At 73.6% G+C, this 226,337-nt stretch carries 212 protein-coding genes, 1 pseudogene and 1 riboswitch (2 of these 214 running past the window's edge); of the genes and pseudogenes, 68 read left to right on the plus strand and 145 right to left on the minus strand.

Annotated features, from left to right (window positions below; genetic code table 11):
• Positions 1–312 carry the beginning of an RNA-guided endonuclease InsQ/TnpB family protein gene (locus tag HD595_RS01535; protein WP_253765151.1) on the minus strand. Its footprint begins 909 nt before the window's first position, so 312 of the gene's 1,221 nt are visible here — the first part of the coding sequence; it begins with the start codon at positions 310–312; the stop codon falls past the left edge of the window.
• Between the two features lie 201 nt (positions 313–513).
• On the opposite strand from HD595_RS01535, the gene HD595_RS01540 reads away from it, so the two are divergent.
• Positions 514–999, plus strand: a complete 486-nt coding sequence (locus HD595_RS01540) for an inorganic diphosphatase (protein ID WP_253765152.1) — start codon at positions 514–516, stop codon at positions 997–999.
• An 18-nt stretch (positions 1,000–1,017) separates the two neighbouring features.
• Here the strand turns inward: HD595_RS01540 and HD595_RS01545 are convergent, their stop codons facing one another.
• Positions 1,018–1,806 carry an SDR family NAD(P)-dependent oxidoreductase gene (locus HD595_RS01545; RefSeq protein WP_253765154.1) on the minus strand — a complete coding sequence of 263 codons (789 nt, stop codon included), beginning with the start codon at positions 1,804–1,806 and terminating at the stop codon, positions 1,018–1,020.
• Between the two features lie 92 nt (positions 1,807–1,898).
• Here HD595_RS01545 and HD595_RS01550 point away from each other — a divergent pair, with 92 nt between their 5' ends.
• Together HD595_RS01550 and HD595_RS01555 are read left to right on the plus strand one after the other, a co-directional pair.
• Positions 1,899–2,516 carry a TetR/AcrR family transcriptional regulator gene (locus HD595_RS01550; protein ID WP_253765155.1) on the plus strand — a complete coding sequence of 206 codons (618 nt, stop codon included), beginning with the start codon at positions 1,899–1,901 and terminating at the stop codon, positions 2,514–2,516.
• A 144-nt stretch (positions 2,517–2,660) separates the two neighbouring features.
• Complete coding sequence (locus HD595_RS01555; RefSeq protein WP_253765156.1) at positions 2,661–3,635, plus strand: NAD(P)-dependent alcohol dehydrogenase; 975 nt, start codon at positions 2,661–2,663, stop codon at positions 3,633–3,635.
• Between the two features lie 137 nt (positions 3,636–3,772).
• Here HD595_RS01555 and HD595_RS01560 read toward each other — a convergent pair whose 3' ends face one another.
• Positions 3,773–4,720 (minus strand): LysR family transcriptional regulator, encoded by a 948-nt coding sequence (locus tag HD595_RS01560; protein ID WP_253765157.1) that lies wholly within the window; start codon positions 4,718–4,720, stop codon positions 3,773–3,775.
• Positions 4,721–4,840: 120 nt separating this feature from the next.
• On the opposite strand from HD595_RS01560, the gene HD595_RS01565 reads away from it, so the two are divergent.
• The 4 genes from HD595_RS01565 (at position 4,841) to HD595_RS01580 (ending at position 7,937) form a co-directional block, all read left to right on the plus strand.
• Positions 4,841–5,530: an MBL fold metallo-hydrolase gene (locus HD595_RS01565; protein ID WP_253765158.1), complete on the plus strand. Its 690-nt coding sequence runs from the start codon at positions 4,841–4,843 to the stop codon at positions 5,528–5,530.
• A gap of 184 nt (positions 5,531–5,714) precedes the next feature.
• A complete protein-coding gene (locus HD595_RS01570) occupies positions 5,715–6,710 on the plus strand; it encodes a CoA transferase (protein WP_253765160.1) in 996 nt (331 codons plus the stop codon).
• Entirely contained in the window at positions 6,710–7,021 is a 312-nt protein-coding gene (locus tag HD595_RS01575; protein ID WP_253765162.1) for a hypothetical protein, read from the plus strand. Before HD595_RS01570 ends, HD595_RS01575 begins: the two co-directional genes overlap by 1 nt.
• Positions 7,022–7,064: 43 nt before the next feature.
• On the plus strand, positions 7,065–7,937 hold the full coding sequence (locus HD595_RS01580; protein WP_253765163.1) for an HTD2 family dehydratase: 873 nt from the start codon (positions 7,065–7,067) through the stop codon (positions 7,935–7,937).
• A 58-nt stretch (positions 7,938–7,995) separates the two neighbouring features.
• On the opposite strand, the gene HD595_RS01585 is transcribed toward HD595_RS01580, so the two are convergent.
• A complete protein-coding gene (locus HD595_RS01585) occupies positions 7,996–8,754 on the minus strand; it encodes an SDR family NAD(P)-dependent oxidoreductase (protein ID WP_253765165.1) in 759 nt (252 codons plus the stop codon).
• A 61-nt stretch (positions 8,755–8,815) separates the two neighbouring features.
• Here HD595_RS01585 and HD595_RS01590 point away from each other — a divergent pair, with 61 nt between their 5' ends.
• Together HD595_RS01590 and HD595_RS01595 are read left to right on the plus strand one after the other, a co-directional pair.
• A complete protein-coding gene (locus HD595_RS01590; protein WP_253765166.1) occupies positions 8,816–9,277 on the plus strand; it encodes a MarR family winged helix-turn-helix transcriptional regulator in 462 nt (153 codons plus the stop codon).
• A 99-nt stretch (positions 9,278–9,376) separates the two neighbouring features.
• Positions 9,377–10,342, plus strand: coding sequence for a hypothetical protein (locus tag HD595_RS01595; protein WP_253765168.1), 966 nt, complete (start codon positions 9,377–9,379; stop codon positions 10,340–10,342).
• A gap of 6 nt (positions 10,343–10,348) precedes the next feature.
• Here the strand turns inward: HD595_RS01595 and HD595_RS01600 are convergent, their stop codons facing one another.
• From HD595_RS01600 to thrC, 3 genes are all read right to left on the minus strand, one after another.
• Positions 10,349–11,575: an MFS transporter gene (locus tag HD595_RS01600; protein WP_253765169.1), complete on the minus strand. Its 1,227-nt coding sequence runs from the start codon at positions 11,573–11,575 to the stop codon at positions 10,349–10,351.
• A gap of 121 nt (positions 11,576–11,696) precedes the next feature.
• Complete coding sequence (locus HD595_RS01605; RefSeq protein WP_253765170.1) at positions 11,697–13,220, minus strand: helicase HerA-like domain-containing protein; 1,524 nt, start codon at positions 13,218–13,220, stop codon at positions 11,697–11,699.
• Between the two features lie 236 nt (positions 13,221–13,456).
• Positions 13,457–14,521, minus strand: a complete 1,065-nt coding sequence (gene thrC / locus HD595_RS01610; protein WP_253765171.1) for a threonine synthase — start codon at positions 14,519–14,521, stop codon at positions 13,457–13,459.
• A gap of 65 nt (positions 14,522–14,586) precedes the next feature.
• Here thrC and HD595_RS01615 point away from each other — a divergent pair, with 65 nt between their 5' ends.
• The gene (locus HD595_RS01615) at positions 14,587–15,471 is read left to right on the plus strand and encodes a MurR/RpiR family transcriptional regulator (RefSeq protein WP_253765172.1); all 885 of its coding nucleotides are present in this window, start codon (positions 14,587–14,589) and stop codon (positions 15,469–15,471) included.
• A gap of 236 nt (positions 15,472–15,707) precedes the next feature.
• On the opposite strand, the gene HD595_RS01620 is transcribed toward HD595_RS01615, so the two are convergent.
• The 17 genes from HD595_RS01620 to HD595_RS01700 all read right to left on the minus strand — a co-directional run bounded on the left by HD595_RS01620 (position 15,708) and on the right by HD595_RS01700 (position 32,499).
• Positions 15,708–16,667 carry an IS481 family transposase gene (locus HD595_RS01620; RefSeq protein ID WP_253765173.1) on the minus strand — a complete coding sequence of 320 codons (960 nt, stop codon included), beginning with the start codon at positions 16,665–16,667 and terminating at the stop codon, positions 15,708–15,710.
• 302 nt (positions 16,668–16,969) lie between these two features.
• On the minus strand, positions 16,970–17,566 hold the full coding sequence (locus HD595_RS01625) for a hypothetical protein (protein WP_253765174.1): 597 nt from the start codon (positions 17,564–17,566) through the stop codon (positions 16,970–16,972).
• A 49-nt stretch (positions 17,567–17,615) separates the two neighbouring features.
• Positions 17,616–18,431 (minus strand): hypothetical protein, encoded by an 816-nt coding sequence (locus HD595_RS01630; RefSeq protein ID WP_253765176.1) that lies wholly within the window; start codon positions 18,429–18,431, stop codon positions 17,616–17,618.
• On the minus strand, positions 18,428–19,132 hold the full coding sequence (locus HD595_RS01635; RefSeq protein WP_253765177.1) for a VIT1/CCC1 transporter family protein: 705 nt from the start codon (positions 19,130–19,132) through the stop codon (positions 18,428–18,430). The genes HD595_RS01630 and HD595_RS01635 overlap by 4 nt, the downstream gene beginning before the upstream one ends.
• Entirely contained in the window at positions 19,129–20,250 is a 1,122-nt protein-coding gene (lgt, locus tag HD595_RS01640; protein WP_253765180.1) for a prolipoprotein diacylglyceryl transferase, read from the minus strand. Before lgt ends, HD595_RS01635 begins: the two co-directional genes overlap by 4 nt.
• Before the next feature lie 25 nt (positions 20,251–20,275).
• Positions 20,276–21,013, minus strand: a complete 738-nt coding sequence (locus HD595_RS01645; RefSeq protein ID WP_253765181.1) for a DsbA family protein — start codon at positions 21,011–21,013, stop codon at positions 20,276–20,278.
• 14 nt (positions 21,014–21,027) lie between these two features.
• Positions 21,028–21,621 carry a MauE/DoxX family redox-associated membrane protein gene (locus HD595_RS01650; protein ID WP_253765184.1) on the minus strand — a complete coding sequence of 198 codons (594 nt, stop codon included), beginning with the start codon at positions 21,619–21,621 and terminating at the stop codon, positions 21,028–21,030.
• 183 nt (positions 21,622–21,804) lie between these two features.
• Positions 21,805–25,722: an endo-alpha-N-acetylgalactosaminidase family protein gene (locus HD595_RS01655; protein ID WP_253765185.1), complete on the minus strand. Its 3,918-nt coding sequence runs from the start codon at positions 25,720–25,722 to the stop codon at positions 21,805–21,807.
• A gap of 160 nt (positions 25,723–25,882) precedes the next feature.
• Positions 25,883–26,683, minus strand: coding sequence for a tryptophan synthase subunit alpha (gene trpA, locus HD595_RS01660; RefSeq protein WP_253765186.1), 801 nt, complete (start codon positions 26,681–26,683; stop codon positions 25,883–25,885).
• A gap of 281 nt (positions 26,684–26,964) precedes the next feature.
• Positions 26,965–28,170: a tryptophan synthase subunit beta gene (gene trpB, locus HD595_RS01665; protein WP_253781010.1), complete on the minus strand. Its 1,206-nt coding sequence runs from the start codon at positions 28,168–28,170 to the stop codon at positions 26,965–26,967.
• Positions 28,171–28,202: 32 nt separating this feature from the next.
• Complete coding sequence (gene trpC, locus HD595_RS01670) at positions 28,203–29,048, minus strand: indole-3-glycerol phosphate synthase TrpC (RefSeq protein ID WP_253765189.1); 846 nt, start codon at positions 29,046–29,048, stop codon at positions 28,203–28,205.
• Positions 29,049–29,167: 119 nt separating this feature from the next.
• On the minus strand, positions 29,168–29,593 hold the full coding sequence (locus HD595_RS01675; RefSeq protein ID WP_253765191.1) for a DUF2752 domain-containing protein: 426 nt from the start codon (positions 29,591–29,593) through the stop codon (positions 29,168–29,170).
• A 5-nt stretch (positions 29,594–29,598) separates the two neighbouring features.
• Positions 29,599–30,147 carry a CD225/dispanin family protein gene (locus HD595_RS01680; RefSeq protein WP_253765193.1) on the minus strand — a complete coding sequence of 183 codons (549 nt, stop codon included), beginning with the start codon at positions 30,145–30,147 and terminating at the stop codon, positions 29,599–29,601.
• Positions 30,148–30,329: 182 nt separating this feature from the next.
• A complete protein-coding gene (locus tag HD595_RS01685; RefSeq protein ID WP_253765195.1) occupies positions 30,330–30,959 on the minus strand; it encodes a DUF4190 domain-containing protein in 630 nt (209 codons plus the stop codon).
• Between the two features lie 177 nt (positions 30,960–31,136).
• Entirely contained in the window at positions 31,137–31,766 is a 630-nt protein-coding gene (locus HD595_RS01690; protein WP_253765196.1) for a Trp biosynthesis-associated membrane protein, read from the minus strand.
• Positions 31,763–32,113 carry a phosphoribosyl-AMP cyclohydrolase gene (gene hisI, locus HD595_RS01695; protein ID WP_175588649.1) on the minus strand — a complete coding sequence of 117 codons (351 nt, stop codon included), beginning with the start codon at positions 32,111–32,113 and terminating at the stop codon, positions 31,763–31,765. Before hisI ends, HD595_RS01690 begins: the two co-directional genes overlap by 4 nt.
• A 50-nt stretch (positions 32,114–32,163) precedes the next feature.
• Positions 32,164–32,499 carry an STAS domain-containing protein gene (locus tag HD595_RS01700; RefSeq protein ID WP_175588650.1) on the minus strand — a complete coding sequence of 112 codons (336 nt, stop codon included), beginning with the start codon at positions 32,497–32,499 and terminating at the stop codon, positions 32,164–32,166.
• Between the two features lie 185 nt (positions 32,500–32,684).
• Between HD595_RS01700 and HD595_RS01705 the strand changes: the two genes are divergently transcribed.
• Complete coding sequence (locus HD595_RS01705) at positions 32,685–33,518, plus strand: MEDS domain-containing protein (protein ID WP_253765198.1); 834 nt, start codon at positions 32,685–32,687, stop codon at positions 33,516–33,518.
• On the plus strand, positions 33,505–33,900 hold the full coding sequence (locus HD595_RS01710) for an ATP-binding protein (protein WP_253765199.1): 396 nt from the start codon (positions 33,505–33,507) through the stop codon (positions 33,898–33,900). Before HD595_RS01705 ends, HD595_RS01710 begins: the two co-directional genes overlap by 14 nt.
• Before the next feature lie 80 nt (positions 33,901–33,980).
• Here HD595_RS01710 and HD595_RS01715 read toward each other — a convergent pair whose 3' ends face one another.
• Together HD595_RS01715 and HD595_RS01720 are read right to left on the minus strand one after the other, a co-directional pair.
• Complete coding sequence (locus tag HD595_RS01715; RefSeq protein WP_253765201.1) at positions 33,981–35,768, minus strand: ABC transporter ATP-binding protein; 1,788 nt, start codon at positions 35,766–35,768, stop codon at positions 33,981–33,983.
• Entirely contained in the window at positions 35,765–37,633 is a 1,869-nt protein-coding gene (locus HD595_RS01720; protein WP_253781011.1) for an ABC transporter ATP-binding protein, read from the minus strand. Before HD595_RS01720 ends, HD595_RS01715 begins: the two co-directional genes overlap by 4 nt.
• A gap of 118 nt (positions 37,634–37,751) precedes the next feature.
• Between HD595_RS01720 and HD595_RS01725 the strand changes: the two genes are divergently transcribed.
• Positions 37,752–38,381, plus strand: a complete 630-nt coding sequence (locus HD595_RS01725; protein ID WP_253765202.1) for a TIGR03085 family metal-binding protein — start codon at positions 37,752–37,754, stop codon at positions 38,379–38,381.
• Positions 38,382–38,466: 85 nt separating this feature from the next.
• Here the strand turns inward: HD595_RS01725 and HD595_RS01730 are convergent, their stop codons facing one another.
• Complete coding sequence (locus tag HD595_RS01730) at positions 38,467–39,090, minus strand: MerR family transcriptional regulator (RefSeq protein WP_253765204.1); 624 nt, start codon at positions 39,088–39,090, stop codon at positions 38,467–38,469.
• Positions 39,091–39,181: 91 nt separating this feature from the next.
• Here HD595_RS01730 and HD595_RS01735 point away from each other — a divergent pair, with 91 nt between their 5' ends.
• From HD595_RS01735 to HD595_RS01760, 6 genes are all read left to right on the plus strand, one after another.
• Positions 39,182–40,126, plus strand: coding sequence for a hypothetical protein (locus HD595_RS01735; RefSeq protein ID WP_253765205.1), 945 nt, complete (start codon positions 39,182–39,184; stop codon positions 40,124–40,126).
• A 250-nt stretch (positions 40,127–40,376) separates the two neighbouring features.
• On the plus strand, positions 40,377–40,844 hold the full coding sequence (locus HD595_RS01740) for an ABA4-like family protein (protein WP_253765206.1): 468 nt from the start codon (positions 40,377–40,379) through the stop codon (positions 40,842–40,844).
• Between the two features lie 103 nt (positions 40,845–40,947).
• Positions 40,948–41,109 (plus strand): hypothetical protein, encoded by a 162-nt coding sequence (locus HD595_RS01745; RefSeq protein ID WP_175588658.1) that lies wholly within the window; start codon positions 40,948–40,950, stop codon positions 41,107–41,109.
• A 61-nt stretch (positions 41,110–41,170) separates the two neighbouring features.
• Complete coding sequence (locus tag HD595_RS01750; RefSeq protein WP_253765207.1) at positions 41,171–42,532, plus strand: glutamine synthetase family protein; 1,362 nt, start codon at positions 41,171–41,173, stop codon at positions 42,530–42,532.
• Positions 42,533–42,636: 104 nt separating this feature from the next.
• Entirely contained in the window at positions 42,637–43,392 is a 756-nt protein-coding gene (locus tag HD595_RS01755; RefSeq protein ID WP_175599290.1) for an IclR family transcriptional regulator, read from the plus strand.
• 236 nt (positions 43,393–43,628) lie between these two features.
• Positions 43,629–44,567 (plus strand): SMP-30/gluconolactonase/LRE family protein, encoded by a 939-nt coding sequence (locus HD595_RS01760; protein WP_253765208.1) that lies wholly within the window; start codon positions 43,629–43,631, stop codon positions 44,565–44,567.
• A 265-nt stretch (positions 44,568–44,832) separates the two neighbouring features.
• On the opposite strand, the gene HD595_RS01765 is transcribed toward HD595_RS01760, so the two are convergent.
• Both HD595_RS01765 and HD595_RS01770 read right to left on the minus strand, forming a co-directional pair.
• Complete coding sequence (locus tag HD595_RS01765; RefSeq protein ID WP_253765210.1) at positions 44,833–45,768, minus strand: zinc-binding dehydrogenase; 936 nt, start codon at positions 45,766–45,768, stop codon at positions 44,833–44,835.
• Entirely contained in the window at positions 45,765–46,556 is a 792-nt protein-coding gene (locus tag HD595_RS01770; RefSeq protein WP_253765211.1) for a fumarylacetoacetate hydrolase family protein, read from the minus strand. The genes HD595_RS01765 and HD595_RS01770 overlap by 4 nt, the downstream gene beginning before the upstream one ends.
• A 290-nt stretch (positions 46,557–46,846) precedes the next feature.
• On the opposite strand from HD595_RS01770, the gene HD595_RS01775 reads away from it, so the two are divergent.
• The gene (locus tag HD595_RS01775; protein ID WP_253765212.1) at positions 46,847–47,974 is read left to right on the plus strand and encodes an alanine racemase; all 1,128 of its coding nucleotides are present in this window, start codon (positions 46,847–46,849) and stop codon (positions 47,972–47,974) included.
• A 46-nt stretch (positions 47,975–48,020) separates the two neighbouring features.
• Complete coding sequence (locus tag HD595_RS01780; protein WP_253765213.1) at positions 48,021–48,785, plus strand: SDR family NAD(P)-dependent oxidoreductase; 765 nt, start codon at positions 48,021–48,023, stop codon at positions 48,783–48,785.
• A gap of 42 nt (positions 48,786–48,827) precedes the next feature.
• Here HD595_RS01780 and HD595_RS01785 read toward each other — a convergent pair whose 3' ends face one another.
• Genes HD595_RS01785 through melA form a run of 4 tightly spaced genes read right to left on the minus strand, consistent with a single transcriptional unit; the run spans position 48,828 to position 53,150 of the window.
• The gene (locus HD595_RS01785; protein WP_253765214.1) at positions 48,828–49,646 is read right to left on the minus strand and encodes a carbohydrate ABC transporter permease; all 819 of its coding nucleotides are present in this window, start codon (positions 49,644–49,646) and stop codon (positions 48,828–48,830) included.
• Positions 49,643–50,572 (minus strand): carbohydrate ABC transporter permease, encoded by a 930-nt coding sequence (locus tag HD595_RS01790; RefSeq protein ID WP_253765215.1) that lies wholly within the window; start codon positions 50,570–50,572, stop codon positions 49,643–49,645. The genes HD595_RS01785 and HD595_RS01790 overlap by 4 nt, the downstream gene beginning before the upstream one ends.
• Positions 50,569–51,864 (minus strand): ABC transporter substrate-binding protein, encoded by a 1,296-nt coding sequence (locus tag HD595_RS01795; protein WP_253765216.1) that lies wholly within the window; start codon positions 51,862–51,864, stop codon positions 50,569–50,571. Before HD595_RS01795 ends, HD595_RS01790 begins: the two co-directional genes overlap by 4 nt.
• On the minus strand, positions 51,861–53,150 hold the full coding sequence (melA, locus tag HD595_RS01800; protein ID WP_253765217.1) for an alpha-glucosidase/alpha-galactosidase: 1,290 nt from the start codon (positions 53,148–53,150) through the stop codon (positions 51,861–51,863). Before melA ends, HD595_RS01795 begins: the two co-directional genes overlap by 4 nt.
• Before the next feature lie 404 nt (positions 53,151–53,554).
• Here melA and HD595_RS01805 point away from each other — a divergent pair, with 404 nt between their 5' ends.
• Positions 53,555–54,964, plus strand: a complete 1,410-nt coding sequence (locus HD595_RS01805) for an FAD-binding oxidoreductase (protein ID WP_253765218.1) — start codon at positions 53,555–53,557, stop codon at positions 54,962–54,964.
• Between the two features lie 34 nt (positions 54,965–54,998).
• Positions 54,999–56,108: a (Fe-S)-binding protein gene (locus HD595_RS01810; RefSeq protein WP_253765219.1), complete on the plus strand. Its 1,110-nt coding sequence runs from the start codon at positions 54,999–55,001 to the stop codon at positions 56,106–56,108.
• 37 nt (positions 56,109–56,145) lie between these two features.
• Here HD595_RS01810 and HD595_RS01815 read toward each other — a convergent pair whose 3' ends face one another.
• Positions 56,146–56,988: an alpha/beta fold hydrolase gene (locus HD595_RS01815; protein WP_253765220.1), complete on the minus strand. Its 843-nt coding sequence runs from the start codon at positions 56,986–56,988 to the stop codon at positions 56,146–56,148.
• 92 nt (positions 56,989–57,080) lie between these two features.
• On the opposite strand from HD595_RS01815, the gene HD595_RS01820 reads away from it, so the two are divergent.
• Positions 57,081–57,647 (plus strand): TetR/AcrR family transcriptional regulator, encoded by a 567-nt coding sequence (locus tag HD595_RS01820; RefSeq protein ID WP_253765221.1) that lies wholly within the window; start codon positions 57,081–57,083, stop codon positions 57,645–57,647.
• A 520-nt stretch (positions 57,648–58,167) separates the two neighbouring features.
• On the opposite strand, the gene HD595_RS01825 is transcribed toward HD595_RS01820, so the two are convergent.
• A complete protein-coding gene (locus HD595_RS01825; protein WP_253765223.1) occupies positions 58,168–59,079 on the minus strand; it encodes an SDR family oxidoreductase in 912 nt (303 codons plus the stop codon).
• A gap of 122 nt (positions 59,080–59,201) precedes the next feature.
• Between HD595_RS01825 and HD595_RS01830 the strand changes: the two genes are divergently transcribed.
• The 4 genes from HD595_RS01830 to HD595_RS47155 all read left to right on the plus strand — a co-directional run bounded on the left by HD595_RS01830 (position 59,202) and on the right by HD595_RS47155 (position 61,999).
• Positions 59,202–59,786, plus strand: a complete 585-nt coding sequence (locus tag HD595_RS01830; RefSeq protein ID WP_253765225.1) for a TetR family transcriptional regulator — start codon at positions 59,202–59,204, stop codon at positions 59,784–59,786.
• Positions 59,787–60,020: 234 nt separating this feature from the next.
• Positions 60,021–60,464 carry an NUDIX hydrolase gene (locus HD595_RS01835; RefSeq protein WP_253765226.1) on the plus strand — a complete coding sequence of 148 codons (444 nt, stop codon included), beginning with the start codon at positions 60,021–60,023 and terminating at the stop codon, positions 60,462–60,464.
• A 101-nt stretch (positions 60,465–60,565) separates the two neighbouring features.
• Complete coding sequence (locus tag HD595_RS01840; protein ID WP_253765227.1) at positions 60,566–61,456, plus strand: S1 family peptidase; 891 nt, start codon at positions 60,566–60,568, stop codon at positions 61,454–61,456.
• A 144-nt stretch (positions 61,457–61,600) separates the two neighbouring features.
• Positions 61,601–61,999, plus strand: coding sequence for a phosphotransferase (locus HD595_RS47155; RefSeq protein WP_420540748.1), 399 nt, complete (start codon positions 61,601–61,603; stop codon positions 61,997–61,999).
• On the opposite strand, the gene HD595_RS01845 is transcribed toward HD595_RS47155, so the two are convergent.
• Complete coding sequence (locus HD595_RS01845; protein ID WP_301309832.1) at positions 61,935–62,519, minus strand: helix-turn-helix domain-containing protein; 585 nt, start codon at positions 62,517–62,519, stop codon at positions 61,935–61,937. The genes HD595_RS47155 and HD595_RS01845 overlap by 65 nt on opposite strands.
• A gap of 132 nt (positions 62,520–62,651) precedes the next feature.
• On the opposite strand from HD595_RS01845, the gene HD595_RS01850 reads away from it, so the two are divergent.
• On the plus strand, positions 62,652–63,317 hold the full coding sequence (locus HD595_RS01850) for a class I SAM-dependent methyltransferase (RefSeq protein ID WP_253765230.1): 666 nt from the start codon (positions 62,652–62,654) through the stop codon (positions 63,315–63,317).
• A gap of 499 nt (positions 63,318–63,816) precedes the next feature.
• Here the strand turns inward: HD595_RS01850 and HD595_RS01855 are convergent, their stop codons facing one another.
• From HD595_RS01855 to hisD, 10 genes are all read right to left on the minus strand, one after another.
• A complete protein-coding gene (locus HD595_RS01855; protein ID WP_253781012.1) occupies positions 63,817–64,272 on the minus strand; it encodes an NUDIX hydrolase in 456 nt (151 codons plus the stop codon).
• A 292-nt stretch (positions 64,273–64,564) separates the two neighbouring features.
• Positions 64,565–65,326 carry an imidazole glycerol phosphate synthase subunit HisF gene (hisF, locus tag HD595_RS01860; RefSeq protein ID WP_253765232.1) on the minus strand — a complete coding sequence of 254 codons (762 nt, stop codon included), beginning with the start codon at positions 65,324–65,326 and terminating at the stop codon, positions 64,565–64,567.
• Positions 65,323–65,718 carry a RidA family protein gene (locus HD595_RS01865; RefSeq protein WP_253781013.1) on the minus strand — a complete coding sequence of 132 codons (396 nt, stop codon included), beginning with the start codon at positions 65,716–65,718 and terminating at the stop codon, positions 65,323–65,325. The genes hisF and HD595_RS01865 overlap by 4 nt, the downstream gene beginning before the upstream one ends.
• A 27-nt stretch (positions 65,719–65,745) precedes the next feature.
• Positions 65,746–66,468, minus strand: a complete 723-nt coding sequence (priA, locus tag HD595_RS01870) for a bifunctional 1-(5-phosphoribosyl)-5-((5-phosphoribosylamino)methylideneamino)imidazole-4-carboxamide isomerase/phosphoribosylanthranilate isomerase PriA (RefSeq protein ID WP_253765233.1) — start codon at positions 66,466–66,468, stop codon at positions 65,746–65,748.
• Positions 66,468–66,797, minus strand: a complete 330-nt coding sequence (locus HD595_RS01875) for a hypothetical protein (protein ID WP_253765234.1) — start codon at positions 66,795–66,797, stop codon at positions 66,468–66,470. The genes priA and HD595_RS01875 overlap by 1 nt, the downstream gene beginning before the upstream one ends.
• An 86-nt stretch (positions 66,798–66,883) precedes the next feature.
• Positions 66,884–67,516 carry an imidazole glycerol phosphate synthase subunit HisH gene (hisH, locus tag HD595_RS01880; protein ID WP_253765235.1) on the minus strand — a complete coding sequence of 211 codons (633 nt, stop codon included), beginning with the start codon at positions 67,514–67,516 and terminating at the stop codon, positions 66,884–66,886.
• Positions 67,510–67,665, minus strand: coding sequence for a hypothetical protein (locus HD595_RS01885; protein WP_253765236.1), 156 nt, complete (start codon positions 67,663–67,665; stop codon positions 67,510–67,512). Before HD595_RS01885 ends, hisH begins: the two co-directional genes overlap by 7 nt.
• Positions 67,662–68,255 (minus strand): imidazoleglycerol-phosphate dehydratase HisB, encoded by a 594-nt coding sequence (gene hisB / locus HD595_RS01890; protein WP_175588690.1) that lies wholly within the window; start codon positions 68,253–68,255, stop codon positions 67,662–67,664. Before hisB ends, HD595_RS01885 begins: the two co-directional genes overlap by 4 nt.
• Positions 68,252–69,352: a histidinol-phosphate transaminase gene (locus HD595_RS01895; RefSeq protein ID WP_253765237.1), complete on the minus strand. Its 1,101-nt coding sequence runs from the start codon at positions 69,350–69,352 to the stop codon at positions 68,252–68,254. Before HD595_RS01895 ends, hisB begins: the two co-directional genes overlap by 4 nt.
• On the minus strand, positions 69,349–70,656 hold the full coding sequence (gene hisD / locus HD595_RS01900; protein WP_253765238.1) for a histidinol dehydrogenase: 1,308 nt from the start codon (positions 70,654–70,656) through the stop codon (positions 69,349–69,351). Before hisD ends, HD595_RS01895 begins: the two co-directional genes overlap by 4 nt.
• Before the next feature lie 153 nt (positions 70,657–70,809).
• Here hisD and HD595_RS01905 point away from each other — a divergent pair, with 153 nt between their 5' ends.
• Together HD595_RS01905 and ybaK are read left to right on the plus strand one after the other, a co-directional pair.
• The gene (locus HD595_RS01905) at positions 70,810–71,289 is read left to right on the plus strand and encodes a nucleoside deaminase (RefSeq protein WP_253781015.1); all 480 of its coding nucleotides are present in this window, start codon (positions 70,810–70,812) and stop codon (positions 71,287–71,289) included.
• Positions 71,290–71,371: 82 nt separating this feature from the next.
• On the plus strand, positions 71,372–71,863 hold the full coding sequence (gene ybaK, locus HD595_RS01910; RefSeq protein WP_253765239.1) for a Cys-tRNA(Pro) deacylase: 492 nt from the start codon (positions 71,372–71,374) through the stop codon (positions 71,861–71,863).
• Positions 71,864–71,969: 106 nt separating this feature from the next.
• Here the strand turns inward: ybaK and HD595_RS01915 are convergent, their stop codons facing one another.
• Positions 71,970–74,312 carry a transglycosylase domain-containing protein gene (locus tag HD595_RS01915; protein ID WP_253765240.1) on the minus strand — a complete coding sequence of 781 codons (2,343 nt, stop codon included), beginning with the start codon at positions 74,310–74,312 and terminating at the stop codon, positions 71,970–71,972.
• 70 nt (positions 74,313–74,382) lie between these two features.
• Positions 74,383–75,693 carry a UDP-N-acetylglucosamine 1-carboxyvinyltransferase gene (gene murA / locus HD595_RS01920; RefSeq protein ID WP_253765242.1) on the minus strand — a complete coding sequence of 437 codons (1,311 nt, stop codon included), beginning with the start codon at positions 75,691–75,693 and terminating at the stop codon, positions 74,383–74,385.
• A gap of 104 nt (positions 75,694–75,797) precedes the next feature.
• Between murA and HD595_RS01925 the strand changes: the two genes are divergently transcribed.
• On the plus strand, positions 75,798–76,325 hold the full coding sequence (locus HD595_RS01925) for a hypothetical protein (protein WP_253765243.1): 528 nt from the start codon (positions 75,798–75,800) through the stop codon (positions 76,323–76,325).
• 18 nt (positions 76,326–76,343) lie between these two features.
• On the opposite strand, the gene HD595_RS01930 is transcribed toward HD595_RS01925, so the two are convergent.
• Positions 76,344–77,714 carry an amidase gene (locus HD595_RS01930; protein ID WP_253765244.1) on the minus strand — a complete coding sequence of 457 codons (1,371 nt, stop codon included), beginning with the start codon at positions 77,712–77,714 and terminating at the stop codon, positions 76,344–76,346.
• A 46-nt stretch (positions 77,715–77,760) separates the two neighbouring features.
• Positions 77,761–81,288, minus strand: coding sequence for a DNA polymerase III subunit alpha (dnaE, locus tag HD595_RS01935; protein WP_253765245.1), 3,528 nt, complete (start codon positions 81,286–81,288; stop codon positions 77,761–77,763).
• A gap of 218 nt (positions 81,289–81,506) precedes the next feature.
• Between dnaE and HD595_RS01940 the strand changes: the two genes are divergently transcribed.
• The gene (locus tag HD595_RS01940; RefSeq protein WP_253765246.1) at positions 81,507–82,565 is read left to right on the plus strand and encodes an SGNH/GDSL hydrolase family protein; all 1,059 of its coding nucleotides are present in this window, start codon (positions 81,507–81,509) and stop codon (positions 82,563–82,565) included.
• A gap of 30 nt (positions 82,566–82,595) precedes the next feature.
• Here the strand turns inward: HD595_RS01940 and HD595_RS46565 are convergent, their stop codons facing one another.
• Entirely contained in the window at positions 82,596–83,534 is a 939-nt protein-coding gene (locus HD595_RS46565; protein WP_308211092.1) for a chorismate mutase, read from the minus strand.
• Between the two features lie 284 nt (positions 83,535–83,818).
• On the opposite strand from HD595_RS46565, the gene HD595_RS01950 reads away from it, so the two are divergent.
• From HD595_RS01950 to HD595_RS01960, 3 genes are all read left to right on the plus strand, one after another.
• Positions 83,819–85,732, plus strand: coding sequence for a serine/threonine-protein kinase (locus HD595_RS01950; RefSeq protein ID WP_253765247.1), 1,914 nt, complete (start codon positions 83,819–83,821; stop codon positions 85,730–85,732).
• A 10-nt stretch (positions 85,733–85,742) separates the two neighbouring features.
• Positions 85,743–87,290, plus strand: a complete 1,548-nt coding sequence (locus tag HD595_RS01955) for a serine/threonine-protein kinase (RefSeq protein WP_253765248.1) — start codon at positions 85,743–85,745, stop codon at positions 87,288–87,290.
• Positions 87,291–87,351: 61 nt separating this feature from the next.
• On the plus strand, positions 87,352–88,881 hold the full coding sequence (locus tag HD595_RS01960; RefSeq protein WP_253765249.1) for a serine/threonine-protein kinase: 1,530 nt from the start codon (positions 87,352–87,354) through the stop codon (positions 88,879–88,881).
• Between the two features lie 123 nt (positions 88,882–89,004).
• Here HD595_RS01960 and HD595_RS01965 read toward each other — a convergent pair whose 3' ends face one another.
• Genes HD595_RS01965 through HD595_RS01975 form a run of 3 tightly spaced genes read right to left on the minus strand, consistent with a single transcriptional unit; the run spans position 89,005 to position 90,856 of the window.
• Positions 89,005–89,934, minus strand: coding sequence for an RluA family pseudouridine synthase (locus tag HD595_RS01965; protein ID WP_253765250.1), 930 nt, complete (start codon positions 89,932–89,934; stop codon positions 89,005–89,007).
• Positions 89,931–90,503, minus strand: coding sequence for a signal peptidase II (gene lspA, locus HD595_RS01970; RefSeq protein WP_308211093.1), 573 nt, complete (start codon positions 90,501–90,503; stop codon positions 89,931–89,933). The genes HD595_RS01965 and lspA overlap by 4 nt, the downstream gene beginning before the upstream one ends.
• Positions 90,467–90,856, minus strand: a complete 390-nt coding sequence (locus HD595_RS01975; protein ID WP_175588704.1) for a TraR/DksA family transcriptional regulator — start codon at positions 90,854–90,856, stop codon at positions 90,467–90,469. Before HD595_RS01975 ends, lspA begins: the two co-directional genes overlap by 37 nt.
• 455 nt (positions 90,857–91,311) lie before the next feature.
• Here HD595_RS01975 and ileS point away from each other — a divergent pair, with 455 nt between their 5' ends.
• On the plus strand, positions 91,312–94,458 hold the full coding sequence (ileS, locus tag HD595_RS01980; protein WP_253765251.1) for an isoleucine--tRNA ligase: 3,147 nt from the start codon (positions 91,312–91,314) through the stop codon (positions 94,456–94,458).
• Positions 94,459–94,571: 113 nt separating this feature from the next.
• On the opposite strand, the gene HD595_RS01985 is transcribed toward ileS, so the two are convergent.
• The 15 genes from HD595_RS01985 to HD595_RS02055 all read right to left on the minus strand — a co-directional run bounded on the left by HD595_RS01985 (position 94,572) and on the right by HD595_RS02055 (position 113,717).
• Positions 94,572–96,983, minus strand: coding sequence for a hypothetical protein (locus HD595_RS01985; RefSeq protein ID WP_253765252.1), 2,412 nt, complete (start codon positions 96,981–96,983; stop codon positions 94,572–94,574).
• 45 nt (positions 96,984–97,028) lie between these two features.
• Positions 97,029–97,901, minus strand: a complete 873-nt coding sequence (locus HD595_RS01990; protein WP_175599338.1) for a DivIVA domain-containing protein — start codon at positions 97,899–97,901, stop codon at positions 97,029–97,031.
• Between the two features lie 106 nt (positions 97,902–98,007).
• The gene (locus tag HD595_RS01995) at positions 98,008–98,298 is read right to left on the minus strand and encodes a YggT family protein (protein WP_175588708.1); all 291 of its coding nucleotides are present in this window, start codon (positions 98,296–98,298) and stop codon (positions 98,008–98,010) included.
• 80 nt (positions 98,299–98,378) lie between these two features.
• Positions 98,379–98,879 (minus strand): cell division protein SepF, encoded by a 501-nt coding sequence (locus HD595_RS02000; protein ID WP_253765253.1) that lies wholly within the window; start codon positions 98,877–98,879, stop codon positions 98,379–98,381.
• A gap of 138 nt (positions 98,880–99,017) precedes the next feature.
• The gene (locus HD595_RS02005) at positions 99,018–99,767 is read right to left on the minus strand and encodes a YggS family pyridoxal phosphate-dependent enzyme (protein ID WP_253765254.1); all 750 of its coding nucleotides are present in this window, start codon (positions 99,765–99,767) and stop codon (positions 99,018–99,020) included.
• A 301-nt stretch (positions 99,768–100,068) separates the two neighbouring features.
• Complete coding sequence (ftsZ, locus tag HD595_RS02010; protein ID WP_253765255.1) at positions 100,069–101,487, minus strand: cell division protein FtsZ; 1,419 nt, start codon at positions 101,485–101,487, stop codon at positions 100,069–100,071.
• A 380-nt stretch (positions 101,488–101,867) separates the two neighbouring features.
• Entirely contained in the window at positions 101,868–102,530 is a 663-nt protein-coding gene (locus HD595_RS02015) for a cell division protein FtsQ/DivIB (RefSeq protein ID WP_253765257.1), read from the minus strand.
• 127 nt (positions 102,531–102,657) lie between these two features.
• Complete coding sequence (gene murC / locus HD595_RS02020; RefSeq protein WP_253765258.1) at positions 102,658–104,058, minus strand: UDP-N-acetylmuramate--L-alanine ligase; 1,401 nt, start codon at positions 104,056–104,058, stop codon at positions 102,658–102,660.
• Positions 104,055–105,131 carry an undecaprenyldiphospho-muramoylpentapeptide beta-N-acetylglucosaminyltransferase gene (murG, locus tag HD595_RS02025; protein WP_253765259.1) on the minus strand — a complete coding sequence of 359 codons (1,077 nt, stop codon included), beginning with the start codon at positions 105,129–105,131 and terminating at the stop codon, positions 104,055–104,057. The genes murC and murG overlap by 4 nt, the downstream gene beginning before the upstream one ends.
• Positions 105,132–105,194: 63 nt before the next feature.
• Positions 105,195–106,547 (minus strand): putative lipid II flippase FtsW, encoded by a 1,353-nt coding sequence (ftsW, locus tag HD595_RS02030; protein WP_253765260.1) that lies wholly within the window; start codon positions 106,545–106,547, stop codon positions 105,195–105,197.
• Positions 106,544–107,938: a UDP-N-acetylmuramoyl-L-alanine--D-glutamate ligase gene (murD, locus tag HD595_RS02035; RefSeq protein WP_253765261.1), complete on the minus strand. Its 1,395-nt coding sequence runs from the start codon at positions 107,936–107,938 to the stop codon at positions 106,544–106,546. The genes ftsW and murD overlap by 4 nt, the downstream gene beginning before the upstream one ends.
• Positions 107,935–108,990, minus strand: a complete 1,056-nt coding sequence (gene mraY / locus HD595_RS02040; protein WP_253765262.1) for a phospho-N-acetylmuramoyl-pentapeptide-transferase — start codon at positions 108,988–108,990, stop codon at positions 107,935–107,937. Before mraY ends, murD begins: the two co-directional genes overlap by 4 nt.
• Complete coding sequence (locus HD595_RS02045; RefSeq protein ID WP_253765264.1) at positions 108,987–110,417, minus strand: UDP-N-acetylmuramoyl-tripeptide--D-alanyl-D-alanine ligase; 1,431 nt, start codon at positions 110,415–110,417, stop codon at positions 108,987–108,989. The genes mraY and HD595_RS02045 overlap by 4 nt, the downstream gene beginning before the upstream one ends.
• On the minus strand, positions 110,414–111,946 hold the full coding sequence (locus tag HD595_RS02050) for a UDP-N-acetylmuramoyl-L-alanyl-D-glutamate--2,6-diaminopimelate ligase (protein ID WP_253765265.1): 1,533 nt from the start codon (positions 111,944–111,946) through the stop codon (positions 110,414–110,416). The genes HD595_RS02045 and HD595_RS02050 overlap by 4 nt, the downstream gene beginning before the upstream one ends.
• A gap of 40 nt (positions 111,947–111,986) precedes the next feature.
• Complete coding sequence (locus HD595_RS02055; protein WP_253765266.1) at positions 111,987–113,717, minus strand: peptidoglycan D,D-transpeptidase FtsI family protein; 1,731 nt, start codon at positions 113,715–113,717, stop codon at positions 111,987–111,989.
• Positions 113,718–113,804: 87 nt separating this feature from the next.
• Here HD595_RS02055 and HD595_RS02060 point away from each other — a divergent pair, with 87 nt between their 5' ends.
• Positions 113,805–115,070: a hypothetical protein gene (locus HD595_RS02060; protein ID WP_253765267.1), complete on the plus strand. Its 1,266-nt coding sequence runs from the start codon at positions 113,805–113,807 to the stop codon at positions 115,068–115,070.
• A 407-nt stretch (positions 115,071–115,477) separates the two neighbouring features.
• Here HD595_RS02060 and ftsL read toward each other — a convergent pair whose 3' ends face one another.
• The 3 genes from ftsL to mraZ form a co-directional block, all read right to left on the minus strand.
• Positions 115,478–116,818, minus strand: a complete 1,341-nt coding sequence (ftsL, locus tag HD595_RS45515; protein WP_301309417.1) for a cell division protein FtsL — start codon at positions 116,816–116,818, stop codon at positions 115,478–115,480.
• Positions 116,802–117,785 carry a 16S rRNA (cytosine(1402)-N(4))-methyltransferase RsmH gene (rsmH, locus tag HD595_RS02070; RefSeq protein ID WP_253765268.1) on the minus strand — a complete coding sequence of 328 codons (984 nt, stop codon included), beginning with the start codon at positions 117,783–117,785 and terminating at the stop codon, positions 116,802–116,804. Before rsmH ends, ftsL begins: the two co-directional genes overlap by 17 nt.
• A gap of 219 nt (positions 117,786–118,004) precedes the next feature.
• Positions 118,005–118,436: a division/cell wall cluster transcriptional repressor MraZ gene (gene mraZ / locus HD595_RS02075; RefSeq protein ID WP_253765269.1), complete on the minus strand. Its 432-nt coding sequence runs from the start codon at positions 118,434–118,436 to the stop codon at positions 118,005–118,007.
• Between the two features lie 428 nt (positions 118,437–118,864).
• Here mraZ and HD595_RS02080 point away from each other — a divergent pair, with 428 nt between their 5' ends.
• Genes HD595_RS02080 through HD595_RS02090 form a run of 3 tightly spaced genes read left to right on the plus strand, consistent with a single transcriptional unit; the run spans position 118,865 to position 123,707 of the window.
• Positions 118,865–119,890 (plus strand): AAA family ATPase, encoded by a 1,026-nt coding sequence (locus tag HD595_RS02080; protein WP_301309844.1) that lies wholly within the window; start codon positions 118,865–118,867, stop codon positions 119,888–119,890.
• Positions 119,887–121,149 carry a DUF58 domain-containing protein gene (locus HD595_RS02085; RefSeq protein WP_253765272.1) on the plus strand — a complete coding sequence of 421 codons (1,263 nt, stop codon included), beginning with the start codon at positions 119,887–119,889 and terminating at the stop codon, positions 121,147–121,149. The genes HD595_RS02080 and HD595_RS02085 overlap by 4 nt, the downstream gene beginning before the upstream one ends.
• The gene (locus HD595_RS02090) at positions 121,146–123,707 is read left to right on the plus strand and encodes a transglutaminase TgpA family protein (RefSeq protein WP_253765273.1); all 2,562 of its coding nucleotides are present in this window, start codon (positions 121,146–121,148) and stop codon (positions 123,705–123,707) included. Before HD595_RS02085 ends, HD595_RS02090 begins: the two co-directional genes overlap by 4 nt.
• Positions 123,708–123,922: 215 nt before the next feature.
• Here HD595_RS02090 and HD595_RS02095 read toward each other — a convergent pair whose 3' ends face one another.
• The 10 genes from HD595_RS02095 to HD595_RS02140 form a co-directional block, all read right to left on the minus strand.
• Positions 123,923–124,315, minus strand: coding sequence for a DUF3040 domain-containing protein (locus HD595_RS02095; protein ID WP_253765274.1), 393 nt, complete (start codon positions 124,313–124,315; stop codon positions 123,923–123,925).
• A gap of 222 nt (positions 124,316–124,537) precedes the next feature.
• Entirely contained in the window at positions 124,538–125,779 is a 1,242-nt protein-coding gene (locus HD595_RS02100) for a DNA polymerase IV (RefSeq protein ID WP_253765276.1), read from the minus strand.
• A gap of 57 nt (positions 125,780–125,836) precedes the next feature.
• Entirely contained in the window at positions 125,837–126,589 is a 753-nt protein-coding gene (locus HD595_RS02105) for a methyltransferase domain-containing protein (protein WP_253765278.1), read from the minus strand.
• Between the two features lie 219 nt (positions 126,590–126,808).
• Positions 126,809–127,645 (minus strand): hypothetical protein, encoded by an 837-nt coding sequence (locus HD595_RS02110; RefSeq protein ID WP_253765280.1) that lies wholly within the window; start codon positions 127,643–127,645, stop codon positions 126,809–126,811.
• A 55-nt stretch (positions 127,646–127,700) separates the two neighbouring features.
• Positions 127,701–128,585 (minus strand): MerR family transcriptional regulator, encoded by an 885-nt coding sequence (locus HD595_RS02115; RefSeq protein ID WP_253765281.1) that lies wholly within the window; start codon positions 128,583–128,585, stop codon positions 127,701–127,703.
• A 53-nt stretch (positions 128,586–128,638) separates the two neighbouring features.
• Positions 128,639–129,049, minus strand: coding sequence for a transcription antitermination factor NusB (nusB, locus tag HD595_RS02120; RefSeq protein WP_175599360.1), 411 nt, complete (start codon positions 129,047–129,049; stop codon positions 128,639–128,641).
• A 1-nt stretch (position 129,050) separates the two neighbouring features.
• The gene (efp, locus tag HD595_RS02125) at positions 129,051–129,611 is read right to left on the minus strand and encodes an elongation factor P (RefSeq protein WP_253765283.1); all 561 of its coding nucleotides are present in this window, start codon (positions 129,609–129,611) and stop codon (positions 129,051–129,053) included.
• Positions 129,612–129,636: 25 nt separating this feature from the next.
• Entirely contained in the window at positions 129,637–130,686 is a 1,050-nt protein-coding gene (locus tag HD595_RS02130) for a M24 family metallopeptidase (protein ID WP_253765284.1), read from the minus strand.
• A gap of 14 nt (positions 130,687–130,700) precedes the next feature.
• Positions 130,701–132,290: a serine/threonine-protein kinase gene (locus HD595_RS02135; protein ID WP_253765287.1), complete on the minus strand. Its 1,590-nt coding sequence runs from the start codon at positions 132,288–132,290 to the stop codon at positions 130,701–130,703.
• Between the two features lie 326 nt (positions 132,291–132,616).
• Positions 132,617–133,873 carry an FAD-dependent oxidoreductase gene (locus HD595_RS02140; RefSeq protein WP_253765288.1) on the minus strand — a complete coding sequence of 419 codons (1,257 nt, stop codon included), beginning with the start codon at positions 133,871–133,873 and terminating at the stop codon, positions 132,617–132,619.
• 118 nt (positions 133,874–133,991) lie between these two features.
• Here HD595_RS02140 and HD595_RS02145 point away from each other — a divergent pair, with 118 nt between their 5' ends.
• The 3 genes from HD595_RS02145 (at position 133,992) to HD595_RS02155 (ending at position 135,362) form a co-directional block, all read left to right on the plus strand.
• A complete protein-coding gene (locus HD595_RS02145; protein WP_253765290.1) occupies positions 133,992–134,765 on the plus strand; it encodes a TetR/AcrR family transcriptional regulator in 774 nt (257 codons plus the stop codon).
• A gap of 109 nt (positions 134,766–134,874) precedes the next feature.
• Complete coding sequence (locus HD595_RS02150) at positions 134,875–135,114, plus strand: hypothetical protein (RefSeq protein ID WP_253765292.1); 240 nt, start codon at positions 134,875–134,877, stop codon at positions 135,112–135,114.
• 32 nt (positions 135,115–135,146) lie between these two features.
• A complete protein-coding gene (locus tag HD595_RS02155; RefSeq protein WP_253765293.1) occupies positions 135,147–135,362 on the plus strand; it encodes a hypothetical protein in 216 nt (71 codons plus the stop codon).
• Positions 135,363–135,450: 88 nt separating this feature from the next.
• On the opposite strand, the gene HD595_RS02160 is transcribed toward HD595_RS02155, so the two are convergent.
• From HD595_RS02160 to HD595_RS02170, 4 genes are all read right to left on the minus strand, one after another.
• The gene (locus HD595_RS02160) at positions 135,451–135,906 is read right to left on the minus strand and encodes a hypothetical protein (RefSeq protein ID WP_253765295.1); all 456 of its coding nucleotides are present in this window, start codon (positions 135,904–135,906) and stop codon (positions 135,451–135,453) included.
• 97 nt (positions 135,907–136,003) lie between these two features.
• Positions 136,004–137,299, minus strand: a complete 1,296-nt coding sequence (locus HD595_RS02165; RefSeq protein WP_253765296.1) for a dicarboxylate/amino acid:cation symporter — start codon at positions 137,297–137,299, stop codon at positions 136,004–136,006.
• A 142-nt stretch (positions 137,300–137,441) separates the two neighbouring features.
• The gene (locus HD595_RS47160; protein ID WP_376768070.1) at positions 137,442–137,540 is read right to left on the minus strand and encodes a putative leader peptide; all 99 of its coding nucleotides are present in this window, start codon (positions 137,538–137,540) and stop codon (positions 137,442–137,444) included.
• Positions 137,541–137,610: 70 nt separating this feature from the next.
• Positions 137,611–138,651, minus strand: a complete 1,041-nt coding sequence (locus tag HD595_RS02170; protein ID WP_253765298.1) for an LLM class F420-dependent oxidoreductase — start codon at positions 138,649–138,651, stop codon at positions 137,611–137,613.
• A gap of 109 nt (positions 138,652–138,760) precedes the next feature.
• On the opposite strand from HD595_RS02170, the gene HD595_RS02175 reads away from it, so the two are divergent.
• Positions 138,761–139,660 carry an endonuclease/exonuclease/phosphatase family protein gene (locus HD595_RS02175; protein WP_253765299.1) on the plus strand — a complete coding sequence of 300 codons (900 nt, stop codon included), beginning with the start codon at positions 138,761–138,763 and terminating at the stop codon, positions 139,658–139,660.
• A gap of 10 nt (positions 139,661–139,670) precedes the next feature.
• Here HD595_RS02175 and HD595_RS02180 read toward each other — a convergent pair whose 3' ends face one another.
• The 5 genes from HD595_RS02180 to HD595_RS02200 are packed head-to-tail and all read right to left on the minus strand — an operon-like array spanning position 139,671 to position 146,226.
• On the minus strand, positions 139,671–140,261 hold the full coding sequence (locus HD595_RS02180; RefSeq protein ID WP_253765301.1) for a nucleotidyltransferase family protein: 591 nt from the start codon (positions 140,259–140,261) through the stop codon (positions 139,671–139,673).
• Complete coding sequence (locus tag HD595_RS02185) at positions 140,258–141,349, minus strand: XdhC family protein (RefSeq protein ID WP_253765303.1); 1,092 nt, start codon at positions 141,347–141,349, stop codon at positions 140,258–140,260. Before HD595_RS02185 ends, HD595_RS02180 begins: the two co-directional genes overlap by 4 nt.
• Complete coding sequence (locus tag HD595_RS02190) at positions 141,342–142,466, minus strand: vWA domain-containing protein (protein WP_253765304.1); 1,125 nt, start codon at positions 142,464–142,466, stop codon at positions 141,342–141,344. Before HD595_RS02190 ends, HD595_RS02185 begins: the two co-directional genes overlap by 8 nt.
• Positions 142,459–143,370, minus strand: coding sequence for an AAA family ATPase (locus HD595_RS02195; protein WP_420540681.1), 912 nt, complete (start codon positions 143,368–143,370; stop codon positions 142,459–142,461). The genes HD595_RS02190 and HD595_RS02195 overlap by 8 nt, the downstream gene beginning before the upstream one ends.
• A 39-nt stretch (positions 143,371–143,409) precedes the next feature.
• On the minus strand, positions 143,410–146,226 hold the full coding sequence (locus HD595_RS02200; RefSeq protein ID WP_253765305.1) for an AfsR/SARP family transcriptional regulator: 2,817 nt from the start codon (positions 146,224–146,226) through the stop codon (positions 143,410–143,412).
• Between the two features lie 111 nt (positions 146,227–146,337).
• Between HD595_RS02200 and HD595_RS02205 the strand changes: the two genes are divergently transcribed.
• A complete protein-coding gene (locus HD595_RS02205; RefSeq protein WP_253765306.1) occupies positions 146,338–146,790 on the plus strand; it encodes a carboxymuconolactone decarboxylase family protein in 453 nt (150 codons plus the stop codon).
• 40 nt (positions 146,791–146,830) lie between these two features.
• A complete protein-coding gene (locus HD595_RS02210) occupies positions 146,831–147,121 on the plus strand; it encodes a hypothetical protein (RefSeq protein WP_253765307.1) in 291 nt (96 codons plus the stop codon).
• A gap of 16 nt (positions 147,122–147,137) precedes the next feature.
• Here the strand turns inward: HD595_RS02210 and HD595_RS02215 are convergent, their stop codons facing one another.
• From HD595_RS02215 to HD595_RS02290, 16 genes and pseudogenes are all read right to left on the minus strand, one after another.
• Positions 147,138–147,590: a PH domain-containing protein gene (locus tag HD595_RS02215; RefSeq protein ID WP_253765308.1), complete on the minus strand. Its 453-nt coding sequence runs from the start codon at positions 147,588–147,590 to the stop codon at positions 147,138–147,140.
• 19 nt (positions 147,591–147,609) lie between these two features.
• Positions 147,610–148,080 carry a 6,7-dimethyl-8-ribityllumazine synthase gene (gene ribH, locus HD595_RS02220; RefSeq protein WP_253765309.1) on the minus strand — a complete coding sequence of 157 codons (471 nt, stop codon included), beginning with the start codon at positions 148,078–148,080 and terminating at the stop codon, positions 147,610–147,612.
• Entirely contained in the window at positions 148,077–149,294 is a 1,218-nt protein-coding gene (locus HD595_RS02225) for a bifunctional 3,4-dihydroxy-2-butanone-4-phosphate synthase/GTP cyclohydrolase II (RefSeq protein ID WP_253765310.1), read from the minus strand. The genes ribH and HD595_RS02225 overlap by 4 nt, the downstream gene beginning before the upstream one ends.
• On the minus strand, positions 149,291–149,959 hold the full coding sequence (locus HD595_RS02230) for a nicotinamide mononucleotide transporter family protein (RefSeq protein WP_253765311.1): 669 nt from the start codon (positions 149,957–149,959) through the stop codon (positions 149,291–149,293). The genes HD595_RS02225 and HD595_RS02230 overlap by 4 nt, the downstream gene beginning before the upstream one ends.
• A complete protein-coding gene (locus tag HD595_RS02235) occupies positions 149,956–150,543 on the minus strand; it encodes a riboflavin synthase (RefSeq protein WP_253765312.1) in 588 nt (195 codons plus the stop codon). The genes HD595_RS02230 and HD595_RS02235 overlap by 4 nt, the downstream gene beginning before the upstream one ends.
• Positions 150,543–151,763, minus strand: a complete 1,221-nt coding sequence (ribD, locus tag HD595_RS02240; RefSeq protein ID WP_301309852.1) for a bifunctional diaminohydroxyphosphoribosylaminopyrimidine deaminase/5-amino-6-(5-phosphoribosylamino)uracil reductase RibD — start codon at positions 151,761–151,763, stop codon at positions 150,543–150,545. Before ribD ends, HD595_RS02235 begins: the two co-directional genes overlap by 1 nt.
• Before the next feature lie 290 nt (positions 151,764–152,053).
• A riboswitch (FMN riboswitch) is annotated at positions 152,054–152,184 on the minus strand.
• A gap of 100 nt (positions 152,185–152,284) precedes the next feature.
• Positions 152,285–153,046, minus strand: a complete 762-nt coding sequence (locus HD595_RS02245; RefSeq protein ID WP_253765314.1) for an oxygenase MpaB family protein — start codon at positions 153,044–153,046, stop codon at positions 152,285–152,287.
• A 181-nt stretch (positions 153,047–153,227) separates the two neighbouring features.
• On the minus strand, positions 153,228–153,749 hold the full coding sequence (locus HD595_RS02250; protein ID WP_253765315.1) for a MauE/DoxX family redox-associated membrane protein: 522 nt from the start codon (positions 153,747–153,749) through the stop codon (positions 153,228–153,230).
• A gap of 330 nt (positions 153,750–154,079) precedes the next feature.
• Positions 154,080–154,742: a ribulose-phosphate 3-epimerase gene (rpe, locus tag HD595_RS02255; protein ID WP_253765316.1), complete on the minus strand. Its 663-nt coding sequence runs from the start codon at positions 154,740–154,742 to the stop codon at positions 154,080–154,082.
• Between the two features lie 423 nt (positions 154,743–155,165).
• Positions 155,166–156,728: pseudogene (locus HD595_RS02260) on the minus strand (RsmB/NOP family class I SAM-dependent RNA methyltransferase); the annotation flags it as partial.
• Between the two features lie 1,107 nt (positions 156,729–157,835).
• Positions 157,836–158,765: a methionyl-tRNA formyltransferase gene (fmt, locus tag HD595_RS02265; RefSeq protein ID WP_253765318.1), complete on the minus strand. Its 930-nt coding sequence runs from the start codon at positions 158,763–158,765 to the stop codon at positions 157,836–157,838.
• A 4-nt stretch (positions 158,766–158,769) separates the two neighbouring features.
• Entirely contained in the window at positions 158,770–159,318 is a 549-nt protein-coding gene (def, locus tag HD595_RS02270) for a peptide deformylase (protein WP_253765319.1), read from the minus strand.
• 4 nt (positions 159,319–159,322) lie between these two features.
• The gene (locus tag HD595_RS02275) at positions 159,323–160,681 is read right to left on the minus strand and encodes a hypothetical protein (protein WP_253765320.1); all 1,359 of its coding nucleotides are present in this window, start codon (positions 160,679–160,681) and stop codon (positions 159,323–159,325) included.
• Positions 160,682–160,751: 70 nt separating this feature from the next.
• Positions 160,752–162,890, minus strand: coding sequence for a hypothetical protein (locus HD595_RS02280; RefSeq protein WP_253765321.1), 2,139 nt, complete (start codon positions 162,888–162,890; stop codon positions 160,752–160,754).
• A 49-nt stretch (positions 162,891–162,939) separates the two neighbouring features.
• The gene (locus HD595_RS02285; RefSeq protein WP_253765322.1) at positions 162,940–165,279 is read right to left on the minus strand and encodes a primosomal protein N' family DNA-binding protein; all 2,340 of its coding nucleotides are present in this window, start codon (positions 165,277–165,279) and stop codon (positions 162,940–162,942) included.
• A gap of 68 nt (positions 165,280–165,347) precedes the next feature.
• Entirely contained in the window at positions 165,348–166,343 is a 996-nt protein-coding gene (locus HD595_RS02290; RefSeq protein WP_253765323.1) for a LysR family transcriptional regulator, read from the minus strand.
• 109 nt (positions 166,344–166,452) lie between these two features.
• Between HD595_RS02290 and HD595_RS02295 the strand changes: the two genes are divergently transcribed.
• The gene (locus HD595_RS02295; RefSeq protein WP_253765324.1) at positions 166,453–166,836 is read left to right on the plus strand and encodes a nuclear transport factor 2 family protein; all 384 of its coding nucleotides are present in this window, start codon (positions 166,453–166,455) and stop codon (positions 166,834–166,836) included.
• Positions 166,837–167,047: 211 nt separating this feature from the next.
• Here HD595_RS02295 and metK read toward each other — a convergent pair whose 3' ends face one another.
• The 14 genes from metK to pyrR all read right to left on the minus strand — a co-directional run bounded on the left by metK (position 167,048) and on the right by pyrR (position 182,408).
• On the minus strand, positions 167,048–168,235 hold the full coding sequence (gene metK / locus HD595_RS02300) for a methionine adenosyltransferase (RefSeq protein ID WP_253765325.1): 1,188 nt from the start codon (positions 168,233–168,235) through the stop codon (positions 167,048–167,050).
• Positions 168,236–168,361: 126 nt separating this feature from the next.
• On the minus strand, positions 168,362–168,730 hold the full coding sequence (locus HD595_RS02305) for a hypothetical protein (protein WP_253765326.1): 369 nt from the start codon (positions 168,728–168,730) through the stop codon (positions 168,362–168,364).
• A gap of 96 nt (positions 168,731–168,826) precedes the next feature.
• Positions 168,827–170,194 carry a bifunctional phosphopantothenoylcysteine decarboxylase/phosphopantothenate--cysteine ligase CoaBC gene (gene coaBC / locus HD595_RS02310; RefSeq protein WP_253765327.1) on the minus strand — a complete coding sequence of 456 codons (1,368 nt, stop codon included), beginning with the start codon at positions 170,192–170,194 and terminating at the stop codon, positions 168,827–168,829.
• Positions 170,195–170,202: 8 nt separating this feature from the next.
• Complete coding sequence (rpoZ, locus tag HD595_RS02315; protein WP_175588770.1) at positions 170,203–170,472, minus strand: DNA-directed RNA polymerase subunit omega; 270 nt, start codon at positions 170,470–170,472, stop codon at positions 170,203–170,205.
• A 5-nt stretch (positions 170,473–170,477) separates the two neighbouring features.
• Positions 170,478–171,050: a guanylate kinase gene (gene gmk, locus HD595_RS02320; protein ID WP_253781020.1), complete on the minus strand. Its 573-nt coding sequence runs from the start codon at positions 171,048–171,050 to the stop codon at positions 170,478–170,480.
• 137 nt (positions 171,051–171,187) lie between these two features.
• A complete protein-coding gene (gene mihF, locus HD595_RS02325; RefSeq protein WP_020541698.1) occupies positions 171,188–171,511 on the minus strand; it encodes an integration host factor, actinobacterial type in 324 nt (107 codons plus the stop codon).
• An 810-nt stretch (positions 171,512–172,321) separates the two neighbouring features.
• Positions 172,322–173,020 (minus strand): orotidine-5'-phosphate decarboxylase, encoded by a 699-nt coding sequence (gene pyrF, locus HD595_RS02330; RefSeq protein ID WP_253765328.1) that lies wholly within the window; start codon positions 173,018–173,020, stop codon positions 172,322–172,324.
• Positions 173,017–173,994: a dihydroorotate dehydrogenase gene (locus HD595_RS02335; protein ID WP_253765329.1), complete on the minus strand. Its 978-nt coding sequence runs from the start codon at positions 173,992–173,994 to the stop codon at positions 173,017–173,019. Before HD595_RS02335 ends, pyrF begins: the two co-directional genes overlap by 4 nt.
• A gap of 151 nt (positions 173,995–174,145) precedes the next feature.
• Entirely contained in the window at positions 174,146–175,012 is an 867-nt protein-coding gene (locus tag HD595_RS02340) for a dihydroorotate dehydrogenase electron transfer subunit (RefSeq protein WP_253781021.1), read from the minus strand.
• A 37-nt stretch (positions 175,013–175,049) separates the two neighbouring features.
• Positions 175,050–178,340 (minus strand): carbamoyl-phosphate synthase large subunit, encoded by a 3,291-nt coding sequence (carB, locus tag HD595_RS02345; RefSeq protein WP_253765330.1) that lies wholly within the window; start codon positions 178,338–178,340, stop codon positions 175,050–175,052.
• Positions 178,327–179,433 (minus strand): glutamine-hydrolyzing carbamoyl-phosphate synthase small subunit, encoded by a 1,107-nt coding sequence (gene carA / locus HD595_RS02350; RefSeq protein WP_253765331.1) that lies wholly within the window; start codon positions 179,431–179,433, stop codon positions 178,327–178,329. Before carA ends, carB begins: the two co-directional genes overlap by 14 nt.
• Before the next feature lie 229 nt (positions 179,434–179,662).
• A complete protein-coding gene (locus HD595_RS02355; RefSeq protein ID WP_253765332.1) occupies positions 179,663–180,949 on the minus strand; it encodes a dihydroorotase in 1,287 nt (428 codons plus the stop codon).
• Positions 180,946–181,866, minus strand: coding sequence for an aspartate carbamoyltransferase catalytic subunit (locus HD595_RS02360; RefSeq protein ID WP_253765333.1), 921 nt, complete (start codon positions 181,864–181,866; stop codon positions 180,946–180,948). The genes HD595_RS02355 and HD595_RS02360 overlap by 4 nt, the downstream gene beginning before the upstream one ends.
• Positions 181,863–182,408 carry a bifunctional pyr operon transcriptional regulator/uracil phosphoribosyltransferase PyrR gene (gene pyrR / locus HD595_RS02365; protein ID WP_175588778.1) on the minus strand — a complete coding sequence of 182 codons (546 nt, stop codon included), beginning with the start codon at positions 182,406–182,408 and terminating at the stop codon, positions 181,863–181,865. Before pyrR ends, HD595_RS02360 begins: the two co-directional genes overlap by 4 nt.
• Before the next feature lie 136 nt (positions 182,409–182,544).
• Between pyrR and HD595_RS02370 the strand changes: the two genes are divergently transcribed.
• From HD595_RS02370 to bldD, 5 genes are all read left to right on the plus strand, one after another.
• A complete protein-coding gene (locus tag HD595_RS02370) occupies positions 182,545–183,789 on the plus strand; it encodes an arginine deiminase (protein ID WP_253765334.1) in 1,245 nt (414 codons plus the stop codon).
• A gap of 43 nt (positions 183,790–183,832) precedes the next feature.
• Positions 183,833–184,768 (plus strand): carbamate kinase, encoded by a 936-nt coding sequence (gene arcC / locus HD595_RS02375; RefSeq protein ID WP_253765335.1) that lies wholly within the window; start codon positions 183,833–183,835, stop codon positions 184,766–184,768.
• A 17-nt stretch (positions 184,769–184,785) separates the two neighbouring features.
• Positions 184,786–186,207 carry an amino acid permease gene (locus tag HD595_RS02380; RefSeq protein WP_253765336.1) on the plus strand — a complete coding sequence of 474 codons (1,422 nt, stop codon included), beginning with the start codon at positions 184,786–184,788 and terminating at the stop codon, positions 186,205–186,207.
• Positions 186,207–187,073: a universal stress protein gene (locus HD595_RS02385; protein WP_253765337.1), complete on the plus strand. Its 867-nt coding sequence runs from the start codon at positions 186,207–186,209 to the stop codon at positions 187,071–187,073. The genes HD595_RS02380 and HD595_RS02385 overlap by 1 nt, the downstream gene beginning before the upstream one ends.
• A gap of 303 nt (positions 187,074–187,376) precedes the next feature.
• On the plus strand, positions 187,377–187,871 hold the full coding sequence (bldD, locus tag HD595_RS02390) for a transcriptional regulator BldD (protein ID WP_026214021.1): 495 nt from the start codon (positions 187,377–187,379) through the stop codon (positions 187,869–187,871).
• Between the two features lie 992 nt (positions 187,872–188,863).
• On the opposite strand, the gene HD595_RS02395 is transcribed toward bldD, so the two are convergent.
• The 3 genes from HD595_RS02395 to HD595_RS02405 form a co-directional block, all read right to left on the minus strand.
• On the minus strand, positions 188,864–189,310 hold the full coding sequence (locus HD595_RS02395) for an SAV_6107 family HEPN domain-containing protein (RefSeq protein WP_301309418.1): 447 nt from the start codon (positions 189,308–189,310) through the stop codon (positions 188,864–188,866).
• Positions 189,311–189,853: 543 nt separating this feature from the next.
• On the minus strand, positions 189,854–190,048 hold the full coding sequence (locus HD595_RS02400) for a ferredoxin (RefSeq protein ID WP_253765339.1): 195 nt from the start codon (positions 190,046–190,048) through the stop codon (positions 189,854–189,856).
• Between the two features lie 10 nt (positions 190,049–190,058).
• Positions 190,059–191,255 (minus strand): cytochrome P450, encoded by a 1,197-nt coding sequence (locus HD595_RS02405; RefSeq protein WP_253765340.1) that lies wholly within the window; start codon positions 191,253–191,255, stop codon positions 190,059–190,061.
• A 115-nt stretch (positions 191,256–191,370) separates the two neighbouring features.
• On the opposite strand from HD595_RS02405, the gene HD595_RS02410 reads away from it, so the two are divergent.
• The gene (locus HD595_RS02410; protein WP_253765341.1) at positions 191,371–191,976 is read left to right on the plus strand and encodes a TetR/AcrR family transcriptional regulator; all 606 of its coding nucleotides are present in this window, start codon (positions 191,371–191,373) and stop codon (positions 191,974–191,976) included.
• A gap of 61 nt (positions 191,977–192,037) precedes the next feature.
• Here the strand turns inward: HD595_RS02410 and HD595_RS02415 are convergent, their stop codons facing one another.
• Positions 192,038–194,239 carry an ArnT family glycosyltransferase gene (locus tag HD595_RS02415; RefSeq protein WP_253765342.1) on the minus strand — a complete coding sequence of 734 codons (2,202 nt, stop codon included), beginning with the start codon at positions 194,237–194,239 and terminating at the stop codon, positions 192,038–192,040.
• Positions 194,240–194,328: 89 nt separating this feature from the next.
• A complete protein-coding gene (locus HD595_RS02420; RefSeq protein ID WP_253765343.1) occupies positions 194,329–195,297 on the minus strand; it encodes a LysR family transcriptional regulator in 969 nt (322 codons plus the stop codon).
• A 73-nt stretch (positions 195,298–195,370) separates the two neighbouring features.
• Here HD595_RS02420 and HD595_RS02425 point away from each other — a divergent pair, with 73 nt between their 5' ends.
• Positions 195,371–195,787 (plus strand): RidA family protein, encoded by a 417-nt coding sequence (locus HD595_RS02425; RefSeq protein WP_253765344.1) that lies wholly within the window; start codon positions 195,371–195,373, stop codon positions 195,785–195,787.
• A gap of 100 nt (positions 195,788–195,887) precedes the next feature.
• Here the strand turns inward: HD595_RS02425 and HD595_RS02430 are convergent, their stop codons facing one another.
• A complete protein-coding gene (locus HD595_RS02430; RefSeq protein ID WP_253765345.1) occupies positions 195,888–196,721 on the minus strand; it encodes a L,D-transpeptidase family protein in 834 nt (277 codons plus the stop codon).
• 95 nt (positions 196,722–196,816) lie between these two features.
• Here HD595_RS02430 and HD595_RS02435 point away from each other — a divergent pair, with 95 nt between their 5' ends.
• Both HD595_RS02435 and HD595_RS02440 read left to right on the plus strand, forming a co-directional pair.
• Entirely contained in the window at positions 196,817–197,365 is a 549-nt protein-coding gene (locus tag HD595_RS02435; protein ID WP_253765346.1) for a YbaK/EbsC family protein, read from the plus strand.
• Positions 197,366–197,375: 10 nt separating this feature from the next.
• Positions 197,376–198,041, plus strand: coding sequence for a GNAT family N-acetyltransferase (locus HD595_RS02440; protein WP_308211094.1), 666 nt, complete (start codon positions 197,376–197,378; stop codon positions 198,039–198,041).
• A gap of 485 nt (positions 198,042–198,526) precedes the next feature.
• Here the strand turns inward: HD595_RS02440 and metF are convergent, their stop codons facing one another.
• A complete protein-coding gene (metF, locus tag HD595_RS02445) occupies positions 198,527–199,450 on the minus strand; it encodes a methylenetetrahydrofolate reductase [NAD(P)H] (RefSeq protein WP_253765347.1) in 924 nt (307 codons plus the stop codon).
• A gap of 90 nt (positions 199,451–199,540) precedes the next feature.
• Between metF and HD595_RS02450 the strand changes: the two genes are divergently transcribed.
• On the plus strand, positions 199,541–200,608 hold the full coding sequence (locus tag HD595_RS02450; RefSeq protein WP_253765348.1) for a polyprenyl synthetase family protein: 1,068 nt from the start codon (positions 199,541–199,543) through the stop codon (positions 200,606–200,608).
• A 27-nt stretch (positions 200,609–200,635) separates the two neighbouring features.
• Here HD595_RS02450 and thiE read toward each other — a convergent pair whose 3' ends face one another.
• The 3 genes from thiE to HD595_RS02465 are packed head-to-tail and all read right to left on the minus strand — an operon-like array spanning position 200,636 to position 202,820.
• Positions 200,636–201,274: a thiamine phosphate synthase gene (gene thiE, locus HD595_RS02455; protein WP_253765349.1), complete on the minus strand. Its 639-nt coding sequence runs from the start codon at positions 201,272–201,274 to the stop codon at positions 200,636–200,638.
• The gene (locus tag HD595_RS02460) at positions 201,252–201,626 is read right to left on the minus strand and encodes an Rv2175c family DNA-binding protein (RefSeq protein WP_175588795.1); all 375 of its coding nucleotides are present in this window, start codon (positions 201,624–201,626) and stop codon (positions 201,252–201,254) included. Before HD595_RS02460 ends, thiE begins: the two co-directional genes overlap by 23 nt.
• Positions 201,627–201,656: 30 nt before the next feature.
• Complete coding sequence (locus HD595_RS02465; RefSeq protein WP_420540682.1) at positions 201,657–202,820, minus strand: NAD(P)/FAD-dependent oxidoreductase; 1,164 nt, start codon at positions 202,818–202,820, stop codon at positions 201,657–201,659.
• 164 nt (positions 202,821–202,984) lie between these two features.
• Here HD595_RS02465 and HD595_RS02470 point away from each other — a divergent pair, with 164 nt between their 5' ends.
• The 4 genes from HD595_RS02470 to HD595_RS02485 all read left to right on the plus strand — a co-directional run bounded on the left by HD595_RS02470 (position 202,985) and on the right by HD595_RS02485 (position 207,741).
• Positions 202,985–204,307, plus strand: a complete 1,323-nt coding sequence (locus HD595_RS02470) for an FAD-dependent oxidoreductase (RefSeq protein ID WP_253765351.1) — start codon at positions 202,985–202,987, stop codon at positions 204,305–204,307.
• Entirely contained in the window at positions 204,304–204,504 is a 201-nt protein-coding gene (thiS, locus tag HD595_RS02475; RefSeq protein ID WP_253765352.1) for a sulfur carrier protein ThiS, read from the plus strand. The genes HD595_RS02470 and thiS overlap by 4 nt, the downstream gene beginning before the upstream one ends.
• On the plus strand, positions 204,497–205,252 hold the full coding sequence (locus HD595_RS02480) for a thiazole synthase (RefSeq protein WP_175588799.1): 756 nt from the start codon (positions 204,497–204,499) through the stop codon (positions 205,250–205,252). The genes thiS and HD595_RS02480 overlap by 8 nt, the downstream gene beginning before the upstream one ends.
• A 269-nt stretch (positions 205,253–205,521) precedes the next feature.
• A complete protein-coding gene (locus tag HD595_RS02485) occupies positions 205,522–207,741 on the plus strand; it encodes a Stk1 family PASTA domain-containing Ser/Thr kinase (protein ID WP_253765353.1) in 2,220 nt (739 codons plus the stop codon).
• 13 nt (positions 207,742–207,754) lie between these two features.
• On the opposite strand, the gene alc is transcribed toward HD595_RS02485, so the two are convergent.
• From alc to uraD, 9 genes are all read right to left on the minus strand, one after another.
• The gene (gene alc, locus HD595_RS02490; RefSeq protein ID WP_253765354.1) at positions 207,755–208,720 is read right to left on the minus strand and encodes an allantoicase; all 966 of its coding nucleotides are present in this window, start codon (positions 208,718–208,720) and stop codon (positions 207,755–207,757) included.
• Complete coding sequence (gene allB / locus HD595_RS02495; protein WP_253765355.1) at positions 208,721–210,025, minus strand: allantoinase AllB; 1,305 nt, start codon at positions 210,023–210,025, stop codon at positions 208,721–208,723. It lies immediately after the preceding gene.
• A 49-nt stretch (positions 210,026–210,074) separates the two neighbouring features.
• A complete protein-coding gene (locus tag HD595_RS02500) occupies positions 210,075–211,250 on the minus strand; it encodes a glycerate kinase (RefSeq protein WP_253765356.1) in 1,176 nt (391 codons plus the stop codon).
• 130 nt (positions 211,251–211,380) lie between these two features.
• A complete protein-coding gene (locus tag HD595_RS02505; protein WP_253765357.1) occupies positions 211,381–212,757 on the minus strand; it encodes an 8-oxoguanine deaminase in 1,377 nt (458 codons plus the stop codon).
• The gene (locus HD595_RS02510) at positions 212,754–213,245 is read right to left on the minus strand and encodes a (2Fe-2S)-binding protein (protein WP_253765358.1); all 492 of its coding nucleotides are present in this window, start codon (positions 213,243–213,245) and stop codon (positions 212,754–212,756) included. The genes HD595_RS02505 and HD595_RS02510 overlap by 4 nt, the downstream gene beginning before the upstream one ends.
• Positions 213,245–214,138 (minus strand): FAD binding domain-containing protein, encoded by an 894-nt coding sequence (locus HD595_RS02515; RefSeq protein WP_253765359.1) that lies wholly within the window; start codon positions 214,136–214,138, stop codon positions 213,245–213,247. The genes HD595_RS02510 and HD595_RS02515 overlap by 1 nt, the downstream gene beginning before the upstream one ends.
• A gap of 2 nt (positions 214,139–214,140) precedes the next feature.
• Positions 214,141–215,007 (minus strand): factor-independent urate hydroxylase, encoded by an 867-nt coding sequence (pucL, locus tag HD595_RS02520; RefSeq protein ID WP_253765360.1) that lies wholly within the window; start codon positions 215,005–215,007, stop codon positions 214,141–214,143.
• The gene (gene uraH, locus HD595_RS02525; protein WP_253765361.1) at positions 215,008–215,307 is read right to left on the minus strand and encodes a hydroxyisourate hydrolase; all 300 of its coding nucleotides are present in this window, start codon (positions 215,305–215,307) and stop codon (positions 215,008–215,010) included. It lies immediately after the preceding gene.
• Between the two features lie 25 nt (positions 215,308–215,332).
• A complete protein-coding gene (gene uraD, locus HD595_RS02530) occupies positions 215,333–215,842 on the minus strand; it encodes a 2-oxo-4-hydroxy-4-carboxy-5-ureidoimidazoline decarboxylase (RefSeq protein ID WP_253765362.1) in 510 nt (169 codons plus the stop codon).
• A 146-nt stretch (positions 215,843–215,988) separates the two neighbouring features.
• Here uraD and HD595_RS02535 point away from each other — a divergent pair, with 146 nt between their 5' ends.
• Positions 215,989–216,831 (plus strand): deoxyribonuclease IV, encoded by an 843-nt coding sequence (locus HD595_RS02535; protein ID WP_253765363.1) that lies wholly within the window; start codon positions 215,989–215,991, stop codon positions 216,829–216,831.
• A 639-nt stretch (positions 216,832–217,470) separates the two neighbouring features.
• On the opposite strand, the gene HD595_RS02540 is transcribed toward HD595_RS02535, so the two are convergent.
• Both HD595_RS02540 and HD595_RS02545 read right to left on the minus strand, forming a co-directional pair.
• Positions 217,471–218,205: a LytR/AlgR family response regulator transcription factor gene (locus tag HD595_RS02540; RefSeq protein WP_253765364.1), complete on the minus strand. Its 735-nt coding sequence runs from the start codon at positions 218,203–218,205 to the stop codon at positions 217,471–217,473.
• 102 nt (positions 218,206–218,307) lie between these two features.
• A complete protein-coding gene (locus HD595_RS02545) occupies positions 218,308–218,904 on the minus strand; it encodes a molybdopterin-dependent oxidoreductase (RefSeq protein WP_253765365.1) in 597 nt (198 codons plus the stop codon).
• Positions 218,905–219,190: 286 nt separating this feature from the next.
• Here HD595_RS02545 and aroF point away from each other — a divergent pair, with 286 nt between their 5' ends.
• A complete protein-coding gene (gene aroF, locus HD595_RS02550; RefSeq protein ID WP_253765366.1) occupies positions 219,191–220,222 on the plus strand; it encodes a 3-deoxy-7-phosphoheptulonate synthase in 1,032 nt (343 codons plus the stop codon).
• Positions 220,223–220,330: 108 nt separating this feature from the next.
• On the opposite strand, the gene thiI is transcribed toward aroF, so the two are convergent.
• A complete protein-coding gene (gene thiI / locus HD595_RS02555; RefSeq protein WP_175599430.1) occupies positions 220,331–221,527 on the minus strand; it encodes a tRNA uracil 4-sulfurtransferase ThiI in 1,197 nt (398 codons plus the stop codon).
• 217 nt (positions 221,528–221,744) lie between these two features.
• Here thiI and HD595_RS02560 point away from each other — a divergent pair, with 217 nt between their 5' ends.
• Positions 221,745–222,854, plus strand: a complete 1,110-nt coding sequence (locus HD595_RS02560) for an MHYT domain-containing protein (RefSeq protein ID WP_253765367.1) — start codon at positions 221,745–221,747, stop codon at positions 222,852–222,854.
• 53 nt (positions 222,855–222,907) lie between these two features.
• Complete coding sequence (locus HD595_RS02565; protein WP_253765368.1) at positions 222,908–223,723, plus strand: MHYT domain-containing protein; 816 nt, start codon at positions 222,908–222,910, stop codon at positions 223,721–223,723.
• A 163-nt stretch (positions 223,724–223,886) separates the two neighbouring features.
• Here the strand turns inward: HD595_RS02565 and HD595_RS02570 are convergent, their stop codons facing one another.
• Both HD595_RS02570 and HD595_RS02575 read right to left on the minus strand, forming a co-directional pair.
• Entirely contained in the window at positions 223,887–224,912 is a 1,026-nt protein-coding gene (locus HD595_RS02570) for a 6-phosphofructokinase (RefSeq protein ID WP_253765369.1), read from the minus strand.
• 239 nt (positions 224,913–225,151) lie between these two features.
• Positions 225,152–225,451 carry a putative quinol monooxygenase gene (locus HD595_RS02575; RefSeq protein ID WP_253765370.1) on the minus strand — a complete coding sequence of 100 codons (300 nt, stop codon included), beginning with the start codon at positions 225,449–225,451 and terminating at the stop codon, positions 225,152–225,154.
• 112 nt (positions 225,452–225,563) lie between these two features.
• Here HD595_RS02575 and HD595_RS02580 point away from each other — a divergent pair, with 112 nt between their 5' ends.
• Both HD595_RS02580 and HD595_RS02585 read left to right on the plus strand, forming a co-directional pair.
• On the plus strand, positions 225,564–226,211 hold the full coding sequence (locus HD595_RS02580) for a TetR/AcrR family transcriptional regulator (RefSeq protein ID WP_253765371.1): 648 nt from the start codon (positions 225,564–225,566) through the stop codon (positions 226,209–226,211).
• Positions 226,212–226,242: 31 nt separating this feature from the next.
• Positions 226,243–226,337 carry the start of a Clp protease N-terminal domain-containing protein gene (locus tag HD595_RS02585; protein ID WP_253765372.1) on the plus strand. Its footprint extends 691 nt past the window's final position, so the window shows 95 of its 786 coding nt (coding positions 1–95); its start codon is at positions 226,243–226,245; its stop codon lies off the right edge, out of view.

Here is a 226,337-nt window from a genome sequence, read left to right on the forward strand (position 1 = left end):
CCCGGCCGCCCGGGCCCTGCACGCCTCCTTCGGCACCCTCGATGACAAGCCCTCCCCGGCGAACCATGGGTAGCGGTCACGGTGCTCGAGACGCCACAGGCGCTCGAACGCAGGAGCCGACCACGGGACAGGTGTCAGATCTGCAGCGCGAATGCCGTAGGTCTTCTCAGCCTCGCGCTGCTCAAGCGCAGCATGCACCTTCTCCAGGCAGAAGTTCTCCACTACCCGGGAGAGGCCCGCGTGCTGCCCGAGCCGAGCACGTTGCTCGCGAGTCGGGGCCAGTTCGACACGGTAGCCCTGCCGGACGCTCACACAACCTCCCGCGCGGCGCGGCATAAGGCTGAGCGCCGCCCGTACAGCCGCGCCCACTCGGACGGTTTCACTCGTCAACAATCCCAGTTGAAGCGTCAGAAACACTGATGACTTCGCCAACAGCACAAGACCCCAGGCGTGATCCGCTCGCCCTCTGAGGGCCGACTTATCATGGGAGGAGCGCCGTAAGGGGGTGCCGGGATGCGTGTCGACGTGGTCGTGGAGACGCCCGGGGGCTCGCGCAACAAGTACGAGATGGACCAGGCCAAGCAGCGGATCCGGCTGGACCGGCTGCTGTTCACCTCGACCGCCTACCCCTACGACTACGGCTACGTCACCCACACCCTGGCCGAGGACGGCGACCCGCTGGACGCCATGGTGCTCCTGGACACGCCCACGTTCCCCGGGTGCGTGATCTGCGCGCGGCCCATCGCGGCGTTCTGGATGACCGACGAGCACGGCCCCGACGCGAAGATCCTCTGCGTCCCCGCCGGCGACCCGCGCGCCGAGCACGTGCGCGACCTGGAGGACGTCCAGTGGTACGTGCTCAACGAGATCGGCCACTTCTTCGACGTGTACAAGGACCTGGAGCCCGGCAAGAGCAGCAACACCCGGGGCTGGGAGCCCCGGGCGTGCGCCGAGGAGATCATCGACGAGGCGGTGCGCCGGGCCGGCGCGAACGGCTGACGCACTCCGCGCCCCCGGTCACACGAGGCTCTGGCCGCCGTCCACGGTGATCACCTGGCCGGTGACGTACGGGTTGGCCATGAGGAACAGCGCGGAGGCGGCGGCCTCCTCCGCCGTGCCGTACCTGCCGAGGAGCGTGCCGGCCCCGGCGGCGGCCATGGCGGCGTCGGTGGCCAGCCCGGAGGCGCCGCGCATCAGCGGCGTGTCGACGACGCCGTAGCGGACGGCGTTCACCCGCAGCCGCCGGGGGGCCAGCTCGACGGCGAGCGCCCGGGTGAAGGTCTCGACGCCGCCGATGGAGGCGAGCGGCCCCGTCAGGCCCGGCACGGGACGGATCACGTACGTGCCGGAGCTGAACGTGAGCGTGCCGCCGGCCGGGAGCCGCGCGGCGGCCAGGCGGGCGGCGGTGAAGGCGCCGAGGACGCGCTCCTCGAAGGCCGCGCGGAGGTCGCCGGCCGAGACGTCCGTGACGGGCCCCGCGCCGGTGAGGCCGCCGCTGGTGACGAGCACGTGGTCCACGGAGCCGGCCAGGTCGAACGCCTCCGCGAGCGCCGCCTCGTCGGCCCCGTCGGCGGCCACGCCCAGCACGTCCGCCCCCTCGCCCGGGTTCTCGTCGCGGACCCGGGCGACGGCGGCGGCCAGCCGCTCGGGGTTGCGGCCGACCAGCACCACCCGGCCGCCGAGGCGGCGCAGCAGGGTCGCGGCGGCCAGGCCGATCCCCGAGCTGCCGCCCACGATGACGGTGGCCGAGCCGGCCAGCCCCTCGGGCAGGGGCGAGCGCACGGGAATGGCGGTGACAGCAGACATGACGAGCACCTCTCAGGAAGTAAACCATCCGGTTGGTTTGAATTCTGCGCACACCGCCGCACGGAAGTCAACTGGATGGTTTAATTCAGGGCATGAGCTACGACGCGGAGGCCACGCGGCGGCGCATCTTCGCCGCCGCCATCGACGAGTTCGCCGCCCACGGCCTGGCCGGGGCGCGGGTCGAGCGGATCGCCGCCGCCGCCAAGGCCAACAAGCAGGCCATCTACCTCTACTTCGGCGGCAAGGACAAGCTGTTCGGCGCGGTCGTGCGCGCCAAGGTGGACGAGGTCTGCCACAGCAGCTCGATCGACCCGAACGCGCTGGGCGAGTCCGTCGGGCAGCTCTTCGACTGGTACCAGGAGCATCCGGAGCTCATCCGGCTGCTGCTGTGGGAGGCGCTGGAGAGCGGGCCGGGGGCGGTGCCGGGCGAGGACGAGCGGCGCGCCGCGTACCGCGACAACGTGCGCGACCTGGTCGGCGCGGGCGTCGCCGCCCACCTCGACGAGCCGGCGCGCACCCGCGCGGCGCAGGACTGGATGTTCACGCTGCTCGGCCTGGTGGCGTGGAACTTCGCGGTGCCGCAGCTCTGCCGCCTGGTCCTGGATGAGGACGACGAGCGGACGGCCCTGGCCCGCCGCCGCTCGGCCGTGGTCGGCGCCGTCCGCGCCCTGGCCGCGCAGCGGCTGGAGGAGGCGTCCGGCCAGGGGTGAGGCGCGTCTCAGGGTCGCCCCAGGGTCGCCCGGGGGCCGTCCCCGATGCCCGCGCGGCGGCCGCCCGCCTACGCTGCCGCTGGGACCGGTGTTCGGGGACGGGCCCACGTCATTCCCCACCTCTCGCGCGCCCATGGAGGCCCGATGAAGGCGATCGTCCAGGACCGGTACGGCCCGCCCGACGTCCTCGAACTGAGGGAGGTGGACCGGCCGTCGCCCGCCGCCGACGAGGTGCTGGTGCGGGTGCACGCCGCCTCGGTCAACGCCTACGACTGGCACTTCATGCGCGGCCACCCGTACGTGCCGCGCGTCGTCATGGGCCTGCGCGGGCCCAGGACGCCGATCAGGGGCAGGGACTTCGCCGGGCGGGTCGAGGCCGTCGGCGGCGAGGTGACGCGGCTGCGTCCCGGTGACGAGGTGTACGGGGAGGCCGACGGGACGTTCGCCGAGTACGTGTGCGCCCGCGCCGGCGCGGTGGACCTCAAACCGGCCAACCTGAGCTTCGAGCAGGCGGCGGCGATGCCCCTGGCGGCCGGCACCGCGCTGATGGGCCTGCGCGACGCCGGACAGGTCCGGCCGGGGCAGAAGGTGCTCATCAACGGCGCGTCGGGAGGTGTGGGAACCTTCGCCGTCCAGGTCGCGGCGGCGCTGGGGGCGGAGGTGACCGCCGTGTGCCGGGGCCGCAACGCCGACCTGGCCAGGTCGCTCGGCGCCCACCACGTGATCGACTACACCAGCGAGGACTTCACCCGCACCGGGCGGCGCTACGACGTCGTCTTCGACGGGGTGGCGACCCGCACGCTGAGCGACCTGCGCCGCGCGGTGACCCCCACGGGGACGCTCCTGCTGGCCGGCGGCGGCGAGCCGGGCGGCGTCCTCGGGGCGATGGGGCTGCTGTTCAAGGCGCTGGCGGTCAGGCCGTTCGTCCGCCAGCGGCTGGTGCCGGTCATGGGGCCGGCGCCGCGCTGGGAGAACCTCGCGGCGCTGCGGGAGCTCGCCGAGGCCGGGAAGGTCACGCCGGTGATCGAGCGCTCGTACCCGCTGGACGAGGTGCCCGCCGCGATCCGGCACATGGAGGTCGAGCACGCCCGGGCCAAGCTGGTCGTCAACGTCGCGTGACACCCGGCGCGGCCCGGCGGCGGGCGCGTGACACCCGGCTCGGCCGGGCGGCGGGCGCGCGTGCGCGCGGGCCGGTCGGGCGCGGGCGCGTGTGCGCGCGGGCGGGTGGGGCGCGGGCGCGTGTGCGCGCGGGCCGGTCAGGCGTCCACCGGGTGGCGGTCGGTGTCGGGCACCCACCGCAGCGGGTCGGCGGGCGCGGGGAGCCGGGGGCCGCGGCCCAGCCGCCGCAGCAGCGTGCGCAGCGGCGGCGGGGGGTCGCGGCGCCGCCACACGATCCACCACGGCATGAGGATCTCCGGCTCGACGATCGGGACGCGCCGCAGCCCGCTGCCTCCCGCGTCGATGCTCCGCTCCCCCAGCCCCACCGCCGCCTTCTCGCGCAGGAACAGCTCCACCAGATGCCCCTGCCCGATGGCCGGCTCGGTGAAGCGGAGCGGCAGGCCGAACCGCTCGCACAGCCGCGTCAGGTAGCCGCGCCACTCCTCGGCGCCCGCCGGGTCCGGCACGGCGATGCCGTGCTCCCTCAGGTCGGCGGGCCGCAGCGCCTCCCGTCCGGCGAGGAGGTGGTCGGCGGGCACGAACGCGTCCAGCGGCTCCAGCCGTACGAGCCGGCAGGCGAGCTCCGCCGGCCAGGGACGCGGCGTGTCGTGGACCCGGCCGAAGGCCGCGTCGATCTCGCCGCGCCGCAGGGCGGGCAGCGCCGCGGACAGCCCCTGCCGCATGCTCAGCTCGACCCGCAGGGGCGGTTCGGCCGCGCTCGCCTCGCGCAGCATCCGCAGCGGGGTGAACCGCTCGTCGTAGACGTCCACGCGCAGCGGTTCGCCGCCGGTCCGCACGGAGTCCACGGCCCGGTCGAACGCGGCCACGGCGTCCACGGCCCGCGGCAGGAACCGGCGCCCGGCCGCGGTCAGCTCCACGCTGCGGGTGGTCCGCTCGAACAGCCGCGTCCCGAGGGCGTCCTCCAGTCTGCGGATCCTCTTCGACAGCGCCTGCTGGCTGAGGTGCAGCCGGACGGCCGCCCGCCCGAAGTGCAGCTCCTCGGCGGCGACGGCGAACGCCCGCAGGCCATGGATGTCCACGTCCATGGCGGACGAGCCTGGACCGACAACCACCGGTTGTCAATGCGGGCGGAACCGCTGTTGGACGACCAGCCCGGCGAGCCGCTTCGCTGGGAACCCGGTACATGCGTGAGAGGGGACGGCGGCGTGGACATCGTGGAGATCCGCCCGGAGCTGCACATGGTGGTGCTGGAGTTCGGGCAGATGTACGTGTGGGACGACGCGGGCGCGCTGACGCTCGTCGACACCGGCATCGCCACCTCCGGACCGGACGTCGCCGAGGCGCTGAGCCGGCTCGGGCGCCGTACGGACGACGTGCGGCAGGTCGTGCTCACCCACTTCCACGAGGACCACTGCGGCGCGGCGGCCGAGATCGCCGGCTGGGGCGAGGTGACCGTGATGGCGCACCGGCGGGAGGCCCCGGTGATCCGCGGGGACGCGCCCGGCCCGCCGCCGGCGTTCACCGACGAGGAGCGCGCCCTGCACCGCACTCTGGGCGCCCACCTGCTGCCGCCCGCGCCGCCCTGCCGCGTGGACCGCGAGCTGGAGGACGGGGACGTGATCGCGTTCGGCGGCGGCGCCCGCGTGATCGCCACGCCCGGCCACACCGACGGGAGCATCGCCGTCCACCTGCCCGGGCCGGGCGTGCTGTTCACCGGTGACACCGTGGCGCACGTGGGCGGCCAGGTGATGCCCGGGGTGTTCAACCTGGACCGCGCCGAGATGCTGCGCTCGTTCGCCCGGCTGGCGCGGCTCGACGCGCGGGTCGCCTGCGTCGGGCACGGCGAGCCGATCCGGGACGCGGGCGCCGCCCTGGCCGCCGCTGTCGCCCTCTGACCCGCTCCGGGAAACCTGATCCGGCGGGACTACGCGTTCCCCGGGCTGGGCACGACACTCCTGGACTCCGTGCGCCGCGCCCGGCCGCGCCCCCTGTCAGGAGACGAGCAGACCAGTGGACAGCGAAGCGTCAGAGGCGGCATCCCGCCCTCCGGCCGGGCCGCGCTCACGGCCGCTGACCGGCATGCGGGTCGTCGAGGTCTCCGGGTACGTGGCGACCCCGCTGAGCGGCATGACGCTGGCGCAGCTCGGCGCGGACGTGATCCGGGTCGAGCCGATCGGCGGCGCGCCCGACCGCACCCGCCTGCCGCGGGCCGCGAGCGGGACCAGCCTGTACTGGTCGGGGCTGAACAAGGGCAAGCGCGCCGTCGAGGTGGACCTGTCGCGCGAGGCGGGCCGCCGGCTCGTCGCCGATCTGGTCGTCAGCGGCGGGGCGCGCGGCGGGATCGTGATCGTCAACTTCGAGGGGATCCCCGAGCTGGGTCACGAGCGGTTGCGGGCCCGCCGCCCCGACGTGATCCACGTGCTGCTCACCGGCCGCCGGGACGGCGGGGCCGCGGTGGACTACACCGTCCAGGCGGCCACCGGGTTCCCCCTGCTGGCCGGGCCGGAGGGCGACCCGCGGCCGGTCAACAGCGTCGTGCCCGCCTGGGACGTCGCCGCCGGCCTCTACCTGGCGACCGGCCTGCTGGCCGCCGAGCGGCACCGGCTGCTGACCGGCGAGGGGCAGCAGGTGCGGGTCGCGTTGGAGGACGTCGCGCTGGCGACCGCCGGCAACCTCGGCTACCTCGCCGAGGCGCAGGTCACCGGCACGCCGCGGGAGCGCTGCGGCAACCACGTCTACGGGACCTTCGGCCGCGACTTCGCCACCTCGGACGGCGGCCGGCTCATGGTCGTGGCGCTCACGGCCCGGCACTGGCGCGACCTCGTCGCCGCCACCGGCCTCACCGAGGCGGTCGCGGCGCTGGCCCGCGCGCTCGGGGCGGACTTCGGCGAGGAGGCCGAGCGTCACCGGCATCGCGGGCTGCTGGCCGAGCTGCTGGCGGGTTGGTTCGGCGCGCGGACGCTGGCCGAGGCCGAGGCGGCCCTGCGGCCCTGCGGCCCACGCGGGTGCTGTGGTCGGTGTACCGGAGCTTCACCGACCTGGCCGCCGGCGACGCGCTGCGGGACCATCCGCTGATGGGAGAGCTCGTCCAGCCCGGGGTCGGGCGGCACTGGGCGCCCGGCTCGCCGGTGGTGATGGACGGCGAGCAGGCGCCGCCGGCCCCGGCTCCGCCGGTGGGCCGGCACACCGCGGAGGTGCTGCGGGCCGAGCTGGGCCTGTCGGCCGAGGAGCTGGCGAGGCTGCGGGACGACGGCGTCATCGGGACGTACGACGAACGGCACGAGGAGGCCGACGGGACTCCCGAACGGCACGACGGCGTCCTCAAGACCCACGAACGGCACGACGGCGTCATCAGAGCGCGCGACGACGATCGGGAGGCGGAATGACGCCGGTCACCGGCCGGGCGGCGGTCAGCTCCGGCGGGCGCCGATGAGCCGTGACCCCGTGTCCCGCTGGGAGCCGCACACGGTCACGACCACGGAGACGGTCGATCCGGCCCCCGTGGCGGCGCTGTCAGCCCTGTTCGACGACGGCACGCCGCCGGTCGGCCCCGGGGACCCCCTGCCGCCGCTGTGGCACTGGCTCGCCCTGGCCCGCTGGCCCCGCTCGTCCACGCTGGGCCCGGACGGCCATCCGGCGCGCGGCACGTTCCTGCCCCCCGTCGGGCTGCCGCGCCGGATGTTCGCGGGCGGCGAGGTGGCCTTCCACGCCCCGCTCGCGGTGGGCTCGACGGTGCGCCGCGAGTCGGCCGTGGCGTCGGTCGCCGAGAAGCCGGGGCGCTCGGGCCCGCTGGTCGTCGTGTCCGTCGCCACCAAGGTGTACGACGAGAGCGGCCGGCTCGCGATCGAGGAGCGGCAGGACCTCGTCTACCGGGGCCGCGAGCCCGTCCTCCCGCCGGGGACCTCACCGGAGCCGACGGCCGGACCGGATCCCTCCGGCGCGCCCCTCACCCGGGCCGGCGCGTGGTCCTGGGACCTCGCCACCGACCCGGCGCTGCTCATGCGGTTCAGCGCGGCGACGTCCAACCCGCACCGCATCCACTACGACTGGCCGTACGCCACCCGCGTCGAGGGCTATCCCGGCCTGGTGGTGCACGGCCCGCTGATGACGCTCGCCCTGGCGGAGGTGCTCCGGCTGGAGGGACACGACGGACGGGTGGAGCGGATGCGGCACCGCAACCGGCGGCCCCTGTTCTGCGGGCGGGCCGCGCGGCTGCGGCGGATCGAGGACTCCCCGCTCACCCTGGGAGTCCTCACCCCTGGCTCACCCGAGCCGTGCGCCGTCCTGACGGTCGAGGGGTGAGCCGTCCCGCCCCCGGCCCGGGAACCGCCGGTGGCCGGGGCGCGCCCCGCCGGGTGTCCTACCGGGTGAGGTGCCGCCCGCCCGCCACCGACAGGATCTCGCCGTTGACGTGCCCGTTGGCCGCCGAGCCGAGGTAGGCCGCCGCCGACGCCACGTCCTCGGGCGTGCAGATGCGTCCCGTCGGCGTCTGCGCGCTCTCGGAATCCACGGCGTCCTGCCCGAGCCACGGCGTGGACAGCACCCGGTCGGTGAGGGTGAAACCGGGCCGTACGACGTTCGTGAGCACGCCGTGCCCGGCCTCCCGGACGGCGAGCACCTTCGCGGCCGCCTCCAGCGCGCCCTTGGCCGCCGGGTACGTCACGCCCGCCGGCATGGGCTGGTCCACCACGTCGGACGAGATGAGCACCAGCCGTCCCCATCCGGCGCTCCTCATGCCGGGGAGCACCGCGTCGACCAGCGTCAGCGTCCCGGTCACGTTCGCGGTGAAGCCGGCGTTCAGCGTCCGCCAGGTCTCCGGCCCTCTCTCCGGCCAGGCCACCGCGTTGGCGACGAGGACGGCCACGGCGCCCAGGTCGCGCTCGACCTCGGCCACCGCGGACGTGATCGACTCCGGGTCACCCTGGTCCACGCGCACCGCGACGGCCTTCCCGCCGGAGCCCGCGATCTCCTCGACGAGATCGCGCGCGCCTTCCCGGTCGCTGTGCCATCCGGCGGCGACCAGAGCGCCCTCGCGGGCGAACGTGGTGGCGATCGCCCGGCCGATGCTGCCCGATGCCCCGGTGACCAGGACCACGCGTCCTCCGAGCCCCAGATCCATGACTCCTCCAGATAGTTAGCCGACTACTTTTTAGCCGACTATACATTTATAGGATGGTCCCGTGGACACGACCGAGGCGATCCGCGTCAACCGGGCGCTGAACAAGATGAGCAAGCTCTACCGCGCCGCCAAGGCCCGCAAGCTGGCGGCGCTCGGGCTGCACCCGGGGCAGGACGTCATGCTGTGGTTCCTCGCCCAGGAGCCGGACGGGATCACGGTCTCGGAGCTCGCGGCCCGGCTCGGGATCGAACCGCCGACCGCCACCCGCAGCCTCGCCCGGCTGGAGGGCGGCGGCTGGTTCCGCCGCGCGCCGGTGCCCACGGACCGCCGCCAGGTGCGCATCGTCGTCACGGAGGCCGGTCATGCGCTGGTCCCCCGGATCGAGCGCGCCTGGGCCGAGCTCGCGGAGGAGGCGATGGGCGGGGTGAGCGACGAGCAGCGCGAGAACGTCCTCCTCGCCCTCGAACACGCCAACGCCCGCCTGCGCGGCCTCGTCGACGAGACCGCCCTGACGGACGAGTGACGCACTGACCGAAAAGGGACGGTCCTCCCTCTGGCGGGGGAAGCGCCTGCCCCTTCCCGGGGAGGCGCGGACGGCCGCCCGGCCGCGAGGCTCATGACCATGCATGCCGACGTCACGAACCGCGGCGACAACAGTCGCGATGTCACCATCCAGAGCCCCGGCAGCCGCGGCCGCAGGCGCACGATGCTGCGCCGCGTCGCCGCGTTCGGCGCGGCGGGATCGATGTCCCTCTACCTCGCGGTCAAGATCCTCTGGATCACCCTGGAAGTACGTCAGGGCACGGCCGACTGGGTGATGCTCAACCTGGTCACGGTCGTGATGGCGCTGACCGGGATCACGCTGGGCCTGGCGCTCGGGCAGTCGTGGGGGATGCGGCTGCCGGCCTGGCTGGTGCTGCCGCTCGCCTGGATCGGCAGCGGCTTCCTCGTGTCCCTGCTGCCGTACATGCTGGTCAGCGCGTTCCTGAAGCAGGACGCGCCCGCGCCGGGCGACGGCGCCGCCATGCCGGCGTGGGAGGCGGTGTTCATCACGGTGGGGTTCGCCGGGATGGCCGTGGGGCTGGTCGTCGCCCTGCCGATCTACCTGGCCGAGCGGTGGCCGCACGCGTTCGCGGGGCGGGCGGGCCGGCCCGGCCGGGAGGCGGGCGGGGCGTGGCCGCTGCTCCCGGCGGCGGCGCTCGCCGTGCTGTGGGCGTTCTGGGCGGCGGGCGGGACGGCCGGCCTGAACCCGGCGGCCCTGGCCGGATGGGATGCGAACGGGCGGGTCCTGATCGGTGACGGCGCGCTGTGCGCGGCCCTGGCCGGCTGGAGCGTGTGGGCGCTCAGCCGGCCAGGCGGCCCGCGCACGCCGCTGTGGCTGCCCATGGCCGCCGGGTTCGTCGCGTCGGGGTCGCTGTTCGCCTGGGGGGCGTGGAAGCTGCTGTGGGTGCTGCTGCCGGGCGCCTACCGGCCGTTCGAGTATCGGGGCGTGGCCGTGGCCGAGCACGCGGTCGCCATCGTCACGGGACTCGCCGTCCTGCTGACCTTGCTGCGGGAGCACCGCCGTCGCGCCTCCGTCGGGCGATGACGGCCGTCACCTGCTCACGGGATCGGGGTCCGCGGTCTCACCGGGCGTGCGGAAGTGCGCCATGCCCCGTACCAGGAGCAGCGCCGGGGGCGCCAGGAGGATGACGGCCGCGGCGCCCGCGAGCACCGCGCCCGGGCCCGCGAGCCCGGCCAGCGGCCCGGTCAGCGCCTGGCCGAACGGCATGAGCCCGAAACTGCACAGCCAGGCGAACGAGCTGATCCGGCCGATCAGCCGGTCCGGGATCTCGCGCTGCAGGGCGACCTCCCAGTGGATGGCGTAGACCTCCACCCCCGCCCCGGCGACCGCGTACGCCACGAAGACCGGCAGCGGCGACGGCGCGAGCAGCAGGGACAGGGGCGCCGCCGCGTAGAGGGCGATCGCGGTCAGCGCCACGACGCCCACGGCGCGGGGCCGCCACGCCAGGGTGAGCAGGCCGCCGGCCAGGCCGCCGATCCCGTAGCAGGTGAGAGCCACGCCGTACACGGCGGGCGACCCGAACGCGGCGGTGCTCACGACCGGCAGCAGCACCTGTGTCGGCGCCAGCACGAACACCAGGTTGACCGCGGAGAAGACGAGGATGGCGCGCACCCACGGGCGGCGCCGCGCCTCGGCGACGCCGGCCCGGATGTCCTCGGCGAACGACGCGCGGGGCGCCGGGGTCCGCGCCGGCTCTGCGACCCACCGGAGCGCCACGACCGTGGCCGCGAAGATCACCATGGTGATCGCGCACGCCGCCCGGGTCCCGGCCACGGCGATCAGCCCCACGCACACGGCAGGACCGGCCATGATGCCGCTGCGGATCGACACGCCGACCAGCGACCTGCCCGAGACGCGCTCGTCGTCGGTGAGCACGCCGCGCAGGAGCCCGTTGAACGCGGGCCGGACGAACGCCTCCGCGACGCCGGCCAGCAGGACCACGGCCGCCGCGCCCCAGATCGAGGGGGCGGCGGGCAGGGCCGGCGCGCCGGCCAGGAGCGCCTGCCCGGCGTAGGCCGCCATCACCAGGCGCCGCCGCGGCACCCGGTCGGCCCACACTCCGCCGACCGGCAGGAAGGCGACGAGCGTGATCCCGCGCGCGGCGAGGACCAGCCCGAGCGAGACCGCGTCGCCACCCGCGCGCAGGACGGACACGGTGATCGCCACGGCGAACATCTGCTCGCCCATGACCGCGGCCGTCTGCCCGAGCAGCAGCAGCCGGAAGCGGGGGTTGGCGAGGGCGGCGACGCCTTTCATGCCGGTGATGCTGCCCGGATCGGGGGACGCCGTCCCGCGTGTCCGCTGCCGGCTGACGGCGCGCTCCTCGTCCGTGCGGACGCCCCGTGGTGGGCGGTGGAGCGAGCGCGAGGCGGAGGGTTCAGCGCCGCCTGCGGCGGGCCGTGCCGAAGAGGGACCTGGTGATCTCCCGGCCGAACGCGGACGCCGCCGAGCGCGCCATGGAGCGGAACTCCTTCGACTCCAGCACGCTCTCCAGCAGCGACGGCTTCGCTTCCCGTTCCCGCTCCTCCCGGGCCTCCGGCTCGCGAGGGGTCTGCGGGGACGGAGGCGTCCCGGCGGGCTGCGGTGCGGTCAGCTTCGCCGACAGCATCTCGTACGCCGACTCCCGGTCCACCGCCGTGCCGTACTTCCGCTGCAGCGGCGAGGCGGCGATGAGGCCCGCGACCACCTCCGGGCTCGACGGCGCCATGAGCGTGCCCGGGGCGCGCAGGCGCGTCCAGGCCACCGGCGTCGGCGCGCCCGTCTCCGACAGGACCGTGACGACGGCCTCGCCGATGCCGAGCTCGGTGAGCAGCCGTTCCAGGTCGTAGGAGGAGGCCGGGAAGGTGGAGACGGTGGACCTGAGCGCCTTGGCGTCCTGCGGGGTGAAGGCGCGCAGGGCGTGCTGCACGCGCGCCCCGAGCTGGGCGAGCACGTCGGACGGCACGTCGTTGGGCGTCTGGGTGACGAAGAACACCCCCACGCCCTTGGACCGGATGAGCCGCACAGTCTGCGCGATCGACTGCAGGAACGCCTTGGACGCCTCGTCGAACAGCAGATGCGCCTCGTCGAAGAAGAACACGAGCTTCGGCTTGTCGAGGTCGCCCACCTCGGGAAGCTCGTCGAAGAGGTCGGCGAGCAGCCACATCAGGAAGGTGGAGAAGAGCTGCGGCCGGTCCTGTACGGCGGGCAGTTCGAGGATGGAGACGATGCCCCGGCCGTCCGGCGTCACCCGGAGCAGGTCGCGCACGTCGAACTCCGGCTCGCCGAAGAACGCGTCGGCGCCCTGCGCCTCGAAGTTGGTCAGGGCGCGCAGGATGACCCCGGCCGTGGCCGCCGAGAGCCCGCCGATCCCGCTCAGCGCCTCAGGGGTGCCGGTCAGGTGCCGGATGACCGCGATCAGGTCCTTGAGGTCGAGCAGCGGCATGCCGTTCTTGTCGGCGAAGTAGAAGATCAGCCCGAGGGACGACTCCTGCGTCTCGTTCAGCCCCAGGACCTTGGCCAGCAGGGTCGGCCCGAAGGCGGTCATCGTGGCGCGGATCGGGACGCCGGACCCGAGGCCGCCCAGGGAGTAGAACTCCGCCGGGCACGCCGCCGGCGCCCACGTCTGCCCGACCTCGGCCGCGCGCCGGGCGACGCGGTCGGAGGCGGCGCCCGGCGAGGCCAGCCCCGACAGGTCGCCCTTGACATCGGCGAGGAAGACCGGGACCCCCCGGGCCGCGAGCTGCTCCGCCATGAGCTGGAGGGTCTTGGTCTTGCCGGTCCCGGTGGCCCCGGCCACCAGCCCGTGCCGGTTGAGCATGCCGAGGGGGATCCGGATCGGCTCCGCGGCGTCGGCGGTGCCGTCCTCGCGCACCAGGGCCCCGAGCTCCAGCGCCGGTCCCTCGAAGTCGTAGCCTTTCACCGCTGGTTCCGCCTCCCTCTCACGCCGAGGCGGAGCCGCAGTCGTCGCTGAGACAGGCCAGTGCGGCGTCCCCCCAGGATGATCAGTGGATCGGCGTTCTGGCCCACGGCGGCATTCCCTTCAGGTGTGCGTGGCTGCGCCGGAATTCCTCCCCTCGCCCTGTCCGCCGACACGCGAAGGCGAATAAAATGCGCGCCTGCTCATGTTCTCTGCCGTGGTGATTCTCAGGGTGATTCTCAGGCGGCCAGGTTCAGGGCTCTGGCCACCTCGCCCGTGGCGGCGCCCGTCCGCGTGGAGTCGTAACCGTCGCGCAGGGACGCGTCCGGGTCCTTGAGTCCGTCGCCGCTGAGCGTGACGACGACGCGCGATCCCGCGGGGACGTTGCCGCGCTCGTGCTGGTCGAGGAGGCCGGCGACGCCCGCGGCGGAGGCGGGCTCGGCGAAGACGCCGTCGTGGCGGGCGATCATGCGGTACGCGGCGAAGATCTGCTCGTCGGTCACCGCCGCGATCAGGCCGCCGGACTCGTCGCGGGCCGCGACGGCGCCGTCCCAGGTGGCGGGGTTGCCGACGCGGATGGCGCTGGCGGCCGTGGCGGGCTCGGCGACGGGCGCGCCCGTGACGAGCGGGGCGGCGCCGGCCGCCTGGAAGCCCCAGAGGCGGGGGACGCGGGTGGCCGGGCCCTCGGCGGCGTAGGTCCGGTAGCCGTGCCAGGTGGCGGTGATGTTGCCGCCGTTGCCGACCGGCAGGCAGTGGATGTCGGGCGCGTCACCGAGGGCGTCGACGATCTCGTACGCCACGGTCCGCTGCCCGGCCAGCCGCAGCTCGTTGCGTACCGAGTTGACCAGCGCGACGGGATGGTGGGCGGCCAGCTCGCGGGCCACGCGCAGGCAGTCGTCGAAGGTGCCGTCGATCTCCACGATGCGCGCCCCGTACCGGACGGCCTGGCCGAGCTTGCCGAGCGCGACGGCGCCGCGCGGGATGAGGACGGCCGCGGCGAGCCCGGCGCGTGCGGCGTAGGCGGCGGCCGAGGCGCTGGTGTTGCCGGTGGAGGCGCAGACGACGAGCTCGGCGCCCGCCTGAGCGGCCCGGCTGACCGCGATGGTCATGCCGCGGTCCTTGAACGACCCCGTCGGGTTGGCGCCCTCGACCTTCAGCCACACGTCGCAGCCGGTCAGCCCGGACAGATGGGCGGAGCGGAGCAGCGGCGTGTTGCCCTCGTGGAGGGAGACGGCGGGGGTGTCGTCGGTCACGGGCAGCCAGCGCCGGTACGCGCTGTCGATCAGGCCATGCCAGGTGCTCATGCCCCGGACCATAACATTCGTTTCGCACATGCGGTCAAATTCGAGGCGATGTAACATCTGTCAGCATGGAGCCCGACACGCTGGCGGCCCGCCTCGGCGCGGTCTATCCCGAGCTTCCGCCCGGTGAGCGGGCGATCGCCCGGGTCATCCTCGACGACTACCCGTTCGCGGCGCTCGGGTCGCTGCGCTCACTCGCCGAGCGCGCCGGGGTGAGCCCGCCGACCGCCTCGCGGCTGGTCGGGCGGCTCGGGTTCGCCGGCTTCGCCGACTTCCAGGCAGCGGTACGGGCGGGCGCCCGCGAGGCGGACCGGTCACGGCTGCGGGAGTTCGTGACCCGGCCGCCCGACACCGGCCAGGCGGCCGAGGACCTGCGGGCCGGCCTGGAGGGCACGCTGGCCGCGATGACCGGACCGCTGCTGGACGCCGTCGCCACGCGGCTGGCCGAGGCCCGCGCGGTGTGGGCGCTGGGCGGGCCGCTGAGCGAGCTGGCCGCCGACTACCTGGTGCGCCAGCTCGCCGGTCTCCGTCCCGGGGCGCGCCGCGTGCCCGAGACGCCGCCCGCCCGCGCCCGGGCCCTGCTCGACCTCGGGCCGTCCGACGTGGTCGTCGCCTACGACTTCCGCCGCTACTCCCCCGACACGGCCAGGTTCGTCCGGGCGGCGCGGGGGCGCGGGGCGCGGCTGATCCTCGTGACGGACGCGTGGGAGTCGCCGCTGGCCGACGAGGCCGAGGTGCTGGTACGGCTGCCGCGCGAGGCGGCCGGGCCGATCGCGCCGCTCACCCATGAGATCGCGGTCACGGAGCTCGTCCTCGTCGCCACGGCGTCCCGGCTCGACGCCTCGGGGCGGCTCACCGACCTCGACGCCCTCACCCGCGACCTCTCCCGCGACTCCACCGACGCCCCTGACCCCACCGACTCCACCGACTCCGCTGATTCGCATGAGACCTGACGAGCGGCTCCGCGCCTCCCCGACGAGGACGGCTCCTCTCGCAGGCGGCCCTCCCGGCCTCCCCCGTGACACCGGCCGTCCTGCGGCGGGCCGTCGGCCGGGCGCGAGACCGGCCGTGGCAGGGTGCGAGACCGGCGGCCGGCCAGTGAGGGCGACTCCTCGCGCAGGCGGCCCTCCGGCCTCCCGGCACACCGGCCGTCCTGCGGCGGGCCGTCGGCCGGGCGCGAGACCGGCCGCTAGCTGTATTGACCCGCAGCGTTGTTGACGCGAGTGATCGGGGGTCGGCCTCCGAGAGCGGTGTGGCAGCGGTGGTGATTGTAGGTGTGCAGGAAGTCTTGCAGAGCGGCGGTGCGTTCGTCGTTGCTGGCGTACGGGCGGATGTAGGCCCACTCCTCCAGCAGGGTGCGGTTGAAGCGTTCGACCTTGCCGTTGGTCTGGGGCCGGTAGGCGCGGGTGCGTTTGCCGGTCGCTCCGATGTCGGCCAGGGCTTGGCGCCAGGTGGTGCTGCGGCGGTAGGCCAGGGCGTTGTCGGTCAGCACGCGTTCGATCGTGGGGATGCCCAGGCCGGCGAAGTAGGTGATGGCGCGGCGTAGGAAGGCGGCGCAGGTGGTGGCCTTCTCGTCAGGGTGGATCTCGCTGTAGGCGATGCGGGTGTGGTCGTCGACGGCCGAGTGGATGTAGTCGTAGCCGACGGTGCGGCTGGGGTGGTGGCTGCGCTGGTCGCGGCCGTGGATGCGCCAGCCGCCGCCGTCGGGGATGCGGCCGATCTTCTTGACGTCCACGTGCACGAGCTCGCCGGGGCGATCGCGTTCGTAGCGGCGGATCAGCTGGCCAGTGGGCCGGTCCAGCCATGCCAGCCGGTGCAGGCGATGTCTGGTGAGGATCCGATGCACGGTGGAGGTCGCCAGCCCGAGGATGGGCCCGATACGGGCCGGACCGAGCTTACGGCTGGTACGCAGCCGGCATACCTGACGCTCCATGTGGGCGGGGGTGCGGTGCGGCGTGGTGTGGGGCCGGCTGGGACGGTCGTGCAGGCCCGCCTCGCCCTGTTCGCGCCATCGACGTATCCACTTGTGGGCGGTGGGCCGGGAGATGCCCATTTCAGCGGCCACATGCGCGACCGGCCTGCCGGACAGGACGCGTTCAACGAGCAGACGCCGGCCATGAATGGTCAGCCGGGCGTTACGGTGGGACACGAGGCCTCCGCGCGGTGAAGATTCGACACCTACACCACACCGGAGGCCTCTCCTTTGATCAAGACCCCACTGTTAACAACGCTCGTGGTCAATACAGCTAGCCAGCGCGGGCGGGCCCGGGCGGGTAGCCGGGCAGGTAGGTGCTGTGGGTAGGGGCGGGGTCTAGGCGCGGCGGGTAGACGCTGTGAATGGGCGCGGTAGGTGGACGGTGTGCATGGGCGCCGTGAATGGGCGCGGTAGGTGGGCGGTGTGCATGGGTGCGGCGGGCAGGCGCGGTGGGTGCCCGCGTACGGGAGCCGGCGTCAGGTGGCCGCGACGACCCGCGCCTGCACCACCTGGCCGAGCTTGTCCAGCTCGATCAGCGTCGGCACCAGGTCGGTCCCGCTCTTGCCCGGTGTGCCCGCCCAGCTCACCGTGACGTAGTGTCCCATGGCGCGTACCGTGGCCCGGCTGTGGGCGGCGTCGAGGGACACCGCCGGCCGGACGAACCCGTCCTTGCCCAGCGCCGTCACCAGGGCGTCGGCGGCGCGCCCGTCGGCCAGGTTGAAGATGACGAACTGACCCGCCACCCCCGCCGGCCCCTCGTACGCGGCCCGCAACGCCTGGGTGCAGCCGGCGGCCGTGACGCCCCACAGCGCCTCGTCGCAGCCGTCGAGCTGCTCGGCCGACACCCGCCGCAGCGTGCCCAGCGTGGCGTTGCCGGCGGAGAAGACCTCGTCGACCGTCAGCGGCTTGGAGTCGGCCTGGCGGGTGTCGATGAGGGAGTAGAGGGCGGAGGTGCGTTCGCTGCGGAGCGTGGCCGGCCGGGGCTCGTCGCCGCCGAGCCAGAACCACGCCCCGGCGGCGGCCACCGCGAGCCCGGCCACGGCCGCCAGCGTGACGATGAGAGGGCGCGGCATCAGGCCTCCACTCCAGTGATGGTGCCAGGGGTCGCGTCGGCCGGCGGCATCAGGACTTCGGTCCCGTGATCGTGACGACCCGGCGGTAGACGGCCTTCTCGGCGCCGCGCAGCGTCAGCGCGAGCCCCACGAAGTCGTCCCGGGCGGTCGGCTCCGCCCCGTCGATCCTGCCCAGCCACACCAGCCCGACGTAGTGGCCGAGGGCGTAGCCGGCGCCCTCGGAGTAGCCGCTCCGGGGGAACGCGGCCGAGCCGGCGGGCAGCGCCTGCACCCAGCCGCCCCGGTAGCCGAGCTTCAGCGACTCCACGAGGTCGGTGGCGGCCTGGCCGTCGCGCAGGTTGAGCAGGGTGTACTGGCCGAGGTAGCGGCCGTCGGAGCTGGTGTAGAGCCCGCGGGCGGCCTGGTTGCACCCGGCGTCGGCCACCTTGGCGCGCAGTTCCTCGCCCCACACGGCGGCCGAGCAGTCGGCGTCGATCCGCCGGGCGGCGAGCTTGAGCGTGAGCTTCTTGCCACCGGTGAGGGTCTTCTGGGCGAAGACCTCCTTGTCGGTGAGCGGCTTGGCGTCTTTGGCCCGGTCGAGGACGGGCGCGAACAGCTTCGGCGAGGACCAGGCGGTGTAGGTGGCGGGCAGCACGGCGTCGCCGCCGACCGTGCCGCCGGCCTCGCGGTCGGGGGTGAAGCCGCCGAGCGAGGCGATGGCGAAGACGAGGCCGCAGGCCAGGGCGACGACGCCGGCGACCGTGGCGACGATCACGATGAGCTTCTGGCGGCTCGGCGCCATCCCCAGGTCGGTGAGTACCGGGAACTGCCAGTCCGAACGCGGGGGACGGCGCCGCTTGCGCGGCGCCTGCCTGGTGGTGGTCACAGGCCGGACGCTCCGATCAGGTTGCCCAGGGCGAAGGTGAGCGCGGCGGCCAGGGCGCCCACGAGGAGCTGGCGCAGTCCGGAGAACCACCAGCTGCGTGCCGTCACCGTGGACACCAGGGCGCCCGCGGCGAACAGCGACACGCAGGACACCACGGCCGACAGCACCAGGCTCGTGGCGCCGAACAGGTAGGGCACGAGCGGCAGGAGCGCGCCGGTCGCGAACGCCAGGAACGACGAGACGGCCGCCACCCTGGGCGAGGGCAGGGAGTGGGGGTCGACGCCGAGCTCGTTCTGGGAGTGCACCTCCAGGGCGCGCTCGGGGTCGCGGGAGATCTGGGCGGCCACCTCGGCCGCGGTCTCGGGCAGGACGCCCTTGTCGACGAGGGCCTGGGCCAGCTCGGCCTGCTCGTCCTCGGGGTTGCGCTGCAGCTCGCGGCGCTCGACGGCGATCTCGGCCAGGGCCAGCTCGCGCTGGCTGGCCACCGACACGTACTCGCCGCCGGCCATGGAGAACGCGCCCGCCGCCAGGCCCGCGCCGCCGGCCAGCAGCACGACCTTGGCGTCGGAGGTGCCGCCGGCGACGCCGGCGATGAGCGCGAAGTTGGACACCAGCCCGTCCATCGCGCCGAACACCGACGGCCGCAGCCAGCCGCCGGTGACGTCGCGATGCCGGTGGTGGATCTCCGCGCGTCCGGTCATCGCGCGTGCTTCTCCTCTGCCGTGGCGTGCTCACCGGGCGCCCGGGCCGCCCCTTCCGCCTCGGGCTCGCCCTCCGCCTTCACCGTACTCTCCGGGCCGGCCTCGGCACGCTCCGGACCCGCCTCGGCCTCCGCGGCCCCCGCGGGTTCCATGGGTTCCGCGCCGGGCTCGGCGGACGTGTCCGGCTCCGTACGGGCCGCGCCGGAGGTCTCCGCCTCGTCGGCCTGGTCGGCCGGGTGGGCCGGGTCGGCGACCGCCCCGTCGCCCTCGGCCAGGGGCTGGACCCCCGGCGGGACCACGTGCTCCACGGTGTCCTTGTTGCGGGTCGCGAAGAAGTAGACGACCGCGCCGACGAACACCACGAGGGCGGTCCACTGGTTGAGGCGCATGCCCAGGAACGTCACGGCGTGGTCCACACCGCCCACCGGGTCGATGCGCAGCCCCTCGATCCAGAAGCGCCCCAGGGTGTAGCCCGCCACGTACAGCGCGAACAGCCGCCCGTGGCGCAGCCTGAACCTGCTGCCCACGAACAGCAGCAGGAACCCGAGGGCCACGTTCCACAGCGACTCGTACAGGAACGTCGGGTGGTAGAGCACCCCCGGCTCCCCGCCGTGCTGCTGGTCGATCTCCAGCCCCCACGGCAGCGTGGTCGGCCCGCCGTACAGCTCCTGGTTGAAGTAGTTGCCCCAGCGCCCGATGGCCTGGGCGAACGCGATGCCCGGGGCGACCGTGTCGGCCACGGCGCTCAGCGACAGGCCGCGGCGGCGGCAGGCGATCCACACGCCCACGCCGCCCAGGGCGATCGCGCCCCAGATGCCGAGGCCGCCCTCCCAGATGAACAGCGCCTTGTAGGCCGGCTTGATGGCCCGGGAGCCGAAGTACATCTGCCAGTCGGTGATGACGTGGTAGAGCCGGCCGCCGATGAGGCCGAAGATCACCGCGGGCACGGCGATGTCGATGATCGTGCCCTTCTGGCCGCCGCGGGCGCGCCAGCGGCGCTCGCTCAGCCAGACGGCGAAGATCACGCCTGCGACGATGCACAGGGCGTAGGCCCGGATCGGGATGAATCCGAGGTACCAGACCCCCTGGGAAGGGCTGGGAATCGAGGCAAGGGGCATGTCGGTGAGGGTAGCGGACGTCAGGCTACTTGGCCGCCTTCGTGACCTGATCGCGTAGCTGCTGAGGCGTGAAGGCGACATTGCCCTCCAGAGCCACGCCGTTCAGCTTCACGGTGGGCGTGCCCTCGATCTTCTGCGCCTTGATGACCTTGTCGGCGTAGGAGAGCTGTGCCTGGGCGTGCTTCTGCGAGGTGACGCACTGCTCGAAGTCGGGCGAGGTGACGCCGGCCTCCTTGCCCCAGGTGACCAGATCGTTGGTCTTGAAGCCCTCGACGGTCTCGGACGGCTGGTTCTTGTAGAGCAGGTCGTGGAAGGCCAGCCACTGCCGGCCGTCGGCGACGCAGCGGGCGGCGGCGCCGGCCCGCAGGGAGTTGCCGCGGGTGGGCTCCCGCTGGAAGATCGAGATCGGGTGGTAGACCACCTTGGCCTTGCCCTCGGCGGCGAGGTTCTTGAACGTCTGCCCGCTGACGGTCTCGAGCTGCTTGCAGGCGGGGCACTGGAAGTCCTCGTAGACGTCGAGGACGGGCTTGTCCACGCCGGCCCTGGCCATCACCACCGAGCCGTCGGGCTGCACGGTGACCGGGGCCTGGTTGCCGGCGGCCGCCTCCTCCGACTGCGACCTGCTCGCCGCGTACAGCCAGCCGCCGCCGATGGCGGCCAGCGCGACGACGCCCACGGCCGCGTAGGTCACGACGCGCCTGCGCTGCTCGCGCTGGCGCTCGGCGGCCTGCTGCTGCTTGATCTTCTCCCGTGCGGTCTTCATCCGCTCCCCCTTGCTCATGCCCGTGTCCCCTGGTCGCCCGCGTCGTCGCCGCGCGCGTCGTCGCCGCCCGCTTCGTCGCCGCGCTCGCGGCCGTCGTGCTCGTCACCGTCGTGATGGTCGCCGTCGTGATGGTCGCCGGCCACCGTCCTGTCGCTCCCCGCGTCGCCGGCCAGGCCGAGCGCCGAGTCGAGCGCGAAGGCGCCCGGCGCGAAGCGGACGGTCCAGACGCCGAGCAGCACGAGGCCGAAGTCACGCAGGATGTCGAGCAGGTACGACGGCTCCTGCCCGACGCCCAGCTCGCCGCCGCCGCCGAAGCAGCCGCAGTCGATGCGCAGGCCGTGGGCCCACGCCCAGCCGATGCCGAACACGAAGGCCAGCATCAGCAGCCCCGCGATCACCCCGGCGACCCTCGTCATCAGGCCGACCACCAGCAGCACGCCGACCACGATCTCGATGATCGGCAGGCCGTAGCCCACGGTCGTGGCGACCGAGTCGGGCAGCAGCTGGTATGCCTTGACCGCCACGACACTGTCGGACGGGTTGCCGATCTTGAGCCAGCCGGCCGCGATCAGCACCCCGCCCAGCACGAGCCGAGCGACTGTCGTCACCAAGGGTATCGCTGATCTCGCGGGCAGTGACGCAGACGACGCGATCACGGGCCTTCTCCTTGTCTCCGCGCTGGGATGCGCACAATTACCCGGAGACCATCCGATCACGGATCCGATAAGCGTCGGTTAAGGCGGGAGAGGCTGCCCCGCCTGGCGTTTCACGACCTCCCGGGCGAGACCAGGCTAGCAGCGGAAACGGGCGCCTCCCCAGTCGGCGTGGTCGTTTCCCACGCCGTCTCCGCCGTCATCCACGACAAGTTCGGCATATCGGGCGCCGCCGAGGTCCGCCGTCAGCTCGTACGGCGCGTCGGCCGCCCGCAGCACCCCGCTGGCCGCCTTCACCACGCCGTCGGCCAGCACCGTGAACCGCACCGAGCCCCGGGCGCCCTGCGAGTCGTCCACGCCCACGGCGGCCGTGAACGCCGTGCACGAGCCGCCGAGGAAGTAGCGGACGCGGGCGGGCGCGTGCGTGCCGAGGCCCTTGGCGAACACCTGGCCGCCGATCGTCAGGGGCGGGCCGTCGCCGGGCGCCGAGTCGCCGTTGGCGCGGTCGCGCTCGGCCGGTCCCCAGCCGTTGTCGGCGCTCACCCACTCCAGGTCGCTCGCCCAGGCGTCGCCGGAGGGCGGCGGCGGGAGGGTGCGTACGGACGCCGCCGCCGCGACAGTCCTGGGGTTCCCGGCGGCGGTGTAGGAGGCGGTCGCCCCGATCTCGTACACCCCGTACGGCGCGCCGGCCGGCGGCGTCACCTTCCAGGAGGTCTTCCACGTGCCGCCCGGCTCCACCGTGGCCGGGCCGCCGCCTCCCCCGACGGTCCACCCGTCCGGTACGGCCGGCGTCACCAGGACGTCCACGGCCGGCACGTCCTCCCGGTTGACGAAGGTCACGCCCACGTCCCCCGCCACCCCCTGTTCGAACACCGGCGACGCGGGCGCGACCGTCAGCGACGCGCACGCCTGGGCCTCGGGCGACTCCCCCAGGTCCCGGACGGCGAAGTCGTCGAGGACGAGGTCGGCCCCCTCCTGCTCGGCCTGGAGGGAGCGCAGCCCCACCCACACCTCGCCGCAGCCCGCGACCACCCGCTCGGCGAACCGGGTGGTCGTCCGCCGCTCCGGCAGCGGCGTGCCGCGCGTCTCGACGGTGTCGCCGCCCTTGTCGTAGCCGGTCACCCAGGTGTACGCGCCGGCCAGGCTGCTCTGGTACCGGAACGACACCTCGTAGGCGTGCCCCGGCGTGAACCGCGCCGTCCAGGGGACCGTGCGGTAGACCAGGCCGCGCCGCTCCTCGTGCGCCTTGAGCGAGAACCGCCCCTCGATGACGTCGTCGACGGCCTTGCCGTTCCAGCCGGCCTGCGTGTACGGCTCGTGCCGCTCGGCCAGATGGGTGCGCGCGTCGAAGGCCCCTCCGGCGTCGCCCTTGACGAACGGCTCCCAGCCCGGCTCCGGCGACTCGAAGGCGCCCACCGTCTCCGGCGCGGCGCTCCGCATGAGCCGCACGTCGTCCACGCGCACCCGCCCGGTCCCGCCCGCGGCGGCGATCCTGAACGTCACCTCGGAGCCCCGCGGCGTGAACCGCACGGGCACCCGCTGGAAGAACGTGTCGTGCTTCTCGTCGGAGGCGATGTAGTTCCTGGCCGTGGAGCGGGTGAGCGTAACGCTCTCGCGCAGGCCAGGGGCGCGCACCTCCAGCGTGGTCTCGCGGGCGCGGCCGGGCTCGACCTCGACGGCGGCCGACACGGTGTACGGCCGGCCGGGCCGCAGCCCCGTCAGCCGCTGTTCGAGGCTCGCCGGGGCGCCGTCGCCGAGCAGGGCGACGCGGTGGCCGAGCGCGTTGGTCTCGACGCCGACGGACCCGGTGGCCGTCCAGCCGCGCAGCCGGTCGTCGTTGAAACCGGGGTCGCGCACGCCGCTCCCCTCGCCCCAACGCGGGTCGGGCGGGGCGGGCGCGGCGCCGGGGTAGAGGACGTAGGCCACGCCGGCCTCGGCGCGCAGCGTGATCCGGCCGCCGACCGGGGTGACGACGCCGGTCCGCACCCGTCCCTGGTCGGTGAGCCGGTAGACGGTCAGCGGCCGGTCGGCGTCCCAGGTGGTCTCGCCGCCGGCGGCGTTGTAGTGGTAGAGGCGGCCGTCCCACGGCAGCAGGTACGCGGCCCCGTCGAGGACGAGGTGGCCGCCGGCGTAGATGCGCCGCGTGCCTCCGGAGGAGGTGCCGCGCACGCCGTCGGAGAAGACGATCTCGTCGGCGTTCCAGTCGAGGATGCGGTGGCGCTGCAGGAACTTGGCGGGCAGGTTGTGCTGCCAGATGTTGCGGGAGAACGCGGTGTAGTCGTTCTCCGCGGTCCAGCCCTCGAACTCGACGATCCGGGCGTTGCCCAGGATGGGGTGGGTGTTCCAGACGTCCTTCTCGCCGTTGCGGATGAACCGGATGATCTGCGAGTTGAGTCCCTTGTTGGTGGCGCCGCCGTAGTTGAGGTCGTTCGCCCAGTGCGCCCACAGGGAGGTGCGTTCGAGCTTGTCCGACCACTCGGTGGCGACCTGGAAGCCCCGCGCGGCCAGTTCGCGGCCGGTGCGGTCGGCGACCCAGCCGAACGGCCGGAACACGTCCACGTACAGCAGCGCGAGGTTGGGGTCGGTCTCCTCGCGCAGCCGCCTGAGCCGCGCGGCGAGCGTGCCCCGGGTGAGGTCGCCGCGCTGGTCGATCAGGTACGCCTGGTCGAGCCAGTCCCAGCCCTTGGCCTTGGGGTCGGCGAGCTGCTTGTTGAAGGCGTGCGCCTCGGGATATGCCTCGGTGGCGTTGACGTGGGCGCCGAAGGTGGCGTTCCACCGCCGGCCCGTCCTCAGCAGCGTGTTGAGGTCGGCCAGGCCGCCGGCGCGCTCGTTGTGGTGGCCGCCGTAGTCGGGGTGCGCCGAGTCGTGGCCCTCCGACTGGTAGCCCTTGAGGATGGCGAGCTGGCCGAGGCCGTCGGTGGCCAGCGAGACGCGCTTGACGTCATCCAGGGTGCGCAGGAACGGGTGGGTGGCCTGGCTGGAGAAGTTGAACGGGATGTGGGTGACGACGCGGTCCTTGGTGGCGTCCGCGCCGGGCGCCTTGACGCCGATCTCGTGGAAGGCGAGCGCGCCGTCCTGCCAGTCGAGGGCGCCGTCGCCGTTGGCGTCGGGGGTGACGACGACCTTGGCCCAGGGGCGTTCCTCGGTGAACGGGGAGCCGGTGGCCCGGTGGGTCCACTGGCCGCTCCACACGCCCACCCTGACCGTGCCGCCGGGCTGCGTCCTGGCCTGGTGCCAGAAGCGGGCGGCGTCCTTGTCGGTGGGGCCGGCCGGGCGGTCGTAGGTGGAGTTCGACTCGACGGCTGCGGCCAGCCGGGCGGTGTTCACGATCGCGTACGTGGCGCCGACCGGCGCGGGGTCGGGCGCGGTCCGCTCCGTGACGGCGGCGAAGACGTCGGCGGTGCGGGTGGAGTTGGGGTCGAGCCGGGTGAACGCGGTGGCCGCGCCGGGCTCGTCGCTCGCCACGGAGACGAGGTCGTGGCCGGGCAGGTCGATCGTGTTGACGCGGAAGGCGGCGGTGTCGGCGACCTCGTCCACGGCGAACGTCGTCACCCGGCCGCGCACGCGGACGCTCGTCTCCAGGCTCACGCCGGGCAGGGCGGGGAAGGCGAGGCGGTAGCGGGCGCTCGCGGCGTCGCGCCCGGCCGGCCGGACGGTCACCTCGTACGGCCGGTCGTTGAGGACGACGGCGGGCACGCCGGTGCTGCCGCCGAGCGTGGCCCCGGTGGCGCGGTCGGTGTAGCGCAGGATCCGGGGGAAGGCGGGGTCGAGATCGACCGTGAGCCGGTCGGAGGAGATCGTGAGGGGCTCGGCCACGGCGGCGGCCTTGGGGGCGATGGCCTGCGCGGTGGGCGTGGGGGCGGGGGCGCCGGTGGGCAGCGGGTCCGGCGAGGCCAGGTCGTAGGACGGCGGCGCCGGGGTGGGGTCAGGCGGGGGTGTCGTCGTGGACGGCGGCGGGGTCGCCGCGGCGGGCGGCATGCGGACGGAGGGCGCGGGGGCGAACGGAGTCAGCAGGGATAACGCGAGGGAGGCTGCGAGCGCGGCGGGACGGCGCATACGTGTCCTTCGTCGGGAACTCCGACTCTCTCCGCGAAACTGACATCTCGCAACACATACGCGTCAATACGCATCCTTATCAGCACCGAAACACAGCACCGAAAAGACACATGCCCGGGTCCGCGAGGGAGCCCGGGCGTGCCGATTCTGAAGAAGGACGTCAACCGCGGGAGCGGACGCCCTGCGCCATCTCGCGGGCCAGCTCGGCGATCGAGGCGCGGCCCGCGGCCTCGTCCGGCGCGTCGAGCATGCGGCGGATGAACGCCGACCCCACGATGACGCCGTCGGCGTACCCGGCGACCTCGGCGGCCTGCGCGCCCGTGCCGACGCCGAGCCCGACGCACACCGGCAGGTCGGTGTGCGCGCGCGTGCGCTTGACCAGCCCCTCGGCGGCGACGTTGACCGACTCCCTGGCCCCGGTGACGCCCATGAGCGAGGCTGCGTAGACGAACCCGGTGCAGCACTCGGCGACCGCCTGGATGCGCTCCTCGGTGGAGCTGGGCGCCACGAGGAACACCGTGTCGATGCCCGCCGCGGCCGACGCCTCGCGCCAGGTGCCCGACTCCTCGGGCGTCAGGTCGGGCGTGATCGTGCCGACGCCGCCGGCATTGGCCAGGTCGCGGGCGAAACGCTCGGCGCCGTAGCGGTCGATCGGGTTCCAGTACGTCATGACGAGCGTCGCCGCGCCGGTGGCGGCCACGCCTTCGACGGTGCGCATGACGTCGGCGATGCGGGTGCCGTTGATCAGCGACCGGTGGACGGCGTCCTGGATGGTCGGGCCGTCCATGAGCGGGTCGGAGTAGGGCAGGCCGATCTCGATGACGTCGCAACCGGCCTCGACGAGGGCGGCCGCGGCGGCGATGGCGCCGTCCTTGGACGGGAAGCCCGCGGGAAGGTAGCCGACCAGCGCGGCCCGGTTGTCCGCCTTCGCCTTGGCGAACACCGTCTGAAGAGTAGTCATGATCGTCCGTTCTCGGTGGTCGGTGGCCTCTTCGCCGCCGCCCTTCCCATCATGCCGTCATCGGGCCCGTCGTGCCGTCATCGGGCCGCCGCCGACGCGTGCGCCCGGGCCCGGGGCCGGGCCGCCCGCCGGGGCCGTCACGCGGTCCCCGGCGAGGGAGGGCCCCGGCGTCGCAGGGCCCGGCGTCATCAGCAGGCCCGGCGTCGAAGGGCCTGGGCGACGAAGGGCCCGGTGTCGGAGGGCCCCGGTGTCGGAGGACCCGGCGTCGGAGGGCCTTGGTGTCAGAGGTTGAAGTACTTCATGGCCGTGCCCATGTCCTTGTCACCGCGACCGGACAGGTTGACCAGGATCGTCGCCTCGGGCCCGAGCTCGCGGCCGAGCTCCAGCGCGCCGGCGAGCGCGTGGGAGGACTCGATGGCCGGGATGATGCCCTCGGTCCTGGCCAGCAGCGAGAAGGCGGCCATCGCCTGGTCGTCGGTGACGCCGTGGTAGGTGGCGCGGCCGGTGTCCTTCAGCCAGGCGTGCTCGGGGCCGACGCCCGGGTAGTCGAGCCCGGCCGAGATCGAGTGGGACTCGATGGTCTGGCCCTCGTCGTCCTGCAGCACGTAGGTGCGCGAGCCGTGCAGCACGCCGACGGAGCCGGCGGTGAGGGTGAGCGCGTGCTCGCCGCTGTCGAGGCCGCGGCCGGCGGCCTCGTAGCCGTGGAGCTGGACGTCGCGGTCGTCGATGAAGGCGTGGAAGATGCCGATCGCGTTGCTGCCGCCGCCGACGGCGGCGCAGACCGCGTCGGGCAGCCGGCCGGTCAGCTCCAGCATCTGGCGGCGCGCCTCGACGCCGATGATCCGCGCGAAGTCGCGCACGATCTCGGGGAACGGGTGCGGCCCGGCCACGGTGCCGAACAGGTAGTGGGTGGTGTCGACGTTGGTCACCCAGTCGCGGAACGCCTCGTTGATCGCGTCCTTCAGCGTGCGCGAGCCGTTGTGGACGGGCACCACGGTGGCGCCGAGCAGCTTCATGCGGGCCACGTTGAGCGCCTGGCGCTCGCAGTCGACCGCGCCCATGTAGATGACGCACTCCAGGCCGAGCAGGGCCGCCGCGGTGGCGGTGGCCACGCCGTGCTGGCCGGCGCCGGTCTCGGCGATGACGCGCTTCTTGCCGAGCCGCTTGGTCAGCAGCGCCTGGCCGATCACGTTGTTGATCTTGTGGGCGCCGGTGTGGGTGAGGTCCTCGCGCTTGAGGACGATCCGCGCGCCGCCGGCCTGCTCGCTGAAGCGCGGCACGTCGGTCAGCGTGGTGGGCCGTCCCGCGTAGGTGCGCAGCAGGTGGTCGAACTCGCGCAGGAACTGCGCGTCGTTCTTGGCCTTCTCGTAGACCGAGGCCACCTCGTCGAGCGCCGGGATCAGCGCCTCGGGCACGTAGCGCCCGCCGAAGATCCCGAACTTGCCGTGCCGGTCGGGATCGTCGCCGTGGACGCCGTTGCCGGCCAGGTCGGCGGCGGTCAGGATGGAGCCTTCGTGTGTCACTGCTGTCCCTCTGCTCCGTGGTCGGGGCGCGTGGCCGGGTGGGCGCCGGCGGTCACCAGCGCCTCGACCGCCCTGCGCGGGTCCTTGCCGGTGACCAGGCTCTCGCCCACCAGCACCGCGTCGGCCCCGGCGCGGGCGTAGGCGAGCAGGTCGTGCGGCCCGCGCACCCCCGACTCCGCGATCTTGATGACATTATCCGGGATCTTCGGCGCGATCTTGGCGAAGACATCCCGGTCGACCTCGAGTGTCTTCAGGTTGCGCGCGTTGACCCCGATGACGCGGGCGCCCGCGGCCAGGGCCCGGTCGAGCTCCTCCTCGGTGTGGACCTCGACCAGCGGGGTGAGCCCGATGGAGGTGGCCCGCTCGATCAGCGAGACCAGCGCCTCCTGCTCCAGGCAGACGACCATGAGCAGCGCCAGGTCGGCGCCGTGGGCGCGGGCCTCCCACAGCTGGTAGGAGGTGAGGATGAAGTCCTTGCGCAGGATCGGGATGTCGACCCGGGCGCGGACCGAGGCGAGGTCGTCGAGGCTGCCGCCGAACTTGCGGCGCTCGGTGAGCACGCTGATGACGTGGGCGCCGCCCTCCTCGTAGTCGGCGGCCAGCGCCGCGGGGTCGGCGATCGCGGCGAGCGCGCCCTTGGAGGGGCTGGAGCGCTTGACCTCGGCGATCACCGAGACCCGGTCGCCGCCCAGCGCCGCGAGCGCGTCGCGGGGGGCGGGAGCCCGCTCGGCCCGCCGCTTGAGGTCGTCGAGCGACACGGCCTGCTGGCGTGCGGCGAGGTCGGCACGCACCCCGTCGAGGATGTCGTCGAGGACGCTCGGTCCTTCCGTCCGCTCACTCACGCGCTTGGGATCCCTCCGGTCGGCAGCAGGGGATGGCAGGAAGTTCGCGTCGCGTCCGCTCCCGGCCTGTCCCTGCGATGGTATCGGCCCCGGCGGCGTCGCTCCGCCACCGGCCCCGGCTAGGGCGCGAGGAATGCCCCGAAGGGCAGGTTACGGACGACCCAGTACACGAGGACGAGCGCGAGGAACGCCCACAGCCACGCCGGGTGGGCCAGGCTCGTCCGGCGCGGGCGGCCCTGCAGGGCGCGCACCAGCCAGCGTCCCCACCAGAACACCAGGAACGGGATCATCGCCACGGCGAGCGGGTTGAGGCCCAGCGCGGCGGCCGGGTCGAGGTGGGCCAGCGCGTGGATGGTGCGCAGCGTGCCGCAGCCGGGGCAGTACAGGCCGGTGGCCCACAGGAACGGGCACGTCGGGTAGTGCCCCGGTTCGTTGGGGTCGATCGTGCCCACCACCGCGAAGACCACGCCCGCGGCGGCGGCGACGCCGAGCGGCGCGAGCACCGACCGCAGCCGGTCGGAGCCGCGCCGCCCGATGTCCGCCATACCCATCAGTACGTCGAGCTCGGGGCGTTGGCCGCCACGATCACGAACAGCAGCACGTAGCCGATGATCACGAGGACCCACCAGATGATGCCGGCGATCAGCGAACGCTTCCACCAGGTCTTGGCCTCCTCGGACGCCTGCACCGCACCCTGGTAGTCGCCGACCTGCCACTTGGAGTTGACCTGCGACGACTTCACGATCGACACGATGCCCAGGGGGAGGCAGCAGAAGAGCGTCGTCAGGATCGCGGCGACCAGGTGGTTGTCCGGCGGGGTCTGCGGGGCGCCGTAGCCGCCGGGCTGGCCGTAACCGCCGCCGGGGGGCTGCTGGCCGTAGCCGCCGCCGTAGCCGCCACCGCTCGGGGGCTGCTGACCGTAGCCGCCACCGCTGGGGGGCTGCTGGCCGTAACCGCCACCGCTCGGGGGCTGCTGACCGTAACCACCGCCGCTCGGCGGCTGCTGACCGTAGCCGCCACCACTCGGCGGCTGCTGGCCGTAGCCGCCGCCAGGAGGCTGGGCGCCGTACCCGCCGTCGCCCTGGTTCCCGTAGCTCATGCTGTGACTCCTCATGTGTCCATCTCTGGCGAGTTGCGCGCGGCAGCCTAGCGAGAAACCACCTGGGACGTGGAAATACGTCCACTTTGCGGACAATTTGTGATCAGACCGGAAGTCTCCGTGACCAACCGGCGGACTTCACCGGACGGCGACAAAACGGTCAAGAAGCACCCCCCGGGTCGTCAGTACGAGCCCGAGGTGCCGGCGGCCGTGGTGACGCCGATGAGGGCCAGCCACATGCCGCCGAAGAACAGCCACAGGACCAGCCAGAGCACGATCGTGATGTAGGAGGTGACCAGGCCGCCCATGGCCATGCCCTGGCCGTCCTCGCCGGTGCGCTTGATGCGGCTCATCGCGATGTGGCCGACGATCGCGCCCGGGATGCTGGTCAGGCCGCAGAACACCAGGCCGACGATGCCGAGGACGAGCGAGGTGACCGCCAGGCCGTTGGTGCTGCGCTGCTGCGGGGGGCCGTACCCGCCGTATGGGGCCTGACCGTACGCCTGGCCGTAGCCCTGCTGGGCGTACGCCTGCTGGCCGTGGTTCGGCTGGCTGTAGCCCTGCTGGCCGTACCCCTGCGGCCCCGAGCCCGGCTGCCCGTATCCCTGTTGCCCGTAGCCCTGCTGCCCGTAGCCCTGCGCGCCCGAGCCGGGCTGGCCGTAACCGTAACCGCCGCTCCCCGGCTGACCGCCGTAGCCGCCGTTGGGCGACTGCTGGCCGTAGCCGCCCTGGCTCGGGGGCTGCTGGCCGTACCCTCCCCCAGGGGGCTGCGCGCCGTAGCCGCCGCTGCCGCTCTGGTCCCCGTACCCCATGTCGCTCCTCCGTCGTCGTGGCCCGTTGCAGGGGCAGCTTATTGACAAAAGGAACAGCGGTCCGGTGGCCCGGGAGCACCGAGGGCGAGTTGTAACCTCCACGCGACAGCCGCGACCAGGACAGACGCCCCAGTACGGGCCGTTCCACCACGAAACCCCGCCAACGCCGGGGAGGCGTCAGGTCGGGTCGTCGCCCCGGTCGAGGGCGTCCCACAGGGCGCGGTCGCCGGCCGTCTCGGCGCGGCCCGCCGCCGGGGCGCGCTCGTAGCGGTCGGACATGCCCGCCCACCGCGGGCCGCGCACGGCGGCGAACACCCCGCCCGCGACCATCAGCGCCGCGCCGAGCCCCGCCAGCGCGGGCCAGGCCGCCACGACGTCCCAGGAGAACTTGCCAAGGCCGCGCAGCGCGTCGTGCTCGCGCAGCCAGCCCGCGGGGCCGTCACCGGCGACCGCCAGCCAGGTGGCGAGCCCGGCGCCCAGGCCGCACAGGGTCAGCAGCGCCCCCACCACGCGGCGGGCGAACCCCTTCGAGGCCAGCGCCGCCACCACGCCCGCCAGACCCGCCAGCGCGAGGGGCGTCAGCACGGGGGCCAGCTCGCCGCCCGTCGGCGCCGCCGGGTCGGCTCCCACGCCGCCCGGCACGCCCGCGGGGTGCCCGGCGCGCACGGTGATCCACGCGCGCGTCGCGGCGAACAGCACCAGGGCGCAGCCGAGCGCCGTCAGGCCCACCCACGTCCACAGCTCGCGACCGCGCCCGCCCGCTCCGCGCGGGCCGGTCGTGGCGTGCTCGTCGTGCGGCCCGGTCATGGCGCGGCCGACACCTCCAGCGGGGCGGCGTCGAAGCAGGTGCGGTCGCCCGTGTGGCAGGCGGCGCCCACCTGGTCGACCTGCACCAGCAGCGTGTCGCCGTCGCAGTCGAGCGACACGGCCTTGACGTGCTGGACGTTGCCCGAGGTCGCGCCCTTCACCCAGTACTCGGAACGGCTGCGCGACCAGTACGTCGCCCTGCCGGTGGTGAGCGTGCGGTGCAACGCCTCGTCGTCCATCCAGGCGAGCATGAGGACCTCGCCCGTGTCGTGCTGCTGGACGATCGCGGGCACCAGCCCGTCGCCGTTGCGCTTGAGCCGCTCGGCGACCTTCGGGTCGAGGGACATGCCGCCATTCAACCAGCCGCGCCGACCGCCCCCCGCATCGGAGCGCCCGGTCAGGCCAGAGCCTGGGAGAGCGTGGCGTAGATGGGGAACAGCGGCGCGAGGTTGGTGCGGCGCAGCCGGCGCAGCACCTGGCCGCCGGGCGCGACGAGGGCGATGCTCCCCTCACGCTCGCGCAGGTCGGCGCGGACCCGCACGAGCACCCCGAGCCCGGTCGTGTCGATGAACGTCACCCCGCTCAGGTCGACGACCAGCCGGGAGCCGCGCGCCCTGGCCGACTCGTCGAGGCAGGTGCGCATCCGGCCCGAGTTGTCGACGTCCACCTCACCGGCGAGGCTGACGACCGTCAGGTCGCCGTGCCTGCGCCGCGTCATCCGCAGCACGTCCACGCCCTGCTCCCCATGACGCCCTCCGGCCCCGCGGGCCGGTCCCGTGTTCAGCACCGTACCTGGTTCGACGGCCGGTCACCCTGAGTTCGTTGAAGAATGCACTACGTGATCGCGCCTGGCCGGGTACGGTCGTCGTCGGCGCCCGCCCGAGGAGCGGCGCGGCGGACGCAGCCGGGAGGGTCGTGATGGACGTCGCGGGGTCCGTCCTGGACCCGGAGCTGGGTGACCACGTGTGCCTGCCGTTCGCGGGCGAGGGCGAGCGGATCGCGGCGACCCGGCTGTTCACCGCGAACGGCCTGCGGCGCGGGGCCCGGGTGCTCATCGTCACCTGCGCCCGCACGCCCGAGGAGACCAGGGCCTGGCTGGCCCCGGCCGTGCCGGGTCTGGCGCGGGCGGAGGCGGAGGGCCGGGTCGTGATCCGGCCGGCCGGCGCGACCACCCTGACCGCCGGCCGGCCGGACCCGGGCCGGGTGCTCAAGGGGCTGAGCGCCGCGGTCGAGCGGGCCGGGCAGGACGGCCACGCGGGCCTGTACGCGCTGGTGGACGCGGCGTGGGGAGCCGGCGACCCGGCGCGGCAGACGACGTGCGAGGCGGTGTCCAACCCGCTGTTCGGCGAGCGGCGGCTGGCGTCGGTGTGCCAGTACGACCTGCGGCTGTTCTCCGGCGAGGCGGTGGAGCGGGCGGCGTCGGTCCACCCGATCGCGCCGGAACGGGCGGCGCTGCGCTACGCCGCGACGTCCCGGCCGCCGGGCCTGCGGCTGTCGGGAGACGTGGACCTGACCAACCGGCAGGCGCTGGCCTCGGTGCTGGCGCCGCTGGAGCGCGAGCCCGGCGAGGTGGTCGTCGACCTGACGGCGCTGGGGTTCATCGACGCCGGGTCGGCGCAGCTCCTCTCGGCGACGGCGCTGGCCCGGCAGGGCCGTCCGACGGTCGTGGTGTGCGGGGAGGCCGTGGCGCGGGTGCTGCGGCTGGTGCGGGCCGACGCGCTGCTGACGGTCCGCCGGGGTGACGGTGGGTAGGCCGGCGCTGGTGTGCGGCTTCGCGCGGGGCCGCATCACCGTGGTGCGGCGCGCGGTGACGGAGTTCGCGGCGGCGGAGGGGCTGGCGGGGCGCCGGCTGGAGGACTTCGTGCTGGCGGTGAACGAGATCACCACGAACGCGGTGCTGCACGGCGGTGGCGGCGGCCGGCTGCGGCTGTGGTCGCTGGAGGGCCGGCTGTGGTGCGAGGTGACCGACGAGGGGCCGGGCCTGCCGCCGGGGTGGATGGGGTCGGAGCGGACGCCGTCGCGCTACGACACGGGCGGGCGGGGGCTGTGGCTGACCCGGCTGCTCTGCGACCACGTCACCATCGTCTCCACGCCCGCCGGGACCAGCGTGACGTTCTCCACCTGCACGGGCTGAGACCGCGCGGGCCGAGACTGCGCGGGCCGAGATCTCGCGGGCCGAGACCGCGCGGGTCGGGCCCGCGCCCGCTCGCCGGGTCAGGAGCGGGCGGCGGAGACCCAGGAGGCGTGCAGGGCGGCGTAGACGCCGTCCTCCTGCCGGACGAGCTCGTCGTGCGGGCCGCGCTGCACCAGCCGGCCGCCGTCGAACACCAGCACCTCGTCGGCGTTCTCCGCCGTCGAGAGGCGGTGCGCGATGGAGATGGCCGTGCGGCCGCGCGTGACGCCCTCCAGCGCCCGGGCCAGGCGCACCTCGGTGGCCGGGTCCACGGCGGAGGTGGCCTCGTCGAGCAGCAGCAGGTCGGGGTCGGCGAGGTAGGCGCGGGCCAGGGCGACGAGCTGCCGCTCGCCGGCCGACAGCGACTCGCCGCGCTGCCCGACGGGCGTGGCGAGCCCGGCGGGCAGGCCGTCCACCCAGTCGGCCAGGCCCAGCTCGGTCATGGCCAGCTCGATCTCCTCGCGGGTGGCGTCAGGGCGGCCGTAGCGGATGTTGTCCTCCAGCGTGCCGTCGAACAGGAAGCCGTCCTGCGGCACCATGACGATGCGCTCGCGCAGCGAGGAGAAGCGCACGCCGCGCAGGTCGTGCCCGTCGATGGTGACGCGACCCGAAACGGGGTCCATGAGCCGGGTGAGCAGCTTGGCGAAGGTCGTCTTGCCGGACCCGGTCTCCCCCACCACGGCCACGCGGGAGCGCGGCGGGATCACGGCCGTCACCTCGCGCAGCACGGGCGGGCCGCCGGGGTAGGCGAAGTGGACGCCCTCGAAGGCGACGGAGATGGGGCCGCGGGGCAGCTCCACGCCGTCGGCGCCCGGGTCCGCGACGTCGGCCGGCGTGTCGAGCACGCCGAGGACGCGCCGCCAGCCGGCCACCGCGTTCTGGGCCTCGTTGAGCACCTCGGTGGCGGTCTGCAGCGGGGAGACGAACAGCGTCACGAGGAACAGGAACGCCACCAGCCGCCCGGCCGTGATGTCGCCGGACAGGCCGAGCCGGACGCCGAGCAGCACGATCCCGGAGATGGCGAGGGCGGCGACGATCTCGGTCAGCGGGAAGACGAAGCCGACGATGGTCTGCGCCCGGGTCTGGGCCGCCTTGTTGGCGTCCACGGCCTTGTCGACGCGCTCGGCGGTGCGCCGCTCGGCCGCGTACGCGCGGATGACGGCGGCGCCGACGACGGACTCGCTGACGGCGGCGAGCATGTCGCCGGTGCGCTCGCGGACCGAGGTGTACGCGCCCGACAGCCACCGCTGGAAGCGCGGCAGGGCGATCATCAGCGGCAGGAAGCACGCCCACACCAGCAGCGTGAGCTGCCAGGAGTAGAAGAGCATGAGCACGCTGGCCACGAGGACCTGGCCGAGCGAGACGATGATCATCAGCCCGCCCCACTGCATGAACGTGCTGATCTGGTCCACGTCGTTGGTGACGCGGGAGACCAGCGCGCCGCGCCGCTCGGTGTTCTGGGTGAGCACCGACAGGTCGTGGACGTGGCGGAAGCCGCGCACGCGCAGGGTGGCCAGGGACGACTCGGTCGCCTTGTACAGGCGCACGTTCATGACGTAGCCGGCCAGGGCGGTCAGCACGACGGCCGCCGCGCACAGCAGGACGGCGCGCGTGACGTACCCGACGTCGGCCGAGGAGTCCTTCAGGCCCGTGTCGATGGTCTGCTGCACCGCGATCGGCACGATGACCTTGCCTGCCGTGGCCACCACCGCGAGGGCGAGCGTCCCGGCGAGCCCCTTGCGGAACTCGGGCGTCAGGGACAGCCCGCGGCGGATGGTGGCCAGCGCGGAGCGTTCGGCGCTGGCGCCGATCCCCCGGACGTCGCTCACGCGTTGATCCCCTCTTCCTCGGCGGCCGCGACGGCGGCCCGCTCGGCTGCTTCCCGGCCGGCCGCCCGCCCCGCGGCGGCGGCCTCTTCCTCCTCGGCCGTCAGGGCGGCGCGCTCGGCTTCCTCGCGCTCGTAGGCGGTGACGAGGTTGCGGTAGCCCTCGCAGCGCGCGAGCAGCTCGTCGTGCGTCCCGTGGTCCACCACGCGGCCCCGGTCGAGGTAGACGACCTCGTCGGCCAGGGCGATCGTGGCCATCCGGTACGCGACCACCACCACGCTGGAGGCGGCGGCCGCGTCCCGCAGCCCGTGCAGGATGCGCGCCTCGACCTGCGGGTCCACGCTGGAGGTGGCGTCGTCGAGGATGAGCAGGCGCGGCCGGCGGGCGACCGCGCGGGCCAGCGCGAGCCGCTGCCGCTGGCCGCCCGACAGGGTCGCGCCCCGCTCCCCCACCCGCGTGTCCAGGCCGGACTCCAGGCGGGCCACGAACCCGTCGGCCTGCGCCAGGCGCAGCGCCGCCCACACGTCCTCGTCGCTGACGGACAGGCCGAGCGCGATGTTGCCGCGCACGGTGTCGTCGAACAGGAACGTCTGCTGCGGCACCAGCGCGACCGACTCGGCCACGGCGCCGTACGGCAGCTCGCGCAGGTCCACGCCGTCGAGCAGCACGCGCCCGTCCGCCGGGTCCACCAACCGGACGAGGAGCTGCACCAGCGTCGACTTGCCGGAGCCGGTGGGCCCGACCAGGGCGACGGTGCGTCCCGGCTCCACCGCGAAGGAGACGTCGTGGACCACGGCGGCGGCCTCCGGGCCGGTGCCGTAGGAGTAGGACACGCCCGACGCCTCCAGCCGGGCCGGGTCCGAGGTCGCGGGCGGGGCGGCGCTGCCGTACTCCATGGAGCCGCTGGCCTCCAGCACGGCCCGCACCCGCTCCCAGCCGACCACGCTGCGCGGCAGCTCGGCGAGCACCCAGCCCAGCGCCCTGATGGGGAAGGAGAGCAGGGTGAACAGGTAGGCGACCTGCACGAGGTCGCCGGGGGTGATGGAGCCGGACGCGAGCCGCGCGGCGCCGACGCCGAGCACGGCGAGGACGCCCAGCGTGGGCAGCGCCTCCAGCATGGGGTCGAACAGGCCGCGCACCCGGCCGACGGCGATGTTGGCGTCGCGCAGCTCCTCGGCGCGCCGCCGGAACCGGTCGGTCTCCAGCTCCTCCCTGCCGAGGGTCTTGACGACGAGCGCGCCGTCGAAGCTCTCGTGCGCGATCTCGCTGACCTCGGCGCGCAGTTGCTGGGCGCGGGTGGCCAGCGGGCTGAGGCGGCGCTGGTAGACGAGGTTGAGCACGGCGATGGCCGGGAAGATCAGGAAGCCCACGGCGGCGAGCGCCGGGTCGGTGAGGACCATCGCGACGGCCGCGGTGAGGAGCATGACGACGACGCCCACGGCCATGGGCAGCGGCGCGAGCGGCGCCCAGGCGGCCTCGGCGTCGGAGCTGGCGTTCGACAGGAGCTGCCCGGTCGGGTGCCGGTGGTGCCAGGCCAGCGGCAGCCGAAGGTACTGCTTGGTCACCTCACGGCGGGAGCGGGCCTGCATGCGGTACTGCATGAGCCCGGCCAGGATGCGCCGGCCGGCCACGCCGATCGACTTGAGCAGCGCCGCACCCATGATCAGCAGCACGCCGGTCCAGAGGGCGCCGGCGGTCGCGGAGCCGGTGGAGAAGGCGGGCAGCACGACGTGCTCGGTGGCCCAGCCCAGGGCCCAGGCGGAGCCCACGGTCATGCCTCCGTACAGGGCGCTGGCCAGGACGGCCGAGGCGAACACCGCCTTCTCCGCGCGGATCGCCACCCCGAGGACGCGCAGTCCCTGACGCATGACGGCCGAGGTCACCTTGCTGGCCACTCGATTGGTTTCCTTCCGTCGCGACAGATTTGCCCGTAACACCCAATCACTCCCGATCATCACGTTATTCCCCGCGGGTAAGGTTGGGGGCGTGACTCACGCTCGTGGCGAACGCGCGGCCCTGTGCGACCTGCTGGACCGTCTGGGCCCCGACGCCCCGACCCTCTGCGACGGGTGGACCACCTACGACCTGGCCGCCCACCTCGTGCTGCGCGAGCGGCGGCCGGACGCGGCGGCGGGCATCGCGCTCAAGCCGCTGGCCGGCCACACCGCCGCGGTCCAGGAGTCGCTGAAGGCCCGCCACCCGTACCCGGAGCTGGTCGGTCTGGTGCGCAGGCCGGGCGGCGTCTACGGGCTGGTGCCGTTCCTGGACGACGCGGTCAACACGCTGGAGATGTTCGTCCACCACGAGGACGTGCGCCGGGCCCAGCCCAGCTGGGAGCCGCGCACCATGCCCGAGGACCTCGACCGGCTCATGTGGAAGCGCGTGTCGGCCGGCGGGCGGCTGATGCTGCGCCGCTCGCCGGTGGGCGTGGTGCTGCACCGGACGGGCGGCGGCGTGGCGCTCGGCGGCCCGCGGATCGGCCCCAAGGTGGAGGTCACCGGGCCGGCGCCGGAACTGCTGCTGTTCTGCTTCGGGCGGCAGGAGCACGCGCGGGTGGAGCTGACGGGCGACCCCGAGGCGATCTCCCGCCTCAAGAACGCCCACCTCGGCATCTGACTCCCGCCTGAAGCGCGCCCACCTCGGCATCTGATCCGCCGCCGCCCCGCCAGGGGGCGCGCGGGTCAGTCCTCGCCGTAGCGGGTCAGTCCTCGCCGTAGCGGCGCAGCGCGACGTTCGCCTGGGCGAGGCGGCGCAGCGCCGTGAGCAGCGTGTCGCCCATCAGCGTGCCGAGCACCACCACCTCCAGCGTCCGCTCCCGGTCGCCCAGCTCGCCGACGACCCTCATGTCGGCCTCGGCGATCAGCTCGGCGGCCGCCGCGTAGTCGGGCAGCGACGCGAGCATGGCCTCGTGGCCGAGGTCCTCCAGGCTCGCCATCACCCCCACCAGCGTGGCGTACGCGGGGTGCTCGCTCATGTCCTTCCAGCCCCGGCGGGCGCACAGCTCGTCGAGCGCCCGCCGCGCCCGCTCCACGTGCGGCCCGGGCTGCGGCTCCTGGCGGCCGGTGACCATGAGCTGACCGAGCCCGAGCAGGTTGTTGTCGCTGACCTCCGGGTCGTCCAGGTAGCGCACCAGCTCGCCGATGGCGGCGATGCTCAGGCCGCCGTACTCGGCCAGCGCACGGACCAGCTTGAGCCGCCGGACGTGCGCGGGGCCGTACTCGGCCTGGTTGCGGCCCACCGGCCGGCCCGGAGGCAGCAGGCCCTCCCGCAGGTAGTACTTGATCGTCGGGACGGGCACTCCCGTGTCCGTGCTCAGCTCGGCCATGCGCACCTTTGTGGCTCCCCTCTTGTGGACAGTGGAGAGTTTAGCTATAGATAGTAGTAAGTAGCACTATCCGCTATCCAAAGGAGGCGCCATGTCGCGCTGGCACCGGCCGCTGATGGTCTCGACGGGGCTCATGTCCGCCCTCGCCGTGGTGACCGCCGTGGCGCTCGTCCTGGACGACCGCACGCTCGACGGCATGCCCGTCTGGGCCAAGCCGCTCAAGTTCGCGATGTCCGTCGCGGTCTACTCCTTCACCTGGGCCTGGCTGCTGTCGTTACAGCGCCGCGAGCGCCGCTGGGGCCGCATCGCCGGCACCGTCCTCGCCGTGGCGGGGGTCGCCGAGGTCGCCGTCATCACCTTCCAGGCCGCCCGCGCCCACCGCAGCCACTTCAACGCCGCCACGCCGTTCGACGCGGTCCTCTTCGGCGTCATGGGCATGATGATCATCGGGCTGATGGTGGCGAACGTCGTCGCCGCCGTCGCCGTGCTGCTCGACCGGCAGGCCGACGGGCCCTCCACCTGGGCGGTCCGGTTCGGGCTGGCGATCTCGACCCTGGGGCTCGCGAGCGGCGGCCTCATGCTCGGCCCGCGACCCGGCCAGAGCGTCGACGGCGGCGTCATCGGGGCCCACACCGTCGCCGCCGCCGACGGCGGGCCCGGCCTGCCGCTGCTCGGCTGGAGCACCGTCGCCGGCGACCTGCGCGTGCCGCACTTCGTCGGCATGCACGCCCTCCAGCTCCTGCCGCTGCTGCCGCTCGCCCTCGCGGCCCTGTCCCGCCGCTTCCCCGCCCTCGCCCCCGTGCGCGTACGGCAGGGCCTGACGGTCACCGCCGGCGTCGTCTACGCGGGCGTGTTCGGGCTGGTCCTGTGGCAGGCGGAGCGCGGGCAGTCGCTGGTCCACCCCGACGGGCTCACCCTGGCCGCGGCGGGCATCCTGGCCGTGCTGGCGCTCGGTGGCGTGGCGTGGTCCTTCCGCGCCCGCGCCCCGAGGCAGGTCGCCCTGGCCGTCCCCGCTCCCGCGGAGGCCGCCCGGTAACCTGCCGCCGCCCTGACGGAGGCCCCGGCACAGCCGGCCCCCCGCTCGCAGAAACCACCCTCGCAGAAACCGCCCTCAGGGAAACCGCCCTCGCGGAAGCCGCCCTCACGGAAACCGCCCTCGCGGAAACCGTCCGATGACCCGCCGCCTTGTTCGCCCCAGGTCACACGACCACCCGCCGCACGTCGTCCGGCCCCGCCGTCACCGGCGGGGCCGGCGTCCCGTTCCCCGCCCGACCGGAGAGTGACCGATGAGCACCGCGACCCTGTTCGACCTCAGCTTCTACGCCGCCGCGCCGTTCTGGGCCCTGATGATCCTGGCCCCCACCTGGTCGGTCACCCGCAGAGTGGCGGCCTCGCCGCTCATCGTGCTGCCCGCCCTGGCGGTGAACCTCGTCCTGCTGGCCCCGGTGCTCGGCCTGGTCTGGCCGGTCGTCACCCGGCCCTCGCTGGCCGGGCTGACGGCCCTGGTCGCCACCCCCGGAGCCCTGGCCGCCCTGTGGGCGCAGATCATCGCCTGGGACCTGTTCCTCGGCCGGTGGATCTACCTCGACAGCCGGGAGCGGGGCGTGCACCCGCTGCTCATGGCCCCGGTCATGGTGCTGACGATCCTGCTGTCGCCCCTCGGGCTGCCGGTGTACCTCCTGCTGCGCCTGGCATACCGGGGCAACAACTCTGATACCCCCTCGGCTAGTCCCGTGATCCGTACCATGGCGTGAGAAGGAAGCCCCCCGGTTAGGATCAAGAACATCTTCATAGAAGATGCCAGTGATCGCCCAGATCCGGGTATATACGGCTGGGAATGGACTGCAGGAGGCCCCCATGCAGGTCAAGAAGGTAGCCACATACGTGCTCGTGGCCTTTGTGATCTTCTACCTGTTCACCCGGCCGGCCCAGGCCGCGTCCGCGGTCAACGGCGTGTTCGACGGAATCGTCCATGGAGCCAATCAGTTGGCCGTCTTCTTTACCAATGTTCTAGCGTGAGCTGGCCACCTGTCCGCGTCAGACGCTTCCCCGTACCCCCGGAACGTGTTACGCAGACAGGATGAGAGATCGCCTCACCGCCACCAAGGTCAACCAGCCTGATCCCCACGTGCGGCGCATCCTGGAGCGGGCAGAGCTCGAAGGCGTCGAGCTCATCCGCTTCCTGTACGCCGACCACGGAGGCGTGATCCGCGGCAAGGCGGCGTCCCGGTCGCGACTGGCCGAGCGCCTCACCACGGGGATCGGGCACACGGTGGCCATGATGGCGATGAACATGCTCGACCAGTTGCAGGACGTCGAGCACATGGGTCCGGTGGGTGAGGTACGCATCGTCCCGGACCCCTCGACCTACGTCCCGCTCCCGTACGCGCCGGGCGCCGCCGCGATGCTCTCCGATCTGCGGCGGCAGGACGGCTCGGCCTGGGACGCCTGCCCGCGCACCTTCCTCAAGGACGCGATCGAGGCGCTGGCCGCCGAGGGCTACACGCTGATGGCGGCCTTCGAGCCGGAGTTCACGCTGGGACGGCGTCTGCCCGACCCGTCGGGCGGCCCCGACCGGGTCGTGCCGATCGACGACACCCTCTGTTACGCGGGCACCGGTTTCGACACGGCCCACGACTACGCGATCAAGCTCATCCGGGCGCTGGAGACGCAGGGGCTCCGGGTCGAGCACTACCATCCCGAGCTGGGGCCGGGCCAGCAGGAGCTGTCCATCAGGCACGCCCCCGCCCTGCGGGCGGCCGACAACCACGTCCTGTACCGCGAGACCGTGCGCGGCGTCGCGATGCGCATGGCGATGTGGGCCACGCTGGCCCCCAAGCCCCTCCCCGGCGAGGCGGGCAACGGCGCGCACCTGCACCTGTCGCTGTGGCGCGACGGGCGCAACGTCTTCGCCGACGACGGGGATGAGCTGGAGTGCTTCGTCGGCGGGCTGCTCGCCCACCTGCCCGCCCTGACCGCGCTCACCTGCGGCACGGTCAACTCCTTCCGCCGCCTGGCGCCGCGCTCGTGGGCCGGCGCGTACGCCGTCCACGGGCCCGACAACCGGGAGGCGGCGGTACGGATCTGCTCGCCCCTGGGCGAGAGCGGCGAGCCGAACCTGGAGCTCAAGCCGTCCGACTCCTCGGCCAACCCGTACCTGTCGCTCGGGGCGGTCATCCACGCCGGCCTCGACGGACTGCGCCGTAAGCTGGACCCGGGCGAGCCGGTCGGCGTGGACCCCGACACCCGGCCGGGACGCTACCGGCGGCTGCCGACGTCGCTGGACGAGGCGCTCGACGCGCTGGAGGCCGACGAGGTGCTCATGGAGGCGCTCGGCCCGTTGCGGCGCAGCGCCTACCTGGCGGTCAAGCGCTCGGAGGCGGCGGCGTTCGCGACCATGGACGAGGCGTACGAGCTGTTCCACCACATGAAGGTGTTCTGACGCCGCCTCGCCGGACAGTGATCTACGGTGGCGTCATTCCGCTGAACGCGATAGCATTCCATGATTCGGAAAACTCCGGCCACCGGGCCGTCCGAGGAGGAACCGTGAGCGGTACGCAGTCGCCGGTGACCAGCGTCGATCGCGCTCTGCTGATCCTGCAGGAGATCGGCAGGCACAGCAGGGGCATGACCATCGACGAGCTGTCGACCCGGCTGGGGCTGCCCAAGAGCTCGCTGCACCGCCTGCTGGGCGCGCTCAAGCACCGCGGCTTCGCCGCGCAGCCCGATCCCGGCGGGCCGTACTTCCTCGGCACGGAGATGCTCGCGACCGCGTTCCGCTTCTACGAGACCATGGACGTCCGCGCCGTCATCCACCGGCTGCTGCTGCGCCTCAGCGAGGAGTTCGCCGAGACGGTGCACATGGCCACGCTCGACGGCGCCGAGGTCGTCTACCTCGACAAGGTCGAGACGATGCGGGCGATCACGATGACGTCGGTGGTGGGCGGGCGCAACGCCGCGCACGCCACCGGCGTCGGCAAGGCGCTGCTGGCCTGGACCTACCCCACCGACGAGGCGATCAAGGCGTGGGCCGAGCGCCATGGGCCGCTCGCCGCGCCCACCCGGTCCACCATCACCAACCCGGCGAAGCTGGCCGCCCACATGGCGCTGATCCGCGAGCGCGGCTACGCGCTCGACCTGGAGGAGAACGAGCCCAGCGTGCGCTGCGTGGCCGCCCCGGTGTTCATGGGCAAGCCCACGCCCGTGGCCGCGGTGAGCGTGACGGCGCTGAAGGACCGCATGCCTCCGGCCCGCATGGAGGAGATCGGCACGGCCCTGACCAAGGCCATCGCCGAGTTCTGATCATCGTGGTCTGACCACCGGGTTCCCACCATCGAGTTTCTGACCACCGGGCGCCCGACCGGGGCCGTCGCCGCGTTCCGATCCCCCGGCCCGCGACGATGTCCCGCCGCGTTCCGATCTCCCGGCCTGGCGGCGAGGGCTCTCGTCCGCATGGAAGATCGTTCTGCATCATGGAATGAGGTCTGGATGACTGCTCTGAAGTGTCCCCGTGCGGCCGGCCGTTCCCGGAGGGCCCGATGACCAAGGTCTCCGAGCCCGAGATCGTCGCGGTGCCGCCGTCGCGGCTCGGCGAGGGCCCGCGCTGGGACGGGCGCACCGGCACGCTGCTGTGGGTGGACATCCCGCGGGGCCTGGTGCGCCGCCTGGACCCGGCCGACGGCTCCCACGCGGTGCTCGGCGTGGGGCAGCCCGTCGGGGTGGCGGTCCCGCGGGCCGCCGGCGGGCTGGCGCTCGCCGTGCGCGACGGCTTCGCGCTGCTGCGCGAGCCCGCCTGGCAGGAACCGGCCTGGGACGGGCCCACGGACGAAGCGGCGGCGGACGGCCCGCAGGTGGTGGACGCCCTGGAGGTGGTGGACGGCCTGGAGATCGTGGCGCCGGTGACCGCCGCCGAGCGGCCCGGCAACCGCATGAACGACGGCGCCTGCGACCGGGCGGGCCGCTTCTTCGCCGGCACCAAGGCCGAGGACGACACCCCCGGCGCCGGCGCCCTGTACCGGCTCGGCCCCGGCCGCCGCGCGGAGCGGGTGCTCGGCGGCGTCGGCATCTCCAACGGCATCGCCTGGAGCCCGGACGAGCGGCTGTGCTACTACGTGGACACCCTCACCAGCCGGGTGGACGTCTTCGACTACGATCCCGCCTCCGGGCGGCTCGCGGGGCGGCGCACGTTCGCCGAGATCACGCGCGGCATGCCCGACGGCATCACCGTGGACGCGCGGGGCCACGTGTGGGTCGCGCTGTGGGACGGCGGCGCGGTGCTGTGCCTGCGCCCGGACGGGAGCCTGGACCTGACCGTCGAGATCCCCGTCCGCAACGTCACGAGCTGCGCCTTCGGCGGTCCCGGCCTGGACGAGCTGTACGTGACGACCGCATGGGACGGCTCCGCGGGCGGCGAGCTGCTGCGCTGCCGCACCTCCGTCGAGGGCGTCCCCGCCAACCCCTACCGCGACGCCGGCTGAGCGTCCTCCCGGCGCCCCCTTCCCTCTCCGGCGCCGGGCGGGGACACGAGCGCGCCCGCCACGCGGACGACACGCGTGACGGGCGTGGAGGAAGGCGGGGTCTCCAGGGACGCGCGCCCTTCGGGGGACGGCAGGAGGCGGACCGCGCCGGCCGGCCGCAGGATCAGGGCGGCCGGCGGGATGGAGGCTGTCGGTGGGTGGAAGCTGTCGGTGGGTGGAGGCTGTCGGCGGGTGGAGGCTGTCGGCGGGACGCGGGCTTTCGCGGTCAGGGAGCGAGTAACGCCTTGACCGGGGTGGCGCGGCCGTTCATGAGGGCGGTGAACACCTCGGCCCCCTCCTCCAGCGGGAAGGTGTCCACCCAGCTCAGGTCCCACCGCCCGACGAGGTCCACGGCTGCGGCGAAGTCGGCGTCCCGGTAGGCGAAGGAGCCGAGCACCCGCTTCTCGCCCCGCACCAGCGCCGCCGCGTCGAACCCGGCGTCGCTGTCGGCCAGGCCGAGCCAGACCGCGGCCCCTCCGGGGCGCAGCAGGGCCAGCGACTGCTCGTGGGTGACGGCCGCCCCCACCGCGTCGAAGACGACGTCGTACTCGCCCGACAGCCGGGAGACGGCGGCGTCGGCGCCGAGCCGGGAGGCGGCGGCCAGGCGCTCCTCGGAGCGGTCGGCCACCTCGACCCGGGCGGCGCCGCCCGACCTGGCGACCAGCAGGCAGGCCAGGCCGATGGCGCCGGCCCCGATGACGCCCACCCGGGCGCCCGCCGGGGCGCCGGCCAGCTCCCAGGCGTGCACGGCGTTGGCCGCGGGCTCCACGACGCCGGCGGCCGTCCAGCCGAGCGAGTCGGGCACCGGGACGAGGGCCCCGGCGGGCACGGCGACCCGCTCGGCGAACGCGCCGGGCGTGTGGACGCCGACGATGCGCCGCTCCCGGCACACGTTGCCCAGGCCGGCGGCGCACAGGTCGCAGCGCCCGCACGACAGGATCGGGTTGACGACCACCCGGCGCCCGTCGTCGGTGCTGCCGGCGAACTCGTGGCCCATGACCAGCGGCGGGACGCGGAAGCCCGGGGTGCGCACGCCGTGCAGCTCGCTGCCGCAGATGCCGGAGGCGGCCACGTGGACGAGCACCTCGCCTGGGCCGGGCTCGGGCTCGGGCACGTCGCGCATCTCGACGACGCCCGGCGCCGTGAACACCACCGCCCTCATCGGGTGCCGTCCACGACGGGGTTGCGCAGCGCGCCGATGCCTTCCACGCTCACCTCGACCACGTCGCCGGGGCGCAGGGAGCGCGGCGGGTCCATGAAGGCGCCGCAGCCCCACGGGGTGCCGGTGAGCACGACGTCGCCGGGTTCGAGGGTGAAGGAGGCCGAGCAGAACGCCAGCAGCTCGGCGACGCCGAAGAGCATCTCCGCGGTGCTGGAGTCCTGCACGGTCTCGCCGTTGACCACGGTGCGCAGGCGCAGCGCCTGGGGGTCGCCCAGTTCGTCGGGGGTCACGACGACGGGGCCGAGGGGGCAGAAGGTGTCGAGGCTCTTGCCGCGCGTCCACTGGCCGTCGGAGAACTGCAGGTCGCGGGCCGAGACGTCGTTGGCGACGGTGTAGCCGGCGACTGCGGCCAGCGCCTCGGCGGGACCGGCGTGCCGCAGGGGCGTGCCGACGACGGCGGCCAGCTCCACCTCCCAGTCGACGCTGCCGGTCAGATCGGAGTCGATGACGACGGGCTCACCGGGGCCGATCACGCTGGAGGGGAACTTGGCGAACATCAGCGGGCGCGCGGGCTTGTCCATGCCGGTCTCGCGGATGTGGTCGAGGTAGTTGAGGCCGATGGCGACGATCTTGCCCGGCCGCAGCGGCGCCACCGGCACCGCGCCGGGCAGCGGCCCGACGGCGCCGGCGGCGGCCCGCCGCAGCTCCTCGGGACCCCGCGCGAGCAGCGCCTCCAGGGTGACGCCCGCCGGGATGTCGAGGGCGTGCCAGAGCCCGTCCCTCTCCACGGCGGGGAGTCTGGCTCCGTCCCCGACGCGGACCGTTCCTAGCCTCATATCGGTCTTCCTTCTTCTCGTATTCCGTATGACGAAACGCTATTCTGAATTGCTATCAGGACATCATCAGCGCCCGCGAGCTGTCAAGAGGCGCTCCCGCCCCCTCACCCGCCCCGCGAAGACGGCCGACCGCGGGAGCCGATCCGGCCCGGCATCCCTCCGGAGGCCGCCGAAAGTGGCCTCTGCCACAATGTTCCGCAGAACAGAACGCTGGACCATTGAGCGGAACCAATGCTAGCTTCATGCCGTATCCGTGCGGCCGAGAGGACACCGTGTATCCCGAGCTCGACACCCCGGCACTCCTCATCGACCTGGGCGCGGTCCGCGCCAACGTGGCCGAGATGGCGAAGGTGGCCGCCACGCACGGCGTGGCGCTGCGCCCCCACATCAAGACCCACAAGATGCCGGAGCTGGCCCTCATGCAGATCGAGGCCGGGGCGCGCGGCATCACGTGCGCCAAGCTCGGCGAGGCCGAGATCATGGCGGACGCCGGGATCGACGACATCCTGCTCGCCTTCCCGATCTGGGGCGAGCCGAAGACGCGGCGCCTGGAGGCGCTGCGCGAGCGCGCCACGGTGCGCGTCAGCCTCGACTCCCCCGAGGTGGCCGCCGGCCTGGGCCGGCTCGGCCTGCGCACCGGCTCGCCCGTCGAGGTGCTGGTGGAGGTCGACACCGGCCAGCACCGGCTGGGCCGCCCGCCCGGCCGCCCCACCGCCGACCTGGTCGCCGAGATCGCGGCGATCCCCGGCGTCGAGGTCGTCGGGCTGCTCACCCTGGCCGGACACGCCTACCACGCGCGCACGCCCGCCGAGCTGGCCGAGGTCTCGCGGCGCGAGGGCACCGACCTGGTCGCCACCGCCGAGCTGTGCGCCCGCGACGGCATCGAGCTGCGCGAGATCAGCGTCGGCAGCACCCCCACCGCCCGGCACGTCGCCGGGGTCGCCGGGGTGACCGAGATCCGGCCCGGCACCTACATCTTCAACGACACCGCCATGATCCGCCTGGGCGTCGCCACCGAGGAGAGCGCGGCCTCGCGCGTGCTGGCCACCGTCATCGCCCGCCCCTCCCCCGACCGGGTCGTGCTGGACGCCGGCACCAAGTGCCTCACCTCCGACAACGCCGGCTCGCCCGGCTGGATCCGGGCCGCCGGCATCCCGTGGCTGAGCATGGACTTCCTCAACGAGGAGCACGCCGTCGCCCGGCTCGACCCGGAGCACGCCCACGACGGCGAGCTGCCGGTCGGCACCCGGGTACAGCTCATCCCGGGGCACGCCTGCACCGTCACGAACCTGTTCGACGTGGCGTGCGGTGTCGAGGACGGCCGGGTCGTCACCGAGCTGCGCGTCGCCGCCCGCGGCGCCGTGCGCTGAGCACAGAGCGGCCGCCGAAGGGCGCCGAGCAGGAGAAGGGATCGTCATGCGTGGACTTGCGGGCAAGAGGGTGCTGGTCAGCGGGGGCAGCAGCGGCATCGGCGCCGCCACGGCCCGGCGCTTCCTCGAGGAGGGCTCCCGCGTCGTGATCGGCGGGCTGGACCCCCACGAGGTGGAGCGGGCCGTGGCCGAGCTGGCGCCGCTGGGCGAGGTGAGCGGCCTGGCCGGCGACGTCAGCTCCGAGGCCGACGCGACCGGCCTGGTCGACGGCGCCGCCACCGCGCTCGGCGGGCTGGACGTGCTGGTCAACAACGCCGGCACCGCCTGGCGCGAGCCGTTCCTGGAGATCACGCCGGAGCACTGGGACCGGGTCATCGCGGTCAACCTGCGCGGCATGTTCCTCGTCGCCCAGGCCGCCGCGCGGCTGCTGGTGGCGCAGGGCCGCGGCGGGGTGATCCTCAACATGTCCTCCACGAACGGGATCGGAGGGGAGGGCGACTACGCCCACTACAACGCCTCCAAGGCCGGCGTGCTGCTGCTGACGAAGACCATGGCGGTCGAGCTGGGCCGCCACGGGATCCGGGTCAACGCGCTGTGCCCCGGCTACATCCGCACCCCGCTCAACTCCGCCATCGCGGCGGGTCTCGAGGGGGACTTCGTCTCCGCGTACGAGCGCGACCACATCCCGCTCGGCCGGGCCGGGCTGGCCGAGGAGGTCGCCGCCGCTTACGCGTTCCTCGCCTCCGACGACGCGGCGTTCGTGCACGGGACCGAGCTCGTCATCGACGGCGGCCAGCTCGCCGTCATGTGACCCCGTGCGGGCGGTGAGAGCCGCCCGCACGGGACCTCGTCCCTATCCCTTGACCGCGCCGGTCAGCGCCTGGATGAAGCGGCGCTGGCCGAACAGGAAGACGCCGAGCACCGGCAGCGTGGTGAGCACCGTCCCGGCCATGACGGCCGGCCAGTCGGCGCGGTGCTGGCCCTGGAACGTGGTCAGCCCCACCTGCACCGTGTACTTCGCCTCCGAGTTGATGACCACCAGCGGCCAGAACAGGTCGTTCCAGGCCGTGATGAAGGTGATGACGGCCAGCGCGGCCAGGGCCGGCTTGGCCACCGGCAGCACCACCCGGAAGAACACGGCGAAGCGCGAGCAGCCGTCGATGCGGCCGGCCTCCTCCAGCTCCTTGGGGAAGGACTGGAAGAACGACGTCATCAGGTAGATGCCCACCGCCGAGCTGAGCTGGGGCACGATCAGCGCGCCCAGCGTGTCGGTCAGCCCGACCTTGTTGAAGATGAGGAACGTCGGGATGACGGTGAGCTGGAACGGGATCAGCGCCGTGGCGATGACCAGGACGAGCACGAGCCGCGAGCCGACGAACCTGATGCGCGCGAAGGCGTAGCCGGCCATGCCGCACAGCACCACCTGGGCCACCACGATGGTCCCGGAGACCAGCACGCTGTTGAGGAACCAGCGCGGGAAGTTCGACCCCTCCAGCACCCGCTGGTAGCCGCCCAGGTCGACGGCGTCGGGCCAGATCGGCGGCGGGAACCGGTTGAGCTCCGCCTGCGTCATCAGCGAGCTGAGCACCATCCACACGAAGGGCAGCACGGTGACGAGCGACATGGGGGCCAGCACCAGGTGCCAGCCGCTGGGAAGCCGGCGCCGCTTCATCGCGTCGCTCCCTTGCGCCGGGCGAGCAGCATGCCGGCCACGATCAGCACGAGCGTGCCGACGAACAGCACGTACGCCACCGCCGCGCCGTACCCGGCGGTGAAGTAGGTGAAGGCGAGCTGCCAGACGTAGTAGACGATGGTCACGGTCGCGTTGGCCGGGCCGCCCTTCGTGGTCGTCATGACCAGGTCGAAGAACTGCAGCACGTCGATCATGCCCCAGACCGCCAGGAAGACCGTCATGTGCCGCACCGACGGCACGATGACGTGCCGGAAGGTCGCCCACCGTCCGGCGCCGTCGATGGCGGCGGCCTCCACGACCTCCTTGCTGATCTCCTGGAGCGCCGCCAGGTAGATGACCACCGAGAACCCGAACCGCGTCCAGAAGAAGATCACGGTCAGCACGAGCATGGCCTGCGACGGGCTGCTCAGCAGCCCCTGGGCGGGCAGGCCCAGCTTGACCAGCAGGCCGTTGAACAGGCCGAAGTCGCGGTCGAAAATGTAGCCCATGAGCAGGCCGGCCGCGGTGGCCGAGGCGACGTACGGCACGAGGAAGCAGGTGCGGTAGAACCCGATGCCGCGCACCTTGCGGTTGAGCAGCACCGCCACGGCCAGGCCCGCGGCCAGCGAGGCCGGCAGGTACAGGAGCAGCAGCAGCGCGGTGTTGCGCAGCGCCTGGTGGAAGACCGGGTCGGCGACCAGCGCCCGGTAGTTCTCCAGCCCCACGTTGCGGCCCGGCGACATGAGGTCGGAGTCCGTGAACGACAGGGCCAGCGCCCACGCCATCGGCACCAGCGAGAAGCCGAGGATGATCAGCGTGGCGGGCCCGGCGAAGGTCCACCCGGTGATGTTGTCGGCGAGCCTGCGCCGGTCGGGCGGCGTGGAGTGGCGTGAGGCCCGGCTCAGGGCCGTCGCGGTGCTCGTCATGAGCCCGGCACGGCGAGCGCCGCGTCCGTCTTGGCGGCGGCCTCGTCCAGCGCCGACTTGGCGTCGGCCCGGCCGAGCAGGGTCCTGGCGATGGCGTCGGCGACGAACGACGAGATCCGCGGGTAGGACGTGGTCGGCGGGCGCACGCGCTTGGCGTTGGCCAGGTTGCCGGAGATGACGTCGATGCCGGGGTACTTCTTCAGGTAGGCGTCGTAGCCGGGCTGCTGCGCGATCGACGCCCGGATCGGCAGGGAGCCGGTGTCCTTCATCCACCGGAGCTGCTGTTCGGGCGCGGTGAGCCAGGTGAGGAACGCGGCCGACGCCTTGACCCGCCGCTCGTCGTGCTCGAAGACCGTCCAGGTGTCGGGGCCGGAGATGGTCTCGTGGTTGCCCGCGGTGCCCGGGAGCTGCACCACGCCGTAGTCCACCCCGGCCGCCTGGAGGTCGGGCAGCACCCACGGGCCGGACAGGAAGAACGCGAGGCGTCCCGACTCGAACAGCTTCTGGCCCTTCTCGGCCGGGCTGGAGTCGAGGTAGACGGACTTGTCGTCCACCGCCATGGAGCGCAGCAGGTCGAGCGAGCGCCGGCCGGCCTCGGAGTTGAAGGCCGCCTTCTTGTTGTCGGCCGTGAGGATCTCACCGCCGGCCTGCCACACCAGCGGCCACAGGCCCCACACCGCCTCCTCGCCGCCGCTGATGGCCCACGTGGTGCCGAAGATCCCCTTCTGGGCGTCGGTGGCCCGCTTGGACATGGCGCGGAAGTCGTCCCACGTCCAGTCCTTCGACGGCGGCTTGAGGCCCGCCTTGGCCAGCAGCTTCTTGTTGTAGAGGACGACCATGTTGTCGACCACCGCGGGGAAGCCGATGATCTTCCCGCCGACGGTGACCGTCGCGCGCTCGCTGGCCCAGAAGTCCTCCCACTTCACCGCCGGGTCCTTGATGTACGGGGTGAGGTCGGCGGTCTTGGGGTTGCGCGCGATGTTGGGCGCCCACGAGCCGTACAGGTAGGCGATGTCGGGGTGGGCGTCCGAGGTGAGCGCCGCGGTGATCTTGGGCAGCATGCCGTCGGCCGTGACGCCGCCGGAGGTGATCTGCACCTTGACGTCCGTGTGCGTCTGGTTGTACTCGGCGACGAGCCGCTCGATGGACTTGGCGGAGGTGTCCTCCTGGCCGTGCCACATGAGGATCTCCACGGGCCCGCCGGCCTTCTGCTCCGTCCCGTCGCCGCCGCACGCGGCCAGCACGGCGGGCAGGAGCAGGGCGGCGGCCGCGGCGGTCACTGCGCGTCTCATCGGATCCCCTCGGGAAGCAGGGCGCCATGGGCGGCGATCATCTCGTCCACCATGTCGTGGATCTGCTGGAGCGTGAGCGTGGCGGAGGTGTTGGGGTCGAGCATGGCCGCGTGGTAGACGTGGTCGCGGCGGCCTTCGAGGGCGGCGCGCACGGTCAGCTCGCCGACGTTGAGGAAGGTCTGGTTGAGCGCGGCGAGCTGGGGCGGCAGGTCGCCGATCCGGGTGGGGCGCATGCCGGCCCGGTCCACGACGCACGGCACCTCGACGCAGGCGGCCGCGGGCAGGTTGCCGATCAGGCCGCCGTTGCGGACGTTGCCGTGGACGATCCTGCGGGTGCCCGTCTCGATCGAGTGGATGACCTCCGAGGCCAGCTCCATGGCGGGCTCGATCTCCACGCCCTCGCCGGCGGCCAGCCGCCGGCGAGTCTCCTCGAAGGTGTCGACGTTCTCCCGCGACCACTGGAGGTAGATCTCGACGGGGATGCGCAGGCGCTCCACCTCGGCGTCGTGGTGCAGGAACCAGGGCAGGTACTCGGAGCCGTGCTCGCTGGACTCGGTGGGGAAGTGCCCCAGCCGGCGGTACATCTCCACCCGCACGGTACGGCGCAGCTCGGGGTCGTTCGCGATGACCTGGTCCAGCACCGGGTAGAGGTTCTCGCCGCCGCGCTCGAAGGTCAGCACGAACGCCTGGTGGTTGACCCCGGCGGTGACAAACGAGATCTCCTCCTCCGGCACGCCGACGAGGGAGGCCAGGCGGGCCTCGGTGTCGCGCACGGAGTGGCACAGGCCGACGACCCGGTCGAACGAGCTGCCCTCGTAGACGGCCCGCGGGATCATCGACATCGGGTTGGTGTAGCTGAGCAGCAGCGCGTGCGGGGCGAGCTCGGCCAGGTCCTCGCCGAGCCCCACCATGACGGGGATGGTGCGCAGGGCGCGGAAGATGCCGCCGATGCCGAGCGTGTCGCCGATCGTCTGGCGCAGGCCGTAGCGGCGCGGGATCTCGAAGTCGCGCACGGTGGCGGCGTGGCCGCCGACGGCGATCTCGTTGATCACGTAGTCGGCGCCGTCCACGGCGGCGCGCCGGTCGAGGTGGGCCTCCACCTTCGCGCCGAGGCGGAGCTCGCCCACCATCCAGGTGGCCATGGCCTCGGCTGTGGCCAGCCGGTCGGCGTCGATGTCATGCAGGACGAGGGTGGACTCCCCCAGTTCTGGAAATGTCAGGATGTCCGAGAGGACATTCTTGGTGAATTCGACGCTGCCGGCGCCGATGAACACGATGCGTGCCATGGGGCTGTTCCCTTGCGGAGCACGGCGGGCCCGAGGGCCCGCTGAAGTGGCGAGTATAGCCTTGTGTCTGTTTTGTTGATGATCATTCCGTTCAACGGAACGCCGATCAGGAGAGGAGGTGCGCCGCCTAGCGCTCTCCGCTCTTTCCCCGCGGTCCCGTCCGCAGTGATCTCGCAGGTGACGCGCGGCCGGGGCGAGGTGGCCGGGCGTCCCGGCGGAGTCGTCTCTGCCGCATGGCGCCTGTTCCGTATCGCAGAATGCAGTTCTGAATTGGGAATAGGACACCATCCCGGCATGCGACTGTCAACCCTCCGGGCCACCGACCGGACGAAACAGCACGATGATCGGCATTCCATATAATGGAACACTAGACCGCTATACAGAATGCTGTTAGTTTGCCGTACATGCCCGCGAAGACCACCGCCACCGGGGAGCCGCTGGACGCCGCCACGCTGCGCGAGCTGCGCGCGATCGTCGGCGCCGAGCACGTACGGCACGCCGACGGCGACGTGACCCCCTACGCCCGGGACGCCACTCCCCTGTTCCGCGCCAGGCCCGGCGCCGTCGTCCACCCGGCCTCCACCGAGGAGGTCGCGGCCGTGCTCAGGCTCGCCGGCGCGCGGGGCGTCCCCGTCGTCCCGCGCGGCGCCGGCTCCAACCTGTGCTCGGCCACCGTCCCCCTGCAGGGCGGCATCGTGCTGGTGCTGACCCGGCTCGACCGCATCCTGGAGATCAGCGCCGAGGAGCTGCTCGCCGTCTGCCAGCCCGGTGTCACCTCCGCCGCGCTCGCCGACGCCGCCGCCGCCCACGGCCTGCTCTACGCGCCCGACCCCGGCAGCAGGAGCGTGGCCACGATCGGCGGCACCGTCGCCACCTGCGCCGGCGGGCTGCGCGGCCTCAAGTACGGCGTCACCCGCAACTACGTGCTGGGTCTGGAGGCGGTGCTGGGCACCGGCGAGGTCATCCGCACCGGCGGCCGGCTCTGGAAGGACGTCGCCGGCTACGACCTCACCCGGCTGCTCACCGGCTCCGAGGGCACCCTCGGCGTGATCACCGAGGTCACGCTGGCCCTGCTGCCCGCGCCCGAGACCGCCGGCAACGGCCTGGCGTACTTCCCCACCCTGGCCGACGCCGGCCGCGCCGTGACCCGCGTCATCGCCGCCGGCATCGTCCCGGCCACCCTGGAGTTCCTCGACGCCCGCTGCGTCGACGCGGTCGAGCAGCACGCCCGGCTCGGGCTCAGGCGCGACGCCGGGGCGCTGCTCATCTTCGGCGACGACGGCGAGCCCGCGGCCGTCGCCCAGCGGCTCGACCGCATGGCCGAGCTGTGCCGCGACACCGGCGCGATCGAGGTGTCCGTGGCCGGCCACGCCGCCGAGTCGGAGGCCCTGCTGGCCGCCCGCCGCTGCACGCTGCCCGCGCTGTCACGGCTCGGCTCGATCACCATCCTGGAGGACGTCGGCGTGCCGCGGCCCCGCATCGCCGAGATGGTCGGCCACATCGAGGACATCGCGCAGCGGCACGACGTCACGATCGCCACGTTCGGGCACGCCGGCGACGGCAACCTGCATCCGACGTGCGTCATCGACAAGGGCGACGACGCGGCGGGCGAGCGGGCGCACGACGCCTTCGGCGAGATCTTCCGGACCGCGATGCGGCTCGGCGGCACCATCACCGGGGAGCACGGCGTCGGCGCCGCCAAGCTCCCCTACCTCACCGAGCGGCTCGGCGCCGCCCAGATCGACCTGCAGCGCCGGATCAAGGCCGCCTTCGACCCGGCGGGCATCCTCAACCCCGGAAAGGCAGGCTCATGACGCGCTCCGCCCTCGGCACCGGAACGGCCGGCTCATGACCGGCTTCACCCCCGACCTGCTCAACCGCTGCATCGCCTGCGGCTTCTGCCTGCCGGCCTGCCCCACGTACGCGCTGACCAAGGACGAGACGTCCTCGCCGCGCGGCCGCATCGACCTCATGCGCGCCCTCGACGAGGGCACCCTGCCCGCCGACGACCCGCGGGTGCGCGAGGAGGCGTCGTTCTGCCTCGGCTGCCGGGCGTGCGAGACCGTGTGCCCGGCCGGCGTGCAGTACGGCGACCTGCTGGAGGAGTGGCGCGACCAGCAGTGGCAGGGCAGCGGCCGGCCGCTGGTCGCCCGGCTGCTGATGATCCTGGTCGACGCCCGCTGGCGCGTGCGGCTCCTGGGCCTGCTGCGCCGCCACGCCCGCACCCGCGGCGGGCGGCCGGAGGGTCCGTCCCTGATGCTGGGCTGCTTCGAACGCGCCCTGTTCCCCAAGGTGAGCCGGGCGGCCCGGCGGCTGTTCCCCGAGCTGGCCGCCCCGGCGGCGCAGGGCTGCTGCGGCGCCCTGCACGCCCACAACGGCGACTCGGCGCGGGGCCGCCGGATGGCCGAGGAGCTGGGCCGGCGGCTGCCGGGCACGATCGTGACCACCTCGGGCGGCTGCGCGGCCCACCTGTCGTCGGTCCTCGGCCGCGACCGGGTCAAGGAGCTGTCGCGGTACGCGTACGAGCGCGACATGCCCGGCGGCGCGGAGCCGTCGCGGCCCGCCGCCGAGACTCCGCCCGGTGGGGTCCCGGCCGAGACAGCGGACCGGCCGCGCGTCGCCCTCCAGGACTCCTGCCACCTGCGCAACGGCCTGGACGTCTGGCGCGAGCCGCGCGCGATGCTGGAGCGGATCGGCACCTACGTGGAGCTGCCGTCGGCCGGGACCTGCTGCGGCGCGGCCGGCACCTACGCCCTGGTCCGCCCCCGCGACAGCCGGCGCGTCCTGGACGCCAAGCTGGACGAGATCGAGGCGGCCGGGGTGGACTACGTGGCCGTGGTCAACCCCGGCTGCTACCGCCAGCTCGACCAGGGCCTGCGCCGCAGGAAGTCGCGGGTGCGCGCCGTGCACCTCGCGGAGCTGCTGGCCGGCGAGCGCCCGCGCCGCCGCGAGCCGTGAACACTCGCCGCGGTCAGCTACCGGGTCGCTTGACGAGTCACTTGCCGACGAAGGCCAGCAGCGCCTCGTTGACCTCGGCGGCGTGCGTCCAGAGCAGGCCGTGCGGCGCCCCCTCGACCTCGACGTACTCCGCCTCCGGGAACGCCTGGTGGAAGGGGCGACCGGTGGCGTCGATGGGCAGGATGTTGTCCTTCGTGCCGTGCAGGATCAGCGACGGCTTGCCCGCGGCGCGCACCGCGGCCACGTCCTCGCGGAAGTCCTCGATCCAGGCGGACACCACCGCGTAGGCGGCGACCGGGGCGGAGGTGGTGGCGGTGTTCCAGTTGGCGGTGACGACCTCCTGGCTGATGCGGCTGCCGAGGTTCTCGTCCAGGTTGTAGAAGTCCTTGTAGAACTGCGTGAACCAGGCGTAGCGGTCGGCCCGGGCGGCCTCCTCGATGCCGTCGAACACCGACTGCGGCACGCCGGTGGGGTTGTCGTCGGCCGCCACCAGGAACGGCTCCAGCGACGCCAGGAACGCGAGCTTGGCGACCCGCTCGTGGCCGTGGTTCTTGACGTAGCGGGCCAGCTCGCCGGTGCCCATGGAGAACCCGACCAGGATGACCTCGCGCAGGTCCAGCGTCTCCAGCACGGTGTCGAGGTCGGCGGCGAAGGTGTCGTAGTCGTAGCCGGCGCCGACCTTGCTGGACTGGCCGAAGCCGCGGCGGTCGTAGGTGATGACGCGGTAGCCGGCGGCCAGCAGCTCGCGGGTCTGGCGCTCCCAGCTGTGCCCGTTCAGGGGGTAGCCGTGGATGAGGACGACGGGCTGACCCGATCCCTGGTCCTCGTAGTACAGCTCGATGTCGGTGCTGTTCTCGGTGCCGACCTTGATGCGACCCATGATGATCCCCTTTCATTGCAGAGAACGCTCGTTCTCTGACCTTGTGCCCCCTACAGTAGAGAACGATGGTTCTCTGCGCAAGGAGAGGTTCCGTGATCGATGAGGAGACGGCGCGTGAACGGGTCGTGTCCACCGCCGACCGGCTGTTCTACGCCCACGGCGTCCAGGCGGTCGGCATGGACGCCGTCCGCACCGAGGCCGGCGTCTCGCTGAAGCGCATCTACGCGCTGTTCCCGTCCAAGGACGACCTCGTCCTGGCCGTGCTGCGGCACCGGACGGACCTGTGGGACACGGGCATCGCGGACGCCGTCGCCGGCGCCGCGACCCCCTGCGGCAAGCTGCTGGCGATCTTCGACTTCCTCGCCACCTGGTTCCGCGAGGACAGCTTCCGCGGCTGCGCCTTCATCAACGTGTTCGGCGAGCTGGGAGGCGGCAGCGAGACGGTCGCCGAGGCCGTCCGGGAGCAGAAAGCGTCCTTCCAGCGCCGCGTGGCCGAGCTCGTCCGCGAGGCCGGCGCGCCGGACCACCTCGCCCCGCAGCTGGCCCTGCTCGCCGAGGGCGCCCAGACCACGGCCGCCATCTCCGGCGACCCGGAGGCGGCGGGGCACGCCCGCGCCGCCGCCGACACCCTCATCCGCTGCGCCCTCGCCGACTCCTAGCGGGCGGGCCGCGCGCGGCGCCGCCATGGCCCGTCCGCCGGCGCCGCGATCCTCACGGCGCCCCGGGCGGGCTCAGAAGTTCGCGATGGAGCCGCCGCGCGACACCCAGCCGCGCCTCCAACCGGCCGTCGGCGCTGCGGCCCAGGACCGGGCCACCGCTCGCCTGCCTGCCTAGGGACCGCCAACCGCCCCATTCGCCCCGTTCTGTTGCGCAAGCTGCCGCCGAGTCTGGCGAGTGTGGGATCCAGAGGCATGGCGCCCCTCCTCGCAGAAAGGAGTTGATTGATCACGGAAAGTCAATCATGCCGCCCTCCGCGAAAGCGGGCGACACAGCGGGTCGAATCGGTCACGACATCGCCATGGCGTTCAACGTGTATTTCCTGGCGGACGTAGGAGGGCGCGAAAACCCATGGATGCCGGCAATGACGACGAGATCTTCCTCATCCAGGCGCAGGCCGACAAGCCACCCAACAGCAGAGCGGGCCAGGATCGCCGCCCGCGTGACGCCGTGAGAAGTGGGTCAGGTGGTCGGCGTGGCCAGGTAATCGCCGTGCTCCAGGTCGTCGAGCAGGGTCGGGTGCACGGGTGACCAGCCGAGCAACTCCTGGGTGCGGGAGCTGGAGACGGGCCCGTCGAAGCCGTAGGCGATGGCCATGAACGGGCTGACGAAGTGCGTGGCGGCCTCGTCGGGGGTCAGCGAGACCGTGGGCACGTCCAGGCCGCGGGCGATCACCTCTGCGATGCTCTTCAAGGTGACGCCGCTCTCGGCCGCTCCGTGCAGCACGCTGCCCGCAGGTGCCTTCTCCACTGCCAGACGGAACAGGACCGCCGCGTCGAGCCGGTGCACCGCGGGCCACCGGTTGGCGCCGTCTCCCACGTAGGCGGACACGCCGGTCTTGCGCGCGGTGGCGATGAGCATGGGGATGAAACCATGGTCGTCGGGACCGTGGACGGTGGGAGCCAGGCGCACCACGCCGGCGCGCACTCCCCGGGCGGCGAAGTCCAGACACGCCCGCTCCCCGGCGATGCGGAAGGCGGCGATCCCGGTCGCGTCGGGCTCGTCCTTCTCGGTGCTCTCCCGACCGGCGGGCATGACCAGGGTGCCCGAGGTGACGATGAGCGGCTTGCCCGAGTGTTCCAGCGGCCGGCCGAGGGTCTCGATCGCGGTCCGGTCGCGCCTCATCATGTCGTCGAGGTCGGAGAAGTCGCCGCCGTAGGCCATGTGCAGCACTGCATCGGCGGCTTCGGCGCCGCTGCGCAGAGCGTCGAGGTCGTCCAGGGAGCCGCGGTGTGGTGTGGCGCCCAGCGACTTCAGCCGGGCGGCCGCGGCGTCCGAGCGCGCCAGACCGGTGACGGCATGGCCGGCCGCGATGAGCTCGGCGACGACAGCGGGGCCGGTCTGGCCGGTGCCACCCGTGACGAAGACATGCATGAGGCTCTCCCTACTTGAAGCCAGTGACTGGCACTACGTAGCGCCAGGGGCCGACTGTAGGTAGCGCCAGTCACTGACGTCAAGTAGCGCCACTGACTGACATATGCGATATCCTTCGGAGCGTGCCACGCAGCGGAGCAGAAGCGCGCCGCCGCCTTCAGCAGGCGGCCCTGGAGCTGTACCGGGAACGCGGGTTCGACCGGACCACCACGGCCGAGATCGCCGCCCGGGCCGGCCTCAACGAACGCACGTTCTTCCGGCACTTCCCGGACAAGCGCGAGGTGCTCTTCGACGGCGAATCCGACCTGCGCGCGTCCCTGACGCGGGCGGTGGCCGAGGCGCCCGACGGTCTCCAGCCGCTCGACCTGCTGCTCCACGCCTTCCGAGAAGTCGAGCACATCCTTGAGGACAACCGGCCCTTCGCGGAACCACGACTGCAGGTCATCGCGGCGACACCGGCACTGCGCGAGCGGGACCTGGCCAAGGCCGCGTCGATCGCTGAGGCCGTGGCGCAGGCGCTGCGGCAGCGCGGCGTCGCCGACCGGCTGGCAGACCTGGCCGCTCACACCGGGTGGGCCGCCTTCCACCAGGCGGCCCAGGCCTGGATCGACGACCCGTCACAGAGCCTGGACGTCCACCTCCTCCAAGCCTTCGACGACCTGCGCGCCCTCTGCCTGACCACCCCGGCCGGCGACTCCGGTCGTTGAAGACCCCCGCCGGTGCCCGGCCGGTCCGCGCACCGGCATGCCGGTCGTGGGCTCAGCAGCGTCCGGCCCGGTACACGGCCGATCCGGCGCCGCCTCACAAGCGCCGGTGACACCCACTCCCGGACGAACTGCATCGTGTCCCCCGATCCGGTGACACGCCGTAGATTGTCTCCTGCGGGGTGTCTCCTGCGGTTCGCCGGAGAGCCGTCGCACCGGACGTCCGGAGGGGGCGCCATGCGGGAGGAAGCGCGCACGCGCGTGTCGGCGTACGCGCTCGCCACCGCGCGGGACCAGGTGCTGCTGACCCGGCTCTCCGGCGCCTCGGCGATCTTCACTCCCGGGCTGTGGCACCTTCCCGGCGGGGGCGTCGACCCCGGCGAGCAGCCGATGGAGGCGCTCGCGCGCGAGCTGCGCGAGGAGACCGGCCTGGAACTGCTCGGCGCCCGCCTCGCGGACGCGCGGACCTACACGGCCGACCGGCTCGGAGTCCGCTGGCACGTCGTCGCGCTGTTCTACCTGACCGAGCTCCGGGCCGGCCCGCTCGTGATCAACGAGGTCGGCGGTTCCACTGACGCCGTCGCCTGGACGCCCATGCCCGTACGCGACAAGGGGAGGCTGTCCCCGGCGGCGATCGACGGCCTCGCGCTGATCGACGCGGCCGACCCGCCCGGCCGGTGAGGCGCCCGACCTCGCTTCCACGCAAAACCGCAGGTAGCCTGACCCGCACAACCCCCTGGCCACACCTCCGCCCCCACCAGATGGACCCCATGGAGATGTGCGTGTTCACCACAATCAGGAAGCGGGCCGTGCTGCTCGCCACGGGCATGGCCGCCGGGATCGCCCTGATCTCCGCCGGCACGGCCGCCGGCGCGACCACCCTCCACGCGGCGCCCCCGGCCGTCGCGGCGGCCGCCGACCGCGCCGCCATCATCGGCGGCAGAACCGCGAGCGAACCTTACGCGTTCATGGTCTCCCTCCGGCTGCCGTCGCTGCCCGCGCACCACTGCGGCGGCTCGCTCGTCGCCCCCGACTGGGTCGTCACCGCCGCCCACTGCGAGGGGCTGCTGAAGCCCGGCAAGACCCGGGTACGCGTCGGCTCCCCCGACCGCGACAAGGGCGGCTCCGTCGCCGGCGTCGAGCGCGTCATCACCTTTCCGCACCGCTACGACTCCCGCCTGGGCAAGGTCCCCGAGGGAGACCTCGCCCTGGTCAAGCTCGACCGGCGCGTCCCCGAGACGCCCATCCGCATCGCCGACGCCCCCGGCCGGGTGGGCGAGCCGACCCGCGTCATCGGCTGGGGCATGACCTGCGAGTACCGCCGGACCTGCGGAGCGGGCCCCCAGCAGTTGCGGGAGCTCGACACCGTGCGCCTGGCCGACCAGCGGTGCACGTCGCTCGACCACGGCACCGAGGTCTGCACCGGCGCGCTCTCCGGCAAGGCGGCCAACGCCTGCAACGGCGACTCGGGCGGCCCGCAGATCCGGCGCGTGGCCGGCCGGTGGGAGCTGATCGGCGCCACCTCGCGCGACGGCGACGACAAGGACCAGCGCACGGGCGGCTCCGCCGGCTGCGCCACCACCCCCGACGGCAGGCCCGGAGCGGGCATCTGGACCGACGTCACCCACTACCGGTCCTGGATCGACGACGTCATCGCGCAGGACGGCCGGTGATCCACGGCTCCCCCCGCCTCACCGGTCTCCCCTGAGGCAAGAACGGCGTCGCGGCCGGCAGCACCCTGCGCTCCTCGCCTGCGAACCGGACTTCTCCTGGGCTCCTGCCGCACAGCGGGCGTGTTCGCCGTCGGCGAGGCGTGGGTGCCGCGCCGACATCGGGACGGCCGCGACGCCTCCGCCGAAGCGGTCCCGCAAGCGTGGTCACTGCGGAGCAAGCCGGTGCGGCCCGGGCCGGCCTGTTGCGTCGTCCGCGTGCTCTCCCGCCGTGGGCCTCGACCGAGCCGGCGGATCAGGTGTCTCCACCTTGATCTACATCCGGAGAACGTGATGCTCACGCCCGAAGGGCCCATGGTGGTCGATCGGGCCGACGCCAGCGAGGGGTCGCCCGCGCTGGACTGGGGGATGTCCGCTCTGATCCTGGCGGAGGCCGCGGTGAGCCGCCGGGCGGACGCGTCCCTGAGGTCCCTGGGCCTTCCTACCCGGACGGGACGCGCCTCGGTGTCGCGCGGACGTGCGCGCGTTCGCCCTGCTTCCCGATGAGGCTCAGGAACTCGACGGGGCCGGCGCTGGTGGCCCCGAACCAGTGCGGGGTGCGCGTGTCGAACTCCGCCGCTTCCCCCGGCCTGAGCGTGAGGTCGTGTTCCCCGAGGACCAGGCGGAGCGTCCCGTTGAGGACGTAGACCCAGTCGTAGCCCTCGTGGGTGCGCAGATCCGGCTCGGCGTCGTCGCTCCCGTCCGGGATGACGAACTTGTACGCCTGGATTCCGCCCGGCCTGCGGGTCAGCGGCAGGACGACCGCGCCGTCGCCACAGGGGATCGGCCGCAGGTTGACGCGGGGATCGCCGGTCGGCGGCGCGTCGACGAGCTCGTCCAGCGTGACCCCGTGGGCGCGAGCGAGGGGAAGCAGCTGCTCCAGCGTGGGGCGTCGCAGGCCCGCCTCGAGCCGGGACAGGGTGCTGGTGGAGATCCCGGTCTCCTTGGCGAGGTCGGCGAGGGTGACGTCCCGATGCAGCCGGAGGCGCTTCAGCCTCGGTCCGACGGCGTCAAGAGTGCGGTCCATGGCTTCGTCCACCCGGCAATTTTGCCATTCGGCAACAAGGTTTGCTCATCCGCCTCGTCCCTCAGCACCATGAGGCGCGAACCGAGGAACGCACCCACACAGAGGGGCCCTCGCGGACGAGGAGGACGAGCGATGACGCACGGATTCGACAAGGACTTCTGGGAGCAGCACTGGCGACAGACGGGAGCCGGGGGCCCCGGGTCCATGGGCGGCAACCCGCCGAACCCGTACCTCGCCCGTGAGACCGGCGGCCTCACCCCGGGCACGGCGCTGGACGCGGGATGCGGCGCCGGCGCCGAGGCGATCTGGCTGGCCTCCCGGGGCTGGCACGTCACCGCGGCCGACATCTCGTCGGAGGCCCTGGCCCGCGCCGCCGAGCGCGCGGCGGCGAGCGAGGCGTCCGAGCGCCTGCGCTGGGTCGAGGCCGATCTGAGCCTCTGGAGCCCGGACACGCGGTTCGACCTGGTCATGACCCACTACGCCCACCCGGCGATGCCCCAGCTGGACTTCTACGACCGCATCGCGGGGTGGGTGGCCCCCGGCGGCACGCTGCTCATCGTGGGGCATCTCGACGCCCCCGGCCCCACCGCCCACGGCCACGGGCATGAGCACGGGCACGGGCGCGGGCACCGTCCTCCCGCCGAGGCGTCGGCCACCCCCGCGGCCATCACCGCGCGCCTGGACGGCGCGGAGTGGGACATCCTCACCGCCGACGAGCACCTCCGCACGCTCACCGGCGACGGGGGCCGCGCCGTCGCCCTCCGCGACGTCGTCGTGCGCGCCACCCGGCGCCGATGATCACGCCATCCGGCGGCGCCGGCGCCCGCCGCTCCCACGCCGACACCCTGCGAGAGGACTCCATGAGCACGACCCGCTCCTCAGCCCCCGAAGCCCGCGAAACCCCCGAAACCCCCGAAACCCCCGAAACCCCCGAAACCCCCGACCGTCCATGACCCGCGACAACGGCGGGCGATCCTCGCCGGGGTCTGCGTCGCACTCATGGCGGTCATCGCTTCGCCTGGTCTCTCCAGCCACGGGCCGAGCCCAGGGGAGGCCCGTCCGGTCGATGACGCCCATACGCGCCGTGAGTTCGTCGACTCGGTCGCTCGCCCCTGAAGCCTTGATTCGGACTGCAGCATGACTCCTCACCGCAAACCGTGCGCGATGGGGCGAGTCCTGGCGGGTGGCGGTCGACGGGGACCGAGCGAACGCCTGAGTCGATACCTGGCCTGGAGCCCTCTGCCAAGGCAGTCGCCTCGGTCGGCTGCCTGTCCCACTGCCTGCAGGAACGCACGATCTATGACGAGCTCACCGCCTCCCCTCCTCGTCCATCGAGGCGACTCAACCACGCGTCCTGAGCGTCGGCCAACCTCTCTACCAGCGGTAACGGGACGAAACGGCACGCGAACTCCAGACCGGCGTCCGCGCCGTCACCATGAACACGATGGTGCCATGCATCAGCGCCATCGGGATCAGCGGTGAGCTGGAAGAACGTCGTCTGCCGCGGCTGGCCGTTGTCTTCACGAGGCCGGTGGTCCACCGCGATGGGCCCGACGATGGCGACTTCGGTCAAGCCGGTCTCCTCTGCGACTTCCCGCAGGACGGCCTGTTCCAGGCTTTCGTCCGGCAGGACCCCTCCCGCCGGCACCTGGGTGCCGGCTTCGGGCATGCCGACATGATCGAAGACAAGGAGCTCCGGGGTGGACCGGTTACGGAGGATGTAGGCAGCGACGCGGATTCTTGGACGGGACATCCCTCCATAATCGCAGGCGCCGATCTTCAAGGTGTTCGCCAGAGCCAAGGACTTGACGCCCTAGGGAGATCGGATGGCTTGGCAGGTGTTCGAGTCCCGGCCGACACCTCCATGAGGCCGGGGCTCAGGCTTCAGCGCCTGTGCGTGTCGCGGCTCGCCCACGCCGGGGGTCCGGGGGCCGGGAGGCCACCGGCCAGGGGGTGCGGGGGAGCTCGGCTCCCCCGCTGTCACAGCCCGAGCCCCCTCGCGCGAAGCGCGCGCTGGTGAGGACCGCGCGCCATGAGGCCCTCGACTAGCGCACCGGGTACCCCGCTGTGCGGAGCGTCTCCTTCACGTCGGCGATCTTGAGGGTGCCGAAGTGGAACACCGACGCCGCCAGCACCGCGTCCGCGCCCGCCTCCACCGCCGGCGGGAAGTCCTCCAGCCGTCCCGCGCCGCCGCTGGCGATCACCGGGACGCGCACCACGGCCCGCACCGCGCGCAGCATCTCCAGGTCGTAACCCTCGCGCGTGCCGTCGCCGTCCATCGAGTTGAGCAGGATCTCGCCCACGCCCAGCTCCTCGCCGCGCGCCGCCCACTCCACCGCGTCGATGCCCGTGCCGCGCCGCCCGCCGTGCGTGGTCACCTCGAACCCGCTCGGCGTGCCGGGCGCCCGGCGCGCGTCCAGCGACAGCACCACGCACTGCGCGCCGAAGCGCCGCGACGCCTCGGTCAGCAGTTCGGGACGGGCGATGGCCGCCGTGTTGAGCGAGACCTTGTCGGCACCCGCCCGCAGCAGCCGGTCCACGTCGTCCACCGAACGGATCCCGCCGCCCACGGTCAGCGGGATGAACACCTGCTCGGCGGTCCTGCGGACCACGTCCAGCATCGTGTCGCGCTCGCCCGAGGAGGCGGTGATGTCGAGGAAGGTCAGCTCGTCGGCGCCCTCCGCGTCGTAGCGCCTGGCCAGCTCGACCGGGTCGCCCGCGTCGCGCAGGTTGGCGAAGTTGACGCCCTTGACCACCCGGCCGGCGTCGACGTCCAGGCAGGGGATCACCCTGACGGCCACGGTCATGCGCGCATCGCCTCTATCTCGATCTCGACCAGCATGCGCGGGTCGACCAGGCCGGCGACCCGCACGCCCGTGCAGGCGGGACGGACGTCGCCGAACACCTCCCCGATGGCCCTGCCGACCAGGTCGAAGTGCCGCTGGTCCACCACGTAGTAGCGCACCATCACCACGTCCTCCCTGGTCAGGCCGGCCAGCTCCACGGCGCCGAGCGCGATGCCCATCGCCGTGAGGCTCTGCCGGTAGGCGTCGCCGACGTGCCGGACCTCGCCGTCGATCGTGGCGGTGCAACCCGACACGATGACCCGGTCACCTACCACGACCGCGCGGGAGTAGCCGTACCGCTCCTCCCACACGCCGCCGGAAAACACCCGCGAACCGGTGCTCTCCATACTCATGCTGCTCACCACGGCCCCTCCTACCATCTAACCGCGAACAGCGACCAAGGCGCTCTCGAGCGTGAACGCCTGGGCGTACAGGGCCCTGCCGACGATGGCGCCCTCGACGCCGTCCGGCACGAGCCGCGACAGCGCCACCAGGTCGTCCAGCGAGGACACTCCCCCGCTGGCCACGACCGGCTTGTCGGTGCGGGCGCACACCTGGCGCAGCAGGTCGAGGTTGGGACCGCGCAGCGTGCCGTCCTTGGTGACGTCGGTGACGACGTAGCGGGGGCAGCCGTCGGCCTCCAGCCGCTCCAGCACCTCCCACAGGTCGCCGCCCTCCTCGGTCCAGCCGCGCGCCGCGAGCGTGGTGCCGCGCACGTCCAGACCGACCGCGATCCTGTCGCCGTGCTCGGCGATGATCCTGCGGCACCACTCGGGGTTCTCCAGGGCGGCCGTGCCGATGTTCACGCGGCGGCATCCGGTGGCCAGCGCGGCGGCCAGCGACGCGTCGTCGCGGATGCCGCCGGACAGCTCCACGTTCACGTCCAGCCGGCCGATCATGTCGGTGATCAGCTCACGGTTGGAGCCCCGGCCGAACGCGGCGTCGAGGTCGACCAGATGGATCCACTCCGCCCCCGCCTCCTGCCAGGCCAGCGCGGCGGCCAGCGGCTCGCCGTAGCCGGTCTCGGTCCCGGCCTCGCCCTGGACCAGGCGTACGGCCTGGCCGTCCGCGACGTCCACGGCGGGAAGGAGTACGAGCGACATCAGATCCTCCGGTCGAAGGCAAGGGTCATGACAACAGGGACGAGCAAGAGGGACAGGACCAGGACACCGAAGCTGACGGCGAGGGAGGCCCACACCAGCCATACCATCACCTGGACGAGCGCGAACGCGAGCGCCACGACGGCGTTCTGGGCACGGCGGCGGCGGGCGCGCAGGCCGCCCTGACGGGCGAAGCGCACCGGGCGGGGCGTGAGGCGGGCCACCACGGCCCGCCGGCGGGCGGCGCGGGCCTGACGCTCCTCGTTGCGCAGCGCCGCGCGCTCCCGCGCCGCCTCGCGCTCCGCGCGACGCCGCGCCCGCTCCTTACTCACGGCCCCTCACGAACGGTCCGCCATGACAGGACTCACGGCCCCTCACGACAGGACGACGCGGGACGCCGCGGCGGCGCGGCCGCCGCTCACAGGACGCCGAGCCAGTTGGTCAGCAGCGCGGCGCCCGCGTCGCCGGACTTCTCCGGGTGGAACTGCGTGGCCATGAGCGGCCCGTTCTCGGCCGCGGCCACGAACGGCACCCCGTGCTCGGCCCACGTCACCAGCGGCTCGGCGAACCCGGGACCCGGCCGCAGCTCCCACTCCCGCACACCGTACGAGTGGACGAAGTAGAACCGCGTGTCGGCGTCGAGCCCCCGGAACAGCACGCTGCCCTCGGGCGCCTTGACCGTGTTCCACCCCATGTGCGGCAGCACCGGGGCCTCCAGCTGCTCGACCGTGCCCGGCCACTCTCCGCAGCCCTCGGTCTCCACGCCGTGCTCGACGCCCTTGGCGAACAGGATCTGCATGCCCACGCAGATGCCCAGCACCGGCCGCCCACCGGCCAGCCGCCGGCCGACGACCTGCTCGCCGCGCACCCCGAGCAGGCCCGCCATGCACGCCGCGAACGCCCCCACGCCGGGCACCACGAGGCCGTCGGCCTCCATGGCCGCGTCCAGGTCGGACGTCACGGTCACGTCGGCGCCGACCCGGGCCAGCGCGCGCTCGGCCGAACGCAGGTTGCCCGACCCGTAGTCGAGCACGACCACGCGCTTCACCACCACATCACCCCCGCCGTGATCGCCAGCGCCGCGCCGACCGCGCAGATCGCCGCGCCCGCCTTGAGCCCCTGCTTGACCAGCGAGACCACCCCGCCGACCAGGAAGAGGCCGATGAAGATCATCGCGATCGACAGCGTGTTGTCGCTCATAGGACGCCCTTGGTGCTCGGCACCCCGCTCGCCCGCGGGTCGAGCTCCGACGCCTCCCGCAGCGCCCTGGCCAGGGCCTTGAACTGCGCCTCGACGATGTGGTGCGCGTTGCGCCCGTACGGGACGTGGACGTGCAGGCAGATCGCCGCCTGCGCGACCAGCGACTCCAGGATGTGCCGGGTCATCGTCGTGTCGTACTCGGGGCCGATCATCGGCGCCATGCCCTCGGGCTCGGAGTGCACGAGGTACGGCCGGCCGGACAGGTCGACCGTGACCTGGGCCAGCGACTCGTCCAGCGGGCACGACGCGCTACCGAACCGCCGGATGCCCGACTTGTCGCCCAACGCCTCGCGGAACGCCGCACCCAGCGCCAGCGCCGTGTCCTCGATCGTGTGGTGCGCGTCGATGTGCAGATCGCCCTCGGTCTTGACCGTCAGGTCGAACAGCCCGTGCTTGCCGAGCTGCGCCAGCATGTGGTCGAAGAACCCCACACCCGTCGACACGTCCACCCGGCCGGTGCCGTCGAGACCCACCTCGACCAGGACCGACGTCTCCTTCGTCACACGCTCCACGCGGCCGACCCGACTCACAGAACCCCCTCCATCGCGGCACGGAACGCCGCCATCTCCTCGCCGGTGCCGATCGACACGCGCAGCCACTCGGGCGGGCCCACCTCGCGGATGAGCACACCCCTGTCCAGCAGACCCTCCCAGACCGCACGACGCTCCGGGAACCGGCCGAACAGTACGAAATTCGCGTCGGAGTCGGCGACCGTCAACCCCTTGCCGCGCAGCCACTCGACCGTCGCGTCACGCTCGCGCCGCAGCGCGTCCACCGTGCCCAGCAGCTCGACGCGGTGCCGCAGCGCCACGCGGGCCGCCGCCTGCGTCAGCGTCGACAGGTGGTACGGCAGGCGCACCAGCAGCAGCGCCTCGATCACCGCCGGGTGCGCCGCCAGGTAGCCCAGCCGGGTGCCGGCCATCGCGAACGCCTTCGACATCGTCCGCGTCACGATCAGCCGCGGATGCGACGGCAGCAGGCTCAGCGCCGACGGCGTGCCCGCCCGCGCGAACTCCGCGTACGCCTCGTCCACCACCACCATGCCGGGAGCCGCCTCCAGCACCCGCGCGATCGTCTCCAGCGGCAACGCCGTGCCGGTCGGGTTGTTCGGCGAGGTCAGGAACACGATGTCCGGCCGGTGCTCCTCCACCGCGGCCGCCGCCTTGGCCGGGTCGAGCGAGAAGTCGTCCTCCCGCGCGCCCCCGATCCACTCGGTGCTCGTGCCCGTCGTGATGATCGGGTGCATCGAGTACGACGGCTCGAACCCCAGCGCCGAACGGCCGTAACCGCCGAACGCCTGCAGGATCTGCTGGAGCACCTCGTTGGAGCCGTTGGCCGCCCACACCCGGCTCGCGTCGAGCCCGTGCCCCAGATAGTCCGCCAGGTCGGCGCGCAGCGCCGACGCGTCGCGGTCGGGGTAGCGGTTGAGCTCGCCCGCGCCCCGCCGCACCTCCTCGGCCAGGTCGGCGACCAGCTCCGGGGAGGGCGGATAGGGGTTCTCGTTGGTGTTCAGCCGCACCGGCACGTCGATCTGGGGCGCGCCGTACGGCGTGCGGCCCCGCAGGTCGTCGCGGATCGGCAGATCGTCCAAGGTCAGCTCGTCCACGGTCGTCTCGTCCGGCGTCATGACGGGACCCGCCAGTCGAAGCGGGCCCGGACGGCCGCCCCGTGCGCGGGCAGATCCTCGGCGTCGGCCAGCACCGACACGTGCGCGGCGGCCTCGGCCAGCGCCTCGCGGGTGTAGTCGACCACGTGGATGCCGCGCAGGAACGTCTGCACCGACAGGCCGCTGGAGTGGCAGGCGCAGCCGCCGGTCGGCAGCACGTGGTTGGACCCCGCCAGGTAGTCGCCCAGCGACACCGGCGCGTACGTACCCACGAAGATCGCGCCCGCGTTGCGGATCCGGCCCGCCACCGCGGCCGCGTCAGCCGTGTGGATCTCCAGGTGCTCGGCCGCGTAGGCGTTGACCACGGCCACACCCTCGTCCAGACCGTCCACCAGGACGATCCCCGACTGCCGGCCGCTCAGCGCCTCGGTGATGCGCTCGGAGTGCTTGGTCGCCTCCACCTGGGCCGGCAGCTCCTTCTCCACCGCCTCGGCCAGCTCCACGCTGTCGGTCACCAGCACCGCCGCGGCGATCACGTCGTGCTCGGCCTGGCTGATCAGGTCGGCCGCCACGTGCACCGGGTCGGCCGTCTCGTCGGCCAGGATCGCGATCTCCGTCGGACCCGCCTCGGAGTCGATGCCGATGCGGCCCTTGAGCAGCCGCTTGGCCGCGGCCACCCAGATGTTGCCCGGCCCGGTCACCATGGTGGCCGCCGGGCACTCCTCCGTGCCGTAGGCGAACATGGCCACCGCCTGGGCGCCGCCCACCGCGTACACCTCGTCCACGCCCAGCAGCTCGCACGCCGCCAGGATCGTCGGGTGCGGCAGCCCGCCGAACTCCTTCTGCGCCGGGCTCGTCACCGCCAGCGACGCCACCCCGGCCTCCTGGGCCGGCACCACGTTCATCACCACGCTGGACGGGTAGACCGCCCGCCCGCCCGGCACGTACAGGCCCACCCGCTCGACCGGCACCCACCGCTCGGTGACCGTGCCGCCCGGCACCACCTGGGTCGTCACGTCGGCGCGACGCTGGTCGCGGTGGACCAGCCGGGCGCGCCGGATCGACTCCTCCAGCGCCGCGCGCACGTCGGGCCGCAGCCCGGCCAGCGCCTCGCGCAGCGCCTCGCGCGGAACCCGCGCCCGCTCGATCTCGACCCCGTCGAACCTGGCGGTCAGCTCCCGCACGGCCGCGGCGCCATGATGGCGGACCTCGTCGCAGATCGGCCGCACCTTGTCCAGGGCGGCCTCGACGTCGAGTTCGGCGCGGGGCAGCACGTCGCGCAGGTCCCCCGGCAGGGAACCGCGCAAGTCGATACGGGAAATCACCCTCCCAGTCTACGGAGTCCGACCAGTGGGTCCCGTTCCGTCCACCATGCGGACACCCGGAACCCGTCAAGCCTCGCACCCGCCCATGCGACCCCGGCAAGTCCCGGACCCGCCGATACGATGTCCGGAAGATCCGAGCGGGAGGGGGCCGTCATGGTGCGCGACGAGGAGCTGCGGCATCTGCGCCGCTGCGTGGAGCTGGCCGCCGAGGCCCTGTCCGTGGGCGACGAGCCGTTCGGCTCCGTGCTCGTGTCCGGCGACGGGAAGGTCCTGGCCGAGGACCACAATCGGGTGGCCGGGGGCGACCACACGAGGCATCCGGAGTTCGAACTGGCGCGCTGGTCGGCCGCCCACCTGACGCCCGAGGAGCGGGCCGCCGCGACCGTCTACACCTCCGGCGAGCACTGCCCCATGTGCGCCGCCGCGCACGGGTGGGTCGGGCTCGGCCGCATCGTCTACGTCGCCTCCTCGGCGCAGCTCGTGAGCTGGCTGGCCGAGCTGGGCGTGCCGGAGCCCCCGGTGCGTCCCCTGCCGGTCTCCGAGGTCGCGCCGCGCGTCGTCGTGGAGGGCCCCGTGCCGGGGCTCGACGACGAGGTACGCGAGCTGCATCGCCGCTTCCACCGCGGCGCCTGAGATCGCGGCGCCTGAGATCGCGGCGCCCGCACGACCGGGCGCCTTTACAAAGTAGATCACGAGATCGTCCGGAGGCGGAGACGTGGGCAAGACGAAGGCGCAGGGAGGCACCCCCGCCACGGTGGCGCTGACCAAGGCCGGGGCCGACTTCACGCTGCATCCCTACGACCACGACCCCTCCGCCCAGGCGTACGGCGAGGAGGCCGCCGACGCGCTCGGCGTGCCGTACGAGCGGATCTTCAAGACGCTCGTGGCCGAGACCGAGAGCGGGCTCGCCGTGGCGGTCGTGCCGGTGGCGGGCAAGCTCGACCTCAAGGCGCTGGCCTCGGCCCTGGGCGGCAAGCGCGCCGCCATGGCCGAGGCGGCGAAGGTGGAGCGGGTGACCGGCTACGTCGTGGGCGGCATCAGCCCGCTCGGGCAGCGCAAGCAGCTGCCCACGGTGGTCGACGCGTCGGCGCTGGAGTTCGAGACGATCTACTTCTCGGCGGGCCGGCGCGGGCTCCAGATCGAGACCGCTCCGGCCAACCTCGTCGCGCTCACCCGCGCCGTGACCTCCCCCATCGCCAAGCGCTGAGCCCCGGTGCCGCCGTCCCACGGTCCCCGCCGGGACCGCCGCGGCGCCAGAGCCCCCGCCGTGACCGCCGCGGCGCCAGAGCTCCCCGGCTGGAGCCTGCGCGGCCCTAGCGCCCCGTGGTGGTCCCGGGCGGGGCCGCCCCCGGTGCGGCGGCGCCCGGATCGACCGTGCCGGGTGCGGCGGCGCCCGGCACGGTGGCGCCCTGCACGGCCATGCCCGGCCCCATCGGAGCCACTCCGGTCCGCCCTCCGAAGCCCGGCCGGCGCTCGTCCGGCGTGCCCAGCACGTCGGCGCCCGGCGGCCACAGCTGGTGTCCGTGGCGGCGCGCCCACTTCAGCCACTGCCGCTGCCGGTGCAGCATCGCCCGGATCTGCTCCGCCTCCTCGGCCTCCTTCAGCCCGGGCGTGAAGCCGCCGCCGAAGCGGGACATGTCGGCGGGGTGGAAGTCGCCCGCCGGGATGTCGCGCAGCGCCGACTCCATCGAGTCCACCCAGATCGGCCCGGGCAGCGACGCCCCCTGCACCGACCCGTAGTACTCGCCGCCGATCTGCACCCCGCGCAGCGGGTACCGGTAGGAGCCCCGGATGTCGCCCACGCTGACCGCCGCCGCGAGCTCCGGGGTGTAACCGGCGAACCACGCCGAGGTGTAGCCGTTGTTGGTGCCCGTCTTGCCGGCGGCGGGCCGGCCGATGCCCTGCCCGGTCATCGTGCCCTTGTCGAACACGCCCTGCAGCACGTGGTTGACGGCGTCGGCGACCTTGCGGTCCAGCGCCTGCTCGCAGGTGGGCCGCACGTGGGCGGTCCGGCCGTCCCGGCCGGTGATCTCCACGATGGCCAGCGGCCGGCAGTACCGGCCGCGCGCCGCGAAGGCCGCGAACGCCGCCGCCACCGTCACCGGGTCCATCTCGTTGACGCCGAGCGTGAACGTCGGCACCTCGCGCAGCGGCCGGCCGTCGGCGCGGGCGATGCCGAGCGCCTTCGCGGTCCGCACCACGTTGCACAGGCCGACCTTGCGCTCCAGCATCATGTAGAAGATGTTCACCGACTTCCACGTGCCGGTGGACAGGCTGTACGGGCCGCCCTCGCCCTCCCCGCTGGCGTTGTGCACCCGCACGCTGGGCGCGTTGACCGCCCGGCCGCGGCAGTCGCGGTATCCCTGCGACGGCACGAGCACGCCGGGCGTCTCGAAGCCCTGGTCGAAGCGCCAGCCCTGCTGCAGCGCCGTCGCCAGCGTGAACACCTTGAACGTCGAGCCCGCCTGGAGCCCCATCCCGCCGCCGTGGGCCATGTCGGCCACCAGGTTGAACGTCGTCCGCGTCCCGTTCTTGCGGTCGCCGGGGTTGCGGCCGAAGTCCTTGCTGGCCGCCATCGCCCGGATGCGTCCCGAGCGCGGCTCGACCATGGCCTCCGCGGCCACCTCGGTGTCGCGGGCGTCGACCCGGGCGCGGATCGCCCGCTCGGCGGCCCGCTGCGCCACCGGGTCCAGCGCGGTCCTGATCACCAGCCCGCCGGTGGCGAGCCGGGCCCGCCGCTCGCGCGCCGTGGCGCCGAACGCCTCGTTGGTGAGCAGCTCGCGCTGCACGTACACGCAGTAGTACGGATACCTGCTCTGCGCGCAGCCGCCCGGCTCGGGCCGCAGCTCGATGCCGAGCGGGCTGCGCTTGGCCGCCGCGGCCTCCCGCGGGTTCACCAGGCGCAGCTCGGCCATCCGGTCCAGCACGAGGTCGCGCCGCTCCTTCAGCCGCGCCCGCTGCGCCGGCCCGATCGACGGGTCGGTCGAGTACGGCATGCGCACCGCGCCGGCGAGCGTGGCCGCCTGCGGCAGCGTGAGGTCGGCGGCCGTGGTGGAGAAGAAGCGCCGGGCCGCCGCCTCGACGCCGTGCGCGCCCGCGCCGAAGTAGGCGATGTTGAGGTACCGCTCCAGGATCTCGTCCTTGGTGTACTTCTGCTCCATCGCGAGCGCCAGGCGCAGCTCGGTGATCTTGCGGGCGAGGTTGGGCGCGCGCGCCCGGTCGCGCTCCTCCTCGGTGCGGGCGCTCTCGACCAGGATGTTCTTCACGAGCTGCTGGGTGAGCGAGGAACCGCCCTGCCGGATGCCGCCGGCCGAGGTGTTGGTGAGCAGCGCCCGGAGCGTGCCGCGCACGTCCATGCCGCCGTGCTCGTAGAAGCGGGCGTCCTCGATGGCGACGATGGCCTGCCGCATGACGGGCGCCACCCGGCTGAGCGGGATCGCCCGCCGGTTGGCCTGGTAGAACTGCGCGAACGGCTTGCCGTTGCGGTCGAGCAGCCGCGTCACCTGCGACAGGGGCTCCTCGCGCGGCGCCGGAGGGAGCTGGCTGAAGGTGTGCGCGACGCTCTTGGCGGCGAGCCCGGCACCGCTCACGACGGGGGCGGCCATGGAGGCGGCCAGGACCCCGCAGAGCGCTCCCACCAGCCCCAGGGCGCTCACACATCGCACAACTCTCACGCAGTCGGTCTGCGGCGCCGCGATCCCCGGCAAACCCGGGGATCCGACACCTTTACTCTTCCCGGCGGATGTTCAGACCCAGGGACACGAACTGCTCGAACGGCTTGTGATATCCGCGCACGATGTGGTGGACGCCGCGCAGCGTGGACGTCCCGTCGGCCACCGCCGCGGCCAGCACCGCGGAGAAGCCCGCCCGGATGTCGGGCAGCGTCACGTCGGCGCCCTTGAGCTTGGACACGCCGCGCACCACGGCCGAGTGCCGGGCGTTGGTGTCGTGGTAGCGGCAGGCGGGCCCGCCGAGGCACTGGTCGAACACCTCGATCTCGCAGCCCATCCGCTGCAGCGCCGGCACGTACACCAGGCGGTTCTCGAAGACCGTCTCGTGCAGCACCGACATGCCGTTGCTCTGCGTGAACAGCACCATGAGCGGCGTCTGCCAGTCGGTCATGAAGCCCGGGTGGGTGTCGGTCTGGACGGCCGCCGAGCGCAGCCCCTCGGGCGGGGCGGTGGCGCACAGGTACTCGTCGTTGATGTCGAAGCGGGCGCCCATCCGGGCCAGCGTGGTGATCGCGGTGACCAGGCGGTCCTGCGGGCAGCCGTGCACCCGCACCTCTCCCCCGGTGATCAGGCCGGCGGCCAGGTACGAGAACGCCTCGATGCGGTCGCCGGCCAGCCAGATCGAGGCGCCGCGCAGCCGCTCGACGCCCTCGATGACGATCCGGCGGTCGGGCGAGAGCTCGATCCTGGCCCCCATGCGCTGCAGGAACAGCGCCAGCTCGACCACCTCGGGCTCCATGGCGGCGTTTTTCACCACGGTCTTGCCCTCGGCGAGCACGGCCGACATGAGGATCGTCTCGGTGGCGCCGACGCTCGGGTACGGCAGCTCCAGCCGGGCGCCGCGCAGCCGCGCGGCCTTGGCGAAGATCCCTCCGTCGCCCACCTCGACCTCGGCGCCCATCGCGCGCAGCGCCTCGACGTGGAAGTTGACCGGCCGCCGCCCGATCGGGTCGCCGCCGACCAGCGGCACGAACGCCTCGCCGGCCAGGTGCAGCAGGGGGCCGAGCATGAGGATCGGGATCCGGTTCAGGCCGGTGAACGCGTCGGGCACGCGCGGCTGGATCTCCGCGCCCCGCTCGACGCGGATCTCCTTCTCCGTGATCTCCACGTGGATGCCGAGGGACTCCAGCATGGCCGCGGTGATGCCGACCTCGCCCACCTCGGGGGCGTTCTGGATCGTGCTCTCGGTGCCGCCGAGCATGGCGGCGACCATGTGCTTGGAGACCGCGTTCTTCGAGCCGCGCACCTCGACGTCGCCGCGCAGCGGGCCGGAGGGATCGATCAGCCAGACCTCATCGTGATTCACGAAGCGAGCCTAACCGGGAGATACCATCAACCTGTTCCGGTGAGCCGGTTCAGTGGCACATCTTCCGTGGCACAGGTGAGGTGGCACCTCTGAGGGGGAATCGCGTGACGAGGCAAGTGCGGGCGTTCGCGATCACCGTCCTCGCCGTCGCCGCCCTCGCCGTGCTCGCCGGGCTGCTGTGGTCCGCGCTCGCCCCCCGCGCGCCGTACCAGGTGACGGGGCAGGGGCCGGTGCTGGCCGACCCGGCCACGCAGGCGCTGATCGCCGCGGACGGCTGGTTCGCGGTGATCACCGGCGGGCTGGGCGTGGTGTGCGGGGCCGCCGGCTGGTTCCTCAGCCGCCACGACCGGCTGCCCGTGCTGCTGGGGTTGTGCGCGGGCGGGGCACTGGCGGCGTTCGTCACGTTGTGGGTGGGTTCGACGTTCACGCTGGGGGCGGTGACCGTCGAGGCCGCCGCCACGCCGGGCGCGAAGGTGGTGGCGGGCTCGCTGCACCTGACCGCCCGGGGCGTGCTGGTGGCCTGGCCGCTGTGCGCGGTGGCGATCTTCGGGCTGATGGAGGGCATGCACGGCTACCGCGAGTCGCCGCTGCGCACGCCGTACGGGGTGGGCGACCCGCCCGGGCTCGGCTGAGCCCCGCGGGCCCGGACCTCACAGGGGCGGGCGGCGCAGGCCGTGGCCCGTCGCGGCCTCGAACGCGGCGGCCACCCGCAGCACCTTGGCGTCGGCGAACGGCCGGCCCACGATCTGCACGCCCACCGGCAGCCCGTCGCCGGTGAACCCGGCCGGGACCGACGCGGCCGGCGCGTGCAGGACGCTGATCCAGTACGCCGAGCGCATCCACGCCAGGTAGTCGGGCATGGGCACGCCGTCGATCTCCTTGACGTACGGCTCCTCCACCGGGAACGGCGGCACCTGGCTGACCGGCGCGATCAGCACGTCGTAGGTGTCGAAGAAGGCGGCCATGCGCTGGTAGAGGCCGCTGCGCAGCCGCTCGGCGCGGGCCAGGTCGGCACCGGTGACCTCGCGGCCCCGCTCGACGTTCCAGCGGGTGTTCGGGCCGAGGCCGGTCAGGTCGCCGAACGCGAGGGCGTAGTACCAGGCCCGGTAGACGCGGAAGGCGTCCTCGGCGTCGGACAGGTCGAGGTCCACCCGCTCCACCCGCGCCCCGAGCCGCTCGAACACGGCGGGGGCGCCCGCCGTGACCGCCGCCGTCGCCGGGTCCACGGGCAGGCCCCCCAGGTCGGGGCTCCACGCCACGCGCAGCCCGGCGACGCCCTCCTCCGGGTCCGGGGCGAAGTCCTCCGTGATCGCGAACGGCGAGCGGGGGTCGAACCCGGCGACGGCCGACATCATCAGCGTCACGTCGCCGACCGTGCGCGCCATCGGGCCCTGGACCGACAGCGTGTACCAGGCGGCGGTGTCGGACGGGTCGGGCACCCGGCCCGGAGTGGGGCGCAGGCCGACGACGTTGCAGAACGAGGCGGGATTGCGCAGCGAGCCACCCATGTCGGAGCCGTCGGCGAGCGGCACCATGCCGGTGGCCAGCGCCGCCGCCGCGCCGCCGCTGCTGCCGCCGGCCGAGCGGGACAGGTCGTACGGGTTGCGGGTCGCGCCGAACACCTCGTTGACCGTGTGGGAGCCGGTGCCGAACTCGGGGGTGTTGGTCTTGCCCACGCTGATCGCGCCGGCGCGCCGGAGCCGCCGCACGATCAGGTCGTCGGCGTCGGGCACGTGCCGGGCGTACCGGGGCGAGCCGTACGTGGTGCGGATGCCGGCCGTGTCGACCAGGTCCTTGTGCGCCACGGGCACGCCGTGCAGCGGCCCGGCGGGCTCGGCCGCGTCGGCCGCCTCGGCGGCGTCCATGGCCTGCTCGGCGGCCAGGGTGACGACGGCGTTGACCCGGGGGTTGACCTGCTCGATCCGGTCGAGGCACGCCTGGAGCAGCTCGACGGCGCTCACCTGCCGGGTGCGCACCAGGCGGGCCATCTCGGCGGCGGTGAGGTAGTGCAGTTCGGTCACTCTCCGATCCTGCCCCACCCCGGCGGTGAGCGGGCCGCCGGCCGGTTCAGCCGCCGAGGCAGGCCGGGCCGAGGAGCTGCTTGAGGTCACCCATCAGGGCCGGCGACGGCGTCACCCGCAACCGGTCCTCCACCCGCAGGACCGTGGTCTTCGGCCCGTTGTGCACCTGGAGGTGCACCTCGGACGTGCCGGGGTGGGTGGTGAGGATCTCCTTCAGCCGGGTCACCACCGGAGGCGTGCACCGGTTGAGCGGCAGGCTCACCAGCAGTGGTCCGCCCGCCTCCTGGGTGAGGTCGGGCGCGGTCACCTCCATCGCGATGATCTTGGCGACGTCCTCGCGCTTGTCGATGCGGCCCTTGACGAAGACGATCGCGTCCTCGGCGAGGATCGTGGAGCAGAGCTGGTAGGCCGACGGGAAGATCATCACCTCGATCGAGCCTTCGAGGTCCTCCAGCTGGGTCAGCACCCAGGTGTCGCCCTTCTTGGTGATCTTCCGCTGGACGCCGCTGAGGATGCCGCCCACGGTGACGATCTGCCCGTCGGGGCGGCTGTCGTCCTGCAGGGCGGCGATGGTGCAGTCGGCGCCGGCGGCGAGGATGTGCTCCACGCCGAACAGCGGATGGTCCGACACGTACAGGCCGAGCATCTCCCGCTCGAACTGCAGCAGCGTGTTCTTGTCCCATTCGCCGACCGGGATCTGCACGTCGAACGTCTGGTCCTCGCCGCCGTCGACCGCGCCGAACAGGGAGTCCTGGCCGATGGCCTCGTTCTTCTTGATGTCGATGATCGCGTCCACGGCCTGCTCGTGCACCGTGACCAGGCCCTTGCGCACGTGGCCGAGCGAGTCGAACGCGCCCGCCTTGACCAGCGACTCGATCACCCGCTTGTTGCAGACGATCGCCGGCACCTTGCGCAGGAAGTCCTTGAAGTCGGCGAAGCGGCCCTTCGCCTTGCGCGCCGCGATGATGCCGTCGACGACGTTGGCGCCGACGTTGCGCACCGCCGACAGGCCGAAGCGGATGTCGGTGCCGCGCGGGGTGAAGTCGAAGTCGGAGTCGTTGACGTCCGGCGGGAACACCTTGATGCCCATGCGGCGGCACTCGTTGAGGTAGAGGGCCGACTTGTCCTTGTCGTCCTTGACGCTCGACAGCAGCGCGGCCATGTACGCGGCCGGGTGGTTGGCCTTGAGGTAGGCCGTCCAGTACGCGACGAGGCCGTAACCGGCGGTGTGCGCCTTGTTGAACGCGTAGTCGGAGAACGGCAGCAGGATGTCCCACAGGGCCTTGATGGCGGCGGCGGAGAAGCCGTTGTCCCGCATGCCCTTCTCGAAGAACTCGTACTGCTTGTCCAGCTCCGACTTCTTCTTCTTGCCCATCGCGCGGCGCAGCAGGTCGGCGCCGCCGAGCGAGTAGCCGGCGACCCGCTGCGCGATGGCCATGACCTGCTCCTGGTAGACGATCAGGCCGTAGGTCGTGTCGAGGATGTCCTTGAGCGGCTCCTCCAGCTCCGGGTGGATCGGGACGATCTCCTGGACGCCGTTCTTGCGCAGCGCGTAGTTGGTGTGCGAGTTGGCGCCCATCGGGCCGGGGCGGTAGAGCGCGAGGGCGGCGGAGATGTCCTCGAAGTTGTCGGGCCGCATCAGGCGCATGAGCGAGCGCATGCCGCCGCCGTCGAGCTGGAAGATGCCCAGCGTGTCGCCGCGGGCCAGCAGCTCGTACGTCTTCTGGTCGTCGAGCGGCAGGTCGAGCAGCTCGATCTTCTCGCCGGTGGTGGCCTCGATGGCCTTGAGGCAGTCGTCGATGATCGTGAGGTTGCGCAGGCCCAGGAAGTCCATCTTCAGCAGGCCGAGCGTCTCGCAGGTCGGGTAGTCGAACTGCGTGATGATCGCGCCGTCGGAGTCGCGGCGCATGATCGGGATGTAGTCGGTCAGCACCTCCGAGGACATGATGACGCCGGCGGCGTGCACGCCGGTCTGCCTGATCAGGCCCTCCAGGCCCCTGCCGAGGTCCATCGTGGCCTTGACGTCGGCGTCCTCCTCGTAGAGCCGGCGCAGCTCGCCGGCCTCGGCGTAGCGCGGGTGGTCCTTGTCGAAGATGCCCGACAGCGGGATGTCCTTGCCCATCACCGCCGGCGGGAACGCCTTGGACACGCGGTCGCCGAGGGCGTAGGGGTAGCCGAGGACGCGGCCGGCGTCCTTGATGGCGGCCTTCGCCTTGATGGTGCCGAACGTGGCGATCATGGCGACCTTGTCGGCGCCCCACTTCTCGGTGACGTAGCGGATCACGTCGGCGCGCCGGCGCTCGTCGAAGTCGATGTCGACGTCGGGCATGGAGACGCGCTCGGGGTTGAGGAAGCGCTCGAAGATCAGGCCGTGCGGGATCGGGTCGAGGTCGGTGATGCCCAGCGCGTACGCCACGAGGGAGCCGGCCGCCGAGCCCCGGCCGGGGCCGACGCGGATGCCGTTGTTCTTGGCCCACATGATGAAGTCGGCGACCACGAGGAAGTAGCTCGGGAAGCCCATCTGGACGATGACGCCCAGCTCCTTCTCCGCCCAGGCGCGGTGCTCCTCGTCCACGCCGCCGGGGAAGCGGCGCTCCAGGCCCTTCCAGACCTCCTGCCGGAAGTACTGCTCCTCGGTCATGCCGTCGGGGATCGGGAAGGTCGGCATGAGGTTCTTGTGCGCGAAGAACCCCGTCGGATCGACCTTCTCGGCCACCAGCAGCGTGTTGCGGCAGCCCTCGGCCCACAGGTCGGAGGAGTCGACGGCGCGCATCTCGTCGGCGGTCTTGATGTAGTAGCCGGTGCCGTCGAAGCGGAACCGGTCGGGGTCGGACAGCCGCTTGCCCGTCTGGATGCACAGCAGGGCGTCGTGGGAGGCGGCGTCGGACTCGTAGGTGTAGTGGGAGTCGTTGGTGACCAGCGGCGGGATGCCCAGCTCCCGGCTGATGCGGGTCAGCCCGTCGCGGACCCGGCGCTCGATCTCGAGGCCGTGGTCCATGATCTCCAGGAAGAAGTTGTCCTTGCCGAAGATCTCCTGGTACTTCGCCGCCGCCCTGACCGCCTCGTCGTACTGGCCGAGCCGCAGGCGGGTCTGCACCTCGCCCGACGGGCAGCCCGTGGTGGCCATCAGGCCGTCGGCGTGCTCGGCGAGGATCTCCGCGTCCATCCGCGCCCACTTGCGGACGAAGCCCTCGGTGTAGGCGCGCGAGGACAGCCGCATCAGGTTGTGCAGGCCCGTCTTGTCACGCGCCCAGATCGTCATGTGCGTGTAGTAGCCGCCCGCCGAGACGTCGTCCTTCTTCTGGTGCGGCTCGCCCCACAGGACCGGCCTCTTGTTGTGGCGCAGCTCCGGCGCGACGTACGCCTCGATGCCGATGACCGGCTTGACGCCCGCGGCGGTCGCCTGCTTGTAGAAGTCGTAGGCGCCGTGCATGTTGCCGTGGTCGGTGATCGCGATCGCCGGCATGCCCAGCTCGCCGACCTGCTTGAACATCTGCTTCAGCCTCGCGGCACCGTCGAGCATGGAGTACTCGGTGTGCACGTGCAGATGGACGAACGAGTCGCTGGACGACATGGAGCGGCGCCTCCCGGTCTCATGGTTTGCGCTCCGACTTTAGTGCTCCCCACCGACAGTCCGCCTACCCTCGCGACAGCCTTCCGTTCGGAGGCGTGCCGCACGGCGCGGCGCCGGTTACGCTGCTCGTGCGGTCCGGCGAATCGGGGCGTTCCGACCGCCGCGGGGGCTTTCGGGAGGCAGGGCTGGAAAGGCGCGGGATCGTCGGCATCGTCCCCATGGTGACGGCCGCCCTGCTCGGCGTGCTCGTCGCCGTCGCGGGGCTCCCTCTGGGCTGGTACGGCGGGCTGGCCTGCGCGGCGCTCCAGGCGGGCTGTCCGGCCACGGCGCCGCCCGCGGGCAACCTTCCCCGGGCCACCCGGCTGACGGCCGTCCAGGTCGCGCTGAGCGGCTCGTACGCGGGCCTCGGCGACTCCTACTCCTCCGGCGAGGGCGTCTACGCCCCGGCCGGGCAGGACGACGGCGACGGCGGTACCGGCGCGGAGCCCGACCCGGGCCGGCTGCCCGCCGGGGAGGGCGCGGCCCCCTGCCACCGGGCGCTCGGCTCGTACGTGCCGCTCGTCGCGGGCGCCCACCGCTTCGGCGGCGGCGCCGGCTTCTGGGCGTGCAGCGGCGCCACCACCGGCCAGCTCCTGCGCGGCCAGCACGGCCAGCGCCCCCAGGTGGCCCGGGTGGACCGCTCGACCAGCCTGGTGACGGTCACCATCGGCGGCAACGACGCCGGGTTCGCCCGCGTGCTGACCGCCTGCATCGTCAAGCTGCCCTGGTCGTCGGCGTGCGTGGACCAGGACGCCGAGGTGGCGCGGCGCGTCGACGGGCTGCGGTCGAGCCTGCACGGCGTGCTGCGGGAGCTGCGCTCGCGCGCCCCGCAGGCCCGGATCGTCGTGCTGGGCTACCCGAGGCCGTTCCCGGCCCGCCCCGCCGACCGCGTGGACAACCTCGGCGTCGACGACCAGCTCTGGCTCAACCGCGTCACCCGGCGGCTCAACGACGTCATGCGGGAGGCGGCGGCGGGCTTCGACCGGGCGGTCGCGGCGTTCGGCGGGCCGGGCAGCGTGGAGTTCGTGGACGCCTACGACGCGTTCGACGGCCACGAGGCGGGCACGGCGCAGCCGTACCTCAACCGGCTCATCGTGCACGTCAAGGAGCTGAGCGTGGACAGCCGCAGCTTCCACCCGACGGGCGCCGGCTACCGGCGCCTCGCCGAGCTGGTCGACCGGCAGATCGTCACGGGGCCGGGCCGCCCGCTGAACAACTTCGTCCTCTCCCGGCCGTGAGCGGGGCCCCGCCGGCCCGGTGAGCCGCCGTCACGCGCGGCGGCGCTCCTCGGCCAGGTGCAGGCCCGCCTCGATGACCGCGTTCATGACGGCCGCCAGGCGCTCCTCGCCCAGCGCCGGAGCCCGGCGGGCCATGCGCGCGACCAGCGACCGCTCCCGCTCCATGTCGCGGCCCGCGAACCCGCCGACCGGCTTGAGCGTCTGCACGACGCCCGCCAGCTCGGCGCGCCGCTCCAGGAGCGTCGCCAGGGCCGCGTCGACCCGGTCGATCGCCTCCCGGCACTCCGGCAGCGTGGCGGGCGTCTCGGGCCGCAGCAGCGCCCCGACGAGCGTCACGGCCTCCCGCGCCGCCCGCAGCTCCTCCGGGTCCACGACACCCATCCCGTACGCGTCCTCGCCCTCGCCCCCCGGGGCCGCCGGGAGGCCGCCCAGGACGAGGCCGTCGGCGCCGGCCGCGACCGCGGCCGCCGACAGCCCGGGCCGCCCCGTGACGTCGGCCACGACCGGGCGCCCCGACGCCTCCCGGGCCGCGCGCAGCAGCCCCAGGTCGAGCCGGCCGGTCTCGCACAGGATCACCTCACCGCCACCCTCCATCGCGCAGTAGTCGGCCAGCCCCAGCCACTCCTCCAGCGACGCCGAGGGCCGCCGCTCCACCACCACGGGCAGGCCCAGCGCCGCCGCGGCGCGCACCAGCGGGATGTCGCGGGTCCAGGACGCGCCGATCACCACGCCGTCGGCCCGCGCCGCGACGGCGGGCAGGTCGCCGGCGCCCGCGGGCTCCACGAGCGGCACCCTCCCGGCCAGCCCGTCACGGGCTCCCGGGGGCGGCCACCCGTCCGTGGGGCCGTCATGGGGGCGGGCGACCGGGCGGGCGCGCAGGCTGATCCGGCCCGCGATCACCACCGCGGGTCCCGCGCCCACGCGCGCCCCGCCCAGCGTGACCACGCGGCGTTCCAAGGTCGAAGACATCTCGGCTCCTCATCCAGGGCCGGCTCGCCGGAGCCGGCGAAACGAAAAAGGCAGAGACGAGGCGTCTCTGCCGGTGCCGACTCCAGGTGGTCGCTAGCTCACGACCGGCCCTCCCGGAGCCGGCTCGGTAAACGCGTGGCGACAAGTCATGTCCGAAACCCTACACCCGCCCTCCACCTGCTGGACTGTCCTTCTCACATGGCGGACTGTCCTTCGGGCGAGTCGCCGTTGATCCCTCGCTATGGGAGTATTTCTTGGCCTAGAGGAGGGGTTTGAGGCCGTTGATGTCGGATCGCAAACGGGACGGACGCCGCATCGCCGGCCGCTACCAGTTGCAGGAACCCATCGGCAAGGGCGGCATGGGCATCGTGTGGCGGGCCTATGACGAGCTCCTGGACCGTGAGGTCGCGGTCAAGGAGGTCCGCTACGCCGCCGCGCTGGGCGACGAGGTGCAGCTCCTCAACCGGCGCACGATGCGCGAGGCGAGGGCGGCGGCCAGGTTCGAGCACCCCAACGTGATCGTCGTGCACGACGTGATCGAGGAGGACGACCGTCCCTGGATCGTCATGCAGCTCGTCCCGTCGCGCTCGCTGGGCGCGGTCATCAAGCAGGACGGGCCGCTGAAGCCGCGCCGGGTCGCCGAGATCGGCCTGGCCGTGCTGGAGGCGCTGCACCGGGCGCACGAGGCGGGGGTGCTCCACCGCGACGTCAAGCCCGAGAACGTGCTGCTCGCCGACGACGGCCGGGTCGTGCTCACCGACTTCGGCATCGCCACGCTGGAGACCGAGACGCAGCTCACGGTGACCGGCCTGGCCGGCACCCCGGCGTTCATCGCGCCCGAGCGGCTCAAGGGCCTGCCGGCGCGGCGCGAGTCCGACCTGTGGTCGCTCGGCGCGACGCTCTACACGGCCCTGGAGGGCCGCTCGCCGCACGAGCGGGGCATGGCGCTGGCCACCATGCACGCCGTCCTCACCGACCCGCCGGACCCCGCGCCGCACGCCGGCCCGCTGGCCGGGGTGATCGACCTGCTGCTCGCCAAGGAGCCGGTCCAGCGGCCCACGTACGAGGAGACGGCGCGCATGCTGCGCCAGGTCATCACGCCGCCGGTGCCGCAGCAGTCTCCCGCCCCCACGGCGCAGATGCCGGCGGCGACCGCGCAGCTCCCGGCCCAGCCGTCCGCCGAGGCCGGGACACGGCCCCGCCGCCGCTTCGGCCGCCAGGCGCCGCCCGTCCAGCCGCCCGTTCAGCAGGCGGTGCCGGTCGAGGACGACACGCCGACCGACCCCAACCTGCTCGCGCCCGAGCCGGCGCGCCCCGCGCCCGCCCCGCGCGCCCCCGTGTCGGGAGGCTCGAAGGGCTTCGGCCACGATCCGACCCCGCCCGAGACCGGCGTGCGCATCACCGCGGCCGCCCCCGAGCCGGACAAGGCGGACGAGCCCACGGTCGGCTCGTCGCGGTCCGAATCGGGCCGCCGCCTGGGCCCGGTCGTCGCGGCGGCCGCCGCCGTGGCCCTCGTCGCGGGCGTGGGCGGCTACCTCGGGCTGAACTCGGCCCCCGACGACCGCCCGGTCAAGTCGGCCGACGCCTCGGCCACGGGGCCCGCCACGTCCGCGAAGGGCTCCACCCCGGCGTCGCCGTCCGCGCCGGCCTCGGCGTCCCCGTCGGACGCGAAGCCGTCCCCGTCGGCGACGCCCACCCCCACCGCGTCGCCGACCCCCACCGAGGAGAAGACGCCCGATCCGGCCGACGCGCTGCCCAAGGGCTGGCACATGTACAAGGACAAGAAGTGGGGCTTCTCCGTCGGGCTGCCCAAGGACTGGGACGTGTGGGACCGGCGGGGCCGGCAGGTCCTGTTCAAGGGTCCGGGCGGGGCCTCCAACGCGTACCTCATGATCGAGACGGCGAAGAAGGCGGGCAGCGACCCCTACAAGGACTGGAAGAAGCAGGAACCGGACCTCAAGAACAACTTCGGCGGCTACCACAAGCTCGGCATCAAGAAGGTCGACTACCAGAAGGCCGCGGCCGACTGGGACTTCACGTGGAACACCAACACGGGCCCGACCCGGGTCCGCAACCGCGGCTTCATCACCGACAACGGCAAGGCGTACGCCATCTACTGGCACACGCTGAAGGACCACTGGGAGGACGACTACCACTTCTTCGAGGGCTTCTGCGCCACCTTCAAGCCCGCGAAGTAGGCTGCGCCGCGTGAGCAAGGAGGTCGGCGGGCGCTATCGCCTCATCGAGCCGCTCGGCGAGGGCGGCATGGGCGTGGTCTGGCGCGCCCACGACCGGCTGCTCGACCGCACGGTCGCGGTCAAGGAGGTGCGCTACACCGGGGTCGGCGACGACCAGCGGGCCGACCTCAACCGCCGCACCATCCGCGAGGCGCGGGCGGCCGGCCGCCTCGACCACCCGTCGGTGGTGGTGATCCACGACGTCGTCGAGGAGGACGGGCGGCCGTGGATCGTCATGCAGCTCGTCCCGTCGCGGTCGCTGGCGCAGGTGCTCGCCGAGCAGGGGCCGCTGCCGGTCGAGCGGGTGGCGCTCATCGGCGAGCGGGTGCTCGGCGCGCTGCGCGCCGCCCACGCCACCGGCGTCCTGCACCGCGACGTCAAGCCCGAGAACGTGCTGCTCGCGCACGACGGCCGGGTCGTGCTGACCGACTTCGGCATCGCCACCCTGGAGGCCGAGCCGGGGCTGACCGCCACGGGCGGGCTCGTGGGCACGCCCGCGTACATGCCGCCCGAGCGGCTCAACGGCGAGCCCGCGCGGCCCGAGTCCGACCTGTGGTCGCTGGGCGCGACGCTGTACGCGGCCGTGGAGGGCGCCCCGGCGTACCGGCGCGACTCCTGGGCGGCCACCGTGGCGGCCATCCTGCACGACGACCCGGCGCCGCCCGTCCGCGCGGGCGCGCTGACCCCGGTGATCACGGGGATGATGCGCCGCGACCCGGCGGCCCGGATGCCGGCCGGCGAGGCGGCGCACCTGCTGGGGATGATCGCCTCCGCCCCCTCCGGCCACACGGTCCCCGTGTCGGCCTCCCGGGGGCGCCCGCCCGCGCGGCGGCGGCTCATGGTGCCCGCCGCGATCGCGCTGGCCGCGGTGCTGGCCGCGGGCGGCACGCTGCTGGTGGTCCGGGCGAGCGGCCTCCTGGCTCAGGGCGGCACCTCCTCCGCGCTGACGGGCACACCGGCCACGACAGGCCAACCCACCCCCACCGCCACCCCGGAGGCCACCGAGCCGACCGGGAAGGCGGAGCCGAGCGCGACGGCCACCCCCGGGGGGAGCGGCATGGACGTGCCGCCGGGCTGGCGCGCGTACCGGAACGCCGAGGGCGGCTTCTCCATGGCCGTCCCGCGCGGCTGGTCCGTCGTCAAGAGCTCCACCCGCGACAGCGTGACCGTGCGCGGCCCCGGCGTCCCGGGCATGTTCATCGTCGAGTGGACCGTGCCCGAGGGGTCGTGGCCCGGGCCCGTGCGGCACTGGCAGGGGCTGGAGAAGGAGATCCTCGGCCGGGGCGAGTTCCCCGGCTACCACCGGATCGGCATCGAGCCGACCACGTTCCTGGGGCGGCCGGCGGCCGACTGGGAGTACACGTGGCGGCGCGCCGGCGCCCTCGTGCACGTGCTCAACCGCGGATTCCGGACCACCGCGGGCCGGCCGTACGCGCTGTACTGGGAGGCGCCCGACTCCAGGTGGAGCCGCGACCGCCGCTACTTCGACACCTTCACCGGCACGTTCGCCACGCTCTGACCCGGTCTTTAATCCGGCGAGGTGTGCGCTTGGGAGGGGCTTTATCGGGTAGGCGGCCCGCATGTCCGATTCAGCGGTAATGGTCGGTGGACGCTACCGGCTGCTCAGGACCATCGGCCAGGGCGGCATGGGTACGGTCTGGCACGCCCACGACGAGGTTCTCGGCCGTGACGTGGCCGTCAAGGAGATCCACCCGCCGCCCGACCTCAACGGTCCGGAGCGCGACGTGTTCAGCGTGCGCACCTTCCGCGAGGCGCGGGCCGCGGGCCGGGTCGCGCACCCCGGCGTGGCGGCCGTCTACGACGTGCTGGAGGAAGGCGGCCACCCGTGGATCGTCATGCAGCTCGTCCGGTCGCGGACGCTGGGCGAGCTGGTGCGCGAGGAGGGGCCGCTGCCCCCGGCCCGGGTGGCGGAGATCGGCCTGCAACTGCTGGAGGCGCTGCGCGCCGCGCACGCGGCCGGCGTCCTGCACCGCGACGTCAAGCCGGACAACGTGCTGCTCGCCGAGGACGGCCGGGCGGTGCTGACCGACTTCGGTATCGCCACCACCGAGGACGAGGCGCCCGTCACCAGGACCGGCATCCTCGTCGGCACGCCCGCGTTCATGGCGCCGGAGCGGGCCGCGGGCGGCCAGGCCGTGCCGGAGTCGGACCTGTGGTCGCTGGGCGTGACCCTGTACCTGGCCGTGGAGGGCCACTCCCCCTTCCAGCGGGCGCACGCGCTGGCCACGCTGGGCGCCGTACTGCACTCCGAGCCGCCGCCGCTGGCCCGCGCGGGCGCGCTCGCGCCGGTGCTGCTCGGGCTGCTGCGCAAGGACCCGGCGGAGCGGATGAGCCTGGACGAGGCGCGCTGGCGGCTGCACGCGGTCGTCGCGGGCAGCGCGCCGGAGCCGACGGCCCCGGTCGCTGTCCCGGCGGGCGGCGTGACCGCCCCCGGCGCCGCCCAGGGCGCGCCGCTCAAGGACGTCGCGGGCGCCGCCCCCGCCGTTGCCGCCGCGCACGCCGCTCCGGCCCCGGCGGCCGAGGCGACTCCCCCCGTGCCCGTCCCGGCGGCGGCCCGCAGGCGCAGGCCGCCGCTGGCGGCGCTCGTCGCGGGGGCCGCGGCCGTCGCCGTCCTCACGGGCGGCGCCGCCTGGTGGACGAACCAGCCGGCCGGTCGCGCCCGTACGCCGGCGACGGTCCCCGCCGTGGTCTCCTCCGCGGTCCCGTCCGAGAAGCCCGGCAAGGGGCCGGGCACGGAGCCCGCCACCGACCGCAGGACGAGCACCCCGGCCACCCCCTCCGGCAGGCGGCCCGTACGGCAGGGCACCGTGCCCACCGGCGGCCCCACCCACCGGCCCACGTCGAGGGCCACGCGCGAGCCCACCACCCAGCCGACGAAGCCCAGCGCCAAGCCCACCAGGAAGCCCACGCAGACCCCCACCAGGAAGCCCACGACCAAGCCCAGCGTCAAGGCGACCAAGAAGCCGACGCCCGGCAAGTCGAGGAAGGCCGACGAGCAGGCGTCGCGCGAGCCCGGCCAGGTGGACCCGGCCGGCACGGGCCGCGCGGTCAAGAAGCCGAAGAAGGCCAAGCACGGCAAGCACGCCTGACGACGGACGGACCCGGCGCGGTCGGCGGCACGCCTGACGACAGGCGGGCCGGACGCGGCCAGGAGCAGGACAGGCGGCGAGGGCCGGGCGACGAGGGCCCGGCACGGTCAGGACTCGGCGCGGTCAGGACTCGGCGCGGACCAGGTCGAGGGCCTGCTGCAGGTCCTCGGGATAGTCGGTCTGGAACGACATCCACTCGCCGCTCGACGGGTGCTCGAACCCGAGCGACACCGCGTGCAGCCACTGCCGCCCGACGCCGAGGCGCGCGGCCAGCGTGGGGTCGGCGCCGTACAGCAGGTCGCCCACGCAGGGATGGCGCAGCGCGGACATGTGCACCCGGATCTGGTGGGTGCGGCCCGTCTCCAGCTTGATGTCGAGCAGCGACGCCGCCCGGAACGCCTCGATCGTGTCGTAGTGGGTGACCGACGGCTTGCCGCCCGCCACGACCGCGAACCGGCCGTCGCCCGACGGGTGCCGGTCGATGGGGGCGTCCACCGTGCCCCGGAACGGGTCGGGGTGGCCCTGCACCAGCGCGTGGTAGCGCTTGTCGACCGTGCGCTCCTTGAAGGCGCGCTTGAGGTGGGAGTAGGCGTGCTCGCTCTTGGCGACGACCATCGCGCCGGTGGTGTTGGCGTCGAGCCGGTGCACGATGCCCTGGCGCTCGGCGGCGCCGCTGGTGGCGATCGTGTGACCGGCGCCCAGCAGCCCGCCGATCACGGTGGGGCCGGTCCAGCCGACCGTGGGGTGCGCGGCGACGCCGATCGGCTTGTTCACCACGACGATGTCGTCGTCCTCGTACACCAGCCGCATGCCGGGCACCGGCTCGGCGACGGGCATGGGCGTGGTGACCGGGGGCGGCAGCGTGACCTCCAGCCAGGCGCCCGCCTGGACGCGGTCGGACTTGGCCGGCTCGCGGCCGTCGACGGTCACCTCGCCGGCACCGATCAGCTCGGCCGCCCGGGTGCGCGAGAAGCCGAACAGCCGGGACAGGGCGGCGTCCAGGCGCTCGCCCTCCAGCCCGTCGGGCACGGGGAGGCTGCGGTGCTCGCTCACTTGCCCTCCCTCGTTCCGTCGATCTGGTAGCCGCGCCAGGCCAGGAATACCGCCAGGACACCGCCGCAGACGATCGCCGAGTCGGCCACGTTGAAGATCGGGAAATAGTCGATCACCGGGAAGTGCCCGGGCAGGACCTCGATGAAGTCGACCACGTGCCCCTGGAACTGGGTGCTCCTGCCGAACCCCGACGGGTAGCGCAGCAGCCGGTCGGTCAGGTTGCCGAGCGCCCCGCCGAGCAGCAGCCCCAGCGTGATCGCCCACGGCAGGCTGCGCAGCTTGCGGGCCGTGCGGATGATCGCGAACACGACGCCGACGGCGATGAACGTGAAGACTATCGTCATCCCGGTGCCGATGCTGAACGCGGCACCGGAGTTGAAGAACACCCGGAACTGCAGCACGTCCGGGATGACGACCAGGGGCGCCTTGCCCTCAAGAGCCCGCAGCACGGCCGTCTTGCTGGCGAGGTCGGCCACGTAGACGACGACGGCCAGCGCCACGAGGATGACGACGAGGCGGGCGCGCCGCCTCGCTACCGGCGCTCCTCCTTCTGCTTGCAGGCCACGCACAGCGTCGCCCTCGGGAACGCCTGCAGGCGCTCCTTGCCGATCGGCTTGTGGCACGATTCGCACACTCCATAGGTCCCTGCGTCGATCCGGGCGATCGCACGTTCGTTCTGCGCGACCAGGTCGCGCGCATTCAGGGTAAGGGCGATCTCGCGTTCGCGCTCGTACGTCTTGGCGCCGGCGTCCGCCTGGTCGTCACCTGCGCCCTGGGTCACATCACCCGAGGCGATCTCGGACTCATGACGGCGGATGTCCGCGTTGAGCTCGTCGATCTCGCGCTGCAGCGTGCCGCGTACCTCGGCCAGCTCCTCGTCCGACCACATCGAGGGAGTGGTGGTCTGCGTGACTGCCGCCATGAGTGCCTCCATGCTGATCAAGGCCATGAGTGGTGCGGGCAGCTTAGGTGCCCTATAACGGAACGGCAAACGACCCGCCGCCCCGTTTACCTCTCCCGTACTATCCCGCCGCGCGCCTTCAACTCCTCCGGCGGGCAGTCCATTCCCGCAACTTTGTCGCCGTTTACGAGTTCCGTACCGGAGCCAGGGGCCTCACCAGGGAAACCGGGAAGACCCGGGCCCCGCTCTGCGTTATGGTGTGAATCTGCAAGGCGTCGATGGGGCCCGCCACAATGTGAGGGACATCACCCCGGAGCCGCCGGAAGAACGGCTCCCCGGAGCTCATTAGAACCGGCAGCAGACCAACGAAGTGGGCCCCGGGTCACCGGGGTCAAGAAGGGTGGTACCGCGGAGCCGCACGGCTTCGTCCCTTCACGCATCCTGTCCGACAGTGACCGCGTGGAGGCGCGCCCCAGATGTCTTCCCCTAGTTTCCGCTCTCTTCCCGCGCAGGTCGACCTGCCCGCGCTCGAGCGTGAGGTCCTCGACCGGTGGAGGGACGGGAAGGTCTTCGAGCGCTCCGTCGAGCAGAACGACGGCAACCCCGCCTGGGTCTTCTACGAGGGCCCGCCCACGGCCAACGGCCTGCCCGGCGTCCACCACGTCGAGGCCCGCGTCTTCAAGGACCTGTTCCCCCGCTACAAGTCGATGCAGGGGTTCAGCGTGCCGCGCAAGGCCGGCTGGGACTGCCACGGCCTGCCCGTCGAGGTCGGCATCGAGAAGGAGCTCGGCCTCACCGGCAAGAAGGACATCGAGGCGTACGGCATCGCCGAGTTCAACGCCAAGTGCCGCGAGTCGGTGCTGCGCCACGTCGACGCCTTCGAGCAGATGACCGAGCGCATGGGCTACTGGATCGACCTGTCCACCGCCTACCGGACCATGGACCCCTCCTACATCGAGTCGGTCTGGTGGTCGCTCAAGGTCGTCTTCGACAAGGGCCTGCTGTTCCGCGACTTCCGCATCACGCCGTACTGCCCGCGCTGCGGCACCGGCCTGTCCGACCACGAGCTGGGCCAGCCGGGCGGCTACGAGACCGTCTCCAGCCCGTCGGTCTACGTCCGCATGCCCGCCACCTCCGGGCGGCTGGCCGAGCTGGGCGCCTCGCTGCTCATCTGGACCACCACGCCGTGGACGCTCGTGTCCAACACCGCGGTGGCGGTCCACCCCGACGTGACCTACGTCGCCGCGCGCACCGCCGCCGGCGAGGTGCTGGTGGTGGCCGAGCCGCTGCTGTCGGTGCTGGGTGACGGCGCCACCGAGGTGGCCCGCTTCACCGGCCGCGAGCTGGAGCACACCTCCTACTCCCGGCCGTTCGACCTGGTCGACATCCCGGGCGCCCACTACGTGGTGCTCGGCGACTACGTGACCGTCGAGGACGGCACCGGCCTGGTCCACCAGGCGCCGGCGTTCGGCGCCGACGACATGGCCGTGATCAAGCGGTACGACATGCCGGTGGTCAACCCGATCGGGCCCGACGGGCGCTTCCTCGACGACGTGCCCATGGTCGGCGGGCGGTTCTTCAAGGACGCCGACGAGGAGCTGACCGAGGACCTGCGGGCCCGCGGCCTGCTGTTCCGCGGCGGCCACTTCGAGCACAGCTACCCGCACTGCTGGCGCTGCCACACCCCGCTGCTCTACTACGCGCTCCCGTCCTGGTACATCCGCACCACCGCGGTCAAGGACGCGATGCTGGCCGAGAACGCGAAGACCAACTGGTTCCCCGAGACGATCAAGTGGGGCCGGTTCGGCGAGTGGCTGCGCAACAACGTCGACTGGTCGCTGTCGCGCTCCCGCTACTGGGGCACTCCGCTGCCCCTGTGGGTGTGCGGCGAGGACGAGTCGCACGTCACCTGCGTCGGGTCGATGGAGGAGCTCGGCACGCTCGCCGGCCGCGACGTCTCCGCGCTCGACCCGCACCGCCCGTACGTGGACGACGTCACCTTCCCCTGCCCCGACTGCGGGGCCGAGGCGCGCCGGGTGCCGGACGTGATCGACGCCTGGTACGACTCGGGCTCGATGCCGTTCGCCCAGTGGGGCGCGCGGGGCAAGCCGGAGGGCGTCTACCCGGCGCAGTTCATCTGCGAGGCCACCGACCAGACACGCGGCTGGTTCTACTCGCTCATGGCCGTCGGCACGCTGGTGTTCGGGCAGTCGTCGTACGAGAACGTGCTCTGCCTGGGCCTCATCCTGGCCGAGGACGGCCGCAAGATGAGCAAGCACCTCGGCAACGTGCTGGAGCCCATCCCGCTGATGGACCAGCACGGCGCCGACGCGCTGCGCTGGTTCATGGCCTGCTCCGGCTCGCCGTGGGCGGCCCGCCGCGTCGGCCACAACGCGCTGGAGGAGATCGTCCGGAAGGTCCTGCTGACCTACTGGAACACCGCCTCCTTCTTCACCCTGTACGCCAACGCCGAGTCGTGGTCGCCCGCGATGCTGGCCGCCGCGCCGCCGGCGTCCGAGCGTCCGCTGCTCGACCGGTGGGCGCTGGCCGAGCTGCACCGCACGGTCGCCGAGGTGACGGCCTCGCTCGACGAGTACGACACGCAGCGGGCGGGCCGCCGCCTGGCCGACTTCCTCGACGACCTGTCCAACTGGTACGTGCGCCGCTCGCGCCGCCGCTTCTGGCAGGGCTCGCGGGAGGCGTTCGCGACGCTGTACGAGTGCCTGGAGACGGTCACCCGGCTGATGGCGCCGATCGCGCCGTTCGTCACCGACTACCTGTGGGACGTGCTGCGCGGCGAGGACGCCCCCGCCTCGGTGCACCTGGCCTCCTGGCCGGTCACCCGCGAGGAGCTGCTGGACCCGGCGCTGTCGGAGCAGATGGCGCTGGTGCGCCGCCTGGTGGAGCTGGGCCGCTCGGCCCGCGCCTCCTCCGGCGTCAAGACCCGGCAGCCGCTGCGGCGGGCCCTGGTCGGCGCGCACGGCTGGCCGGCGCTCCCGGCCGAGCTGCGCGACCTCATCGCCGACGAGCTGAACGTCCAGGCTCTGGAGGACATGTCCGGCTTCAGCGCCGACCTCGTGTCGTACACGGTGAAGCCGAACTTCCGGGCGCTCGGCAAGCGGTTCGGCTCACAGACCAAGCTGGTGGCGGCCGCGGTCGGCGCGGCCGACGCCGCGTCGGTGGCCCGCACGCTGCGCGGCGGCGGCACCGTCACGCTGGAGGCGGGCGAGCTCGGCGAGGTCGCGCTCGGCCCCGACGAGGTGATCGTCACGGAGCAGCCGCGCTCCGGCTGGGCCGTGGAGACGGGCGCGATCGACACCGGCACCGGTGAGACCGTCGCCCTCGACCTGGAGCTCACGGACGAGCTGCGCCGGGCCGGGCTGCTGCGCGAGGTGATCCGCCTGGTGCAGGAGGCCCGCAAGGCGTCGGGCCTGTCGATCACCGACCGGATCGCGCTGTGGTGGACGTCCGCCAACGCCGACCTGGCCGCCGCGCTGACGTCGGGCGGGTCGCTGGTGGCGGAGGAGGTGCTGGCCACCTCCGTCACGGAGGGGGCGCAGGACGGCCTGCCGGTCCACGAGGACGCGGACCTGGGCCTGAGCTTCCAGCTCAGGCGCGTCTGACCTGCGGGAGGCGGGGCGCCCCTTCGGGGGTGTCCCGCCTTTCGCGTTCCCGGCCTCCTGGCATCGACGAGCGGCCCGGCTCTCGCGTGGCGCGGGCCGGTGCGCAAGGGCCGTCAGTCGTCGGCGTCGTCGTCCTCGCGGCAGACCGAGCAGCGCGTGAGCTCGGCCTCCTCCGCCTCGGCGAGGGTCATGGTGAGGACGCCCGAGTCGCCCACGGCGCGGACGAGGGGGCAGGCGGTGGCGTGGTAGCGGCTGGTCCCCTCGATCACCTTGACGGTGGCGGAGGCGTTCGCTGCTCCGCCGGAGGCCGCCTTGGAGCCCTTGACCGGCTCCTCGGCGCCGGTGGAGGTCTTCCCGGCGCTCGCGGGCTTGGTGCCGGATGCCGCGCTCTTGGTGTTCGCGGGAGCGTCCTTGGCGTCCGCGCCGGATCCCTCTCCGTCCGAGGTGGAGTCCTCGGCGCCGCCCGCCGAGCCCTTGGGCGTCTTGGGGGTGGAGGGCCCACTCGGGCCGCTCGATGCGCCCGAGGAGGAAGCCACGGAGGCCGCAGGCTTGGCACCCGAGGTAGCAGCACCCGGGGCCGAGGTCTTCGCACCCGAGGAGGCGGCACCCGAGGGCGGGGTCTTCGCACCCGAGGAGGCGGCTCCGGAGGTTGAGGTCTTCGCGCCACCCGCAGCCGGGGCCTTCTCGCCCGAGGAGGCGTCGCCCGGGAGCGGGCCCTTCGGCTTGGCGGACGACTCGGAGGCCGACGCGGGCCGGACGGGGACATCCCGGGCCCCGGTCTTGCGGGCCGGGGGCTCGACCGGCTCACCGGTGGCGGACACGGCGCGCTGCGGCCGCGTCTCCGGCCCCTGCTCGTCGTCGGCCGCCGTCGGCCGCTCCAGCGCCCGGTCCTTGGCCTCCGCGCCCGTGGCGGGCCTGGCGACCCCCTCGGAGCGGACGGGGAAGATCTGGGTCGCCTCGCCCGGCCGGGACCCCGCCGGAACCGACGGGCCGGCGGGCGCCTTCGGACCGCGCGCGGCCGGAGGGGTGAACGCCACCGAAGGAGAGGTCTGCTGGTCGTCGTCCTCGTCGTCACCGGAGCCCGCTCCGGGAGCGGCGGCCGAAGGACGCGTAGCCGGCCTGCCCTCGCCGGCAGCACCCTTGCCGGGTGCGCCCTTGCCAGGCGTGCCCTTGCCGGACGCGTCCCCCGGAGTGTCCTCATCGGGGGCGTCCTTGGCCGAAGCGCCCGAGGCGGTGCCGCCGGAGGTCTTCTTGGGTGCGTCCTCGCCGTCGGACGCCGGACGGGCGAACCACGCGTACGGCTTGGAGGACGAGCCCGACCCGGCCTCGTCCTTGGCGGCCTCACCGGAGGCGCGCCCGGGGCCGGAGGACGGCGAGGCGGCGGAGGGACGCTCCGCGCCAGGCTTGGTCGCGGCGGGCTTGGCCGCGCCGGCCGAACCCGCGCTGCCGGAACCGGCGCCGGCGACACCGGGGCCGGAAGAACCAGAGGTGGTCGAGCCTGACTTGGCGGCGGAACCCGAGGCGGACTCGGACGGACGCGCGGAGCCGGGCTTGGCACCGGAACCCGAGGCGGGCTCGGACGGGCGCGCGGAGCCGGACTTGGCGGCGGAGCCTGAAGCGGACTCGGACGGACGCGCGGAGCCGGGCTTGGCACCGGAACCCGAGGCGGGCTCGGACGGGCGTGTGGAGCCGGGCTTGGCGGCGGGATCCGTGCCGGGGGTGGAAGCCTTCGCGGGGGGCGCGGCGGGCTTCGGCGCGGCGGGCGGACGGCCCGTGCCGGTGGGGGCCGGCGGGCGCAGGATCCGCGTGGACGCGGAGGAGTCGTCGGGCTCCTCGGAGCCGGCCGACTCGGCGCGGCTGCCGGTGGAGACCTTGGCGGCGCCGGCGGAGGTCTTGGAGCCGCCGGCGGGGGCCGGACCGGACGACGCCGGGGGGGCGGACGACGTCGTGGACCCGGTGGAGGCCGCCGGTTCGGGGTCGGCTGCCGGGGGCAGCTGCCGGCCGCCGAGGGCGGCGTCGGGCAGGCACGTCGTGCAGGGCGTGAAGCCCTCCTCGCGTGCCTCCTCGTAGGTGAGCTCTTCGTGATCCCGGCCGACCAGCTGGCGGCACCCCGCGACGTGGTAGCGCTTGCGCCCCGGGATCACCAGGACGAGCGCGTCGGGGGAGATCCCCGTCGCCGGCGCGCGGCGCGCGGCGGACGCGGGGACGGTCGCCGTCTGCTGCACCCGCGGACGCGGGGACGGCGACGCTCCCGTCGGGCCGGTCTGCGGCACGGCCGTCGGGCCGGTCTGGCCGTACGGCATGCCGGGCGGCACGTGCCCCACCGGAGGGGCGGCCGGCTCGGCGGCCCGCCCACCACTGGGGAACAGCTCGTGACGCCGCAGGAAGGCCCCGATCACCAGGAACAGCGCGGACAGCACGCTGACCACGATGGACCACATGATGAGGTACACCTTGGCCGCGACGAAGCCCGCGATCAGCAGCACGACCGCCGCGAGCACCAAACCAGCGCTGATGAGGATCACAGAGGGCTCTTTCGAAGTGACGGGCCTGGTGGTCGACCCGTTACTTTACCGGCGGTCGTTGTGAGGACCGTCACCGCCGGGGAAAGCGCCCTGCGGGCCGTCGCCGCCGAACGGGCTCGGGCCGCCGGGGAGCGGCTGCTGAGCGCCCTGGGGCACGGCGTGGGACATGGCCGGAGCCGCTGCCGCCGGACCACCCGACATCACCGGGAAGGCACCGCTGCCCTCGGCGGAGACGTTGAGCTCGGCGAGCTGGTTCTCCAGGTACAGCTTGAGGCGGCTGCGGTACTCGCGCTCGAAGCTGCGCAGCTCCTCGACCTTGCGCTCCAGCTCGTCGCGGGTCTGGACGAGGGAGCCCATGGCCTGGCGGTGGCGCTCCTGGGCGTCGCGCTCCAGCGTCTCGGCGCGGGCGCGGGCGTCGCCGATGACCTGCTCGGCCTGGCGGCGGGCCTTGGTGAGGATCTCGTCGGCCTCGCGGCGGGCGCGGGTGACGGTCTCGTCGGCCTCGCGACGGGCGTCGGCGATCGCCTGGTCGGCGGTCTGCTGGGCCAGGGCGAGCACGCGGGCCGCGGTGTCCATGTTGTCCTCGGCGGGAGGCATGTTCATGGCCACGGGGACCGGCTGGGGCTGGGGCTGCGGCTCCGGGGCCCGCATGGGCTCGGGCTGCGGGGGCGCCATCATCTCGGGCTTGGGCTGCTCCTGCACCGGCGCGGAGGCCATGGGCATGCTCATGCCGCCCGGCACCTTCCCGCGCAGGCACTCGCCCAGCTTGGCGCGCAGCTCCTCGTTCTCTTGGATCAGGCGGTCGAGCTCGGCCTCGACTTCGTCGAGAAAGGCGTCGACCTCTTCCTCGTCGTAGCCCGGTCGCAACCGGGTCGTACTGAACTGCTTGTTCCGCACGTCAGCGGGCGTCAGCGGCATCTTTTGGTCTCCTTGGCGCGCTTGGAGTCTGTCCGGAGGGACGGGGATCCCGAATCACTTCAGCGCGGACACGAGTTGGATCTCGACCGGTGCCCCGCGGTCCCCCTCACCGGCCCATCCATCCCACGATCTGGATCAGGAGCAGGACCACGATGAAGAGGACTGTGAAGCTCAGGTCAAAGGCCACCGTACCCAACCGGAGCGGAGGAATGAAACGGCGGAGGAACTTGAGGGGTGGGTCTGTTGCGGTGTATGTGGCTTCGGCCAGCACCAGCACGACCCCGGTGGGCCGCCACTGGCGGGCGAACGCCTGGACCGTCTCAAAGATCATCCTGCCGATGAGCAGCACCAGGTAGAGCGACAGGACGACGACCAAGATCTGACTTACGATCGCCACGGGCTGGCCGCGCCTCCCCTTCTGGTGTGCCCTGCGGGCCTCGGCGAGACCCGGTCGGGTGCGATAGGCATACAGAGACTCTAACTCTGGTTGAAGAACCCGCGTTCCGCGATTCGAGCCTTGTCCTCGGCGGTCACCTCGACATTGGCAGGGGACAACAGGAACACCTTGTTGGTAACACGTTCGATGTTGCCGTGTAGGCCAAAGACCAGACCTGCCGCGAAATCGACCAGGCGCTTGGCGTCGCTGTCAACCATCTCGGTCAGATTCATGATGACGGGGGTGCCGTCGCGGAAGTGCTCGCCGATCGTCCGCGCCTCGTTGTAGGTGCGGGGGTGGAGGGTGGTGATGCGGGCCAGATCGGTCGTACGGCGCTCCAGGACGGTCGTGGCGGGCCGGGGCGCGGGGACGCCCGGGTCGGTCTCCTCGTCGCGGTCCTGGACCGGCACGGGCCGCTCCTCGCCGGTGCGGGGGGCCTCGTCCTCGTAGGCGTACTCGTCCGGGTAGGTGTCGTACCTCTCGTAACGGTCGTCCTCCACGAGACCGAGGTAGACCGCCATCTTGCGCATCGCGCCGGCCATCGCTACGTCGTCCTCCTGCTCATGGTCGCACTCGCTCGGGCCTGTCGCAGCGCCCGAGGCGGTAGCCGTACCCCCTTGAAGCTCACCGCTGATCGACCTCTACTGGATGCGCGGGCCTGAAGCCCACTTGAGGGGACATTACCTGACGAAGGGCTTGCGACGGCCGAGCAACGCCGTACCGATCCGCACGTGTGTCGCGCCGTGCGCGACGGCCTCCGTCAGATCGTCGCTCATCCCCGCCGAGATCATGGTGGCGCGCGGATGGTTCTCCTGCACGGCCTGCGCCACCTCGCGCAGCCGCGCGAACGCCTTGCCCGGGTCCTCGCCCAGCGGCGCCACGGCCATGACGCCGCCGAGCCAGACGTGGCCGAGCGCGGCGATCTCGTCGGCCAGCGCCGGCACGTCGGCGGGCAGAGCGCCGCCCCGGCCCGGGTCGTCGTCCAGGGACACCTGGACGAGGCAGCCGATCTCGCGGCCCAGCCGCCCGGCCTCCTTGCTGAGGGCGGCGGCCAGGCGCAGGCGGTCGACGGAGTGGACGACGTCGGCGTAACCGGCGACGGAGCGCGCCTTGTTGGTCTGCAGCTGGCCGACGAAGTGCCAGGTCAGGGGCAGGGCGGCCAGCTCGTGGGCCTTGGGCGCGGCTTCCTGGTCGCGGTTCTCGCCGACGTCGCGCACGCCCAGGTCGGCCAGGATCCGCACGTCCTCGGCGGGGCGGGTCTTGGTGACGGCGATCAGCGTGACCTCGCCGCGGTCGCGCCCGGCCGCGCGGCACGCCTCCGCGATCCGCCGCTCGACGTCGGCCAGCCCGGCCGCGATCTCGTCCCGCCGCTCGACCTCGTCCCGCCGCTCGACGTCGGCCGGTCCGGCCGCGATCTCGTCCCGCCTCATCGCCCTTGTCCCTTCCCCTCAGGACTTCGGGACTGCCCTGTTCGTCCCGCCTCAGTCATGGGGCCTTTCGCGGCTTCCCGCAGGCCACCATCATGCCCGGTGCCCGTCCGGTCCCGCCGACCGGGCCGATCATCGCGACCGTCTTGTACGGCACACGGCCGCACGGACGGCCTCCCGGCCCCCTCGCCGGGCGCCCCGGCTCCCCCGGTGCGCCGTCACGACGGCCCGAGGCGCCCCCGCACACAGCGGCGCCGCTCCGCCGTCCCCTGTGAACGGGAGCGGAGCGGCGAGGGCGCGACGGTCACTTGAGGAAGTCGGGGACGTCGAGCTCCTCCTCCTGCTCCTCGAAGACGACCGGGCGACGCTTGGCCGGCTCCGACATGCGGGAGGTGATCGGGGTGGGCGGGTTGGCCGGCTCGGGCGTGGGCCGCGGGATCGAGACGGGGCCGGGCGGCTCCTCGGCCACGGCGACCGGCTCGGGGTCGGGCGCGGGCTCGGGGACGCTCTCCACGGGCCGCATCGGCTCGGCCCGCAGCTCCGGCCGCGGCTCGGCCCTCAGCTCGGGCCGGTGCTCCGGACGGGGCTCGGGACGGAAGTCGGGCCTCGGCTCGGGCCGCACCTCCGCGCGCGGCTCGGGCCGGGGCTCCACGCGGGGCGCGGGCTCGGCCTTCACGGTCGGCGGGGCGACGCTGGGCCGTACCGGGGCGGAGACCGGCGGCGCGGCCTGCGCGGCGGGGCGGCTCTGCGGGCGCGGCAGCTTCTCCACCGGCGGCGGCACGTCGTCGAAGCCGGCGGCGATGACGGTGACGCGCACCTCGTCGCCCAGGGCGTCGTCGATGACCGTGCCGAAGATGATGTTGGCGTCGGGCGCCGCGGCCATGGACACGAGCTGCGCCGCCTCGTTGATCTCGAACAGGCCCAGGTCGGACCCGCCCGCGATCGACAGCAGCACGCCGTGGGCGCCGTCGATGCTGGCCTCCAGCAGCGGGCTGGAGACCGCCATCTCGGCCGCCGCGACCGAACGGTCGTCGCCGCGCGCGTGGCCGATGCCCATGAGCGCCGAGCCGGCGCCGGACATGACCGACTTGACGTCGGCGAAGTCGAGGTTGATCAGACCGGGCGTGGTGATCAGGTCGGTGATGCCCTGGACACCGGACAGCAGGACCTGGTCGGCCGCCTTGAACGCGTCGAGCACGCTCACCTGCCGGTCGGAGATCGACAGCAGCCGGTCGTTGGGGATCACGATGAGGGTGTCGACCTCGTCGCGCAGCGTCTCGATGCCGGCCTCGGCCTGCATGGCGCGGCGCCGGCCCTCGAAGCTGAACGGCCGGGTCACGACGCCTATGGTGAGGGCGCCGAGGGACCGGGCGATGTTGGCCACGACGGGCGCGCCGCCCGTGCCGGTGCCGCCGCCCTCGCCGGCCGTCACGAAGACCATGTCGGCCCCCTTGAGGACCTCCTCGATCTCCTCACGATGGTCTTCCGCCGCCTTGCGCCCCACGTCGGGGTTGGCGCCGGCGCCCAGTCCGCGCGTGAGCTCGCGGCCCACGTCGAGTTTGACGTCGGCGTCACTCATCAGCAGCGCCTGGGCGTCGGTGTTTATCGCGATGAACTCGACGCCCTTGAGTCCCTCCTCGATCATCCGGTTGACGGCGTTGACTCCGCCGCCGCCGATGCCGACGACCTTGATGACCGCGAGGTAGTTCTGCGGTGCTGCCACGACGAGGGGCCTTTCCGCTCGTTTACTTGCCATTTCGGTGCGGATGTCTCCGCGTTCTCAGTTCGGGTAAGTCTCAACCTCAAGTTGAGATTCAGATTTATGTCAACCTGAGGATTGATACGGACAGTAGGAGTTACGCTCCGGGCGGGTCAACTAACCGCGCCGCAAGCGCGTCCGGCGTGTCGCGGGCTGTCCGTTTCGCTCTGTGATCTCGCCAGGTCGGGGCACCCCTCCGCCGTACGTCCCGCGTACAGGCTCTCACGCCCGGGCCGCCGGCGCGCACAGGCGCGGCGAACCTCTCGCGCCCCCGCTGATCGGACGGCGGAAACGCGTCCGCCCGGCGGCTGGTAAGGATCATTACCAGATGCGCCGCGATAAGATCACTTGAGGGTGACGACGTCCGGTGAGCTGACGTCGTAGACGTCGGCCTTGCGCCCCAGCACCCGCGCGAGGATGCGCGCCTTCTCCTCGCCGCGCTCGGCGCCGCCCCAGAAGACCGTGCGGCCGTCGGTCAGCTCCAGCGACACGCCCTCGGCCGTGGTGGCGCTCACCTGGCGCACCTTGCCCGCCAGCGAGCCGGGCAGCGACTGGACGACCTTGAGGGCGGCCATGGTCGCCGGGTCGCCCGCGGCCGGCCGGTCGACCTTGAGCACCGGCAGCCAGGCCGGTGCCAGATCCCTGACCTCGATCACCACGCCGTGCGCGTCGACCAGCGCGGCCCGCCCGCCCACGGGCAGGGAGGCGACCGGGCGGCGCTCGGTGACCCGGATGCGCAGCGTCCCCGGCCAGACCCGCTCGGCCTTGGCCGTGGCGAGCTGCGGCAGGGTCAGGACCCGGGCCTCGACCCCCTCCAGGTCGACCGTGGCCAGCGGGTGCAGGGAGGGCACCGCGGCCTTCTCCTTGACCCGGTCCTGGGGCACTGTGAGATTTCCCACGATCTCCACGGAGCGGACGCCGAGGACGGGCGAGAAGAACACCAGCCACGCCGCGACGCCGACCACGCCCACGGTCAGCAGCACCAGCAACGCCGTCCGCGCCCTCATCACTCTCCCGGCTGCACGATCATCCGTCCCGATCACGGCATCGAACCTACGCCGAGCCCCGCCTGCGCCGCCCGAGGCGCGCCCGCGGCCCGGCCCGGGGCGCGGCCGGTAGGGCCCCGTGGGGGCGTCAGCGGCCGGAGAGCTCCGCCAGGATCTGGGGGCCGAGCTCCGTCACGTCGCCGGCGCCCATGGTGAGCACGATGTCGCCCGGCCGCGCGCGCGACGCCGCCAGGTTGGGGACGGCGGTCCGGTCGGGCTCGTACGCGACCCGCTCGGCCGGCAGCGGCACGCGGCCCGCGACCATCGCCCCCGACACGCCCGGCTCGGGGTCCTCGCGGGCGCCGTAGACGTCGAGCACGATCACCTCGTCGGCCAGCGCGAGAGCCGCGCCGAAGTCGTCGGCGAAGAAGCGGGTGCGCGAGTACAGGTGAGGCTGGAAGATCGCGACGACCCGCCCGTCGCCCGAGTAGGAGGCCACCACGTCACGCGCGGCCCGCAGGTCGGCGGCCAGCTCGGTCGGGTGGTGGGCGTAGCTGTCGAACACGGCGACGCCGCCCGCCTCCCCCTTGGCCTCGAAGCGCCGCTTGGCCCCGCCGAAGGCCGCCAGCCCGTCCCTGATCTCCTCGAACGGCAGGCCCAGCTCGTCGGCCACGGCGATCACCGCGGTGGCGTTGAGCGCGTTGTGGGCCCCGGGCACGGCCAGCCTGACCTCGCCGCGTCCCTCGACGGTGAAGCGCGTGCCGAAGCCGTCGGGCCGCACGTCGGTGATCCGCAGCTCCCCCGCCTCGCCGTACGTGCGCACCCGCAGGCCGCGCGCCCGCGCGGCCTCGGCCATCTCGGCCGCGCCCGGGTCGTCGGCGCAGGCGATGAGCAGGGAGCCGATCCGCTCGCTGAAGCGGGCGAAGCTGTCGTGGACGGCGCGCGGGTCGCCGTAGTTGTCGAGGTGGTCGGCCTCGACGTTGGTGACCACGGCGATGTCGGGGGCCAGCATGAGGAACGAGCCGTCGCTCTCGTCGGCCTCGGCGACGAACACCTCGCCGGAGCCCTCGTCGGCGCCGAGCCCGGTGGTGACGAGCTGGCCGCCGACGCAGTAGGACGGGTCGGCGCCGCACTTCTGCAGCGCCACGGTGAGCATCGAGGTGGTGGTGGTCTTGCCGTGGGTGCCGGCGACGGCGACGGCCGTGCGGCCGGCCATCACCGAGGCGAGCGCGGCGGCGCGCGGGATGATGCGCAGCCCCTGCTTGAGCGCCTCCCCCAGCTCGGGGTTGGAGTCGCGGATCGCGGTGGAGACGACGACGGTGTCGACGTCCCTGATGTGCGAGGCGGCGTGCCCGATGTGCACGGTGGCGCCGAGCCGGCGCAGCTCGCCCACGAGATCGCTGCTGCGCGCGTCGCTGCCGGACACGCGCACGCCGCGCTTGAGCAGGATGCGGGCGATGCCCGACATCCCCGCGCCGCCGATGCCGATGAAGTGGACCCGGCCCAGGTCCTCGGCGGCGATGGGCTCGACCAGCTTGACCAGACTCATCCGGCTATCTCCAAGACTTTCCTCGCGAGCATGATATCGGCGTCCTTGCGGCCGAGGCGTGCGGCCGCCTCCGACATGACGGCGACCCGCTCGGGGTCGCGCAGGATCGGCAGCAGGTGGTGGACGATCCACTGGGCGGACAGCTCCGCGTCGTCGACCACGAGCCCGCCGCCGCCGGCCACGATGCGCTCGGCGTTGACGCGCTGCTCGCCGTTGCCGTGCGGCAGCGGCACGTACGCCGCGGGCAGCCCCACCGCGGTCAGCTCGGCGCAGGTCATCGCCCCGCCCCGGCACAGGGCGAGGTCGGCGGCGGCGTAGGCGAGGTCCATGCGGTCGACGTAGGGCAGCAGGACGTACTGGGGGTCGCCGGGCGGCGGCTCGTGGTCGGGGACGTTGTCCGGCCCGAGCACGTGCAGCACCTGGATGCCGGCGGCGCGCAGGGCGGGGGCGGCGGCCAGCGCCGCCTGGTTGAGCGACCTGGCACCCCGGGAGCCGCCGAAGACGAGCAGCGTGGGCCGGTCGTTCTCCAGCCCGAACCAGGAGCGGGCCTTGTCGCCCGTGGACAGCCGGTCGAGCGTCGCGATCTCGCGGCGCAGCGGCGTGCCGATGTAGGCGGCGCCGGTCAGGGCCGGCTCGGGAAAGCCGCTGAAGACGTGGTCGGCGAGCCGCGCGCCGAGCCGGTTGGCCAGGCCGGGGCGCGGGTTGGCCTCGTGGACCACGATCGGCAGGCCGCGCCGCTTGGCGGCGAGATAGGCGGGCGTGGCGACGTACCCGCCGAAGCCCACGAGGATGTCGGCCGCGACGCGGTCGAGCACGGCGGCGACGGCGTTGACGGCGCCCGCCAGCCGGCCGGGCACCGTGAGCAGCCGCGGGGTGAGGGCCCGGGGCAGCGGCACGGCCGGCACCAGCTCCAGGTCGTAGCCGCGGGCCGGGACGAGCTGCGTCTCCAGGCCGCGCTCGGTGCCCACGCACGTGATGCCGACGCCCGGGTCGAGGCGGCGCAGCGCGTCGGCAAGGGCGAGCGCCGGCTCGATGTGGCCGGCCGTCCCGCCACCGGCGAGGACCACCCTCATGTCCACTCCCTCACGTCGTGCCCAGCGTCCCGTCTCTCACGTCATGCCCCGCCGCGCGGCGCCTCAGCGCCGGGCCTCGCGCCCGGCCCGGGAACCGGCCCTGGACTCGGCCCTGGATTCGGCTCTCGATCCGGCCCTAGATCGGGCCCTGACGGCGCGTCCCAGGCCCAGCCAGCTTAGGGCCCGGGCGGCCGGTCCGGGGCCACGGGCGGCGAGGGCCTCGCGGGCGCCGGGCTCGCGTTTGGCGAACGACAGCAGCATGCCGAGCGCGGCGAGCGTCGGCAGCAGGGCCGACCCGCCGTACGAGACGAGCGGCAGCGGGATGCCGGTGATGGGCAGCACGCCGAGGACGGCGCCCATGTTGACGATGGCCTGACCGGCGATCCAGGCCACGATCGCGGCGGCGGCCAGCCGGACGAACGCGTCGTTGACCCGGGTGGCGACCCGCAGCCCCGCGTACCCGAGCAGCCCGAACAGCGCCACCACGACCAGCGTGCCCATCAGGCCGAGCTCCTCGCCGAGGATGGCGAAGATGAAGTCGCTCTCGCCGTGGGGCAGCCAGCTCCACTTGGCCCGGCTGCTGCCCAGGCCGAGCCCGAACCAGCCGCCGGAGCCCATCGCGATCTGCCCCTGCACGGCCTGGTAGCCGGCGCCCTGCGCGTCGGCCCACGGGTCGAGGAACGCGCCGATGCGGGCCATCCGGTACGGCTCCACCTTGATCATGATGATCGCGGCGAGCACGGCCAGCGACAGGATGCCGGCGAACAGCTTGATCGGCGCCCCCACCACCCACAGCAGCGCCAGGAAGATCATGAACAGCACGAGCGTGGTGCCGAGGTCGCGGCCGAGCATGACCATGACGGCCAGGATGGCCGTGCCGGGCATGAGCGGGATCAGCATGTGGCGCCACTCGATGCGGCCGTGCCGGGCGCGCCGGGCCAGCAGGTCGGCCCCCCACAGCGCGAGCCCGAGCTTGGCCGGCTCGGACGGCTGGAGCGTCAGCGGGCCGACGTAGATCCACCGCTGCGCGCCCAGCTCGGACGAGCCGATGAACAGCACCATGACCAGCGCGATGATCGACAACGCCATGAGCGGATAGCCCGCCCACCGGAACACCCGGTGCGGCAGCCGGGAGCAGCCCCACATGACCAGCACGCCGAGCGCGGCCGAGAACGACTGCTTGATGAACCAGGAGAACGGGTTGCCGGTCTTCTGCATCGCCTCGATGCTGGAGGCCGACAGCACCATCATCAGCCCGAGAGCGAGCAGCAGGGCGCTGCACCCGAGGATCAGGTAGTAGGTGGTCAGCGGCTTGCCCAGCAGCTCCCTGAGCGCGGCGAGCTGCTCGCGCGCCCAGCTCGACGGCCCCTCGACGGCGCTCTGCCGCGGCCGGTCCTCGGTGCTGGTGGCGCTCACGTGGCGGCCTTCAACCCGTGTACGGCACGCGCGAAGGCCTCCCCCCGGGCCGGGTACCCCGCGAACATGTCGAGCGACGCCCCGGCCGGCGAGAGCAGCACGGTGTCACCCGGGCGGGCCAGACGGGCGGCTTCGGTGACGACTTCGTCCATCGCACCAGTGTCTTGGGAGGAGATGTCCACGACGGGGACATCCGGGGCGTGTCGCGCGAGTGCTTCGGCGATCACGCCGCGGTCGGCGCCCAGCAGCACCGCCCCGCGCAGCCTCGGCGCGGCCCGGCGCACCAGGTCGTCCACGTCGGCGCCCTTGAGCTGACCGCCCGCGATCCACACGATCGACGGGTAGGACGACAGGGCCGCCGCCGCGGCGTGCGGGTTGGTGGCCTTGGAGTCGTCGACGTAGTCGACCTCGCCGAGGCGGGCGACGTGCTGGAGGCGGTGCGGGTCGGGCGTGAAGTCGCGCAGGCCCTGGCGTACGGCGGAGGCGGGCACGCCGGCGGCGCGGGCGAGCGCGGCGGCGGCCAGCGCGTTGGCGACGTTGTGCGGGGCGAGCGGGCGCACGTCGGCCAGCGTGGCGAGCTCCTCGGCCGCCTCCACCGGGTCGGCGACGAACGCCCGGTCCACGAGGAGGTCCTCGACCACGCCGATCTGCCCGGGCCGCGGCACGCGCAGCGTGAAGCCGACGGCCTTCGGGTACGGCTCGGCCAGCCGGGTGGCCTCGGGGTCGTCGGCGTTGTAGACGACGGTGCCCGCGCGCTCGAAGATGCGGCCCTTGGCGGCGGCGTACTCCGCCATGGAGCCGTGCCAGTCGAGGTGGTCGGGCGCGACGTTGAGGACCGCGGCGGCCAGCGGCGCCAGGGAGCCCGACCAGTGGAGCTGGAAGCTGGACAGCTCCACGGCCAGCGTGTCGTACGCCTCGTCCCCCGTGCGGGTGACGGCCCGGATGACGGGCTCGCCGACGTTGCCCACGGCGGCGGCGGCGCGACCGGCGGCCAGCAGGATGGACGTGAGCATGCGCACGGCGGTGGTCTTGCCGTTGGTGCCGGTCAGGGCGAGCCAGGGGGCGGCGCCGGCCGGACGCAGCCGCCAGGCCAGCTCCACCTCGCCGACCACCTCGACGCCGGCCCGCAGCGCGGCGGCGATCAGCGGGTGGTGCGGCGCCCAGCCGGTGGTGACCAGCCGGGTGACGCCCTCGGGCAGCTCCATGGCCCCGAAGCGGGTCTCCACGCCCAGCGCGGCCAGGTCGGCGGCGGCGCGGCGCTGCCGCTCCCCCTCGACGGCCTCCACGACCACGACCCGCTCGCCCCGGGCCGCGAGCGCCTCGGCGACGGCGGTGCCGGAGACGCCGAGCCCGGCGACGCAGGTGAGGCCGAGGGCCGCCGCGTGGGTCATCGCGGCATCCACTCGACGTAGAACAGGCCGAGGCCGAGGGCGGCGCACAGCATGGCGATCAGCCAGAACCGGACCACGATCGTGGTCTCCGCCCAGCCCTTCAGCTCGAAGTGGTGCTGCAGCGGCGCCATCCGGAACACGCGTTTGCCGGTCATCTTGAACGAGCCCACCTGGATGATCACCGACAGGGTGATGATCACGCACAGGCCGGCGAGGATGATGAGCAGGAGCTGGGTGCGGGTGGCGATGGCCAGGCCCGCCAGCACGCCGCCCAGCGCGAGGGAGCCGGTGTCGCCCATGAAGATCTTGGCGGGGGGCGCGTTCCACCACAGGAAGCCGATGAGCGCCCCGAGCACGGCGGCGGCCACCACGGCCAGGTCGAGGGGGTCGCGCACCCAGTAGCAGTTGGGGCCGAGCTGGTCGATGCAGTTGTTGCGCAGCTGCCAGTTGCCGATCAGCACGTACGCGGCGAGCACGACACCGGTCGCGCCGCTGGCCAGGCCGTCGAGGCCGTCGGTGAGGTTCACCGCGTTGGAGAAGCCGACGATCATGATCAGCACCCAGATGGTGAACCCGACGATGCCCAGCGGCGGCCCGAAGTCGCGCAGGAACGACAGGCGCGGCTCGGCGGGCGTGATGCCGTACACGTTGGCCTGCTGGGTCACCATCACCGCGAAGATCGCTCCGACGACGAGCTGGCCCAGCGCCTTGGCGCCGCTGCGCAGGCCCAGGCTGCGCTGCTTGTAGATCTTGATGAAGTCGTCGAGGAAGCCGACCGCGCCGAGGCCGGTCATGAGGAACAGCACCAGCAGGCCCGAGACGGTGGGCGGCGACAGCATGGCCAGGTGGGAACCGCCGTAGGCCAGCAGCGAGGCCAGCACGATGACGATGCCGCCCATGGTGGGGGTGCCGCGCTTGTCGTAGTGGCCGGACGGGCCCTCCTCGCGGATCTCCTGGCCGTAGCCACGACGGGAGAGCAGCCGGATGGCCAGGGGGGTGCCGAGCATCGACAGGATGAGTCCCACCGCGCCGGCGATGATGATGTTGTTCACTGGGTGGCACCCCCGAGCAGCAGCTCGGCCGTCCTCTCAAGGCTCATCGCACGGGGTCCCTTGACGAGCACGACGTCGCCGGGCCGCAGCCACCGCGACACCTGCGCGGCGGCGGCCTCCGCGTCGGGCACGTGCACGATCGGCATCTCGCCCGTTCCGGACATGTCTCCGGTCGGGGACATGTCCCCCGGGTGGGCGGCGGCCGCGGACGCGCCCGCCAGCACCGGGTCGGCCTCGGGGCCGGCGACCACCAGCCCCGACAGGCCCGCGCCGCCCGCCAGGCGACCCAGGTCGGTGTTGAGCTGCGTGGAGTCCTCGCCCAGCTCGCGCAGGGCGGCGATGACGGCGAACCGCCGCCGTCCCCGGCCCAGGGAGCCGAGCGCGGCGAACGCGGCGCGCATCGAGTCGGGGTTGGCGTTGTAGGCGTCGTTGATCACGGTGACGCCGTCGGGGCGGTCGGTGACCTCCATGCGCCAGCGGCTGCGCGGGGTCGCCTCGCTCAGCTCCGCGGCGATGGTCGCGACCGGCAGGCCCAGCTCGTAGGCCGCCGCGGCGGCGGCCAGGGAGTTCTCGACCGCGGGCTCGCCGTACAGCAGCAGCGAGACCCGGGCGGAGCCGGACGGCGTGGTCAGCGTGTAGGAGCCCCGGCCGCGCTCGTCGAAGGTGACGTCCTCGGCCCGGATCGCGGCCTCCGGCGCGCGCCCGAACAGCGTGACGCGCGCCTCGGTGCGCGCGGCCATCTCGCGCACCAGCGGGTCGTCGGCGTTGAGCACCGCGACGCCGTCGCGGGGCAGCGCCTCGACCAGCTCGCCCTTGGCCTTGGCGATGGCCTCCTTGCCGCCGAACACGCCGAGGTGGGCGGTGCCGACGTTGAGGACCACGCCGATGCGCGGCGGCGCGATGCGGGTGAGCGCGCGGATGTGGCCGATGTTGCGGGCGCTCAGCTCCAGCACCATGAAGCGGGTCTCGTGGTCGGCCCTGAGCACGGTCAGCGGGTGGCCGATCTCGTTGTTGAACGAGCCGACCGGCGCGATCGTGGCGCCCATGCGGGCGGTCAGCCGGGCCAGGAGGTCCTTGGTGGTGGTCTTGCCGGCCGAGCCGGTCACGCCGATCACGGTGGCGCCGGGCAGGGCCGCGCTCTGCGCGGTGGCCAGGGCGGCCAGCGCGGCGGCGGTGTCGGGCACCACGACCGCGGGCGCGTCGACCGCCCGGCTCGCGAGCACCGCGACGGCTCCGGCGCGGACCGCCTGGGCGGCGTAGTCGTGACCGTCCACGCGCGCGCCCTTGAAGGCGACGAACAGCGATCCCGGCCGGACGTCCCGCGAGTCGATCACCACCGGACCGCGGACCACCGCGCGGGGGTCGGCCATGCCCGACAGGGCCCCCGAGGTGATCTCGGCGATCCTGGCCAGAGGCAACGGGATCATGCGTGCTTCCTGCTTTCCTTGCGTGCGTCGATCGCCCGGGCGACGACCTCGCGGTCGTCGAAGGGGATCACCTCGCCTGAAATGTACTGACCCTGCTCATGGCCCTTGCCCGCCACCACGATCACGTCGCCGCGGCCGGCCTGGCCGACCGCCAGCTCGATCGCGGCCGCGCGGTCAGGCTCAATGATCACATGAGCGCGGTCGTGCCGCGGAACGCGGAGCGCTCCCTCCATCATCGCGGCCAGGATGGCCAGCGGGTCCTCCGAACGGGGATTGTCGCTGGTGAAAATCGCCACATCGGCCAGCCGGGCCGCGGCCTCGCCCATGAGGGGCCGCTTGCCCGTGTCGCGGTCGCCGCCGCAGCCGAGCACCACGGTGAGCCGCCCGGCGGTGACCTCGCGCAAGGACGTCAGCACCGACTCGACCGCGCCGGGTTTGTGCGAGTAGTCGACCACGGCCTGGAAGTCGTCGCCGGCGCCCGTGATCCGCTCCATGCGGCCCGGCACCCCGGTCATCGCGCCGACGCCGTGGACGGCCGTCTGGAGCGGCACGCCGGCCTCGACGAGGGTGACGACGGCGCCGAGCGCGTTGGCGACGTTGAACGGGCCGGGCAGCGAGATCTGCGCGTCGGCCTCGACCCCGCCGGGGCCCACCACGCGGAAGGCGCTGCCGTCGGCGCCGAGCCGGGTGTCCAGCGCCCGCCAGGCCGCCTCCGGGTCGCCGAGCGCCGAGAACGTGGTCATCGGCACCTTGGCCCGCGTCAGCAGCTCGCGGCCGTACGGGTCGTCGTAGTTGGTGACGCCCGCCCGGCACATCTCCGGCTGGAACAGCCGGGCCTTGGTGGAGAAGTAGTCGTCGAGGTCCTTGTGGAAGTCCAGGTGGTCCTGCGACAGGTTGGTGAACAGCGCCACGTCGTAGTGGACGCCGTCGACGCGGCCGAGCGCCAGGGCGTGGCTGGAGACCTCCATGGCCGCCGCCGTCACGCCCCGCTCGCGCATGAGGGCGAACAGGCCGTGCAGCTCGGACGCCTCGGGCGTGGTCAGCCGCGGGTGGAACACCAGGTCGCCCGCGTGGATCTCGACGCCGCCGACCAGGCCCGTGGTGTGGCCGGCCGCCCGCAGCCCCGCCTCCAGCAGGAACGTCGTGGTGGACTTGCCGCTGGTGCCGGTGACGCCGAGCACCTGGACGTCGTGGGCCGGCTGGCCGTACACCCAGGAGGCGACCTGCCCGAGCAGGGCCCGCGGGTCGGGCACGACCAGCACCGGCAGCCCGGTCGCGACGGCCCGCTCGCGGCCCGCCTCGTCGGTGAGGATCGCCGCGGCGCCGCGCGCCATGGCCTGCGCCACGAAGGACGCGCCGTGGGCGGTGCTGCCGGGCAGGGCGACGTACAGGTCGCCGCGCATGACCTCACGCGAGTCGATGGTGACACCGGTCAGCGCGGCATGGGGCGACCTCGCCGAGCCGGACTCGGCGTCGAGCATGGTCGCCAGCCCGGTCAGCGGGCGGGGCGGACTGGTCGTTGGACGCATAGACGACGGGGGACGCACGGCGGCAGCGTACCTTCCCCGGTCACTGTCCCGCGCGCGTCCGCACCGCGGGCGCGGTGGAACCCGTGGGCGGGATCTTCCTGCTCTTGATGGCGAACGTCATCACATCCTTGAACACGGGCGCGGCGATCTGCCCGCCGAAGTGTCCGTTCTTCGGGTTCTGCAACACCGACAGCACCACCAGCCGGGGCGCGTCGGCGGGGCTGAAGCCCGCGAACGAGGCCGTGTATCCGTCGTAACGGCCCAACTGCTGATCGTAGCGGTCCGCGGTGCCCGTCTTGCCCGCCACCCGGTAACCGGGGATGGCGGCGAGCTCACCCGTGCCCTGGGCGCTCACCGCGGCCTCCAGCATGGTGGTGATCTCCTTGGCCGTGTGTTCGCTGACCACGCGGGTCTTCCTGCCCGGGGCGGAGGGGACGAACCGCCCCGACGCGTCCGTCGTGCCGGCCACGATCTGCGGCTCGATCTTCACGCCGCCGTTGGCGATCGTCTGGTACACGCTGGCCATCTGCAGCGCGGTCACCGACACGCCCTGGCCGTAGGCGACCGTGCAGCTCTGGCTGCCGGACCAGGTCTTGTAGTCGGGCAGCAGACCGGCGCTCGCGCCGGGCACGCCGCCGCCGGGCGTCGCTCCGAAGCCGAACGCCTTGAGCATGCGGTACAGCCGCTCGCTGCCGATCTTGCGGGCGGCCATGATGGTCGCGACGTTGCTGGACTGCGCCATCGCCTCGCGGAAGGTCATCGCCTCCGCCGGGTGCGGGTGGGCGTCGCGCAGCACCCGGTCGTAGCACTTGATGTTGTCCTTGACCTGGAAGACCGTGTCGGGGCTGACCACGCCGGCCTCCAGCGTCGCCGCCGCGGTGATGACCTTGTTGGTGCTGCCGGGCTCGAACACGTCGGCGGCGGCCCGGTTGACGTACAGGCCGGGCGGGGCCTTGCCCCAGTTGTTCAGGTCGAGCTCGGGGGCGTTGGCCATGGCGATGATCTGCGCCGTCCGCACGTCCATGACGATGACGGTGCCGCTGCTCGCGCCCGCCTCCTTCACCTGCGCGGCGAGGGCCCGCTGGGCGGCCCACTGGATGTCGCGGTCGATGGTCAGCCGCACGTCGCGGCCGTCGACCGGGGCGGTGCGCTGGGTGCTGGTCATGGGGATGGGCTGGCCGTCGCGGCCCGTCTCGGCCCGCTGCTCGCCGTCGCGGCCGGCCAGCAGGGAGTTCTTGGCCGCCTCGATGCCGCCGAGGCCCTTGCCCTCGTCGCCGACGAACCCGATGAGGCTGCCCGCCAGGTCGCCGGCCGGGTAGAGCCGCCGGTAGATCTTCTTCGCCGTCAGGCCGGGCACGCCGCCCTTGAGCAGGCGGGCGGCCACGCCGGGGTCGACGTCCCTGGCCAGGAGCTGGTAGCGGGTGCCGGTCACCGCCAGCTTGGCGGCCATCTCCTGCTCGGACCTGCCGAGGTGGGCGGCCAGGGCCTGGGCGACCGCGGGACGCGCGGCGGGAGGCACCACGCTGGGGTCGATGGCGATCTCGCGCGCCTCGGCGGTGACGGCCAGCGGGTGGCCGCCGACGTCGGTGATCGTGCCGCGCTTGGCCGGGATCTGCTGGGTCTGCAGGCGCTGGCTGGCGGCCCGCGCCTCGTACACCTTGGAGTCGAGGCCCTGCATCTGGATCAGACGGCCGGCGAAGATCGACAGGATGAACGTCATGCCGATGAGGCCGACGTTGATGCGCCGGCGCGGGCTGCCGAGGCGCAGCACGAGAGGCGGCCTGGCGGGGCGGGACGGCGGCCTGCGCCCCGACCCGGGCCCGCCGCCGCGTCCTCCCGGGCCCCGGCCGCCGGGACCTTGGCCGTCGGGGTCCCAGCCGTCCTGGCCCCAGGCACCTGGGGCTCCGGGCAGGCGGGACAGCAGCGCGCCCAGGCCGCGGGCGAACGGGCTCGCGGGCCCGCGACGCGGGGCTCCCCTGCGGGGGACGGTGGGGCGTCCTGGGGCGTCCTTGGGGGCGCGTCCACGAGGGTCGCGCTCCTGCGCCGCGGCCCGGCCACGCGCGCTGCCCCGGTCGCGCGGGTCACGATCGCGGTCGCGCGGGTCACGATCACGCGGGTCACGATCACGGAGGTCGCGGTCGCGGAGGTCGCGATCACGCGGGTCACGATCACGGGGATCGCGGCGCCCGCTCGGGTCACGATCGCGGTCGTGCGGGTCCTGATCACGGTCGCGGTCGCGCGGGTCACGACCGCGGTCGCGCGGGTCCCGACCGCGGGGATCACGATCACGCGGGTCACGATCGTGCGGGTCACGATCACGGTCGCGGGGGTCGCGGCTGCGGTCACGGGGGTCGCGGGAGTCGCGGCTGCGGGAGTCGCGTGGGTCGGCGTCCTGCGCGGAGGTCCGGCGCGTCCCCGCTCCCTGAGCGCCGTCCTGGCGCAGGCGGCCGCGCCCGGACGGCCCGCCGGCCTCGCCACGCGCGCGGCCCCGGGCGGGCTCGGCGCCGTCGCCCTCACGGCCGCGGATGACACGTCCCAGAGGCTCCTGACGGGAACGGGCACGCGGACCGTCACCGTCGTCCTGACGGGAACGCGCACGCGGACCGTCACCGTCGTCCTGACGGGAACGCGCACGCGGACCGTCGCCGTCGTCCTGGCGGCCGGCGCGCGCCGACGGGGTCTCGCCGCGTCCCCTGAGGGGCGGGAGGTCGTCACGGTCCTGAGCCGAGCGCCTGGAGCGGGCGGAACCGGCCAGCGGGTCCCAGTCCGCCGGGTCGCCGTCGTCCTGGCGGGAGCGGCGGGCGTCGGCGGAGTCGCGCTCGGCCCGGCCGCCCGGCCGGTCCTGGCGGGCGTTCACCCGGTCGTCGGCCGAACGGCCGCCCGACCGCCCGCGCGCGCCGTCTCGCGACGAGCGGCCGTGTGGCAGGTCCAGGGGGTCACCTTCCCAGTCCCGGCGCGTACGGCCCCGAGCGGGGCCCTGTGGTTCACCGTCGGGGTCACGGCGCAGGCGTCCCCGGGGAGCGGCCTCTCGCGCGTCGTCATCACGCTCACGGCCCGCACGGGCACGCGGCGCGGCATCGCGCGCGGCGTCGTCACGGTCGCGGCGTACGCGTCCCGCCGGTAGGCCGCGTGGGTCGTCGTCCTGGACCCGGCGCAGGCGGCCACGGGCCCGCGGCTCGTCGTCCGGGTCGCGACGCAGGCGGCCGCCCGCGTCCTGCGGTGCGCGGGTGCGGGGCGGGTCCTGGGGTGTGCGGCCACGGGGCGTGCGGCCGCGCGGCCGGTCGTCCGGGTCGTCGTCGGCCAAGCCGCCGGAGGACAGATCGAAGGGCAGGTCGAACGGGTCATGGCGCTTCCCGGGGTCGCGACGGTCGTCGGACGACGCGCGCCCCGTCCCCTCCGAACGGGACGAACCCGTCTGCCTGCCCGGCCTTCCGGGACCGCCGGGCGTACGACGGGCGGCGCCGGGCCCTCCCTGAGAGCCGGCGCCGCCCCCGCCACGGCCGGGCCCCTGGCCCCTGCCGCCTGTGTCCCTCACCGGGTCCGGCCCACCAGCCCGGCGTCGGCTCCGGTGCCGGCCGGGGCGCCGCCGTCGGCGCCCTGCCCGGTCGTCGCACCGGACGTGCCACCGGCTTCGCCGCCGGACGCGTCACCGGTCCGGTGGTCCTGTCCGGACGTGCCACCCGTACGCGCCCCGCCGCCGGACGTACCCGTCCCGCCCTCGCCACCGGGCACCGTCGCGGTGCCGGGCGTGGTGCCCGTCGTGCCGGTCTCGGCCGTGCCGCCCGTGCCCGTCCTGGCCTCGCCGCCCGTCACCGTCGTGGTGCCGGGCGTGGTGCCCTTCGTGGCCGGGGTGCCGGTGCCGTTCGTGACCGGGGTGCCGGTCTCCGTGCCCGTGCCGGGCTTGGCGGCGCCCTTGCCCGTGTCGCCGAGCGTGAGCGGGTTGATGCTGTTGTCGAGGTGGAGGCCCTGGTCCTCGGCCCGCCTGGCGATGACGGACGCCTGCGTCTCCTCCTCGATCACCTGCTTGAGCCGGTCGTTGTGCTGGCGCGCGGCGGCGATCTCGCTCCGCAGCCGCGAGGCGGTGATCGAGTCCTGGGCGAGCACGGTGTTGAGCAGCAGCAGGCTCACCAGGCCACCGCAGAGCAGCCCGACGACGAGCAGCACGAACGGCGCCCGCTGGCGGCGGCGGGCCGGGACCCCCCGGGCCGCGGGGCGGGCGGCGCGCTCGCTGCGGTCACGGTGGGAGGCGGACTCGGCGGCCGGGCGCGGGCGCGGGATCGGCCGCGCCGAAGGCGACGGCTCCTGGCCGGGGCCCGTGCCGGGACCCGGTCGCGTCGTGGGCTCGCCGGACGGCCGCGCGGGCGGCGCGGCGGGTGACGTGCCGGCGGGGCCGGTGAGCGTGCGGGTGCCGTTCTTGGGCTGCTGGGCGGGCGCGGGCCTGCGACGGCCCGTGCCGGGCGCGCCGGCGGCCCCGCCCTTGACCCCGCCGCGCGCGCCGGAGCGCGCCGCGCCAGGCCGCGACGGACCGGCCGACGGCAGGTCGGGCGAGCTGTGGTCGGATGAGGTGAAGTCGGGCAGCGTGATGACCGGCGTGTCGGCGTCCGCGGCGGCGGAACCGGAGGCACCGCGACCGGACGCGCGGCGCTCGCCCGCATCGGACGCGCCGCGGCCGGAGGCACCCGACCCGGACGCGCCACCACCGGAGGCGGCCGACCGCGACGCGCCACGGCTGGACGCTCCGCCGGAGGCCGACCCGGACGCGCCGGTGTCGGACGCGCCGCCGGGTGTGGCGGCGCCGGGCGCGGCGGGCTCGAGCACGGTGCCGCGGGCGGACGCGCGCCGCCTGGTCTCCTGCTCAGTCGTGGTCGTCAACACGGATCCTCTCTGCCGCCCGTAGCCGGGCCGAGGCAGCCCGCGGGTTGCGGGCCAGCTCTTCTTCGCCGGGGAGCTCGGCCCCCCTCGTCACCAGGCGGAACCGCGGCTGGTGTGCCGGCAGCGGGACGGGGAGCCCGGGTGGGCTGGTGTCCCTGGTTCGCGCCGTGAGGACCTGCTTGGTGAGCCGGTCCTCCAGGGAGTGGTAGGAGAGCACGACGACTCTCCCCCCGAGCGCCAGCGCGTCGAGGGCCGCGGGCAGCGCCGCCTCCAGGGCGGTGAGCTCCGCGTTGACCTCGATGCGCAGCGCTTGGAAAGTCCTCTTGGCGGGGTTGCCCCCGGTGCGCCGGGTAGCGGCGGGAATCGCCTGCCGGACGATCTCCGCGAGCCGCTTCGTCGACGTTATGGCCTCCTTGGCCCTTTCCTTGACAATTAGGCCCGCGACACGCGGTGCGAACCGTTCCTCGCCGTAATCACGGAGGATGCGCGTTAGCTCCCCGGCCGAGTAGGTATTGACCACCTTCTCCGCCGTGAGCTCCTGCTCGGTGTCCATCCGCATGTCCAGCGGGGCGTCATAGGAGTACGCGAATCCGCGCTCGGCCTCGTCGAGCTGCGGCGAGGAGACCCCCAGGTCGAACAGCACGCCGTCGACCGTCGTGCGGCCGAGGGCGGCGCCGGTGGTGGCGACCACGTCGGCCAGCTGGTCGGAGGAGGCGTGGACCAGGGTGGTCCGCTCCGCGTACGGGGCGAGCCGGCGCGTGGAGAAGTCGATCGCGAAAGGGTCGCGGTCGATGCCGATCAGGTGGAGTGCCGGATGCGCGGCGAGCAGGGCCTCCGAGTGGCCGCCGAGGCCGAGGTTGGCGTCGACGACGACGGGACGCTCACCGCCCAACGCCGGAGCCAGCAGCTCCAGTACGCGGTCGAGCATGACCGGAACGTGACCGCCGGTGCCTGTGGCGTCGCTCATCTCCAACCCCCCTCTCGCGTCCTTGCTCGCGGATGACGCGGTCGGCGATCCTATCGGCCCTTCCTGGGTCCCCACCCGGCGCCGCCCGGCCAGGTCCCCATCCGCACCCTCTTCGTGGAAGCCCGCCATCTGACACCGGGGAAGGTGCATCAGCTGGCCGGCAGTGGTTGCGGGTGGAGACCTCGCCGAACGACATCTCCGACGGATCGACCGTGCCTTCTACAAGATCCCTGGCAGCACCTCCTCCGACAGATCGGCGAACGCCTGCTCCTGAGCGTTGAGATAGGTGTCCCACGCCTGCGCGTCCCAGATCTCCAACCGGGTGTTGGCCCCGATGACGACGCAGTCGCGTTGCAGGCCGGCATACTGCCGCAGGCTCTGCGGAATGGTGATGCGGCCCTGCTTGTCGGGGGTCTCGTCGGACGCGCTGGCGAAGAAGACGCGGCTGTAATCACGCACCGCCTTGGCGGTGACCGGGGCGGTGCTGAGAGCCTCGGTAATGCGCTGGAACTCCTCCACGGGAAAGACGTAGAGGCATCGCTCCTGGCCTTTGGTGATCACAAGACCCTCCGCCAGCTCCTCACGGTACTTAGCCGGCAGGAACAGCCGTCCCTTGTCGTCCAGACGCGGTTGATGGGTGCCGAGGAACATCGGCCCCACCTCCCGTGCCTAGTGAAGCGCTCGACGCTGGCGCACCGGCCCTCCACTGCGCACCACCATACTCCACTTCTCCCCACCGTCAACTGATTCAACCCCATGTCACAGCCTGATCGTTTCGCGTTTTCGCAGGTCACAGCGGTGGAGCGCAGTGGGGGGCGCGGAGGGGGCGTGGACGGCCACGGGCGTGTCGGAACACGCCGAAGAAACCGGAGGCTGGAGGGCCGGAGGCGCGCGGGGACGGGCGTGGGGAAAAGTGGGGGGCGCATGGTAGCCGCGTGTCACCGGATTCGCACCGCTATGACACAAGAACAGGACATCGTCCAAGTTCTCTGGAAAATCGGCAAAAGTCGCCCCAGAACCCGCACCATCGTAGGGTCGTACACACAATGGAAAAGGAACGGCATGGCTCCCGCAATGGCATGGCCGCCACTGGGGACGACCGTCGCACTTCTTCTCATGGAGGCCTGGTGGCAGTTACCCATGACGTCCCTCCCCAGCTCGACGAGCTGGTCTCCACGGCGCACCGCATCCGCGAGGCCGTCGAGTCCGTGGTGGAGGGGAAGAGCGACGCCGTCCGCCTGACCCTCACCGTCCTGCTCGCCGAGGGCCACCTGCTGATCGAGGACGTGCCGGGCGTCGGCAAGACCATGCTGGCCAAGGCGCTGGCGCGCTCCATCGACTGCCCGGTGCGCCGCGTGCAGTTCACCCCCGACCTCCTGCCGAGCGACATCACCGGCGTCAGCGCCTACAACCAGCAGACGCGCGAGTTCGAGTTCAAGCCCGGCCCGGTCTTCGCCAACATCGTGGTCGGCGACGAGATCAACCGCGCCTCGCCCAAGACCCAGTCGGCCCTCCTGGAGTGCATGGAGGAGCACCAGGTCACGGTGGACGGCGTGACGTACCAGCTCGACAGCCCGTTCATGGTGATCGCCACCCAGAACCCCATCGAGATGGAGGGCACCTATCCCCTCCCCGAGGCGCAGCGTGACCGCTTCACCGCCCGCGTCGCGATGGGCTACCCCGAGCCGCACGCCGAGCTGGAGATGCTCGACGTCCACGGCGGCGCCTCCCCGCTGGACAAGCTCCAGCCGGTCGCGACGACGGCCGAGGTGCGCACGCTCATCGAGGCGGTGCGCGGCGTGTACGTGTCACAGCCGGTCAAGAAGTACGCCATCGACCTGGTCGTCGCCACCCGCCACTCCCCCGACCTGCGGCTCGGCGCCTCGCCCCGCTCGACGCTGCAGCTCGTGCGCGCCGCGCGGGCGCACGCCGCGCTGGCCGGCCGCGACTACGTCATCCCGGACGACCTCCAGGACCTGGCCGTGCCCGTGCTGGCGCACCGGCTGCTGCCCAGCGTCGAGGCCCAGGGTCAGCGCCGCCTTCCGGAACAGGTGGTGACCGACCTCGTCAGGCGCGTGCCGGTGCCGGAGACCAGGGCGTCGTGAGAGCGGGGCTGCGGGCGCTCACCGCGAGGGGCCGTTCGTTCCTCGCCTCCGGTGTCGCGGCGCTGGTGATGGCGGTCCTGCTGGGAGAGAACGACCTGTTCCGCATCGGGGTGCTGGTGGCGGCGCTGCCGCTGCTGGCCGCCATGGTGGCGGCGCGCACCCGGTACCGGCTGAGCTGCGCCAGGCGGCTGGACCCGGCCAGGGCCGAGGTGGGCGGGGAGGCCACCGTGACGCTGCGCCTGGAGAACGTCACCCGGCTGCCCACCGGTCTGCTGCTCATCGAGGACACCGTGCCGTACGCGCTGGGCGTGCGGCCCCGGTTCGTGCTGGACAAGGTCGAGGCGAGGGGCATCCGCGAGATCGACTACCGGGTCCGCTCCGACCTGCGCGGCCGTTACACGATCGGGCCGCTGTCGGTGCGCATCGCCGACCCGTTCGGGCTGGTGGAGCTGTCGCGCTCGTTCACGATCGCCGACACGCTGGTGGTGACGCCGCAGGTCGTGCCGCTGCCCCACGTACGGCTGTCCGGCGAGTGGACGGGCGGCGGCGACAGCCGCACGCGCAGCGTGGCCGCGGCCGGCGACGACGACGTGGCCCCGCGCGAGTACCGGCAGGGCGACGACCTGCGCCGGGTCCACTGGCGCTCCACGGCGCGGCGCGGCGAGCTGATGGTGCGGCGCGAGGAGCAGCAGTGGCAGAGCCGCGGCGCGCTCCTGCTCGACACGCGCCGCCACGCCCACCGCGGCGAGGGACCGCGCTCGTCGTTCGAGGTGGCGGTCTCGGCCGCGGCCTCCATCGGCGTGCACCTCGCGCACGAGGGCCTCGGCCTGCGCCTGGTCACCGACCAGGGCGCCGAGCACCTGACGGACACCGGCCTGAGCTGGTCGCTGCTCGACACGCTCGCCGTGGTGCGGCAGAGCCCGATCCGCTCGCTGGACATGGCGGTCTCGGCGCTGCGGCAGGGCGGGGGCGACGGGCTCGTCGTGGCCGTGCTCGGCTCCCTCGACCCGGAGGAGGCCCGCGAGCTGGGGCGGGTGCGGCACAGCGGCATCACCGGGGTGGCGGTGCTGCTGGACGTCGACACCTGGAACGGCAGTGAGCCCGGCTCGAACGAGGACTACCAGGCGGTGCAGGCCGTGCTCAGCGGTTACGGCTGGCGCATCGTGCGGCTGCCCGCCGGCACGTCGATCGCCTCCGTGTGGCAGGCGGCCGGCAACCGCGGCCGGTACGCGCTCAGCCCGGCGGGAGGTGCGGCATGAGGCTGTCGGTCGCGGCGGCGGTGGCCACGTTCTGCGCGGCGATCCTGCTCTATCCGCTGTTCGAGGGCGGCTCCTGGTTCTGGGGGACGCTGGGCGCGGTGCTCGCGGTCCTCGCGGCGAGCATGCTGAGCGGCCGGCTGTCGCTGCCCGCGTGGGCGGCGCCGGTGGTGGGCGTGATCGTGCTGTGGATCTACCTGACCGCGTCGTTCGCCGCCGGCAAGGCGTGGGCGTGGTTCGTGCCGACCAAGGCGTCGGTCGTGGAGCTGGCCAGGCTGCTCGGGACCGGGTGGACCGACATCCAGCGCTTCGCCGCGCCGGTTCCCGCCAACACCGGCGTCACGCTGCTCACCTGCGGCGGAGTCGGCCTCGTCGCGCTGCTGGTGGACCTGCTCGCGGCGCGGATGCGGCGGGCGGCGCTGGCCGGGCTGCCGCTGCTCGCGCTGGCCACGGTGCCGGCGACGATCCTGGCCGACCCGATCAGCTGGCCGGCGTTCGTGATCGCCGCGTCCGGTTTCCTCGGCCTGCTCCTTGCCGACGGCCGCGAGCGGGTGGGTCGCTGGGGACGGGCGGTGCTGGTGCGCCGCACCACCCGGGCCGCCGCCCCGCAGCCGCCCGGCGCGGCCGGGCGGGGAGCACGGGCCGCGGAGCATGTGCGGGAGACCGCCGACACGCGGGGACTGCGGCTGTCGGGCAAGCGGATCGGGTTCGCCGCGGTGGTGCTGGCCGTGCTGGTGCCGGCGGCGCTGCCGGTGATGGAGCCGGTGTCGTTCTTCACCTTCGGCGTGGGCGGCAGGGGCCCGGGCGCCGGCAACTCGATCAGCATCCCCAACCCGATCGCCGGTCTGCGGGGCCAGCTGGAGCTGCCCGAGCAGCGGGTCGTCCTGTCGTACACCAACAGCGACGACAAGCCCCGCTACCTGCGGATCTACGCGCTCGACACGTTCGACGGCGAGCAGTTCAGCATGACCGAGCGCAAGGGCTCGCCGGACAACCGGACCGAGGACGGGCCGCTCCCGCCGCCGCCGGGCCTGTCGCGGGGCGTGCCGGTCTCCAACGTGGTGACCGACATCCGGATCAGCGACGAGATCACGAAGTTGTCGTTCCTGCCCTTGCCGTACCCGCCCCGGCAGATCCAGGTGGACGGCGACTGGCGGGCCGACGTGAGCTCACTCATGGTCTTCTCCACCCGGGACGAGGCCGCCGGCCTGGAGTACAAGGTGTCGACCAGCGAGCCGGCGCCCACCAGCGAGCTGCTGAAGTCGCTGCCGCACTCGCGGTCCGACCTCGACGCCCGCTTCCTGAAGCTGCCGGACGACCTGCCCCCGGAGATCCGCGCGCTGGCGGACCAGCTCACCAAGGGCGCCCGCAGCGACTACGACGCGGCGGTCAAGCTCCAGGAGTTCTTCACCAGGACCGGGAACTTCACCTACACCCTGGAGACGCAGGGCCACGGCAACTCGGCGCTGAAGGACTTCCTGCTGCGCAGCCGGGCCGGGTTCTGCGAGCAGTTCGCGTCGTCGATGGCGGTGCTGGCCAGGCTGGCGGGCATCCCGTCGCGGGTCGCGATCGGCTACACCGGCGGCACGAAGGTCGGCGACCGCTGGGTGGTGGGGACGAACGACTCCCACTCCTGGCCGGAGCTGTACTTCGAGGGCGTGGGCTGGCTGCCGTTCGAGCCGACGCCGACGGGCTCCCTGGGGCAGGGCAGCGCCCGGGTCCCCGCGTACACCGTGCCGCCGCCGGACTCGGTGGGTGACAGCTCGACGCCGACGCCCGGCGCGACGAGCAACTCCGCCGACGAGCCGCTCTCGCCGCAGGGCCGGATCAACCCGCGCCAGCTTGACCGCGAGGCCGCGCTGCAGCCGGTCGGGCTGCCGGCCGAGGAACCGGCGCCCTGGCCCGCCTACGTGGGCATCGGGGTGGCCGTGCTGCTGCTGCTCCTGCTGGTGCCGGCAGCGCTGCGGCTGCTCACGCGCGGGCGGCGGCTGCGCCGCCTCGACGGCGCGGGCGGGACGTCGTCCAAGCCGTCCCGCCCGTCCAAGTCGTCCCACCCGTCCGGGCCGGACGGGTCAGACGGGCCGGACGGTCCGGACGGAGCGGGCGGGCCGGGCGCGCCCCGGACCGGCTCCGGTGCGGGCGTCAGAGCCGTGGCCGGGCGGCGGCCGAACGTGGCGGCCGTCTGGGCGGAGCTCGACGACCTGCTGCTGGACTACGGGACGGAGCGCGGCACCAGTGAGACGCCGCGCGCGCTGGCGCGCAGGCTGGCCGAGCGGTACGAGTTCGACGCCGACTCGGCGGCGGCCCTGACGGCCATCGCGTCGGCGGTGGAGCGGTCGCTGTTCGCCCGTTCGCCCGGCGAGATCGGGCCGATGAGGCAGGACCTGCGCACGGTGCGGCGGGCCCTGGCGGCGACGGTGTCGCGGGGGCGGAGGGTGCGGGCCGTGCTGCTGCCGCCCTCTACGCTGCGCCGGTTGCGCCGGCTGGGCGAGGGGCTGCTGGACGGCTTCGACCGGCTGGAGAGCCTGCGGCTGCGCAGGGCGGCCCCGAAGGGGTCATGACGGGAGACGCGTGATCGTGCGGTCGTTCCCGAGGGACGGCCGCACGACCGTGCGGAGAGATGCTCGGACCGGCGGGTGACCGCACGACCGTGCGGAAGAGAAGCCTGGACCGGCGGTTGACCGCACGACCGTTCGGAAGGGGAGCCCGGACCGGCGGGTGGCCGTGCGGTCGTTCCGCGGGGATGACCGCACGGTCGTGCCGGGAAGGCTCCGGGTCAGCGCTCGTCGTGACGGCGGCGCCAGCGCTCTTCCATGCGCTCCATGAACGTGCCCCGCCCGCCGCGACGGGCCGGCTTGCCCGGAGCGGGAGCCGAACCGGAGGCGGTGTCGACGAAGCCGTTCATGCGCTTCCAGCTCGACAGGCCCCACAGACACGCGGCGAGCATGACCACGAAGCCGCCGACGCCGAGCGGGATCAGGTTGATCACCACACCGACCATGAGGAGCACGACCCCGAGCGCAAAGCCGATGGAGGCCTTGATCAGGCGGCGCTTGTAGTGGCTGCGGGGGTCACTGATCCTGACGGTGTTGGCCCACTTCGGATCCTCGGCGTAGAGTGCCTGCTCGATCTGGTCGAGCAAGCGCTGCTCGTGCTCAGAGAGCGGCACGGCGCCTCCCAAGGACGGCCCCAGGACGGGGAAGACGGCAACGAACACGGGGTGTCCGGACCTCGCGGTCGGTTATCCCCAGAATACGAGGCTGTAGACGTAGGCGAAAGCAAACGTCCAACGCAGACCAAACCGGAGGTGACGTCATAGCTCCATTGTGGGTCATCTAGGCACCACTCCCCACACTCCCCCCGACTCGTGACATCGGCGACGACATCGGCGTCATGCTTCCATTTCATCAAGTCTTCCGCGCACAAGCGACGCCGGGAGCACCGCGTCGGGCCCGAACCTGCGGATCGCCTTGTCCATCGCGCGTTCCGCCTCCCGCCATCCCGTCTCGCGCTCGCCGAGACTGAGCTGCCGCGCCGTCGAACCGGCGGGGCTGAGGTTCTCCATCCTGACACCGACGAGGCGAAGGCGCACCCGCTCCAGCCCGGCCGCCTCGAACAGCTCGCAGGCCGTGGTGTAGATCTCCTGGGCGACGTCGGTCGGCTCCTTGAGGGTGCGCGAGCGGGTGATGGTGGTGAAGTCGGCCCGGCGCAGCTTCACGCTGACGGTGCGGCCCACGTGACCGCCCGCCCGCATGCGCGCCGCCACGCGCTCCGACAGGCGCAGCAGCTCGCGCCGGATCGCCTCGGGGTCGTCGACGTCGGCGGCGAACGTCTCCTCGTTGCCGATGCTCTTGTCGGGCGTGTGAGCGGTGACGGCCCGCTGGTCGCGGCCCCAGGCCAGCTCGGCCAGATGGCCGCCGACGGCGTGGCCCAGCTCGCGGCGGAGCGTGGCGGGCGGCACGCGGGCCAGGTCGCCGACCGTGCGGATGCCGAGCCGTACGAGGGCCTGCTCGGTGCGCTCGCCGACGCCCCACAGCGCCGAGACGGGCAGCGGGTGGAGGAACGCCACCACCTCGGCCTCGGGCACCACGAGCAGGCCGTCGGGCTTGCACTGCTTGGAGGCGAGCTTGGCGACGAACTTGCTGCCGGCCACCCCCACCGAGCAGGTGATGCCGTAACGCTCGCGCACCTGCTCGCGGATCATCGCGGCGATCGCCGCGGGCCGGCCCAGCCGGCGCCGGGCGCCGCCCACGTCGAGGAACGCCTCGTCGGAGGCGATCGGCTCGACCAGCGGCGTGATCGCGTGGAAGATCTCCATGACGCCCCGCGACACCTCGGAGTACTTGCCGTGGCTCGGCGGGATGATCACGGCCTGCGGGCACACCCGGCGGGCCCGGCTCATGGGCATCGCCGAGTGCACGCCGTAGGCCCTGGCCTCGTAGGTGGCGCTGAGCACCACGCCGCGGCCGGCGGGCGAGCCCACGATCACCGGCCGGCCGCGCAGCTCCGGCCGCTCCAGCAGCTCGACGCTCGCGAAGAAGGCGTCCATGTCGACGTGGAGGATCGGGCAGCCGCTGTCATCGGCCCCGCTCCGCGGTGCGGGGCCGATGCCGGTGATCTGCTTGCGGGACACGTCCTCGATTCTATCCGAACACCCGTACGAACGCCCGGGCGGCACCCGCCCGGCGGGTCAGCCGCGGCGGGCCAGGACGTGGAGCTGGGTGGCGATGTCGCGCAGCACGGGGTGACCGGCCGCGACCTGCTCCAGCGCGACCAGCGCCTCGGCCGCGCCGGGCTCGCCGTCGACCAGACGGCTGGGCACGAGGTCGGCGAAGACCCGCACGCCGTGCACGGCCCCCACCGCGAAACCCGTGGCCGCCAGCAGCTCGGACAGCGCCTCGGCGGTGTAGCGGCGCGGGGTGGGGTCGCGGTCGCCCCAGCGGCCCTCGGGGTCGGCCAGCGCGGCGCGCGCCTCGTCGAAGTGACCGGCCAGCGCGCGGTGGAGCGCCGCCGCGACCGGGTTGGCCGCCAGCACGCTCACCGCCCCGCCCCGGCGCAGCAGCCCCGCGACGGCGGTCATCGCGCCGATCGGGTCGTCGACGTACTCCAGCACGCTGTGGCACAGCACCAGGTCGGCGTCGTCGTGGTCGAGCAGGTCGGCCAGGTCGGCGAGGTCGCCCTGGAGGCCGCGCACGCCGACGCCCTTCTCCTTGGCCCGGCGCTCCAGCGCGGCCAGCGAGTCGGGGCTCGGGTCGACGACCGTGACGGTGTGGCCCAGCTCGGCCAGCGGCACGGCGAACCCTCCGGTGCCGCCGCCGGCGTCGACGATGTCGAGCCGCTCGCGCCCGGTGGTCTCGCCCAGCCGGGCCAGCTCGGCCAGCAGCGCGTCCCAGACGACGGCGGTCCGCACCGCCGGGGGCCTCGTGACGCCTTCAGCTCGCAACCTCGGCTCGCCTCCTTCTCGCTCCTCCGACGCGCCCCAGCCTACGCCGTCCCACGCCTCCCACGTGCTGCCACGGGTGTCATGCACACGGACCGTCACGGCGCGGAGGTGAGAGGAGCGGGCGCACGGCGTGGACGGGCGCCGTGCATCTCGGCGCCGGGACCGGCGGACGGGCGCCGGACGTCATACCACCGAAGCCGGCGGACGGGCGCCGGGCCGTCACGGCACCGGGGCCGGGCGCAGGGCGCGGACCACGGCGGCCGGGTCGGCGGCGAAGAACCGCACGGACGTGACCTCGGCCCGGCCCCCGAGCGGGCGCACGACGGTGACGGGCGCGCTCAGCTCGACGGCCACGTTGGTCTGGGACCCCACCGCGACCCGCAGCCGCCCGTCCTCCACCGCGACCACGCGCTTCTCGTCGTACGAGCGCGCCACCGCGGCCGAGGCGATCAGCTCGCGGGGTACCCGGAGGTCGAGGTACTCGCCGTACCGGACGCGCAGCTCGTCGCGGCTCACCAGGTGCGGCCGCAACGCGCAGGAGGCGACCAGGGCCAGGGCGAACAGCACCCCGTACGCGTCGATCAGCAGCACCGGCAACCGGACCGCGGCGGGCACCCCGAAGGAGACGAGCAGCAGGTCCACCACGACGGTCTCCACGGCCAGCGCGAAGGCGAGGACGAGCTGGAGCGCCGCCTGCTCCCCCGCGTACGGGCCGGCGACGGCGCCCGGCGGCACCCGCGGACGGCCGCGCCGCGCCACGAACAGGACGAGGGCCGCCACGCCCCGCGCCTCCAGCACCACCAGCCTGCGCACCACCGGCGGCACCAGGGCGTCGAGGGTGGCCGACAGCGCGGCCCGCCGGCCCGCCCCCGCGCGGCGCCCGGCCAGGTACAGCCGGCCGGCGACGGCCGCCTCCAGCGCGAACACCAGCGCCGCGGCCGTCTCCGCGCCCGCGAGCAGGACGGCCGGCGGGCGGATCCCCGACACGAGCAGCACGGCCAGCAGGCACTCGGCGGGCACGGCGGCGTACAGCGCGGCACGCGCGATCCTCAGCATGACGCGGCCGCCCCCGGGCCGCGGCCCCCGCCACGCCGCCCGCTCCCCCGGGACCTCAGCATGACGCCCGCTCGCGCAGCCGCTCCATGAGCAGCCGCAGCACCTCGGCCTGCGCGGGCGCCATCTCCCCCGCGAACGTCCCCAGCCACCGCTCGCCGTCCGCCACCGGCGAGCCGCCGGCCGGTGAACCACCCGCCGTTGAGGTGCCCGCCATTGAGTCGCCCGCCAGCGCGCCACCCGCCGTTGAGGTGCCCGCCATTGAGCCGCCCACCGGCGAGGCGCCCGCCGCGTCACGGCTGTGCTCGATCATCGCCGCGGCCATCGCGTCCGGGATGTGCACGGCCAGGTCGGCGGCGAGCCCGGCCACCCGGGGGTCGTCCGGGTCGGCCGCGGCGAGGTCGTCCAGCCGCCGGTAGAGGTCGAGCCCGCGGGCGAGCATGCCGGGCTCGGTGAGCGGCCGCATCAGCTCGACCACCGCGTTCTCACCCTCGGGGCCACCCATGGCACTGGCCAGCGTCAGCATCTGGCGGTCGAGCTCGGCGAAGCGCGACCCGTCGAGGGACAGCTCGCGCAGCAGGCCGGCCATGTCGGCCGACATGAGCGTGCCGGACCCCTCCTCGACGCGGGCGAGCAGCGCGGCCAGCCGGGCCCGCCTGGCCGCGATCGCCTCCTGCTCCCTGGCGAGGTCGGCGTCCAGCTCCTGGAGCACCTCGCGCAGGTCGCGACCGTCGTCGTCGGCCAGCGCGTCGCGCAGCTCGTCGAGGGAGAGCCCCAGCCGGGCGAGCTGCCGGACGCGGGCCAGGGCCACCGCGTCCGCGAGCCGGTACTCGCGGTAGCCGTTGGCCTGCCGCGCCGGCTCGGGAAGCAGGCCGATGTGGTGGTAGTGGCGCACGGTCCGGGTGGACACCCCGACCAGCGCGGCGAGTTCGCCGATCCTCATGCCTCAATGAGACACGTTGACGTCGCGTGAAGGTCAACTCCGCGCGACGGCCCCTACAGGGTGAGGCTGGGCTTGAGCTGCTTGAAGCGGGCCAGCAGCCCGTTGACGAACTGCGGCGACTCGTCCGTGGACAGCTCGCCGGCCAGGTGCACCCACTCGCTGATGACCACGCCCTCGGGCACGTCGGGCATCCAGAGCAGCTCGTACGTGCCGCCACGCAGGAGGTTGCGGTCGACCGCGGGCATGCGCTCGAGGGTCCAGCCCTCGGCGTAGGTGGTGATCAGCTCGTCGATGCGCGCCTGGTGCCGGGCGACGCCCTCGACGAGGGCCGAGGTGTACTCGTTGACCGGCGGCTCCTGCCGCTCCACCCGCTCGGCGAGGATCTTGAGAGGATCCTCGCCGCGGATCTCGGACTCGAAGAGGATGTCCAGCGCGCGCCTGCGTGCCTTGCCCCGTGCCGACACCTCAGGCCCGGCCGAGGTATTCGCCGCTGCGGGTGTCGACCTTGACCTTCTCGCCGGTGGTGATGAACAGCGGCACCTTGATCTCGGCGCCGGTCTCCAGCGTGGCCGGCTTGGTGCCGCCGGTGGAGCGGTCGCCCTGCAGGCCGGGCTCGGTGTTGGAGATGGTCAGCTCGACCGCGGCGGGCAGGTCGACGTAGAGCGCGGCGCCCTCGTTGAAGGCGACCGTGGCCAGGGTGTTCTCCAGCATGTAGTTGGCGGCGTCGCCGACCGTGCCGGCGGACACGTTGACCATGTCGTAGGTCTCGGTGTCCATGAACACGAAGTCGTCGCCGTCGCGGTAGGAGTACTGCATCTCGCGCTTGTCGACGTTGGCCACGTCGACCTTCACGCCGGCGTTGAAGGTCTTGTCCACGACCTTGCCGGACAGGACGTTCTTGAGCTTGGTGCGCACGAACGCACCGCCCTTGCCCGGCTTGACGTGCTGGAACTCCACAACGGCCCACAGCTCTCCGCCGTCGAGCTTCAGCACCATGCCGTTCTTGAGGTCGTTGGTCGTCGCCACTCGTTTTCTCCCGCGTGCGGCCGCTCTAAAGGACGAGCAGCTCCTTGGTCGTCTTCGTGAGGAGTTCCGGCTCGCCCTCACGTGTCACGAGGGTGTCCTCGATGCGAACGCCGCCCTGACCGGGCAGGTAGACCCCGGGCTCGACGGTGATCGGAACTCGATCCTCTAGTCTACCGGTCCGTGACGGGCCCAGGAACGGCTCCTCGTGGATCTCCAGGCCGACGCCGTGGCCCAGGCCGTGCCGGAAGTGGCCGCCGTGACCGGCGCGCTCGATGACGGAGCGGGCCGCCGCGTCCACCTCGCGGACGTCGGCGCCGGGGGCGAGCGCCTCGCGGCCCGCGCGCTGGGCGGCGGCGACGAGGTCGTACAGCTCGCGCTGCCAGGCGGCGGGCTCGCCGAGGGACACGGTGCGGGTCATGTCGGCGTGGTAGCCCTCGTAGACCGCGCCGAAGTCGAGGGTGACCAGGTCGCCCGCCATGAGCGGCCGGCCGGTGGGGACGTGGTGCGGCACTGAGCCGTTCTCGCCGGCCGCGACGATGGTCTCGAACGAGGGACGCGCGGCGCCGAGCTCGGCCATGCGCGCCTCCAGGACGCGGGCGACCTCGCGCTCGGTCATGCCGGGCCGGATGGCGCCGCAGATGTCGGCGAAGGCCTGGTCGGTGATGGCGCAGGCGGTGCGCAGCAGCTCCAGCTCGTCCTCGTCCTTGACGGCGCGCAGCCCCTCGACGACGTGCTCCAGGGGGACGAGCGCGTCGCCGCCGAGGCGGTCGAGCAGCCGCCGGTACGTGGCGACGCTCATGCTCGCGGCCTCGATGCCCGTGCCCGGCACGGCCAGCGCCCCGGCCGTGTCGACGGCCTCGACGACCGGCACGTCCAGGGCCTGGGCCCGCTCCACGTACCGGTTGTCGGTGGCCAGCCGCGCCGAGCCGTCGGCCCCGACGAGCACGGCGGCGTTGGAGCTGTCGAGACCGGTCAGGTAGCGCACGTTGACGCGGGAGGTGACGAGGAGGGTCTCGACGCCGTGGGCGGGCAGTGCCGCGGCCAGCCTGGCCCGCCGCTCGGAGAGGATCGTCATGGCGTCAATGTACGTCAGAGCCGCCAGTCGCCCAGGAAGTCGGGCAGCGGTCCCGAGGTCGGCACCTCGCCCCGGGCCTGGGCGGCCCTCAGCTCGGCCATGACCTCCTTGATCTGGTCGCGGCCCTTGGCGTCGCGGCCCCGCTCGAAGCTCTTGGCCGCCTTCCTGAGCTTCTTGCGGGCGTCGTCGGCGAGGCGCGGGTTCACGTCGCCGACGGACCGCTGGGCCGTCAGGGCGTTGTCGAAGGCCCACAGCCACGCCGACCACCCGCCCGGCGGTACGGCGCCGCTGCTCAGCGTGGCCTTGGGCTGGGCGGTCTCCTGGAGGGAGGTGGGCGCGGGCGACGGGGTGACGATCCGGGCGGTGCTCGGCGGGGCCGTGGTCGGCTCGAAGGTGGGGATGTCGGGGGTCTCGATCGTGGTGACCGGGGTCGGGGTGGGGGCGGCGGTGGGCGTCCCCTGGGAGCCGCCCCACACCACGAACGCGACGGTGACGGCCGCGATCACCGCGAGCGCGACGCCGAGCTGCAGGAAGAGCTTGCGGTTGGAGGCGGGTTCGCGGCCCTCGGACGGGAGCGCGTCGTAGACGGCGGTGTCTCCGGCGCGCGGCGGCTGGTGCGGCCCTCCGCCGGGCGGCGCGGGCAGCGGGCCCGTCGCGTGCGGGCCCACCGCGTGCGGGGACGCGCCATGTGGGGATGCGCCCTGCGGGGACGCGCCATGTGGGGATGCGCCATGTGGGGATGCGCCCTGCGGGGACGCGCCGTGCGGGGAAGCCGCCGGGCCGGTCGGCGGCGCGCCGTACGGGGCCGCGGACTCGGCGGTCGGCGGCGCGGCGGCGGCCGGCGGGGGCGTCTGGGGGCGGGGGCGGGCGATGGCCGCCAGCGCCCGCCGTACCGGCTCGCCGCCGGAGGGCCGGGCGGCGGGGTCGGCGGCGAGCATCGACAGCACAAGCCGGTCCAGCTCGGCGGGCACCTCCGCGCGGTGGCGGCTCGGCGGCACGGGCTCGACGCTCCGCCCCTCCTCCGGGGCCTCCTCGTACGGCGGGCGGCCGCACAGCAGCTCGTAGCACATGCAGCCCAGGCCGTACAGGTCCGACGCCGCCTCGGCCGGGCGGCCCGCGGCCTGCTCGGGAGCGGTGTACCGGGTGGGCGGGACGGCGATCCCCGCCACCCCGAACCCGACGACCTTGAGCACCCCGCTGCCGGCCCGGCGGAAGCTGCCCGGGTTGACCTGCCCGTGGACCACGCCGACCCGGTGGGCGGCGTCCAGCCCGGCGGCGGCCTGCCCGACGAGGTCGCACGCCTCGGTCACGGGCAGCGGCCCGCGCGTGGCCAGCTCCTCGCCCAGGCTCTCACCGCCGAGGAACTCGGTCACGAGGTACGGCGTGCCGTCCTCGTCGCCCACGTCGAGCACCATGGCGACGTTGGGGTGGATGACCCGGGCCACGGCCTCGGCGTGCCGCTGGAGCGCCTCCCGGGAGGCGGCTCCGGACCGGAGCAGCTTCACCGCCACGGTCCAGTCGGCGCGTGTGTCGTACCCCCGCCACACCTCTCCCATCGGCCCGTTGCCGATGCGCTCGTCGAGCCGGTACCGGCCAGCGACCATGGACGGCGCTTCGTCCGACATATCCCCGCCAATAACTCCAGAAACGGCATTTTCGACCAACCATAGGGCCCCAGCCGTCCTCCGATGTCCCGATTGCGCGGCCTGCCGGCGGGAGACGTGTTTCCGCGCACCTCGGGACCGCCCCTTCGCGACATCCCCGACACTGGCGGGCTTCCGGAACCAGGGGCGCGGCCCGGGAGAGCGTTCCGCCCTCCGAGACGCCGCGCGGCGACGTGAGGGGGGGGCTCCGGGGAGCAGGGCGATGACGGTGTCCCGGAACCCCCACGAGGACGCCCCCGGCGCCGGAGAACCGGCCGCCCCACGAGTCACCCACGGCTGGTGAGCCGGGGGCTCCTGCGGGCGAAGGCGGGGGCGTGCTCGGGCCGGGGCCCGAAGCCGACGAACCGGGCCGGGATCATGCGCAGCCACGGGAACACGCGCACGAGGAGGAGCAGGGACCTGGGCGGCCCGGACCTCCTGCCCGGGGCCCGCATCTCGAACATGGCACGCTGGAGCAGCCGCTGGGCGCCCTGGACGATCACGGTGGGCGGTTGCCTGCGCCGCTGGACGGCCGCCAGGTCGGCGACGGTGACGGCGTGCCGCCGCAGGGGCCCGGCCAGCAGGGCGGCGGTGGCCACCGCGTCCTGGATGGCGAGGTTGATGCCCACGCCCCCGGCGGGCGACATGGCGTGCGCGGCGTCGCCGATGAGCAGCAGGCCGTCGCGGTACCAGCGCCGCAGCCGGTTCAGCTTGACGTCGAGCACGTGGACGTCGTCCATGCTCGCGAGCTGGTCCACCCGGTCGGCGAAGTCGGGGCGCAGCCGGGCGATCCGCTCGCGGAAGCGCTCGATCCCCTCCCGGCGCAGCCGCGCGTCGGAGCCCTTGGCGGTGAGGTAGGCCACCTGGTAGTAGTCCGGGCGGGTCAGGCACAGCAGCAGCTCGCCACCCCGCGCGACCGGCGTCACCCCGGCCGGGGCGCTCCGTTCGGCGGGCGGCCGGGGCAGGCGGAACCACCACACGTCGAACGGCACCCGGAACTCCCGGGGCGTCAGCCGCGCCTCCCGGCGCAGCGTGGAGTGCCTGCCGTCGCAGCCCACGGTCAGCTCGGCGCGGATCTCCCCTTCCCGGCCGTCCGCGGCGCGGTAGCGGACGCCGACGACCCGGTCGCCGTCCCTGACCAGCCCGGTGGCCTCCGTCTCCATGCGCAGCGTGAACCCGGGCTCCTCGCCGGCGGCCTCGGCCAGCAGGTTGAGCAGGTCCCACTGGGGCACCATCGCGATGTGGTCGTAGGGCGCGGGCAGCGCCGCGAAGTCGCCCAGCGTCACCAGTTCGCCGTCGGGGGTGGGGAGCGCGAGGTTGCCCAGGCGGCTCTGCGGCAGGGCCCGGAAGGCCGCCCCGAGGCCGAGTTCGTCCATGAGCCGGATGGTGGCGGGGTGGACGGTGTCGCCCCGGAAGTCGCGCAGGAAGTCGCCGTGCTTCTCCAGCACGGTGACCTCGACGCCCGCCCGGGCGAGCAGCAGTCCCAGCATCATCCCGGCCGGGCCGCCGCCGCACACCAGGACGCCGGTCTTCTCGACGGTCATGACAGTCCTCTCTCCTGCGGGTCGCGCCTGATCCTCGTCGAAATTCATCAAATGATGAGTCTCTACTTGAGACGATACACACATGAGGTTCAGATAGGAAGCGGTACCATCTCCGTCCATGGACAGGGCGCTGGTCGAAGCCGCGCTGGCGGCAGCCGAGCGGCACGGCAAGGACGTGGCCGAGGTTCCGTTGAGCGCGATCGCGGCGGCGGCCGGCATCTCGCGCAGCACCCTGCTGCGCAGGCTCGGCGGGTCGCGGGTCACGCTGGACGAGGCGGTGCGGCGGGCCGGGGTGGACCCGGGCGGGCGCCCGCCGGTCCGGGAGCGGGCCATCGAGGCGGCGGCCACGCTGGTCGCCCGCGACGGGCTCGGCGCGGTCACCCTCGACGCCGTCGCCGCCGCCGCCCAGTGCTCGCCGACGAGCCTGCACGCCGTCTTCGGCGGCCGTGACGGCCTGATCGCCGGCGTGTTCGACCGGTACGTCCCGGTTCTCTATCTGGAGGCGCTGGCCGCCGATCCCCCGGAGTCCGTCGAGGACACCGTCCACGCCGTCTACCGCGCGCTGGCCGAGGCGTTCACCCGGGAGCCGCGGGTGCTGCCGGCCATCTTCGGCGACCTGTTCAGCCGCCCCGACGGCACGGCCGCCCGGATGCTGAAGGCCGGCCTGCCCCGGACGTTCGCCAGTATGAGCGCGCTGTTCACCGCGCAGATCGAGGCCGGCCGGCTGCGGCCGCTCCCCCTGCCGCTGCTCATCCAGCTCATGCTCGGCCCGATGGCGGCGCACATGCTGTTCCGCCCCGTCCTGGCGGACGCGCTCGGCGACGTCCTTCCTCCGGTGGACGAGGCCGCGCGGACATTCGCCGAGGCATTTCTCCGCGCCGCCGCGCCGTGAGCCGAGTTCTTTTCCCGTGCCCGGCTCCCAGTGATCCACAAGTGATCTCCAAGAACGCGCACACATTCTGAGGGCTGTCACCGACTTCTTCACGAAAGGAAAGAAGAAGATGAGCCCTCGTCGTCTGGCCGCGGCCGCGCTGATGGCCGGCGCGCTGGCGGCCGGCGCCATGGCCGGTCCCGCTTCGGCCGCTTCCGCCCAGGTCACCGAGGCCTGGCACCTGATGGGCAGTTACGCGTACCACGGCGACTGCGTGAAAGCCGGCGTCAAGGCCATTTCCCTCGGCACGGCTCTTGATTTCTCGTGCAAGCCCTCGGGCTCCCGCTACGACTTCTACCTCTACTACTGAGCACGGCCAACCGGACAAAGGAGTTCAGCAGAATGAGAATGCGCAATGTGATCGCGACCGCCGCGGCCGGGGCCGCGCTTTCCTTCGGCCTCGTCGCCACGCCCGCGCACGCGGAAGGCTGGCAGCACTTCGGCTGGTACTCGACCCAGCGCAACTGCATCACCGCGGGACAATCCCTTGAGGTGCGCTACAGGTGCGTCCCGGTCTCGCCGAAGTGGGATCTGCAGATCTACGTCACCGACGTGTGATCGCCGCCCGGTGACACGGCCCGTCCCGGCGGCCGGGCCGTGTCCGGCGGCCGGGCCGTGTCACCGCCGGACGCACGATGCGAGGCGGTCATGAGGCGAGCAGGTCGAAGTGGAAGCCGAGCACGAACAGTCCCAGGGACACCCAGCGCGTCGCCATCGGCAGCTCGGGATCCTGAAGCGCGGAACCGAGCCTGAAGGCGAGCAGGCCCGCTGCGCCCCCGAGCGTCGTCCCGAGCACGAACTCCACCGGCCAGGGCACCCCGATCGGCTCGGCGACGAGGACGACGGCTCCCCCGGTGAGAAGACCGACGACGAAGGTGTTCCGGCTGGGCTTGCGCGCCATGAACCGCGCCAGGCGTTCGCCGTAACGGGACAGCTTCTCCGGGCCCACCAGATCGACGACGACCGTCGCGCCCGACACGAACGACAGGATCTTGCCGAAGCGGCCCCACCAGAGCAGGGGCAGGCCGAGAAGGTCGTGACCCAGCGTGGACCTGCCGTCCAGCCACATGCCCCACGCGTCGAGGTAGCTGATGTCGGCCACCAACGGAGCGTAGAGGCATCCGGGCGCGTTGCCCAGCCCGGACGACGCGAAGGGCGGGAAGCCCGGTGGCTTCCCGCCCTTCACGCTGCGCGGAGCGTCAGGCCGCGGCCGGCTCCGGGGCGCCGGCCGCACGCTCCGGCCGGCGCGCGTCCAGCTCCTGCGGCGCCGCGTTGAACACCGCCTCGTCCAGGCGGCCCTCCGAGCGGGCCACCAGCACCGGCACGACCATCTGCCCCGTGACGTTGGTCGCGGTGCGGATCATGTCGAGGATCGGGTCGATCGCCAGCAGCAGGCCGACGCCCTCCAGCGGCAGGCCGAGCGTGCTCAGCGTCAGCGTGAGCATCACCGTCGCGCCCGTGAGGCCGGCCGTGGCGGCCGAGCCGACGACCGAGACGAACGCGATCAGCAGGTAGTCGCCCACGCCCAGCGGCACGTTGAAGACCTGGGCCACGAAGATGGCGGCCAGGGCCGGGTAGATCGAGGCGCAGCCGTCCATCTTGGTGGTGGCGCCGAACGGCACCGCGAAGGAGGCGTAGTCGGCGTCCACGCCGTTGCGCTCGATCGTGACGCGCTGGGTCAGCGGCAGCGTGCCGACCGAGGACCGGGAGACGAAGGCCAGCTCGATGGCGGGCCAGGCGTTGCGGTAGAAGGTCAGCGGGTTGACCTTGCCCCAGATCGACAGGAGCGTCGGGTAGACGGCCAGCAGCACGATGAAGCAGCCGACGTACACGGCGACGCTGAACTTGGCGAGCGGCGCGAGCAGCTCCCAGCCGTAGGTGGACACGGCCTTGCCGATGAGGCCGGCGGTGCCGACGGGGGCCAGCCGGATCACCCACCACAGCGCCTTCTGCACCAGCTCCAGGACGGAGCGGCTGAGCGCGAGGAACGGCTCGGCCTTCTCGCCGACCGCGAGGGCGGCGGCGCCGAGGACGGCTCCCAGGAAGACGATCTGGAGGACGTTCATCTCGGTGAAGGCGGTGAAGACGTTCGTGGGCAGGATGCCGGTGACGAAGTCGAGCCAGGTGCCCGCGCCCTCGGTGTCGACGGCCTTGGCGGCGCCGGTGTCGAGGGTGACGCCCTGGCCGGGGTTGATCACCAGGCCGAGCGCGATGGCGAAGCCGACGGCCACCGCGGCGGTGGCGAGGAACCACAGCAGGGTCTTGGTGGCCAGCCGGGCGGCGCCGTTGACGTTGCGCAGGTTGGCCACGCTGACCAGCACGGCGGTGAACACCAGCGGCGGCACGGCGAGCTTGAGGAGCTGGACGAAGATCTGGCCGACCTTGGTCAGGGTCTCGGCGAGCCAGGCGACGTCCCAGATCTTGGCGGCGAAGCCCAGGGCGACACCGAGCACGAGGCCCAGCAGCAGCTGAAGGGAGAAGCTGAATCTCTTCACGACGGAAAGACTCCGGAGGTACGGGCGGGCACGGCGGGGCGCGCCTCAGGCGGTCAGGGAGGTGGTGCCCGGGGGTGGCGTGGCACGAAGCGGCACGACGTGCCGCGAAGGGGGATCGGCGATCAAGCGCGTCAGGGCGCGATCAGCGACAGAGAGACCCCAGAACCCGGCACAGGTCGATGTGCAGGCGTTCGACGAGCCGCACGATCACCACGGAAAACCTCACGAGCGTGTTCAACACGCCGTCTCCAGGACCGCATTCCCCGGCCCGGCGTGATCGTCGTCACACCGGGCCGGGCGGATCGCCGGACTCAGCCGGCGATCTCCTTGATGCGCTCGATGAGCCGGACGCGCTCCTCGTGCGTGCGGCCCAGCGGCGCGACGTTGAGCGTCGTCACGCCGGACTCCCTCATCGCCTGGACGCGGTCGCGCACGAAGCCCTCGTCGCCGATCAGCGAGATGTTGCGCAGCAGCTCGTCCGGCACGAGCGCGGCGGCCTCGTCCTTCCTGCCGTCGAGGTAGAGCTCCTGGATCTGCTCGGCCTCCTTCTCGAAGCCGTAGCGGCGGGCCAGGTCGTTGTAGAAGTTCTTGCCCTTGGCGCCCATGCCGCCGATGTAGAGGGCAGCCATCGGCCGCCCGAACTCCAGCAGCCCGGCCACGTCGTCGCCGATGGCCAGCGACGCCTGGGCGATGACGTCGAGCTCGCCCAGCTCGGGATCGCGCCTGGCCTTGCCCGCGGCCAGCGCCTCGCCCCACACCGCGCCGGCCCGCTCCGGCATGTAGAAGATCGGCTCCCAGCCCTCGGCCAGCTCGGCGGCCAGCTCGACGTTCTTGGGGCCGATGGCGGCCACGACGATGGGGATGCGCGGGCGCACCGGGTGGTTGATGAGCTTGAGCGGCTTGCCGAGCCCCGTGCCCTGGTCCGGCGGGAGGGGCAGCGTGTAGTGGCGGCCCTGGTACTGCACGCGCTCGCGCCGCCACACCTGGCGGCAGATCTCGATGACCTCCCGGGTACGGCCGAGCGGCGCGGTGTACGGCACGCCGTGGAAGCCCTCGACGACCTGCGGGCCGGAGGCGCCGAGGCCGAGGGTGAACCGCCCGTCGGAGACGTAGTCCATGCCGGCGGCCGTCATGGCGAGCAGGGTGGGCGTGCGCGAGTAGATCGGCAGGATGCCGGAGGCGATCTCCAGCCGCTCGGTCCGCGCCGCGATGTAGCCCATCTGGCTGACCGCGTCGAAGCTGTAGGCCTCGGCCACGAAGACGATGTCGAGCCCGGCCCGCTCGTAGTCGGCCAGCTCGGCGACCGTCTCCTTGAAGCCGCCCGAGTAGTTGAGTGCCATACCGATGCGCATTGCCGGGCTCCCGATACCGAATGTTATTCCGTTGCGAGGGCAACAGACTAGCGCGTCCGCGCGCGGCGCGGCGAGCGGCTAGCCTGGTGCGCAACTCGGAGAGGGGCCGATGCTGAACAGGATCGTCGGGCGGATCGTCGTGGCGGGGGCGGCCGTGGTGGCCGTCGTGCTGGCGGGGCATCGCCTGATCCCCGCGATGGGCGGCTTCACGCCCGTCCTGGAGAGCCTTCTCCCCTGGCTCGGCTGGGCCGTCCCCCTCCTGCTCGGCGCGGCGGCGCTGGCGCGCTCGCGCCTGGCGGCGGTGGCGGCGCTGGTGCCCGGCCTGGTGTGGGCGGTGATGTTCGGCCCGGCCCTCTTACGGTCCTCGCCCGGCGGGCGCTCCGACCTGTCGGTCGGCACCGTGAACGTCGGCGTGACCAACGACTCCTCCGGCACCGCCGTGCGCACCATCGCCGACGGCCTCGACCTGCTGGCCGCCCAGGAGCTGACCTCAGGCGGTCCGGCCGCCAAGCGGCTGAACACCCTGTTCCCCCACCACTACACGGTCAGCACGGTCGGGCTGTGGAGCCGCTACCCGATCCGCCAGTCCAAGCCGCTCGACGTCGGCATGGGCTGGGTGCGCGCGTTCCGCGCGGTGGTCGACACCCCGAAGGGCGACGTGACCGTGTACGTCATGCACCTGGCCTCGGCCAGGCCCGGGCAGACCGCCTCGCGCGACGAGTCGCTGGCCGCGGCGCGCCGGCTGATCGACGCCGACACCAGCAAGCGGATCCTGCTGCTCGGCGACCTCAACACCGCCACCACCGACCGCGGCATGCGGGGGCTGACGCCGCCGCTGCTCAACGCGCAGCAGGAGGCGGGACAGGGATTCGGCTTCACCTGGCCGTCGTCGTTCCCGATCACCCGGCCCGACCACATCCTGTACAAGGGGATGACGGCGACGGAGGCCGGGGTGGCCCCGGCGACGGGCAGCGACCACCGCGCGGCGACGGCGTCCTTCCGCCTCTAGCCTTCCGGGGTCAGTCCGCTGAGCTCCGGCCTTCCCCGGTCAGTCTGCCGAGGTCGGCGGGGGTGTCGATGTCGGCGGGGTCGCCGAGCCCGTCGCACGGCACCTCGGTCACCAGCTCCGGGTGCGCCTTGATGAAGGGCCGGGCGCCGACGTCGCCCACCGCCAGCCGGGCCACCTCGGCGAAGTCGGCCCGCGACAGCAGCACCGGGTTGCGCCGCCGCCCGCCGTAGGTGGCGACGGCCAGCCGCGCGCCGCTCGCGACCAGGGCGCGCACCGCCTCCGGGCCGACGAACGGCTGGTCCACCAGCGCCACCACGACCGCCTCGGCCTGCTCGGGCAGCGCCGCCAGCCCGACCCGCAGCGACGAGCCCATGCCGGAGCGCCAGCCGGGGTTGCGCACCACGACCGCGCCCCGCACCTGGACGGTCGCCGCGCCCACCACCACGACCACGGGGTGGCAGCCGCCCTCCTCCAGCAGCCGCACCCCCCGGTCGACCAGCCGCTCCCCCTCGTGCTCGACCAGCGCCTTCGGGGTGCCGAGCCGGGAGCCCTCGCCGGCCGCCAGCAGCAGCCCGGCCACGCGCGAGGCCCGCACGCTCACGACGCCTCGTGGTGGATGCGGCCCGAGGTGTCGCTGAGCGGCCGGCCGGAGCCGCCCCACCGGAGCTGGATCAGCTCGGCCGCGATCGACACGGCCGTCTCCTCCGGGGTGCGGGCGCCCAGGTCGAGACCGATGGGCGAGCGCAGCCGGGCCAGCTCCTCCTCCGCCAGGCCCGCCTCGCGCAGCCGGGCCAGCCGGTCCTCGTGGGTGCGCCGCGAGCCCATCGCCCCGACGTACCCGGCGGGGGTGCGCAGCGCCACCTCCAGCAGCGGCACGTCGAACTTCGGGTCGTGGGTGAGCACGCAGATCACCGTGCGCTCGTCCACGGTGGTCGAGGCGAGGTAGTCGTGCGGCCACTTGACCACCACCTCGTCGGCCTCCGGGAAGCGCTTGGGGGTGGCGAAGACCGGCCGGGCGTCGCAGACGGTCACGTGGTAGCCGAGGAACTTGCCGAGCCGGGCCACCGCGGCGGCGAAGTCGATCGCGCCGAACACCAGCAGGCGGGGCGGCGGCGCGAACGAGTGGACGAACACGGCCAGGTCGTCCAGCCGCCGCTCGCCCCGCGGGCCGTACCTCCTGATCCCGGTGACGCCCTGGGCGAGCATGCCGCGCGTGTCGTCGTCCACGGCCTCGTCGAGCCGGTCGAATCCGAGCGTCCCGATCGAGCGGTCCGGCCAGACGACGCGGCGGGCGCCCATCCGGCCGGGCCCGGACACGACGGTGGCCACGGCGACCGGCTCGTGCGCCGCCACCGAGCGGGCGATGTCGCCCAGCTCCGGGTACGTCTCGATGGACACCGGCTCGACCAGGATGTCGATGATGCCGCCGCAGGTCAGGCCCACGGCGAAGGCGTCGTCGTCGGTCACGCCGTACCGCTGGAGGACCGGCTCGTCGATCTCGGCGGCCAGGTCGAACACCGCGCCCTCGACGCAGCCGCCCGACACGCTGCCGACCACCTCGTCGCCCCGCACCGCCATCGCGGCGCCGGGCGGCCGGGGCGCGCTGGCGAACGTGCTGACCACGGTCGCCAGCCCGAACCTGAGCCCCGACCTCCACCACCGCATGATCTCGGGCAGCACGTCACGCATGGGCGAGCCTTTCGCTGAGGTCCTCGTAGGCGGCCAGGCTGTGCCCGGCCACCAGGTCGTCGAGGTACGGCAGGGCGGCGCGCATGCCCCCGGTCAGCGGCTCGTAGTCCGCGTACCCCTTGTGCGGGTTGACCCAGATCACCCGGTACGCCTGCCGGGACAGCCGGGCCACCTGCGCGCCGAGCAGGCTCGGGTCGCCGCGCTCCCAGCCGTCCGAGGCGATCACCACGATGTCGCCGCGGGCGTGGCGCCGGGCGAGGAACTCCTGCAGTTCCTCGCCGAGCCGGGTGCCGCCGCTCCAGTCGGGGATGGCCCGCGACGCCGCGTCCAGGGCCGTGCCGGGGTCGCGGTGGCGCAGCTCGGCGGTGAGCGGGGTGAGCCGGGTGCCGACCGAGTAGACGCGGGTGGCCCGCGGCTCGCTCCTGACGAGGGCGTGCGCGAAGCGCAGCAGCGTCTCGGCGTACGGGGCCATGGACCCACTGACGTCGACGAACAGCACGACGCCGCGCGGCCGCTCGGTGTGGCTCCTGCGCAACAGGCGGGCCACGTCGCCCTTGCGCAGCGCCTCACGGATGGTGCGCCGCTGGTCGAGCCGGCCCCGGGCGGCGGGCTCGAAGCGGCGGGAGCGGCGCGCCGCGCGCCCGGCGCTCAGCATGGCCAGCATGCGGTGCACCTCGGCCCGCTCGGCCTCGGTGAGCGCGGCCACGTCGCGGTGGCGCAGCAGCTCCGTGCGGCTGGCGCTGCCGGGGGCGCTCTCGTTCTCGCCCTCCCCCGTCTCGTCGCCGGCCTCGTCGCCGAGGGTGAGGGTGTGGCGGGTGACGCTCACCGCCCCGGCCGGCCGGCGGGAGGCGGTGCGCCCGCCGAAGTACGCCTGGAAGCAGCGGTCGTAGCGGGGCAGGTCGTCCGGGCCGGCGCAGAGCGTGAGGCGGCCGGCCCAGTAGACGTCCGCCGGCCGGGTCACGTCGAGGTGGCGCAGGGCGCCCAGCAGGGCGTGGGTGCGCTCGTGGTCGGCGCCGACCCCGGCCGCCCGCAGGGTCCGCGCGAACCCGGTCATGGTGGCGGCCAGCCCGCCTACGTCCTCACTCGTGGCGGTGAGGGCGCCGGCGTCCTCACTCATGGCGCAGCAGCCCACGCGACAGGACGCTCTCGACGTCCTCGCGGTACTTCAGCGCGGCCCCCAGGGTGGCGGCGGCCCGGTCGGGGTCCAGCTCCTTGGCGCCGAGGGTCAGCAGCGCCTCGGCCCAGTCGAGCGTCTCGGCCACGCCCGGCGGCTTGACCAGGCCGGCGCCGCGCAGCCGGGCGGCGGCCCGCGCGACCTGCGCGGCCAGCGTCTCGGTGCAGTCGGGCAGCCGGCGCAGCAGGATCGCCACCTCCCGGTCGAAGTCCGGGTGCTCCAGCCAGTGGTAGAGGCAGCGGCGCTTGAGCGCGTCGTGGACCTCGCGGGTGCGGTTGGAGGTGACCACGACGACCGGCGGCGTCGCGGCGCGCACGGTGCCGAGCTCGGGGATGGAGATCGTGTAGTCGGACAGCACCTCCAGCAGGAACGCCTCGAACTCGTCGTCGGCCCGGTCGATCTCGTCCACCAGCAGCACGCTCGGCCCGGTCTCCAGGGCCTTGAGCAGTGGCCGGGCGATGAGGAAGCGCCGGTCGTAGATCTCGCCCTCCAGGCGGCCGACGTCGGTGATCCCGGCGGCCTCGGCGGCCTTGAGGTGGAGGAGCTGGCGGGCGAAGTCCCAGTCGTACAGGGCCTGGGCGGCGTCGAGGCCCTCGTAGCACTGCAGCCGGATCAGCGGCGCCTCCAGCAGCGCGGCCAGCGCCTTGGCCAGCTCGGTCTTGCCGACGCCGGCCTCCCCTTCGAGGAACAGCGGCCGGCCCATCCGCAGCGCCAGGAACGCGGCCGTGGCCAGCCCCTCGTCGGCGAGGTACGCCTGCCGGTCGAGCAGCTCGACGAGCCTGCCCGGCGCGTCGATGCCCGCCGCCACGCCGGTCGCGCCCTTCGCCTCACCCGTCCGCCCCAGCACGCTTTCAGGCTACGCGCCGAGCCGCCGCGGCGATATTCGTCACAGGGCCCGACTACTCACGGCGAGGCATCGCTCACGCAAAGACTCCTCCAGGAAGGAGCGCACCTCCCCGGCCTCGGGAACGCCGAGCTCCTCGTACAGGCGCAGCGCCAGCCGTCCGTGCTCGCGGGCGCGTTCCTCGTCGCCGAGCGCGAGGTGGGCGCGGGCCAGCCCGTCGTGGGCGCGGGCCTGCTCCGGCCGGTGGCGGGCCGCGCCGGCGAGCGCGAGCGCGGCCGTGTGCTCCTCGACCGCCCGGGCCGGGTCGGCCGCCGCCTCGGCGAGCCCGTTGAGCGCCGACGCCTCGTCGCCGGCGCTGCCGAGCCCGCGGTGGAGGGCCGCGGCCCGCTCGTGCCGGGCGCGGGCCCCGGCGAGGTCGCCCTGGCGCCGGAGGACGAGGCCGAGCTGGTCGAGGATCAGCGCCTCGCCGGCCGGGTCGCCGACCTTGCGGTGCAGCGCGAGCGCCAGGTCGAGGTGGCGGCGGGCCTCCTCCGGGCGGCCGGCCCGGTCGAGGGCCAGGGCGAGGATGCCGAGCACGTGCGCCTCGCCCCAGGTGTCGGCGCCGATCCGGGTGAGGTCGAGCGCCTGACCGAGGTGGCGCTCCGCCTGGGCGTCCTGGCGGCGGCGCAGGGCCACGTTGCCGAGCGTGAGCAGGGCCCGGGCCCGCTCGCCGGGCCGCTCGCACGCGTCGAGGGCCTGGTGCGCGTGCTCCTCGGCCCGCTCGTACTCGCCGAGCCGCCAGTACGTCCACGCCAGGTCGGCGAGCGCCCGCTCCTCGACCTCGCGCTGGCCGAGCTTGCGGCCGCGCCGCAGCGTCAGGGTGTGCAGCGTGAGCGCGTCGTCGTGGTGCGCCTGCCGGTCGAGGTAGGGGCGCATCGCCAGGGCGAGCATGCCCAGGCACACCTCGGGGCCGTGGACGGCGGTGGCGATGATGTTGGAGCGTTCGGCGTCGAGCCAGGCGAGCGCCTCGGCGGCGTCGCGGACGGGCGCGACCGGGGTGGCCGGCCGCGGGATGCCCTCCCGCTGGGCGACGCTGTGCGGGTAGAGCCGGTCGATCGCCGCGCGGGCGCGGTGCAGGTAGTAGGTGAGCAGCCGCAGGACCGCGCCGTCGTCCTCGGCGATCGAGCGGGCGTGCTCGCGCAGCAGGTCGTGGAAGGTGTAGCGGCCGGGTTCGCGCTGCAGCAGCATGTGGGCGTCGAGGAGGCTCTCCAGGAGGTCCTCCGCCTCCTCCTCGGTGATCCCGGCCAGCGCCGCCGCGCCGCACGGGTCGATGTCGCGCCCGGGCACCAGCCCGAGCAGGCGGAACATGCGCCGCTCGGCCTCGTCGAGCTGGTCGTAGGACAGGGCGAAGGCCGCCGACACCCCGTTGAGGAGCCGGCGGTGGTCGTACAGCCGCTCCGCCAGGTAGGACACGCTCCAGCGCGGGCGGTGCTGGAGGCGGGCGGCCGACAGGCGGATGGCGAGCGGGAGGTGCCCGCACAGCCGCAGCACCTCGCGGACGGCGCCGGGCTCGCGAACGGCGCGCTCGCCCACGATCCGCTCGAACAGCTCGACGCCGTCCTCCTCGCCCAGCGCCTCGACCGACAGCGCGTGGGCGCCGTCGAGGTCGACCAGCCGCCGCCTGCTGGTGATCAGGACCAGGGTGTCGGAGTGCCCGGGCAGCAGGGGGCGTACGTGCTCGGCATCGAGGGCGTTGTCCAGGACGGCGAGCACGCGGCGGCCGGCCAGCTCGGCGCGCCAGAGGGCGCCGCGCTCGGCCAGGGTGACGGGGATGCGGTCGGCGGGCACGCCGAGCTGGCGGAGCAGGGTCTCCAGCGCGGCGGCGGCGTCGAGCGGCTCCCGGCCCGCGGTGTGGGCCTGCAGGTCGATGAACAGCCGGCCGTCCGGGTAGTGCTCGGCCAGCCGGTGGGCCACGTGGACGGCGAGCGTGGTCTTGCCGATCCCGGCCATGCCGTCGATCGTGACGACCGCCGACCGCTCGGCCACGAGCCGCTCCAGCTCGGCGGTCCGTCCGGAGAAGTCGGGGATGTCGTACGGCAGGTAGGTGGAGCGGCGCGGCGGTCCGGAGGCGGCGGGCGCAGGGGCGGCCGCATCGGGCGTAGGGGCGGCCGGGCGCAGCGCCGGGTCGTCGGCCAGGACGGCCCGCTCCAGCTCGGTGAAGGCGTGGCCGGGGTCCAGCCCCTGCTCCTCCGCCAGGGCCGTGCGGTAGGCGCGCGCCGCCGCCAGGGCGTCGGCCTGCCTGCCCGCCCGGTGCAGGGCCAGCACGAGGTGGCCGTTGAGCCTCTCGCGCAGCGGGTTGGCGGCCACCTGGGCGGCGAGCTCGTCGAGCAGGTCGCCGTGCCGCCCGGCGGCCAGCTCGCCCTCCACCAGGCGCTCGTACGCCGACAGCCGCCGGTCGTTCCACAGGTCGCGGACGGCGGCGACGTAGTGCGCGTGCACGTCCTCCAGCGCCTCGCCGCGCCACAGGGCCAGCGCCTCGCGCAGCTCGCCGGCGGCGACCAGCTCGGTGAAGTCGTGCGCGTCGACCTGGCCGGGCTCCGGCCGGGCGACGTAGCCGCCGGCCCGCGTCTCCAGCAGCCCTTCGGCCCCCGCGCCGCGCAGCGCCTTGCGGATCGCGGTGATCGAGGCGTGGATCTGCGAGCGGGCCGTGTCGGGCCGGTCGTGGCCCCACATCGCCTCGATCAGCCGCTCGATGCTGATCACCCGGCCGGCGTTGAGCAGGAGGTAGGCCAGCACGGCCCGGTGACGTGGGGCGAGGCCCGTCAGCGGCGCGTCGCCGGCCACGAGCTGGACGGGGCCGAGAAGGGTGAAGCGCGGCATCGTCCCCCCATCACCATCGCATCGTGCGCGCATCGCGAATGTATCAACCCGGGCGGCCACTCTGGTCCCACAACGAACCACCACAAAGGAACCACCGCAGAGGAGAGCACGATGGAAGCCCGGATGAAGAACCCCGCCACGGTCATCCCCACGGCGATGAAGCCGATCATGGAGCTGATCAAGGCCGCCCAGTCGCAGGGCCTGCCCCAGGAGCTCATGGAGATGATCCACCTGCGGGTCAGCCAGATCAACGGCTGCAGCTTCTGCGTCGACGCCGGCCTGAAGAACCTGCGCAAGCTCGGCGAGAGCGACGAGCGCGTCGGCCTGGTCGCCGCCTGGCGCGAGGCCCCGTACTACACCGACGCCGAGCGGGCCGCGCTGGAGCTGGCTGAGGCCTCGACCCGGCTGGCCGACCGGGCCGACGCCGTCTCCGACGACGTCTGGAACAACGCCGCCGACCACTTCGACGAGCAGCAGCTCGCCTCGATCCTGCTGATGACCGCGGTCACCAACCTCTTCAACCGCCTGAACGCCCCGATCCGGCAGGTCGCCGGCAGCTGGTAAGCCCCCATCACCTACGCAGAGAACGAGAAGGAGAACCGACATGTCCGTCGTCCGCTCGCACCGCTACTCCGTCGCCGACGCCGACCTCGAGGAGTTCCTGGCCCGCCGGGCCTCCCTGATCGCCACCGTACGGGCGGCGCACCCGGGCCTCACCCACACCGCGCTGATCCTGCTGGAGGACGGCACCTACAGCGACACCTGGCACTGGGCGACCGGCGAGCAGATGGGCGCGGCGTTCGCCGCCCTGCCCACCCTCCCGGAGGCGCCGCTGACCATGGCCCTCACCAAGGACGCCACCGCCCTGAACGGCCGGCTCGTCGACGAGCGCTGAGCCCGGCGAGGAGGGATCACTCCTCGCCGGCCTCGCCGCGCTCGCGGATGAGCGCGGCGAGCTCCGCCGTGGCGCGGCGGGCGCGGGCCTTCTCCGAGCCCTGGATGCCCATCGCGCCGATCGTGCGGCCGTCGGAGAAGTCGATCCGGGGCCAGGGGTCGCCGACGAGCAGCGTGACGTCGATGACCTCGGGCCAGGTGTAGCGGTGGGTGCGCAGGACGTTGACGATCGTCAGGCCCTCGTCGTCGGCCTGGACGCGCACCCGCCCGAGCAGGTGCAGCACCCACGCCACCGCCAGCCCGAACGCCACGAACGCGATCCGGTCGGCGATCATGAACGGCTCGGCGATGAACAGCGCCATCAGCACGGCCCCCACGACGACGACCACGGCGAAGACGTACGGGACGATCCTGCCCCGGCTCGGACGCCAGGTGACGGGCAGGCTCGGGGCGGGCACGGGCTCGGGCACGCGTCGAACCTACAACAGCTCAGGCGAGGTCCCGCAGGAGGAGTGCCGTCTCCAGCGCCGCGACCACCGACTCGTACCCCTTGTCCTCCTTGCTGGCGGGAAGCCCGGCCCGGTCGAGGGCCTGGTCGAGCGTTTCGCAGGTGAGCACGCCGTTGCCGACCGGGGTGCTCTCGTCGAGCGAGACGCGGGTCAGCCCGGACGTCACCGAGTCGCAGACGTAGTCGAAGTGGGCGGTCTCGCCGCGGATGACCGCCCCGAGCGCCACGACCGCGTCGCAGCGGCGGGCCAGCGCCTGCGCCACGACCGGGATCTCCAGCGACCCCGGCACCCGCACGACGGTGGCCGTCGCGCCGCTGTCGTCGCACGCGCGCACGGCCCGCGCCACGAGCTGATCGGTGATCTTGGCGTGCCAGCTCGCGGCCACCACGCCGACCGTCAGTCCGGACGCGTCCGGCGCCGCCACGCTCGCGGGACGTCCCTCGCCGCTCATGAAGCCTCCGAGATGTCGTGGCCGAGGCGCTCGCGCTTGGCCCTGAGGTACCGCTCGTTGTAGGGGTTCATGGCCACGGGCATCGGCTCGCGGCCCAGCACCTGGATGCCGTACCCGTCCATGCCGGCCAGCTTGGCCGGGTTGTTGGTGAGCAGCCGGATCGACTTGACGCCGAGGTCGGCGAGGATCTGCCCGGCGTTGGAGAACTCGCGGGCGTCCACCGGCAGCCCCAGCTCCAGGTTGGCGTCCACGGTGTCGCTGCCGTTGTCCTGGAGGCTGTACGCCTTGAGCTTGGCCAGCAGGCCGATGCCGCGGCCCTCGTGGCCGCGCAGGTAGACGACCACGCCGCGGCCCTCCTCGGCGATCGCGGCCATCGCGTGGTCGAGCTGCGGGCCGCAGTCGCAGCGCAGCGAGCCGAACACGTCGCCGGTCAGGCACTCGGAGTGGGCGCGGACGAGGACGTCGTCGCCGCCGTCCAGGTCGCCGTAGACGAGGGCGACGTGCTCGCCGCCGTCGAGGGCGCTGGCGTAGCCGTAGGCCCGCCACATGCCGTACGCGGTGGGCACGTTGGTCTCGGCGACCCGGGTGACCATGCTCTCGGCGCGGCGCCGGTGGTCGACGAGCTGCTCGATGGTGACGAGGGCCAGGCCGTGCTCGTCGGCGAAGGCGCGCAGCCGGGGCAGCCGGGCCATGGTGCCGTCGTCGTTGACGATCTCCGCCAGCGCCCCGGCCGGTGACAGCCCGGCGAGCCGGGCGAGGTCCACGGCCGCCTCGGTGTGGCCGCGCCGGGCCAGCACGCCGCCCTCCTGGTAGCGCAGCGGGAAGATGTGGCCGGGCCGGACCAGCTCGTTCGGCTCGGTCGCGGAGTCGGCCAGGGTGCGGATGGTCCGCGCACGGTCGGCGGCGGAGATGCCGGTGGTGACGCCGTCGCGGGCGTCCACGGTGATCGTGTACGCGGTGCGCATGCGCTCGTTGTTCTGCGCCACCATGAGCGGCAGGCCCAGCCGGTCGAGGTCGCGGCCCTCCATGGCCACGCAGATCATGCCGCTGGTGTGCCGGATCATGAACGTGCACAGCTCGGGGGTGGCCCGGCCGGCGGCGAAGATGAGGTCGCCCTCGTTCTCGCGGTTCTCGTCGTCCACGACGACGACCGGCCGGCCGTCGCGGATGTCGGCGATGGCCCGCTCGACCGGGTCGAGCCTGATGCCGCTCACGACGCCACCGCCACGGCCTCGCCGGTCGCCACGCGCGCCCGGTACTCCCTGAGCCACTTGACGAACCCCCACAGCACCAGCAGGAAGAACACCCCGTACACGGCGCCGGAGACGACGAGCCCGGAGCTGAACGCCAGCGGCACGCCCACGAGGTCGACGGCCACCCACACGACCCAGAAGTCGACCAGGGCCCTGCCCTGCGCCCACGTGGCGACCGCGCTGCCGACGAAGATGTAGGCGTCGGCGGCCACCAGGAACGCGCCCTTGGGCAGCGGCACGGCCGCGCCCCACGACAGCTTGAACACGTAGAACAGCACGCCGACGACGGCGGTGCCGGCCAGCATGAGCGCGACCATGAGCGCGCGCTCCCTGGCCGTCGCGGGCCGCACCGGCAGGCCGGAGTCGTTCTGGGTGCCGCGCCGCCACGCCCACCAGCCGTAGATCGCCAGTACTCCGAACAGCGCCTGCTTCAGGGCGTTGCCGGTGATGTGGGCGTTGATCGAGGCGACGAACAGCAGCACCGCGCCGGTGAGCTGCACGGGCCAGGTCCACAGGGATTTGCGCATCGCCAGCACGACCGTGGCCAGGGCGGCGATGTTGCCCACCAGGTCCGTCCAGAGCACGTGGGTGCCGAACGCGTTGAATCCGGCCTCTGTCCAGTTCACTGCCTGACCAGCCTTTCGACATACTTCGCGATCACGTCGACCTCGAGGTTGACCAGGTCGCCGACCCGGAGCCCGCCCATCGTGGTCAGCTCCAGCGTGGTCGGGATGAGGCTCACGCCGAAGCTGTCGTCGTCAACCGTCGTGACGGTCAGGCTGATTCCGTCGATCGCGATGGAGCCCTTCTCGGCCACGTAGCGGGCGAGCGGCTCCGGGAGGGAGAAGCGCAGGTCGTCCCAGCGTTCGCCGGGGTCGCGCGAGAGCAGCACGGCGGTGCCGTCCACGTGGCCCTGCACGATGTGGCCGCCGAGGCGCTGGTCGGCGCGCACGGCCCGCTCCAGGTTGACGGCCGCGCCCTCCTTCAGCCCGCCGAGGGAGGTGCGGTCGAGCGACTCGCGCATCACGTCCACGGTGAACACGTCACCGTCGGTCTCGACCACCGTCAGGCAGACGCCGTTGACGGCGATGGAGTCGCCGTGGGAGGCGTCGGAGACGACGAGCGGGCCGCGTACGGACAGCCGGGCGGAGCCGCCGGCCTGGACGAGGGCGGCCACCTCGCCCTTCTCTTCGATGATTCCGGTGAACATCACTGCTCCTTGCGGGGGAGGGCGGGCCCGGTGCGGGCCGTCAGGCGGAGGTCGGGGCCGACGCGGGTGACGTCGTCCAGCACGAGACGGTGGATGCCGGCGATGCCGGTGACGCCGGCGTCGCCGAGGGCGGCGGCGCCGGAGCCGAGCAGGGCGGGGGCGAGGTAGGCGACGACCCGGTCGACGAGGCCCTGCCGGAGGAAGGAGCCGGCGAGGGTGGGGCCGCCTTCGAGGAAGACGCTGACGACCTCGCGCCGGGCCAGCTCGCGCAGCAGCAGGCCGAGGTCGAGGCCGCCGCCTGAGCCGCCCCCGTGGCGGAGATCGCCCCCGTGGCGGGGGACGGCTTCATGGAGGGGATCGCCTCCGTGGCGGGGGACGCCGTCGTGGCGGGGGACGTCGTCGTGGCGGGGGACGTCGTCGTGGCGGGGGACGTCGTCGTGGCGGGGGACGCGGAGGAGGCCGGCGGCCCGGCAGCCGGCCGGCAGGGGGTCGGGGGCGTCAGGGGCCAGGGCGAGCAGGGTGGGGGCCTCACCGTCCAGGACGCGGGCGGTGGGCGGGGTGCGGCCGTCGGAGTCGACGACCACCCGCAGCGGCGGCCTGCCTTCCGGGAGTCCGGGGCGGGCGGTGAGGCGCGGGTCGTCGGCGAGGACGGTGCCGATGCCCGCCATGATCGCGTCGGCCCGGGCCCGCAGCCGGTGGACGTCGGCCCGCGCCTCGGGCGAGGTGATCCACTGGCTGGTGCCGTCGGCGGCGGCCGAGCGCCCGTCGAGGGTGGCGGCGAACTTCCACGTGACGTGCGGCCTGCCCAGCCTCGCGTACGTCAGCCACTCGGCGTTGACCCGCTCGGCCTCCTCGGCGAGGAGTCCGGTCTCGACCGCCACGCCGTGCTCCCGCAGCCGGGCCGATCCGCCGGCCGCCTTGGGGGTGGGGTCGGGCACGGCGACCACCACGCGGGCGATCCCGGCGGCGAGCAGCGCCCGGCTGCACGGGCCGGTGCGTCCGGTGTGGTCGCAGGGCTCCAGCGTCACGTAGGCGGTGCCGCCGCGGGCCCGCTCGCCGGCCTCCCGCAGGGCGACGACCTCGGCGTGCGGGCCGCCGGCGTACGCGTGGAACCCCTCCCCCGCGACCCGGCCGCCGGCGTCGAGGATCACGCAGCCGACGACGGGGTTGGGGCTGGTGGTGCCGTGACCGCGCGCGGCCAGCTCGACGGCGCGCGCCATGTGGCGGGCATCGCCGGCGGGCTCGACGACGTGCGCAGGTGTCGCGGACTCGGCGACATCGCTATGCGTCGCTGACGCGGCGTCGTGGGCAGGTGTCGTGGACCCGGCGACGTCGGCACGCGTCGCGGGCTCGGCGACGTCGGGGTCGCGTGCGGGGTCGGTGGTGCGCGCCGTGTCCCTGGTCTCCACCCCGGGTCTCCTCCTCGCCATCGGCTCTCGGCCATGGCGGGCCCCGGGGGATCGGACGATGCGCGTACGCATCACAGAGGCGCCCGGCGATCACCGGACACCCGCGCGCTTCCTCCCATCCGGACTTTAACCGTCGGTCCCGGAATTTCACCGGGTCAACCGGCCGATGGCATCGGCCGGGTCGCGGACTGTCACCGCCGGTTCGGACTTTCACCGACCCCGGAGCACGCTAGCTCTGTTCTTGTACCAGTTTGCCATGCCGCCGAAGCGGCATGCGCCCACCCCCCACTATGGCAACCAAGCGGCCGCTTGGTCAAATGCACGGAGGGTTCTCACGCGGCCATGATGCGCCGGGCCTCGCGGGCCGCCGGGGAGTACCGGACCTGGGCCGGGACGAGTCCGAGCCCGGTGTGCAGGGCGCGCAGCGTGGCCGTCGCCCACAGGTCGCCGACGGGGGTGGCGGGCAGCCCGTACAGGCGGCGCGCCCAGCGCGGCATGGTCGCGAACGCGAGCAGGGTGAGCGCCGGCAGGGCCGGGCGCAGGGGCGTGAGGACGAGCGGGAGCGGGGCGTTCAGCGACAGGCGCAGGGGGTGCGCCGCCTCGGGCACGAAGCGCAGGCCGGGGCGCTGGGCCTCGATGTAGTCGCGCATCTCGGCGACCGTGCCGGGGACGCTGTCCGGCGCGAGCCCCACCAGCTCGGCCGCGCGCCGCCACTCGGCCACGAACGTGTCGGCCTCGGCGTCGGTGAGCCGGACCCCGCCGCGCCGCGCCACCGACAGGTAGGAGTCGACCTCGCCGACGTGCACCCACCGCAGCGCCTCGGGCTCGTCGAGGCGGTACTCCTCGCCGGTGTCCGGGTCGTGCGCGGTCAGGCTGGAGTGGATCTTCCGGACGCGCCGGGCGGCCCGTTCCACCTCGGCGTGACTCCCGTACGTACGGACGCGGACGAACTCGGTGGTGCGCACGAACCGCGACCACGCCTCGGAGGGGTCCATGAGGGAGGAGTGCTGGAGGACGCCGCGCATGGCGCGGGGGTGCAGGCCCTGCATGAGGAGCGCGCGCAGGCCGCCGACGAGAAGGATCGGCTCCCCCATCACCCGCCAGGTCACCGAACGGGGGCCGAAAAGGCCATGATCCGCCATAAGTGGGCAGTTACCCAGGTCTGGAGGGGTTTATGTCACTTCATCCGGTGACAGCGACGTTCACGTCACGTCACGTCACGCCGCAGCGCTCAGCGCGTCAGGCGCCGCCCGGAGAGCGGACGTACACCCGCTTTCAGGCGCCGGCGAAGAGGTCGACGAGGTCGTCGAACGCGGCCACGAGGACGGCGCCGATCAGCCCGGCGACGCCCGCCACGACCGCCCCGGCCAGCGCGGGCGCCCCCAGGGGAAGGGCGAGGCCGAGCAGCGTGGCGGTGATCAGCAGGCCGTTCCGGACGAGATGGCGGGGCCCGAGCGGCGCGGCGGACGCGCCGAAACAGCGACACGGGGCGCGCTGACCGCGCCGCAGCGCCAGGGCGATCGCCACGGTGAACGCCGCCAGCATGACCAACGCCAGCGCCAGGCCGAACGCCGCGACACCGGGCACCCCCGCGAGCAGCGGCACCGCCACCAGAAGCGCCACGAGCCCTTCCAGCGCCGCCACCAGCACCGCCAGAGGGCGTCTCAGGGCGCGGCTCACGGGGACGAGATCCGGCAGCGAACGGGCGAACCCGCTCAGATCTCGCGCCTTGGACACCGCCGTGATGGCGAAGACCACCGCGATCAGCCAGGCGCACCCGACCCGCACGTACTCCACTCGCGCACCTCCGCAGCCACTGTGCCGCCGATCACCCGGAGATCATGATGATCCGGGGGTACGGCCTCGCGCGCAATGGCGTACGTCACATTGGCGGGTCACGAAGCCGTCGCGGCCCGAGCCCCCGCACGTCAGCACGTCGGCACGTCGGCACGTCGGCACGTCGGCGCGCCGGTGTGTCGGCGCGCCGGTGTGTCGGCGCGCCGGTGTGTCAGCACGCCGGTGTGTCAGCACGCCGGTGTGTCAGCACGCCGGTGTGTCAGCACGCCGGTGTGTCAGCGCGCCGGTGTGTCAGCGCGCCGGTGTGTCAGCGCGTCAGGATCAGGGGGCTCAGCCGGTGACGGTCTCGGCCTGGGCGCGGAGGGCGTCCACGGCCGCGGAGGGGTCGCCGGCTCCGTACACGGCGCTGCCCGCGACGAAGACGTCCGCCCCGGCCTCGGCGACCCGCTCGATGGTCTCGGTCGTGATCCCGCCGTCCACCTGGATCCAGATCTCGCCGCCGTGCCGCTCCACGAGGGAGCGCGCGGTGCGGATCTTCGGCAGCACCATGTCCAGGAACCCCTGGCCGCCGAACCCCGGCTCGACCGTCATGAGCAGCAGCATGTCGATCTCGCCGAACAGCCCCTCGTACGGCTCGACCGCGGTGCCCGGGTTGAGGGCGAGCGCCGCCCGCGCGCCGAGGGAGCGGATCTGGCGCAGGGTGCGCACGGGCGCCTTGGCGGCCTCGGCGTGGATGGTGACGCTGCCCGCCCCCGCCTCGGCGTAGGCGGGCGCCCACCGGTCGGGGTCCTCGATCATGAGGTGGCAGTCGAGCGGCAGGGACGTGGCCTTGCGCAGCGACTCCACGACGGGCAGGCCGAGCGTGAGGTTGGGCACGAAGTGGTAGTCCATCACGTCGACGTGCAGCCAGTCGGCGTTGGGCACCGCCGCGGCCTCGTCGGCGAGCCGAGCGAAGTCGGCGGACAGGATGCTGGGCGAGATCTGTACGGCCATGATGTGCCGAGTCTATTGAACCGCGCCCCACCACGCGCCCCCGCCCTCCCGGCCGCAGGAATCGCGTGTCCGACGCCCCCAACCCCGAAGGCCGCGCACACCCCCGGGCCTCCCGCCTCAGGGCGCCGCTCTCTCTCGCCCTCCCGGCCCCAGGATGGCCGCACACTCCCACCCTCCCGCCGCTTCCTCACTCAGACGCCGCAGACCGCGGCTCCTGCAGCGCCCTCTCCCCTCGCTCAAGACGCGCTCCGCCGCCATCCCGCCGCCTCTCACCGCCGACGCTCCAGGAAGACACAGGTTCACGTCCCTCTCCTGGGCCCTGGGGTGAGCCTTACGCCTGCCTTGCGCGCTGTCCCGCCACTCACCTCGGAAGGGTGAGCCCTGTGGGACACCGCACGCCCAGGCCCCGCCCGGGCGGCCGTGTCACGCGCGCTTGCGGAGCAGCGCCAGGAACATCGCGTCGGTGCCGTGGCGATGCGGCCAGAACTGGGCGTGCGGCCCGTCGCCCAGGCCGTCCACCTCGGGCAGGTAGTCGCGGGCGTCGAGCTGCTCCACGTCGTCACGGCGCGCGATCACGTCGCCGACCACGACCCGGGTCTCCGCGAGGTGCGGGGAGCAGGTGACGTACGCGACCACGCCGCCGGGGCGGGTGGCGTCGAGGGCGGTGTTCAGCAGGGAGCGCTGGAGCCGTCCCAGCTCGGCGACGCTGGCCGGGTCGCGCCGCCAGCGCGCCTCGGGCCTGCGCCGCAGCGCGCCCAGACCGGTGCAGGGGGCGTCGAGCATGACACGGTCGAACGCCCCGGGCCGCCAGGCGGGCCGGGTGCCGTCGGCGGTGATCACTCCGGCGTGCGCGGTGGTCTGCGCCACGAGCCGGGCCCGGTGCTGCTGCACGTCGGCGGCGAGCAACCGCGCCCCACCGGGGAACGCCACGGGCCGCCCACCCCCGGCTCCTTCACGAACCGGCCCGCCCTCAGCCACTTGGGAAAGCGGCCGCCCACCCTCGGCGCCTTCGTGCGACGGCACAGACCGCCCGCCCTCGGAGACCGACCCGCCACCCCCGGCATCCTCAGCGCTCGGCACAGCCTGACCGCCATAGGCGGTGTCGCCGTCGCCGTACGCGGTGTCGCCGTACACCGCCACGGCGTCGAGCAGGCCCGCCTTGCCGCCAGGACCGGCGCACATGTCGAGCCACAGCTCGCCCTCGGCCGATCCCGGCCGCGGCGACGCAGGCGGACCGAGGGGTACGCGGGTCAGGGCGAGGGCCACGAGCTGGCTGGCCTCGTCCTGAACGGCCGCCCGGGTCTCGGCGATCGCCGCGATCTGCCCGGGGTCTCCCTCCGCCAGGTACGCCCCGTACGGCGAATAGCGGGTGGGCTCGGCGCCCGCGTCGAGCAGTTCGCGGCGGGAGGAGCGTCCGGGCCGGGCCACCAGGGTGACCAGGGGCCGGGCGTTGTCGGCGGCGAGGAGCTCGGCCGTCTCCTCGATGCCGCTGCCGAGCGCGTCGCGGAAGGCGCTGACCACCCAGCGCGGGTGGCTGTGGACGACCGCGAGGTGCCCGGACGGGTCGTCGGCGAGGTCGGGCGCCACGATGGGCAGCCACTCGTCGAGCGTGCGAGAGGCGATCTTGCGCAGCACCGCGTTGGCGAACTTGGCCGCGCCCGGTCCGACGCGCTGCCGTACCAGGTCGACCGTGGTGCCCACGGCCGCGTGCGGCGGGACGCGCATGCGGAGAAGCTGGTGGGCGCCGAGCCGCAGGGCGTCGTGCACGGCGGGGTCGGGGGCGCGGTCGCTGCAGATCGCGATGATCGCGTCGTACGTGCCGAGGCCGCGCAGGGTGCCGTAGGCCAGCTCGGTGGCCAGGGCGGCGTCGCGGCCCTTCAGACCGCGCTCGCGCAGGAGGCGCGGGGTGAGGAGGTTGGCGTAGGCGTCGCGCTCGTCCACGGCGCGCATGACGTCGAACGCGGCGTTGCGCGCGGGGTCACGCGGTGCCCGCCCGGCCCCGCCACGACCACGGCCGCCTCCACGCGGCGCGCCTCCCGCATCGCCCCGCCCACTGGACGGACCGCCCCGCTGACCGGACTGACCACTCCACTGGCTGGACTGGCCACCCTGCTGACCGGACGGCCCGCCCCGCCGATCGGACCTACCGCCTTGCTGACTCGGGGAACCGCCGGTTCCACCGACCTGACCGCCCTGCCGACCGACCTGGCCACCCTGCCGACCGACCTGACCGCCCTGCCGACCGGACTGACCACCCTGCCGGCCGGGCGAGCCTTCCGGTCCCCCAGACGGACGGGCCTGCCGGCTGGACGCACTGCGGTACTGCTCCGAGGGACCGCTCTGCTGACCGGGCCGGTCACCCTGACGCCCGGAGTCGCGACCGGAACCACGCCCGGCGCCCGATCCCGACCTGGGGCCAGGCCCGCGACCCGCGTCACGACCTGAACCACGCTCGGTACCCGATCCGGGCTTCATGCCGGCCCCACGACCAGCACCCGACCCGCGACCCGTGTCACGGCCCACACCGCGCCCCGAGCCGCCCGCGCGACCCGCACCGGCTCCTCTGCCCGTGCCGGCCCCGCGACCCGTGCCGGCCTCGCGACCCGCACCGGAGCCGCGCCACGCGTCCCCGCCGGAACCGCCGCCGCCTTCGCGCCCCGCGTCGCGCCCCGCTCCGCGGCTGCCTTCGCGGCCGGTGCCGCGGTCCTCGGGCCCACGGCCCCCGCTGGTGCTCATCCCCTCCGGCTTTCCCTCATCTGTTCCGATCGCACGTACGTCGACCGGCGTGTCCGCCGCCCGTACGCCCATCGCATGCCTGTCGCCCGTACGCTCGCCGGACACACGTCCACCGCCCGCACACCCGCCGCACGCATGTCGGCCAACGCTACGCCCGCCGCCGTCATCCCCGCGCACCGGCCGGCGCCCGGCACCCGACCCGCAGACCGGTCACCGCCGAGCGCTCGACCCGCAGACCGGTCACCGTCCGGCACCCGACCCATCAGACCGTCCACCACCCGGCGCCAGGCGCGCGAGACCCCGCGGCGCTCCCGTGGACGACCACGGACAGGACACCGGGTCAGCGACGCACCCCGGTCACGCGAACCGGTCGCCGCTCTCCACGCGCGCGCCCCGCGCCCACTCCCCCGCGCTCATCAGCCGCTTGCCCTGCGGCTGCACCTCGCCCAGCTCGACCGGGTGGGTGGCGGTGCCGACGAGCACGGAATGCTTGCCCGCCGCGATGGCGCCAGGGGCGAGGCTCTCGGCGGACGGCGCCGGCGTGACGCGGCCGACCTTGAGCCGCTGGCCGCGGAACGTGGTCCACGCCCCCGGGTTGGGGGTGCAGGCCCGGACGAGCCGGTCGACCCGCATGGCGGGCGCCGACCAGTCGATCTCCGCGTCGACGACGTTGATCTTGGGGGCGACGCTCACCCCGTCCGACGGCTGCGGGCGGGCCTCCAGCGTGCCGTCCTCGACCCCGTCGAGCGTGGCCGCGAGCAGCCCGGCCCCGGACTGGGCGAGCCGATCGAGGAGGGCGCCGCTCGTGTCGTCGGGCCGCACCTCCTCGGTGACCACGCCGTAGACGGGCCCGGCGTCCAGCTCCTTGACGATCTGGAACGTCGAGGCGCCGGTGATCTCGTCGCCGTGCAGGATGGCGTGCTGCACCGGGGCGGCTCCGCGCCAGGCGGGCAGGATCGAGAAGTGCAGGTTGATCCAGCCGTGGCGGGGCACGTCGAGCGCCGACTGGGGCAGCAGCGCGCCATAGGCCACCACGGGGCAGCAGTCGGGCTCCAGCTCGGCCAGCCGCTTCAGGAACTCGGGGTCACCGGCCTTGGCGGGGCGCAGCACCGGGATGCCCGCCTCCTCGGCCAGCTCGGCGACCGGCGACGGGTGGACCTTGCGGCCCCGGCCCGACTGGGCGTCGGGGCGGGTGACGACGGCCACCACGTCGTGCCGCGGCGAGTCGATCAGCGCGCGCAGCGACGGCAGCGCCGTGTCGGGCGTGCCCGCGAAGACCAGGCGCATCGGCTCACAACGCCTTTCCGCCGGTGGCGTGCGGGGAGAACTTGACCGTCGGCGCGGACAGGCCGCTCCACTCCGCCTCGCGGATGGCCTTCATGGCGAGCTTGCGCTGCTTGGGGTCCATGCGGTCGATGAACAGGATGCCGTCGAGGTGGTCGGTCTCGTGCTGGAAGCAGCGCGCCATCAGGTCGGTGCCCTCGAGGACGACCGGCTCGCCGTGCATGTCGAAGCCCTTGGCGACGGCGCGGATGGCGCGCGGCGTCGGGTAGGTCAGCCCCGGGAAGGACAGGCAGCCCTCCTCGCCCTCCTCGTCCAGCTCGGAGGACAGGTCGAGGTCGGGGTTGATCAGGTGGCCGAGCTGGTCGTCCACGTAGTACGTGAACACGCGCAGCCCGACGCCGATCTGCGGGGCGGCTAGGCCCGCGCCCGGCGCGTCCATCATCGTGTCGGTCAGGTCCTTGACCAGCTTGCGGAGCTCCTTGTCGAAGTCGACGACCGGGGCCGCCGGGGTGCGCAGCACCGGGTCTCCGAACAGCCGGATCGACTGGATCGCCAAGGGGTCACTCCGTTTCGCTTGGATGGGGTGAGCCCAGTTTAGTGTGCTCGACGGATCGCGCCTTCATCGCCGCTTTGCGCGCCGCCTTGACCACCGCCGGGTCGTCGTGGGCGGAGGCGAGCATGTCGAGGACGGCGATCGTGTCGGGGTGGCCGACGGCGGGCATCTCGCCGACCAGCCGGATCAGGTCCTCGCCGGGCTCGGGCGGGTCGAGCCGCCCGGCGGCGTGGCCGGACAGGTGCATGAGGGCCGCGAGGGAGTCGACCGCGATCCAGGTGTGGTCGTCGGCGCTGAGCGCCGGGGCGTCGAGGTCGCGGATGTGCAGCCAGGACGCGGCGTAGCGGCGCATCAGCGGCAGCTCCAGGGCCTCGCGCAGGGGCTTCTCGGCCTCGGGCCCGAGCTCCTCCAGGATCGCGCCGACGGCGCCGCGCTGCCCGGCCGTGCCCGCGGCGGCGATCTCGATGAGCTCGCGGGCGGCCTCCTCGGGCGGCCGCCGCTCCAGCCAGCCCGCCACGGCGCTCTGCGTGGCGCTGCCCTTGACCAGCGCCTCCACCAGCTCGGCGGCGGACAGGTCGGCGAACACCTCCACCTCCGCGGCCGTGGGCGCGTCGTGGCCCTCGCGCAGCAGGTCACGGCGGATCGCCCACACCCCGAGGGGCGTGAGCGCCGTACGGCCGGCGTCGGTCTGCTCGACCAGGCCGCAGTACGCGAGCAGGGACAGCGCCTCCAGCAGCTCGGCGGGCAGCGAGGCGGCCAGGCGGCGCAGCTGCACCGTGCCGGGCTCGCAGGCGACCTCGTGGGACTGGAGGATGCCGCGGGCGAGGTTGGCGACGGCCACGCCGGAGCGCACGGAGTAGACGGTGGCCAGCATCTCGGCGAGGTGCTCGTCGACCACGGCCGAGCCGGTCAGCCCTTCGTCGGCGCGGTCGAGGACGTCCATGACCACACCGTCCCAGAACTCCAGCGTCGCCTCGACGGTCAGCATCTCGGGCAGCGGGCCGCGCAGCGCCTGGCCGCGGACGATCTGCAGCAGGCCGGTGTTGACGGCGACGATCCAGATGAGACGCAACCGCGCCGCGTCGACGCCGAGGGTCTCGGCAGCGGCGGCGGCGTCGGCCTCGGCGAGCAGCCCCTCGGGGGTGACGGGACGGGTGCCGGTCCACGCGGTGAGGCGGATGGCGTCGGCCACGAGCGGCACGGCGGGCACCAGGCGGGCCAGCCGGGCGTCGGGCATGAGCGTCACGGGCGGGAACGTCAGGGCCTCGTGCTCCTCGGCCGCCTCCTGCGGCGGCCGCGGCGGCATGGCGGGCTGCTCATCGATCAGCTTGCGCAGCTCGGCGAGGTCGAAGACATTGTTGGCCACCCACGAAACTTACTGCACAGGAGTCACAGGGACGTACTCATCGCGGATCCCGGCCGGGTTCGCCGGAGTTCTACCTGATGGCGCGGGAACGGGCCTTGAAGGCGGCCTTGCGCGCCGCCTTGGCGACCGTGCCGTCGGGGATGGAACGGCCGAGGAGTTCGAGCACGTCCACCACGTCGGGGTGGTCCACCCGCCACATCTCCTCGATGAGGTGGGCGGGCGGGCCGGAGGCGGCCATGTTCTCGGCGAAGACCTCGGGGTCCTCCTGGGCGGCGGGCATCGCCAGGGCCAGCATGTCGACGCTGACCCAGAGCAGTTCGTCCTGAGTGAGCGCGGGGGCCGGCAGGCCGCGGGAGGCGAGCCAGTGGATGGCGTGCGGGCGCAGCTCGTCGTCGTCGAGGCAGGCGCGCACCGCGGGCTCGGCCTCGGCGCCGAGGCGGTCGACGATGGTGACGGCGATGCCGCGGGCCACGGCGGGCGCGCCGGACGCGGCCGCGAGGAGCTGGGCGGCGGCCTCGCCGGGGGTGCGGCGGCTGAGCCAGCGGGCGATGTCGTCCTCGGCCATCTCGGTGGGCATGCCGTCGAGCAGGCCGCCGACGAGGCCGGTGGCGTCGGACTCGGCCAGGTCGGGCGCCTCGGGGGCGTCGATGCCGAGCGCCAGGTAGTGCTCGCGCAGCGCCCACACGGCGAGCGGCGTCAGCCCGGCCGAGCCGCTCCACCGGGCCGCGCCTCCCTGCGCACCGGGGGCACGGTCGTGACCGCCCGCGGCGACCCGCCTCCCGGACGCGGCTTCTTCCTCGATCCCGGCCGCTTCCCGACCGAACGCCGCCGCCTCGCCGCTGATCCCGGGCGACCGTCCACCGGCCGCACCAGGTCGTCCGTCCGGTCCAGCCGTCTCTCCGCCGGATCCGGTGAGCTGTCCGCCGCCCGCGCCGGAGCGTCCGCCCCGTCCAGCAGCCCGTCCGCTGGATCCGGCGAGCCGTCCGCCGCCCTCGCCCGGCTGGTCAGCCGATCCGGCCGGTTGCCCGCCGGTTCTGGCCGGGCGGCCGGAGCCGCGGTGGGCGGAGGTCCCGCGCTGGAGGCCGAGGACCCGCCGGCCCCCGGCGCCGTGCGAAGCCTCGGGCCCGGGGTGAACGGCGACGCCGATGCGGCCCGCGACGGGCGCCAGCGGCCGGCCTCCCGGGCCGGTGCCCGTACCGGCCGGCGAGGCGGCACCGGTGGCTTCACCGCCCGTCCGCGCCCCCCGGGGCGGGAGCGTCCCGGGCGGGTCGGGCGCCATCTCGATCAGCCCGCACCAGGCCAGCCGGTCGAGGGTCGCCGGTACGTCCACGTCGCCGTCGTCCACGACCTCATGGAGGTAGTCGGCGATGACCGCGACCGGCACCCGGGTGCGCAGCCGGTAGAGCATGTCGAACAGGTCGTACAGCTCGTCGTCCAGCTCCGCGCTGCCGGTGACCGCGCCGCGCGTGTCCTGGTCCACGAGGTAGGCCACCGCGCCCGCCCACAGCCGCAACGCCCCGTCCCCGTCCCCGTCCCCGTCCCCGTCCCCGGAGGCGTTCCCGGAGGGGCCGGCGTCGTAGTACGTGTCGAGGTGCTCTCGCAGGCCGGCCACCAGTGGCCGGTACGGCTTCTCCGGCGGGTCCTCCCGCAGCGCCGCCCAGAGCGGCACGCGCGCCAGCGCCTCCAGCAGCTCGCCGGGCGCGGCGAGCCGGACGCCGGGCAGCGGCGAGCACCCCGGGCAGTCGCACGGCGCCTCCCCCAGGTCGGGCAGCTCGCCGGACGGGATCGCGATCGACCGCTCCAGCGACTCGGGCCCGATGGAGCTGAACAGGCTCTTGGCCATGCCGAAGTTGGACTCGTCGGCCAGCGCCTCGGACATGCGCGGCTCGATGTCGTCGATCCGCTCGCGCATGGCCCCGGCGGTGTCGGCGCTCACCTCGCCGTTGTCCTGGAGGTAGTCGACCAGGCTGCGGGCGGCGGCCACGGTCTGCGGGGCGCTCTCGGGCGGGGTGATGACCTTGCGGGGGTAGATGGACAGCAGCAGCTCGTCGAAGGTCGCGGGGGTGAAGTCGCCCGGCTCGTTGACGTTGAGATAGTCGCTGGCGTAGTCGCAGAGCAGGCGGACCTCGTCCGCGTCCACCTCGACTCCCCGCGCCCGTCCCCAAGCACGCAGGTCGTCGATGGCCTGGTTCACCCATTCGATCGACACAAAGGCACGCTAACGGCTGACTTACGGATGAGCGAATCGGGGAAACAGCCTAAATCAGGTCGAGCGGGTCGACACTCACCCTCACGACATCCGGCGCCTTACGCGCCGCGCGTACTCCGCTGGCCCCTTTGAGCGCCGCCGCCAGCACCGCTCCCCCCGGGCGTGGCACGCGGATCATGGCGCGTTCCTGACCGGCCTCGTCGATCGGCACCGGGCCGAGCACCTGCGCCTCCGCGGGCAGCCGTACCTCGTCGAGCATCTGCCGCACCGCGGCGGAGGCGCCCGTGAGCGTGGCCATCCGCACGGCGGGCGGGAAGCCCAGCTCGGCGCGGTCGGCCAGCTCGCGCTCGGCGTGCGTGATCGGATCCCACCGCAGCAGCGCCTGTACGGCCGGCAGTCCCGCGTCGGCCAGCACCACCAGCTCGGCACCGGGACGGAGCAGGGCGGCGGCGTTCATCCAGCGGCGCAGCGCCTCCTCCGAGGCCCGCAGGTCGGCCCGGCCGAGCAGCGACCACGCGTCGAGCAGGACGGCGGCGGCGTAGCCGCCCTCGGCGACCGGCTCGGCGCCCGGCGTGGCGACGACGAGCGCCCGCGCGGCGGTAACGGAGGCCAGCACGCCGTCACGGCCCGACGTGCGCACGGGCGTCGAGGGGAAGGCGCGGCCCAGCTCCTCGGCGGTGCGCCGGGCGCCGACGACCACGGCCCGCAGCCGCGCCCCGCCGCAGTGCGGACACCTCCAGCCGGGATCGACGCGCCCGCACCAGCGGCAGAACGGGGCCGCGTGGCCGGCGCGCAGGGCGAGAGGGCCGTGACAGAGCTGCGCGTCGCCGGAGACGCCGAGCTGGGCGGGCCGGTCGGCGAGGCGGGTGGGGGGCATGGCGCAGCGGGCCGGGGCGCGGCACTGCTGGCACGCCACGGCGGGCAGGTAGCCGCGCCTAGGCACCTGCACCAGCACCGGCCCCTGCTCCAGTCCCTGGCGCAGCGCCCGCCAGGCCAGGCTGGGCAGCCGCGCCGCCCGCGCCGCCTGGTCCTTGGCCAGCTCGGCGTCCTCACCGGCCGGGCGTACGCGGGGCGCGAGGCTGCGCACGGTCTGGCGGGCGGCCACGATCGGCCGCGCCCAGCGGGCGGCGATGAGCTGGGTGGCCTCGGCGGTGCGGGTGTGGCCGCCGATGAGCATGGCCGCGCCCGAGCGGTGGGCACGCAGCGCCAGCACCTCGCGGGCGTGCGGGTACGGGGCGAGCCGTTCGGCGTGCAGGTCGTCGCCGTCGTCCCAGATCGCCACCAGCCCGAGATCGGCGACGGGGGCGAACATCGCGGCCCGCGTGCCCACCACCGCCCGCGCCTGTCCGCGCAGCAGGCGCAGCCAGCGGCGGTAGCGCTCGGCGGGGCCGAGGTCGGCGGTGAGCGCCACGTGGTCGCCGGGCTCCAGCGCCTCGGACAGGGCGGCGTCGGCCAGGGCCACGTCACGGCCGTCGGGGACGACGACGACGGCGCTCCGGCCGCCGTGCAGGGTGGCCCGCACGGCGTGGGCGATCTCCGGCGCCCACCCGCGGGCGCCGGGCAGGGCCTGCCAGACGGCCCGCGGCGCCCTGCCGTCCCGCAGGGCGGCCAGGAAGGACGCGCCGTCCGGGTACGAGGCCCAGGGGCCCGCCTCCGTCTCGGGGACTCCTGAGGAGGCGGGAGCAGGGGTCTCGGGGACGGCCGAGGCGCCGGGAGCGGGCCCCTCGGAGACGGACGAGGGGCGGGAAGCGGCGGCCTCGGACCCGGCCGGGGATCCGGGAGCCGCAATCTCAGGGGCCTCTGAGGAACCGGGGGCCGCGATCTGAGGGACGTCTGAGAGTCCGGAGGCCGGGGTCTCAGGGACGTCCGAGGACCCGGAAGCCGGCGTCTCAGAGACGTCCGAGGACCCGGAAGCCGGCGTCCCGGAGCCGCCCGAGGACCTGGGGGCGGGAACCGGGGTCTCCGCCTCGGCCTTGGCGTGGCGTGGCGGGACGGCCAGGCGGAGGACGTCGGCCAGGGTGCCCGCGTACCGGTCGGCGACCGCCCTGGCCAGGCCCGCGATCTCGGGCGTCAGCACCCGTTCGGGGGAGACCACGCGCTCCAGGGCGGTGAGCGCCCCGGTGTGCTCGCTCCGCCCGGCCCGTTCGAGCAGGAACCCGTCGACCAGCTTGCCGGCGAACCGCACCCGCACCCGCACCCCGGGCTGCGCGCTCTCGTGCATCGAGGCGGGCACCAGGTAGTCGAAGGGCCGGTCGAGGTGGGGCAGCGGGTTGTCGACCGCCACCCTGGCCACCGGCAGGTCGGGGGCGGGAACCGGCGCCCCCTTGGACGGCACCACCGCGGGCCGCACGGCGTCGAGCGGCAGCAGGGCGTCGTCTGAGTCGGTCACGGACTACGTCTACCAGAACCCCGCCACCTGCCAGACCACGCCAGGGTTCCCGTCCGCCCGCGGGCGGCTCACCCCTGGTCGGACGCGACCGGCCCGGCCACGCGTGAGGACGGCTCAGCCGCGTGCGAGGGCGGGCCGGCCGCACGGGAGGTCCGCTCGTGGCTCGCGACCTCGATCGCGGTGCGGACGAAGCGGGCGATCGCCGGCGAGCGGCTCCCCGAGGTCCAGGCGATCGCCAGCGTGTACGGCCCGGCGTCGCGCACCGGGCGGTACGCGATGTCGTCCCGCCGGTTCCGCTCGGCGAGCGACGCCGGGATCAGCGCCACGGCCTGACCGAGCGCCACCGCCTCCAGCAGTTGCGAGCTGTCCCTCACCACCGGCCGGGGCGCGGCCACCGCCTCGTCCCGCACGTCCCGGCCCGACCAGTAGTCGTCGGCGTGCGGCGGCAGCACAGGGCAGTGCGGGAACGGCAGGCCCGCCAGGTCACGGCACGACAGGACGGACCGGTCGGCCAGCGGGTGACCGGCCGGCAGCGCCGCCACCCGGGGCTCGGACGTCAGCGGCTCCAGGTCCAGCCCGTGATCGTCCTCCCCCGTCCCCAGGAGCGCCACGTCGGCGCGCCCGTCGCGCACCAGCCCGCCCTGCTCGCCGTACCCGCTGACCAGGATCTCGACCCGGGCCGCGCCGGGCTCCGCCGCGTACGCCCGCGCCGTGCGCCGCAGCAGGTCCGTGGCCACGCCCGGCTTGGCGGTCACCACGACCACGGGCGCGGCCAGGGCGGCGCGGCGCGTGCGGTGGGCCGCCGCCGAGACCGCGTCGAGCACCCGTACGGCCTCCTCCAGCAGCACCAGTCCGGCGGCCGTCGGCGTCACCTGCCGGGTGGAGCGGTCGAGGAGGGACACTCCCAGCCGCCGTTCGAGCTGCCGGATGGCCCGCGACAGCGGCGGCTGGGCGATGCCGAGGCGCTCGGCGGCGCGGGTGATGTTGCGCTCCTCGGCGACGGCGCGGAAGTACCGGAGATCCCTGACGTCCAGAACACCGTCGATGCCGCCCGTCGCGTCCATACCGTCAGGGTATGGCGTGAGATCGAACTGATCCTTCCGGGCGGGACATCGGGCTGCTGAAGTGAACGCCGGCACATCCCCCGCAAGCGATACGGAAGCGACACCACTCATGACCGATACGGAGCGGAACAAGCAGCTCGTGCTGGAGTTCCTCGACCTCGCCTTCAACGGCAGGCAGCCCCACGAGGCGTTCTCCCGCTATGTCCACCCCGACTACGTCCAGCACAATCCGCACGCCCCCGACGGCGCCGAGGCGTCGGCGACCTTCCTGGCGGGGTTCGTGGGCGGCTTCCCGGACCTCAGCCTCGACATCAGGCGGGTCGTCGCCGAGGGCGGCCTGGTCGTCACCCACGGCCTGATGCGGCTGACGCCCGGCGACCGGGGCACGGCGATCGCCGACGTGGTGCGGCTTCGCGACGGCCGCATCGCCGAGCACTGGGACGTCGCCCAGGAGCTTCCCGAGACGACGGCCAGCGGCAACCCCATGGTCTGACGCGGCCTCCCGGTTGCCCGCCTCCCGCCCGGAGACGGCACCCGCCCCCCAGGAGCACGTGGCAGCGGCCCGCACCACGTATCGGCGCCACGGAGCCGGGCCCGCCCCCTGAACCGGGCAGAGGCCGCGCGGAGCCCGAGGGGCCCCGGACGCGCGGATGCCGCGTCCCGCCGAAGCGGGACGCGGCATCCGTCGCGGACGATCCGCGGGCTCAGAGACCGGCGGCGGCGCGCAGCGCCTCGGCGCGGTCCGTGGACTCCCAGGAGAAGCCCTCGCGGCCGAAGTGACCGTAGGCGGCCGTCTCCGAGTAGATCGGGCGCAGCAGGTCGAGGTCGCGGATGATCGCGGCCGGGCGGAGGTCGAAGACCTGGAGGACGGCCTCCTGGATCTTCTCCACCGGCAGCTTCTCGGTGCCGAAGCACTCGACGAACAGGCCGACCGGCTGGGCCTTGCCGATGGCGTAGGCGACCTGGACCTCGCAGCGGTCGGCCAGGCCGGCGGCCACGACGTTCTTGGCTACCCAGCGCATCGCGTACGCGGCGGAGCGGTCGACCTTGGACGGGTCCTTGCCGGAGAAGGCGCCGCCACCGTGGCGGGCCATGCCGCCGTAGGTGTCGATGATGATCTTGCGGCCGGTGAGGCCGGCGTCGCCCATCGGGCCGCCGATCTCGAAACGGCCGGTCGGGTTGACCAGCAGGCGGTAGCCCTCGGTGTCGATGTCGAGGCCCGCGAGCACGGGGTCGACCACGTGCTCCTTGATGTCGGGCGTCAGCATCTCCTTGAGGTCGATCTCGGCCGCGTGCTGCGTGGAGACGACCACGGTGTCGAGGCGGACCGGCTGGTCGCCGTCGTACTCGATGGTGACCTGGGTCTTGCCGTCGGGACGCAGGTAGGGCACGGTGCCGGACTTGCGCACGTCGGCCAGGCGCTTGGCGAGCCGGTGGGCCAGCGTGATCGGCAGCGGCATCAGCTCGGGGGTCTCGCGGCAGGCGTAGCCGAACATGAGGCCCTGGTCGCCGGCGCCCTGCCGGTCGAGCTCGTCGCCGTCGCCGCCGACGCGGTGCTCGTAGGCGTCGTCGACGCCCTGGGCGATGTCGGGCGACTGCGCGCCGATGGACACCGAAACGCCGCACGAGGCGCCGTCGAAGCCCTTGTGGGAGGCGTCGTAACCGATCTCCAGGATCTTCTCGCGGATGACGCCCGGGATGTCGACGTAGGTCTCGGTCGTCACCTCGCCCGCGACGTGGACCTGGCCGGTGGTGATCAACGTCTCGACGGCGACCCGGCTCTTGGGGTCGTCCTTGAGCATGGTGTCGAGAATCGCGTCACTGATCTGGTCAGCGATCTTGTCCGGGTGGCCCTCGGTGACCGACTCCGAGGTGAACAGGCGGCGTGACAACTCAGTGGCTCCTCATGCAGCGGCTGCTGACGGATGTGCGGCTCCGGCTGCTGTACGGGCCAGGGCCTCGCGAAAGTCTAGCCCTACCCGCGCGCCGGTCGCGAAACCGCCACGCGAACAGGGACTTCACAGATAGGGCAATGGATCGAGGGGAAGGGTCTCGGGGGCGAAGACCTCGGCGTCGGCCGCGGCCACGACCGCCGCGTACTCCTCGTCGACCTCGAACGCCATGGACCCGAGCTCGATCACGGGGCGTGGCGCCTGCATGATCGGCCCGAGCCGGGTGTGGCGCGGGAAGGCGGCGTGGACGGAGACGGGACGGTCGGTCCTGAGCATGCGGGTGGCGAGCACCGAGATGGCCTTGTCCGTGACGACGATGAGGAAGTTGGCGGCTCCGGGCGGGCCGATGGACAGCGCGGGGAAGACGTAAAGGATCTGCTCCTGCTGGCCGAGCAGCGTCCTGCAACGATCCCTGACAGCGGAACTCACCGGCATCGGGTCCCCCTTCGTGCCAAGTATCCGCAGCCCGAAGGGGTGCTGCAACAGCCGATCCGGTAATCGAGCGGTCCGGAAGCGGCGCTCCAGCGCGGCTCAGGCGAGACGGGAGGCCACGAGGTCCCAGACGGCGTCGGCGACGTCCTCCTTGGGGCCGCGCGGCACCTCGACGGGCGCTCCGCCGGCGACGAGCACGACGGCGGCGTTGTCGGGGGTGCCGAAGGCCAGGCCCGGGCCGACCTGGTTGACGACGAGCAGGTCGCAGCCCTTGCGGGCGAGCTTGGCCTGGCCGTTGGCGAGCACGTCGTCGGTCTCGGCCGCGAAGCCGACGATCACCTTCGGGGACGGCCCGCGCTCCCCCGCGGCCGGGCTCCGCTCTCCCGGCCGTTCGGGGCTCCGCTCCCCCGTTCCGGCGTACGGCGGAAGACCGCCGGGCCCGGGCGCGGCGCCGGCGACGCCCGCCGGGACGGCCCCTGAGGCGCCCGCCGGGACGGCCCCTGAGGCGGCCGCCGGGACGACCCCCGTGGCGGCGCGGCGCAGCTCGCCCAGCTCCGCCAGGATGTCGGGGTTCTTGACCAGGGTGATGGCGTCCGGCTCCCCGTCCGTCTTCTTGATCTTCGAGTCGTGCCGGACGGCGGGCCGGAAGTCGGCGACGGCCGCCGCCATGACCACCACGTCGGCGCCGGGCGCCGCGGCGAGCACGGCCTCGCGCAGCTCGGCCGTGGACTCGACGCGCACGACCGTGGCGCCGGCCGGGTCGGGCAGGGCGACGTTGGCGGCCACCAGGGTCACCTCGGCGCCCCTGGCCACGGCCGTGCGGGCCAGGGCGTAGCCCTGCAGCCCGGAGGAGCGGTTGCCGATGTAGCGGACCGGGTCGATGGGCTCGCGGGTGCCGCCGGCGGAGATCACCACCTTGCGTCCGGCCAGATCGCGGGGGCGGCCGCGCAGCACGCGCAGGCACACCTGGAAGATCTCGGCCGGGTCGGGCAGGCGGCCGGGCCCGGTGTCGGCGCCGGTGAGCCGGCCCACGGCCGGGTCGATCACGATGGAGCCCCGCTCGCGCAGCGTCTCGACGTTGGCGCGGGTGGCGGGGTGCTGCCACATCTCGGTGTGCATCGCGGGAGCGAACACCACGGGACACCGGGCGGTCAGCAGGGTGTTGGTGAGCAGGTCGCCGGCCAGCCCGTGGGCGGCCCTGGCGAGCACGTCGGCGGTCGCGGGCGCGACCACGACGAGGTCGGCGCCCTTGCCGATGCGGACGTGGGGCACCTCGTGGACGTCGTCCCACACCTCGGACGACACGGGATGGCCCGACAGGGCGGCCCAGGTGGGCTCGCCCACGAACCGCAGCGCCTCACGGGTCGGCACCACCCGCACCTCGTGCCCCGACTCGGTGAAGAGCCGCAGGAGCTCGCACGCCTTGTAGGCCGCGATGCCGCCGCTGACGCCGAGGACGACCTTCATCGAAGGGGTCAGACCGCGCCTTCGATGGGCTCGGCGTTGAGCAGGCCCTCGGAGACCTCGCGCAGGGCGATGGACAGCGGCTTCTCCTGGGCGTGCGTCTCGACCAGCGGGCCGACGTACTCGAGCAGGCCCTCGCCGAGCTGGGAGTAGTAGGCGTTGATCTGGCGAGCGCGCTTGGCGCCCATGATGACCAGGGAGTACTTGCTGTCGACGATGTCGAGCAGCGCGTCGATCGGAGGGTTGGTGATGCCCTCGGCGACCGGGGCCGTGCTTGCCACGATGGTCAGACCTCTCGGTTGGTGGTGGTGGTGACCCCCAGAGGGTCGGTCATCAAGGCTATCAGCCGGTGGCACACGTCTTTGACATCCGTGTTCACCAGGGTGAGGTCGAATTCCTTCTCGGCCGCCATCTCGATCCGCCCGGCCTCCAGGCGGCGGGCGATGACGTCCTCGGGCTCGGTGCCGCGCCCGCGCAGCCGCTTCTCCAGCTCCTCCCAGGTGGGCGGGGCGAGGAAGACGAGCAGCGCGTCGGGCATGGTCCGGCGGACCTGCCTGGCGCCCTCCAGGTCGATCTCCAGCAGGGTGGGGACGCCCGCGGCCAGCTTGTCCAGCACGGCCGCGCGCGGCGTGCCGTAGCGGTTGCCGGCGAACTCCGCCCACTCCAGCAGCTCCCCCGCCTCGACGAGCCGGTCGAACTCGGCGCCGTCGACGAAGAAGTAGTGCAGGCCGTTCACCTCGCCGGGCCGGGGCCGGCGGGTGGTCACCGAGACCGACAGCCACACCTCGGGGTGTGCCCGCCGGATCTCGGCGACGACCGTGGACTTGCCGACGCCCGACGGTCCCGAGAGAACCGTCAGGCGCCTTTCACCGGAGGGGAGGAAGTCGACCTTCGTCCCGGCGCGGACCGCCTCTCGGGCCCTTGCATCGCCGGACCAGGACCTCTCGGTCACCTTCCTACCCCCCGTCGAACCTGCGCTTTCGTGTGGAACAGAGACTAGCTCTCGTTGCCACCGAACTCGCGCTCGAGGGAAGCCCTCTGGTTCGCGCCGAGACCCCGCACGCGGCGGGACTCGGCGATGGCGAGCCGCTCCATGAGCTGCTTGGCGCGGACCTTGCCCACGCCGGGGAGCGATTCCAACAGAGCCGACACCTTCATCTTGCCGATGACGTCGTCGGTCTGCCCATCCTTGAGCACCTCAGCCAGAGATACCGCGCCGTGCTTGAGCCGGTTCTTGACCTCGGCACGCTCTTTACGGGCCTTGGCAGCCTTCTCCAGGGCTGCGGCGCGCTGCTCAGGGGTCAGGGGAGGAAGAGCCACGCCGGGTCACCTCGAATTTCTTGTCGACGTACTCGGACGGCACTGGAAACTAGCTGGTCATCAGCCCCTAAGCAACGCCAAGTCCAGTTTCTCCCCCGACAAAGTCAACTTCGTCACTTTGTGTGGCCATGTCACTACGGTGTGCTGATGAAATCGCTTGCACTTCCGACGTCGGCCGACGCCCGGGAAGGCCGGCGCCAAAACGGACGAAGATCGCATTATTGGCGATCTCTATGTCCGAAACCCCACGTCGAACGGCGTCCCAAACCCGGCCGGGTCGCGTTCGGGCGAGGCTTGTGGCAAGATTTGATCTTGTTCGTGGGGACGCTCCCCGGCCCGGGGGACGCCGGCTCCGCGTGGCCTCGTCACGCCTTCGGGCGGGATCTCGCGGCCGCGCGTGCGGGCGGTGTCCGGCAGGCCGTGCTTCGCGGCGCGGTCTGCCGCCGGCGGGGCGGCGGCGCCCGGCTCCGGAAGCGGCCCGGCGACGGGTGCTCTCCGTGGGGCGCTCAGGGGTCCGCCGAACGCCCCACGGAGCGGTGCGGGCCCGACGACCGCGAACCCGGGCTCCCGGGCCGCGTCACGGGCCCACAGAGCGCCGGACGGCCGTCAGGGCGAGGCCGGGGCGGCAGGCCCGGCACGGCGGGACCCGTGCGCGAGCCGACCCGTGCACGATGCGCGGAACCCCGCGAAGGGGCGCAGACGCCCAGGAGCGGCGCAGGCCCGTGGAAGGGCGCAGGCCCCAGGAGCGGCGCAGTGGCCGCCCCGGGGAGCACAGAGGGCTTCGAGGGGCCGCAGGACGGCCCTGGGGGCTCAGGAAGGCGTCGTGCGGCGCAGGGCGGCGGCGATCGAGGCGGCCGCGGCCCCCGGGTCCGGGGCGGCCGTGATGGGCCGCCCGATCACCAGCAGGTCGGCGCCGTCCGCCAGCGCCTGCTCCGGCGTCGCCACCCGGGCCTGGTCCTGCGCGTCGGCCCCCGCCGGACGCACCCCCGGCGTGATGAGGGTGATGTCCGGCCCCACCTCGGCCCGGACCGCCGCCACCTCGTTGGGGCTGCACACGAGCGCCGTGGCGCCCGCCTCGACCGACATGGCGGCCAGCCGCCGCACGGCGTCGTCCGCCGGCCCCGCCAGGCCGATGGCGGCCAGGTCGGCCTCGCCGAGCGAGGTGAGGACCGTCACGGAGGCGATCTGGGTGTGCGGGGCGGCCTCCACGGCCGCCCGGATCATCTTGGGGCCTCCTGCGGCGTGGACGGTCAGGATGGCCGGGCGCAGCCGGGAGACGGCCCTGGCGGCCCCGGCGACCGTGTTGGGGATGTCGTGCAGCTTCAGGTCGAGGAAGACGCGGACGCCGCTGGCTCCGCGCACGGAGGCGATGACGTCGGGCCCGTAGCGCAGGTACAGCTCCAGGCCGACCTTGACGGTGCTGACGTGCGGGGTCACCAGCCCGGCCCAGCGGGCGGCGGTCTCCAGGTCAGGGGCGTCGAGGGCGACGGCGATGGGTGCGGGCGTCACGGGGAGCTCTCCTCAGAGTCGACGAGCAGGTGCCGGGGGGCGCTCCCCGGCGGGCGGTGGGCCAGGCCGACGGCGTCGGCCAGCCGCTGGAAGCCGCGCGCCTGGAGCAGGTCCTCCAGCTCGCGCTCGATGCGCAGGCACGCGTACGGGTCGTGGAACAGCGCCGTGCCCACCCCGACCGCGCAGGCGCCCGCCAGGATGAGCTGGAAGGCGTCGTCGCCGGTCATGACGCCGCCGACGCCGATCAGCGGCACGCCGGGCAGCGCGGCGTGCACCTGCCACACGCACCGTACGGCGAGCGGCAGGATGGCCGGACCCGACAGCCCGCCGGTCACGGCGGCCAGCGAGGGCCGCAGCGCCACGGTGTCGATGGCCATGCCGAGCGGATTGTTGATCATGGACAGCGCGTCTGCCCCGGCGTCCACGCAGGCGCGGGCGACGGACACGATGTCGGCCACGTCCGGTGCCAGCTTGGCCACCACCGGGACGTCGTAGCGCATGATGGAGCGCACGGAGGCGATCACCTCGGCCGCGGCGGCCCCCTCGCGGGCGAAGACCCGGCCGCGGTCCTCGATGTTGGGGCACGACAGGTTGACCTCCAGCGCGGTGACGCCGGGCGCGTCGGCGAGCCTGCGGGCCAGCTCGGAGTACTCCGCGACGGTGCCGCCGCCGACCGAGACGATGGTCCTGATGCCGCGCTGGGCCAGCCAGGGCAGCTCGCGTTCGAGGAAGGCGTCGATGCCGGGGCCCTGGAGGCCGACGGAGTTGAGCATGCCGGAGGCGGTCTCGGCCATGCGCGGCGTCGGACGGCCCGCGCGCGGCGCCATGGTGACCGAGCGGGTGGTCAGCGCCCCGAGCCGGTGCAGGTCGAAGAACTGGGCCAGCTCGCGGCCCGAGGCGGCGCATCCGGCGGCGGTGGTGACGGGGTTGGCGAGCTCCACGTGCGCCAGGAACGTGCGCATGTCGACGGGCATGTCACCTCACCCGCGCCCGCGCGGAACAGCGGGACAGCCGTCGGCACAGTCGTCAGCCGGCCCGGCGGCCGCGACCCCCGGGCGCTCAGCCGGCATGGCGCGCACCGCCCCCGGGCGCTCAGCCGGCATGGCGCGCACCGCCCCCGGGCGCTCAGCCGGCATGGCGGGCACCGCCCCCGGGCGCGCCCAGGGCGTCGAACGGGATCGTCCCGACGTCCTCGAACCGCACCCGCTCCCCCCGGAAGACCGGCCCGTCGGCGCAGGCCCGCACCATCCGGGTCACCCCGTCGTCACCGATGACCGGCAGCACGCACGTCATGCACACGCCGATCCCGCAGGCCATCGACTCCTCCACCGCCACCTGCACCGGGATGTCGAACTCCATCGCCACGGCCGTGACCGCCCGCAGCGTGTCCATGGGGCCGCAGGCGTAGACGGCGTCGGCGCGGGTGTCGGCGATCACCGACGGCAGCGCGTCGGTGACCTTGCCGCGCAGCCCCAGCGAGCCGTCCTCGGTGGTGAGCGTGGTGGTGGCGGCCATGCGGCGGGCCCGCATGGCGCCGAAGACCCGGTCGGCGCTCGCGCCGCCGAGCAGGAAGTCGACCCGGCAGCCGCGCTCCATGAGGGCGTCGGCCACCGGGAACAGCACCGCCGCCCCGTACTCGTCGCCGACGAGCACGCAGTGGACGGGGTCGCGCGGCAGCGGGAACGGCCGCCCGAGCGGCCCGACCAGGTTGAGCGTGTCGCGGGCGCGCCGCTCGGCGAGCCAGGCCGTGCCCGGGCCGCGCACGGTGAAGACCAGCTCCACCGTGCCGCCGTAGTCGGGCTTGACGTCGTGGACGGTGAACGCCCGGCGGGTGATCATGGACGTGCCCGGCCCGCCGACGGCGACGGACACGAAGTGGCCGGGCCGGTGACGCTCGGCGATGCCGGGCGCCACCACCGTCAGCGCATGGTAGGCGTCGACGCGGCGCGTCGTCAGCACCGTGCCCGTCACCTGCACCGGAGTGCCGGCCAGTCTCCTTCACCTCCTGTGGGCCGCCCAGGACCCCCTGCTAGCCCCGCAGCGCCTGCGCGTGCTCCTGGAGGGACCGTACGCCCACATCGCCCCGGACGATGGCCTGGATGCCCGCGGCGGCCGCCGCGAGTCCTGAGACCGTGGTGATGCACGGGACGCCGCGCAGCACCGCCGCGGTGCGGATGTCGTACCCGTCGAGACGCGGGCCGGACTGCCCGGGGCTGCCGAACGGCGTGTTGACGATCAGGTCCACCTCGCCTTCGAGGATGCACTGCACGATCGTCGGTTCACCTCCGGGCCCGGGCCCCTCGCTGTGCTTGCGCACGATCTTGGCATGGACGCCGTTGCGGCGCAGCACCTCGGCCGTGCCCTCGGTGGCGAGGATCTCGAAGCCGAGGTCGGCCAGCGCCCGCACCGGGAAGATCATCGCACGCTTGTCGCGGTTGGCCACGGACACGAACGCGCGTCCCTTGGTGGGCAGCTCGCCGTAGGCGGCGGCCTGGGACTTGGCGTAGGCGACGCCGAAGAACCGGTCGATGCCCATGACCTCGCCGGTGGAGCGCATCTCCGGCCCGAGCACGGTGTCGACGCCGCGGAAGCGGTTGAAGGGCAGCACCGCCTCCTTGACCGCGATGGCCGCGTCCATGGGCAGCGTGCCGCCGTCGCCCTCGGCGGGCAGCATGCCCTCGGCGCGCAGCTCGGCGACCGTCGCCCCGAGCATGACCCGGGCCGCCGCCTTGGCCAGCGGCACCGCCGTGGCCTTGGAGACGAACGGCACGGTACGGCTGGCCCGCGGGTTGGCCTCCAGGACGTACAGGACTCCGGCCGACATCGCGTACTGGACGTTGAGCAGGCCGCGCACCCCGACGCCGCGGGCGATGCCCTCGGTGGCGGCGCGGATGCGCTTGATGTCGTGGCTGCCGAGCGTGATGGGCGGCAGGGCGCACGCCGAGTCGCCGGAGTGGATGCCGGCCTCCTCGATGTGCTCCATGACGCCGCCGAGGTAGAGCTCCTCGCCGTCGTAGAGCGCGTCGACGTCGATCTCGATGGCCTCGTCGAGGAACTTGTCGACCAGCACCGGGTGGCCGCCCTCCTGGGCCGCCATGTAGCCGCTCAGCGTCTCGTCGTCGTAGACGATCGCCATGCCGGCGCCGCCCAGCACGTACGACGGCCGCACCAGCACGGGGTAGCCGATCTCGCCCGCCACGCTCAGCGCGCCGGCCACGGTGGTGGCGGTGCCGTGCTTGGGCGCGGGCAGCCCGGCCTCGGCCAGGACGCGGCCGAACGCGCCCCGCTCCTCGGCCAGGTGGATCGACTCGGGCGAGGTGCCGACGACCGGCACGCCGGCGTCCTTGAGCGCCTGGGCCAGGCCCAGCGGCGTCTGCCCGCCGAGCTGCACGATGACGCCCGCGACCGGGCCCGTCTGCTGCTCGGCGTGGACCACCTCCAGGACGTCCTCCAGCGTGAGCGGCTCGAAGTAGAGCCGGTCGGAGGTGTCGTAGTCGGTGGAGACCGTCTCGGGGTTGCAGTTGACCATGACGGTCTCGAACCCGGCCCGCGACAGCTCGAACGAGGCGTGCACGCACGCGTAGTCGAACTCGATGCCCTGCCCGATGCGGTTGGGGCCGGAGCCGAGGATGATGACCTTCGGCCGCTCGCCGGCGGGGACCTCGTTCTCCTCGTCGTAGGTCGAGTAGAGGTACGGGGTCTTGGCGGCGAACTCGGCGGCGCAGGTGTCGACCGTGTTGTAGACCGGGCGGACGCCGAGGGCGTGGCGCAGGTCGCGCACCCGCGCCTCGCCGACGCCGCGGATCTCGCCGATCTGCGCGTCGCTGAAGCCGTGGCGCTTGGCCCGCTCCAGCACGCCGGCGGTCAGCTCGGTCGCCGCGGCCAGCTCGGCGGCCTCCTCGTCGAGCAGGAAGAGCTGGTCGATGAACCACGGGTCGACGCTGGTCGCCTCGTACAGCTCCGCGGCCGTGGCGCCGGCCCGGATGGCCTGCTGCATGGTGCGCAGCCGCCCGTCGTGCGGGGTGCGGCAGGCGTCCAGCAGTTCCTGCTTGGCGGGCAGCTCGCCGGGCGCCCACGAGAACGACGAGCCGGACTTCTCCAGCGAGCGCAGCGCCTTCTGCAGCGCCTCGGGGAAGGAGCGGCCGATCGCCATGGCCTCGCCCACGGACTTCATGTGCGTGGTCAGGGTGCGGTCGGCGCCGCGGAACTTCTCGAAGGCGAAGCGCGGCACCTTGACCACGATGTAGTCGAGGGTCGGCTCGAAGGAGGCCGGCGTCTCGCGGGTGATGTCGTTGGGGATCTCGTCCAGGGTGTAGCCGATGGCCAGCTTGGCGGCGATCTTCGCGATGGGGAAGCCGGTCGCCTTGGAGGCCAGCGCGGACGAGCGCGACACGCGCGGGTTCATCTCGATGACGATCATGCGGCCGGTGCGCGGGTCCACCGCGAACTGGATGTTGCAGCCGCCGGTGTCGACGCCGACCTCGCGGATGACCGCGATGGCCACGTCGCGCATGTTCTGGTACTCGCGGTCGGTCAGCGTCAGCGCGGGCGCGACGGTGACGCTGTCGCCGGTGTGGACGCCCATCGGGTCGATGTTCTCGATGGAGCACACGATGACGACGTTGTCGGCCTTGTCGCGCATGACCTCCAGCTCGTACTCCTTCCAGCCGAGGATCGACTCCTCCAGGAGCACCTCGGTGGTCGGCGACGCGTCGAGGCCCGCGCCGGCGATGCGCCGCAGGTCGGACTCGTCGTAGGCGAAGCCGGAGCCCACGCCGCCCATGGTGAACGACGGCCGCACCACCAGCGGGTAGCCCAGCTCGCCCACGGCGGCCAGGCAGTCGTCCATGGTGTGGCAGATGACCGAGCGGGCCGACTCGGCGTTGAGGCCGTGCTCGCGGGCGACCTTGGCGACGATCTCCTTGAACCGCTCGCGGTTCTCGCCGGCCTGGATGGCGTCGAAGTCGGCGCCGATCAGCTCGACGTCGTAGCGCTCCAGCACGCCCGACTCGTGCAGCGCGACCGCGGTGTTGAGCGCGGTCTGGCCGCCCAGGGTCGGCAGCAGCGCGTCGGGCCGCTCCTTGGCGATGATCTTCTCGACGTACTCGGGGGTGATCGGCTCGACGTACGTGGCGTCGGCGAACTCCGGGTCCGTCATGATCGTGGCGGGGTTGCTGTTGACCAGGATCACCCGGAACCCCTCGGCCCGCAGCACGCGGCAGGCCTGGGTGCCGGAGTAGTCGAACTCGCACGCCTGTCCGATGACGATCGGCCCGGAGCCGATCACCAGGACCGACCTGATGTCCTCACGCTTGGGCACGGTTCATGACCTCGCAGAACTCGTCGAACAGATAGGCGGCGTCGTGGGGGCCGGCGGCGGCCTCCGGGTGGTACTGGACGCTGAAGGCGCGGCCGTCGAGCAGGCGCAGGCCCTCCACGCAGCGGTCGTTGAGGTTGACGTGGCTGACCTCGGCCGGGCCGAACGGGGTGTCGAACGGCCCCTCCAGCGGCGCCTCGACGGCGAACCCGTGGTTGTGCGCGGAGATCTCGACCTTGCCCGTGCGCACGTCCTGGACCGGCTGGTTGACCCCGCGGTGGCCGTAGCGCAGCTTGTAGGTGGAAAGGCCCAGAGCGCGCCCGAAGAGCTGGTTGCCGAAGCAGATGCCGAAGAACGGGGTGCCGCTGGCCAGCACCTCCCGCAGCGGCTCGACGTCGGCGGTGGCCGGGTCGCCGGGGCCGTTGGAGAAGAACACGCCGTCGGGCCGCAGGCCGAGGATCTGCTCGGCGGTGGCGGTCGCGGGCAGCACGTGCACCTCGCAGCCCCGCTCGGCCATGCGGTGCGGGGTCATGCCCTTGATGCCGAGGTCGACGGCCGCGACCGTGTAGCGCTTCTCGCCGATGGCGGGCACCACGTACGGCTCGGCGGTGGCCACCTCGGCGGCCAGGTCGGCGCCCTCCATGACCGGCGCCTGCCGTACCCGCTCGACCAGGGCCTCCACCGGCTCGGCCGGCGCGCTGAAGATGCCGGCGCGCATGGCGCCGCGCTCGCGCAGGTGGCGGGTCAGGGCGCGGGTGCCGGGGATGGCGATGCCGACGACGCCCTGCTCCTTGAGGTAGTCGTCGAGCGAGCGGTTGGCGCGCCAGTTGGAGACGACGCGGGACGGCTCGCGCACGACGTAGCCGGCCACCCACACGCGGCCCGACTCGGGGTCCTCGTCGTTGACGCCGGTGTTGCCGATGTGCGGGGCCGTCATCGCGACGATCTGCCGGTGGTAGGACGGGTCGGTCAGGGTCTCCTGGTAGCCGGTCATGCCGGTGTTGAAGACCATCTCGCCGAACGTCTCGCCCTCGGCGCCGTAGGGGGTCCCACGGAAGGTCCGCCCGTCTTCGAGTACGAGTAGCGCTTCGGTCACCGGAACCTCACCAGGGAGCCGTAATCTGCGGAGCTTGTGCGGATGGCCATGTTCTCTCGACTCCGTCCACTAGAGTTCGGAGCGCCGGCGATAACCAAGCCGACGTGCTTGACGGCCCCAGGGCATGGGGTTGCAGCGCGGGGAGCCCTCCAGCCGCTGGGCGGGGCCGTGAACCGCGAACCGCCCGGGGTGACCCGGGAAACCCGGTCCGGCGAGGACAGGGTGGATGTCAAGTGAGCTTCCCTTCGAGGACGGTGGGCCGGCCGCGCAGGAACGTCGCCACCACGCGGCCCGGCAGCGTCATGCCCTCATAGGGCGTGTTCCTGCTCTTGGACGCGTAGCCGGACGGATCGACCGGGGTGCGGACGGACGGGTCGTAGAGGGTGATGTTGGCCGGCGCGCCCGCCTCCAGGGCGAGGCCGTGGCCGGGCAGGCGGCCGATGCGCGCCGGGGCGGCCGACATGCGCTCGGCCACGCCCGCCCAGTCGAGCAGCCCGGTGTCGACCATGGCCTCCTGGACCACGCTGAGCGCCGTCTCCAGGCCGATCATGCCCATGGCCGCGGCCGACCACTCGGTCTCCTTGTCCTCGACCGGGTGGGGGGCGTGATCGGTGGCGACCACGTCGATCGTGCCGTCGGCCAGCGCGGCGCGCAGCGCCTCGACGTCGGCGCGGGTGCGCAGCGGCGGGTTGACCTTGTAGATGGGGTTGTAGGCGCCCACCGGGGAGTCCTCGACGAGGTCGTCGGTGAGCAGCAGGTGGTGCGGGGTGACCTCGGCCGTGACGTTCCAGCCCTTGGACTTGGCCCAGCGGATGATCTCGACCGAGCCGGCGGTGGAGACGTGGCACACGTGCAGGCGGGAGCCGACGTGCGCGGCCAGCAGGCAGTCGCGGGCGATGATCGCCTCCTCGGCGACCGCGGGCCAGCCGGTCAGGCCGAGCCGTCCGGAGACGACGCCCTCGTTCATCTGGGCGCCCTCGGTCAGCCGCGGCTCCTGGGCGTGCTGGGCGACGACGCCGTCGAAAGCCTTGACGTACTCCAGCGCGCGCCGCATGAGCACCGCGTCGCTGACGCACTTGCCGTCGTCGGAGAAGACGCGGACCCGGGCCGCGGAGTCGGCCATCGCGCCGAGCTCGGCCAGCCGCTCGCCCTCCAGGCCGACGGTGACCGCGCCGACCGGCTGCACGTCGCAGTGGCCGTGCTCGCGGCCGAGCCGCCACACCTGCTCGACCACGCCGGCGGTGTCGGCGACGGGCGAGGTGTTGGCCATGGCGTGGACGGCGGTGTAGCCGCCGCGGGCGGCGGACTGGGTGCCGGTCAGGACGGTCTCGGCGTCCTCGCGGCCGGGCTCGCGCAGGTGGGTGTGCAGGTCGACGAGGCCGGGCAGGGCGATCGCGCCCCCGCCGTCCACGACCTCGCCGCCGCTCAGGCCGGGACCGATCTCGGCGATCAGGCCGTCCTCGACACGGATGTCCACGGGTTCCCCGCCGAGAACCCGAACACTCTTGATGATCATGCTAGGGTCTCTCCCCCGAGCAGCAGGTACAGGACGGCCATGCGGATGGTCACCCCGTTGGCGACCTGCTCGACGATGGTCGAGCGCGGGGAGTCGGCCACCTCGGCGGCGATCTCCATGCCCCGGTTCATCGGGCCGGGGTGCATCACGATGGCCTGGTCGGGCATCTTGGCGAACCGGTCGCGGTCGAGGCCGTAGCGGCGGGAGTACTCGCGCTCGCTGGGGAAGTACGCGGCGTTCATCCGCTCCTTCTGCACCCGCAGCATCATCACCGCGTCGGACTTCGGCAGCACCGCGTCGAGGTCGTAGGAGACCTCGCACGGCCAGCTCCCGACCGAGACCGGCAGCAGCGTGGGCGGCGCCACCAGCGTGACGTCGGCGCCGAGCGTGGCCAGCAGCAGCACGTTGGAGCGGGCGACCCGGCTGTGCAGCACGTCACCCACGATCGTGATGCGGCGCCCGTCGAGGCCGCCGAGGCGGCGGCGCATCGAGAACGCGTCGAGCAGCGCCTGCGTGGGGTGCTCGTGGGTGCCGTCGCCGGCGTTGACGACGCTGCCGCGCACCCAGGTGGCCAGGCGGTGCGGCGCGCCGGAGGCGCCGTGCCGGATGACGACCGCGTCGGCGCCCATGGCCTCCAGGGTGAGCGCGGTGTCCTTGAGCGACTCGCCCTTGGAGACGCTCGACCCCTTGGCGGAGAAGTTGATCACGTCGGCCGACAGGCGCTTGGCCGCGGCCTCGAACGAGATGCGGGTGCGGGTGGAGTCCTCGAAGAACAGGTTGACCACGGTGCGTCCGCGCAGCGTGGGCAGCTTCTTGATGGACCGTTCCGAGACCCTCGCCAGCTCCTCGGCGGTGTCGAGGATGAGCAGCGCGTCGTCCTTGGTGAGGTCGCCGGCGGAGATGAGGTGGCGGTTCACTTGGCGCCCTCCTTGATGAGCAGGACGGCCTCGCGCCCGTCGGTCTCCTCCAGGTAGACCTTGACCTTCTCGCTCTTCGCGGTCGGCAGGTTCTTGCCGACGTAGTCGGCGCGGATGGGCAGCTCCCGGTGGCCCCGGTCGACGAGCGTGGCGAGCTGCACGGAGGTCGGCCGGCCGAGGTCGTTGAGCGCGTCGAGCGCGGCGCGCACGGTGCGGCCGGAGTAGAGGACGTCGTCGACCAGCACGACGGTCTTGCCGTCGATGCCGTCGGGCGGCAGCTCGGTGCGGCCGAGCGGCCGGGCCGGCTTGAGCCGCAGGTCGTCGCGGTACATCGTGATGTCGATCGAGCCGACGGGGATCTTGACCCCTTCGAACTGCTCGATGCGGTCGCCGAGGCGGCGCGCCAGCGTGGCGCCGCGGGTCGGGATGCCGAGGAGGACGACCTCGCCGGCGCCCTTCGTGCGCTCGAGGATCTCGTGCGCGATGCGGGTCAGCGCCCGATGGATGTCCGGGCCTTCAAGGACGGCCCTGGATTCGGACATGGGGAATTCACCACCTTTCCCGCCTCACGGGACGGGTCTTAAAGGGTTTGGCCGCACTCACATTACCAGGCGTCACCAGCCACAACAGGGCGGGGCCATCCGCGTGACACCGCGCTCCTCGGGGAAGAGACAGACAATGACGTTCCATGTCGATTCGGAGGTGGGCCGGCTCCGGCAGGTGTTGCTGCACAAGCCCGACCTGGCGCTCAAGCGGCTGACGCCCACCAACAAGGACGATTTCCTGTTCGACGACGTCCTGTGGGTGCAGCGGGCGATGGAGGAGCACGAGGAGTTCCAGGACGCGCTCCGCCGTCGCGGCGTCGAGGTGCACATCCTGGCCGACCTGCTGCGCGAGACGGTCGAGATCCCCGAGGCCCGCAAGCACATCCTGGACGCGATCGTGGACGAGCGCTTCATGGGTCCCCTGGCGGTGGACGACGTGCGCAACACGCTCGACGCGATGGACTCGGCCACGCTGCAGACGTACCTGACGGGCGGGATCACCAAGAGAGAGCTCGCGGAGCTGGGCTGCGACCCCAAGTCGGTCGCCTACCACTCGCTGCCGGAGGACGGCTTCGTGCTGCCTCCGCTGCCCAACCACCTGTTCACGCGCGACACCTCGTGCTGGGTGTACGACGGCGTCTCGATCAACGCGATGCGCAAGAAGGCCCGCATGCGCGAGACCGTGAACATGGAGGCGGTCTACCAGTACCACCCCACGTTCGCCGACGGCTTCGGCGTGCCGCAGAAGGGCGGCTTCCACGTCTGGCTGCCCGGCCACGCGGTCGCGCCGGCCACGCTGGAGGGCGGCGACGTGCTCGTCATCGGCCGCGGCGCCGTGCTCGTCGGCATGAGCGAGCGCACCCGCCCGCAGGCCGTCGAGATGTTCGCCCAGCGGCTGTTCCAGGCCGGCTCGGTGACCAGGATCGTCGCGCTGCACATGCCGAAGGCGCGCGCCTTCATGCACCTCGACACGGTCATGACCATGGTGGACGTGGGCGTGTTCACCAAGTACGCCGGGCTCGGCATGCTGCCGTCGTACACGATCGAGCCGGGCGACACCGAGAAGGAGCTGAAGGTCACCGACCACCCGCCGGAGGACATGCACCGGGCCATCGCCCGCGCGCTCGGCCTCGACGACATCAAGGTGCTCACGCCGACCCAGGACGTGTACGCCGCCGAGCGGGAGCAGTGGGACGACGGCTGCAACGCGCTGGCCGTCGAGCCCGGCGTGGTCGTCGCCTACGAGCGCAACACCACGACCAACAACTTCCTGCGCGACAACGGCATCGAGGTCATCACCATCCGGGGCAGCGAGCTGGGCCGGGGCCGCGGCGGGCCGCGCTGCATGAGCTGCCCGCTCGAACGCGACGGCATCTGACGGGATCTGACGGGATCGGGGACGGGAACGGGGAGGGGGCCGGATGCGGGTCATCGTCGCCCTGGGCGGCAACGCGGTGCTGCAACGGCAGCAGAAGCCGGACGCCCACACGCAGGTCGCCAACGTGGCCGCCGCCGTGCGGACGCTGGCCGGCCTGGCCGAGCGGCACGAGCTGGTCATCACGCACGGCAACGGCCCGCAGGTCGGGCTGCTGGCCCTAGAGAGCGCCACCGACCACCACCTGACCCGGCCCTACCCGTTCGACGCGCTGGGCGCGCAGACCCAGGGCATGATCGGCTACTGGATGCTCCAGGCCCTGCAGAACGCGCTGCCCGGCCGTCAGGTCCTCGCCATGGTCACGCAGACGCTCGTCTCGGCCGTCGACCCGGCCTTCGACGACCCCGGCAAGTTCGTCGGCCCGGTCTACGACCGCGACGAGGCCGCCAAGCTGGCCGAGGAGTACGGCTGGAGCGTCAAACAGGACGGCGACTACTGGCGGCGGGTCGTCCCCTCCCCCGCGCCGCAGCGGGTCGTGGAGACCCGGCTCATCCGCCGGATGCTGGGCGAGCGGGTCATCGTGATCTGCGCCGGGGGCGGCGGCGTGCCGGTCATCCGCGACGAGCACGGCCGGCTGTCCGGCGTCGAGGCCGTCATCGACAAGGACGCGACCGCCTCGATGCTGGCCGAGGCCCTCGAATGCGACGCGCTGCTCATCCTCACCGACGTGCCGCGCGTGATGCGCGGCTTCGGCACTCCCGCGCAGAGCGAGATCGGCCACACCACCCCGCACGAGCTGCGCGCGCTCGACTTCCCGGCCGGCTCGATGGGGCCGAAGGTCGAGGCGGCGTGCAGGTTCGTCGAGACGACCGGCGACATGGCCGCCATCGGCCGGCTCGACCAGGCGGAGCAGATCCTGGAGGGCTCCGCGGGCACCATCGTCACGCCCAACGCCCGCTGGCCGCTGACGAGCACGCTCTAGGTCCGTAGGAGGTTCCGGTGACACTGGCCCAACGGCTCTTCCGCACCAAGCCGACCGCGCAGATCGTCGCGGAGGGCGGCCGGGGCGAGGGCGGCGAGCTGCGCCGCACCATGTCCCTGTGGCAGCTCACGCTCTTCAGTGTCGGCGCGACGCTCGGCACGGGCATCTTCGTCATCCTCGGCCAGGCCGTGCCCAAGGCCGGTCCCGCGGTGGTGCTGTCGTTCGTGCTCGCCGCCATCACGGCGCTGTTCTCCGCGCTGTCGTACGCGGAGCTGGCCGGGACCATCCCGGTGTCCGGCTCGTCGTACTCGTACGCGTACGCGACGCTGGGCGAGCTGATCGCCTGGGTGTGCGGCTGGTGCCTCATGCTGGAGTACGCCGTCTCGGTGGCGGCCGTGGCCGTCGGCTGGGGCCAGTACCTCAACTCGTTCCTGCACAGCCTGTTCGGGTGGACGCTGCCCACCGCGATCATCGCCTCCCCCGGCCAGGACGGCGGCGTGATCAACCTGGCCGCCATCCTCATCGTCGTGCTGGCCACCTGGGTGCTGCTGTACGGGGCCTCCGAGAGCGCCACGGCCAACGCGATCTTCGTGCTCATCAAGATCGTCGTGCTGGTGTTCTTCTGCCTGGTGGCGTTCTCGGCGTTCCAGGCGAAGAACTTCACGCCGTTCGCCCCGCTGGGCGTCGCCGGCATCACGGCCGCCGCCTCGCAGGTGTTCTTCTCCTACATCGGCTTCGACGCCGCCTCCACCGCCGGTGAGGAGGCCAGGAACCCCAAGCGGGACCTGCCGCTGGCCATCATCCTGTCGCTGGCCATCGTGACGGTCCTGTACGTCGCCGTCGCGGCGGCGGCGGTGGGCGCCATGCACTGGACGCAGTTCGACCCCGAGAGCACCGAGGCGAGCCTGGCGCAGATCGCCGACCTCGCGACCGGCTCGACCTGGGCCGGGCTCATCGTGTCGTTCGGCGCGGTCATCGCCATCGCCAGCGTCGTGCTGACCGTCATCTACGGCCAGACCCGCATCCTGTTCGCGATGTCGCGCGACGGGCTCATCCCCCGGGTGTTCCAGAAGGTCAACCCGCGCCACCAGGTGCCGGTCGCCAACACGCTCATCGTCGCGGCGTTCATCTCGGTGCTGGCCGGATTCGTGCCGCTCGGCCAGCTCGCCGAGGCCACCAGCATCGGCACCCTGTTCGCGTTCCTCATCGTGAACGTCGGCGTCCTCGTGCTGCGCTACCGCAGCCCCGAGCTGCCCCGCAGCTTCCGCACGCCGCTCTTCCCGCTCACCCCGGTACTGGGCGCGATCTTCTGCGCCCTGGTGATGGCCGGGCTGGCGGGCGTCACCTGGCTGGCCTTCGGCCTGTGGATGCTGGTGGGCCTGGCCGGGTACTTCCTGTACGGCTTCCGCAAGTCGCGCCTGAACGCGGAGGTGGTCTGATGCGGTTCGACAACATCCTGGCCGGAGCCATCCCCGAACCCAGGGGCCGCGACGGGCTCGTGCTGGCGGCGCTGCTGGCCAAGCAGTCCGGCGGCCGTCTCACGGTGGCCGCGATCCAGCCGCCCGGCTGGGGCACGCCCGGTCCGGCGCGCGCGGAGGACGCCGCCTGGCGCGCCTACCTCAAGGAGCAGGCCGAGACCACGCTGGCCCAAGCCCGGCAGATCGCCGGGGAGGACGCCGAGTACGTGGTCCACGCGCACCGGGGCAGCGGGCGCGGCCTGGTGGAGCTCGCGCGCCGGCGCTCGGCGGACGTCGTCGTGATCGGCTCGGCGCCGGACGGCGCCAAGGGCCGCATCGCGATCGGCAGCACCGCCGACCAGCTCCTGCACTCCTCGCCGGTGCCGGTGCTGCTGGCCCCGCGCGGCTACGCCGAGGACCCGCCGGGCGTCTTCGAGCGCCTCACGGTCGCCTACCGGCGCAGCCCGTGCTCCGACGCGGCGGTCGCCTCGGCCGCCAAGGCGGCGGCCGCGCTGGGGGTCCCGCTGCGCCTGGTCACGATGGTGCTCAGCAGCGGCAGGAAGGTCGAGATCGAGGAGCGGATGCTGGAACGGCTGCGCGACCAGACCGCGGCCGACCTCAAGGTGGCGGCGCGGGGGCACCGGCGGCGGCTGGACGTGGAGGTGGAGGTGCTGGAGGGGCGGAACGTGGCCCAGGCGCTCGTCACGACGTCGTGGCGGCCCGGGGAGATCCTCGTGTGCGCGTCCAGCACGGGCGGGCCGCTGCGCCGCGTCTTCCTCGGGGACACGTCCGTCAAGATCGTCAAGGCCGCCACGTGCCCTGTGATGATCCTCACTCGACAACCGTGAAACGGAAAAGTCGTACTCGACAAACCGTGACGAAGTACCGTTATTGCCGGGACAAGTGGGACTAATGTGGCGTACCCTCCCGGATCGGATTCGGCATCTTTTTTCCAATCAGCTTGACCTTGGGCGTCCTCCCCTTTACCGTCACTGTGCGTAACCACACCACGCGGGGTTTTTGGGGTAAACCCAGGGCCTTGGCTACCGATGGTGCCGAGTTCGGCACCAGACCCCCGGTGGCTTCGGCGTTCACCGCGGGGGAGCACAATCTACTGATAGCGATACATACGAGAGCCGGGGGGCCACACGATGCCGTCTGAGTACGCAAAGTCGCTGGGTGCACGACTGCGCGCCATCCGCACCCAGCAGGGCCTGTCCCTGCACGGGGTCGAGGAGAAGTCGCGTGGCAGGTGGAAGGCCGTGGTCGTGGGGTCGTACGAGCGCGGCGACCGCGCCGTCACGGTGCAGAAGCTTGCCGAACTTGCCGACTTCTACGGAGTGCCCGTCTCCGAGCTCCTGCCGGGCGGCGCCGCGCCCAGCCCGCTCGGTCCGACGCCGAAGCTTGTGATCGACCTGGAGCGGCTTGCCACGCTGCCGAAGGAGAAGGCCGGGGCGCTCGCCCGCTACGCCGCCACCATCCAGAGCCAGCGTGGCGACTACAACGGCAAGGTGCTGTCGATCCGCCAGGAGGACCTGCGCTCCCTGGCCGTGATCTATGACAAGTCGCCGAGCGAGCTGACGGAGGAGCTGATCAGCTGGGGCGTCCTGGACGCGGAGGCCCGCAGGGCGGTCGAGTCGTTCTGACCCGCCCGGCCCGGGGCTCTGGCCCACCGGCTCCCGTCCCGGTTCCTTCGCCGGGGGCGAGATGGTTTCCCACCTGAGGGGCGCGCACCGCACTGCGCGCCCCTCAGGCGTGTCCGGGGCCCGTCGCACGCGGTTCGGTTCGCCCGCCCGCCCCCTACGAGTCGCCCTCGACAGGTGTTCGCCCTGGGACGTCCTCCGAAGGCGGGGGACGTCCCCTGAGAGCCCTGGACGTCCGTGGAGAGGGCGCGCATGACGAGCGAGGGGCGGGGCCGTTCTGGCGCACGCCGTCACAGGTGCTTGCGTGGCGTCGGCGGGGTACTCGTCCGCGACGCGACCTCCGAAGCGGAGGGCGTACCTGGGCAGGCGGGCTGGAAGGCACGAGCAGGCGCTCGGCCGCGCGCGTCGCCCGCGCCTCGCCGCCGACGCTTCCGGCGGCCGGCGCGGCCGAGCGCGGCGTGAAGCGAGGACGGCAGCGAGCGCGGCGCAGAGCAGGGACGACGCCGAGCCCGGCGCGGAGCGGGGACCGCGCCGAGCCCGGCGCGGAGCAGGGACGACGCCGAGCCCGGCGCGGAGCAGGGACGACGCCGAGCCCGGCGCGGAGCGGGGACCGCGCCGAGCCCGGCGCGAAGCAGGGACGGCGGCGCGGAGCGGGGACGGCGGCGAGCGCGGCGTGAAGCGAGGACGGCAGCGAGCGCGGCGCGGAGCGGGGACGGCGGCGCATCGCAGTCGCGTGAGGACGGGCAAGCCTCCGGTGCGCCTTGGGGGCCGCGCCGATCAGCGCGGCGGCAGAGAAGAGGGCAAGGCCCTGGTCGTAGCTCTGGCTCAAGCCGCGCCAGAAGAAGGCGGCCCTGGCCGTGACTCTGGAGGCGCGCCACACAAGGTCGGCCCTGGCCGTGACTCTGGAGGCGCACCACAAAGGTGGGCCCTGGCCGTGGCTCTGAAGCCGCGTCAGAAGAGGGCGGGGCCCTGGGGTGGCTGGGCGCGGCGGCGGCTCACCCGGCCAAAGGGACCTCGACGGGCAACTGGGGTTGGGTAGGGACCCCCAGCATCTCCTCCACTCGCGTCACAAAGGTCTCGGCCTCGGCCAGCAGCTCGTCGGCGTCGGCCGCGGAGACCCCGCGGACCATGCCGGCCTCGGCGGCGGCGCGCTTGGCGGCGCTCACCGCGAAGTAGGCGGCCCACTCCGCGAGCTCGGGCTCCGCCTCCGGGAGCAGCTCCCACGCGCTGCGCAGGCGGCGCCTGCGGCCCTCCATCGGCCGGGGCCGGGCGGCCAGGATCGCGGCGGCCGCGCGCAGCGCCGCCAGGTGTGCCGACACGTATCGGGATGCCGGGGTGCGCGCGACCGACGCCTCCGCCAGGCAGGAACGTGAATCCGCCAGGTGCGCCCGAACGGCTTGCGACAGCCGGGGACCCTGCGGGTCTCTAGACCGTGGTGCCATGTGCACGCCTCCTTGGGGTCGTGGCGGGCGGCCGGCGTCACCGCCGGTGAAGCCAGAATCGCAGGCGCCACCGACAATTCCGCCGGGCCGGCCGGACGTGGAGCTTCCCCTCTCCCCGTCCGGCCAGGACACGCCCTGCTCGTCTCCGCCGACGACGAGGACGCGCCCTTCGCCCGTGGAGCCTGACCGCGGGTCTCGCTTGGGGGAAGCGTGGCCCGCGACCAGGTCCTTCGACGTGAGCCGCGAGCCTCACGTCACTACGTCGAACATAATTTCGATCACGCTCGGTGTCAACCCGTTTCAGAACACAGGTTCGATCGGCATGGCGAGAACGCGACGCATGACGTACGGACGACCCCTCCGTGGCCGCGGACGCGGCCCGGGCCGCCTCAAGCACGGCCCGAGCGGCATCATGCGAGACCCCTGGCGCGGCCTCGACGGCCCCGCGTGCGGCCCAGACGACCCCAAGCGCGGCCTCCGCGGCCTCGGGTGCGGCCTAGGCGGCCCCAGGGGCGGCCTTCCGGCCCCCTCGGGCGGGTGGCGTCACTCCGCGATCGACAGGGCGCCCGACGGGCACAGCGTCACCGCGCGCCTGACCCCGTCCTCCAGTTCCGCCGGCGGCGACGTCTCCAGCAGGACCACCGTCCCGTCCTCGTCGCTCTGGTCAAAGACCTGCGGCACCGTGAGCGCGCACATGCCCGCCCCGATGCACACCGTCGTGTCAGCCTTGATCTTCATGGTGATCTCCCTACCACGTGACGGGGAGGCGGTGCACCCCGTAGATGCTCATGTCCGTGCGCATCGGCACCTCCTCCGGCGGCACGGCCAGGCGCAGCCCGGGGAAGCGGCGCAGCAGCGCCGGGAAGCCGATCCGCATCTCGATGCGCGCGAGCTGCTGGCCGAGGCACTGGTGGATGCCGTGGCCGAAGGTCAGGTGGCCGCCGGCGGGCCGCGCCAGGTCGAGGGAGTCGCCGCCGGGGAAGCGGGCGGGGTCGCGGTTGACGACGGGCAGGCTGAAGGCGACCGACTGGCCCTTCCGGACCATGACGCCCTCCACCTCGACGTCCTCCAGCGCGGAGCGGATCGGGCCGATGTGGATGATCGTGAGGTAGCGCAGCAGCTCCTCCACGCCGTTGTCGACCACGGACGGGTCGTCGCGCATGGCGGCGAGCTGGTCCGGGTTGCGCAGCAGCGCGTACGTGCCGAGGCCGAGCATGTTCGCGGTCGTCTCGTGCCCCGCCACGAGCAGCAGGAACGCGACGCCGGTCAGCTCGTCGTCGGCCAGCTCGCCGCCCTGGACCAGGCCGCTGATCAGGTCGTCCTGGGGCTCGGCGCGCTTGCGCTGGATGAGGTCGTACAGGTAGCCGGTCATGCTCCGCATGGCGTCGATGACCTCGTCGGCGCCGCTCTCCAGTGCGAGCAGCGCCCTGGAGTAGCTCTGGAAGCGCTCCCTGTCCTCGTACGGCACGCCGAGCAGCTCGCAGATCACCAGCGACGGGATCGGCAGCGCGAAGTGCTCCACCAGGTCGGCGGGCCTGCCCGCGGCCGCCAGGGCGTCGAGGCGGGCGTGAGTGATCTCCTCGACGCGCGGTTCGAGCTGCTTCATCCGGCGGACGGTGAACTGGCCGGTGAGCAGCTTGCGGTAGCGCGTGTGCTCGGGCGCGTCCATGCGCAGGAAGAACCCCGGCACCGCGAACTCCCTGCCGCGCAGCTTCTCCGCGACCTCGGCGCGGGCCGGGATGGTGGGGTGCGTGAACTCGGGCCGGTTGCTGAAGCGGGGGTCGGCGAGGATGGCGCGGGCGGCCGTGTAACCGGTGACCAGCCAGCCCTCGTGCCCGTCGGCGAAGGTCAGCCGATGGAGGGGCGCCTCCCCGCCCAGTCCGGCGATCCGGTCCGGCGGGTCGAACGGGCGTTCGCGGTCGGTGGTCATGACGAGCTCTGACATCCGTGGCTCCTAGCGGTCGCCTTGCACAGAACTTCCGGGTCACCCCCCACAAAACATCATCGAATGCAAACTTTCAATGGATGAAAATCCAAAATGCGTGCAGTACAGTTCCGCCATGGCGGGCATCAGGGAGCGCAAGAAGCAGCGCACGCGCCGGGCGCTGATCGAGGCGGCGCTCCGGCTCTTCGCCGAGAAGGGCTACGAGGAGACCACGCTCGCGGAGATCGCGGCGGAGGCGGACGTGTCGACGCGCACGTTCTTCAGCTACTTCGCGAGCAAGGAGGACGTGCTCCTCCACGACATCCAGACCCGTATGGAACGCACCATCGCGATCGTGGCCACCCATGCCCCCGACGAGCCCCTTTCCGACCTGCTGATGCGGATCGTGCGCGACGCGCTCGGCCAGGTGGCCGACGACGAGGACTACGACGCCGAGAAGGCGCGGGTGCGGATCCGGCTCGTGACCACCGTCCCCGGCCTGCAGGCGCGCGCCCTGCGGATCATGTTCGCCAACCAGCTCCGGCTCGTGCAGGCGCTGGAGGAGGCGTACCGGGGACGGCTCGGCATGGTGGAGGCCGCGGCGGCGGTGGGCGCGCTCGCGGGCGCGGCCAAGCTGGCGATCGTGGCCAGCGTCGAGCGGGGCGACTCGATGGAGGAGGCGCTGGCCGCCGCCCTGCGCGCGGCGGAGATCTCGGTGCGGGGCCTCGGCTCGCTGACCTGAGCCGCGGCCCCCCGCGCATCTGGGTGGGCGGCGGCCCGCCCACGCTGTCGCTCCGGGTTCCTCAGCGGCAGCCGGGGCCGGACCAGCTCGTCCACCCCTGGCGCTCGCCGCCCAGGCCCGTGGCGGTCCAGCCGTCCGGGGGCGAGCCCGCGTCCGGGGGGACCACGGCCGTGCAGGCTCCGGCGGGCGGGGCCTGGTGGGCGCCGTCGTACCGCTCCAGCCTGGTCCACCAGACCCGGGACGTGAGCGGGACCCAGACGTTCCACCGCACCCTGGTGTCCAGGGCCACCCTGCCGGGAGGCGGGTGGGGCAGCCAGTCGGGACCGGCGGCGGGCGCGGCCTTGGGGGCGAGGTCGGCGGTGAAGGCGACGTTGACGGCGGCCAGCGCGACCACGAGCGGCACCAGCCCGCGCGCCCACGGACGTCGCGCGGCGCGGCCGCCGGTCCGGAACGTGACCAGGCAGGCCGCCAGGGTGAGGCAGGTCAGCAGGGCGAGGGCCGTCGCCGTGGTGCGCACCATGTCGAGGTGGTCGCGGGCGCCGCTGAGGAACGACACCTCGGGGAAGTCGAACGCGATGAACGCGTACCGCCTGAGCCGGTCGCCGGCGTACCAGGCCGCCACTCCCCCGGTCGCCGCCATGAGCACGGCCGCCGCCCCGGCGTAGGCCACCATGCGCCGCACGGCCGGATGGAGGCGGCGCGGGACGCCCGGACGACGCGCGCCCGACTCCCGGACCGCGATCGCGACGCGACCCTCGGTACTTCCGGCGCGACCCTCAGTGCTTCCGGCGTGAGCCTCCATGGTGGCGGCGCGGCCCTCCATACCTCCCGCGCGACCCTCCATGGTGGCGGCGCGGCCCTCCATACCTCCCGCGCGACCCTCCATACCTCCGGCGCGGCCCTCCACGATGGGGCGCCGGGTCATGGTGGCGGCGCGGCGGGTCATGGCGACGTGGGCCGTCCTGGACAGGACCGCGAGGCCCACCAGCGTCCACACGACCGCCACGCACGCCAGGTACCGGCCGTAGACGTAGTTGCCCACCCGGTGCTCGTCCGGCAGCGCCGCCGACGACGCGTACGCCACCCCCAGGGTGACGGCCAGCAGCGTGCCCGCGAGCACGCGACGGGCGAACGGGCCGCCCGGCCGTACGAGCTGGACGGCCGCCGCCACCAGGCCGACGCCCGCGAGACCCCAGGTGCCCACCATCAGGTACCAGAGCTGGCCGACGGCGCCCGACAGCGCCCACGCCTGGCCGTCGAGCCCGGTGAGCCGCTCGGCCAGCATCCCGGACAGGTCACGGGCGCCGCCCGGGTACACGGCGGAGGCCAGCGCGCGGTTGAGCGCCCCGCCCGCCGCCGCGACCAGCCCGGCCGCGCCCAGGGCCGCGACCCCGGCCCGCAGCGGCAACCGCCGCCCCGCGCGCCACGCCGCCCTCCACCGGCGGCCTCCCCCAGGACCGCCCCGCGAAGAAAGGTCTCGCGCCGCGGCGCCGCCCGCCCCGGCTCCCAGGGCCGCGGCGCCGCCCGCCCCTGCTCCCCGCGCCGCGGCGTCGGTGGCCCCGGCCTCCCGCGCCGGGCGGCGGATGACCAGCAGCGCCACCACCGTCAGCGCGTACACCGCGAGGATCACCGTGCCCCGCAGGTGGACGGCCGTGGCGAAGCCCGCCAGGGCCCCCGCCACCACGCCCGCCCGCGGTGAGCCGGTGCGCGCCAGGTCGTGCGTGGCGAGCAGCCAGCCGAGCACCAGCGTGGGAAGCACCGCGTCCGCCAGCGCCAGCCCCGAGAACAGCAGCAGCGCCGGCGACAGCCCCGCCACGAACGCCAGCGCCACGGCCTCCCGCCGCCCCAGCGCGAGTCGCCGCAGCACGACGTACGCCAGCGGGAACGCCGTGGCGGCCGCCACCGAGCCGATCCCGGCCACCAGCCGGTAGACCATGACGGGATCGGACGTCACCCAGTACGCGGGCACGAGCAGCAACGCGTAGCCGCCCTGGTAGAACGTCGAACCCGTGAGGTCCGCCCCCGCTCCCCCGGCCAGCCAGCGGGCGGCGACCAGGTAGCCCGTCTCGTCCGGGTTGGCGACGGGCCCGGTGTGGTACCGGTACAGCCACAGGCGCAGGAGCACCTGGGCCAGCCAGCCGCCCGCCAGGGCCCACGCGAGCCACCTGCTCCGTCCTCTGGCCGTCCGCCTGGCCGTTCCCGGCGACGGCCGCCTGACGGGTGACGTGGTGTGCGCGGTGCGGGCCACGGGCGTGGACAGCATGTTCCCCCCTGCTCGGCGCCCGGGTGGTTCCCGAGCTCAGAGCAGGGAGTTCAGCAAAGGCCCGCTAACCGGGCCGTCACCACATGTGGTTATACGGACGTTATGTCGGGCTTCTGCCGCAGCGGGCGCGCAGGGCCGTCCGGCGCCGAGGTCTGGTCACGGGCCGTCCGCAGGAAGCCCGCCACCAGCGGGTTCGCGGCGTCCTCTGCCCGGTGACAGGCGGCGACCGTCGTGCGCGCGCCACCCGGGCTGATCCTGCGGTACGCGACGCCCGCCGACCGGATGCGCCGGACACTGGCCGGGGCGAGCGACACCCCGAGGCCCGCGCCGACGAGCGCGCAGACCGTCTGCCACTCCACCGCGCGCTGCCCGGCGCGCGGCTCGAAGCCGGCCGCCCGGCACAGCCCGGCGATCCGGTCGTGGACGGTGGGCGCCGCCGCGCGCGGCAGCAGCACGAACGGCTCGTCCGCCAGGGCCGCCACCGGGACGGCGCGCCGGGCAGCCAGCGGATGACCGGCGGGGAGCACCGCGACGAAGCCCTCCGACAGCAGCGGCTCGGCCACCAGGCCGTCCGTCTCGGGCGGCTCCCGCATCAGCCCCACGTCCAGCGAGCCGTCGCACAGCGCCGCCACCTGCGGCGCCGTGGTCATCTCGCGGACCTCCATCTCCACCCCCGGATACCGGTCGTGGTAGGCGCCGAGGATGCGCGGCAGCACGGTCAGCGCGAGCGAGGCCGCGAAGCCGATCCGGATGCGGCCCGCCTCTCCCCTGCCGGCGCGGCGGGCCGCGTCGAGGCCGCCGGCGATCTCGCCGAGGGCGCGCCGCGCGGCGGGCAACAGCCCGTGCCCGGCGGGCGTCAGCGCGACCCCGCCGGGGCCGCGGTCGAACAGCGGATGGCCGACCTTGCGCTCCAGCCGCCGGATCTGCTGGCTCAGCGGCGGCTGCGCGATGCCGAGGCGTTCGGCGGCCCGGCCGAAGTGCAGCTCCTCGGCCAGCACGGCGAAGGCGTGGAGCTGGTGCAGCGCCAGCTCCGGCCGGTCTCCTCCAGGCCCGTCCATACGCGCAGGGATATCACACCATGCCTCAGGTCGTCTTGGACGTATCGTCGCTGCTCCCCTACCGTTCTGGGGCATGACAGAGCGACGCGCGATCATGAGTGGGTCCGTCTTCGAGGAGCGGATCGGGTACGCCAGGGCCGTGGTGGACGGCGACCGGGTGCACGTGTCCGGCACCACCGGGTTCGACTACGCCACCATGACCATCTCCGACGACGTCGTGGAGCAGGCCGGGCAGTGCCTGCGCACCATCGGGTCGGCCCTGGCCGAGGCGGGCTGCTCGTTCGCCGACGTGGTGCGGGTGCGTTACCTCCTGCCGGACCGCGCGGACTTCGAGCCGTGCTGGCCGGTGCTGCGGGCGTGCTTCGGCGAGGTGCGCCCGGCCGCGACCATGCTCGTGTGCGGGCTGGCCGACCCCCGGATGAAGATCGAGATCGAGGTGGACGCCCGCCTGCCCGGCCGGCCGGACGCCGGCCCCCGGCCCGTCGCCTGACGACGGCCGGGAGCCTCGGGCAGGCGCCACGCTCGGGCACCGCCCAGGCGCGACGGAGGGCGCCGCCCAGGCGCGGTGGGAGGCGCCGTTCAGGCGTCGCTCAGGCGCGGCGGTAGGCGCCCCGGACGTGCACCGGCACGCCCGTGCCGAGCATCCCGGGCAGCACCTCGGCCACGTTCATCGGCATCCGCACGCATCCGTGCGAGGCCGGATACAGCGGCACCGACAGCGCGCCGTGGAAGGCGATGCCGCCGTTGAAGAAGATCGGGTTGTACAGCCGGCCCAGGTACGAGGTGTGCCAGCCCGACTTGCGCCACGTGGTCTTGTAGTCGCCCGTGGGCGTGCGGGCCGAGCCGCAGAAGCGCTGCTGCTTGCCCTGCCACACCGCGGTCTCGCAGTACGCCACGCCGCTGCCCGACGAGATGTGCGTGATCAGCTTCGGCTGCCCGGCCACGTACAGGACCATGATCTGCTTCGTGAGGTTCACCTCGGCGCGGGTCGGCTGCCCGTTCGGGACGAGAACCTTCGGCGCCCTGGGGCTCTCCAGGGCCGTCCAGGTGCGCGCGGCGACCGTGCTGGTCGGCGCGATGCCGTTGACCTTCTGGAAGGCCCACACGGCCGTCAGCGTCGTCCCGCCGTACCGGCCGTCCGCCCGGCCCGGCTGGTAGCCGAGCTCGGCCAGGCGGCGCTGGAGCCACGCGACGGCCTCGCCCTTCGCGCCCAGCCGCAGCGTCTTGCGCGGCGCCTCGGCCCTGACGGCCGCGTACGCGGTCGTGGGAGTGGTCGTGGGGGTTTTCGCGGCGATGGTCGTGGCGGCCTGGAGCGCCGGCGTTCCGGTGGGAGCGGCGGCCGCGGGCCCCGTCCCGGACCCGGTCAGGACGACCACACCGGCCGTGACGAGAGCTGCCATTCCCGGCAGGCGTCGTGCTCTCACCCGAATCACCTCTTCAGCTCAGCAATCGAATCAAAGGACCTTACATCACCACCATGACCAGGTAAGGGCAAGGTCAATCCCCGTAGAGTGGGCCCATGTCCGAGAAGTCGCCTGACGCACAGCACACGGAACCGTCCGCGCCCCCCACCGCGGCCGAGCTGGCGGCCCGCTCCACCGGGCTGCCCGCCAACGCCGTCATCGTCCAGGGCGCCCTGCGCGAGCTCGGCGCCGCCGGCGAGATCGTCGTCCTGCCGGAGAAGGCGCCGACCGCCGCGACCGCCGCCGCCCAGCTCGGCTGCGAGGTCGGCGCGATCGCCAACAGCCTCGTCTTCGACGCCGACGGCGCGCCCCTGCTCGTGATGACGAGCGGCGCGCACCGCGTGGACGTCGAGCTGGTCGCCCGCACGGCCGGCGTCCGGTCGGTACGGCGGGCGACGCCGGAGTTCGTCCGGCAGGCGACCGGCCAGCCGATCGGGGGCGTCGCGCCCGTCGGCCACCCCTCCCCGATCCGCACCCTGGTCGACACCTGGCTCGGCAAGTACGCCGTGGTGTGGGCGGCGGGCGGCCACCCGCACACGGTGTTCCCGACGACCTTCGACGAGCTGGTGCGCATCACCGGGGGCACACCGGTCGACGTCGAGTAATGTGCGCAGCGTGATCGAGTTTCGCGGGGCGGGTCCGGCCGAGTTCGACGAGCGGCTGGACACGGTGATCGACATCTACACCGCCGCCATGCGCCCGCCCGCGGAGCAGATCACGGGGCGGCGCAGCATCATGCGCAACCACGGCATGTACCCGCGCTTCCAGTGCTACTTCGCCGAGCTGCGCGGCGAGCCGCCCGTGCCCGTCCCCGTCCCGTGGCCGGAGACGGGGCCGGGCACGGGACCGGGCCCGGGGCCGGACGCGGGGCCCGGCATGGGGCGGGGTGCGGGGCCGGCGCGGCGGGGGGCGGCCAAGGTCGTCGGGTTCGCCTACGGTTTCCACGGCGCGCCGGGCCAGTGGTGGCACGACGTGGTCTACCGGGCGCTGGAGGACCGCTCCGGGCCCCGGGTGGCCGACGCCTGGCTAGGCGACGCGTTCGAGCTGGCCGAGATCCACGTGCACCCCGACTACCAGGGCAAGGGCATCGGCCGGGCGATGATCACCACGCTGTGCGCGGGGCGCGCGGAGCGCTCGGCCGTGCTGTCCACCCATGACCGGCCCACGGCCGCCCGCCACCTCTACCGCAGCATGGGCTTCACGGACCTGCTCTCCCGCTTCGTCTTCCCCGGCGGCCACGAAGAGTACGCGATCGCCGGCCGGCCGCTGCCGCTGAGCTGACCCAGCCTCCTGGTAAAGCCTTGACCTGCGGGTTTGGCGGGCATGACGGTCGGGGATGAATGACTACGCAAAGTAATGGACGCTCTACCGCGCGTCTGTCCCACCCCTACCCGCCACCCGCCGGGTCCCCCTGCGGGCGGGTGGCGGGCACCCCCGGGCCACCGGCCTCAAGGGTCTCATCGGGCCTCACCGGGCCGCACGTCGGCCTCACGCGGCCTCACCGGGCCCGCACGGCTCCGGCCGTACGACGGCTCGGGCGAAGTTCTTTCCGGCGGACGGGAATGTTCGGGGGCGACGGCCGGTTCTATGACACGTGGCCGGTGTGCCCAGTGTCCCCGGGCCTCACCTATCGCCTTCGCGGAATACCGTTCGGCTGGAGCCGCGTTGTGCATCTCGCCGAGAGGCGACACGCACACCGGTACGCACACGTCGAAGCGCCCGTCCCCGTCAGGGGGCGGGCGCTTCGCACATGTGCGACCGGAGCGTCAGACGGCGACCGGCTCCGGGTGCGACAGGAGCTGGAAGACCTCGCGCGAGGCGCTCGACCGGTTGAACGTGATGAAGTGGATGCCCGGCGCGCCCTCGTCGAGCAGCCGCTGGCACAGCTCCGCGCCGTGCTCGATGCCGAGCCGCCGCACCGCCGCCGGGTCGTCGGCGACGGCCTCGAAGCGGGCCGCCAGAGCCGGCGGGAACGGCGCCCCCGACAGCTGCTCGGAGCGGGCGATCGTGCTCGTCTGGGTGACCGGCATGATGCACGGGATGATCGGCGTGTCGCAGCCGCGGGCCGCGACCCGGTCGCGCAGCCGCAGGTAGTCGTCGGCCTGGAAGAACATCTGCGTGATCGCGTAGTCGGCGCCCGCCCGGCACTTGCGCACGAAGAACTCGGTGTCGGACTCGATCGACGGCGAGCGCGGATGCTTGTAGGGGAAGGCCGCCACGCCCACGCAGAAGTCGCCGGCCTGGCGGATGAGCCGCACCAGCTCCTCGGCGTACAGCACGCCCTCGGGGTGGCGGACCCACTCGCCGGTCGGGTCGCCGGGCGGGTCGCCGCGCACGGCCAGGATGTTGCGCACCCCGGCGTCGGCGAAGCGGCCGACGAGGTGGCGCAGCTCGCGGGTCGAGTGGTTGACGGCGGTGAAGTGGGCCACCGGCGTGAGCGTCGTGTCGTGGGCGACCCGTTCGACGATGTCGACCGTGCGGTCGCGGGTGGAGCCGCCCGCCCCGTACGTCACCGAGACGAAGGTCGGCCGCAGCGACTCCAGCTCCCGGATCGCGCGCCACAGCTGCCGCTCGCCCTCGTCGGTCTTCGGCGGGAAGAACTCGAAGGAGAACGACCTGCCACCTGAGGCGAGGAGCTCGCGGACGGTGGGGACGCGATCGGGCAGGACGGATGGTCGACCAAGGGCCATGGTCCAAGGTTACCGTGGCGGGGCCCGAACCAGCCGTCACTCGGGTGGCCTGGAGATCCGGCGTCGCCCCGCGGCCACTAGTCTCAAGGCATGAACACTGAGGCCGCGAGCATGGACACCCTGCGCGAACAGGTGGACCGTTGCCTGAGGGAGTTCGTCGACCGGCAGCTTCCCGTCTCGGGCGCGCCGGAGCTGGAGCCGCTCCGCCTGGCCGCCAAGGAGCTGCTGGCGGGCGGCAAGCGGCTGCGCCCCGCGTTCTGCTACTGGGGGTGGCGCGGCGCGGGCGGGGCGGACCTGCCGGGCGTCTACCAGGCGGCGGCGTCGCTGGAGCTGCTCCAGGCGAGCGCGCTGGTCCACGACGACGTGATGGACAAGAGTGACCTGCGGCGCGGCATGCCCTCGGCCCACCGCCGCTTCGAGGCGATGCACGCCGACGCCGGCTGGCAGGGCTCGGCCGAGCAGTTCGGGATGGGCGCGGCGATCCTGCTGGGCAACCTGCTGCTGATCTGGTCGGGCGAGATGTGGCGCGGCAGCGGCCTGCCGCCCGAGTCGCTCGCGGCGGCGCAGCCGGTCCACGACCACATGCGCACCGAGCTGATGTGCGGCCAGTACCTCGACCTGCTGGAGCAGGCCCACGGGGAGAACACGTTCGAGTCGGCGCTGCGGGTCGCGCTCTACAAGAGCGGCAAGTACTCCGTGGAGCAGCCGCTCCGGCTCGGGCTGGCGCTGGCGGCGGGCGGGCTCACGCCGTGGATGGACGAGCTGTGCACCACGTACGGCACGCGGGTGGGGATCGCGTTCCAGATGCGCGACGACATCCTCGGCGTGTTCGGCGACCCGGCGGCCACCGGCAAGCCGGCCGGCGACGACCTGCGCGAGGGCAAGCGCACGATGCTCGTGGCGCGCACGCTGGCCGCCGCGACGCCCGAGCAGGCGGCGCTGGTGCGCAGCCTGCTGGGCGACCCGGGGCTCGACGACCGGGGCGTGGCGGCGCTGCGCGAGGTCATCGAGGACACCGGGGCGCTGAAGGAGTGCGAGGACCTGATCGGGGCCTACCTGACCGAGGCGCTGGCCTGCCTCGACCAGGCGCCGATCACGGCGGAGGCGCGCTCGGCGCTCGCCGACCTGGCGGTCGCGGCCACCTCCCGCCAGGCCTGAGCGCCGCCACGGCCGTGGAGGCCGTCGTCACGTCGCCGCCAGGCGCTTGGCGAACTCGGCGGCCGCCGCGCCCGGGTCGTCGGCCTCGGTGATCGCCCGCACCACGACGACGCGGGTGGCGCCGTAGGCCATGACCTCGTCGAGGTTGCCGAGGTCGATGCCGCCGATCGCGAACCACGGCCGGTCGGCGCCGAGCCCGGCCGCGTGCCGCAGCAGCGGCGGCCCCGGCGCCGGACGCCCCGGCTTGGTCGGGGTGGGCCAGGTCGGCCCGCAGCAGAAGTAGTCGACGCCCTCCTCCACCGCCGCGGCGGACGCCTCGGCGGCGGAGTGGGTGGACCTGCCGATGAGGATGTCGTCGCCGAGGATCTCCCGTGCGACCCTCACCGGAAGGTCGTCCTGCCCCAGGTGGAGCACGTCTGGCCGGGCGGCGTGGGCCACGTCCGCCCGGTCGTTGACCGCGAGCAGTTTGCCGTGCCGGTCGCAGGCGTCGCGGAAGACCTCCAGCAGCGCGAGCTCCTCGCGCGCCTCCAGGCCCTTCTCGCGGAGCTGGACGATGTCGACGCCGCCGGCCAGGACCGCGTCGAGGAAGTCGGCCAGATCGCCGCGCCCGCGGCGGCCGTCGGTGCAGAGGTAGAGCCGGGCGTCAGAAACCGAGGGCCTGGGCACGCCGCTTGACCTCCGTGTGGCGGCCCGCGCGGATCGCCTGGATGGGCGAGCCCGGCAGCGAGTCGTCCGGGGTGAAGAGCCAGCGCAGCGCCTCGACGTCGTCGTAGCCGGCGTCGAGCAGCACGGTGAGCGTGCCGGGCAGGCCCTTCGTCACATCGTTGCCGTCGAGGAACACGGCGGGCACGTGCGGCCCCCCGCTTCCGCGCCGTACGCCGAGCAGCTTGTGGTCCTTGAGGAGTTGCTTGGTGCGCCCGAGCGAGAGCTGCATGCGCTGGGCCACCTCGGGAAGGGTGAGCCACTCGTCGACGAGCTGCTCGGTCTCCCGGTCGATCTGTGCAACAGAAAGCGTCACGAAACCACAACTACCACATGGCGCGCTTGCTCAAACAACACAATCGCGTAGAGGGACATCGGGATCTACCAGGCGTTCCGGGTCCATCCGGGGGCCCGCGTCGATGATGCGGCGGCCCTGGACGAGGTCGCGCGGCCGGTCCACGGCGAGGACCGCGGCGAGGGTGTCGTCCTCGGTCAGCCAGCAGGCCGACCATTTGCCCTCCGGGCCGCCCCGGTGGAGGAGGCGGGCGCCGGCCGGGTGGTGGCCCGCGTACTGGACCATGTGGCCGAACTGCTCGGACCAGAAATACGGGACCGGGTCGTACACCGCGTCCTCGCCGAGCAGCGTGGCCGCGGCGACCTCCGGCGCGCCGAGCGCGGTGTCCCAGTGCTCGACCCGCAGGCGGGTGCCGTAGCGGCGCGACCACCAGGCGGCGCAGTCGCCGACCGCGACCACGCCGGGCAGCGAGGCGCGCAGGTGCTCGTCGGCGACGACGCCGTTGTGCAGGTCGATGTCGGCGCCGGCCAGCCACTCGACGGCCGGGCGGACGCCGACGCCGGTGACGACCACGTGCGCCTCGAGGAACTCGCCGTCCACCAGGCGCACGCCGCCCTCGTCCACCGAGGCGACCATGGTGTCGAGCCGCAGCTCGATGCCGTCGTACCAGGGCAGGGTGCGGGCGCCGAGCTCGGCGCCCACGGCCTGGGACAGCGGCGCGGGGCCGGCCTCGACCACGGTCACCTCGCAGCCGGCGCGGCGCGCGGCCGTGGCCACCTCGGCGCCGATCCAGCCGGCTCCGATCACGACGACGCGGGCGCCGCGGACGAGCCTGGCGCGCAGTTCGAGCGCGTCGTCGAGGGTGCGCAGCACGTGCTGCTGCCCGTCGCCGGGCAGCGTGATCGGGTCGGCGCCGGTCGCGATGACCAGGCCGTCGTACGGCAGGTCGCCCTCGCTGGTCTCGACCACGCCCGCGCGCAGGCCGGTGGCGCTGACGCCGGGGCGGAAGTCCACCTCCAGCGTCGCGAGGTCGGAGTCGACGAAGCTGGAGTCGCTGGTGCCCAGCAGCACCGCCTTCGACAAGGGCGGGCGGTCGTACGGGCGGTGCCGTTCCTGCCCGAGCAGGACGATCTCGCCTTCGAACCCCCGGGCCCGCAGGGCCTCGACACTGCGCACTCCGGCCAGGCCGGCTCCGGCCACCACGACACGGTTCACGTTCATGACCATAACGGGGCCGCCGCCGGGGTTCGGCACCGAGGCCGTAGGCTGGGGGCGTACGACGCGCGGGAGTCCGGCCGTGACCGGGCTGAGAGGAAGGCTTGACCGGGCCTTCGACCGCAATCCACCTGATCCGGATCATGCCGGCGAAGGGAGCGCGCATGGAGCTGATCGTGGGCGGCGGGATCGTCGGGCTGTCGGTCGCCTGGCGGCTGTCGCGGGCGGGGCGTCCCGTCACCGTGGTGGACCCGGCGCCGGCCTCCGGCGCCTCGCACGCGGCGGCGGGCATGCTGGCGCCCGTGAGCGAGGTCACCTACACCGAGGAGCCGCTGCTGCGGCTGGGGGTGGCGTCGCTGCGCCGCTGGCCGTCGTTCGCCGCCGAGCTGGCCGCCGACGCGGGCCTGCCGCCCGGCGCGCTCGCGCCCTCACCCGCGCCCTCGGGCGGTCGCTCGCCCGCGGCCTCGGGCGCGCCCTCGCACGGCGGGCCCGGCGCGCTCTCGCACGGCGGGCCCGGCGCGCCCTCGTACGGGCTGGACTTCCGCGCCGACGGCACCCTGGACGTGGCGTTCGGGACGGACGACCTCGCCGCGCTGGACGAGCTGGCCGCGTTCATGGGCAAGCTGGGGCTGCCGGTGGAGCGGCTGACGGGCCGGGAGTGCCGGCGCCTGGAGCCGATGCTGGCCCCCTCGGTGCGGGGCGGGCTGCTGGCGCCGGGCGACGCGTGGGTGGACCCGCGCCGCGTCACCTCCGCCCTGCTCACCGCCCTGGAGCGGCGGGGCGTCCCCGTGGTGCGGGCCCGGGTGTCGCGGCTCCTGCGGGCCTCTGGGGGCTCGGGAGATGGCGCGGTCGTGGGCGTGGAGCTGGACGACGCGGCCGGGGGCGGGGCGGTCCCCGCGGAGATCCAGGCCGACGGCGTCGTCCTGGCGGCCGGGGTGTGGAGCGCGGAGCTGGCCGGCGTGCCCGTCCGGCCGGTCAAGGGGCAGATCATGCGGCTGCGCTCCGCCGAGCCGCTGCTGAGCAGGTGCGTACGCGGCGTCGTCCACGGCACCCCCGTCTACCTGGTGCCGCGCGGCGACGGCGAGCTCGTGGTGGGCGCCACGCAGGAGGAGATGGGCTTCGACACGCGGGTGACGGCCGGCGGCGTGTACGAGTTGCTGCGCGACGCCCGGGAGCTGGTGCCCGGGGTGACGGAGCTGGAGGTGGCCGAGGTGGTCGCCGGCCTGCGCCCCGGCACGCCCGACAACCTTCCGCTCATCGGCCCGAGCGGCACGCCCGGCCTCACGCTGGCGACCGGGCACCACCGCGGCGGGGTGCTGCTGGCGCCGCTCACCGCGGCCCTCCTCCAGGGCGAGGAGCCCGAGCTGGCCGCCCTGTGCGCGCCGGCCCGCCACCACCCGGCCTCCGGGAGCGGCGGCCCCTGTGCCTCCCGCGGCCCGGCCGCTCCCCCGTACGACGAGACCTCCGGCTCCAAGGAGATGGGATGAGAGTGACGATCAACGGCAGCCCGCGCGAGGTGCCCGACGGCACCACCGTGGCGCAGGCCGTGCGGATCCTGACCAGCGCCACCACCGGCGTGGCGGTGGCCGTGAACGACGAGGTCGTGACGCGCGGCTCGTGGGACACCACGGCGCTCGGCGACAGCGACCGGGTCGAGGTGCTGACGGCGGTGCAAGGTGGATGATCTGATCATCGCCGGGGAGAAGTTCTCGTCCCGGCTCATCATGGGGACCGGCGGGGCGCCCTCGCTGGAGGTGCTGGACCAGGCCCTCGCCGCGTCCGGCACCGAGCTGACCACGGTCGCGATGCGGCGGCTCGACCCGTCGGCGCGCGGCTCCGTCCTCGACGTGCTGCGCGGGCGCGGCATCAAGGTGCTGCCCAACACCGCGGGCTGCTTCACGGCGGGCGAGGCCGTGCTGACGGCCCGGCTGGCCCGCGAGGCGCTCGGCACGAACTGGGTCAAGCTCGAAGTGATCGCCGACGAGCGGACGTTGCTGCCCGACCCGATCGAGACGTTCGACGCGGCCGAGCGGCTGGTGGCCGACGGCTTCGTGGTGCTGCCGTACATCGGCGACGACCCCGCGCTGGCGCGCCGCCTGGAGCAGGCGGGGTGCGCGGCGGTCATGCCGCTCGGCGCGCCCATCGGCTCGGGCCTCGGCATCCGCAACCCGCACAACATCGAGCTCATCGTGGAGGCGGCCGGCGTGCCGGTGATCCTCGACGCGGGCATCGGCACGGCCAGCGACGCCGCGCTGGCGATGGAGCTGGGCTGCGACGCGGTGCTGCTGGCGACGGCCGTCACCCGGGCGCAGCGGCCCGACCTGATGGCGGCGGCCATGCGGGGCGCCGTCCAGGCCGGGCGCCTGGCCCGCCAGGCCGGCCGCATCCCGCGCCGCCGCTACGCCGAGGCGTCCTCCCCGATGACCCCGTAGGGCCGGACCGCGTCACGGGACGTATCGGATGTCCGCAATGCGGCGCCCGTCAAGCCCCCAAGGCCGGTGCGGCGGGGTCCCGGGCGGGCGGCTCCGGGCCGGTGAGCCCGGGCCGCCCGGGCGTGGCCCGTGGGGCGCAGGGAGAGCTGACGACGCCCTGGTCCCGGCGCGATCCGGGAGGCGGGACGGGGTCCGGCGGGGGCCACGGGTCGGCATCGTTTCGGATGGTCGCGCCCTGCGGGCCGCGAAACGCCCGTAAACTCGGCGACGTGGACACGACGACTGCGGACCCCCTGGTCGGGCGGACCCTGGACGGGCGCTACCGCATCGAGTCCCGGATCGCGCGGGGCGGCATGGCGACCGTCTACCTCGCGCTGGACGTCCGGCTCGACCGCACGGTCGCGCTGAAGGTCATGCACCGCTCGCTCGCCGAGGACCCGGCGTTCGTGCGGCGCTTCATCGGCGAGGCCAAGTCCGTGGCCAGCCTCTCCCACCCCAACGTGGTCCACGTCTTCGACCAGGGCACCGACGGCGACGTCGTCTACCTGTCCATGGAGTACGTCCCCGGCAGGACGCTGCGCGACATCCTCAACGAGCGCGGCAGGCTCCCGGCCCGCGAGGCGCTGGAGATCCTCATCCCGGTGCTCGCGGCGCTGGGCGCGGCCCACCAGGCGGGCATGGTCCACCGCGACGTCAAGCCGGAGAACGTGCTGATGACGGCCGACGGCCGGGTCAAGGTCGTGGACTTCGGCCTGGCGCGGGCGATCGAGGCGACCAACCAGACCCGCACCGGCATGATGATCGGCACGATCGGCTACATGTCGCCCGAGCAGGTGACCACCGGCCGGGCCGACGTGCGCACCGACGTCTACGCGGCCGGGATCATGCTGTTCGAGCTGCTGACGGGCCAGCCGCCGTACGAGGGCGAGACGCCGATGTCCGTGGCCTACCGCCACGTCCACGACACCGTGCCGGCGCCGTCGTCGCTGAACCCCGAGGTGCCGCCGGTGGTCGACGCGCTGGTGGCGCACGCCACGGCGCGCGAGCCGGACGCGCGGCCCGCCGACGCGACCGCGATGCTGGTCGAGGCGGTCGAGGTGCACCGCCAGCTCCCCCGGCTCACCGCGCCCGGCGCCCCGCACACGGGTGCCCGCTACTCGCTGCCGGGCACCGGCCCGCACGCCTCGTCCGTCCCGCCCGCCCCCTCCGGTCCCCACGCGCCGTCGGGCCCGCTCCCGGCGCCCACGGCGCAGCTTCCCTCCGGCGCGCACGCCTCGCCCGCCGCGGGGCACCTGCCGGGTCCCCGTACGGGCCCGCACTCTGGGGCGCAGCCCACCGGGCCGGCTCGCGGCGGCTACGGCCCGCAGCCGGCCTCCCAGCCCGGCGGTTACGGCGCGCAGCCGGGCTCCCAGCCCGGCGGCTACGGCACGCAGCCCGGCGTGGCCGGCGCGCCGGGGATGACGGTGGCCATGCCGCAGGTCCCGCCCGGCGGCGCGGCCGTCCCCAACCCGACGATGATCCAGCCGCGCGCCGAGACGCCGGCGGATCGTCCGGCCGGGCGGCGGCGCGGGTTCCGGCCGAGCTGGATCATCGTGGCGCTCGCCGTCGTGATGGTGGCCGCGATCGGCCTGACCGGCTGGTACGTCTCCCGTCCCCAGTACGTGACGGTGCCCGCCGACCTGGTCGGCAGGCCGGTGTCCCTGGTCGAGGCGAAGCTCGCCTCCGGCGGCCTGAAGGTGAGGGTGGCGCAGGGCCGCCACGACGACAAGACCGACGAGGGCCTGGTGCTCAGCCTCGACCCGGTGGGCGGGCAGGAGGTGGAGGCGGGCACGACCGTGACGCTCGTGCCCTCGCTCGGCCCCAAGCTCGTGGTGGTGCCCAAGGTGGCGGGCATGTCGGCCGACGACGCCCGCGCCGCCATCGCCAAGGCGGGCCTGGCCGTCGGCACCGTCCGGCGGCTGGCCAACCCCGACGTGCCCCGCAACACGGTGATCCGCACCTCGCCGCTCGTGGGCGAGAAGCTCAAGGAGGGCGCCAAGGTCTCCATCTACGTCAGCGCCGGGCTCACCATGCCCGACGTCGCGAAGATGCCGAAGGACCAGGCCGCCGCCTTCCTGCAGGAGCAGGGCTTCCAGGTGCAGGTCAACGAGGTGGACGACGACGCCGAGCCGTGCACGGTCATCGCCCAGTCGCCCAAGGCCAACGCCGAGGTCGACCGGGGCGCCGTGGCGATGATCACGGTGGCGCGCTGCCAGAGCGACTTCTGGGACTGGTGGAAGGGCGACAACGAGGCCCGCGACGGCGAGGAGCACCAGCTCGTGCCCGCGGTCATGGGCAAGAACGTGAACGACGCCCGCCAGGAGCTCCAGCAGCTCGGCTGGAAGGTGCGGGTCCTCAAGCTGGGCAAGGGCAGCGGGGTCGTCCGCTTCCAGCGGCCCCTGCCCAACAGCGAGCGCCCGCCGGGCTCGGAGGTCATCCTCTGGCACTGACCCCCGCGCGGGGTCAGCCGGTGAGGTGGCCGTGCAGCCGCACGCGGGCCAGGCCGCCGTCGGGGTGGATGTCGACCCGCACGTGCGTGACCGGGCCGGCCTGGGCGAGGCGGAAGCGGTGCGGGGTGTCCGGCTGCAGCCGCGTCCGGGGCAGCAGCTCGACCTCGCGGTCGCCGTCGAGGCCCGTGAGGGTCACGGCGGCGGGGGCGTTGAAGATCAGGTTCGTGGTGTCGATCTCGGCGAGCCGGATGACGCCCCGCCCGGCCAGCCGGATGACCAGCCACTCGTTGCCCTCCTCGCGGCGGCGGGCGGTCTCCCAGCCCTCCGCCTGGTGGCGGGCCAGGCCGGGGGCGATGACGTTGTTGGGCGAGGAGTAGAAGGCGTTGGAGCAGGCGGTGACCAGGCCGCCGTTGTGCAGGGCGGCCAGGTCGAGGCTCAGGCCGTCGTACACCGACAGGTCGGGGCGTGCCTCGCCGTGGACCCGCAGCCGGGCGATGCCGCCGTCGGGGAACATGTTCAGCCGCACGTGCGTGTAGCGGGCGTCGCCGGCGACCTCCACGGGGTGCTCGGCGTCGCCGCGCAGCGGGGTCCTGGGCACGATCTCGGTCCAGCGGGCGTCGAGCAGCTCGGCGGGCGACGGGTGGCCGTCGACGGCCGCCGCCTCGACCGAGGCGTGGGTGGGGTGGTTGCCGGTGAACCAGGCCGTGTCGATCACCACTCCACGCACGGCGCCGGGCAGGCCGAGCCGGACGATCGCCCAGTCGTGCCCCGGCCCGCGCCGCCGCCGCGTCTCCCAGCCGTCGTACACCTGGCCCTTGCCGCCGAACGTCTCGGGCCGGAACGCGGGCCGGCCGGGCCTGATGAGGGCCTCCTTCTCGGCGAACGACTCGTCGCTGGCGGCGACGACCGAGCCGCCCAGGGTGCGCAGCGCCAGGTCGGGCAGCGTGGTGAAGCCTTCGGACGGCTGTTCGGGCGCCATCTACTTCTCTCCCAGCAGGAAGGTCCCGCGCGGCTCGCCGTCGACGGGCCGGCCGCGCAGCCAGGTGGTGAGCACCGCGCCCCTCAGGGTGCGGCCGTGGTACGGGGTGACGGGGTTGCGGTGGTGCAGGGCGCGGGCGTCCACGAGGGCGGTCGCGTCCGGGTCGAAGGCCACCAGGTCGGCGTCGTACCCGGGCTCGACGGCGCCCTTGCGCGGGATGCCGGCGATCGCGGCGGGGCGGGTGGACATCCAGCGGGCCACGTCCGCCGGGCCGTACCCCCTGCGTGACGCCTCCGTCCACACGGCGGACAGCCCGAGCTGGAGCGAGGCGACGCCGCCCCAGGCGGCGGCGAAGTCGGGCACCTTGAGGTCGGCGGTGGACGGCGAGTGGTCGGAGACGACGCAGTCGAGGACGCCGCGCGCCAGGCCGTCCCAGAGGCGGTCGCGGTTGGCCTCGTCGCGGATCGGCGGGCAGCACTTGAAGCTCGTGTCGCCCTCCGGCACCTCCTCGGCCGTCAGCGTGAGGTAGTGGGGGCACGTCTCGGCCGTGACCGGCACGCCCCGGGCGCGGGCCTCCTCCAGCGGGCCGAGGCAGGCGGCGCTGGAGACGTGCAGGACGTGGACCCTGGCGCCGGTCTCCTCGGCCAGCCGGATCACCAGCTCGACGGCGCTGCGCTCGGCCGCGCCGGGCCGCGACTCCAGGAACTCCCGGTACGTGGGCCCGGCCGGCTCGGCCAGCAGCGCCGGGTCCTCGGCGTGCACCACCAGGAGGCCGCCGAACCCGGCGATCTCCGCCATCGCCCGGCGCGCCTCGTCCGGCCGCAGCGGCGGGAACTCCTCCACCCCGGAGGGCGACAGGAAGCACTTGAAGCCGCGCACGCCGCGTTCGTGCAGCGGCCGCAGGTGCTCCGCGTTGCCGGGCACGGCGCCGCCCCAGAACGCGGTGTCCACGTGGCAGCGGCCCTCGGCGGCGCGCAGCTTGGCGTCCAGGGCGTCGCAGGTGACGGTGGGCGGGACGGAGTTGAGCGGCATGTCCACGATCGTGGTGACGCCTCCGGCCGCCGCCGCCCGGGTCGCCGACGCGAACCCCTCCCAGTGGGCGCGGCCGGGCTCGTTCACGTGGACGTGGGTGTCCACGAGGCCGGGCAGGAGGAGCAGGGCGCGCAGGTCGACGTCCTCGGCCGTCTCCAGGAGCGCCTCGTAGGGGTGCAGGGCCGCGATCCGCCCGTCGCGCACGGCCACGGCGGCGGGCCGCTCGCCCTCGGGCGTGAGCACCCGCCGCGAACGCACGACCAGGTCGAACATGCCCGGCTCCCTTCTCTCCACGGGCGTGCGCCCGTCCACGCCGGTCGGGTCAGAGGCGCTCGGCCGCCAGGCGGGCCGCCAGCCGCTCCAGGAGGACGGCCGCGTCGGCCATGCAGCGCTCCGGGTCGGGCTCCAGGTCGGTCAGCGCGTACGCGGCCTCGATGCCCGCCGCCCGGAGCTCGTCGTCGGACAGCGTCCGCCGCCCGCACACGGCGACCACCGGGACGCCCGCCTTGGCCGCCGCCTGGGCGACCCCGATCGGGGCCTTGCCCCGCAGCGACTGCTCGTCCAGCGACCCCTCGCCCGTGATCACCAGCCGCGCGCCCCGCACCAGCTCGCCGAAGCCGAGCAGGTCGAGCAGGTACGCAATTCCCGGGCGGACCTCCGCGCCCAGGAAGGCGAGGGCGGCGAACCCGGCCCCGCCCGCCGCGCCGGCGCCGGGCGCCCCCGCGACGCCCATGGGGCGCGGCGTGCCGTCGTGCTCGACCGCGCCGACGAGCCCGTGGGTGCGGGTGGCCACGGCGGCCAGCCTGGTCAGGGCGGCCTCCAGCAGCTTGACCTCGGCCGGGTTGGCGCCCTTCTGCGGCCCGTAGACGGCGGCGGCGCCGTGCGGGCCGAGCAGCGGGTTGTCCACGTCGCTGGCCACCACGAACTCGATGCCGGAGATGTCGGCGAAGCCGCTGATGTCGATGCGGTCGAGGGCGGTGAGCGCCGCGCCGCCGGGCTCCAGCTCCTTGCCGTCCGCGTCGAGGAACCGCGCCCCGAGGGCCCGCGCCAGGCCCGCTCCCCCGTCGGTGGACGCGCTGCCGCCCAGGCCGAGCACGATCCGCCGGGCGCCGCGGGCGACGGCGTCGGCGATCAGCTCGCCGGTGCCGTGGCTGGTGGCGGTGAGCGGCTCGTACCCGCCGGGCAGGCGGCGCAGCCCGGACGCCTCGGACAGCTCGACCACGGCGGTCGGGCGGCCCTCGTCCGGCGGGCCGGACGGGGTGCCGGTGGGGTGCCAGGCGTAGGAGGCGCGCACGGGCCGGCCGGTGGGCCCGGTCACCTCCAGCGTGACCCGGGTGAAGCCGCAGGCCACGACCGCGTCGACCGTGCCGTCGCCGCCGTCGGCCACCGGCAGCTCCACCGCCGGTACGCCCAGCCCCGCCGCCACCCTGGCGGCGACCTCCGCGGCCGTCAGCGACCCCTTGAACTTGTCCGGGGCGACAAGCACGTGCTCAACCACTGCGAACTCCCACGCGACGACGAACGTTGCCCGGCCATCCCGACGCGTCCCGCGGGCGGGTGCGGCGTGCCGGCGTGGGACTCATCATCACACCTCCCCGTGATGGACCTGATCGGCGCCCTCGGGGGCGCTAGGCCGGCTCGACCCCGCGCTCGCGCGCCAGCCGCCTCAGCCGCCGCCCCGCCCGCGCCCCCGCCTGCCCGGCCGCGTCCTGGGGGACGGTCCTCAGCTCGTCGTCCGCCACGACCGTCTCGCCGCCCACGAGCAGGCGGGCCAGCGGCGGCTGCGCGGAGGCCAGCACGAGCGCGCACACCGGGTCGTCCACCGCCGCGGCGAACGGCCCGTCCACCCGCCACAGCGCGATGTCGGCGAGCTTGCCCGGCTCCAGCGTGCCGAGCTCGCGTTCCCGGCCGAGGTTGCGGGCCCCGCCGAGCGTGGCCAGCTCCAGCGCCTGGCGGGCGGTGAGCGCCGCGGGCCCGTTCATCGCCCGCTGGAACAGCAGCGCCTGCCGCATCTCCCCGGCCAGCCCGGTCAGCTCGGCGGAGGAGCTGCCGTCCACGCCGAGCCCGACGTTGGCGCCGCGCCGCAGCATCTCCGACACCCGGGCGACGCCCGCGCCGAGCCGCCCGTTGGACGACGGGCAGTGCGCGGTGCCGGTGCCGGTCTCCGCGAGCCGGCCGATGTCGGCGTCGCTCAGGTGCACGGCGTGCGCCACCCACACGTCGTCGCCGAGCCAGCCCAGCTCCTCCATGTACTCGACCGGCCGCACGCCCGTCTGCTTCAGGCAGAGCTCCTCCTCGTCCAGCGTCTCGGCCAGGTGGGTGTGCAGGCGCACGCCCTTGGACCTGGCCAGCTCCGCCGCGGCGGTCATGAGGTCGGAGCTGACGGAGAACGGCGAGCACGGCGCGACCGCGACGCGCAGCTTCGAGGAGAACGACGGGTCGTGGTAGGCGTCCACGGCCGCGGCGGTGGCGTCGAGGATGGCGTCCAGCGGCTCGACCACCTCGTCGGGCGGCAGCCCGCCCCGTGACCGGCCGCGGTCCATGGAGCCGCGTGCCGGGTGGAAGCGCAGCCCGACCGCGCGGGCGGCCTCGACCTCGGCGGCCAGCAGGTCGCCGCGGCCCCGGGGGAAGAGGTAGTGGTGGTCGCTGGAGGTCGTGCAGCCCGACAGGGCCAGGTGCCCGAGCCCGGCCGTGGCGGCGCCGTGGACGACCTCGGCGTCCATGGCCGCCCACACGGGGTAGAGCGCCACCAGCCACTCGAACAGCGTCGCGTCCTGGGCCAGCCCCTGCGAGGCCCACTGGTACAGGTGGTGGTGGGTGTTGACGAGCCCGGGCGTGGCCAGGCAGCCCGAGCCGTCGATCCGGGTCGCGCCGGGCGCCTCGGGGACCTCGCTCATGGGGCCGACAGCGGCGATCCGGTCGCCGTCCACCAGGACGTACCCGGAGCGCAGCTCGGGCCCGGCGACGGGGGCGACACAGGCGTTCTCGATGAGCAGCCCGCTCACGCGCCCGCCTCTCCCCGCGCCGGGTCCGCCTTGCGTTCCGCCGCGAGGCGCACGGCGTCGAGGATCTTCTCGTAGCCGGTGCAGCGGCACAGGTTGCCGGCCAGGGCCTCGCGGATCTCCGCGTCGGAGGGCCGCGCGACGCGGCTCAGCAGGTCGTGCGCCTGCACGAGCAGCCCGGGCGTGCAGAAGCCGCACTGGACGGCCCCGCACTCCATGAACGCCTCCTGGACGGGGTCCAGCCGCCCGCCCTCGGCCAGGCCCTCGACGGTGCGCACCCGGCGGCCCTGGGCCTGGCCGGCGGCGACCAGGCAGGCGCAGACCGGCGTGCCGTCGAGGTAGACCGTGCAGGAGCCGCACTCGCCCTGCTCGCAGGCGTTCTTGGAGCCGGGCAGGCCCAGCCGCTCGCGCAGCACATACAGCAGGCTCTCGCCCTCCCAGACGTCGTCGGCGCTCTCCTCGCGGCCGTTGACGGTGAACGTGACGCGCATCAGGCGGCCCTCCTTCCCCGGTGGTCGTCCCAGGCCCAGGTCAGCGTGCGGCGGGCCATCACGGCGACGGCGTGCCTGCGGTAGGCGGCGGTGCCGCGCACGTCGTCGATCGGCGCGGCGGCGGCCGCGCACAGCTCGCCGAAGCGCCGCAGGAGCCCGGCGTCGAGGCCCTTCGCCGGACGGCCGGACGGCGAGGGGCCGCCGGCGTCCCAGTCGAGCTCGCCGCTCAGGAAGTCCTCGGCCTCCGGCGCCCGCAACGGCGTGGGCGCGGCCGAGCCGATGCCGGTGCCCACCCGCCGCTCCTGCGGGTGCAGCGCCAGCGCGAACGAGCAGACCGCGATGACCATGGCGTTGCGGGTGCCGACCTTGGAGAAGTACTGCGGGCCGGCGGCCACCGGGACGCGCACGGCCCGGATCAGCTCGTCCGGCTCCAGCGCGGACCGCTTGACGCCCAGGTAGAAGGCGTCCGCCGGGATCGTCCTGATCCCCCGCTCGCGCGACTCGACCTCGACGGCGGCGCCGGCGGCCAGCAACGGCGGGTGGCTGTCGCCCGCGGGCGAGGCCGCGCCCAGGTTGCCGCCGACCGTGCCGCGGTTGCGGATCTGCGGCGAGCCGACGGTCCGCGCCGCCTGCGCGAGCCCCGGCAGCGCGCCGCCCAGCTCGTCGATCACGGTCGCGTACGTGACGCCCGCGCCGAGCCGGCACACGCCGCCGGCCACGGACCACTCCCGCAGCTCTGCCACCCCGGTGAGGTCCAGCAGCGCCTCGGGCCTGCGCACGTCGAAGTTGATCTCGACCATCACGTCGGTGCCGCCCTGCAGGGGCAGGGCGCCGGGCCGCTCGGCCTTGGCGGCCAGCGCCTCCCGCCATGTCGTGGGGCGCAAGAAGTCCATCGCTACTCCCAGGCGAATCCGGGGTCGGGCGCGTCGTCCCGCAGCACGGCGCCCTCGATGAGGCCGTAGGGGCGGTCGGCGGCGTTGAAGACCACGTTGTCGTTGTCGAGGCCGAACGGCGACAGGTCCACGGCGAAGTGGTGCCGGTTCGGCAGCGCCAGCCGGACCTCGCAGATCTCGGGGCACCGCGCCAGGGCCCGCTCCCCCATCGCGTACAGGGTCTGCTGGAGCGAGCGGCTGTGCGTGCCGGCGAACGCCTCCACCAGGTGCTCGCGCACCCGGGTGTACGAGTCGCCGTACGCGGGGGTGTCGCCGGCGTGCCGCCACCGGGCGTGGACGGCGGTGGCCAGCACGCGGTCGGTGGCGGGCGGCAGCGTCGTGTACTCGTCGACCGCGTAGCCGTGGAACTCCGAGCCGGTCGTGTTGAGCAGCACGAGGTCCTTCAGCCCCGACACGACGCTGACGCGGCCGTCGCGGTCGTGGTGGACGACGCAGGTGCGCACCTCGCCGCCCCGGCGCGCGAAGGAGTGGCCGGTGACGGGGACCCGGTCCCAGGCGTACTCCTCGATCTCCACCCGGGCGTGGTGGACGGCCGGCTGGGAGCTGGTGAAGTGCCGGGCCAGCAGCAGCGCGAAGTCCTCGATCTGGTCCACCCCGTGCTTCCTGGCGAAGGCGTACACGGTGTTCTTCTGCGTGTCGGTGGGCAGCACCGCGGTGTTGTCGCCGGTCAGGTGGACGGCCTCCATGTCGCCGGACAGGGAGGTGCTGACGTTGAGGTCCTTGAGGTGGTGGGTCTCGCCGTCCCTGGTGACGCGGACGAGCCTGGTCTCCGCCTTGCCGTAGCGGTTGGGCCCCAGGATGATCGCCATCTAGCTCCCTCGGTAGGTGGAGTACGCGTACGGGCTGAGCAGCAGCGGCACGTGGTGGTGCGCCGAGGGGTCGGTGACGCTGAAGGCGACGACGACCTCCGGGTAGAAGGTGTCGTCCAGGTAGCCGCCGGTGTCGAAGACGACGCGGTTGACGCCGGCCCTGGGGGTCCAGCCCTTGAGGCGGCCGTCCTGGTCGGTGCGGCCCTCGCCCAGCACCTGGCCGTCGTGCTCCAGGCGGACGAGCAGCCCGGCGGCGGGCCGGCCGGTGACCGCGTCGAGCACGTGCGTGGAGAAGCTCATCGGGCCGTCTCCTCCAGGAGGGGGTTCATGGGGTCTCCCCGAGCAGTTTGCGGATCCGCAGGCGGGTGATCGCGGCGAGCTCGCCGCGGACGACGGCCCGCTCGGCCTCCGGCTCGTTGCCCAGCCGGCCGCGCAGCCTGGCCAGCAGCTCGGCGCCGGTCAGGCCGGCGGCGCAGACCAGGTAGACGTGGCCGAAGCGGTCCTCGTAGGCGCGGTTGCCCTCGGCGAGCTCCCGCCGCGTCCCCTCCTCGACCCCGGCCTGCTCCTGGCGCGACCAGGCGGCCTCCCGGCCCGCGCCGGCCGGGCGCTCGCCGATGCGCGGGTGGGCCGCCAGCGCCTCCAGCACGTCCGGCCAGTCCAGCGCGCGCACGGCGGCCTCGGCCGCGTCCAGGAGCCGTTCCGGGTCCCGGTACGGGCGGCCCGCGGCGACAGCCGCGGCGAAGGCGCGGGACGCGCAGCAGGACAGCAGCAGCCGCCGCGCCTCGGCGTCCGGCGCCGCGTCGAACCGGGTCAGCGCGGTGAGCGTCTCGGGCATGCCTGCAGTACACACATGCCCGTCATTCCCGGTCCATCCCCGAGAACTCCGAACCGCGCGACCCGTTGGCCAGGTCTTTTCGTGGCATGCTCCAAGGCGTGTGCGCGGCGGGAACGGTCGGCCGTCCCGCCTAAACTGGTGGCACCATGACCTCACGCTCTCTCATCGGCGGGCACGTCTCCGTCACCGGCGGCCTGGCCAAGGGCGGCCTCGCCTACATGGCCGACATCGGCGCCGAGATGATCCAGGTGTTCGTCACCAACCCCCGTGGCTGGGCGCTGGCCGAGGGCCGGCCCGACCAGGACGCCAAGCTGGCCGAGTCGGGCGTCGACACCTTCGTCCACGTGCCGTACCTCGTGAACTTCGGCTCGCCCAACCCCGAGACGCTGGCCAACTCGATCGCGGTCCTGCGCCACACGCTGCGGCGCGGCGCGGCGATCGGGGCCAAGGGGGTCGTGGTCCACACCGGCTCGGCGGTGTCGCAGCCGCGCGACGACGCCATGCGCCAGCTCCACGAGCACCTGCTGCCGCTGCTGGAGGAGATCCCCGACGGCGGGCCCGACGTGCTGCTGGAGCCGATGGCCGGGCAGGGCGCGATGCTGTGCGCCACGGTCCAGGACATCGAGCCGTACCTCGCGGCGCTCGACTGGCACCCGCGCGCCGGCATCTGCCTCGACACCTGCCACGCCTTCGCCGCCGGCCACGACCTCACGGCCGAGGAGGGGCTGCGGGAGACGTTCGACCAGTTGCACAAGCTGGCCGAGGGGCGGCTGAAGCTGATCCACGCCAACGACTCCAAGGACGCGTGCGGCTCCAAGAAGGACCGCCACGAGAACATCGGGGCCGGGCTGATCGGCAGCGCGCCGTTCGCCGCGCTGATGCGCCATCCGGCGACGGCCGGCGTGCCGATCTGCATCGAGACCCCGGGCAAGGCCGACAAGCACCGGGCCGACATCGAGCTGCTGAAGAGCCTGCGCGACGGCGGCTGATCATCCTGGGGTGGGACGGCTCGTGTGGGGCGCCCGCTAGCGCGATCCAGCGCCCCCGATTGGCGGATCGCGGCCAGAGGCTCGCGGCCCCCTGGCGGGCGCCCCTACACGTGGCCGGCGGACGGGCCCTACCCCCCGGCAAGGGCCCGGCGGCCGTGGTGACCTGGTCGGTCACCGGTGGATCCCGGCGCATCAGGCGTGCGGTGAGCCCCCCGGCTCGTCCCCCGATGCGCCGGGGTGTTGTCCGATGGCGAAACACTACGGTCGCGATCTTCCGGCCGACACCCGCTTTCCGCATGCCTCGATGAACGGTCTGTAGTCATCGCCATACGGAGCGTGGCGGTCGGACGAGCGGTCATCCCGGCGCGACGAACGGTCATCCAAGGGGCTCGCGCTCCGGCGTGAGGGGCGTGAACGACACACGCACACGGCGGCGGCGCGCGGGCATGGCGGGGCCTTCGCGGACGACCGGGCCTTGACCAGGGAAAACCACGGCGTGAGAGCGGGCGCGGGCAGGCGCGAGGGGGCGCACGCGCGGGCGCGGGGCCCGCGCCGTTCACACCCGTCGGCCCGGTACGCGCGCACGCCGCACACACCCCCACGCCCCCTCCGGCGCGGGGCCCCTTCCGGCGGGGCCGGTTAGCCGCCCCGGTGCTGGTGGACGAGCTGCTCCCGCACCTGGCGGCTGTGGCGGCGGCTGACCTTCAGGGTCTCGGTGCCGACGGTCAGCGTCACCCGGCCGCCCTCGAAGCGCATCTCGCTCACGTGCCGCGACGACACGAGCGTGCTGCGGTGGACCCGGATGAAGCCCGCCTCGGCCCAGCGCCGCTCCAGCGCGGCCAGCGACATGCGGACGAGGTAGCTGCCGTCCACGGTGTGCAGCCGCACGTAGTCGCCCTTGGCCTCGGCGAACCAGATCGCCTGCTGGGGCACGAACCGGGTGATGCCGCCCAGCTCGACCGGGATCACGTCGTCGTGACCGGGGTCGACCACGGGGACGGCGGCGGCCTGGAGCCGGCGGACGGCCTCCGACAGGCGCTCGGCGCGCACCGGCTTGAGGAGGTAGTCGACGGCCTCCAGCTCGAACGCCTGCACCGCGCACCGCTCGTGGGCGGTGACGAAGACGAGCTTGGGCGGGCTCGGGAAGCCGCCGACCAGGCGGGCCAGGTCGAGCCCGCTCAGGCCGGGCATCTCGATGTCGAGGAACACCCCGTCGAGCCGCTCGCCCGCCCCGATCATCTGGACCATGTCCTGGAGGGCGGCGACGCCGTCGGACGCGGTCAGCACCTGCTCGACCCGGACGTCCTGGCGGAGCAGGTATGCCAGCTCCTCCAGTGCGGGCAGTTCGTCGTCAACGGCCAGGAGACGCAGCATGACCTCTACGCTGACGCAAGAACGCCAAGGTCACAAGCGATACGCAAACCCAGAGTAAAGATCTGGCCACAATGCGCTAAATTGCGGCATGATCCCCGAGGGTTAAGGGGGCCCTTCGCCCGGCTCCTCCTGATAGGAGTAGCGCTGCTCCCGCCAGGGGTCGGCCACGTTGTGGTAGCCGCGCTCCTCCCAGAAGCCGCGCCGGTCCTCTAACAGGTACTCCACCGCCCGGACCCATTTCACGCTCTTCCACGCGTACAGGTGGGGCACCACCAGGCGCACCGGGAAGCCGCGTTCGGCGCTGAGCGGCTTGCCGTCGAGCTCCATGGCGAACAGCGTGCCGGCGGCGGTGAAGTCGGACATCCGGATGTTGGCGCCGTAGCCGTACTCGGCCCAGATCATCACGTGCCGCACGCCCGGGTCGGGCGGCGCGGCCGCGAGGATGGCGGCCGGGCTCACGCCGCGCCACTCGTTGCCCATGATCGACCACTTGGTGACGCAGTGGAAGTCGGCGAGCACGCTCGTGCGGGGCAGCCGCTCGAACTCGGGCCAGGTGACGCAGTGCTCCTCGCCGGAGGCGGTGGCGCCGAAGACGCGGAAGTCCCAGGTGTCCGGCTTGAAGGAGGGCACCCTGCCGTAGTGGATCACGGGCCGGCCGCGCGGGACGTACTGGCCTGGCGGCAGGCGCGACTGCTCCACGGGCACTCCCCTCGCACGGTCTCGTGGTCCGGAGCCATCCTCCCACCGGGCCGCGGGTGACCCGCGCCCGGGTGCGGTCCCTGTTCCCCGGAGGTGCGCTAGTATTGCGGCCTATGCGCACCGCGTTCCTGTTTTGGTATGGCGACGGACCCGAGTCCGTTCGCCATCTGACGCTGCGCTAGCAGACAGGCGAACGAAAGGCCCCGGGTCCTCACAGGACCCGGGGCCTTTCGTGTTTCCCGGAAGTTTCCCCGACAAGAGCACTTCTCTGACAAGGAGCGAGCAGATGGTCATCGTGATGGGCCCGGAGGCCACGCGGGAGGATGTCGAGTCGATCGTGACGGTCGCGCGGGCGGCGGGGGTCGAGGCGTTCGTGAGCCGGGGCGTGCGGCGCACGATCGTCGGGCTGGTCGGCGACGTCACCCAGCTCGACGCGGCGGGCCTGCGCGGGATGAGCGGCGTCCGGGACGTGATGCGCGTGTCGACCCCGTACAAGCTGGTGAGCAGGGAGAACCATCCGCAGCGCTCGACCGTGCACGTGGGCGGCGTGCCGATCGGGCCCGACACCGTGACGCTGATCGCGGGCCCGTGCGCGGTGGAGACGCCCGAGCAGACGCTGGGCGCGGCCCGGATGGCACAGGAGGCGGGCGCGACGCTGCTGCGCGGCGGCGCCTACAAGCCGCGCACCTCGCCGTACGCCTTCCAGGGGCTCGGCGAAGCCGGCCTGCGGATCCTGGCCGACGTGCGGGAGGAGACGGGCCTGCCCGTCGTGACCGAGGTGGTCGACGCGCACGACGTGGCGCTGGTCGCCTCGTACGCCGACATGCTCCAGGTCGGCACGCGCAACGCGCAGAACTTCGGGCTGCTCCAGGCCGTGGGCGAGGCCGGCAAGCCGGTGATGCTCAAGCGCGGCATGAGCGCCACGATCGAGGAGTGGCTCATGGCCGCCGAGTACATCGCGCAGCGCGGCAACCTCGACATCGTGCTGTGTGAGCGGGGCATCCGCACCTTCGAGACGGCCACCCGCAACACGCTGGACGTCTCGGCCGTGCCGGTCGCGCAGCGCCTGTCGCACCTGCCGGTGATCGTGGACCCGTCGCACTCGGGCGGGCGGCGCGACCTGGTCCTGCCGCTGACGCGCGCCGCCGTGGCCGTGGGCGCCGACGGCGTGATCATCGACGTGCACCCGCAGCCGGAGCTCGCGCTGTGCGACGGCCCGCAGGCGCTGGTGGACGGCGACCTGGACGAGCTGGCGACGGTGATGCGGGACCTGCCGCCGCTGCTCGGCAAGTCGGCCGCGGCGCCCCTGACCGTCTGACGGTCCTTTCCGGCGGCTCGCCACCCAGCGATGCTCTCCCGGTACGGCAGCCCCCGCCACGAGCGGGCACGCGCCGTACCGGCCCCTGGGACACGGCGGGACTTCTCGCTAGAGCGTGTACTCCTGGATGGAGTCGGCGAGCTGGACGGCCAGCTCCTCGGCGTCGAGGCGCTTCTCGATCTGCTTGAGGTCCTCGATCTTGGCCCGGGTCTCGGCCCGCTTGGGGGCGAGGAGGCTGCAGCAGTCCTCGTCGGGCAGCTCGGAGATCTCCAGCGTGCCGATGCGCCGCGCCTCGGCCATGATCTCCGTCTTGTCCCAGCCGACCAGCGGGCGCAGGATCGGCAGGTCGACGGCGTGGTCCTGGGCGGTGATGTTGGCCAGCGTCTGCGAGGAGACCTGGCCCAGCGCGTCGCCGGTGATCAGCGCCGCGGCGCGGATGCGGTGGGCGACCTCCTCGGCCGTCTTGAGCATGAGCCGCCGCTGGGCGATGACCGCGAGCCGGTCCTGGCCGGAGGTGCGGATCGACTGCTGCGCCTTGCCGAACGGCACCACCCACAGCCGCGACTGGCCCTGGAACCGGTCGAGCTTGCGCACCAGCGCGTACGCCTTGTAGATCGACTCGGAGGTGGTGAACGGGATGCCGGAGAAGTGCAGGAAGTCCACGTGCAGGCCGCGCCGCATCATGCGGTAGGCCGCCACCGGCGAGTCGATGCCGCCCGACATGAGCACGAGCGCCCGGCCGCTGCTGCCGACCGGCAGGCCGCCCTGCCCCGGCAGCCCGCCGGTGAAGACGAACACCTCGTCGCGGTCGACCTCGATGTGCACCGTCAGCTCGGGCCGCTTCAGGTCGACCGGCAGGCCGTACTCGTCGTTGATGGCGCCGCCGACGAGCCGGTCGAGCTCGTTGGAGCGCAGCGGGAAGCGCTTGTCGCGGCGGCGGGAGCGCACGGCGAACGGCGCGCGGCGCCGCACCTCGTCGGTGTCGCGCACGAGCTCCAGGCCCGCCTTGAGCACGGTGTCGGGGTCCTTGGCCACGCGCCAGGCGGGGTGGATCCACACCAGCCCGGGGACGTCGGCGACCCGCCGGGCGACGGCCTCGGCCTGCTCGGGGGTCGAGCCCGCCGGCAGGAAGATCGCGACGACGCCGTGCCGCCTGCGTACGTCGAGCTCCAGGCCGAGCTCCTTGAGGGCGTGGCGGATGTTGGCGATCAGGCGCCGCTCGAACAGCTCGCGGTTCTTACCCTTGAGGACGATCTCGCCCAGCTTGAGCAGAACGCACGGCTCGCCCAGGGCGGACATCGTCATGGTGGAACCTCCGGGGAAGACAGGGACGCGCACCGCGGGCGATCCCGCGACCCATCGAGTTTAGTCCGCCGCCGGCCTCCTCTCTTCGGCCGGCGGCGGGCGTGAGGGTCTCTCACGTTATCGACACGCCCGATTGACAGATAGTCGGGGTATCCATGCGAATAGGACAGGACAACTGGCACAATCCGGTGACCCCTAATGCAAGGAACTCCACCGAATGTCTTCCGCTGTTAACCACTTCACCCATGGACCCATCACGCCGATCCTGGCCTACGTGATGTCGTGCATGGGCTCGATGCTCGGACTGCGGCTGACCGTCCAGGCCCGCGCCTCGCGCGGGGCCTCACGGATGCGCTGGCTGCTCGGGGCGGCCGTCTCCATCGGAGGCACGGGCATCTGGGTCATGCACTTCATCGCGATGATGGGCTTCCAGGTCGAAGGCACCCCGATCAGGTTCGACGTGCCCCTCACCGCCGCCTCGGCCGCCGTCGCCATCGTGGTCGTCGGCGCCGGCCTGTTCCTCGTCTCCTACGGCCGCGGGCGGGCGATCGCCCTGCTCGGCGGCGGCCTGCTGACCGGTCTCGGCGTGGCGAGCATGCACTACCTCGGCATGTACGCGATGAACATGTCCGCGCACGTCTCCTACGACCGCGCGACCGTGATCGCCTCCGTGGTCATCGCCGTGGTGGCCGCCACCGCCGCCCTGTGGTTCACCGTGCGGGTCACGCGCCCGATCTGGATCCTCGGCGCCGCCCTGATCATGGGCGTGGCCGTCTCCGGCATGCACTACACCGGCATGTACGCGCTACGGGTCACGGTCGACCCCGAGGCCGCCGTCGTGCCCGGTGCCGACGCGCTCGACTTCCTGGTCCCCCTGATGACCGTGATCAGCCTGATCACGCTGACCATGCTGCTCATGGTCATCCTGTCGCCCTCCGAGCAGGAGATGAGCGAGGACGCCGAGCTCACGCGCCGGCTGGAGATGCGCCGCCGCAACCGGCAGCAGCTCACCGAGACCTCGCTCGCCGAGGCCGCTCCCCTCGCCACCGGCCGGCGCCCGCAGCGGGGGCCGGTGCTCGCCGCCCCCGTCCCCGACGGCTCCATGGCCGGAGCTCCCGGCGCCTTCACCCCCGGGGCGCAGCGGACCCCATACCCCGGACAGCCCTACTCCGGACAGCCGTATCCCGACGGCCAGGCGGCGCCCGGCCAGAACGCGCCCGTCATCCCCTTCCCCGGCCAGACCGGTACGCAGCCCCAGCAGGGCGGCCAGAGCCCGGCCCCCCAGCAGCAACAATCCGGAAAGAGATCACGATCTCGCCGTAGGTAGTTGATTTCGGTCGGCCCGAGCCCCGATACTCCAGGAATTGCCGAGGGGGGCTCATGTCGCCGATCGACCAGTTCTCGCACGGGTTGCTCACGCCCGTCCTCGCCTACGCGATGTCCAGCGTCGGCTCTCTGCTCGGTCTGCTGCTCACCGCCCGGGCCCGCCTGATCGGCGGCAAGGAGGGCCGGTACTGGCTGGTGGGGGCCGCGCTGGCCATCGGCGGCACCGGCATCTGGACCATGCACTTCATCGCGATGACGGGCTTCGCCGTCGAGGGCACCGACATCCACTACGACCTGCCGCTGACCGCCGCCTCCGCGCTGCTCGCCGTCGTGGTGGTGGGCATGGGGCTGTTCCTCGTCTTCCACGGCGGCGAACGCGTCTCGTCCCTCGTCGGCGGCGGCGTCCTGACCGGACTCGGCGTGGCCGGCATGCACTACCTGGGCATGGCCGGGATGCGCATGGCCGGGCACGTCTCCTACGACCCGGTGGTCGTGGGGCTGTCGGTGGTGATCGCGGTCGCGGCGGCGACGGCCGCGCTGTGGTTCGCGCTGCGCGTCCGGGGCGCCCTGCGCACGACCGGCGCCGCCCTGGTCATGGGCGTGGCCGTCTCCGGCATGCACTACACCGGCATGCACGCCATGGCCGTGGAGGTGCACGCGGACGAGACGCCCCTCGGGGGCGCCGCGGCGGGGGACTTCCTGCTGCCGCTCGTCGTCGGCCTGAGCGTGGTGACCGTGGGACTGCTGCTGGCCGTGCTGCTGTCGCCGTCGGAGCGGGAGGTGCTCGCCGAGATGGAGTTCCGGGAGCGCATGCTGAGGGGTGAGAGGGGCGAGCCGGAACCGGATTCGTTCGGCACGCCCCGTGGATGACGCCACCCCCGTGGGACGTCCCCTGGGTACGGCCTGCGTCGCGTAGTGGGCCGCCAACTCGCCGCGGCGCAGGCCGTACCCCGAAGGGGGTCGTCGGCGACCCCCTGGCAGCGAAGGTACGGCCCGCCGCTTGCAGGCGGCTTACAGGCCGCCGAAGGCGCCGCTAGCCGAAGAACACCTCGGCCTCGGCGTACCGCTCCACCGGGACGGTCTTGAGCTCGGAGGTGGCCTCGTCCAGGCCGACGCGCACGATGTCGGTGCCGCGCAGCGCGACCATCGTGCCGAAGTCGCCCTCGTGGGCGGCGTCGATGGCCTGGAGCCCGAACCTGGTGGCCAGCACCCGGTCGAACGCGGTGGGCGTGCCGCCGCGCTGGATGTGGCCGAGCACGGTGGTGCGGGCCTCCTTGCCGGTGCGCTTCTCGATCTCCTTGGCCAGCACCTCGCCGATGCCGCCCAGCCGTACGTGGCCGAACGCGTCGAGCTCGCCGGCCTGCAGCGCCATCTGCCCCTCCAGGGGATGGGCGCCCTCGGCGACCACGAGGATCGGCGAGTAGCGGGTGCGGAAGCGCGACTCGACGTACTCGCAGACCCGGTCGATGTCGAACGGCTTCTCCGGGATGAGGATGACGTTGGCGCCGCCCGCCATGCCGGCGTGCAGCGCGATCCACCCGGCGTGGCGGCCCATGACCTCGCAGATCAGCGCCCGGTGGTGGGACTCGGCGGTCGTGTGGAGCCGGTCGATGGCCTCGGTGGCGATGTTGACGGCCGTGTCGAAGCCGAAGGTGTAGTCGGTGCCGGACAGGTCGTTGTCGATCGTCTTGGGCACGCCCACGACCTTGACGCCGCGCTCGAACAGCTGACGGGCGACGCCCAGCGTGTCCTCGCCGCCGATGGCGATGAGCGCGTCGACGCCGCCCGAGGCGAGGTTGTCCTTGATGCGGTCGACGCCGCCCTCGATCTTGATGGGGTTGGTGCGCGACGATCCGAGGATCGTGCCGCCGCGCGGCAGGATGCCCCGTACGGCCTGGATGTCCAGGGGCATGGTGTCGCCCTCGAGCGGCCCGCGCCAGCCGTCGCGGAAGCCGACGAATTCGTGGCCGTAGACGCTCACGCCCTTGCGGACGACGGCCCTGATGACGGCGTTGAGACCGGGGCAGTCGCCCCCTCCGGTGAGCACTCCAATACGCATGGCGGGTTCCTCCCGATGGGCTTCACACGACCAGGATCGCATTGTGCCCACATCCGCGGGCACTGGTCTAGACCAAACGGGAGCGTACTGATCGGCGACCCGCGCGGCGCGGTATTCCACGAGCGTGTCGGCCCTCCGGGCGAGCCGGAGGGGGCCTGGCGCCCATGCCTGGCACCCCAGGTCATGCCCGTGCCGGGCGCCGACCGAAACCCCGAGCGGGGCTCGGCTCGCGGACCCGATCACCCGGACCGGTAGGTCCCGGCCGACTCCAGGTGGGTCACGGTCGGCGGCCGGGCGCAGATCTCGTTCAGCGCGGCCCGGTAGCGCTGGAAGGAGGGCAGGTGATGGTGGGCGGCCTCGGCCGGACCGCCGTCGGACTCGATGACGGCAACGAACCGGCCGGTGCCCTCCAGGCGGAAGGTCTCGTAACGGAGCCGTGGCGGTCGCGTGCGCTCCAGATCGGCGTAGACCTCGGCCAGCAGGTCGAGGCTGCGATCGACCTGTTCCGGCCGGACGGTGTAACTGATCATCACGCGCATGGCGGGACTCCCTGGAGTAGGACAGGCCGCTTTTGGTCGGACAGCCTGCATTTCGATGAACATGCTGTATTTGGTCGGACGCATTGTCAAGCCAAATGCTAGGCTCACCGGCATGCCTCCCACGCGCAAATACGAGCAGCGACTGCGGGCCAAGGCCGCCGACCAGACCCGGCGGCGCATCCTGGACGCCGTCTACCAGTGCCTGATCGAAGCCCCCTCCGAGCAGGTCGGCATGGACAAGGTCGCCAAGCTCGCCGAGGTGTCCCGCTCGACGATCTACACCGTGTTCGGATCGCGCGCGGGCCTGTTCGACGCGCTCGGCATGGACCTGCTCCACCGCGGAGGCTTCACCGACATGGTCGGCGCCGTCCTGCAACCCGACGCCCGGCGCGGTCTTCGCGACGGCATCACCGGAAACGTGCGCATGTACGCCGCGCACCGCGACGTCCTGCGCGCCCTGTTCTCCATGGCCCACCTCGACGCCGACGCCGTCGGCGGCACCGTCCGCCGCCTGGAGGACGGCCGCGCCCAGGGCATGGACGACCTGGCCCGGCGCCTGCACGACCAAGGCGCGCTCCGCGACGGGCTCACCGCCGGCGACGCCGGCCACCTGCTCTGGCTGCACACCAGCTTCGACGCCTTCGACCTGCTGCACAGCGGACGGTCGCTGCCGGCCGACACCGTCGCCGCCCTGCTGGCCGACGCCGCGGAGCACGCCCTGTGCCGCCCCTCGGACACCCCCTCGTCAACCGGCGGTTGACGTTCGTAGGTCGTCAACCTATGGTTGACGCATGGATCAGATCGTTCGTCTTGGCGAACTCATCACCGCGATCAAGAGCCGTCACCCCGACGGCGACCCGCTGCGGCAGCTCACCGACGCCGTCGT

This window comes from Nonomuraea roseoviolacea subsp. carminata, assembly GCF_024172185.1.
Lineage (GTDB): Bacteria > Actinomycetota > Actinomycetes > Streptosporangiales > Streptosporangiaceae > Nonomuraea > Nonomuraea roseoviolacea.

Bases quoted from the DNA above. Each gene is read 5' to 3' on its own strand.
- HD595_RS01540 (WP_253765152.1), top strand. From the start codon at position 514: ATGCGTGTCGACGTGGTCGTGGAGACGCCCGGGGGCTCGCGCAACAAG.
- HD595_RS01545 (WP_253765154.1), bottom strand. From the start codon at position 1,806: ATGTCTGCTGTCACCGCCATTCCCGTGCGCTCGCCCCTGCCCGAGGGG.
- HD595_RS01550 (WP_253765155.1), top strand. From the start codon at position 1,899: ATGAGCTACGACGCGGAGGCCACGCGGCGGCGCATCTTCGCCGCCGCC.
- HD595_RS01555 (WP_253765156.1), top strand. From the start codon at position 2,661: ATGAAGGCGATCGTCCAGGACCGGTACGGCCCGCCCGACGTCCTCGAA.
- HD595_RS01560 (WP_253765157.1), bottom strand. From the start codon at position 4,720: ATGGACGTGGACATCCATGGCCTGCGGGCGTTCGCCGTCGCCGCCGAG.
- HD595_RS01570 (WP_253765160.1), top strand. From the start codon at position 5,715: ATGCGGGTCGTCGAGGTCTCCGGGTACGTGGCGACCCCGCTGAGCGGC.
- HD595_RS01575 (WP_253765162.1), top strand. From the start codon at position 6,710: ATGGGAGAGCTCGTCCAGCCCGGGGTCGGGCGGCACTGGGCGCCCGGC.
- HD595_RS01580 (WP_253765163.1), top strand. From the start codon at position 7,065: ATGAGCCGTGACCCCGTGTCCCGCTGGGAGCCGCACACGGTCACGACC.
- HD595_RS01585 (WP_253765165.1), bottom strand. From the start codon at position 8,754: ATGGATCTGGGGCTCGGAGGACGCGTGGTCCTGGTCACCGGGGCATCG.
- HD595_RS01595 (WP_253765168.1), top strand. From the start codon at position 9,377: ATGCATGCCGACGTCACGAACCGCGGCGACAACAGTCGCGATGTCACC.
- HD595_RS01600 (WP_253765169.1), bottom strand. From the start codon at position 11,575: ATGAAAGGCGTCGCCGCCCTCGCCAACCCCCGCTTCCGGCTGCTGCTG.
- thrC (WP_253765171.1), bottom strand. From the start codon at position 14,521: ATGAGCACCTGGCATGGCCTGATCGACAGCGCGTACCGGCGCTGGCTG.
- HD595_RS01615 (WP_253765172.1), top strand. From the start codon at position 14,587: ATGGAGCCCGACACGCTGGCGGCCCGCCTCGGCGCGGTCTATCCCGAG.
- HD595_RS01625 (WP_253765174.1), bottom strand. From the start codon at position 17,566: ATGCCGCGCCCTCTCATCGTCACGCTGGCGGCCGTGGCCGGGCTCGCG.
- HD595_RS01635 (WP_253765177.1), bottom strand. From the start codon at position 19,132: ATGACCGGACGCGCGGAGATCCACCACCGGCATCGCGACGTCACCGGC.
- lgt (WP_253765180.1), bottom strand. From the start codon at position 20,250: ATGCCCCTTGCCTCGATTCCCAGCCCTTCCCAGGGGGTCTGGTACCTC.
- HD595_RS01645 (WP_253765181.1), bottom strand. From the start codon at position 21,013: ATGAAGACCGCACGGGAGAAGATCAAGCAGCAGCAGGCCGCCGAGCGC.
- HD595_RS01655 (WP_253765185.1), bottom strand. From the start codon at position 25,722: ATGCGCCGTCCCGCCGCGCTCGCAGCCTCCCTCGCGTTATCCCTGCTG.
- trpA (WP_253765186.1), bottom strand. From the start codon at position 26,683: ATGACTACTCTTCAGACGGTGTTCGCCAAGGCGAAGGCGGACAACCGG.
- HD595_RS01675 (WP_253765191.1), bottom strand. From the start codon at position 29,593: ATGGCGGACATCGGGCGGCGCGGCTCCGACCGGCTGCGGTCGGTGCTC.
- HD595_RS01680 (WP_253765193.1), bottom strand. From the start codon at position 30,147: ATGAGCTACGGGAACCAGGGCGACGGCGGGTACGGCGCCCAGCCTCCT.
- HD595_RS01685 (WP_253765195.1), bottom strand. From the start codon at position 30,959: ATGGGGTACGGGGACCAGAGCGGCAGCGGCGGCTACGGCGCGCAGCCC.
- HD595_RS01690 (WP_253765196.1), bottom strand. From the start codon at position 31,766: ATGACCGGGCCGCACGACGAGCACGCCACGACCGGCCCGCGCGGAGCG.
- hisI (WP_175588649.1), bottom strand. From the start codon at position 32,113: ATGTCCCTCGACCCGAAGGTCGCCGAGCGGCTCAAGCGCAACGGCGAC.
- HD595_RS01705 (WP_253765198.1), top strand. From the start codon at position 32,685: ATGGACGTCGCGGGGTCCGTCCTGGACCCGGAGCTGGGTGACCACGTG.
- HD595_RS01720 (WP_253781011.1), bottom strand. From the start codon at position 37,633: ATGCGTCAGGGACTGCGCGTCCTCGGGGTGGCGATCCGCGCGGAGAAG.
- HD595_RS01730 (WP_253765204.1), bottom strand. From the start codon at position 39,090: ATGGCCGAGCTGAGCACGGACACGGGAGTGCCCGTCCCGACGATCAAG.
- HD595_RS01735 (WP_253765205.1), top strand. From the start codon at position 39,182: ATGTCGCGCTGGCACCGGCCGCTGATGGTCTCGACGGGGCTCATGTCC.
- HD595_RS01740 (WP_253765206.1), top strand. From the start codon at position 40,377: ATGAGCACCGCGACCCTGTTCGACCTCAGCTTCTACGCCGCCGCGCCG.
- HD595_RS01745 (WP_175588658.1), top strand. From the start codon at position 40,948: ATGCAGGTCAAGAAGGTAGCCACATACGTGCTCGTGGCCTTTGTGATC.
- HD595_RS01750 (WP_253765207.1), top strand. From the start codon at position 41,171: ATGAGAGATCGCCTCACCGCCACCAAGGTCAACCAGCCTGATCCCCAC.
- HD595_RS01760 (WP_253765208.1), top strand. From the start codon at position 43,629: ATGACCAAGGTCTCCGAGCCCGAGATCGTCGCGGTGCCGCCGTCGCGG.
- HD595_RS01765 (WP_253765210.1), bottom strand. From the start codon at position 45,768: ATGAGGGCGGTGGTGTTCACGGCGCCGGGCGTCGTCGAGATGCGCGAC.
- HD595_RS01775 (WP_253765212.1), top strand. From the start codon at position 46,847: ATGCCGTATCCGTGCGGCCGAGAGGACACCGTGTATCCCGAGCTCGAC.
- HD595_RS01780 (WP_253765213.1), top strand. From the start codon at position 48,021: ATGCGTGGACTTGCGGGCAAGAGGGTGCTGGTCAGCGGGGGCAGCAGC.
- HD595_RS01785 (WP_253765214.1), bottom strand. From the start codon at position 49,646: ATGAAGCGGCGCCGGCTTCCCAGCGGCTGGCACCTGGTGCTGGCCCCC.
- HD595_RS01790 (WP_253765215.1), bottom strand. From the start codon at position 50,572: ATGACGAGCACCGCGACGGCCCTGAGCCGGGCCTCACGCCACTCCACG.
- HD595_RS01795 (WP_253765216.1), bottom strand. From the start codon at position 51,864: ATGAGACGCGCAGTGACCGCCGCGGCCGCCGCCCTGCTCCTGCCCGCC.
- melA (WP_253765217.1), bottom strand. From the start codon at position 53,150: ATGGCACGCATCGTGTTCATCGGCGCCGGCAGCGTCGAATTCACCAAG.
- HD595_RS01805 (WP_253765218.1), top strand. From the start codon at position 53,555: ATGCCCGCGAAGACCACCGCCACCGGGGAGCCGCTGGACGCCGCCACG.
- HD595_RS01810 (WP_253765219.1), top strand. From the start codon at position 54,999: ATGACCGGCTTCACCCCCGACCTGCTCAACCGCTGCATCGCCTGCGGC.
- HD595_RS01815 (WP_253765220.1), bottom strand. From the start codon at position 56,988: ATGGGTCGCATCAAGGTCGGCACCGAGAACAGCACCGACATCGAGCTG.
- HD595_RS01825 (WP_253765223.1), bottom strand. From the start codon at position 59,079: ATGCATGTCTTCGTCACGGGTGGCACCGGCCAGACCGGCCCCGCTGTC.
- HD595_RS01835 (WP_253765226.1), top strand. From the start codon at position 60,021: ATGCGGGAGGAAGCGCGCACGCGCGTGTCGGCGTACGCGCTCGCCACC.
- HD595_RS01845 (WP_301309832.1), bottom strand. From the start codon at position 62,519: ATGGACCGCACTCTTGACGCCGTCGGACCGAGGCTGAAGCGCCTCCGG.
- HD595_RS01850 (WP_253765230.1), top strand. From the start codon at position 62,652: ATGACGCACGGATTCGACAAGGACTTCTGGGAGCAGCACTGGCGACAG.
- HD595_RS01855 (WP_253781012.1), bottom strand. From the start codon at position 64,272: ATGTCCCGTCCAAGAATCCGCGTCGCTGCCTACATCCTCCGTAACCGG.
- hisF (WP_253765232.1), bottom strand. From the start codon at position 65,326: ATGACCGTGGCCGTCAGGGTGATCCCCTGCCTGGACGTCGACGCCGGC.
- HD595_RS01865 (WP_253781013.1), bottom strand. From the start codon at position 65,718: ATGAGTATGGAGAGCACCGGTTCGCGGGTGTTTTCCGGCGGCGTGTGG.
- priA (WP_253765233.1), bottom strand. From the start codon at position 66,468: ATGTCGCTCGTACTCCTTCCCGCCGTGGACGTCGCGGACGGCCAGGCC.
- HD595_RS01885 (WP_253765236.1), bottom strand. From the start codon at position 67,665: ATGAGCGACAACACGCTGTCGATCGCGATGATCTTCATCGGCCTCTTC.
- HD595_RS01895 (WP_253765237.1), bottom strand. From the start codon at position 69,352: ATGACGCCGGACGAGACGACCGTGGACGAGCTGACCTTGGACGATCTG.
- HD595_RS01905 (WP_253781015.1), top strand. From the start codon at position 70,810: ATGGTGCGCGACGAGGAGCTGCGGCATCTGCGCCGCTGCGTGGAGCTG.
- dnaE (WP_253765245.1), bottom strand. From the start codon at position 81,288: ATGTCGTCCAGCGACTCGTTCGTCCATCTGCACGTGCACACCGAGTAC.
- HD595_RS01940 (WP_253765246.1), top strand. From the start codon at position 81,507: ATGGTGACGGCCGCCCTGCTCGGCGTGCTCGTCGCCGTCGCGGGGCTC.
- HD595_RS46565 (WP_308211092.1), bottom strand. From the start codon at position 83,534: ATGTCTTCGACCTTGGAACGCCGCGTGGTCACGCTGGGCGGGGCGCGC.
- HD595_RS01950 (WP_253765247.1), top strand. From the start codon at position 83,819: ATGTCGGATCGCAAACGGGACGGACGCCGCATCGCCGGCCGCTACCAG.
- HD595_RS01960 (WP_253765249.1), top strand. From the start codon at position 87,352: ATGTCCGATTCAGCGGTAATGGTCGGTGGACGCTACCGGCTGCTCAGG.
- HD595_RS01975 (WP_175588704.1), bottom strand. From the start codon at position 90,856: ATGGCGGCAGTCACGCAGACCACCACTCCCTCGATGTGGTCGGACGAG.
- ileS (WP_253765251.1), top strand. From the start codon at position 91,312: ATGTCTTCCCCTAGTTTCCGCTCTCTTCCCGCGCAGGTCGACCTGCCC.
- HD595_RS01990 (WP_175599338.1), bottom strand. From the start codon at position 97,901: ATGCCGCTGACGCCCGCTGACGTGCGGAACAAGCAGTTCAGTACGACC.
- HD595_RS02000 (WP_253765253.1), bottom strand. From the start codon at position 98,879: ATGGCCGGCGCGATGCGCAAGATGGCGGTCTACCTCGGTCTCGTGGAG.
- HD595_RS02005 (WP_253765254.1), bottom strand. From the start codon at position 99,767: ATGAGGCGGGACGAGATCGCGGCCGGACCGGCCGACGTCGAGCGGCGG.
- HD595_RS02015 (WP_253765257.1), bottom strand. From the start codon at position 102,530: ATGAGGGCGCGGACGGCGTTGCTGGTGCTGCTGACCGTGGGCGTGGTC.
- murC (WP_253765258.1), bottom strand. From the start codon at position 104,058: ATGAGTCTGGTCAAGCTGGTCGAGCCCATCGCCGCCGAGGACCTGGGC.
- murG (WP_253765259.1), bottom strand. From the start codon at position 105,131: ATGAGGGTGGTCCTCGCCGGTGGCGGGACGGCCGGCCACATCGAGCCG.
- murD (WP_253765261.1), bottom strand. From the start codon at position 107,938: ATGACCCACGCGGCGGCCCTCGGCCTCACCTGCGTCGCCGGGCTCGGC.
- HD595_RS02045 (WP_253765264.1), bottom strand. From the start codon at position 110,417: ATGATCCCGTTGCCTCTGGCCAGGATCGCCGAGATCACCTCGGGGGCC.
- HD595_RS02050 (WP_253765265.1), bottom strand. From the start codon at position 111,946: ATGCGTCCAACGACCAGTCCGCCCCGCCCGCTGACCGGGCTGGCGACC.
- rsmH (WP_253765268.1), bottom strand. From the start codon at position 117,785: ATGAGCGACGCCACAGGCACCGGCGGTCACGTTCCGGTCATGCTCGAC.
- mraZ (WP_253765269.1), bottom strand. From the start codon at position 118,436: ATGTTCCTCGGCACCCATCAACCGCGTCTGGACGACAAGGGACGGCTG.
- HD595_RS02080 (WP_301309844.1), top strand. From the start codon at position 118,865: ATGGCCGCCACTGGGGACGACCGTCGCACTTCTTCTCATGGAGGCCTG.
- HD595_RS02090 (WP_253765273.1), top strand. From the start codon at position 121,146: ATGAGGCTGTCGGTCGCGGCGGCGGTGGCCACGTTCTGCGCGGCGATC.
- HD595_RS02110 (WP_253765280.1), bottom strand. From the start codon at position 127,645: ATGCTGAGGATCGCGCGTGCCGCGCTGTACGCCGCCGTGCCCGCCGAG.
- HD595_RS02115 (WP_253765281.1), bottom strand. From the start codon at position 128,585: ATGAGGATCGGCGAACTCGCCGCGCTGGTCGGGGTGTCCACCCGGACC.
- HD595_RS02130 (WP_253765284.1), bottom strand. From the start codon at position 130,686: ATGACGATCCTCTCCGAGCGGCGGGCCAGGCTGGCCGCGGCACTGCCC.
- HD595_RS02135 (WP_253765287.1), bottom strand. From the start codon at position 132,290: ATGGTCGCTGGCCGGTACCGGCTCGACGAGCGCATCGGCAACGGGCCG.
- HD595_RS02140 (WP_253765288.1), bottom strand. From the start codon at position 133,873: ATGACCGTCGAGAAGACCGGCGTCCTGGTGTGCGGCGGCGGCCCGGCC.
- HD595_RS02145 (WP_253765290.1), top strand. From the start codon at position 133,992: ATGGACAGGGCGCTGGTCGAAGCCGCGCTGGCGGCAGCCGAGCGGCAC.
- HD595_RS02150 (WP_253765292.1), top strand. From the start codon at position 134,875: ATGAGCCCTCGTCGTCTGGCCGCGGCCGCGCTGATGGCCGGCGCGCTG.
- HD595_RS02155 (WP_253765293.1), top strand. From the start codon at position 135,147: ATGAGAATGCGCAATGTGATCGCGACCGCCGCGGCCGGGGCCGCGCTT.
- HD595_RS02170 (WP_253765298.1), bottom strand. From the start codon at position 138,651: ATGCGCATCGGTATGGCACTCAACTACTCGGGCGGCTTCAAGGAGACG.
- HD595_RS02175 (WP_253765299.1), top strand. From the start codon at position 138,761: ATGCTGAACAGGATCGTCGGGCGGATCGTCGTGGCGGGGGCGGCCGTG.
- HD595_RS02185 (WP_253765303.1), bottom strand. From the start codon at position 141,349: ATGCGTGACGTGCTGCCCGAGATCATGCGGTGGTGGAGGTCGGGGCTC.
- HD595_RS02190 (WP_253765304.1), bottom strand. From the start codon at position 142,466: ATGAGTGAGGACGCCGGCGCCCTCACCGCCACGAGTGAGGACGTAGGC.
- HD595_RS02200 (WP_253765305.1), bottom strand. From the start codon at position 146,226: ATGCCGCGCTTCACCCTTCTCGGCCCCGTCCAGCTCGTGGCCGGCGAC.
- HD595_RS02205 (WP_253765306.1), top strand. From the start codon at position 146,338: ATGGAAGCCCGGATGAAGAACCCCGCCACGGTCATCCCCACGGCGATG.
- HD595_RS02210 (WP_253765307.1), top strand. From the start codon at position 146,831: ATGTCCGTCGTCCGCTCGCACCGCTACTCCGTCGCCGACGCCGACCTC.
- ribH (WP_253765309.1), bottom strand. From the start codon at position 148,080: ATGAGCGGCGAGGGACGTCCCGCGAGCGTGGCGGCGCCGGACGCGTCC.
- HD595_RS02235 (WP_253765312.1), bottom strand. From the start codon at position 150,543: ATGTTCACCGGAATCATCGAAGAGAAGGGCGAGGTGGCCGCCCTCGTC.
- ribD (WP_301309852.1), bottom strand. From the start codon at position 151,763: ATGGCGCGCGCCGTCGAGCTGGCCGCGCGCGGTCACGGCACCACCAGC.
- HD595_RS02245 (WP_253765314.1), bottom strand. From the start codon at position 153,046: ATGGGGGAGCCGATCCTTCTCGTCGGCGGCCTGCGCGCGCTCCTCATG.
- rpe (WP_253765316.1), bottom strand. From the start codon at position 154,742: ATGGCCGTACAGATCTCGCCCAGCATCCTGTCCGCCGACTTCGCTCGG.
- fmt (WP_253765318.1), bottom strand. From the start codon at position 158,765: ATGCGCCTGGTCTTCGCGGGCACGCCCGACACGGCGCTGCCGTCGCTG.
- HD595_RS02290 (WP_253765323.1), bottom strand. From the start codon at position 166,343: ATGGACGCGACGGGCGGCATCGACGGTGTTCTGGACGTCAGGGATCTC.
- HD595_RS02295 (WP_253765324.1), top strand. From the start codon at position 166,453: ATGACCGATACGGAGCGGAACAAGCAGCTCGTGCTGGAGTTCCTCGAC.
- HD595_RS02305 (WP_253765326.1), bottom strand. From the start codon at position 168,730: ATGCCGGTGAGTTCCGCTGTCAGGGATCGTTGCAGGACGCTGCTCGGC.
- coaBC (WP_253765327.1), bottom strand. From the start codon at position 170,194: ATGAAGGTCGTCCTCGGCGTCAGCGGCGGCATCGCGGCCTACAAGGCG.
- HD595_RS02335 (WP_253765329.1), bottom strand. From the start codon at position 173,994: ATGCCCGTCGACATGCGCACGTTCCTGGCGCACGTGGAGCTCGCCAAC.
- HD595_RS02355 (WP_253765332.1), bottom strand. From the start codon at position 180,949: ATGATCATCAAGAGTGTTCGGGTTCTCGGCGGGGAACCCGTGGACATC.
- pyrR (WP_175588778.1), bottom strand. From the start codon at position 182,408: ATGTCCGAATCCAGGGCCGTCCTTGAAGGCCCGGACATCCATCGGGCG.
- HD595_RS02370 (WP_253765334.1), top strand. From the start codon at position 182,545: ATGACGTTCCATGTCGATTCGGAGGTGGGCCGGCTCCGGCAGGTGTTG.
- arcC (WP_253765335.1), top strand. From the start codon at position 183,833: ATGCGGGTCATCGTCGCCCTGGGCGGCAACGCGGTGCTGCAACGGCAG.
- HD595_RS02385 (WP_253765337.1), top strand. From the start codon at position 186,207: ATGCGGTTCGACAACATCCTGGCCGGAGCCATCCCCGAACCCAGGGGC.
- bldD (WP_026214021.1), top strand. From the start codon at position 187,377: ATGCCGTCTGAGTACGCAAAGTCGCTGGGTGCACGACTGCGCGCCATC.
- HD595_RS02395 (WP_301309418.1), bottom strand. From the start codon at position 189,310: ATGGCACCACGGTCTAGAGACCCGCAGGGTCCCCGGCTGTCGCAAGCC.
- HD595_RS02400 (WP_253765339.1), bottom strand. From the start codon at position 190,048: ATGAAGATCAAGGCTGACACGACGGTGTGCATCGGGGCGGGCATGTGC.
- HD595_RS02405 (WP_253765340.1), bottom strand. From the start codon at position 191,255: ATGTCAGAGCTCGTCATGACCACCGACCGCGAACGCCCGTTCGACCCG.
- HD595_RS02410 (WP_253765341.1), top strand. From the start codon at position 191,371: ATGGCGGGCATCAGGGAGCGCAAGAAGCAGCGCACGCGCCGGGCGCTG.
- HD595_RS02415 (WP_253765342.1), bottom strand. From the start codon at position 194,239: ATGCTGTCCACGCCCGTGGCCCGCACCGCGCACACCACGTCACCCGTC.
- HD595_RS02420 (WP_253765343.1), bottom strand. From the start codon at position 195,297: ATGGACGGGCCTGGAGGAGACCGGCCGGAGCTGGCGCTGCACCAGCTC.
- HD595_RS02425 (WP_253765344.1), top strand. From the start codon at position 195,371: ATGACAGAGCGACGCGCGATCATGAGTGGGTCCGTCTTCGAGGAGCGG.
- HD595_RS02435 (WP_253765346.1), top strand. From the start codon at position 196,817: ATGTCCGAGAAGTCGCCTGACGCACAGCACACGGAACCGTCCGCGCCC.
- metF (WP_253765347.1), bottom strand. From the start codon at position 199,450: ATGGCCCTTGGTCGACCATCCGTCCTGCCCGATCGCGTCCCCACCGTC.
- HD595_RS02450 (WP_253765348.1), top strand. From the start codon at position 199,541: ATGAACACTGAGGCCGCGAGCATGGACACCCTGCGCGAACAGGTGGAC.
- HD595_RS02470 (WP_253765351.1), top strand. From the start codon at position 202,985: ATGGAGCTGATCGTGGGCGGCGGGATCGTCGGGCTGTCGGTCGCCTGG.
- thiS (WP_253765352.1), top strand. From the start codon at position 204,304: ATGAGAGTGACGATCAACGGCAGCCCGCGCGAGGTGCCCGACGGCACC.
- alc (WP_253765354.1), bottom strand. From the start codon at position 208,720: ATGGCGCCCGAACAGCCGTCCGAAGGCTTCACCACGCTGCCCGACCTG.
- allB (WP_253765355.1), bottom strand. From the start codon at position 210,025: ATGTTCGACCTGGTCGTGCGTTCGCGGCGGGTGCTCACGCCCGAGGGC.
- HD595_RS02510 (WP_253765358.1), bottom strand. From the start codon at position 213,245: ATGCGCGTCACGTTCACCGTCAACGGCCGCGAGGAGAGCGCCGACGAC.
- HD595_RS02515 (WP_253765359.1), bottom strand. From the start codon at position 214,138: ATGGACTTCTTGCGCCCCACGACATGGCGGGAGGCGCTGGCCGCCAAG.
- pucL (WP_253765360.1), bottom strand. From the start codon at position 215,007: ATGGCGATCATCCTGGGGCCCAACCGCTACGGCAAGGCGGAGACCAGG.
- uraH (WP_253765361.1), bottom strand. From the start codon at position 215,307: ATGAGCTTCTCCACGCACGTGCTCGACGCGGTCACCGGCCGGCCCGCC.
- uraD (WP_253765362.1), bottom strand. From the start codon at position 215,842: ATGCCCGAGACGCTCACCGCGCTGACCCGGTTCGACGCGGCGCCGGAC.
- HD595_RS02535 (WP_253765363.1), top strand. From the start codon at position 215,989: ATGACCTCACGCTCTCTCATCGGCGGGCACGTCTCCGTCACCGGCGGC.
- HD595_RS02540 (WP_253765364.1), bottom strand. From the start codon at position 218,205: ATGCTGCGTCTCCTGGCCGTTGACGACGAACTGCCCGCACTGGAGGAG.
- aroF (WP_253765366.1), top strand. From the start codon at position 219,191: ATGGTCATCGTGATGGGCCCGGAGGCCACGCGGGAGGATGTCGAGTCG.
- thiI (WP_175599430.1), bottom strand. From the start codon at position 221,527: ATGACGATGTCCGCCCTGGGCGAGCCGTGCGTTCTGCTCAAGCTGGGC.
- HD595_RS02560 (WP_253765367.1), top strand. From the start codon at position 221,745: ATGTCTTCCGCTGTTAACCACTTCACCCATGGACCCATCACGCCGATC.
- HD595_RS02565 (WP_253765368.1), top strand. From the start codon at position 222,908: ATGTCGCCGATCGACCAGTTCTCGCACGGGTTGCTCACGCCCGTCCTC.
- HD595_RS02570 (WP_253765369.1), bottom strand. From the start codon at position 224,912: ATGCGTATTGGAGTGCTCACCGGAGGGGGCGACTGCCCCGGTCTCAAC.
- HD595_RS02575 (WP_253765370.1), bottom strand. From the start codon at position 225,451: ATGCGCGTGATGATCAGTTACACCGTCCGGCCGGAACAGGTCGATCGC.
- HD595_RS02580 (WP_253765371.1), top strand. From the start codon at position 225,564: ATGCCTCCCACGCGCAAATACGAGCAGCGACTGCGGGCCAAGGCCGCC.